Here is a 230,686-nt window from a genome sequence, read left to right as displayed (position 1 = left end):
GTAACAGTTTTTCGATATTCTCTTTAGACCTATCTACCATTACGTTTCGTTCAATTGCAATTCTCCAAACATCAATTGCATCAACGTCCTGGGATACTTCTGGGTTGTTAAAAGCAAGGCCAAGGTTGAAAAGGCTGGCACCATCTGGTGAATTCAAATTTTGTTCCCAGGCATTTATAGCCTGAAAATAATTTTTGTTTTGATAGTGAAGTATGCCAAGGCGATTAAGTTGATTTGGGGTCAACCCCTCCATCTCCTTAATAGTTTGCAAAACCTTTATCTCATCTTCTGATTTCTCTTTATCGTCTAATTTTCTATAGAGACGCTCTAAAGTAAAAATTGTTGATGAATGAGAGGGGTCGCATTTGAAAGCTTGCTCATACGCATCGATTGCATCTTCATCAAGCTCGTCATCATAGAGATGTTGAAGTATCAATGCGTATTTGGCCCAGCCATTAGCGAAATCAGGTGCTAGTGAGAGTAAAGTTTGTGCACTTGTTGCGGCACCCGAGAAATCTTCCAGTTCATACTGAGCAAGAGTGAGAAACCACCAGCCATTTGGTTCCTCTGGGTCGAGTTCAACTGCTTTTTCTGCGGTTAATTTGGCTAGTTCATCATTGCCATCGTGATAATGTTGTCGAGCAATATCGATTAACTCGATTACTTCTTCGTCCATTGAAATCCTACATATTCATCCTTCATACTTATACTAAAGTATCATAATATTCTGCTATTCAACACCTCTTAATTCGGAATAAGGTTCAGAGGCAGACGATACAGGTAAAGCTAAATCGTTCAATATAGGGAAGGTTACCTTCTACTGATTAATTGTTGTTCTCGCTGTATTGCGTTTAACACTTTCTGATAATTTCGAAGAATGATTCCAATAGCTAAAAGCGCGCTCTTCGGCAATTTTAAAGCGTCGCTGAAAGATTGTCCGCTAGTACCGTTTTTTTAACCATAGTTGTCATCATCTTTAACTTTAGTAAACTTGTTTAGATCCGCTTCCTGTAGCCACTCATCTATCTTTTCATCAGTCACAGTCTCGTTTTTTCTTAGTGCATTGATTACTGATCCAATCTCAAAGCTATTCTCAATTTGATCATTTTCCCCACATGCGATTATTAATTTCTGTATCTGCTCTTTGCTGTAATCACCCGCGTACCTTATGACGGTAGAGGCAAAATTATTTGCTTGTTCATATCTTCGAGATTCGGAATATAACTCTATAATTCGATCGCTTACCTGGGAAGGAACAATGAAAAATAACGGTTCATCTAGCTCTGCCCTAGTAGCTCTTCGTAGTCGCTTTTCAGCGAAACTTTTTAGATCTTTAATTGATAGAAATACATCAATGTTTTCGAGCTTATCTTTGGGTAGATTTTCAACGTAGGACTGGAACTTTTGTCTAACATCCGCTTGCAAATGATGCCAGCTATCTTCGACGTAACTTATTAATGGGATTATTCTATCAAGCTTCTCAGCCTCCAATGCTCGCAAAATATGCGATAGCTTCTCAGATAGAGTATTTCTATATATATCTCTATGAATAACACCTACAGCGTTAAGAGCAGTAGATAGCCTGTATATCTCTTTATAATCCTTGGGATCATTAATCAGTTTTTTCAGTAGCACAACAGTGAAGTTCCTCACAAGGCTATCTCTTGCTTTGTTCAACGGGCTACTTTCGAATGCGACTACAGCCTTTTTAATATCTGTTGGAAAATATTCAGATTCGACTTCTGAGCTAAGTGAATCTAGAGCATATTTACCTTGTGCAGGAGGATATTGAAGCAAATGCTCAACAGCTGACCTCACGTGCATTCTCGCCAATTCAGCAGATGGATTAAAAACCTCTCCGTCAGCAGTCATCGATGGGTGAGCACATCTATTCCGATCCTCTTGTAGCCGTTCTAAATCAATAAACTCTACTTGAGAGATCAACTCAAGTTTATCCCTGCAAACCGTCAATATGTCTCTTTCAAACTTTAAAGAATTTGCAATATCACCGATTCTCCTTGCTTTCTCAAAGACATCAATTTGCTTTTCAGCTTCTTTATCTCCAGCAAGGGATAACTCTTTTAATTTATCTAAAATATCAAAAGACACAGCAATCCACGTTGATACGATTGCAGAACGGAAAGCACCAGCTTTATAGCAGTCAACAGCTTCTTTTATATAACTTTTAGCTTTTTGATCCCGACACTTTAAAACAAGTTCATCGAGATCAGATAATGGAGATGCCAACTAAGCCTCCTAAATGATTAATAGCTAATTATTTAAACTTCATAGTAACATTCGTTTCCCCTGAAAAAACATATTCTGTTTTATCAATAGTAAAGAATATGAAATGATTTTTTCACTTGTTTATCAATGTGCCAACGTCTGCAATACTTCAAACTATAACCAATCCCACTGTGTCCTTACCTTTTATAAAAGCGACTCGACACAGGCTGAACATTCAAGGACAAAAAAGTTTCGCTACGAATCAGTCTTCATATATTTTTCCACTAACCGCTCAAAAGAAGGTATTAGCAATATAGCCAAAGCCACTAGCAGCAATAACAGCAGTAAGGCTAATTGAAATACAGTCATCTACCAATCTCCGTCTAACCCTGACAGGTCGTTAATTCCAAAATCGTCAAAACCATTATCAATAGACGTTGTGTCTGTCATCCAGTCGGTGTCAGAGTGGATATCACATCCACCGATCACATCAGTATCCATAGAACAAATATCGAGCGTGGTATCCACACCTAGGTGGTCTAACATATCAGTGCCGCGTGGGTTTCCTTCTACGTCGATAGCACCAGGGCAGCCTTTTAGCCCACTAGGTAAAAGCGGTAATCCAGTTGCTTCGTTAACTCCAGGCGCATCGTAGTCGCTCTCATCGAGAGCTGAAGTATTAGCCTCTTCACTGCTTTCTGAGCAGTGTCCGAATAATTGATAACTTAGTAATGACATTGTGCTGTCCTCGTGTTTTTTAATCAGCACAGAATTACGTTAATGAAAAATACCTTTAATGCAAACCCTTTCCTTTTTACGTCCATCAGCATAGCGGTGGTATTGCAATTCATTGGTAAAGTAAAGATGTCGAGTCTTCGTTCATAGAGCGTTAGCCGCCACGCAAAACTAGTCAGCTCTCAGTTGCTGAAACCCTGTTACATTTTTAGTTCATACCTTTTTCCTAATCATAGTTTTACTAGTTAAAGTTTGCGGCCTCTACTTAAGAAGCCAGACTCGACATGAATATTCTCCCTCAAAAAAATTTTTTAAATAAAATCTGATTAAGCTTGAAAAGCATCAATTGCCAGTTGCAAAGCAAAGTGATAGCACAAAACTAAAAGTTTGCGTGCAAAAAAAACAGTTGTGAAACAACTCAATAGCTCGCGCAGAAAGACAATTGCGAAGCACATTTTCTTTTGAAGCTGGCGCATGTTCGCAGTTGCGAACTACCCCCTATTTTGTTTTGCCCTAGCAAAATTTGATGAATAGGGCGAAAGCGCTATGAATCAAACCCCTTGCCGCAAGCAACGCTAGCGCAACGAATAGCTGTGTATGAAATACATAGATATGAGTGGAAAAATGGGGGGTAGTGCGCAGCACGAGAACATGCGCCTTAAGCGTTGGTGCTAGACGCGAATGCGTCGTAGAGTCGCTGCGTTGACGAACGTCAACATCAGCAGCGGCGGGCACTATAAGCGTTTCGCTCACAACAAACGTTGTGAGCTTTCTTTTTTCAGGTGGGTTATAAACAGGGAGCCGCAATGGGTGCATGAGAGTTTAAGAAACTCCCAGCCAAAAACCCGAAAGAAATCCTTAAACACTTAAATTTTGCGTTAGCTGTTCCTTTGTAGTTTCTCAATTAATACACAAGGAACGCAATGATGAACACTAATACACCTTCCCTAGACACCGAACACCAAAAATACTTCAACCTTGATATGAGATTTCACAAAAGTACGAATCCCGTTCTTAGAGGACGGCAAAAAAAGTATTTAGCGTTACTGCTCGCCGCTAGGCATAGTTTTGTATCTGCCATTACATGTGAAGCAATATGGCAGATTAAGCGGCACAAAGTTTTGGAGTCTCTAAATAGAATAGTGAAAGAAGGATTTCTATCAATTGCAGAAACAGACAGGGCAGCAGATGGGCGCATATATGTACTAACTCATTCAGGTGCTAGGTTTGCGTCAGACTTGATGCGGATAGACATCCCTTTCCGCTCCGCACAAGAGCCAATCACCCAAGTGAATCAAAATGCAATTATGCACGACTCTATTATGAGTTTTGTACTAAGCCTAGGATTGCAAAATCAAACAAAGGATGGCACCCCAAAACCTCTTTGGGATGGCTATTTAACTGAACTTGAATTTAAGCGTATTCACAGTTCATCAAACATAAAAAATGTCGATGCGCTGGTACAGCTAGCCAATGGCGAGGTGGCGGCTGTTGAACTAGAAGCGTCATTTAAGCGGAAGCAGCAACACGAAAAAACGTTACTGAAATTGCGTGATGCAATGCTAGGTGAAAATAGACTTTACGATAAAGTCTTCATTATTCCTTGCTCTCAAAAGATTAATAACGACACACAACGCTTTCACAAACAGCTGTTTGAGGAGATGCCTCATCGTTATGATCGTAAAACAAAACAGCCTTTGCTGAGTAGTGATGATGCCAACAAACTTCAAGAAAAAATCATCTATAGAACAAAATTTATTGACCCAATAGAACAGACATTTTATCGATAAGCTATTGTCGGAAGAAAAAGAGCACCTTGCGGTGCTCTTAATATTTATTGATGAAGTTTTTTACGAAGCCGTTTCTCTTGTAGGTAGATTGCGAGAGCGAATAGATATATTAGAAGTATATATAACGCCCCTTTAATCCCCACGAACGGATAGGTGCTGTGTGGCTCAAACCCAGTTATTATTTGAAATATCCAAATAACAAATACTACGTCCCCGATACTCATCAAAAATTTAGTAATCATGTCTAATGCAATGATTACTAGTTGTTGCTGCTTAGTCATTTGTCCTCCTAAGTTGCTTATGACCCGCATAAGTAACTAAGAACGACGAATGGTAACTTTCGTGGAACAAGAAAACGGGCATAGAATGCCCGTCAGTAAAATCGCTTTATTCGTCTGTCATAAACCGCAGAACAATACCTGCTGACAGAGCGAAAAATAACGATGCAGCAATACACACACAGTTGTAGTAAAAATACTTATTTAACTCAAAGTCAGCTTCAGCAGCAGGCTTCCAATCTAGCAATACAGCGACTATCTCATGCCAAAATGGAAACAGTGCAAACGCGAGGAATATATACCCTAACGACATGCTATTTTTTGAAAATTTAATGAGTGTGTTAAAAGCTATTTCTTTCGTGATCTTCATGTTGATATCCTTCGTTAGTCCTAAAGATATCTAGGCTTGCCAGAGGGAAATTTTTCGCACAAAAGAAAAAAGCAGACATAAGAACGTCTGCTTTCTATTTTCTTTGCTCTGCCGATCATCAGATAAGCCAGACAACACATTCGTGCTGACATATCAACTAGCGAGCCTAGCGCTAGCCCTTCACTGCTAAAAAGCTTTGTAAGCAGCCGGAGACCTTCGTTGGCATCCAATCACGTTGCGGATTCTAGGAAATTCGCGGGTTGGCAGTTTACGAAGTGATGTTTGAGCACCCTGTTGTATTTTGTTATTGCCTCAGACAACTATATGTTCGCGCTGCGAGAACTATCAGTTATTTTTTCATTTGTTCCAGGCACTAAGGATTAATTTCCCAGTTTGATGATAAATCCCGACTTGTTCTATGTAATTTTTGAAGTCGATATTTTCAGCGACAATTCTGTTTGCAGACAACCAATCAACATTCATTTTCTCTTTTGCAGGAATAAGAATTTGGCTATTGTAGAGATCTTCAATATCAAGCAGTAACACACCGATACCATGCAAAGAACACAACATCTGCAACTCTGGCTCTACACCTGTAGCCATGGAAGTAGCAACTAGATATCCATAATTAGCCCAACTTGAATTTGATACCGCTTGGAAAAAGCATTTACGTACATTACCTCTCGTCAGCTCTTTTTTAACTTCGAAAGACCACAGCCTTACTGACTTATCATTACCATGTCGAACACAAGTTCTAACAGACTCATTCCACAGCTGGTCAAGTGGCTCTAATGCAACTATGTCTGGGTGAAGCCAATGATTTCCTCCGCTCCCCTGTGTGTTAACGGAACGCCTTTCATCAATGCGCTGACAATATAACCCCATGTCTTTGTTGAGAAATTCAATTAGCATCGGATAAAGATCATGCTCTAAAAAACTAGGTTCGGAGCTTTGTAGCTCTTTTTCCTGATCATCGTTTTCTTCAAAAGTGACAGTTGGGTCATCATTCCAATAATACAATCGAGGGCGCGGCTTCTCACGAGTTGAAACGTTCGGACACTGTTGCTTTGCTCGCAATGTCCTTTCGCCGCCAATTTCAGCAGCAAGTTGTGCAATAAATTTGTCTTCCGAATCGTATCGAGGATTGCTTCTCTTTTTAGCTAACTCGTCGGGATAGCGCTCCACAAAAAGCTTAGCAAGCTCTCTTGCAGTGAATTTTTTATCCTTATTGTCTTTTAATGTGTCAATAATCATCTTCGGACGACTAATCATTACTTTTATCCTAAACTTCTTCCTGAATAGACCTCTTGAACTGTGTGCATAAGTGCTTGAATCTCTTCATCTTTTTTTCTCGCAACTTCACTAAAGCATAGACTTTTGAAAAAAGCTTCGCGTTCATCCTTCATTACTTTGTCACAACGAGCGATTTCTTTCCTTAAAACTTCTCGAATATCATCAACCCTAGTAACACCATTAAAAAGTGGAGCCAACCAAGAGCGGTTGAAGTTTTTTAATCTTTTGTTAACTCTAGGGATAACCTTAAAAACCCTATTCCAACTTATTGCCTTTAAATGTAACTCATCGTCAATATTTATTATATTAACGGACATATCGAGCTTTTCATCAATTCGAACTAGAGAAGCCTCAAGCTTAACTGTACGCTCATCTTCATACGGATAAAACGCTAATGTCCTTACACCATTTGCAGTTAGCACATCTACTTCTCCCTTAGCCTTTTCATTACATTTTTGGCAACAAGGAATTAAATTGTCAAAATCAACGGAAAGAAATGGATATAGTTTCTTAGGTAGGTAATGGTCATAAGAAGCTCTCCATTGCTTTTCTTCAGTAGAACAAGCCCCATCCTCAGGCTCAATTTCTCTCTCCTCCATCATTTCTTCAGTGCCACAAAAGCAACAGACAATCCCATTAAGATCTTTATACTCTTGATAATGGACATCTATGTCAGCTTCTTCCTTACACGCATTATGAAAGCAAACTAATCCAATAGTTGTCGAATATAAATAAGTCGCTAAGCTCTTAACGTTTTTCCAGAAATTGGATAGTCCAGCGCTTGGCGTTTTAATAATAATATCTGTCGAAGAAAAACACTGTTTATAATCCATATGGTTAGCAAATATGCTTTGCACTTCTTGTTGTAATAAATCATCCAATTGATGATATTCAGCATACACAGCAGTAAACATGGTGTTTGTTTTTGCACTTTCAGCTAGAACATAATGAAACTCTTCACAGAAACAATCCTCAAAATCAGTATTTTCAAAAAGCTTCGTGTAAAAGTTCTTGTAAACTATATCTAGCCAATACAGTCCTGAATTTTTTGGTTTCTCTACACCCCATAACATCAGCTATTTCGCTCTCCTTGCTTTTGTAGCTCTTGCTTCAGCTTATTTATCCTATAATTCAATTCAAAAGACTCGCCGAACTTCTCTAATTCTTTTAATGTAGCCGCAGCGTCAGTTATGCCCTCATCATAATCTTTTAGCCGTCGTCGAATTTCATTGAGTGGCTTTTGTGAGATTAAAACGTCCATGTCAAAAACGGACGTCAACAGCGCATCAAAAGCGGCTCCGTAGGTCTGTAATTCAAGAGAGTCGATTTCTACCTCATGGTTGTCATTTTTCTTAAAACAGAGAACTCTGTTTGATTCACAAGCTGATAATAGAAAAGGTGAATGTGTCGATATCAGCAACTCCATCTTAGAAGTGTCGACATACTTCTCAATAAGGTCTAGAAACTCTGTTCGCCACTCAGGATTAAAATGGCTTTCTGGCTCATCTAAAATAAACAATGTTTGCTCGGAAGAAAAAACTAATAAGCTTCCTATAATTTGAATAAGCTGGTGCTCTCCATCACTCACCCTATCGTAGGTACTTTCGATTTCATTAACACCATACCTTATTTTTATGTTAGTAAATCTGATTGGCATTAATCCACCAGATAGATTTGGAACATTTCGCTCATGATGATCTAACTTTAAAACGCGCTTTTCATCATGACTCCATCTTTTAGCGACAAGATGGTGTAATGAAATCAAATGCTCGAAGAAATAGCTTTCATCGAGATACAATCTACTAAAACTGTCGTAGAAGTCGTCGTTGATATGAAAAGTAAGCCTTCCATTCAATGTCTCAGAGTTAAATTTAAGAGAAGTCTTTTCTTTCGAATTTTTTTGGGAATCAACACTTAGCTCAATTAGTCTATCTACTATACTTCCTACTTTTTCGAAGTCTCGATATTCACTTAATCTTAAGTCGATCTCAAAACTACTGACTCCATAAATTTTTGTCTCCTTTTTCACAAATTTCTTGAAGGAGTCAGACTTTTCTTTATTGATACCCTGGCAAACCATCAAATAGACAAATATTAAATTATTCAATGAATGATCGGTAAAGAGACCTATTGGCAGATTTAGCTCTTTAGCTTCCAAAGGTTCATCTGGTATTTGAAGATAGTATTCTTCGTCATTGCGAGCAAACCTTGGCACTTCAAACAGGTTTCCCCAGGACTCAAGCTTCCCTTTTACATATTGAGATAGCTCAGTCCACATTTCTTCGCTTTCTGCATCGCTATCAACAGAGGCTCTCTCTAAAGCCACATTACGTTTTGCAGTATACTCTCTGAAAAATACGCCTTGGCGTCTTATCAAATCAAAATACTGAAATTGGTTCTTAGCAAAAACTGAACTTAGCCCCTGATTCTGTCCAGAAGAATACGCAATGATATTTCTTGGAAGTAGTTCATGAGGATTTGAAACAGATACTTGCTTTTCATCATAATCAAGAAATAAGTATCCCTCTCTACAACGTAAGCAAACATCAACTTCTAAACCCTCACATTCAATGTTGTAGGTCAATGAAAAGTTATAGTTTAACTCATTTCTTGATAGGAATTGTTGATTATAAAAGCGATCTGCGTAATTGAATATATCAGCTATTAATTCTATAAAATTAGATTTACCTGAACCATTCAAGCCAACTAAACAAAGAGGATTAAAACCTTTTTTAGTCTTTAAAAACTTATAAAAAAATGGCCTATCGTTGGTTCCAACTATAGATTTAAATTTCCCAACAAGTTCTAAAGTTTTCAGCCTCATGAAAGTTTACCACTAAATGCTTTTGACAAGATTGATTGTGTTAAGACGTCCAAACTAGCTTTTCCTGATAGATACTTTCTTTCCATTTTTTCAGCTTGTCCAAATAGCTCTGAAACCTTAGTAATAATTTCCTTCTGCTCTTGAACATCAGGTAAAGGAAAGGAAAGTGACGCCAACTCTTTACTATTAATATTGTTAACTCCCGATGTGGAACGGGCATTTAACTCTATGACTTTCCTCACCTGCGGACTTTTTAAAGCCATATCGATATATGCTGGTAGAGCGTAATCGTAATGTGGGAGACGCAACCGTATCAGATACCCAGCATATAAATACCCTTCATACTCTTCTGAAACTAAAGCAGATTTGCCTACAAGGTCTACGCTCCCGTTTGACCGGATAACAAGTATATCCCCAGTTTTTAGGCTAAGTTTCTCAAACTCCTTGTCGTCAAATTTCGCATACTTCATATCGTTAGGGTCAACACCACCATTTGATATGTTTGGAATTCGTAAAACAGGGGTCAATTCATTATCGTAATCGCACTTTTTCGATGTACCGTATTTAATGTCACTAGTAAGATCTCCTATACATACCACTTTCCCGAAATCTTTATTAGCTCTCCACTCCTTCGTCAATTCCCCAGAAGTAGCAGCTGCAAGCACAGACTGGCGGAAGCGTTTTAAGATGGCGGGAATTTTATCAAGGCGGGCCTGGGCGGCTTCGACTTTCGCGAGCACGCTATCGAGTTTGTCTGCGATGCGTTTTTGCTCTTCTAACGGAGCTATTGGAACTTCTATTTTTTCATACTCTTTGAACTTCAAATTGCGTAAATTGTTGCTGCCACCTTGGTACTTAGTAACCTCACCACTTAAATAAAATGATTGAAGGTAGTAATTTAAATACCTTGATGAAACTGAATCTTGCGGCCTTGCCAAGCGAATAAAGTTCGTACATACAAGAGGCGTATTTTCGTGAACGTTGAGTGCTTGTTCGTCGATCAATATAGTTCGACCAACGGGTTGGTCAGGGCCTCCACCAGAGATTTCAATTAGTATATCGCCTTCTTGCAGTTTCCTTTTTTCGACACTGCTACTTTTAACCTTTCTTTCAACACTCGTTAGACCTTTCTCTTTCTTCCAGTTACGAAACTCAGTCCCTCGGATACAATAAACAGTCTCAAAGTCAGCATCAGGATATTCAGAGTCTTTCCCCCAATCACCACCCAGAACAAATGAAAAAAGCTCCTTTAGTTGTTTGGACTCCCATCCTTTAGGCAATTCACTCATAGCACGACCTCTTCCGAAGCCTCTGCCACATCCAGCTCAACCAAAACCGACTGTAAATCGGTAATCGCACCCGCCAGTTCTTCAATCGCCTCATTAATCAGCACATCTGGTTCAGGAAGTTTAGAAGCATCTTCTACGCTATCATCACGAATCCAAGCCAAATCCAGTGAGTCTTCCTTTGCTGCAATTTCTTCGCGAGTGAATTTACGGAGGCGGCAGGTATCTACATCACCCACATCACTGCCGTTTTGATGATTGTCGATAAAGGCTTGTCGTTGCGCCTCATCAATCTGAGTAAGGTCGCTACCTACTGCCTCATAAAATTCATCGAAATGGGCTTTGGTTAACACGGTACGTTTGCCAAACTGCGGCATGTTTGCTCGCATATCGTAAACCCATACGTTTTTAGTATTGCCTGTGTCTTGATTCACATCTTTGGGCTTATCGAAAAACAGCACATTTGTTTTTACACCCGCCGCGTAGAAGATACCTGTCGGCAAGCGAAGGATGGTATGCAGGTTACATTTTTCCATCAAATCGTTACGTATCTTGCGGCCTGTAGAGCCTTCAAACAATACGTTATCAGGTAGCACTACTGCTACTCGCCCACCAGGTTTAAGCATGGTTTGGTACATGGCATGAAGAAAGGCTAACTGCTTATTACTAGTGTAATGTACCAAGTCGTCACGGGTAGGCACGCCTCCGCCCTGTTTTGTGCCAAACGGAGGGTTTGCCAGAATCAATGATGCTTTAGGTAAAGCTTTACCTTCGTTTGATAAAGTATCGCCGTAAAGTACACCTGCATTGTCATCGTCAATCGCTAAGTCGTGCAGCATTAGGTTCATCATTGCCAAGCGGCGCGTGTCGGGTACTAATTCCATCCCGAAGAAGGTTTTATGCTGGTACTTGTCGTATGCAGTTTCCGATAGGCTTGAGATGTCGTTGTGTTCTTCTAAATATTTATGCGCGGCGATGATAAACCCGCCTGTGCCAGCTGTTGGGTCTACCACAACATCATCTAGCGTTGGGCGCATTAGCTCTACCATAGCATCGATAAGTACCCTTGGCGTGAAGTATTGGCCTGCGCCCGACTTCTTCTCACTCGCATTGATTTCCAGCAAGCCTTCGTACATATCGCCCAAACCTTCTACTTTGGCTGAGTACCAGTCTAGCTTGTCGATTTCGGTTACCAACTTATTTAGTGTTGCTGGTTTACGAATACATGTTGCTGCATCAGCAAAAATCGCTTTTGTAATTAACGAGCCATGTGAACCGAGGTGAATAAGTAGCTTTTTGTATTCTTCTAAACGTGTCGCTGCATTGAAGTTTTCAATATCGCTCCAGCGATAATTCTCAGGAATGAGGTTATCTTGCCCTGTTTCTTCAACCATTTTCAGGAAGATTAGGTAAGTAAGTTCGTTCAGGTACTCGTGGTAAGTTACGCCGTCGTCGCGCAAGACGTGACAAAGGTTCCATAACTTGCTGATTAAATCTTGTGTACTCATGCTACTGTCTCTTATTTTGTTCGTTGCACAACCTGCAATCAGGCTGTTGCTTTATCATCTGTGTAACCGCCGTCGTCATCGTTTACCCACAATGCTCGATTAAACTGGGCGAGGATGTCAGTGATAGGCTGGTCGAAGAGTTTGTTGGCGCGATTGATGCCACCAAGTCGTTGCTTGAAAATACCTTCATTCAAGTTCGCTTCATCAACGATGATGTTAGCTTTCATTTGTTTGGCAATGGTGCTTAACCAGTCCCGCTGCGGTGTTTTCCACGGCTGGCTTGCAAGTATTCTATCTAATGCTCTATCTACTCGTTCTTCGTATGGGATAAGGGCTTCACCTATTGCGGCCTGGCGAATGTAACCAATGATTCTGGCAGCGATATCTTCATTTCGCACTTCCTTCCATGCCGCCTTGAGATCTTCTTCTCTAAACTCGTTTTTTTCAAGCTCTAATGCTAATTGTTTTAAGCTTTCACGGGTCAGTTCCCACGGGCGCTGGATAACTGTTTGTATAGCAACCATTCTGTTGCTATTGGCATTAACGAAGTCGTTAAAGGCGGTTAGGTAGTCTTCTGGCTTCTGGCCGCTGCCATAGCCTGTTGAGGTATCGAGCACCTCGTCTTCGTGTTCAGATACCACGATACGATTAAAACCACCCGTGCCCTTTACTTTCATATCGAGCAGCTCGCCTAAGCCTGGGTTATTTAAAAACCAGTCTGCTACTTCCTGCACAGGCTTTGCTTTTAACTCTTGAGCAAACTCCTGAGGCGGCTTTCCAACAATGCGTTCGAATTCGCTTTGCTGGGTTTCAGTAAGGTAGCGCTTCTTACTTTGAAGCTTACTCAAAAACTGGTCTTTCGCGAGTTCCTGAAGTTTGCTGTCTTTACCCTCTTTAATCTCGCTTTCTAGTTTGCTAAAGGTAATGTCTACGTTCGTGACCACGGGCTTCATGGTGTTCACTTTTTCGAGCTGCTTGTATATGTCTACAGCATCGTAGATTCGAAACCGCTCTTTAGCGATGTCGTCACAGCGACGCGTAGCACGGCCTAACATCTGTTCGTAAAGAATACGACTGTTCACGCGGCGCATGAACACAAGGTTGCAGATGGAGGGTACGTCCACTCCGGTAGTCAGCAGGTCTACCGTGACTACAATATTAGGGAGACGGTCATTCTTATAACGCCTGATAAGCTGGAGAGGTTTATCGGATGCACCTGTTATTTTCATGATAGCGTCATCGTCAACTGCCCCATGATAATGCTCACACGCGTCTTTAAGCGCCTCTACCATCTCATCAGCATGTTTGTCGGTTACACAAAAGATGAGAGTTTTTTCCTGAGAATAAGGGTCGATTGAATCACTTTCTATCAGCCACTTCGCTATCGCCTTGGTAAACTCTGGCGCTATTACTTTTCTGTTGAACTGTGCAACATCAAAGTCGAGTTCATCGGGTGTGTGAATGAGTTCAAGTTGATTGGTTTGTGGGTCGTAAACCTGCACTTCTTCATTCACATTGTAGTGAATACCATCGGTGTTGAGTTTGGTATGAATTCTTACAGGAGGTAGATGGTCAACCAGATAGCCATCAATTACCGCTTCGGTATAGCTATAAGAGAATACAGGGTCGCCAAAGATATCGGTAGTATGTATGGCAGGCGTTGCTGTTAACCCAATTTTAAATGCATCGAAGTAGTCTATTACGGCGCGATATTTCGAAACATAATCTTGCTGGTCTCTAAACTTTACTTCTGTTTCACTCAGCTCTCGGTCTAACAGGTAACCACGGTGGCACTCATCCACAACAATGCAGTCATACTGCCCTACTCCTGGCTTAGTTGCATCTTCTGACGGATACATAATACGCTTAACCAAACCTTGTACTGTAGCTACGTGTACTTTTGTGTCGTCATCAGGCGTTGGTTTTGGATTTTTCTCTGGCTCCATTCCCAGTACGTCAAAGGTATCTGCAAACGTATTGAGATTTTCCATACGCACTTCACCAAAATCGACGGTAGCCTGAACGCCCAACGCACTTCGGTCTACCAGAAACAGGATTCGGCGAAAACGTTCGGCTTTTAGAAGACGGTATACCAGCGCAATACAGGTTTTTGTTTTACCTGTTCCGGTTGCCATCGCTACAAGCGCACGCTCTTTCTCATCTTTAATGGCCTGCTCTACGCTGAGAATGGCCTGCTTCTGATAGTCACGTAACTGAAGTTCGTACTCAAAGCCCATGTCATCTAGTTGCGCGTTGGCTTTTTGGGGTGTTTGGCGCAAATACGTTTTGATTTCTTGAGGGGAGTACCAGCCTTTCAACGCTTTGCGGCGATTAGTGGTATCGCGAACGTCTAAAAACCATATTCCGCTTTCTTGCTCCAGTTGTTTTAAATACGCGCGGCCATTGGTTGCGAATGTAAGCGGTACTTTGAATTCGCCGTATTCTGTCACTTCAATATCATCAGTTAACGATGCAATACCTTTTGCATAACGTTTGGCCTGGTCGATAGCGCCATATACATTCCTGGCATTTTTCTTTGCTTCGACGACAGCCACCAGCGTTGTGCCGATAAAGAGTGCGTAATCAGCAGGCCCAGAATCTGTGGGCCACTCTGCAATAGCACGGTTTTTATTGGGTTCTGGGCGAGCGCCTTTAGAATAGCGTAAATTCTCTGTATCAGCTTCCCAGCCTGCATCAATAAGTTGCTGGTCAATGATGACACGGGTTTCCGCCTCATCCATTTCAAAGTGAGATTTTTCGATGCGCTGAAGCTCAGCGGCCTGCTGCTCTTTAGGTTGCGCTTTAAAATGGTCAAAGTTGTCTTTATTTTCACGCTCAACTTCAGCGCGATAGTTGGCAAGCGCCTCTTCTTGCTCATGCGCCAATTGTTCCCATATCTCACGCTCTTCCGCCATTCGCTCTGCACGAAGGCGCTCAGCCTCGGCTTTTTCATGCTCAATTTGACTAAGCTTTTCAGCAACTTTTATGCGGTCTGATGTGCGTTGAGATTCAATCTTGAGTTGTTCTAATTGCTCTTCTATTTCTCTAACATAAGCGGAGGGATCTTCAGGTTTTACAAACTTGGAAACTTTAAAGCCTTTGGCCTTGTCTCCTCCAAATGTGGTGTGAAACCACATGGAAAGCGCGTGACCTACCATCATCGACTTCAGGGCGTCGCGGTGGCTGCTACTATCAAACTCGTGGGTTGCTGTATTCCCTAACTTTCTTAATGTATGAAAAGCGTCTCGAACGTTGTCATCTAATCTAAGTGAGTAATCTATATCGCGAAGTAAATCTACTTGCTTGATATCGTTGCCATACTCAACGCCCACACGGGCTGCAATATTCTGAGCAATGGCTTCGCCGAGTTGGCGCATTTTGATAAGTGTTGTATTAGGATCAGAGGAGAAGTTGCGCTCAGCACTTGCTGCAAGGTTATAAAACCAAACTGCGTGTGCTTTAAGAAACTCAAAATTGCTTGTGAATACCATACAACTTTCCTTGTCTACTCATCTACTGCTCACACTATATACTAAAGTTTAATCTTGATTAAGATTTTACTGAATACAGTGTGTTCGAATTTAATAATTATATCCGCAAGTTAGCATTACTTTTATTCAACCTCCACGTCACTCATCGCGCCTCTGATTTATGCTCAAAAGTTCTCTCGTTCATATGTTGAAATATGAATAAGGAAAGCCTATAGAATTCTTCACTGGATACTCTTTACTCAGCCTGGATTCATAATGACTAAAAGCTCGAAACTTATTAAATTCGTGAGCTGATAACGCCTTCCTTATATCAAAAAATATCGATATATCTGTACTGAACAAAAACATGCTCCCAAATTGGAGCAATGGAACTTCGTTTATATGCGGAAGCGCTACTGTATTACTGTTCAATATAGCGTTGAAACTTGAAATTCCGCTATAAGAACAGGGCTTGAAGTTACCCACCAAATATTTAGGCCAAGGCAGCTCCCCCTTTTCAGTCTTTATAAAAGTCTTCACACCTTTAAGTTTTTTGCCATATACGTTATTGAGGTGCTCGATTCTTTTGACAATCTGTAGAGCGTGTTTTGTTTTTCTTATCTTGTAAGCTGCTAGTGCAGCTCTGTCTCTCTGAGAGTGTTGAACAGATTGCTTCTCTGCCAATTCATTTTTTCGAATTAAATCTTCTAGAAAGCAAATAACCTCTTCAATCGAAAATTTAGGAGAACTGAAGTAGGGTTTAAGCTTCGTATTAAGAACAGTCGGCGATAGAAACTTTTGTGACTCACCAAAATTAACTAAGTCACCATCAACAAGTACCTTAAATTGCAAACGCTCAGATTCAGTTAGCGCTTCGAAAAACGTTTCAATCAATCCATCGTAACGATGGTTAAACTGTAATATTGTTTTTTCGGAGAGCGGCTTTACTCGCTTATAAATGTTATTTAAAGCGCTTATCTTGCTATCTGCATCGATAATTTTTTGCTCTAATTCTTCGTACTCAGCATGTACGACACGCCCTATTCGACGTCCCAAGCTCCTTTTTATTTCTCTCTGTTTTTTGATAATTGCCCTTCTGTCCTCACTAGATAAAACACTATCTTCAATCCATTTATTGTTTTCTATTTGGGTAATTTTACGGACATCGCTTGCCACAACGTAACTTTCATCGACGAAAGCTAACTTTTGTTTAAGTGCGGACATCCCTTCATTTGTGGATTTTTTGTAGACCAACTTATTCCATCCGATTGATTTTAAAGCCCAAGCGCCAATTACACCTTTTTTAGCAACGCCGCCGCAAGAGTATTTAAATACCAATATCAACACAACACATAAGCAGGAACTAAAAATGAACATACTTATTACTCTTACACAAGGCGCTATCAAAAACGGCTACATAAACCTAAGAGGCAATCTAGACAAATTTGAGAGTCGGTATATTGGCGCAAGTGGTGAGGATCAGCATGGACATATGTTGCTGCTTGATATAGATGATGGCGAAACCTTCGGTAGCGATGTATGCAGTACGTATCACCGTTTTCGCAATAGGACTGCCCTAAAAGCACTTGTACAGAAATATGGGGTTAAAGCGGGAGACACAATATCTCTTAAAAAGCTATCAACCAGTCATTGGTCAATTTCAAAAATGTAGTCATAACCCCAGCGGGCGGTGGGTTTGGTAACACCCGCAACTAGGCTTTAATCTTCACTCCCCGATACAATCGGTTCGAAGATATTGGCTTTTTACAAGGATATTAATGCGATTAGGGGTATTGATAGAGAGGTAAAATCCAAAAGTGACTGGCTGACAGCGGGAAAGACCGCGATATTCCGAGAGCCTTGTATTTGAAAAAGCCTCCGCAAGGAGGCTATTAGTATTTAAGAGTAAGTTTTCTCCACCGAGCTTTACACGCAATCATCCACGTTTCAGCGTCAATGCCAAAAACTGACTCTATTTCATCCGAAAAATGTTTTAGAAACTTACGAATCTCTTCGTGGTATCTCAGTAACACAGTCAATGCTTCTCTGTGGCTCCTGTATTTGCCTTTGCCATCAGATAATTCATCAATTAACGAAGAACTTAGCGATATCCCCAGCCATTGGCCTGTTTCACTGCGATGTAAGTAAATATATCGCTGGAAATCAAGCCGTAAGTCCTCACCTTCAATTTCTAAATTCGCTAAAAGCAATATCGTTGAATCATCACCTACAAAAGGAGATCTTGATTGCCTTTTGTATTTTCGAATGATGCTTGGCTTTTTGTCTTGCATATTGCTACTCCTGGTTTGTACTCAGAAGTAACTAAGCTCCTAGTCAGGAAAATCTTAGCTAATGTCGTCGAAGTCAAACTTCATTTGTTCTGAAAAGAATTCGAAGTCGTCCTCTGTCCACTCTGCATATAACAAGGGTTCACTCACTACCACGCCAATTAGTTCTCTTATCACGGGGAGATAGTCTGAATTCGTCACAATGTGATTTTGAAAAATCACATTCATAATTGAATCCTCTAAATGCTGATTGTTTTTGTACTGGCTCCCATCAAACTGATCTCTATAGGCCATGAATGCGTTTGCTAATGTTTGAAAAATGTCAGACACGATTGCTGAACATAAATAGGTTTTAGTAGTCATGAATATTCCTTTTTTTATTTTTATTCATGATTACGTAGATTTAGTACCGGAAAAATTTCCCCTCCTTTGACTTATTAACTGTTAAGACTAACCGAACGAACAGGAAATAAGACATGACCAATCTATCAATAGTTGAACAATCAAAACGCTACTTCTCTGACGATGAAGACTATATTACTTTGTATGAAAATGAGGATTCGTATATTTATTATGTAAGAAACTATCAGGCACAAACTGAGTTTTTGCTAGTCAGCGTGGACTTGATGATGAGCTTGGATGAAAAGTACAGGACTGTATCAGGTGTGTACCTGAAGCCCTACTTTTCGGTTTTACGGCAGTTTCAAGGTAAGGTCACAAAACACGTACTTTGTAATGCACTGTTGGGCCATTTTCATCATCTGTTCGACTGCTCTGTTTCTGAGCTATTTCACAAGCTCTAACTCTTCTAAGCCAACTTAATTCAGTTGGCTTTTTTCTGGTCGATTTTGCTGTTTCGCGATAGGCTTCTATGAAGTTCAACTTTGTTACAGTAACTTTCGCCTAAAGAAAGAGCATTAGTAGATGATTTCTAAATTTATATGGCTTTAGTAGCACCGTACACATAAAGTAATGCCATCATGATTTTTTGATGCAAATATCTTGAAAGACTCCGCTCCCTATTGGATACTGACTATAAGCTTTACTGGAACGCTTGTTTCGCCCACTTATGGCATAGTCCTGCCGGACATTCAGTGAATTAAATCATTTATAGTTAAACACCAAAGTTAGCGTGTTTAGATTTGTGGGCGTGTCTATATCTACGCTATTCTGGAGTTAAAGCTATGAATATAAAAGAACTACTTTTCCCCTCTGGCATCTCTACCACGCGTGCTAAAAAAGACGCCAAAAAACTTAAAAAAGTGCAGAACATAACGCTTACCGAAGCACTTAACCTAGTCGCACAGGCTCACATGAGTTCTCCTTATATAACTTGGGATAAGGCGATAGAAATTTTAAAACACAGAGGTGCATCTGACGACGAAGGTCAGGGTGACACCTTAAAAAATATAGGGTTTTCTCATACACTAACTGAGCAAAATCTTGCAGAATTTTTAGCTACAGTAGAAAAAGATATCAACTCAGAGTCTCTCGTTTCGATCTCACCTTCCAATGACGAATATTTAGAAGCAGACGGCAGTGGAGGAAAGATGTGGCCTTCACCTTTGATTGTCAGCGATAGTAACGCCGAACTGTTCTGCGATATGCTAAATCAAATGAGTTTATTTGACTTTGAATTAGGGCTTTTGGAAACCGAGTTTGAAGAACTTATCGGCTCTGAGAGTTATGACATGTGGCAAGACTCTAACTGCCCACAATACGAGAGTTATAATTCAGAGAGTTTTGAGGATGACGAAGATAACGACCAATTATTCGACTCTCACTTTGAGTTAAAGCGGCGTATCAAATTTGCAATACAAAACCTGCAATTAAACTAAAGCCCCCCCCCTCAATCGACAAAGCCCCAACAAATTTAGTGCAGGGGCTTTTTAGACGAACTTACTGTAAACCCTATGATTGATGGAAAACGATTTCGGTTTTAATAATAGGTGGTTATAAAACCTGCCTTGATGTCTCCATGTGTAAAAAGCTTCGAATTTACGTGCTTTTGGAAATTCTACATCGATTAAACTGCTACCAAACTATGAACTAGGTAGATACATTGTTTCAATCGCAACAGTCTCACAAGCCGGAAACACTTGGGTATATCCCGAGTGTTGCTGCTGGTGCTGTTCGACAAGAAATACCTAAGACAACAGTCGCAGATGCTTCAATTCGTCCAATGGGCCTCAAAGAGGCTGCGCAGTTTCTCTTACTTTCAGAACATGAAGTCATTGCGTTAGCTAACGATGGTTTAATAGCTCATAAATATTCAAAGACCCTCAACAAATACTTCTTTAACTTGCGTGGCTTATCTTCGTTTTGTGAATCGCTCGGCAATTACGGGCATCTTCAGGAAAGCAAGAGTGATTATCACGTAACTGAGACTTCAACAGTTGATTGTATTTCCAGCGCCGATAATAGCTCACACAACAAAATAGACGACTCAAATAGGGCAGCGGAGTTCTCAGAAGTAGCGTTTGAACCAAAAAAAGTGTCTCAACTACCTACTCCTCAACCAGAACTTGAAAAGCAATTTCAGTTTATTGATACCAACAATGAACGCGCTCTGTCACGCTTGAATCATTTACTTACACGTAATAGAGAGGAACTATCACCTCTTTTAGATGAATGGACTTTGTCAGATAAAGAATATTGCTTGGCGAGAAGTTTCATCGAATATTTCAAAGTGAAAGTGGTCAACGTAGACAATAAAAATCCTTTAGAAAAAAGAATGGATGTGAGGAGTGCGAATGAGTTAACTAACTTGTTTAGAGAAAACAAGTTCAACTTAAGAGAAAGACTGAACACTAGCGACTACAAAGAAGCAGTAAAAATCGCAGCAGCCAGTTTGAAGGACAAACTATCTCAGATCGGTATAAATTTCTCTTACCTCATACACTTTCAAGAGCAGAATTTTGATTTGTGGAATGAGGTTTATCGAAAGGCCGAAAGGTTGGTGCGAGATAAAAAGTCTTCTGCTAAACAAGTTGAGCAACGTTCAAGAAAAATTGCGTTTTTCAATTATATGTTCGCTACCACCGATCTCCGAAATTTTTCCCAAGAATTAGTCGAAGAAATTAACGATGCTATTGTTTTAAACGGTAAGAAAGACAGTACCAGAAACAAGTACCTAATCGAATTAAGAGCTATATATGACGAACTATTTGCAAAGCGTCTTATAAATGAAAATATCAAAGTGTGCTCTTTCCAATCAGGTAAACGAGAATTAATTGAATTGTCTACTAAGCAATTTACTAAATTCCGCGACGAATATGCTCGATGCGCTACTGAAGCAAACCTACTATCTTTTGCTTTCTACTCTGGTGCAAGAAAAGGCAATACACTCAACCATATATGTACTTCCAGTATGAAGCTCAGCGATATTGAAGATTTAACAATAAGGAACAGCAGTTTCATAAAAATCCCTGCTCGTCACGCCAAAGGAAGCAGGCTCATCACGATTCATGTAACGAAAGCCCTTAGGGAAGTTATAGAGCGCCAGTTGGAATATCGTAGAAAAAATAATATTACGCATGACAATTTGTTTGCGCTGGATGATACAGGAACAACAATTGAGTTTGATATGACGAAATGGGTGGAAGCGTTGGAAAAGGCAGGGATTGATACGACCTTCAGATTTCATCACTTCCGTCACAATCGAGCATATCAAATTTTACTTGAGGGCGGAACATTTGAAGATATTCAGCAGCTTTTTGGCTTGGCGAGTAATAAAATGGTCGCTACAGTTTATGGGCACCTAGACATAACTCAAGGTGCGCTGAATGTGAACGAAAAGGCGGCAGCGAACTAGTTCTATTATTTAGCTTTTAAATCATTAATGTTGTTATTTTTAGAGGAGCAATATTGATGGTTTATAAAAAGAGTAATTCCAAATTCTGGTTTACGAAGTTTCAGGTTTCATTTGCTGACAAGGTTAAACGTGTTCATTGCAGCACCAAGGAAACTGTGAAAAGCCGTGCAGAGCACTTTGAACACCGCCTTCGCGATGAAACGTTAGCTATACTGATGCGTAACTCTCAAGAGGTTGGCTCATGGAATGAAGCTTTAACACTTTATCTAGAATCCAGACAAGCAAACAAGACCATTGATGAAAAGACGAAAAAGCTAGCCTGGTGGTCTCAATATCTAGCAAATATTCCATTAACCGAAATTAATTCTAAGCTTATTCTGACGACGTTAGTAAAAAAGACTGACGTCACCTTAGCAACGAAGAATAGATACCTCGCAGAGATCAAAAGCTTTTTAAATTTCATTCATAAAGAGCTGGAGTGGATTGATCGCGTCCCCCATTTGAAAACCCACAAAGAGCGAGAAAAAAGCTTCTATAAGCTTACTGAGAAAGATTCTGCTCGCCTCATTGATTGCGCCCCAGCCTTTCTGCAACCTATCATCATATTTGCCCTAGCAACCGGATTTCGTGCCTCTAATATCATTGGCCTGAAATGGACTCATGTCGATTTGGAGCATCAAACACTGAAGGTAGACGCGGGTTCTCACAAAAGTGGCTCTTCGGTTCTTATACCGATGAACAATATAGTCTTCGAACTACTGAGTTCTTTGCATAACTCGAAAAATTCCGTATTTGTTTTTCTCAATTATGATAATTCGCGTATTAAAGACTTAAATAGAAGGATATGGGCTAGGACGACGAAAGCAGCAGGTCTAGATGGGCTGCGTTTTCACGACTTACGTCATAATTGGGCATCACGCCATGCTGAGAGTGGCAGCGACTTATTAGCTATTAAAGAATTAGGGGGCTGGAAAACACTGGAGATGGTTCAGCGATACACACATCCATCGTTGAGTTATTTGTCACAGCAAGCAAACAATATCGTAAAAGAAAAAAATGATACCTTTGTCACAAAGTCAGGTTGTGACAAAAAATCGTCACACTTTGTGACAATCAATGGCCTGCGGCTAAAAAAAGACAAGGCCCAGAAATGGAAAAACCTGATAGTTTTCAATAAACTATCAGGTTCCAATAATGGTGCCTCGACCCGGGATCGAACCAGGGACACGCGGATTTTCAATCCGCTGCTCTACCAACTGAGCTATCGAGGCGAAACTCGTTTACGTTACAGGCGTTTGCTGCCCGTGCTGCTATGGGTGCGTATTAAACGGATTTAGCGTTAACAAGTCAACCGTTTTACCTGCTTTTTTTTCACTTTTGTGACCGTTTGCACATTGTTTACACAAAAACTTAGGTTTTGTTTACTTTTCAGGCGGCACATAACCTTCAATTGTTGGTTCTACACCATCAAACAAGTAAGCCGACATTCTTTCTTCTAAAAACGCCCTCGCCTCGGGCTCCATCATATTCAACTTATTTTCGTTTATTAGCATGGTCTGCTTTTTCTGCCAGTTGCCCCATGCCTCTTTTGAAATGTTATCAAATATACGTTTACCTAATTCACCAGGATAAAGTTGAAAATCTAATCCATCAGCTTCTTTTTGCAAATTCTGACAAAATACTGTTCTACCCATCATGCACCTCTATTGTCTTATCTTACACAACACCTTACGTGAAAATGTACGCGGCTTACTTTGCCAGTGTTTTGATTATCTTTGTTGTTGGGGCGGCTAAACCAACCTCAATAGGCTCATCAAGCAAAAACCATCTCGATTCATTTTCTGCCACCCGCTTTTGTGGTGTAAAGTTTACCACGGCGATGAGCGGGGTTATATCTAAATGAAAGTGACTAAACGTGTGCCTGAACTCTTGAAGTTGCTGTACTTCATCCACGTCAATTCCTCTATGAGCAAGTAACGATATTCCCTCCTCAACAGATTGCGCCTCTAAAAATCCATACAAACCGCCCCAAATTCCACTTTGTGGACGTTGTTCTAAAAACACTTGCTGCCCAAACATAGGAATGAGCATATAGGTTTGCCTTACCGGCGTTACTTTTTTAGGCTTTTTACCCGGATAATCGGTTTGCTTTCCTTGAGCAAAAGCTACGCAATCTCGTTGCAATGGACACTCATCACACTTCGGCTTGCTGCGAGTGCATACCATTGCGCCCAAATCCATCATCACCTGTGTGTAGTTAGCGCAGCGGCTTTGTGGTGTATTTTTCTCGGCCACGTCCCAAAGGGCATTCTCTACTACTTTTTGCCCGGGCCACCCGTCAATAGCATAATATCTCGCTAGAACACGCTTCACGTTTCCATCAAGAATGGGATAACGCTCATCTCGTGATAAAGATAAAATAGCGCCAGCAGTAGAGCGGCCAATACCTGGCAGCGCCATAACTTCTTCTAGACTTTGAGGAAACTCACCATTGTGAACTTCCACTAACGTTTTTGCTGCCTTGTGCAAATTCCTCGCTCGCGCATAGTAACCAAGACCTGTCCAGTGGTGTAACACATCATCTTGAGAAGCATTAGCAAGGTCAAAGACGCTGGGATACGACGCCATAAATCGATTAAAGTACGGAATCACAGTAGCCACTTGTGTCTGTTGAAGCATAATTTCAGAAATCCATACCTTGTAAGGAGTAACATCTTTCTGCCACGGTAAATGCTTTCTACCGTTTTCATCAAACCACGATAATACGCGCTTTGCGAAACTGCTGTTGTGCTTTGTTTTTGTCATATGTTTTGAGCTTATATCAATTTTAATTGTGTGTTTTTATCGTCAGCTTTTTGCTGGCTTAAGAGGCGGTTTTACTTCATTTTGCCCAGCCTTAATGCTCTTATTTATAGCGCCAATTAAACATTCTATTAGGTATACGCTATGGTAGCATGGAACCTCTTGGTTATTTTTTAAGACAGTTACTGTCTAAGGTATTGGTGTGTCTTCTACAGCCCCCGTTTTATTCTTTCCTGGCACTTTGTGTGATGAACGTATTTTTTTACCGCTGTGGAAGCAGCTTTCAATAGCCCAGCGTCGCTATGTTCCACTGCAATGGGCATCGTCAAAAGAAGAGATGCTTGCCTTAAGTGAAGACAGAATACTCAGCGGTGAAAAAGTGCATCTTGTTGGCTATTCCATGGGTGGCTATATTGCCACGCTTGTAGCTGCAAGAAACATGTCTAATATCGCGTCAATGACTCTGATAAGCTTCGACCCGGCAGGCTTGAGCGACAGCGAAATAAGTCAGCGCAAGACGCTCGTAAAAACACTTAAAAACGGCCATTTTAAACCCGACAATGAGGCTTATTTGGCTCGGTTTATTCATCCGTCTCGCCTGCAAGATAACGAAGTAGCAGGCGTAGTTAAATCGATGGCGCAGGACTTAGGCAAAAGCACTCTGCTAGCACATACACTTGCGACCACGCCCAGAGATAATACTTATAAACTGCTAGAAAGGATTTCTGCCCCCATAACCCTCGTTGGCGGTGTTGACGATAAGATTGCCAATATAGAGTCACTTAGGCTTGCAGCAACTAAATTATCGAATGCGACGCTTTGTGAACTAGAAAACACAGGGCACATGCTCCCACTTGAGCAAACCAGTCTGCTTGCTTCTGTTATCTCAACGAACATTGGCGTACAAAAATAATACAAAACTTGTATTCTAACGTTGCATAAAAAGTGGGTAAGTGGATAATGCGCGAGCATAAAATTTGGGTATAAAAGGCATTGCAAATGAGGCAATTCAAAAGTCAGGCAGAAGCAGAAGCTGCCGGTGTTTATATAAGTAAAGTTAAAAGCTACGTTAAACGCGAAGGAAGACTTACCAAAGGTCAGGAAAAAGCGTTGGAAGAACACTGGCCAACAATGGGTATTGAATACCGCAACGAAACAATTTCTCTTATCGAGGCATTCGACCGCGATGCGCCTGTGGTACTCGAAATAGGTTTTGGTATGGGCAAGTCCCTTGTGGAAATGGCCGCTGCCGCCCCAGAAAAAAACTTTATCGGTATAGAGGTACATAAGCCCGGTGTCGGAGCCTGTTTAGGTGACGCTGGCGAATTAGGCCTCAGTAATTTGCGTGTTATGGAACACGATGCCGTTGAAGTACTCAAAAACATGCTTCCTGATGAAAGCTTGTCACGCTTGCAATTGTTCTTCCCCGACCCTTGGCATAAAAAACGCCACCATAAGCGTCGTATTGTGCAAGCTGAGTTTGTTGAATTAATTCGGACCAAACTAGCAATAGGTGGTCATTTACATATGGCGACAGATTGGGAACCTTATGCCCAACATATGGCTGAAGTTGTCAATAATAACTCTGCGTACACTAACACCGCAGCAGAGGGTGATTACGTTCCTCGCCCAGACTATCGTCCTATTACCAAGTTTGAAACCCGTGGCCAAAAGTTGGGACACGGTGTTTGGGATCTAATATACGAGCGAACAGCGTAATGATTCTATCTCCTCAGAGCCAACTGCTAGAACGCAACTTATCGCTTTTTGAGCAGGGCAAATGGGCGTTCGTAAACCCCGCAGATGCTTATTTTCTTGATGCCCTGAGCGCGCAGGAAGTGACGGTTATTCATCAGTATTTTGATGTTTTTTCAGAAAGTGTACGCGTGATACCGTCGGTCACGCTAGACAGCCGTGATGTTGGCGAGTCAGGCTTTGAGGTAACGCAGAAGGCGGGCAACCACACCCATATATTTGCGCCATTTGTCACCCTTGCGAATGAATTCACCGACATTATGCTGTTTTTACCCAAAGCAAAAACACATTTTCAAATGTTGCTTAACATGGCAGCTAGCATGGTAGGTCAGCAAGGGCGCATTCATGTAGTTGGAGAGAATAAAGGTGGCATCAAAAGCGCCGCAAAACTTATGCAGCAGTATGGTACTCCACAGAAGATTGACTCGGCGCGCCATTGCAGCTTAGTTACCGTTGTACTGGAGCAACAACACACTCCTTTTAACCCAAGTTCATGGGTAGACGTGAGCGAGTATGCGGTAGACGATGTAAAGTGGAATGTTGCTTCAATGCCGGGTGTATTCAGCCACAAAGAGCTTGACGCGGGCTCGGAGTTATTGCTTCAAAAGCATGCAACGTCTTTGCGTGGGAACGTGCTAGATTTTGCCTGCGGCGCGGGCGTAATAGCCAGTTATCTTATGCTTAAATACCCGCACTTAACGCTATATCTCTCAGACGTAAGTGCATTAGCACTTTATTGCAGTGCACTCACTTTAGCGGAAAACAAATTAAGTGCGACACTTTTTGCGGCTGACGGCCTGCATGGCGTATCGCAAAAAGTCCAGCATATTATTACTAACCCGCCCTTTCATACGGGTATAAAAACCGATTACACCATAACCAAACGCTTTATTTCAGATGCTAAAAAACAACTAACCTCGAAGGGAACGCTGCAGATGGTAGCGAATCGTTTCTTACCTTATCCTGGATTGTTGGCAGAAGAATTTACAACCGTATATACAAAAGCGCAAACATCACAATTTTCTGTATACGAGGCATCTTTGTAAGCCCTTATCTAGTGCGCGCTAATCTTTACTGTACATTTTTGCAGCAAAGATCGACACGCACAGGGTATTGCATGATAAGTTTAATGCTAAGCACTTTTGGCCTTTTCTATATAATTTTTCAGAAAATGCCCGTACCTTTGGTACATTTATAAAAATGTACTGAAAAAATAAATTTTAAAAGCGTATCAAACCATTCTCTGCATCTGTGTTTCAATCAACTTGAGCCTATGCAGAGATTATGCAGAGATCATGAAAAGGATTACCTGTGGACATTGTATTTGCTATCTCAGAAGTAGAAGAATTGGTGAAAACGGGCGGTCTTGCAGATGTAGGTAAGGCTCTCCCCTTGGCGTTAAAGTCATTAGGTGAAAATATCACTATTGTCATGCCCTACTACAAAACGCTTAAAGAGCAATTAGATTTACCCGAGTACGGGGAAAACCACACCTTGTTTACAGAAGGTAGAGTTTACCACTTTCAAATTAAACACCTTCTGTGGCATGGCATACCTATTTACTTTATAGATGCACCAGACTTCTTTATGCGAGATGGTTTGTACTCTGATGCCTTTGATGCCTTTGAAGACAACGGAGAACGCTTTAGCTTTTTTAGTGGCGCTGTTTTACATGCACTTAAAGCGCTGGCAATTAAACCGCACATTATTCATTGCCACGACTGGCATACTGCCATGCTGCCGTTCTTGCTAACTAATGATAAGACAGGCTACTTCCTTGGTACAAAAACGGTGTTCACTATTCATAACGCCGCATTTCAAGGCGTACATAAGCTCGATGCCATTCCATTTTTGCGTCACCATGCCGACATTGGTAGTCAAGTACATGGTGGCTATATAAACATGCTGCAAAGCGGGATCGAATTTGCTAACAAAATCACTACGGTAAGCCCTAATTACGCTCGAGAATTGCTAACAGACTTAGGGAGTCATGGGCTTCATGAACGACTTGTTAGACGCAAAGACGACTTAAGCGGTATTTTAAACGGGTGCGACTATACGCAATGGAACCCACAAACAGATAGCTTTCTTCCCGAAAACTATTCCGTTGATAACTTGCATGCCAAACAAAGCTGCAAAATCGCATTACAACACAAGTCAGGCTTACCCGAGAATACTGATGTGCCACTTATAGGCATGGTATGTAGACTCACTGATCAAAAAGGCTTTGGCTATATTCTTCCCATTCTAGATGACCTCATTGCCCACAACGTGCAAATGATTATTGTGGGGACTGGTGATCCTAAAGTGTGTATGGACTTGGGCGAATTTGCTCAACAGCATCCTTCGCAATTTGCTTTTATTAATGGATTTAGCTCTGAGCATGCACACCTTGTCGAGGCCGGCGCTGACTTCTTTTTAATGCCATCACAATTTGAGCCCTGTGGATTAAACCAAATGTATAGTTTGGCATACGGAACCATACCAATCGTGCGTTCTGTTGGCGGTCTTAAAGACACCGTATTAGATTCAACATCGAGCGAACACCGAACGGGTTTTGTTTTTGACGAACCATCCCCTTCTGCACTGCTAAGCTGTATGCGCAGAGCACTATTGGCCTACTACGAAGACCGTGGAGCATTTAGGGCTATGCAAATTAGGGGAATGAACACTCGGTTCACTTGGGAAGCCGCTGCAGAAAATTATCGCACGCTTTATCAAAACATGATGAATTAGCTCAGTAACTTTGCGTATATTTTATTATCTTTGCTTACCTTTCTTTTTAAGGAATTATGCGCCAATATTATTGTGGCAGTAATAACGTGACGATATTAACGCGGCGATATTAACGTGACTAAGCAACGTGGACAGTAGTTAAAACGGACATGACAGACAAAGCAAGCGGGCTTACTATTCGCAATATATTTTTATGGACCGTGATGTCTGTGGTCTCTATGGGACTTGCTGTTGTAACCTGTCTGTCACTGTACATACAAATAGACAATTACCGTCACGAATTGAATTCTAAAGCGTATATTCTATCAGATTTAGTCGCTCGCACATCATCCCAATATATTATCAGCAGCCAAGATGAAGCAGCAGAAAAGTCGCTTTATCACCTAGCAGCAGTTCCTTATGTGCTAAATGCACATATCTATCATAAAAATAATCGCCGCCAACCTAATGTAGAAACGCCCCGGATATTTGCCTCTTACAACAAAGAGGGTCATTTAATGACCGGAGGAAAAGAGGCTCAGATAAATGAACTACTCGGTTCGCCTGTTATTTCAGATACCGGCGATTACCTGGAAATAACTGCCAAGGCATTTGATGATGAAACAGGCATTCACTTAGGGTGGGTTTATTTAAAACTTTCCACAGACGAATTTTATTCGCAGGTGCAAAGTGCCATAGTCACACACCTTGTCACTATTTTGCTGTTGCTCGCTATTAGTTTTTATATCGCGTACAAAAAGCAGCTGGGGATCTCCACGCCGGTGCAAACCATGGCCGATTTTTTGCAGCAAACATCCCGTCAGCGAAACTATTCTGCAAGGGTCGTGGGCTCGAGAATTCAAGAGCTCGATACGCTTGCAAATGCAATCAACGTTATGCTGTTTCGAATGCAAGAATACATGGAAAAGCAGCAGCAAGCAGAAGAACGTCACCGTAAGCTCAATTCCAGCTTAGAAGAAATGGTGAATGAACGAACAACGGCGCTAAAAGATGCTAACCGTGAATTAATACAAACACTTGAAAAGCTGCACCAATTTCAGCGGCAAATTGTACAGAACGAAAAAATGGCATCACTAGGCGATATGGTTGCAGGTGTAGCGCACGAAGTTAATACGCCGATTGGCTTAGGGGTGACGGCCTCAACAATGATGCTAGACCGACTAGCTGTAATTCAAAAAGATTTTGAAAGCAAAACCCTCAAAGCGAGCGCAATGAAGCGCTTTATCGAAGAAAGTAACGAAAACCTTAATATTATTTATCGCAATTTGAATCGTGCGGCAGAGCTTATATCTAGCTTTAAGCAGGTAGCTGTTGATCAATCTACAGAAAATAGTCGAAGTTTTTGCGTTGAACAGCTAGTTAATGAGATACTATTGTCATTACAGCCTCGATTAAAAAAATTAAAACACAACATCAACGTAGACTGCGACCCTACCCTAAACGTTGAAACGAAGGCTGGCCCAATTAATCAAATATTGATTAATCTAATAATGAATTCTGTTATCCATGGTTTTGAATTCATGGATAAAGGCACAATTAATATTCGTGCTGAATTAGTTAGTGATAACAAATTAAAATTAGTTTATTCCGATAACGGAAAAGGTATACCTTCTGAGATCCGTAAACGTATTTTTGATCCGTTTGTAACAACAAAGCGCGGTCAAGGTGGCTCGGGACTTGGTATGCATTTGGTATATAACTTGGTGACACAAGCCTTACTTGGCTCTATTACATTGACGAGTGAGGAAGATAACGGTGTGGAATTTGTCATAATATTCCCCGTTTCTAATGCGAAAACGTCGTAGTCATTGTATAAAGTATGAACTTTTGTTGAAATTTGTTGGCTAACCCCAAAATCCTAACCGAGTTGTTATTCATAAGTTACTTGCAAATAAGTTTATGAATATTAAAATTTAACCAGTTAGTTGCTTAAATCTTATTTTTGAAAGAGTGTAGAACACCATGCAAACGCCAAATGTGTTAATTGTTGAAGATGAAGTGGTAACCCGCACCACGCTTAAAAGTTTATTTGAAGCGGAAGGGTACAACGTATTTGAAGCTGAAAACGGCAACCAAATGCACGATTTCTTCGAGAATCACGCAATAAATTTGGTTATTATGGATATCAATCTTCCAGGTAAAAATGGGCTAATTCTCGCTCGTGAAGTACGTGACCGTAAAAACGTTGGGTTAATCTTCCTAACAGGTCGCGATAACGACGTAGACCGCATTTTAGGTTTGGAAATTGGCGCAGACGATTACCTAACTAAGCCATTTAACCCAAGAGAGCTCACCATTCGTGCGCGTAACTTGTTATCTAGAACAACAAACTCTTCTGAAGACGATGACTTACCAAGCCGTGTTAATTTTAACGGTTGGACATTAGATGGCGATAGCCGCTCTCTTATTTCACCTGCTGGCAAAGAGTTCCGCTTGCCGCGCAGTGAATTCAGAGCCTTGCATTTATTTTTGAGCAACCCTGGTAAAATTCTCACTCGCGAACAGCTTATTATGGAAATGACAGGTCGTGAACTGCGTCCTAACGACCGTACTGTAGACGTAACTATTCGTCGTATTCGTAAGCACTTCGAATCTCATCCTTCAGAAGAAGAGTTGATTGTGACTATCCACGGTGAAGGCTATCGCTTTTGTGGTCAGGTAGACAGCTAAGAACTGCACTTGCCTAGATAATTGCGAGTAAGCCAGTAGGTTTATAATCGTATTGAAAAAGCCGCTATTGAGCGGCTTTTTGCTGTTTGATGTATGGCAAGTTTATCAGCCGCCAGTGAGAGTAAAGGAATAGGCGTAGCGCTTTTTCTCAAGAAGAAATGCTTTGTGCGTACTCGGACTCCATGAGTCGTCGCCCCCCACACCCATATGTGCGTGATCGATGTAAACAAAGGTACAATCTTGTTTAACAAGGTCACAAGTATGCTTAGCCACATCTAGCTGCGACTGCCCATAGGCACTCACCGCGAAGTGAAAATCTCCACACACTTTTACACTACCCACCTTTAGCATAGAGCAATGACTTCGTAGCCCATTGTCAGTTGGGAAAATATAGTCGGAATGCATATCTGAAACAGCCATTTCATAACGCCCAAATCTTGCGGCGGCTTGTCTGTCTGGGTAGTTTTCAAATGGCCCAAGACCTGTATAGGTTATCGTATCACCGCACCGGGCAGTATCGCTTCCGTCACTAACGGTGTTGCCTTTAACACCCAAAGGTACAGCGAACTGCACGCCAACTCTCGGCAATGGTGGCACCATATCCGATAAAAGCACTTCAACATTTGTGGTCAATGTTGAATCAAGTGCAAGGGTGTAAGTCCACTTTGTTACTGCCTGAACTGCGCCGTCGTACGTATATTCAAATAAAGTTATCACCCGAAGATCGCTGTCGCTCTGCTGAATGGCAATATCTTTGCACTGGCGTTGCCATACACCTAAGCCAGCTCGACGCCATCTAGACTCCCATGCATTTGGATCTGGATTATCAACTTCACTTATACCAATATCATTATCAAGCGGCGCCCGGAAAAAGTTGTCTTCTAAGGGTGCGGATAAAAGCTCTTTATCGCTTACTAACCAGGATAGGAGTAAACCGCTTTCAAGGCAGAATGAAAGGACGTTAGATCCAAGCTTGGCAGTTAATAACGCTTCACTTCTGTTTACTTCAATATTCTTTGAAACAGCGCTGCTCTTTTCAAGCTCACTACTATTAATTACGCTTCCAGCCGGCTGGCCAATCATCTCGCCAGTGAGATTATACGAGGCTATGCCTGCTCTGTTTTTAAGCGTTAACTGCTCTGTATCAAGAATGTGTCCAGCCGGCGCCCAAGCGCTATCGTTAGCTACCACAACATCGAGATTTAAGTGATATACCGCTCCAGGTTTATACGTTATCTCTGGTGATAACGCTATGTTTTGGCTATCTTGCGGTTTAACAGCTAGGAGGGTTTCGCCCTGAAAAATACATTCACCATCTTCGAGTACTTTCCATTGCAGTATTTCATTGTCGGTACTGCGGAACAAATAATCGCTAAAAATCGTGAGGGTAAATACACCACCTTCGTCAACTAAAGCAAAACTTAAATGCTGTTGGCAGTATTTGGCCTCGAATAATGCTGGATGAGGCGTTCGGTCGGGGAATAGGAGACCGTTAATACAAAACTGTCTGTCATTGTAAGTGTCACCAAAGTCACCACCGTATCCCCAATAGGCCGTGCCATTCTCCGTGTACTTCTTTAAACCTTGGTCTACCCAATCCCAAATGAAGCCGCCTTGCAAGCGCGGGTAGGCTTTAAACGCTTTCCAGTACTCATCAAAACTCCCAAGGCTATTTCCCATTGCATGAGCGTACTCACACAAAATAACGGGTCGGGTTTCATTGGGCATAGAAAGCCACTTTTTAATTGCCCACTTTGGTACCGCATCGTCTTCAACATCTGTGTCAACTCGGGCGTACATGGGGGCCAAAATATCTGTGGCCGAAGTATTTGCGCCACCGCCTTCGTACTGCACCGGCCGCGAGGGGTCAAAAGACTTAGCCCAACCATACATGGCATCGTGGGTTGGGCCGTGCCCACATTCATTGCCCAACGACCAAATTATAATAGACGGGTGGTTTTTATCTCGTTCAACCATTTGAGTGAACCTCGCCATGTAAGCGCCTGTCCACAGAGGGTCGCGAGATAGTCGCCCCATAGGAAACATGCCATGGGTTTCAATATTTGCTTCGTCAACTACGTACAATCCGTATTCATCACACAGTTCATACCATCGTGGATGGTTAGGATAATGAGCCGTTCGAACCGCATTAAAGTTGTTTTGCTTTAAGAGCTTAATATCCTCAAGCATATCGGCCTCATTAATTGCATGGCCTTTACTCTCGTGATGCTCATGCCTGTTCACGCCGCGAACTAATAGAGGTTTACCGTTTATGCATAACTGCCCTGATTTCATTTCAATGTTGCGAAAGCCAACATCGTAAGCCTCCACATCAACGATTTGTCCGCCTTCGTCAATGAGCGTTACTACTAAGCGATATAGGTTGGGGGTTTCCGCAGTCCAATGTTTTGGCTCTTTAATATCAAGAGTTTGAAAGACAACGTCGTCCCAGCCTCCTTTCTCATCAATACGTTTATTGTTTGTACCGTCAACCACACGTTCTGTAACAGCGGTTTCTTTGTCAAATAATTGCACACCTACTTTATACTTATTAGGTGCATTTACTGCCGTGCGAACAGAAAGCGTGGCATCTCGGTAGCAGGCGTCTAAGGAAGGCGTAACGAATACATCTTGGATATGATACGTAGGTTTGGTGATAACACTTACGTCTCGGAAAATGCCGCTTAACCACCACATGTCTTGGTCTTCTAAATAACTGCCATCTGACCACCTGAACACCATAACCGATAGACGGTTTTCACCAACGGTTAAAAATGAAGAGATATCAAACTCGGCGGGTAGACGACTGTCTTGAGAGTATCCAACGTAAACACCGTTACACCAAAGATGAAATGCGCTATTTACCCCTTCAAATACTATATGGTTACGCTTTGACAGCGCAGATTCCTTCATAGTAAACGTGGTTCGATAGCACCCTGTTGGATTGTCCTCTGGTACATTGGGAGGACTTACCGCAAAAGGATATTTCACATTGCAGTAAATGGGTTTATCGAACCCTTTCATTTGCCAATTAGAGGGCACCTCTATTGCTTGCCAGTGTTTTACATCCGTTTCGGGCAACACGTCTGCAATGAACTCATTAGCTACCGCATCGGGCGAAGGATATAGACGAAACATCCATTGCCCATTTAAGCTCATTTTACTGGCGTTTCGGTTGTTTAGTGCATCTTCTTGCGTAATAAAACCGTTATGTGGTGCGTGTGCGTTTACTCGATTACGCTGGTACACAAGTGGGTTCTGCCAGTCTTTTTGCGAAATAATCTGTTCGACGTTGGCCATCAATGGCTCCTATTTTTAAGCTTACGTTGGCTTTAACCGAGTTGTTTCAGGGATTGTATCTAATCTCAATATGGTCAAAGCATAGCTAATATTGAATAAATACTTTATGCTTAAACCTCTCCTTCTTTTATCCAAAACTCTCATTTAAAAATTATGCAGCCTGCTTTCTCAGATATTATTGATATAGGCCAACAGTGCTACGAACGTTTTATAGATGGCAGTAATGCGCCAGAAATCGCCGAGTTAGATATTGAGCTTGCAGGTTGTTCAAACTTATCAGGTAACTATACAGTTGGCAGAGTATCGCCGCCTAACCACACTCTATTTTATTCACTGTCGGGACAAGGCCACTTTCGTACGCCGTTTGGATCTTTTACCATTTCTAGCGGTCAACTTATTGCGCTACCGGCTTACCAGAGCTTCGAAGTGACCATTGCCAGCGAAGCGTGGGACATAATTTGGCTTAATCTGTCAGATACCCCTCAGTGGGATGCGCTTCCCAAGCACAGGCCTGAGATAATGGAGAATGTGAACTTATCTGGCGTTCATCATGCCATGGAGTTGCTTTATTTAGAGGCGGATGCAGAAAACCGAGAGGCAGCAATACACATAATAGGCAGACATTTACACCAACTAATAAACCGTGATGTCACCCACAGCACAGATCGTCACGCCACTAGACTGACATCGCTTTTTGCCGCGGTAGATAATCAATTGCAGTATCAGTGGGACGTTTCTCAGTTAAGCAAGAAAGCCCATTACTCTGCTCCTCACTTACACCGTTTATGCTTAAAGTATTATCAAAGAAGCCCTATGCAGCAGGTTATTCACCTGCGCATGCAGCGCGCGCGCAATTTGCTGCTCAATACGCAGTGGCCAATTTCATACATCGCCCACTACGTGGGGTATGCTAACGTATTCACATTTTCAAAGAGGTTTAAAAAATCGGTGGGTAAACCGCCCCGTGAATTTCGCGAGGCGGAGGTCAAAGAAAAGACATAGCAACGTAACCGATCATTTTAGACCGTTCTTGACCGCCTGACTAAGATCGAGTTTAGCAACGCTAACCGCAGTTACTATGCCAGCCGGCACCTTGTGATGCGTCTTGCCATTGTTGTTAGCAATGAGCACCGTTTTTCTATTTTTCTTAAGTAACGTGCCGGTGATAGTTTTGCCATCATGAGCATACTGCACTTTCATGCCTGGGCGCAGTTTAGCAAGCGCTTCTCTATCTTGTTTTGCTCGTAATTCATCAATGCGGTTAACGACCGCTTCATTGAGTATATACAATTGGTCGAGAGTGAGTTGGCTAATATCGATGGTCGTTTTCGTTTCTTTTTCGGTCATAGCGTCTTCACTTTTCTATGTCTGAGCGCAGGCGTTTATCAGCGAACAGTGCTTTCCAGCGTCTAGGGGTTAAGTCGATGATGTCTTTGGCTGGATGTTGCGATACGCGTTGCAGTACATCGACTAGGTAGTGGTATGGATTGATGTTGTGTAATTTGCAGGTCACGGTGAGTGTATGCAAGGCACCAAGCTGTTTTGCGCCCAACTCACTCCAGCAGAACAAATGGTTCTTCTTACCCATAGGGATAACGCGTAAGGCCCTTTCTAAATGATTAGTGTCGATATTCACTTGTGCGTGCGTCAGGTAAGTCTTTAACTCATGATGACGGTCATAGGCATAAGCTAAGGCTTTGCTTAACGGATCTTTAGGTAATAATTCTGGGCGTTGGCGTTGCTCGTATAGCCAATGAAACAGAGCATTGATGACAGGCTCGCTGTGTTTGAGGCGATATTGCACGGTATCCTCGGCATTAAGCGCGTGTTTTCGTATGTGTGCTTCCACTTTATACAGCTTTTGTATTTCAGCCAAGGCGTATTGTGCCTCTTTAGGATGATAATCCAATGCTTTTTCGAAGTAGCGGCGCGTATGCGCCCAACAGGCTGCATGGGTGATGTGTTGGCCTTGGCTGTTTAGCGTATCAATGATTTGGCTATACACCGCATAACCATCGCTTAGCAAGGTGCCATTAAAGCCAGTGAGTTGCGCAATCGCATGTTGTTTGCCGCGAGAAGATGACCAGGTAAAGGCCACTTCATCTTGCTCACCATAAATGGGCCAGAAGTAGGTTTGTTTCATGGTGTTATGTTTGCGGCGAGTCGAGGCTTGTCGACCCGCCTTCATCGGCGTTTCATCCATGCTGATGTTGCCCCCACTCAGTATATTACTCAGCACTGCTTGTGCGATAGGGATAACTAAATCAATGCTTTGACTGACGTAGTTGATTAAGCTCGCCCGCGATAAAGTCACACCCGATTGCAGCATACGTAAATGCTGTCGGTGAAGGGGTAAATGGAATACGGCTTTATCAACCATGAGGCCCGCTAATAGTGATACATCCGCATACGCCCCTTCTAACACATTATCGGGAGTTGAGGGGGACAACATGTTGCCCGTTTCTTTGCTTTTAAAGACTTTTTTGCGATAAATTAAGACTTGGTAGCTACCTGGCAGTTGCGCTAAGCGATGGGTCTCTTTCGTGCCAATAATTTCATACTTATCAGCATCCTCACCTTCAAGCTCGGGGCAAGGCACATCAATCACTTTTGTGGGCACGTCATCAGTAAAGCGAAGGCCGGTATCATTGACGTTATTGTCATCTTTTTGTTTAGTGGAGCGGGCATAGCCTTTGACGGCTTTTTTAGGTGCTGGCGGTAAATCTTCATTCGTCGCTTGGCCAAACAACTGCGTTTGGTCAGAATTCTCTACTATGTGCTTTTCTGACTTACGCCCAAACAACTGACGCTTAAACCAGTCGACTTGTTGTTGCAACTGCGCGGCGTGTGCTTGTGACTCAGCCAGTTTTGCACACACATTAGCATATTCTTCTTGTGGAATATGAGGTGTGTTTTGTGGCAAATCGGCAGCGCTTTTCATGCGGCTAAGTATAGCAAATTCAGCTACTTAAGTCGCATGTTTTGTTTGCCTTTTTGCCAATAAACACCATCAATCAAACACTGTAACTGCGCGGTGTTCAGGGCGATTTTATGCCCATTACCTGACACTTTACCGAAGGTGCCCCGCTCCAATCTTTTCGACCATAAACAGTAACCGCCTTGATGGTAATACAGCACTTTTATCATGGTGCGTTTGCGGTTCACAAACACAAACCAATCGCCGAGCTGTGCTTGCATCTGCAACTGATTGTTCACCAACGCCGCTAAGCCGTCGAACTGCTTGCGCATATCGGCAATACCAAGATATAACCATATTTTAGCGCTACTTGCTGTTAGCATTAACCATCTCTACTCATGTTCAGCACCACACCGTTTGGTAGCGTTAACTCGATTTGCCATTGGCGCATGGCTGGCCGATGTGAGGTCATGCTGTCAATGGGCAGCCATTGCGGTGATGTCTGCGGCAACGACAAAGCTTGACGTTTTTTGCGTTGCAAATAAAAAGTGGACTGGTTAATGTGGTGCGTGTGGCAAAACTGCGCGATGGTCATATCGCTGGCTTCTTGCGCATCGATAAGTTGCTGCCATTCTTGAGAGCTTCGTCTAGTCATTGATATTTTCTCCTATATTAATCAATGATTAGATTTTAGGGGCTTAGCTTAAGAATAAAAGAGCGGTCTATTTTGACCGCTTACATAGCAACGAATCATATGCTGTATTAACAGACTCTGATTTCTTGCTACTTACCTGCAAATTCTCTGCTTATTCGCTGCTTATGCAAGAAGCGTTGCATTAGTTTCCGGCTATTTTCATTTCGTTGACAAGAACAGAGCCAGTTTGAACACTGCCTCTCACATCTTTGTCTTTGCCAATAGCAACGATATTACGGAACATGTCGCGTAAGTCGCCAGCAATCGTTATCTCATGCACTGGATATTGGATAATACCGTTTTCTACCCAAAAGCCTGCCGCGCCGCGAGAGTAATCGCCAGTAACAATATTAACGCCCTGACCCATAAGTTCAGTAACGAATAATCCAGTGCCCATCTCTTTTAATAGATCGGCGTCACTATGACCTGTATCGCCCACTAACCAGTTGTGAATGCCACCAGCATGTCCATTAGACACGGTGTTAAGTTTACGTGCAGAGTACGTAGTATATAGATAGGTAGCTAATTGACCGCTATCCACAATGGTCATGTCTGAACAAGAAACACCTTCATTGTCAAAGCTCGAACTCGCTAATCCAGACTTGATAAGGGGGCGCTCTTCAATATTTAGCCACTCTGGAAAGACTTGCTTACCTAAGCTGTCGAGTAAAAAAGACGAGCGTCTATACAAACTGCCGCCGCTGATTGCGCCAACATAATGACCAAACAAACTGGAAGCGAGATCTTTGTGAAACAATACAGGCACATTGGCAGTATTAATTTTTCGAGCGCCAAGGCGTTCAACGGTAGCCTTCGCAGCTTCCTCACCCACAAAGGTCGCAGATTTCAGTAAATCGGCTTGTCTGTTTACAGTGTAAGCATAATCTCGCTGCATGTCGTTTTCTTGAGAACCTATCACCATGCAACTTAGGCTGTACCGGCTGCTTGGATAGCCCGCATTGATCCCGTGCGTATTGCCGTAAACGCGCATCCCCAAATTAGCGTTATAAGACGCGCCATCTGAATTAGTTATGCGAGAGTCGTAATTCATCGCCGCCGCTTCAGTCTCTATGGTCGTTTTTATCGCTTTCTCGGTATCTAGCTCTTGCGGGTGATAGAGCTCTAGATCGGGAAACTCTGTGGCGATAAGCTCTGCATCGGCAAGGCCTGTGCACGGATCCTCACTGGTGTAACGTGCAATATCTACTGCTTTTTCCACCGCCAAAGATAGCGCTGCTTTGCTCAAATCTGCCGTAGAAGCACTTCCTTTCCGTTTACCTACGTAAACGCTAATACCTAAACCGCCATCGTTGGTAAACTCAACGTTTTCAACTTCTTGCATACGCGAAGATACAGCAATACCCTGTACCTTAGACATGCTTGCTTCGGCTTGTGTTGCGCCTTTTGATAAGGCCATTTTCAGTACATCATCAACGACATTCTGAATTTCTGATAGCTGTTGCTCAATTTGCATAGTAAGTTTCGCTGTCTATATTCGACTGTGATAGTTACAATTTGACTAAAGTGTAACACTAATGAGTTTGAAATGAGTGATCAGAAACATAATTCTCCACAAGATCCTAACTTTGACGGTGCTAAGGCAGGAATGTCTGAAGACGAAGATTTTATAAGTAAAACCGAACTTAAGCGTCAGGCCAAAGAGCACCAGAAACTAGGCGAAACCATTGTAGGGTTGACCGATGCCCATGTGGCAACAATCCCCATGGACGAAGAGTTGGCAGATGCAGTGGCAGTAGCCCGCATTGTTAACAAGAAAAAAGACGGTTATCGCCGGCAATTGCAGTTTATTGGAAAGCTACTTCGCCAACGAGATACTGCCGATATTGAAGAAGCGCTAGCGAAAATAGCTCACCAGCATCAGGCGAGTAATGCAGCTTTTCATAAATTAGAACTGGCGAGAGAAGCGGTGATTGAAGAGGGTGACCCTGCAATTCAGCGCTTAATCGAAGAATACCCTGACTTTGATAGACAAAAATTGCGTCAACTCAGTCGCCAGGTTAAAAAAGAGCGAGAAAAGAACGGGCCACCTAAAGCATTTAGAGAGCTTTTTCAGTACATCAAGGACATCGTTCAAAACAGCTAGAGCCTCTTCATTAGCGAGCTTGTAGCCTTCAAAAGGCTGAACTACCACATAAGACAGGCTACTAAAAAAGGCTGGTACCATGAAGTGACCAGCCTTTTTGCGTTTATTCGATTGAATCTTATATAAATTTTACAGCTAAGCTGTTCCGCCCACGGTGAGCTCATCAATTTTAAGCGTTGGTTGACCCACGCCAACCGGTACACTCTGACCGTCTTTGCCGCAAACGCCAATGCCTTTATCTAGTGCTACATCGTTGCCAATCATTGATATCTTTTGCATAACCTCTGGCCCGTTGCCGATAAGGGTTGCCCCTTTCACAGGCGCTGTAATCTTGCCATTTTCAATGAGATAAGCTTCGGCACTAGAGAACACAAATTTACCCGAAGTAATGTCTACTTGACCACCCGCAAAGTTAGGCGCATAAATGCCCCTTTCAATAGAAGCTATAATTTCTTGCGGATCGTGTTGCCCTTCAAGCATGTAAGTATTTGTCATTCTTGGCATAGGCAAATGCGCATAAGACTCTCTTCTGCCATTGCCAGTAGGTGCTACGCCCATTAATTTCGCGTTATGCTTGTCTTGCATATAGCCTTTTAAAATACCGTCTTCAATTAACACGTTATGCTGAGTAGCCGTGCCCTCATCGTCTACCGATAGCGAGCCACGGCGATCACTTAAGGTACCGTCATCTACAACGGTCACACCTTTTGCGGCAACACGCTCGCCTATACGGCCACTAAAAGTAGAAGCACCTTTGCGGTTGAAGTCACCCTCTAAGCCATGTCCCACAGCCTCGTGCAGCAGTACACCGGGCCAGCCGTTACCAAGAACTACTGGCATAGCTCCAGCAGGCGCCGCTACAGCTTGCATATTTACTCGGGCCATGTGCAAGGCGTCGTCGGCAAGCGTTTCATACAAAGGCTTGCCGTTGTCGTCTGATTGAAAAAATGCATAGGCATAACGGCCGCCCGCGCCAGCAGAACCACGCTCTCGGCGCTCTCCGCTTTCTAACAATACAGAGCAATTTAGCCTTACCAAAGGGCGTATATCCGTTGCAAGAGTACCGTCGCTTCCAGCAACCAATATTTCTTCGTACACACCGCTGATACTCACCACCACCTGATTAACAGATGGCTCTTGCTTGCGGATGTATGCGTCTACTGAACGAAGAAGAGATATTTTTTCTGCGTCTTGCATAGCAAGGATCGGATTGTTATCGCTGTAGCGCGGGTTTAGGGCTTTTTCGCCCAGCGCAGACACCTTCTGAGTACCGCCACTTGGGGCAATTCCGCGGGCCGCTTTACACGCTTTTAATAGTGCTTCCTCGCTGATTTCATCAGAATAGGCAAAACCGGTTTTCTCACCGCTTATAGCCCTTACGCCAACACCGCGCTCAATGTTGTAACTGCCTTCTTTGATAATGCCATCTTCAAGCACCCAGCTTTCATGCTGACTAGACTGAAAATATAAGTCGGCATAGTCGGTGTCGTGACGATGGATTGTGGCTAATGCACTCTCAAGCTTAGCAATATCAAGCCCTGAGTCTGATAATAAATGGCGCTCTACAGATTTAGACAAAGTGACTCCTGAATCGGTTGTGTTCGGCAACGGGCATATTTTGTTTGATGGTTTCTCGTTGCGCAATATCTACGCTGGCTTTTACTACGCCTTTCTCTGTGGCTAGCTCTGCCAATGTTTCTCCCCAAGGAGAGATAACAATGCTGTGGCCAAAGGTTTCACGCCCATTGGCATGTGTGCCTGTTTGCCCTGCGGCGACTACAAAGCATTGCTTTTCAATAGCTCTGGCCTTTAACAGTGCATGCCAGTGGGCTTCACCAGTTTTTTGCGTAAACGCTGCGGGCAATACCAATACATCAATATCGCCCATTGCGGTAAATAACCCTGGAAAGCGAATATCATAACATACCGCAAGGCCAATGTTGCCAATTGGTGTACTAACCGTTATCACCTCGTTTCCCGCTTGTGTAAAGCGTGACTCTTTGTAGCTTCCTGTTGCATCGTTTACCGAGACATCGAACATATGAATTTTGCGATAGTCGGCCAAACACTCTCCATTCGGAGCAAACAACATGCATGCTGCAGAAAACATATCAGCGCTTTCTGTCTGTAAAGGGAAAGTGCCGGAAATGATGTAGCATTGATAGTCTTTCGCTAATTGCGAGAGGTGGGCTTGAATTGGCCCTTTACCCTTTTCTTCGGCAATAGCAAGCTGGCCTTTATCTTTCCCACCAAAACAAGCAAAACATTCTGGCAACACAACAAGGCTATCTGGTGCGATGCTAGCGTCTGCCATTGCGTCAGAGACTGCGGCTAAATTTTCATTAACATCGGGGGTAGATGTCATTTGTAGTGCGACTAAATTAACCATCAATAACCTCCATTTTTATCCTGCGGACATCGTCTTCCGTAAGCGGCCTATCGAGAGGATCTTTTTGCACGGGAACGTTTTGCGCAGGTAGGCTAATATCTTTGCTGTTTCGTTCAACCTCTTCAAATTGTGGTTCGCTTATAGTGCCTGAAACACGGTAATTTACATTTGAAATAACCTTTGCCGATGTCAAAACCTGATCTATAGCTATGGCGGCGAGTGCGGTAGGCGGGGTAGCTAAAAAGTACACCAAAAATGGTAAGTTGCCTGTCACATTAGGAGCAAAAGATACATTGTAGTTAAGATCTCCCGTGCCTAAGTCTGTAAAACCCATTATTTCTATCTCGCCAGCGCCTCCGTCTATTTCAGTGTCATCGGTATACGCTTTGCCATCTACAATAGTTAGCGTGCCTCCCATATCATCATAAAAGAAGCCTTTCGCAAATACGTCCCTAAAGTCTAAGCTTAATTTTCTCACTAATGAATTTAAACTAAACAGTGTGAAGATGCGCGAGCCTTGATCGCTTAATTCGGTAAGATACCCATCTGACAACGACCACTCAACGTCTCCCTGAAGTTTATTGAGCTGTAAGTCCATGGGAGAGTTTGGCCATTGAATACTAAATGCGACATCGGCTTCGGAGTCTTTAATGCCCGACTCGATTTTGTACTCTTTAAGCATTTGCCCTACATCTGGTGCCAAAAGATTTCCTTCGATACGACTTATTGACGCGCCGTCTTTGTATTCCCAATCACCCTTTGCCGTAATGGTTGCCTCGGGAGAGCGGATGACAAGCTGCCTCGCATTAAGCCCACTGTCTGTTTTTACGATATCTAGGGTAATATTCCCTAAATCAATACCGTGGAATATGCAGCTTTCGCAGCGAAAATACACTGGAGGAAGAGAGCGAGGATCAAGTTCAAACGGATCGTCAGACTGTTTGGCATTAAAATCGGCGAGTACATTAACGTTGGTCTCGTTTACTTCTAGCTCTACGGCCTCAGGCTTTATTAAATTTAGATAGTCTGCGTTTATCTCTATGCCCTGCTGCGCTAAATTGCCATTAACGAGTATGGTTCCCCTCGCTGCGGCCGAGCCAATATCGAGCAGCCAATTATTGTTGCGCTCCTGTGCATTTATTTGAACGTCGTTAATGACATGCCCAGCAAACGTTAACTCACTTGCTTTGGCAAAAATGCGTGAAGGCGTACCAAATAGTCCGTTTCTAGTAGGCTCAGAAGAGGATAAGGAAGCGTTCGCGGCTTTGCTAGATGAGAGTTCCTCACTGCTACTGGCTTGCTGCTGATTGCCCGAAGTCAACATTGAGATAGTTGTAAACCACTCTTTTACATTGGCGTTATCAAGGTTTGCAGCAATACTAAAGCCGGTTCCGATGTTGGCTATATCACTCTCACCAAGCGCTAAGTGAGCGCGAGAAAACTGCATTTCTTTATGTGGTAACGTACCGGTAAAACGAATGTCTTCCCCCAATTTTGCGTTAACGTTTGACGCCGTAAGGTTGCCACTGCTTTGAATATTTAGCGGGAGACTTGTTCCAGCGGCTGTGTTGAAAGGTTCAGGTAACACACTTTGAGTTGCCGTTAAGTCAGCATTTAAATCGGCAGTATAAGAAAAAGTGTCTTTCCCCAGGATCAAATCTACATTAGTTTGCCATTGAGTCTCGCCGTCTACGTAGTCGGTCAACTCAGTATTCACGTAGTTTGCAAGAGGGTGAACATGCCAACGCCCCGCTAGGCCCACATTAAGCAAATATTCTTCTTGTTGCTGCCCGTGAATATCAATCGTCACCGCTTGATTGAGAAACTGTGCTGAAAGTTCTTTTGCATCTATATTGCCGTTGTCGAAAGCTATGTCGCCTTTTGTACGCTCAAAACGCATGTTAGTTTTTGGGATGTATACGGTATTTTCTGCTAGCGCAGCGGTGCCGGTAGCTCTCACTTGCTCACCGTTTAACGGAATATGTAGGTGGATATCGGCAGATAGTGGCCCGGCAACCTGTACATCCTGCTCTAATACTTTTCCTAACGAGTCTTTGATAGAAGATGCCATCATTAGACTCGTTAAACTCTCCCCTGTCCCATCACCTGCCGCATCAATAGTGAGAACAGCATCCCGTTTAAATGTGGGAATAGCTGCCGACATATTACGCACTTTTACACCCGCAAGCTCTGCAGAAGAGCTTGTCATGAATAAGCCTTTATTAATAAAGCGAAGGGATAAATCGAGCTCACTGAGTGCTGGCCATTTCGATGAAAATAGGAAGTCACCCTTACTGATGTCTACAGAGGCTTGAAAAATTCCCTGTTGTTCTGTGAACGGGTATTCATTAATTTTCCCAAACCACAGCACTCGTGCCGCTTCTATCTCACCTCCACCGACAAACGCTCTGGTGAGGTAGTTGTCTAGGTTGTCGCTCATGACAGGCGCAGGGAAAAGATCGCTCACACCAGAGAGCGGCAGTGGGTCAACGTCGGTGAACAAAGACAAATGGCCAGAGGACAGGTCGAAGTTGAATGCAGACGTTAAGGAGACGCTATCTGTATCTATTATGATATTGTCGCTGCTAATTCCCCATCGACGTGGCTCTGCTTTTCGCTGTCTTTGCGCTTGCAGAGTACTGATTTCTTCGCTGCTATTGTCGGAGCTTTTCTCATTGCTTTGGAGAGGATAAACGTAGATATCCGCTGTAATATTATTTACATGGACATCTTTTTTGATAATTCCCTTACTTGAAAGCTCGCTGTCACTGGACTCTAAAAACACAGCGCCGTTGTGCTTGTACCAAAATATATCGGCATCTAAAGACGACAACCCAGGAATAGCATCCGTTTGTGACCACTTTAGGTCGAGCACTTTCGCCGCTAGTGCGGGCGACCCGTGCTGCCATTGTAATTGTAAGGTAGCCAGCTCGCCCTTGGGATCAAGAGCTCTAATTTCATCTTCACTGGTATCATCAAGAAAGAGCGGAAGCAGAAGTAAAAATGGATTAATTTCGACAGGTTTTATCGTATTGAAAACGGCATTGCCGTTATTCGAAATAGTACCGATAACATCAGTGGTCAGAGTCGCATTACTCGAGTTGAGCTTAAGTTGGTCAACGCGAATATTCCATCCATCCGTTGTTGGCAAGGCTTGTAGACTCCCCCCCGTAATGCCTGTGACGGTTTTAATCTGTTCATCGCCCCATTGCAGCAGACTGTTGTTCAATTCTGCCTGTACAGAGTTAACCGAACTTTCACTAAAGTGGGTCCATATTTCTAGGTTTGCCCTACTTTGTGCCAGTGGGCGTTTGGTTTTGATTAGGTCACTTACCCATGGAGATATATCTAAGTCTTCAGCTTTGGCGTAGAACACACCCTCAAACTCATCTTTCGTGCCCTGAATATCGATAACAAATGACGCTGAGTTTGCTGATACCCCATCGACTTTTATGCGTCCTAACCCTTGATGGCGTTCTTCAAAGTTATTCCACGATAAAGTGGTAACATCAAAGCTGTTTGTATCGCCATTTCGGGTAAGCGAAATAGTCCCATCTTCTAAAGAAAAGCTTTGCAACTGCTCTAAAAACAGACGTTCTAATGCGGTTATAACAGGAAAATTATTCTTGCTGCTGCCAGACACTCGATCTGCATCAATATCAAGCTGCAGACCTCGTAATTCGAATCGAGGGGATGAGATTAGCTGCTGGCGAAGAGATTGCCAAAAATCGAGTTCTACATAAATTTGCCGAATATCGAGGGCAACAGGAGACGCCTCATCTTTCGCTAAAGACACGGAGTTTAAGACAATGCTCGGGCCGCTTCGCTCCCAAACAGCATGCACACTGTCAATGGATAAGTTTACGCCGTATTGCTGGTTTATGTAGTCTTCCAGCAGGTACTTATTGTGTTCAATGTGGGGCAAGGCGTACCTTGCAGCGCTCAGTATCAGCGCAAAAAGAACAAGTAATACAGCAAGCAGCAGCCAGAACTTCTTTAATAAGTACGCAGCTGCCGACGAAAATTTTGTCACACTATGCCTTTCTTAACGTTAATGCGTTACATCATAACGACGTCGTACTTGTCCTGGTTGTACAATGTTTCGGTTTGCACTTTAATTTGTTTCGATACAAACACTTCTAACTCGGCCAACATATGAGACTCCTCTCCCATCAGAGCCTCAGCCACTTTGGGGGACGCGTAAACTACAAATTTATCAGCGTCATACGCGCGATTTACACGCACAATTTCACGCATAATCTCAAAACAAATAGTCTCTATTGTTTTAACGGTTCCACGCCCTTTACACACAGGGCACTCACCGCACAATATATGTTCAATACTTTCGCGGGTGCGCTTGCGGGTCATTTCAATAAGCCCTAACGCGGTAAACCCGTGAATATTGATCTTGGCTCTATCCTTACTTGTCGCCACTTCTAATGAGTGTAAGACACGCCTTTTGTGATCAGGTTCCATCATATCGATGAAGTCGATAAGGATCATACCGCCAAGGTTGCGTAATCTTAGCTGACGCGAGATAGCCTGCGTGGCCTCTGCGTTGGTATTAAAGATGGTTTCTTCTAAATTGCGATGACCAACAAATGCCCCTGTATTAATATCTATAGTGGTCATTGCTTCGGTCTGATCGATAATCAAATAACCACCCGACTTTAAATCTACGCGGCGCTCTAAAGCTCGCTGCGCCTCATTTTCAACATCATACAAGTCGAAAATAGGCCTATCGCCGGTATAATATTCCAGCTTTTCATTCATTTCAGGAACGTATTCTTTGGTAAACTGAAACAACTCTTGGAACGACAGCTTCGAGTCAATGCGTATTCTATCAAGCTCAGTGCCAACGAAATCTCGAAGCACCCGTCGTGCTAAAGGCAAATCCTCGTAAAGCACATTGGATTTACGCTTTTTCATACGAGATTGAATTTTGTCCCAAAGCCTGCGTAAAAACGCTGCATCTTGCTGCAACTCGTTTTTGCCCACTCCCTCTGCAGCTGTTCTCAGTATGAACCCGCCGTTTTCATCGCAAAACTCTTGAACTAAGGTTTTTAGTCGCTCGCGCTCGGCTTCTTCTTCAATACGCTGAGACACGCCTACATGGGTAACAGATGGCATAAACACAAGGTAACGACTGGGAATAGTGATATCGGTAGTTAAGCGGGCTCCTTTGGTGCCAATGGGATCTTTAACCACTTGAACAACAATATCCTGCCCGTCTCTTACAAGCTCTCGAATATCTTGTTTTTGTATATGACTTGCCAAAACCTCTTCGGCTATTTCATTGTGAATAACAATGTCTGAGGCATGAAGAAATGCAGCTTTTTCTAGTCCAATATCTACAAATGCCGCCTGCATACCGGGTAATACTCGACTCACTTTGCCACGATATATATTGCCTACCAGCCCCTTTTTCGTGTGTCGTTCTACGTGTATTTCTTGCAAAATACCATTTTCAATGAGAGCAACTCGTGACTCAGAGGGTGTAACGTTAATTAGTAGCTCGGCACTCACTTCGCAACTCCAAATTCATTGAGCAATTGACGGGTTTCATACAGAGGTAATCCTACTACAGAACTTGGACTGCCGTTAATAGAAACGACGAATTCGCCACCTATGCCTTGAATAGCATAACTACCGGCTTTATCTTGCGGCTCCCCTGTTTCCCAGTACGCAATAATTTGCTGTTTAGTCAGCGTTGCGAATGTGACTGATGTAGTTACAGTTCGCGTTACCTGTTTCAATTCAGACATTGCACTAATTGCTGTTAACACTTCGTGAGTTTGCCCCGACAGCATAGATAATATGCGTATAGCATCTTCTCTATCTACCGGCTTACCAACGCTTGCGCCATTAAAAGCTATAAGCGTATCGCTGGCTAACACAACGTTAAAAGTGGCCGGTTCTGAACTGGCGTTTACTTTAGACATGACGGCCTGCGCTTTCTCGCTGGCCAGTCTGGCAACTAAATCGTATGGAGATTCGTTAGGTTTTGGCGTTTCATCAATATCAGCTGGGAAGACAGTGTGAGCAACCTTCATTTGATTTAACAAAGCGGTGCGCCTTGGCGATGCAGAGGCAAGAATGAGATGAGAATGCATTGGCAAAACCTTATTAATCACTTACGAAAGTGCAGTATTTTTAAGAACGATGTTCTGCGCAATTATCGGCATAAAAAATTATCGGCAGACAATGTCTTATTACATAATGGAAAACTGTCTTCGCGTGCGGCGGAGCAACCAAAAGACCCATGGCCATATCACCATAGACGCAATTACTGGCCACAAATAATCAATCTGAAAGTAAATGTCAGTGAGAATGTGCTGAACCCAAAACGTAACCAAGTGGTAAAGCGAAGATAAGAGGCCAATGATAATGGCCTGTTGCCATACGGAATAATTTCTTAAACGCTGATAGTTTGCCGCAAGAATATAAATTGAAACGCTTAAGCCAAGACTGTGAATGCCAAGTGTGGTGCCAACCAAAATATCCATTGCCACGCCGGTAATAAAAGCAACACCAACATTCACTCTGCTTGGCAGTGCCATACTCCAATACGCCAATACTACCAACACCCAGTCTGGACGGTATACATCGGCTTGAATAGGTAAGGGTACAATCTGCAATACCAGTGCAATTATGATGCTGCCCCAAATGATGAGGTTGCGTTTACGCATTTTCTGACTCTTCTTGGTCTATATCTTTTGAATCTTTATCTTCTGGCGCTTGCTCTTCAGTGGCGTCGTCTAATGTTTTTGGGTTCTGCATTTTAGGATCCTGGGTTTTGGAGTCCTGCGACTCGTCACTTTCATGCCACAAAAGCAGCAGGTGGCGCAGCCTGTCTAAACTTGCAGTTGGGGTAACAATAACTCGTGAAAAAGGACGACTTTCATCTCGAACTACCTGTTTCACCCGGGCGACGGGATAACCTTCTGGGAACACACTACCTAAGCCGGAGGAAATAAGAACATCGCCCTCTTGAATATCTACACTATGCGGCACATGCTCTACATATAACTCGTTCAAAGAGCCGCTTCCTGTTGCGATAAAGCGAATATCGTTTCGCAGCGAGCGTACGGGTATAGCATGGGTTACATCGGCTAAAAGTAAAACGCGACTGTTTGTGGAGCCCACTTCCATAATTTGACCCACAATTCCTGAGTCATCAATAACGGGTTGAGACAAATAAACACCGTCGATTGCGCCTTTATTAATGAGTACTTGCTGGCTATACGGGTTTTTATCCACCGCCATCAGTTCAGCTACCATTTTGCGCGACTCTTTTCGCACCGGAGCGTCTAACAGTAAGCGAAGCTGTTCGTTTTCTTTTGCAAGCACATCAAATTGCTGAAGTTTCTGGCTCATCAACAACAGCTGATTTGACATAGTTTGGTTTTCTTCCAGTAACCGCTCTTTGGAAGCGAGACGTTGGGCGCTCTCGCTCAATATAACGCCTGGCAAATTGGCCAGGTACTGAATAGGACTCATGAAAGAATTTAAGTAAACTCGGGTAGATTTAAACCCCTCTAGCTTGTGATCGACAAAAATCAATAGCACAGAAAGCACTAAAGCCAGAGCTAGCCGGTTATTTAATGAGGGACCGCGAGTGAATATAGTATCCATGATACAAAGAAGGCAACCTCAAGGTTGCCTTACCTGCTTACTCGTAGCTAAACAAGTCGCCGCCGTGAAGGTCAATCATGTCGAAAGCCTTACCACCGCCGCGTGCTACACATGTAAGAGGGTCATCGGCAATCACTACCGGAATACCTGTTTCTTCCATCAGCAATCTGTCGAGATCTTTAAGTAGTGCACCACCACCCGTTAACACCATACCGCGCTCAGATATATCTGACGCTAACTCTGGCGGGGATTGTTCTAGTGCTACCATTACTGCTGATACAATACCGGTTAACGGCTCTTGTAGCGCTTCGAGTATCTCGTTTGAATTAAGCGTAAATCCGCGTGGTACACCCTCTGCCAAGTTGCGTCCGCGAACTTCAATTTCGCGAACTTCTTCGCCCGGGTAAGCAGCGCCTATTTCGTGTTTAATACGCTCAGCTGTTGCCTCACCGATTAGTGAACCGAAGTTTCGACGTACATAGTTAATGATCGCTTCATCAAACTTGTCGCCACCAATGCGCACAGACGAAGAATAAACTACGCCATTGAGTGAAATGATAGCGACTTCTGTAGTACCACCACCAATATCAACAACCATTGAGCCTTGTGCTTCAGATACAGGAAGTCCTGCACCAATGGCCGCCGCCATAGGCTCATCAATTAAGTATACCTCTCGGGCGCCAGCACCTAGCGCCGACTCTTTAATTGCACGTCTTTCTACTTGTGTAGAGCCGCATGGCACACATACGAGTACTCGTGGACTAGGGCGCATAAAGTTGTTGTCGTGAACTTGTTTGATGAAATGCTGAAGCATTTTTTCGGTCACGTAGAAATCGGCAATAACGCCGTCTTTCATAGGGCGAATGGCACGAATGTTACCTGGTGTACGACCAAGCATGCGTTTCGCCTCTGCACCAACCGCGGCCACGCTTTTGGGGCCGGCAGCGCGTTCTTGTCGAATAGCGACAACAGAAGGCTCATTAAGAACTATGCCTTGGTCTTTAACGTAAATCAGCGTATTAGCTGTTCCGAGGTCGATGGACAGATCGTTAGAGAACATGCCTCGAAGCTTTTTAAACATGAAGAGTGTATTCCTGTTTTTATGTTAACGCGTATTTGCAAGGGTGAGATGGCGACGCTTTAACGTGAAGTCGATTGTTATTTCGCACACTTTAACAATGAGGGCAATTTTGGGCAAGCAATGCCTATGTTTACGGTTAAAATAACTTCATTTTTTGCAACCTCTATTTATGCAACGTACAGCAAAGGTGAGAAATGAAGGTCAAAACTTATGCAAATAACCAAATTTCTCAAAAATCACATTGTTAATATGAAATAGCAGAAGAAAGTAGAGTGTAGCAAAGATTCACCGCATCCTTTTCATCGGCATTTTACTGTAGCACTAGCAAACTCTTGGCAGAGGTGCCTGATGCCCGTGGTCTTAAAGTTTAGTGATAAATCGGCTCTTTATAACAAATAGATGCGCTTATTAACTTTATCCTAAAGTCTAGGTGGGGTTACTTCGCCAATAGCTGGAAAGTAATCAAATTCTACACCTTTACTTATACTGTATCGGCACCAAAAACTTCGGCTATCAAAATCGCCATCGTTAGTGGCAGTACCCGTTGAGTAAAACCGTGCCTTAACATTGAACCCGTCCACTCGTAGAGGGCTTCCGATTAACGACGTCCAGACTTTTGCACAGCCTTCGTCGCTTTCTTGCGCGTTGGGCCAACCGTAGTGATTCATTCTCACCGGCTTTCTATTCACTTCCTTTCCACTGTCATTATAGTGAATAAGCATGATCATGCTGGGCTTTTGTCGCACTTGCCACTGATAATGCGAAGATATGACATGACGTTCAAACTTCTCTGCATGCTCTGAAAAAGCCACGACCGTGGTATCAGAGTCCCCAGTGTAAAGGTTATTTATAAAAAAACCGATGACACCGATGAAAATCAAAACTATGAATATTTTCAGTGCGGTTGATTGTGAACTATTTTCTTTTTCTGTCATTTTTGTTGTCCAATAATCATCAAAGATGCGCAAGCTAATGATGCACACTCTTTGAGATTATCGGCCGCTTTTTCAAAAAGATAAAGCGCTGCACGACACCGTTATGCAGTTGCTCTTATATCAACAAGTTGCTTAACCGCCTTTACTTTGTATTCTATGTAATTAGACAGAGATTCTTTTTGAATATCATTCAAGCGTAAACCATGCTTAGTTCTGCGCCACAAAACGTCTTCAATTGTTAGCGCCCATTCGTGCTCTATCAAATAGTCTATTTCTGCTTCAAATAACTGGGCTCCAAAATCTTGCCCTAAATCATTCAAACCTGACGCGCCGCTTAAAAATTTATGGCAAAGCAAACCGTACTGGCGCACATAGCGCTGAATAACGCTTTCTGGTAACCACGGATAGCTGCTTTTTAACTCGGCTGACAATGACGCCTTATCAGAAAACGCACCTCCAGGGAGCGGAGCTTCCCTTGTCCATGCCTTTTTTGCTCGCGGAAAACATGACACAAGCTTGTCTACAGCATGTTCTGCCAGCTTTCTGTAAGTAGTAATTTTCCCGCCAAAGATGTTGAGTAAGACTGGCTCTCCTGCTTCACCCTTAAGCTCTACTTTATAGTCTCTTGTGAGCTCTTGTGCCGAGGCATTCTTTTCTTCTAGTAACGGTCTTACACCACTATAACTGTGCACTATATCTTCTGTGCTTATCTTGGTTTTAAAATAAGTGTTTACTACGTCTATAAGATAACGGGTTTCATCATCAGAGATAGCAGCACCTAAAGGGTCTCCTTGGAAGTCTTCATCCGTTGTACCCACTAAGCTGAAGTCGTCTTCGTAAGGAATAACAAAAACAATGCGACCATCTTTATTTTGTAAAATATAAGCTTCATCGGTGTCATAGAGTTTTGGAACAACAAAATGGCTGCCTTTTACCATGCGCATAGCATTTGGATTTTTCACATCTACCAATCTATCAAGGAATGAAACAGCCCATGGCCCCGCGGCATTGACAATAGATTTCGCCTTTACTGTAAACGTTTTACCTTCATGGTCACGTAAAGTCACCTTCCACAATGCAGCTTCTTTCTCAGCGCTTATGCACTCTGTTCTGGTGCGGATAGTAGCACCTTGGTCTTTTGCTGCTAATGCATTAAGAATAACTAAGCGCGCATCATCAACCCAGCCATCTGAATACTCAAAGCAGGTTGAAATGTCGCTAACTAATAGACTTTCACTGGAGGTTTTTACCCTTTTTGAACGAGGCAGCATATTCCGCTTGGCCAGCGAGTCGTAGAGGAATAGCCCAATTCTTATCATCCAAGCTGGACGCAAATGCTTTTGGTGAGGTAAGCGAAAACGCAATGGCCACATAATATGTGGGGCTTTTTGAAGCAATACCTCACGCTCGGCCAGTGCCTCTTTAACGAGTCGAAATTCGTAATGCTCTAAATATCTCAGACCGCCATGGATAAGCTTACTGCTAGACGATGATGTTGCACCAGCCAGATCGCCCTTCTCACACAAGGTGACAGATAACCCTCGCCCTGCCGCATCTAAAGCCACGCCAACGCCGTTAACACCGCCTCCAACAACAAGCACATCAACTACGCTGCTATCTTGCATACTTTTTTCCATTATCTGCCCCTTAGTGACACACTATTTATTTGGTTATTTGACAACCAAAAAGAACTCATGTCAACAAAAACGAACATAAACGAAAATTAAAAAACAAATTTTAAGATACAAATCGCCAACTCTAATGGCAGTTATATTTATAAATGCTAATTGACAGTATATGTGTGGCGAGCTGCCGCAGTAATATATTTAGAGGTGCAAGTTATGAATAAAAGGGGCAAGAGGGTAGCAGGCTTTGATGTGCCTAAGCTTGAACAAACTTGATATTGTTTTCTTTGATGATTTTTTTAATTGATGCAGGGGGGGGTTGGTCGCATACCAGGCAGTCTACTTGCGAAATGTGGCCCTGCTCTACCATAGCGCGCCGTTCAAACTTGCTGTAGTCGGCAGCTAAAATAACGTGTTGTGTATGCTCTAGTATGGCTTGAGAAACCTTTACCTCACGAAAATCAAAATCGAGAAGCGCGCCGTCGGCACTGATACCGCTGATACCAATGATGCCATAATCCATTCTGAACTGGCTGATAAAGTCACACGTTGCCTCGCCAATAATACCGCCATCTCTGTAGCGTACTTCACCGGCCGCAATAATTACCGAGAAATCTTCTTTTGCTGACAAGATGGTCGCCACGTGAATATTGTTCGTTACCACATGCAAATTACTGTGGTTAAGTAGCTTCGTTGCAATTAGCTCTGTTGTGGTGCCTATATTGATAAACAAAGATGCGCCGTCGGGGATCATAGCGGCCACTGCGTTAGCGATTTTCTCTTTAACATCGCTGTTTTGCGTTTTACGTTCTTGGTAAGGCGTATTTTCCCAACTTCGGTTTAAGCCAGCGCCACCATGGTAACGGCTTATAACGCCAGTATTCGCAAGCTGGTTTAAATCTCGTCGAATCGTTTGTGGAGTGACGTCACAGGTAGAAACCAGATCATCAATCGACATGAAGCCATGCTGCTTTATAAGGGCTATTATTTTTTCATGTCGTTGCGTTTGATTCATTTCTTACCTTGGTGACCATTCAGCATTGTTAGCGCTAGGTGTTAACTCAGAACAATTACGCTAACAGTATACGTGCAAATGACGCAAGTGCACACGTTCGTTCGAACATTCAAATGTTCGTTTTCGAAAATACGGCATTGTTAAATAGGTGTAAATGATGCAAACTCTATGAAAATAATATTGTAGAGGTGACAGCATGAGCCAACATATTCTTGCCATCGATCAAGGCACAACAAGTTCTAGAAGCATTATCTTTTCACCTAATGGCAAAATAGTCGCCGTTGCTCAACAAGAGTTTTCTCAGAAATACCCGAAAGACGGTTGGGTAGAACACGATCCAGAGGAAATCTGGGAAAGCGTTCTCTTTACTCTCAAAGAAGTTTTCAACAAATGTTCGTTAGCGCCCTCCGACATAGCGTCAATTGGTATCACTAACCAACGCGAAACAACGTTGGTATGGAACAAGAATACAGGTAAAACTGTCTATCCTGCAATTGTATGGCAAGACAGGAGAACAGCTCAACAATGTCGAGAACTCAGCAAAGATGAAGAGTTTGTTTCCTACATTAACACCTCTACAGGGCTTCTTCTTGACCCCTATTTTTCAGCAACAAAAGTAGCATGGATTTTAGACAATGTGGATGGCGCTAGACAGCAAGCCGAAAACGGAGAGCTGCTGTTTGGTACTGTAGATAGCTTTCTTATCTGGCGATTAACCAACGGCAAGTCGCACAAGACAGATGCCACTAATGCCTCTCGCACTATGCTTTTTGATATAAATGAGCAACAGTGGGATGAGCGTTTGCTTAAGCAGTTTAATATCCCTGCAAATATGCTGCCCACTGTGATGGATTGTGCCGATGACTACGGTGTTATTGATGCAAGTATTATAGGGTGCGCCATACCTATTGAAGGCGTAGCAGGCGACCAACAAGCAGCACTTGTAGGGCAAGCCTGTTTTGAAAAAGGCATGGCAAAAAGTACCTATGGGACTGGTTGCTTCATGATCTTGAATACAGGCAGCAAGCCACTTCAGTCTAAAAACAGATTACTGACCACTGTGGGATACAGAATTAACGGCGAAACCACCTATGCACTAGAAGGCAGCATTTTTATGGCCGGAGCCACTGTTCAGTGGTTGCGAGACGGCCTAAAACTCATCAGTGATGCGGCAGAATCAGAAGCATTAGCACAACGAGCAAGACAAGATAACGGTGTATTTTTAGTTCCTGCCTTTACTGGTTTAGGCGCTCCGTACTGGGATCCTGATGCACGTGGCGCTATCTTAGGGCTCACAAGAGACACTGGTATAAGCGAAATTGTGGCAGCCGGATTGCAATCGGTTTGTTATCAAACCAAAGACCTTCAAAAGGCAATGGAAAGCGATGGTGCAAGGCCAACAAACATCCGTGTAGATGGCGGTATGTCGCAAAATGATTGGGTTATGGGCTTTTTGTCAGACATATTAGGCGCAGAAGTAGAAAGGCCTGACGTTACTGAAACTACGGCGCTTGGTGCAGCATTTCTAGCCGGTCTTCAACACGGTATTTTTTCATCTATTGATGAGCTTACTCATTGTTGGACAAGCGATAGAGTGTTCACTCCTCGATTGTCAAAAGCAGAGCGTGATCAAGCTTACGGCGGATGGAAAGAAGCAGTAGAGCGCATTCGGTGCAACTAAAACTCCTTATTTTTCCAAATGTTAATAAGACGTTGTAATAAAATGCTCTTTTTTTATGCAAAAAAAGTTTTTATAACATTGTAATTACATTGTCTTTTTGTGCTAGTATTGAAAACAAGGTAAACGTTTCACCTTTTACCTTTTTAGAATTAGCGTATATTTTTCATAATGTTACAAAATTAAAATTAGAAAAATATAACACTCAATGTGTAAAAGTAATGTTAAAAAGCTTGAAAGGCGCACATCTAGACGTAATTTGAGTGAAAAATACGTTAAACGTAGCCTACCCACGGAGAAAACACAGTGATACATAAAAAAAGCACATCACAATACGGACCAGTTGCTAGACGCACCCTACTAGGTGTTGCCGTTGCATCTGCGCTGCACTCGCCCGTTGCATTATCGCAAGATTCTGAGACGCAAAATGTAAACGATGCACCTGTTGAAATTATTGAAGTTCGCGGCATCGTTAGCAGCTTAAAGCGCGCCATGGCCAACAAGAAAGAAAACCTTGCTGTGTCAGACGGTATTGCCGCAGAAGACCTAGGTAAATTTCCAGATTTGAATGTGGCAGAGTCGCTGCAGCGTATCACTGGTGTTTCAATCGACCGTAACGGCGGTGAGGGTCAGCAGGTTACTGTACGTGGTTTTGGTCCACAATTTAATACGGTGCTGGTAAATGGACGTCAGTTGGCAACAGACTCAGCCGGTCGTGCGTTTAACTTCGACGTTCTTGCTGCCGACCAAATTACTGGCGCAAACATTTATAAAAGTGCGGTTGCCAATTTACAGTCTGGTGGCATTGGTTCAACGATTAACATTACGACAGCGCGTCCATTTGACTATGACGGTTTTCAGGCCGTTGGCAGCGTAAAAGGAATGTATGAAAGCCTATCTGAAGAGACCGCTCCACAAGCGTCTTTCTTGGTAAGTAACACCTTTGCCGACGACAAAGTTGGTTTATTGCTAGCCGCTTCACATCAAGAACGCCAAGTTCAAATAAACCGCATTCAAACAGCCGGTTGGCGTCCAGGATTAACGCTTTCAAATCGCAACGACGGTATCATTGCTGATAACGTATACCTCCCACGCAACTGGGATCAAATTGTCGATCAGCAAGATAGAACACGCACAAACGTGTCGCTTGTTGCACAGTATGCGCCTTCAGATGACGTAACCATTACGTTAGATGGTTTTGTGTCTAAGTTTGAAGTTGACTCGCAAGTAACCGATCTTGCTTCATGGTTTGAACCTGACCGCGTGGGCTCGGCTCAAATTTCCGATAACGGTACCGCGATTCAATTCACCCAAGAAATAGACTTACACCAAGGTAGTGGCAATCCAGCTTCTGACTTCGTTTCGTCATCTCGCGGAGTACGTGATGTAACCAGTCAAGGCTTCGGCTTAAATATTGATTGGCAAATTAATGATGCATTGTCTGCAGAATTTGACGTGCAAAGTTCTTCTGCTGAAAACGATATCGCGGGTGAAGGTCGCTTTAACGTAATTGGCATTATTAACAACTACTCTTTCGATGGAACGGGCAGCACGCCAACAGTTATTCACGACGGTTTCGGCAATGGCCAACTTCCTGATATTTCACTAACTCGTTTGCACTATAACGATTTGGGTAACACTCAAGCGTCTGAAGATGATGTTGTTGAATATAAAGCAGACTTCACATACCTCTCAGACTCTGATGTTTTTCGCAGAGCGGACTTTGGTATCCTGCGCTCAGAACGTGAAAAGTACGTGTTCCAAGAATTTGCATCTCAGTGTGCTTTTTGCGGATACGGTACGCCAGCGCCTGTGGACGAGCTTAACATTCGCCCATTCACTGCCAATAACTATTTCAGTGGGTTAATTGATACGTGGTACACCTATGATGGTGATGCTTATCTAGACTACCTAGCGTCACAAGGCGCTCCGGTTATCCCAACGCTTCAACCTAACTACTACAACATTGAAGAAGATGTAACGGCGCTATATGCTCAGTTTGAGTTTGGTTACGAACTTGGTGATATGCCACTAACCATGAACTTTGGCGCACGTTATGAAGAAACAAGTGTAGCTGTATCTGCGGTACAAGCTTTTGTTTCTGATATCGTGCCCACCGCCGATTTAACGTTGTTTGCAAACCGATTTGCTCCAGCTGACGATATTACAGGTACATCCTCATACTCTAACCTGCTTCCTAGCCTAAACGTTAAGCTAGAAGTACAGGAAGATATGTTAGTGCGCTTCTCGCGCTACGACTCGCTTACTCGTCCCACCATGGCGCAAATGTCTCCAGCAACAACCTTTGGCGAACCACGTCGACAAAACTTGCAAGCGAATGGTGGTAACCCGTCGTTGCAACCATTTGAAGCAGAAAACTGGGATCTGTCGTTTGAGTGGTATTACAGCGATGACTCTGTTTTCTCGTTCGCTTTCTTTAGTAAAGACGTTCAGAACTTTATCGTGACACTGTCTGGCAATGAAACCTATTCAATGACCGACAGAAGTGCGGTAGATGGATATCGTTGTGCCGAAACGAACTGTGCTGAAGGTCTTTCACTAGACCCACAAAACCCAGACCGTGATGTTGTGGCCGATACGGAAGAATTGAACGGTGAAAGCGAAGTTTACACTGTAACTCGTCCACAAAACGGTGAAACTGCAACGGTTAACGGTTACGAAGTTGCACTTACGCACGTTTGGGACAACGGCTTTGGTATCACAGCTAATGCCACCGTTGTAAACAGTGACGCAGCGGTAAGCGGCGATACATCACAAACGTTTGCTTTACCCGGGCTTGGTGACTCTCAAAACTTAATTGTTTTCTATGAGCGTGATGCCTTCCAAGCGCGAGTGGCATTCAACAATCGTGAGTCGTTCTTATTTGCGCTAGACAACACATCTGTAGGCGGTGCAACAGGAGAACCTGTTACTACTGAAACTTACGGACAGTGGGATGTGAGTGCAAGCTACGATATCAACGAAAACTTCACTGTATTCTTTGAGGGTATTAACGTAACCGAAGAAGAATTAACGCAAGTGGGTCGTTTCCCTGACCAAATTTACTCTATCGAAGATAACGGCTCTCGTTACGCGGTAGGTATTAGAGGTTCATTCTAAAGCGTGTGTGTGTTGGCAGGGTGAGAACCCTGCCTTTTATTCACAAGCTTGTTGGAAAACGAGTAAGTTTGTGAATAAATGTAGTAAAACAATGGCAATCGTCTCCTATGAATAATTCAACTAACACATCATCAAAACAACGTATCGTTATTGTTGGCGGTGGAACGGCTGGTTGGTTAACTGCGGCCATCGTTGCTGCTAAACATAAAATAGCAAAAGGGCAATGTGGATTAGATATAACGCTGGTTGAGTCTAGCGACATCCCCACAGTAGGCGTAGGTGAAGGAACCTGGCCTACCATGCGAAATACGCTCAAAGATATCGGGCTTTCGGAAAAAGAAGTATTTAGAAAATGTTCTGCCGCGTTTAAACAAGGTGGGAAGTTTGTTAATTGGGTTAATGGAGACGGCGATTTTTATTACCACCCGTTTACTGTACCTCTGGGTTACGGCCGCGTAGAAATGGCTCCGTATATCGACAATATTTCTGAATTTGCCAACTCCACTAATTTTCAGCAGCATGTCTGCGAACAAAACATGGCACCGCGTACTCTCAATGAAGAAGAATATAGTAGTGCACAATCAAACTATGCCTATCATTTAGACGCCGGCGCATTTGCCGATATGCTGAAAACATTCTGTAAAGAAGAACTGGGCGTCACTCACAAAGTAGCCACAGTAGAACAAGTAGAAACGTCTTCAAAACAATGCATTGAGAGCATTACGCTAAACGATAATAGTATTTTAGAAGCTGATCTGTTTGTAGATTGTTCTGGTTTTCGCTCAATGCTTTTGGGCGAAGCACTAAGTGAGCCTGTAGTGTCTGCCAACGATACACTATTTAACAATTCCGCTTTAGCACTGCACGTACCCTATAACGGTGACTTCGAAATCAAACCTTATACTCAAGCCACCGCCCAAGAAGCAGGTTGGATTTGGGATATAGGGCTATCCTCTCGACGTGGCGTAGGCCATGTCTACTCTACAGACTTTACGACAGACGAACGTGCAGAAGAGTTGTTGCGCCGTTATGTAGGAGACGACAAAGGTGAGCTAACGCCTCGCGTGATACGCTTCGATTCCGGCTATAAAAAGCAGATTTGGAAGGGCAACTGTATTGGTGTGGGATTATCTGCAGGGTTTGTAGAGCCTTTAGAAGCCACAGCGCTCATGTTAATCGAGATTTCTGCTCGCTATATTGCCGAACAAATGCCAACGCCCGCTTCTGCTATGCCAATAATAAGTCAGCGCTTTAATAAGCAAATGCAGTATCGCTGGCAGCGCATTATCGATTTTTTAAAGCTCCATTACATTTTCAATCAGCGCTCTGAACCTTATTGGGTAGCGAATAGAGACGCGGCGTCTATTCCCGACTCGTTAAAAGAAGATTTGGAAATTTGGAAATACCGGGGGCCGCAAATTGCTGACTTTTCCGCAGCAATAGAGCTTTTCCCCGCCGCCAGTTATCAATATGTTCTGTATGGAATGGGGTTCTCCCCAGACTTCTCTTTGCAGTCCCACTTCTACACTCAACGGGATTTAGCCAATAAGGTTATTCAGCAAAACCAACTCATTACGCAACAAAAATTAAGCAGCTTGCCCAATCATAGAAATTACATTGAGCAGTGGTTAGCGAGCTAACGAGAATAAAAAATGCCAAATTTTCAGATTTTATCTAGTGAACAACACAGTAGTACTTACGTAGACGAAAGCCGTCTACCGACAACATTTTCCAATTTTCATCTTGTTAATGTGGAAATTAAAGAAGCCGTTCAGGCTTCCAGTGAATTCCCTCTATTTTTCAGCAAAGTAGCAAATCAGCAGCGCTGGACTATTTCTGCGCTGTGCGGCTTTGCACCAAAAGAAAATGTGTTTGAAACGCAGGGGACGTGGCTCGCTCGCTTTACTCCATTAAGCTTGCGGACCTTGCCGTTCACGCTTAATTTTGAAAAAGATCCAGAGGCACCTCAAACAGTTCTAGATATCGACTCTCCTGCGGTCTCAACAACTAAAGGAGAGGCGTTGTTTCTATCTAGTGGCCGACCAACGGCTTATTTAGATAATAAACAAAAGCTGTTAAAAGAGCGGGTTACCGCAATGCAGCAAACTGCCGCATTGCTTAATGACATTGCAGCATTAAACCTTATTCAGCCAACAGATTTGATCATTGAATACTCAGACAATACGCAACAACGCGTAGGCGGTTTGGCAATGTTAAACGAGCAGCGATTGCAAAACTTAACGTCTGAAGAACTTTCGTCTCTCCACAAAACCGGCGTACTTTCTGTTCTCTTCAATATATTGGGGTCGATTTTTCAAATTAATCGAACCATCCACCTTCACAACACTAAGTTTCCTTCTCGCTTTATCAATAATGTGAAATTCGAGACCAGCAAGCAGTAATGAAATCTAGGAGTAAGTAAATGTTTTCCAGCACTATTCAAGTGTCTGTCTTTGTTTTCGTTACCGCGCTAATTGGTTTTTTAACTTACCTTAGCTGTCGCGGCCAAAACAGAAACTCACAAAGTCAGAATCGCGAGTTCTTTCTTGCCGGCGGCGGGTTAGCTTGGTATTTCATTGCAGGCAGTATTACGCTCACAAATTTAAGTACCGACCAGCTCGTTGGTATGAATGGTAATCAAATGGCATTACTCGCTTTGTGGGAGTTTTCTGCTGTTGTGGGGTTGTTTGTTTTAGCCAAAGTATTCTTGCCCGTTTATTACAAATTCAAATGTACAACCACCACTGAGCTTTTAGAGCTTCGTTATAACGATAAACATATTCGAGCCGTAATAAGCGTTCTATTTTTTGCAGGCAGCGCACTCATTTTTTGTCCTGCGGTTATTTATTCTGGCTCATTGTTTATGCAATCCATGTTCAATGTTGAACTGCCGTTAATGTATATTGCAGTGATATTTGTTGTAGTAGGTGCGCTTTACGCCATATTTGGAGGCCTTCGCGCAGTAGCAGTTTCAGATACGTATTCCGGTGTTTTGTTACTTACTATGGCAGTAGTGGTGCTCATTCTGGCATTACAAGCCATTGATTATAACTTCGATGGCATTCCCCAAGAGCGTCTCACACTAATTGGTGATGACGACTCGCCTATTCCTTGGCACACGCTGCTAACGGGTATGATTTTCATCCAGATGTTTTACTGGGGTACCAACCAAGTTATTACACAAAGAGCCATGGCGGCGCCTTCGTTAAAAGAGGCACAAAAAGGCGTTTTTGCGGCAGCAGGAATTCGATTAGTTATTGTACCGGCAATTATTGTTATTCCCGGCATTGTTTCATACAAGCTGTTTGGCGACATCGGCGACAGTGCCTACGGTAGAATAGTTGCCACCGTGTTACCCGATTGGCTCTCCGGCGTATTCGCCGCAGCTATGGCAGCCGCAGTACTCACCACATTTAATAGTAACCTTAACTCGGCTACTGCTCTTTATGTTTGCGATATTCACGAAAGCTATGTGAATAAAACACCTAATGTGCCCAAGTTAAGCGGTTATGTGACAGTGCTTTTGTGCTTAGTCTCTCTTGCACTTATTCCTGTATATCAGCAAGCCGATAGCATTATTAACCTCGTACAAAAGCTGTACGGCCTTTTGAGTATGCCTATTCTATCAGTGTTCATTGTTGGTTTACTGTTTAGAAATGTGCATGCGTTTGCCGCTATTGGGGCGGTATTATTCGGGGTAGCGTTTTATGCATTTGTGAGTTTTGAAGCGTCACCTTTTTATGCACCGTTTGGTTTGCACTATATCCATCTTATGTTCATCACGCTCTTGGGTTGCGTTTCTTTTGCACTTATTGTGAATAAAGTCATATTTCGTCAAAAGAGTGAGTTCTCCCTCGCCATCGAAAAGCAACAGGCCTAATCAATTCAATAGCAAAGAGAATGGGTTAGCTATTCTCTTTGTGTTATTGAGCGAAAATAACCAGCAACAATGTTTTAAACATGATTAAAGCAGAGGTTTACATGTCATCTTTTTCATCATTCGTAACACTAAAGAACAATGTCGCAACGCTCATCTTTGACTGCCAAGGTCGTATGCCAAAAGCCATCTATTACGGCGCGCCATTAAGCGATTCCACAACACCTGAAATGCTCAGTATTTTAAACACCCGTCAAGAAGCCAAGTGTGCACCGGTTATCGAGCCTCCTATCAGCTTGGTGCCTACGCATGGTGAAGGATGGACCGGACAGCCAGGCCTTGAAGTGTCAGGTGATAAAGATCAATGGTCAGCAGGATTTAGTCTTGTTGATGTTATCCAAAACGACGCTTCTGTAGAGTTTATTGGTGAAGATGAGCATAGAGGTATGCGACTAATTACAACGGTGAGTTTAGACGCCAATACTACCGTAGCGTCCTTTTGCTCGCGTGTTGAGAATACGGGGCAAACAGCGCTTCACCTTGGCTATTTAAATGCTGCAAGCCTGCCGCTTCCAACCACTGTTAATAAAATTAAAACCTTTGAAGGTAGATGGTCAGCAGAGTTTCAAACTAGCGATCACGACCTCTTTTTTGGCAGTTACGTGAGAGAAAACCGCCGCGGTAAAACCTCCCACGACACCTTTCCAGGTTTAATTGCCTATCCTCAAGGCACAGGGGAATTGCAGGGTGAATGCTTCGGCTACCACCTAGGTGCATCAGCTAATCACAAGTTGCGTGCAGAGTTAATGGCTGATGGTAGAAGTTATGTGCAGTTTGGCGAGCTATTATTCCCCGGTGAAGTAGTACTTTCTAAAGGTGAAAGCTATACCACTCCCGTTTTGTACACCGGCTATGGCAATGATGGCTTTTCCTCGCTGTCACAGCAATTTCATCAATTTATACGCAGCAATATTTTACACCATAGCGCAGAATCAAAACCTCGTCCTGTGCACTACAACACATGGGAAGGCATTTATTTCGACCACGACGAAGCAACCTTAAAGGCCCTAGCTGACAAGGTGGCTCCGTTAGGGATTGAGCGTTTTGTGCTTGACGACGGCTGGTTTAATGGACGACGTCATGACAAAGCAGGCCTTGGCGACTGGTTTGTAGATGAAGAAATTTATCCAGAGGGACTGGATGGTTTAATTGACCATGTAACCGGGCTGGGAATGGAGTTTGGTATTTGGTTTGAACCTGAAATGGTGAACCCAGATAGCGACCTATATCGCAATCATCCTGAATGGGCATTACAAAGCGAAAACAACCCCCACGTACCGTTTAGAAATCAGTATGTACTCGACCTGACCAACAACGATGTTGTTGAATATCTGTTTAAGGTGATTACCGACATACTCGCCGCCTACCCTAAAATAAGCTACATCAAGTGGGATATGAACCGCGACGTTAATCACCCTGGCAACCTGCACGGCAAGCCTGCCATGCATGGCCAAATGGCCGCTCTCTATAGTCTCATCGACCGCGTTAAAGCAGCCCACCCTGGTATTGAAATAGAAAGCTGCTGCTCGGGCGGCGGACGTATCGACTTAGGCATACTTCCTCATACTGATCGCTTTTGGACTTCAGACTCAAATGACGCGTTAGACAGACTGTATATTCAGCGTGGCTGCTCGTTCTTTTTCCCATCAGAGGTAATGGGTGCCCATGTAGGCCCGCGCGACTGCCATATTACCGGTAGAAACTTACCCATCGAAATTCGTTCTGCAGTAGCGATGTTTGGTCATATGGGTATTGAAATGGACCCACGTGAACTGACAGAGCACGAAGAAAAAGTGCTTACCGATGCCATTTCACTCTACAAACGCATTAGACATCTCACGCATGGCGGCGACTTGTTCCGTATGGATGATGATGGCCTTAATGTTAAGTTTGGTTATGCGTCGAAGAATAAAGAGGAAGGTGTTTTTGCTTATAACAGTGTGCAAGAAACCCGCCGTACTACTCCTGCTCGTTTTTATTTTGCAGGGCTAGATGCTGAGAAAAAATATACCGTTGAACGAGTTTGGCCTGAAGTACTTAAAGAGTATAGCCCTTCCATTCTTCAGCAACTAGATGGCAAGGTGTTTACAGGAGAGGTGCTTATGAAGTATGGCATGCAACTACCCGTGCTTTTCCCAGAAACAGCGCTTATCTATTCAGTGAAAGCGGTTTAAAACGAAAAGAAACGAAAAGAAACTAACAGCCTGAACGTGATATTGACTGCTTTCAGGCTGTTCTTAACAAACGGCTTTAAGCCCGCTTTTTAATCTTCTTTTTTAACGCTTTCAGAATTTTTGAAAAACGTTCGCCCTCGCTCCCATTGATAAGCGCCAGCGTACTTTTCGCTTTCTCAATGTCATTGGCATTTAAGCGCAGCTCTGCGAGTCGCAGTTGGGCCCAATTTACACTTGGCAGGCCTGCTGTATCGATATTCGTTGTATTGAAGCCATCAATATACTGCTCTAATGCAGCAATGCCCGTATTGGTAAATTTGTCGCTGTTTAACGCTACTTGGCCAAGGCGGTATTTGCCGTACAGCAAATTGCTTTCGCGCTGTTCGTACTCGTGCCATTGCGCCGAATCTTTGCTTTCTACCGTTGCTACCGACATTTCCATTAGTGGCGACAGCGCTTCAAAAGCGTGGCTGTATTTTTCAGAAGATAAATAATGACTGCCGAATTCAAAGTTAGCTCGTAAGGCCGAGGCCTCATTCTGTGCAAGCGCGTCGTAAATAGCACGTGCTTGGTCTTCATTATCGTCTTTAAGATAGAAGCTAGCCAAAGCGAATTGGCCTTCTACGCTATCAATTGTGGCGATCTTTTCTGCCAACTTTTTCGCTTCATCCATATCACCACCGGCAATGGAAGGAGCAACTAAATGAAATTGCATTAGAGCGCGATAAACCGCAATTTCGTCAGGCGCAATAGCAATTGCTTGCTCTAAGCTGCTTTTGGCTTTTTTTGCATAACCCAAAGCTGAAAAGATACTGTTTGACGCCTGCGCTCCCATTACGTTGGCATGGGTATGAAAGGCACGATAATCTTTGCTGTAGCTTGCTATAAACTCTTCAGCTACTTCTTCGGCATCGTCTAAATCTGTATTCATGAGTGCTGAAATCAGCAAATTATATTGCTCTGGACTTTTTCCTTTTACGTCCTCCAGCTTATCAATAACACGCTCCCAGTCTCCTTGTCTGGCGTACATTTCAAGGTTGGTAAGCTCTGCACTTTTCTCAGACGACGTTGATACTGAGCTATCAGCTGCGAATGTTGTGCTCAATGGGGTAATTGATAGCATGGTTGTTAAAAGGGCAGCGCGTGCTAGTTGCGATGCAGGATAATTCAATTTCATAGCAATTCCTTTTGGGGAAATAATAGTGTCGAGCCACTGTCACAGCAATGGTTACTGCACACTAGGCTTAATAGATTGTGTGCTAGATATTAGGTTGATGCTTACGCTTATATCGACTCTGTTTACATTAACCTATGCTGAACAATATTCCAGCAATGAGTTGTAACAATAGTTATACCAGTCCGCGATTACGAACATTTTAAGCCTCGCTGAGTTGGGAATTATCTATGCGGACTGGTATTACCGTTTCGCAAAAGAAATAAACGAACAAGAAACGCATATCGAGTAGGGTGAGGCGTCACTGCCTCATCCCTCTTATATGGACTCCCTGAAGTAATCAACATCTTTTGAAAAATTAGTAGTAGATGCGCTCTTATATACGGGCTTTAAATGGAGAGCTACTCCTGCCCTTCGATGTATACGCACCAACAGTTCAATTCTCACACACAGTGTTTAGTCACTTGAGAGGACTGGCTGAATTCTGCTGGTTGGTCTTACCATTTATTTTCGCAATTTGTTGATTTACTAACTCTTAGGCTGCTAACAGTATCGGATTGTAATCGTCATTATTCTTTATTAGAGCAACAGCGGTTCTCACCGTTTTATTTGCTAACGCGATGGCAGCAACCTTCTTTCCCCTTCGGTCAACTAACGCCTTCAGCCACTGCTCTTTCACAGTCTTAGGCTCTCTGGATACTGCTTTATTCACTACCGACATTGCTCCCTGATAGAGCAAACTTCGCAATCTTTTATCTGCACAGTTTTTAGAAATATGTCCCAATCGCTCTTTACCGCCGGTCGAATGCTGCTTCGGTGTCAAACCTATGCATGCTGATGCATCCCGGCCTGTATTGAACTCTGTCGCATTTCCCAATCGAACGGTTAACCCCAAAGCAATCAAAGGGCCTACGCCTTCGAGTTTACTTAATTTCTGGCAAACAGGATTATGCCGCGTGTGTTCTGCTATGAGCCTGTCATAACTTTCTATTTGAGTCGTATAGAGTTGTAACATTTGTGACTGCGCAGCCAAAGCCTGACGATAATTCATCGGCAAGCCGTTTTCTGCATCTTCTAAAATGTCAGGCAGCGCAGTGACTAAATGATTTAACCCCTTTGCTATCACAATCCCGAATTCCGTCAACAGTCCTCGTATCTGGTTTGCCAACGCCGTCCTTTGCTCCAACTGCAGCATTCGCACCCGCTCCAGGGCCTGAAGACCCTGTTCATCTTCCTCCATGATGCCACAAGAGTTTATATGAGGTAATTGAGCCGCAATACCGATAGCGTAGGCGTCATTTTTATCTGTTTTTTGCTTTAATTGCAGCCCTTTTACTGCGCGAGGATGAATGATTTTTACTTGATGACCATGCCGCCTCGCTAAACGCGCCCAGTAATTCGAGCCACCACAGGCTTCCATTGCCACTAACGCTGACACATGGTTTCCCAGAAGTGCTATCAATGCTTTACGACTCATTGCTTTGTTATAATCAATTTTTCCGTCACTGTTGAACTTGCAAACCTGAAAGGAATGCTTTGCAAGGTCAATTGCAATAATTGTATTCTTAATCATGTATGGACCCCTTTGGCTAATTTGACAATTAAGACCGTACCCCTTTCAGGGAAGGGAGTCCATACATCTCACAGAACCGTACATACGGGCCTCGTATACGGCTCATGCACATAGTTATTTAGCGTAATTGCTAAACACATATCCCGTTGCAACATTCTCCAAGTTCATTAGCCCGAGTTCATCGAACCAACTGTTTGGCATCGCATAGCTTGCTAAGGGGCTGCGTGCACTGCACCAACTCGTCATGTTGATGTGGGCAAACTGACCTTTATAACCATGCTGTCTTAGCCAGCGATGGAGGCGGCTTGCCTTCTTCCATAACTTGAGTTGGATACTGCGCAAGCGCCTTCGTAGCCAGCTCGCTATTTGCTTAAATGCCCTGCTCGCATTGGCTATCTTGAAGTAGTAACTAAACCCTCTTAGCAGTGGGTTTAGTGCATTGATGACTGACTCTAGCGGTTTTCCGCCATTGCGTTTCGTCATCTGCTTTAGCTTCGCCTTAAACGCGGTGAGTTTCTTAGGTTGTATGCGGGTATGTTTCGTCCCGATTTCAACACCGAGGAACTTCACGCCATCGTCACTGTGCGTGATATGTGTTTTCTCCGTGTTTACACTTAGCTTTAGCTTTTCTTCTAAGATATGTGTGGCTTGTGCTTTGGCATTCTCTGCCGCTGTACGACTGCAACACAAGATAAGGATGTCATCAGCATAGCGCACTATTCTGTGCCCTCGCTGTTTCATTTCCTCATCGAACGCATCCAGATAGATGTTCGCTATCAGTGGACTTATTACCCCACCCTGCGGACTGCCTGTTTCTGTTTGCTGCCAATGTCCATCTACCATCACTCCACTTTGTAAGAACTGAGTAATAAGGCTCAGCACGCTGCCATCACGGACCCGTCTTTTGATGCTCTTAATGATAAGCGTATGGTCTAGCTTATCAAAGCACTTCGACAGGTCCATATCCACCACGTGTTGACGTCTATATCGACGGATAAACATCGTGGCTTTATTGATAGCATCGTGACAGCTCCGCTTCGGTCTATAACCAAAGCTTGATGGATGGAACTGCTCTTCGAAGATGGGGGTTAGGAGGTCATTTAAGCATTGCTGAACGACCCTATCCCTTACCGTTGGGATACCCAACAGACGCTCGCCGCCACCGTCTTTCGGGATAACTACCCGTCTTACCGGTTGCGCTTGATAGCGTTTGGTTTTGAGTTCGAGAAGAAGCTGCGTCAGTTCATTATCCAGATTTGAGGCAAACGTACTCAGGCTCTGCCCATCTATTCCGGCCGCGCCTTTCGCTTTGAATACCTTTTTAAATCCCTTGAACAGTCTTGCTTTATTAAGCAAGTGACCGTACAAACTATAATAAACCCGCACGCTCCTCCTCGAAGATGGTGTGCTGTGTGGGGGCCGATGGCTTCTCTTCGTGTTGGTCTATTTCACATGGTAATTGAGCGTGCTAGCCAAGTGGCAATCTACTCAACATTTCCACATTACTCCCGTGTACCGTTTCGTAGCCAGTCTATCGCTTCCGCGACAAACCAAGTACGAAGACGTCGATAGCTAGTCGATTCGTGTACCACTAAAAAAAAACATCTGCTCATCACAGACTTACTATGTACTTCCGCCCTTCGCCATCCTAATCAGCTTTTGGCTGATAAGAACGCCATCAAACACTGCTGATGGTCAGCTCGGTTTTATCCTCCACACCATTACTGGCTTTCACAGGCCGAACTTTACTCACTACTACGGCGTCATCTGCCACCTCGCACCAACACCTACCTTGAGTCGCCTCTCGCATAGATGCTTCTGGCTCATAACCAGAGACGGTGTCAGGCTTCCCCAGTTACTGTGCTGGCTCCCTGTTAGAAATCCCACCCTCAAACACAAAACAGGACTGACTGGGTATCGGGCTTCGCGCTATTTTGCACGCTTACCCTCCTGTCTTGCCGAATCAGGTTCACTTGCGTTGTGTACCTCTAACTTCCTATGGCTTCCTTCGGACCCTGTCGTTGGCCAACAACGCCCTTGCCATTCGGATTATCTTCCCCTCAGTCAGGGTGATTCAGGTTTCTTTCAACCTGACGGGTTTGCCAGCTTCGCTGGGCAAACAAAAAAGGGGCTCATAGTCGAGCCCCTTCGCGGGTAACAAATAAACTCTCTAACAAAGAGATTTTAAAACAGAATTATTTTCCGCCTTTTCCTTCCATATGTAACCCTAACGCCCAGCGATTATCGAAACCTTTCCAAGGCGCAGGCGTCTCACCGCCGCTTGGTACCTGGTCACTACTGCCCGTTACCTCTAAAAATGCGCAATAATCTGGCATGGCTTTTACATGGCAATTCATTAGCGCTAAGGCAAAGTGTTCGTTAATCGCATTAAGCTTTTGCTCTTCCCATGCGGGCTCTATATAGCTACCCAAGTCGAACTCACTGCCATACGCTTCTTTCGGTGCCGGGTGAGGTGCAACATTATGACGTGCGTTTTTAATGGTTAGTAACTTGGTATCTTTATGCGTTGTGTGATCAAACAACCAACGAATGCCATCGTAGCCTGATATATCGTCGTTATCTCCGGCTACAAACAACACCGGTACGTTGATATTGGATATCGACTTTGTATCAAACAACTGCTGCTGCCCGCCCCACGGTGCCAGTGCCAGGGCGGCTTTCCATGCGGGTAATGTGTCATCACTTGAAGGCTTGCCACCTGCGCAGGTGTTTAAGGCCGCTTTGACCAACTGCACTGTTGCAGGGTCTTGTGTACCGGTAAAAGTGGCAGCCGTAGTATCGTTAAACGCGTAACAACCTCCCACCGTGCTCATTGCGCCATATCCGCCCATTGAGTAACCAATCACTCCTGCGCGAGTTTCATCCACCTCGTCGGCAAAGAAGTTGTGCTGAGAAATCGCATTAAGCGTAAACACCTGATCTCTCGAGCGATTCAACAGCGTACTTGGAAACCCACTGTAAGGACTTTCTGCAAAATTAACGTCTTTGTTTGTTGAGTCTGTATGGTCAATGGCGGCAACCACATACCCATGAGAAGCCAAGTGCTCGCCAAGATAATGCATTAGTGTGCGGTAGCCGGTATAACCGTGAGAGATGACTACGATAGGATAGTTTTCGTCCGTCGCCATAATGGGCGCATCGCGATAGGCATCAGCTTGAATTTCAAAAGACTTACCGCTACGTGTTTCATCGCTATAGATCGCCAGCTCCGTGCTCTCTGATGCAGGATACCAAACCTCGAGGGTTAACTTACGCTTTACCATTTCTCCTGACATTGTCATTGCCGCTTCGGGGTATGCAACATCAATGGTTTTAACCCCTACCTGTAGCTTTCCACTTTCGCTGAGCTCAGGCATTACATCAGCTGGGAAGTCTTTGTAGACATTTTGTGCTGCGAAAGATGCCGAGTTGAGCAATAAACCCGCACTACACCACAAGACACTCAATAGGGATAACGTTTTCATATTATGCTAAATCTTTGTAAACAAGTTTAAAACAATATATTACTCAATTAGTGACGACAAGCAAGAAAGTCTCTATTTATATGAGATATTGTAAAAATACGCCTTGAGCGAATTACTTTCACGCCATGAATTTATAGGTAAGCGTATAACCTCAATAGTGAAAATAGTTAGATAAGTCCTCGGGTAGACACTTAGGTTAAACGCTAGGGTAGTCGCTAAAAGCTTCAGCGAAGTGAAAAGAAGAGGTTCGCTCTAAGTGTGAGTAGCGTAAATGATATTGCTCTGGGCTTTAGAGTTTCAGGCGTTTCGGTTTCGAGCGAGGGTTTCATGCTAGCGGTTTCAATTTGCAGTGTTAATACCAGTCCGCATAGATAATCGGTATCAAAAAAATTCAAAAAAAAGCCGCTAATAAGCGGCTTTTAAGATTATTTTTCAACATTTAATATTTTGTCTTGAATTAGAACGGAATATCGTCATCAAAGTCAAAGTCAGGCTCGGCCATTGGCGGAGTCTTCGGCTGAGGCTGATTTCCACCTTGCGCTGGAGCTTGATTGAAACCGCCGCCTTGGTTTTGGTTGTAACCGCCTTGCTGCTGACCGCCCTGAGCTGGTGCTTGATTATAGCCACCGCCCTGGTTTTGGTATCCACCGCCCTGGTTATTTTGCGGACGTTGGTAACCGCCGTTACCACCACCAGCTTCACCGCCGCGACCACCAGCTTCACCGCCGCGACCACCAAGCATTTGCATTTGGTCTACAATAATTTCTGTGGTGTATCTGTCTTGACCCTGTTGGTCTTGCCACTTACGAGTTTGCAATTTACCTTCAACATAAATCTGCGAACCTTTCTTTAGGTACTCACCCGCAATTTCAGCCAAACGACGATACATCGTTAAACGATGCCATTCGGTGCGCTCTTGCGGTTGTCCCTGCTGATCCTTCCAGCTTTCGCTAGTTGCAAGACTTAGGTTTGCAACGGCGTTTCCGTTCGGCATGTATCTAACTTCAGGATCATTGCCAAGGTTTCCTACAAGAATGACCTTGTTCACGCCTTTCGTTGCCATTGATGTCTCCTGTAACGTGTTTATTTGGCTTGCTGCTTTTTGTTTACAGTAACGTGCACAGCATATTACTCAATAGTATTACGCTGTGCCTTGTTAGGTACTGCCTTCATGCATTCTATTTACGCATTGTATAAGAGTACGACAGCAACAAGCTCGAAAGTTCATTGATTCAAGCCCTGTAGTATATCGTATTTTAATAGGGAAAAATGAAGTTTTTATTCCCCTAATTCAGTACAACAACGCTAACAGAATATTTCTACACCGTCTTCTGATCTTTTGTGCGGTTTAACAGGCACGGCATATTGTTCAGTCTACCTACCACCAAGCGGTATAGAAAGCGATGAGAATGAAAATGACTGCAATAGCTGCAATGTTAAAGCCTCTGGTGGTATGGAACTGCACCTCATCTAAGTGTACCGCGTTCTCATGCACGCCTTTCTTCTCTAGAAGAGATACTACAACCGCCAGTGCAATACACAGTACAAACACAATTCCTACGCGATCTATAAATGGCAGTTCGGGCCAAAACTGTCTGAATACAATACTGAGAACAAAGGACCCCAAAGCTGCTAGCAAACCACCATTGGCGGTGGTTTTCTTCCAGAACATACCCAGAATAAAGAGGGCACAAATACCCGGAGTAAAGAACCCTGTAAATTCTTGGATATATTGGAAGGCTTGATCGAAGTTGCCAAGCAGCGGCTTCGCCGTGATCATGGCAATAACAAGTGCCAGCAGGCTTACAGAACGCCCCACTTTTACATAATGGCTCTGTGTTTCGTTAGGACGCTTATCTTTGTATATATCCATAGTAAAAATAGTTGAAACGCTATTGGTCATAGAAGCAAGAGACGAAACTATTGCCGCAACTAGAGCAGCGAAAATAATTCCTTTCAAGCCAACAGGCATAAGCGTCATCAAACTGGGATAGGCCTGATCGGGTTTAGCAAGCTCTGGAACCAGTATAACTGCTGCGATACCGGGCAGCACAACAATAAGCGGCATGAGCAGTTTCAAAAAGGCAGCAAACGCAATACCTTTCTGAGCTTCTTGTAGACTCTTCGCAGCCAGCGTTCGCTGAATAATATATTGGTTAAATCCCCAATAAGACAGGTTCATTATCCACATCCCACCAATAAGAACAGATATGCCCGGTAAGTCCATATAGTGTGGATTGTCTCTCGCAAGAATCATATCGAATTTACCAGGCAACTGCTGCGTTAAGTCGATAAATCCTTGAATAGGGCCGGCGCCATCGCTTATTAAATTCAACGCAGTGTAAGAGAGAAATAGACCACCAAATACAAGCAGTACCACTTGAATAATATCTGTAAATGCGACTGCTTTTAATCCGCCGTAAAGAGAATATGCTAAAGAAAATAAACCCAAAAATATCATGCCGTACATCATATCTACGCCGGCAATAGTATTAATAGCAAGTGCACCTAACCACAGTACAGCGGTTAAGTTGACAAAAACGTATACCCCTAACCAAAATATTGCCATGACCTTGCGCACGCGGTGATCGTAGCGCTGCTCCAAGAACTGAGGCATAGTGTAAATTTTGTGCTTTAAAAAAATAGGTAAGAAGAATTTGCCTACAATTATCAACGTAATGGCAGCCATCCATTCATAAGATGCAATAGCCAGCCCTATCTGATAGCCCGAACCAGACATCCCAATAATCTGCTCTGCCGATATATTTGCAGCAATCAGTGACGCGCCGATAGCCCACCAAGGTAAGCTAGAACCCGCTAAGAAATAGTCATTCGTATCTTTTTCGTGTCCCGCTTTCTCTCGGGAAACCCATGCAGCTATTCCGTTAAGCGCGATGACGTAGATCACAAACAAGGTGATATCTAAGGTGGCTAATTTCATAAAATTTCCCGAGTAACACTAGGGCCTTAAAACCTAGAGAGTGCAAAAATATTTGTTGACGCTGTTTTTATGGCGTTGCATTTTATGACATTAAAGAAAGCGTTATGCAAACGTCTAAGAAAGTTAACTGCACAAATCGTAGTACCACATCTTAGGGCGTGTTGAACTTAGCTGAACGCTTATCTAGTACTAGAGATAAATAGTACCAGAAATAAAAATGTATGGTCCGCCTCGTTATTGCAATGATTAATTTCGATAACGGGGTTGGTTATGCGCTAATGTATTCGGAGTCTGTTTAGGCGCTTTCGCAACCCGCTCCACGATGAGATCCGCGCTGGATTATCCTCAAAAAACCGAAAGCTTCTGAGAGCTGTTTTTTATGTCAGGTTTTAATCCAGTGGTTCTACCGTTTTCGTCATCATATTTATCATTGCAAACCCGGTGCTAACGCTTTGCTGTTGAATGCTTTTTTTGTTTTCATCACTGCCCATGCTATTCGGGCCAGTTTGTTGGCCAGGGCAACGGTTACAACATTGAATGGCTTGGTGGCGCGTAAATTTATCAACCACTCGCCATAAATCTTTCCGGTCTTATCCGGCCTGGACATAACCGCCCTGGCGGCATGGATAAACAAGGTTCGGAGTTCTTTGTTACCCCGCTTGCTTATCCCCAGTAATTTGGGTTTACCGCCAGTTGAGTACTGCGCTGGAACTAACCCTAACCATGCAGCCATGTTTCTTCCGTTTTTAAAATCCGTAGCGCTACTGATGTTGGCAATACAAAGGCTGGCGGTCATATCGCCAATACCTGGGATGGTTTTAAGAAGCTGCCCTATCGGGTTTGTATCAACCAGTTGCTTTAGCTTTTTATCTTGTCTCTCAATGTTCCTGTTAAGGAGCAGGTAATATTCGTGCAGCTCCATGAGCTCTTCCATAAGTAACCCTGGCAAGACCTGCCGCTGCTGTGAAAGCCAGTTAAACAGTTGCTTCATTACGCTATGGCCTGTTGGAAGTGCAATGCCAAACTCCAGCAGTAAGGAGCCTATACGGGACATGCAGGCTGTTCTGTCTTTGACATAACCATGCCTTGCTTTATGAATAGCTGAAATGACCTGGGCTTCTTCTGATTTGACGCTGACAAACCGCATTTTCGGTCTTATTGATGCTTCGCATATGGCCTCTGCATCAATAAAATCATTCTTATTGCTTTTAACGAAAGGTTTTACGTATTGTGGCGGGATTAGTTTGACCGTATGCCCCATCAACTCACACTGCCTGCCAAGCCAGTGCGCACCGCCACAAGCTTCGAAGGCAATTGTGCATGGCGTTAATTGATGAAGATAGTGAATGAGTGCCGAGCGGGAAAATTTTTTGCGAATGATTTGATTATCTGAATAGTCGCGGCCTATCACGTGAAAAGATGATTTGCCTAAATCGATTCCAAGAACTTTAATAGTAGACATGATGGTTCGCCTCTTTGATTGCCTAACTCTAAGATTAGCTTAGAGGTGAGGCGGACCATCTAATTAAGCCGCAATCAGATGATGCGGCAAGGGGCACAAATAAATTTTTTAGAACGCCAATTATTACATTAAGCAAACGCACCTTGTGTGGCAGTACATACGTAAATGTCTGCATGATAACCAGTTTTATCAAAGTAGCTTTTATCTACCACTTCCTTTACTGCATCTACGCTGTCCGTTGGGACTAGCGCAACTACGCAACCACCGAATCCTCCACCTGTCATACGTACGCCGCCAGAACTTCCCAATAGCTCATCAATTATTGATACCAGATAATCGATAGGAGGTACGGTAATTTCAAAATCATCTCGCATAGATGCGTGAGATTGAGCCATGGCTTTACTTACCGTGGCAATATCACCTGCTTTCAGTGCATCACTTGCTGCCAATGTGCGAACGTTTTCCGTAATAATGTGTTTTGCTCTGCGATATACCACCTCCGGCATGTCAGATTTTGCTGCTTCTAACATTTCGATGGTAGCTTCGCGCAGCGAGGATACACCAAGTAATGACGCCCCACTTTCGCACTGCTCGCGACGCAGGTTGTATTCACTGTCTACCAAACCGCGTTTAACATTGGAGTTGATAATGACAATTTGATGAGTACTTGGCAGCGGAGAATGCTCAATAGATAGCGACTGGCAATCGAGCAGCATCGCTTTACCTTCATTCCCCATAGCCGAGATGAGCTGATCCATAATGCCGCAAGAGCAACCCACAAAAGTGTTTTCAGCTTTTTGTCCAAGTAGCGCGGCTTTCACGCCATCTAACGGAAGTTCATAAAGCGAACTGATCGCTTTTAAAATTGCCACCTCAAAAGAGGCAGAAGAACTTAAACCCGCCCCCTGCGGCACATTACCGGTTACCAGTAAATTAGCACCACCAACAGTAGGAAAATCTTCTTTTAAAACCTTTACAACACCCCGAACATAGTTTGCCCAGCCCTGTTCTTTGTCATATTGAATGTCGTTAAGCGAGAATTGGTTTCGTTGGTCTTCGTAATCTGTAGCGGTTACAACAATAGTGTTGTCCCTGCGCTTAGATGCTGCAACCCAAGTACCGAAGTTGATTGCAGCTGGAAAAACAAAGCCACCATTATAGTCGGTGTGTTCACCAATAATGTTTACCCTGCCCGGTGCATGGGCAATAAGGGCTGGCACTTCGCCATAATGATGCTCAAAACTTGAAGAGAATATTTGGTTATCCATTCGTAATCTCACGTTTCTTATAATGCTTGCTAGAAAGCGCTTTTAATCTTTCTGCAGCTTGCTCTGGCGTTAAATCACGCTGTGCTTCTGCCATCATCTCATAGCCCACCATAAATTTTCGCACACTGGCTGAACGCAGTAGCGGTGGGAAAAAGTGAGCATGTAAGGTCCATTCCGGATGCGCTTTTGAGTTAAACGGAGCACTATGCCACCCCATAGAGTAAGGGAATGAAGTCTCAAATAAGTTGTCGTAGCGCGCGGTAATATCGCCAATAATTTGTGCAAGAGTTAATGACTGTTCTTTGCTTAACTCGTGCAATGCACACACATCAAAGCGAGGTAATAACAATGTTTCAAAGGGCCATGCTGCCCAATAGGGCACTACTACCACCCAATCATCGTTTTGACAGACAACTCTTTCCTGTTTTGCAATCTCTTGCTGTGCGTAATCGGCTAACAGGGCTCGACCATGTTCAGCGAAATAAGCGCTTAGCTGAACTTCTTTTTTGGCAGGGTCTGTTGGTAAGTGCTGCTGCGCCCACACTTGGCCGTGTGGATGAGGATTAGAACACCCCATCATTGCACCTTTATTTTCAAATACCTGAACCCATTGATAATGTTGTCCTAGCTCTTGAGTCTGCGCTTTCCAGCACTCTACAACATCCAAACGTTCCTCATCGGTCAGTTCAGGCAGTGTTTTGCTGTGATCAGGAGAAAAGCAAATAACGCGGCTACAGCCTTGCTCGGTTTCAAACTGAAACAGCCCTTTCTTGTCACTCGCGGCTACTGTATCTTTTTTCAACGCGGCAAAATCGTTCTCAAAAACAAAGGTGCCTGTGTACTGAGGATTAACTTCACCGTTTACCCTTGTATTGCCTGGGCATAAATAACACGTAGGGTCGTACTGCGGTTTTTGTTCATTATTGGGCTCTTCAGACTGTCCTTGCCAAGGTCGCTTGGCACGATGAGGCGATACCAGCACCCACTCACCTAATAACGGGTTAAATCTTCGGTGTGGATCATTTGAAGGGTCGAATGGACCTGCCATAGTCGCTCTCTTTAAATATGAATGTAGTGCTACACTTTTACTCTGAATTAATAAACTGGGCACTTGAGGTTAAACGTTTACCCAAAATCATATAGTAAAGACTGAAATTTATCAATGTTCGCAGAAAGAAAAATAAATGTTAATTTCAATAACATCTACATTCACCACCAAATATCTGCTGGCTAACTCACAGAAAATACATAACAAATTTCCATCTTTGCGGGCTTTTCCGGTGTTGCTATGCAGCTTGGGAAATGAGGTTTGTTCGGGGAGTCTGGAAAATACTGAGGCTCAAGGCATAGGGCACCCATTTGCTTATCGTTTCTCAGGTTGCCGGTGTAAAACTGTAGGCCCGGTAATGTGGTGAACAGTTGCATTTTTAGCCCTGTATCTGCAGCAAATACCTGTGCTTGTGCCTGACCACTTCCATCATTATTTAGCACGTAGTTATGATCGTAACCGCCCACAATATCAAATAGTTTATGGCCTGGCGTATTATGAACTCTATTCCCTATCTCAGTGGGCTCAGTGAAATCGAATGGCGTATTTTTCACATCAATAAATTCGCCTGTAGGTAATAGTGTGGCATCTGCATCTGTTACTTTATTTGCATTTATCTTCAACACGGTGCTTTCTACCGAGTCTGCGTTACTCAATGTAAAATAAGCATGCTGCGTAAAACTAAGAGGCGTCGCTTTATCGGTAGTGGCGTGTATTGTAAGTCTTAGGGCGTTGTTATTGTCTAATGTATAACGGGCCTTCACGACAACATTACCAGGAAAGCCACCTTCTCCCTCTTCGCTGCGTAACGTTAGTTCTAAACAAGCAGCATTGTCGTCGAAATGAGAGGTTGCCTCCCATATGCGCTTGTGAAAACCAGCGTTGCCACCGTGAAGGCAATGCTCGCCGTTATTTTTGTCAAGACGATACTCTTGTCCGTCAAGTGTGAAGCATCCATTACCAATACGATTAGCATAACGCCCCACTATTGCGCCGCGGTAGCTTTCGTCGGCAATATAGTCGTTAAGGGAGTCGAAAGTTTGCACGCACTGCGTTGGCTTGCCACTGGCATCAGGTAGATTGATTTCTTTGATAATTCCACCAAAGCTTAAAATCTTCACTTCCATGCTATTCGCATTTGTTAACGTAAACATGTCTACAGATTCACCCTTAGCGCTACCGAAACCTGATACCTGAATATTCATAATACTTTTAATGCCTTTTTCCGTTTGCGAGATAACATCACTAGTGTAAAGCCGTGGAGGTGTTGACCGATGTTTTTATCTGCCACTTGGCTAAATGCAATCGTGTCAGTCAACGTATTGCTCTGTTTATAATTTATCGAACACACTTTTTACAATAAAAAGCGTTTATACCCAAGAAGATAAAGGGTATACGTTTTCAATAATGTGCAATTGTTGTGAAAGTATACGTTACAAACTAGAAACCACAACGTTCCAGCACACTTGATGAAAGCGCTAACTAAAGCGTTAGAAATTTACCCATTTTTGTAAATATAATGTACGCTATAGCTTAAAAATGGCCTCCCCAATTGCGTTCCGCTCATGCGTTTATAGAGCATTAAATAGCGCACTTGTCGTGTAAAACAAATATAAAAACAGAAAGTTGTAAAACAAAATGGCGACGATAAAAGATATAGCTCAGGCGGCAGGTGTTTCACTTGCAACAGTGTCTCGCGTAATCAACGACGGACCGAAAGTGGGTAACGATACCCGCAAACGCGTAAAGAAGATTATGGAAGAAATGGGCTATCGCCCGAACGCGAATGCTCGCGCGCTGGTTACCAAAAGAAGCGCTTCTCTTGGTGTTGTTATAGCAGAGTTACACGACCCATTTTTCGCTATGTTAGCGCATGGGGTTGAATCGGTAACACGTAAAAATAACGTACAAATTCTTTTAAGTGCCGGCTCTATTGAAAAAGAGACCGAATTGCGCGCAATTGAAACGTTACTAGAGCATCGTGTAGAAGCCATGGTTGTGCACAGTAAGGCCCTTGACGATAAAACCTTAATAGAATTTTCAAAACAAGTCCCTGGGTTTGTTCTCATTAACCGTTATATACCCGAAATTGCCAACAGATGCGTGTGGCTAGACAACGTAACTGGCGGGCGTTTAATGGCTGAATACGCAATCAATCAAGGTCACCAACACGTGGCGGTTATTAGTAGCCAATATCGCATAGACGACCCCAATCAAAGACTTGAAGGCGTGCGCACAGCGATAAAGAACGCCAATTTAGTGTTACCTGAAAGCATGATTGAATATGCCACGCCAGACCAAGAAGGTGGCGAACTGGCAATGCAAAACCTGCTAGCCACAGGCGCGAAATTTACCGCGGTTTTAGCCTATAACGATGCTATGGCATCGGGGGCGATGACCATGCTGCAAGACCACGGAATTGCCGTTCCAGAACAGGTATCGGTTATGGGTTATGACGACGTGTTACTAGCTAAATATTGTCGACCTAAACTCACTACACTTCGCTATCCTGTAGAAATGATGGCATCGAAAGCGGCAGAACTTGCACTTAAATATGCTTCGGGGAAACAACCTGAGGAAGGTTTAACCTTTAAATATACGCCTACCATTATAAAACGAGATTCGGTGGTCAGGGTGTAGCAACTGGTACACCTGTTCCCCTGTAGACTTGCTATTCTATTTGATGATGATAGCGAAAGTCTTATTGCATTTTCTTTCGTTACAACCTTTAGTGCTACAGCGGTTATCCCCAATAAGGGAAAGTGCTTGATCCTTCACACAATAACGATCAAAAACACATAAGATCTGTAATATATTTGCTACAAGTATTGATTTTATTGACGTAACGTGATCGGATCAGTTGCGCCCTTCTGATCCCGATCTCGCGCCATTACTCACTGTTAACAGACTTACCAACAAGGTTTTCCACTATTTATCCACAAGCAAAAAAATGGCCCCCCCGCCTATTTAGTTAGCGAGTTGTGATACAAAGCGTTTGTACTCTGCAATGGCAAAGTCTGAATTAAGTGTGGCGTTATGGGTCGCCTCGGGGATGACAGAAAGGTGTTTTTTACTACTTGCACTGTCTGCAAGCAGCTGCTCACTAATTGGCTGCGGTGTAATTTTATCTCGGGCGCCTACAAGTAACCAAAGCGGCCCGTCAAAATGCCTCAGAATAGGCGCAATTTGCATGCTGTGAACTTCGTCGTGTAACTTCATTGCGGTAAAGGAATTCGAAAACCCGGGCACCATATTAGCTATGAGGTCAGAAATATTATTGAAAGCGCCGTCTAGCACAAGCCCGTCTATTTGCCGATTTGCAGCTACGTAACTTGCAAAGTAACTGCCGATACCGCGCCCGTGAACAATAGTGGGAATAGAGGTGTCAAAAGCGCTTTCGACGTAATCAAACTGGGTAAGCGCATCCTGCTTAATGGCATTAATATTAAGCTTATCCGCCTTTTCACTTGCACCAACCCCTTGGTAATCAAGCCATAAAATATTGGCTGGTAACTTTCCTAGCTGATGTATAACGCTGTTATTTTCTGATAGTGGCATTCTATTATCAGCGAAGAATACAATATTGACGATAGGATTAGCGTAAGAAACTGCAACACCGCGCAGGGTTTGTCCACCCTCGTTTTCCAGCTCTACAATACTTATACCCGCAGACAAATTATCTTTTTGAATAGCACTATGAAGCCGCGTTGTGTCTAGCGATTTAGGTGTGGTGTCTTGGTAAAAGAAGGCGCTGGGCGTAACGTTGATTGCGCATCCAAATAGCAATAGGCAAGCAATGACAACAGAACAAACGTTTTTAAAAGCCATATTTGAAAGCCATGTTTGAAAGCAATAGCGAAAAACTATCCGTGTTAATATGTTACTCATTAAAGCAGAGTAGTCTTTGCTTAACAAGCGACTAAATAGGCCTAATCACCGCCCTCGCTTTTATTGCATCAAAATCTCTATCTACCTTTAGATACACGGCATCACTCTGAGTATTGAAGGTGACTTCCAATACCCCCGGCACAGTAAGCAGTTGCTCTTTTAAGGTGTTCTGTGCACTAGCGTCTGGATTCTCTACGTTCATCATAACCCGCTTTACGCGGCTTACTTCTTTGATCCCACTAATGATATAAAGCCAAAGTAATGTGCTAGCTGCACCCACCATATAGGCAGTGTTAGGCGACCATACATCGGTGACCACGCCAGATATCATTCCACCTAAAAAAGCGCCAAAGAACTGAAAACTCGCATAAATTCCCATGGCCGTGCCTTTTTGCCCAGCAGGAGCAATACTCGATACCAAGGCTGGAAAATTCGCTTCTAAATAATTAAACCCAGTGAAAAACAAAATAACGGCTGCTGTAGTTAGCCACCAGTTAGCGCTGCTTATGCCAAGGGCAAAAAATGCGCTACCCATAAACACGGCCCCTAATAGTAACAACGATTTAGGCGTACGACCTCGGGCTGCGCCCATCATAATGATAAGCCCAACTATAGAGGCGCCCAAAACGGGAAGATACATGCGCCAATGTTCGCTCAACGACATATCAAAATCGGTCAATGTAACGGGGAGTTGTACGAACAATAGGGTAATGAGCATGTGTAGTATCAACACGCTCACATTTAGTCGCCACAATTGCTTTGATAGAATTAACTGGCCCAGCTGCCCCTTTTGCGGAAGAGTTTCGCCACTGCTTAAAGGTTCTGAGTTTGGCACGACCCACTTTACAAGTGGAATACACAAAATGGCTAACAGGCCCGTTACGGCGAACACCCCACTTAATCCAAAGCGGTTGGCAATAAGAGGGCCCACAATCACGGCTATATAAAACGAAAAGCCAATAGCAATACCAATAATAGCCAGTACTTTTGCTCGCTGGCTTTCTCTGCTCACATCAGTAGCGAGTGCCATTATAGCCCCGGCTATTGCTCCAGCCCCTTGTAAAATTCGCCCGACAATCATCCACGCCATGGTATCGGCATTAGCTGCCACAAAACTACCTATGGCAAACACACTCAATCCAAGCAGAATAACGGGTTTACGCCCCCATTTATCAGACATCATCCCCATGGGAATTTGTAGTGCTGCCTGAGTCAAGCCATAGCCGCCCACCGCTAGCCCTACCAGCAAAGGAGAATAATCTGGATAGTCCATCGCAGCCACGGCCAACACGGGCATGACCATGAAAAGGCCTAACATTCTTAAAACATAAACAGAGGCTAGCGCAAGCGCTGCGCGTAATTCCAAGGCGTTCAAAGCGTCTGAGTTCCTCAAAGGTTACTGTGCGAAAATAACGACGGCGAAGTGTAGCATAAATTGATGGTATGCCCATGAAGGTTAAAACTGATTAATGTCATCGTTTATTTCATCCTTCTCAACAATTGCGTTTTCTACAGAGAACTAAAAAAACTAAAAAAGGGACACACATAACATCACACTCTCGTTTCTGCACAAATACAACTAAAAAGGACACGCATAACATCACACTCTCGTTTCTGCACGAATACAACTAAAAAGGACACGCATAACATCACACTCTCGTTTCTGCACAAATACAACTAAAAAGGACACGCATAACACCATCCTTTCGCTCCTGCACGAATATCGCCACGCATAGCAAGGTGAAGGTGATCTCCCCAAGTTTCAAGGAGTATAACTTGAATGCCATATCACTTTAGTTGACACCTATGGCATACTGTTTCCTTTAACTCAGATTCTTTTTCTCATTAGGCTTAAATGGATAAAATCGAAATACGCGGTGCACGCACTCACAACCTGAAGAATATCGATTTGACACTACCACGAGACAAGCTGGTAGTAATAACTGGTCTTTCCGGATCGGGTAAATCGTCTCTTGCATTTGACACCTTGTACGCTGAGGGTCAGCGTCGTTACGTTGAGTCACTCTCTGCTTATGCGCGTCAATTCCTCTCAATGATGGAAAAACCAGATGTTGACCACATTGAAGGCTTATCGCCTGCCATTTCGATTGAGCAAAAATCTACGTCGCACAACCCGCGTTCTACGGTGGGCACAATTACCGAGATTTATGACTACCTGCGTTTGATGTTTGCCAGGGTGGGAACCCCTCGTTGTCCTGACCACGACGTTCCACTTGATGCACAAACCGTAAGTCAAATGGTGGATAAGGTGCTGGCTATGCCAGAAGGCAGCAAATTGATGCTTCTTGCACCTATCATTAAAGAACGTAAAGGGGAGCACGTTAAAGCCTTGCAGAATTTGTCTGCCCAAGGGTTTATTCGCGCTCGCATTGATGGTGAAGTGTGCGATCTTTCCGATCCTCCACCGCTGGACCTGCACAAAAAGCATACCATTGAGGTGGTAGTAGACAGGTTTAAAGTGCGCGATGATTTGGCACTTCGCCTATCAGAATCTTTTGAAACCGCGCTTTCCCTTGCTGGCGGTAACGCTGTTATTGCTGACATGGATGACAAAGATGCAGAAGAAATTGTATTTTCTGCAAATTTTGCCTGTCCTCATTGTGGCTATAGCTTGAGCGAATTAGAGCCTAGACTATTTTCATTTAACAATCCTGCTGGTGCCTGTCCTACTTGTGATGGCTTAGGCACCCGAAACTTTTTCGATCCTTCACGCATTATCACCAACACTGAGCTTAGCTTGTCTGGTGGTGCAATCCGCGGATGGGACAAACGCAGTTATTATTATTTCCAAATGCTGCAAGCAGTTGCTGATCACTATAAGTTTAGCTTAACAGCCCCTTTCGAAGAGCTAGAAGACGCACATAAAGACATTGTTCTGTATGGCTCAAAGGGTAAATCGTTATCGTTCAAATATATTAACGAGCGCGGCGATATTATGGAGCGTAAGCACCCTTTCGAAGGCATTATTCCGAATATGGAGCGACGCTATCGCGAGACCGAGTCAAACTCTGTGCGCGAAGAGCTTGGCAAATATCTCAGCCAACAGCACTGCAGTAGCTGCAACGGTTCACGTCTACGCGTTGAAGCGCGTAACGTATTTATTCAACAAACCACGCTGCCCACTATTGCCGATATGTCGATAGCCGAGGCATATACGTTTTTTGAAACTCTCGATTTAGCCGGCCAAAAAGCTCAAATAGCAGAAAAGATCCTAAAAGAAATACTCGATCGGCTGCGCTTTTTAGTTAACGTTGGGCTTAATTATCTGTCACTGTCTCGTAGTGCAGACACACTTTCAGGTGGCGAAGCCCAGCGGATTCGCCTCGCTAGTCAAATTGGTGCAGGACTTGTTGGCGTAATGTATGTGCTTGATGAACCCTCCATAGGGTTGCACCAGCGAGACAACGAGCGACTACTAAAAACCCTGACGCATTTACGGGACCTAGGCAATACAGTGCTCGTTGTTGAACATGACGAAGATGCCATTCGGCAAGCAGACCACGTTATTGATATTGGCCCTGGTGCTGGCGTACACGGCGGTGAAATTATTGCTGAAGGCACCATCGACGACATTCTTAAAAGTGAGCACTCGCTTACAGGGAAGTACCTATCTAGACGTGAAAAGATTGATATTCCAGAAAAGCGCACGCCAGCGAAAGATAACAAGTGGCTAACGCTTAAAGGTGCCACAGGCAACAACTTACAATCTGTTGATTTACGCATACCTACGGGCGTGATGACCTGTGTAACTGGCGTGTCTGGCTCAGGTAAATCGACGCTAATTAACGACACTTTTTATAAGATTGCCCAGCGTGAATTAAACAAGGCTACCACGGCAGAGGCTGCACCTCACGTGTCGATGGAGGGTTTAGAGCTACTCGACAAGGTGGTTGATATTGACCAAAGCCCTATTGGTAGAACTCCACGCTCTAACCCGGCAACCTATGCTGGTATTTTCACGCCAATAAGAGAAATGTTCGCAGGCACCCAAGAAGCCCGCTCTAGGGGTTACAAGCCAGGACGCTTTAGCTTTAACGTGAAAGGCGGCCGCTGCGAGGCGTGTCAGGGCGACGGTGTTATTAAAGTTGAAATGCACTTCCTCCCCGATGTGTACGTGCCTTGCGATGTATGTATGGGCAAACGGTACAACCGCGAAACCTTGGATGTAAAATACAAAGACAAGAATATTCACGAAGTGCTAGAGATGACGGTGGAAGATGCAAGAAAATTCTTCGATGCAGTCCCCTCTATTTCTCGCAAATTGCAGACATTGATGGATGTCGGTCTCTCTTATATCAAGTTAGGACAGGCAGCGACAACTTTGTCAGGTGGTGAGGCTCAGCGTGTAAAATTAGCAAAAGAGTTGTCAAAAAGAGACACTGGTCAAACGCTTTACATACTTGACGAGCCGACAACAGGTTTGCACTTCCACGACATCAAACAACTACTGGCGGTACTGCACGAGCTGCGCGACCACGGGAATACCGTGGTTGTCATAGAACATAACCTCGATGTTATTAAAACGGCTGACTGGATTGTTGACCTTGGCCCTGAAGGCGGATCAGGAGGTGGCCTGATTATTGCTGAAGGAACACCAGAGCATGTTGCTGAACAAGAAGTGTCGCATACAGGTCGTTTCTTAAAGCCCTTGCTCGAGTAAGCCTAATCGTAGAGTTAATGAGCAGGTAGTACACATTCATCACTGCTTGGTAGTGTGTATTAGCCGCTCATTAACGCATTCTGGTCAGAGCTTATTTTAACGCATCATAGGTTACGATGATGATTGTTAATATGCAGTTTATATTACCGGAGCAACAAATGAATCAAACACCACCACTGGCTTTAGTTAAAACCTGGTATGACTTACTTTCTTCATCTGAAGACAACAGTGTAAAACAGCATGCTCAGCAAATGCTGCTTAACGCTTTTGAGTCTCCAGAAGCCATCGCGATATATCTTAAAGAGAACAATATTCTCAAGCATTAATCTTCCACGCTTGCTTCAAATACAGGCTCAAGTACTTTTCTAGCGAGCTTTATACTTGTGCATTAAGGGCGTGCTGTGAAATATACAGCACGCTAAAGTGTTGGAGTTAAATACGGGCAGATACTTGGACAGGCACTTTTAGCTACTTTCCCCTATTTTAAGTGATAGAGAAATTACTGAGACAGTCACATTTTATGTCGTGGCTAGAGAGACAGTCACTTTTAGCCACTTTCCCCCTATTTTAAGTGATAGAGAAATTACTGAGACAGTCACGTTTTATGTCGTGGCTAGAGAGACAATCACTTTTAGCTATCTTTTTGAGAGCATACGCAGACTAGCCTGTACAGACAGGCACTTATTTACTAATTAAAACTTAGACGCCTGAATAGCGAGTCCCTCGCACACCGAATTAAATGCATCATTTTCTAAGCGTGGAAGCCCTGTCAGTAAGTTTTCATACAAAGCATCTACCACGATGGGCGACAAACTCATTCCGCCAGTGATCATTACCACTTCGGGTTTCACGTCGGTGTTGTCTAAACACTCGGTAACCAAGGTCTTAACCTTATCAAGCCAAGGTTTTAACGCTTTTTGTAGAGCCTCTTGGCTTATATCCACACCAAACTCATCTTCTATGTAGTGCAGAGGAAGAGTTATTCGAGATTTACTCGACAGCAGCTCTTTAGCCATACGCGCAGAATTTACTACCCGAGCCGACAGCTTGTTTTCCTGTACAGTAAGCAAGCGCTCTAATTGTGCAGGCTCTTTTATGACAGACATCGTTTGAGATATATCCAATCCATAATCATCAGAAAAGAAGCGCATTAAGGCAGGAATGTTATCTACCGCGCACATATCAGAGAAGTAGGTTGGGGGTACGGGCAGGCCGTTCATCATTTTCAGCCCCATCCCCATTTCAGGGGCAATCGTTTTAAGCACCAGGCTTTTATCGCAATCCATGCCTCCTAAGCGTCGCCCTGTTACCGACAACACATCTTGCTTTCTATCTAACTGATTAGTGCGCTCTGGAGAGAGATTGATGCAACAAATATCGGTAGTGCCGCCACCGATATCAACAATAAGAGTTGTGGTATCACGAGGAAGCGTTTGCTCTATCTTATACGCAGCTGCTATGGGTTCATCTAAGAAATTAACTGTGGCAAAGCCAGCTTGTTTGGCCGCTTCGGTCATTATTTCTATGGCTTGAATGTTCCCTTCTTCACCGCGCGTGCCGTGAAACTTAACCGGACGACCAATCACCGCCGAATCGATGTTGCTACTTAGCTGCTCTTGAGCACATTGCTTAAAGTAACCAAGCTGCTTCGCAATTATGCCGACAAACGCTTTCTTTTGATCGCTATCTAGCGACGCACCCAAGAAGTTTTTTGGCGAGTAGATTAAGCGCCCTTTTTCTGGCATTTTCAAAAATCGACGAAACCCAGCTTCACCGAAAGCAAACTTGCCGTGCTCTACCAGTCTTAGCAGAGGAATTTCATCCAGGGACATGACATGCATTAGCTGTGCAATAGCTTTACGTTGCAGAGCAGGCTTATTGTGAAGGTCGCCACGCAGAGAATTAATCCGTTGGTTATACGTAGCTTGCTCTTTGGGATCTTTCGCTGAGTAATAGCCGTCTTTGGCTTTATCTATTTGCTCGTTGATAACGCGCTGCAACTGAGCTACTTTCGCTTCAACCATGGCATCGGGTGGCGGTGGCAGCTCGTCTTCAAAGTAAATAAATACCGACGAACGAATTTTATTGCCTTTCTTATCTAAAGGGTCAAGTTTGATGTGCTGATGGGTAGCACCATCAAAATACACCACTTCAGAATTTGATGTGCCGTAATCAATCCCAATTGCAGTCATAGTTATTACGTAAAAGAAATTTGGCGTGAATTGTAAGGAAAAGCCAGTGCCCTTTCTAGCTTTGTTTACAGGTTAATCACGTTGCCGTTAAACGAGGATCAGTTACCGCCCCCTGTTAGCCTATTGTATTCTTCTTCAGACACTATAGTGACTGTCACGCTATCGGCGGGCTTCTTTAAGACTTTCACATAATGCACATTGTATTGCTCAAGTAGCCCAATGACTTTTTCATTGATTGAGTTTTGCTTTTTACCTGGCGGACAATGCTCATCTTTTTGTGCTCTTACTATAAACAATGTGTAATCGTAGTCAGAAAAATCGTAATCATCAGGCAGTTGTTTCGACAAAATCGCCAAATCATTTTCGGATGAATCAATAGGTTTTGTGTTATTAAAGTGTCTTGCCAAATCTCGGGCAACACTGTTTTGTTTGAAAACCGTTTCACCCTTTCGATTAACTAAGTAAGTCAAGGGCGTCACATTCCCGAAGCCCGTCGCCTTATAATTTTCCGGCTCAATGAGCACCTCAGTGACTTCTACTGCTTTCACTGCATTTAATGACAAAGCACAATATAAAACTATTCCATATAGTAAGTATTTCATTATTTCTCCTTAAGTTAACGCCTGCCAACTGACTTTCTTAGTCCGCTGAACGCCAAATAAAAATGTAACCAAAACAACGATGGGCAAAACAGAGAATCCACCCGCGTAATGCAAAATTGCATCACTACCTGCAAATTGAGTGTCTTTCAGAATTGACGTTGAGAAAAACAAAGTCAGCAGCGCAACTGGTAAGCTTACTATCAGGTAAGCAAGCATTTCCCGTTTAACAATGTCATGTACCATAGCCCCTAGAGAAAGCCTTAACGCTATCTCTCGCTGAGATTTAATCAGTAAAATATTAATGCTGTTATATGAAAATAAGATTGTTGTTGAAAGCAAAACAACGGTGACTAATAACGATGTCGTAATTAACGCTCTTTGGGGGGCTTCTTGCTCGTCGATTAGCGCTTCCAAATTGCTCGATGTAGGATTACTAAGCCTTGCATCTATATTTTTAAGCCCCGTATCCACCGCTTTTTCAACTTGGAAAGACGACAGCTTAGTGCGTATCAGCAAACTTTCTACGCCTAATAACGTGGGAGAAACTTGGTACACGATAGGCTCTGCGATATCGTCAATACTGTTTAAATGAACATCATTTGCAACACCCACCACATCGATAACTTGCTTATCATTATCGCTGGTATCAATAAGCAATTTCATTTGGCTTAGTGTCTGCCCATCAAAAAACTTATGATACAAAGCCTCGCTGATTACAGCTTGGTTTCGATTTCCCCACGTCAGTGTATTTCCCTTTATCAGCTCTATTCCAGCCACTTCAAAAAAGTTAGGGGACACTAACGACGTTAACACGCCCGGATTATTCTTGCCTCCAAGCGGTCGAAGGTCTTGCGTATAAATTGAGGTATACGCGTTTTGATTTTTCAAAAATGGTGTCGTTGTGATAGCCGCGTGTTTTATGCCTTCTATTTGCTCAATATTTTGTATGACAAGCTCTGGTAGCTCATTGGTATAAAAAGTGCCGCCAAAGCGAGGAATATCAAATGTCACTATTTCTAGCTCACTTTCGTCAAACCCTCTGTCTTTTTGATAATAAGCATACTGCCGCAAAGAAAGGTCAACGCTTTTGGAAATACTTATACAACTTATTGAAATCATGATGGCTAGCAAAAAGAACGCTTGAAGCTTAACCCCGAGGGAGACACTTCCACCGCGACCAAGTGATGAGGCGAAGACCTTCTTCTGTAATGAGAACAGTACTATGGCAATACCGAACATAGGTAGAAGGGTTGCCGCTAAGATACCTGCTAATGAAGTCCAGTTATTATTGACTGCAGTCTGCAATTCTGGAACCGCAAAGTTGAAATAAGCAGGGCTCATTAAGTAATAAACAACTGCCGCTGTGGCTACCGCCGATAAGGAAAAAAGAAGCTCTAAAATAAGCTGCGCAAAAAGCTGTTGCTTGTTAGCTCCGATCATTTTCCTAAGCGCATGTTCGTTTTGGCGCTTTTCTAAATCGTCACAAAGGTTACTTAAAAACGCAATTGCACTAAAGATGAGAAGCACTAAGAAGAGGTACTTCAACCGCTCCAAACGACTACTTAAGGCAACGAACTCAGAATCTGAAATGCCAAAAGCATCAATAATCTCTAATTTTTCGTCATCAAAGAACAATGCTTGCTGTTGTAAGTATGCTTCAAGTCTTTCAGAGGCCACTGGATTCGCTGAACTTGTCAGTAAATAGGAATACGTATCTGGGCTGACCGCATCAAATGTTCCCACATTCAATCGTTCAATGTAAGCATATGGAATGAGCAAATCTGTTTCTGAGCCGGGCCGTAAACCTATAAACTCCTGTGGCATAACGGCACTGATGATAAGCAATTCAGCCCCAACTTGCAGAGTTTCACCGATGATATCGTCACCTTTATCAAGTGCTTGCCATAGGGAGTAAGAGATTGCGACGTGAATTTGTTCATTAGCATTTGGAAATTCCAGTTTTTCAAGGCTTCCCTTCAATGGAGAAATACCAAGATACTCATACCCCCCTGAGAAGAAACTGGCATATACGTCACGCTTGATAACACCGTCACTTTTTAGCCATGCATTTTTTTGATAAGTAATGCCTTTTATGTTCTCTGGACCCGCATTAGGACGAGTTAATTCTTGCGCCAGATAAAACGGTAGTGCTGACTGAGTATCCGCTGTCTTGTAACTTACTTGGGCTATTCTTTCGGGATGCTTGATGGATGCAAAGCTTGGATTCTCGTAGGCGCTTATAATAGAGAGCACTTGGGCGAAAAAAGCGATTGGCAGACCAAGTAAACAAATTCCAAACCAATTTGTCCATTGTTTAGAAAATTGAAGCCACCAGTTTGATGCGAGATCAAGGGACAGCTTGAAAGACAAACTATGCATTGTCCACTTCACTTTTTGCGTGAGTGAGCCTACCGTCTTTAATGGTGTATTGGACTTTTGCTCTTCTCGCAAACTGTATATCGTGAGTGATAAGGCAAATAGTCTTACCCGCTTTGTTTAATGACTCAAGAATGTCAAATATGATTTCTGCATTTGAGGTATCTAAGTTTCCAGTAGGTTCGTCGGCCAAAATAAGCGAAGGATCGTTCACAATCGCACGTGCGATGGCTATTCGCTGTTGCTGCCCTCCCGACAACTCCCGAGGGTAACGCGTTAAATAATCCTCCATCCCGACTAACTGTAAGACACTCACTACTTTTTCACGATACTCTTTTCTTGAGACGCTAGCATTGTATGTAAGGGGTAAGCACACGTTTTGATAAACAGTAAGATGGCCAAGGAGATTGAAGTTTTGAAAAATTAGGCCTATTTCGGCGTTTTTTAGTTTTGCCACCGACTGTTGAGTGAGATCGGTCACATTGGTATCAAGCAATAAATACTGTCCGCTGCTCGGTTCGTTAATTAGCCCCAATATAGATAGTAAGGTGCTTTTCCCTGATCCTGAAGTACCAACAATGGCAACATAATCACCCTCTGAAATCGTCATGTTAACCCCACTTAACGCGGGTACCGTTGAATGAGGGTAAACGAAATCGAGATTTTTAAACTGAATTAACTCTGGCATACTTTTCCCTGTAACGACTACCAAGCGGCTAGTTTTCAATTTCCGAGGAATTTTGAACTAGCGCTATATTTTCACCTTCTTTTAAATTTCCAGATAGAAAGAGCGACTCATTGCTCGTATGAGACACTCTTACGTCCGTTGCTACCATTTCGCCATCGTATATTTTGAAAACAGTCCAGTTTATCTGATCGCTATAATTAGGTGGTTTACTAACCGAGGCCACCATTTCAACATCAGATGATGTAATCTCCGCCTCAATAGATTGCTCAATTGAAAATTGCTTGCCAGCATCAGGGGCCAACTCAATTGTTACTTGAACAGCACCTTCCCTTACTATTGAATCGATAAAAGAAACTTTGCCCTCTTGCGTGGCCGCTGGACTTATGACTTTGGCAGTGCTATCGAGGCTGATTTTATGGGATAAATATTGTGGTATTTTAATTTCCGCCACTAATGAGGAATCATCGACGATAGACGCTAACGTTTGCCCAATATTAACTGCTTGACCAGAGCTGAGCTTTAAATCTCTCACAAGCCCTGATATTGCCGCGTTCACAGTTAAGTCATTAATTCTTTCTTTATAGTAAGCAACCTTTTCAGAAGCCGAGTCATTTTGTAAGTTAAGCGCAGCAACTTGCTCTTCCTTATTCTCGGCAAACATTTCCAGCTGCTTGCGGGCACTTTCTAAGCTTAGCTTAGCCTGGGCCAGTGTCAGCTCTTGCTGTTGATACCTTATGCTGGACACTATTCCTGCTTTGTGGAGAGTTCTATTTGCATCATATTCTAGCTGTTGCCGTTTTAATAATGACTCTGCTTCAGAGATATCGGATTCTAATTTGTACCCCTCAAGCTTTAACTGACTGATTCTAAATGCGACGTTTGCCCTTGTTTCTAAAGCCTGAGATTCAGCCTCTCGAAACTCTCTAATAAGAAGTGGGTTCGTTAGCGAAAATAGCTTGTCGCCCTTTTTCACTCTTTGTCCTTGATGGACATAGATTTCAGAAACGTAACCATCTTCGTTTGCCGCTACCACCTGCGTATTGATTGGAACAACTTTCCCAATTCCGCGCAATTGAGATGGAGATGGAGTGAATTTCACTTCGTAAATATCTAAACTAGCGGGTGATTTTAAGCTTTGATAAAAGCCGACAAACAACGCTATCAAAATTAAGAGTGTGGAAAGAATCAAAAATAGTCGAGACTTTGAAATGTTTTGTTTAGTTTTGATATGAGCCTGCATTAGATATTGTTCCGGCTTCTTCGTTTTATGAACGGCAATTGACTCGAAAAGAAAGTAAATTCTGAGCTATCCCCACGAATAGTAAAATAAAGTCAAAGAGTTAGGGAACATTCATGGCATTTGGTGATCAGATCTTTCGCCAAAAAAAACCAACACAGAAAACACCATGAATGCACGCTCTATATTGAACAATCTTGTCTCTTTTGTCAGCCATAAAATGCATAAAACCCGCAAACAGGCCGTTGTCGCCTGTGTGCGAAGCTTGATTGAGAGCGGTTCGGCCACTGTGACCAGTATGGGGCGCGGTATCCGTTCCAATGCCTATGAGAAACACCGTATTAAGCGGGCTGACCGGCTGTTATCTAATGGTCACCTCCAGCGTGAAGTACCGTTTATCTATGCAATGATTTGCCGGTTATTTTGTACCTGTAAACATCCTGTCATTGCCGTTGACTGGTCAGATTTGGATAAGTGCAAAAAGCACTTTTTACTTCGCGCCGCAATTGTCGTTAAAGGGCGGCCTATTACCCTTTATCAGGAAGTGCATGATAGAAAAGCCAGTGCAAAAGCGACTACACATAGAGACTTTTTAGAGATATTGCACACGCTCTTACCGGATACCTGCCAGCCCATTATTGTCACTGATGCGGGCTACAAATCGCCGTGGTTTCGTGAAGTGCAGGCATTGAGATGGCATATTGTCGGACGTGTGCGAAAGCCACATTTATATTCGCTGGATGGCGGTAATGAATGGCAATCTATCGCTGAGCTTTATCTAAAGGCTACAACACGGCCCAAGCGATTTGATAACGCGCTTATCGTCAAGTCACGACCTTTTGCCTGTACCTTGGTGTTGGTTAAAGAGAAAGCGAAAGGTCGACGAGCGTTTAATGCCAATGGCTCGCGCCAACGGGATACCAATTCATTGAAATATGCTGATGGCGCAAGAGATCCGTGGCTACTGGCGACGTCATTGCCCTACCATCGTCACTTATCTAAACAAGTCATCGATATTTATCGCCAGCGCATGCAAATAGAAGAAGGCTTTCGGGATATGAAAAGCACGCGCTTTGGTCTGGGGTATGAAAATAATCGCAGCACAACCAAGACACGCATTACTGTTCTGGTCTTGCTTACCACACTGGCTTCGTTAGTGGCTGTACTGTTGGGCATGCTATTAGTTGTCAGTAACAAGCATCGACGCTTTCAGGCAAATACCGAAACAAAATCCGTACTATCCTTTCACTTTCTTGGCTTGAGAGCTTTTAACACCTCAATGCGATTTACCCTGCATCAGTGGAAAAAGACGATCCGCTGGCTTGATGAACTCACCGCTGAAGCTTGCATGAGCAAGATTACATGCTAAATTCGTGGGGATCCCTCAGAAGTAAATTGGCGAAGAAAATTTACAAAACGGACATTTTTAATTACGTGCTTTGAACAAAACAAAGAGCCGATATAGAGGTCATCAATATCGTGACCGACACTAAGGCGTGTTGATCTTTCGTGATTAGTTTTTGAACAGCATGGTAAAGAGTTATAATTTGCTTCGCCAAAAGTAAAAGAACAACTCACTACAATGCCAAGACTAATGCTAACTGATAAGCGGTGGCAAAAGCTACTTCAAGTAATGAAGAGCACTGGCCGCATTTACAACAAACCAGAACATAGAATGACGTTTGAAGGGATATTATTCCGGCTGAGAACCGGTATTCCTTGGCGTGATTTACCGGCAGAATTTGGCAGATGGAGCGCCGTTTATCGCCGATTCAATTTATGGTCAAAGAAAGGTTTATTGAATATGTTATTCAATGAGTTAGCTAAACTAGCTGATTACGATTGGGTCTTTGCTGACGGTTCAATTATTAAAGCTCATCAGCATAGTACCGGAGCTGCTACTACTGATAATGAATGCATTGGAAAGAGCCGAGGTGGTAACTCAACAAAAATTCATCTAGCCGTGGATAGTGGCGGGCTCCCCATATATTTTGAACTGTCAGAAGGCCAGAGAAATGATATCGCTCGCGCTCAAAGTCTAGTTGATCACTTAAGAGAAGTTAACATTTTCGTCGGCGACAAAGGGTACGATAGTGATACTTTGAGGAAATATATTGAAGCTAAAGGTGGTGCTTCAGTCATACCCAAACGAAACTATGGTCAGGATATAGATAAAGACAGCGTTGATTGGTGTCTCTATAAATATCGTCACCTTGTTGAAAACGCCTTTGCTCGAATAAAGCATTATCGTTCAATATCAACGAGGTATGAAAAATTAGCAAGGAATTATGCCAGCATGGTATCACTGGCATTTTCAATGATGTGGCTACCCATGTACTGCTGAGTGAAATATGTACAGCAAAGATCAACAGACCCTAGCGATTTTAGGACAGGCATTTAAAAAGCTCGCATCAGTTATTGTTTGAGAAGAGCGTTTCATTACTTCCATTGTGTATTCTCTTTTATAGCTTTATGGCATTCCTCACCGAAAAACTAAGCTAGCACAACAAAATACAAACTGAAAGCAGCCAAAACAGGCCTTTTCAATGAACCGATAGTAAAAAAAGCCGCCCCAATAACAATAACAATAACAATAACATAGAATAAATAAGCGATTTAAAATCGTAAAGCGTATTTTTCAAATTGCAGATACTTTTTAGACAGACATGCTAAAAACAATCAAACCTCGCAGCTACCTCTGAATTCCAAATACGCCACTAATAAGACAGTCACATTAAAGACACAGGCGTAACAATTGATAAAGCAGCTAACCTATTCCTCTAAAATGCAAAAAAGCCATAATTACTTAGCTAAATATGCAATCGATTTGATTATATTAAACGTGTCGAAATATGTAGCGAGAGATGAAGCACTTACAGTGAAAAGTCAGCAGCGGTGCTAATTAGATATATAAAATTTTTCAATTAATAAGGAGTTAGCCAAAGAGGTGCATAGCATTTTGTCGGCCATGAACTCGCTGTTGATGTTGGTTGTGGGCGTACTGTTCAAGGTGCACAACTTTCCCCGCAGCGTGCTTGAAACAGTGTTCAAACTGGGTAGTTAACGTCAGCCATTTTTCATCGTCGATGCCAAGACGCGCTTGAATGTGTGGCGTATTGCTCTCTACTTTGCCGTGTTTAGCTGGATGAATATATCGACTTGTTGTATCCACAAGCTGAAGGTAATCGCTAAGAGTGAAAGGTAAGCCATGGGGCCTATCTCGCTGTGGGTTACCAGCAAAAGGCATAAGTCGTTTCGGTGTTTTACCCACCCTCGCAGCACGAATTCGGTATTGAATGCTGGTATGGTTAGAGGTTTCAGGCGTTTTCGCTACATTAGCGCGTACCGGGTTTAAATCGACGTAGGCCATACAGGCAGCTAGTGCAGACTCATCCAATATTGCTTGGGATTTAAATCTTCCCTCCCAAAAATGTCCTGTACATTCATCTTCTTTATTAGCCGCGCGAGCTATGTACTCATTGAGTGCGCGCATAAACCAACTGATATCATAAAGTCGTGCTCGCCACACGCCTGCGGTGCGCTCTACAGTGTCTCGCTGCGCCTCACTCAGCGCTTTTCGTGTCATGGGAGAGGCATATTGCTGCGTTAACAAGGTTCCTCTGTACAGCGAATGCCAACGCTCAATAACCTCTTCTGTCGAGAGCGCTATCGCTTTCTCTTTATTCACATGCAGAACGATATGGGTATGGTTGCTCATTACCGCGTAAGCACAAACTTCTATCGCAAATACATCACTTAACACATGAATGCGGTCTTCAACCCACTTGCGGCGGTGTTCGAAGCTTTTTCCGTGCTCTGTTCCACATAAGAATGCGCGGCGAACACAACGAGATACGCAGTGATAATACGGTGTATCTGATAAGCTAATTTGAGACTTTCGGGCTTTAGGCATCGAGCTATTCTGACGTTTAATTGTGCTGCTAACAGTTTGGAGTGCTACACCATCTAAAGAAAGTGTATTGAGGTACAGTTTTTTTGGTGGCTCAGGCTAATAGCGGCTCAGTCGTGACTGTCTTGATAGCGGTCTAGCCATGCCTGTCTTGGTAGTAACGATCTTTATAGTGGCGGTGTTGATAGAAATGATCGGGCATTGCAAACATGCCTGTCTCATTAGAAGAAGTACAAAAGCGGTGTAAAATTTTTCGCGGCAATGCTAGATTGCTATAAAAATAAATAACAAAGCCTTACCTATTTTATGACAACTGAAACTCCGTTAGTCACGTCGTTCGACGTGCGTTTCTGCGAGACCGACGCGCTGCAGCATGTAAGTAATACCGCTTTGGTAGCATGGTTCGAAGCGGCCCGAGAGCCTATCTTTCGTATGTTTACCCCCGAACTCGATTTACAGAACTGGCCTCTTATCCTAGCTAGTTACAAAGTTGAGTTTTTAGCTCAAATCTTCTACGGCAAAACCGTAACCGTAAAAACCTACATTAGCCGTCTAGGCAACAGTGCATTCGACGTGTTTCAAGAGCTATGGCAAGACGACAAGCTATGTTCCACGGGCGTTACCACCATGGTGCATTTTGACTATAAAACCCAGCGTTCGGCGCCTATTCCAGATGATGTTAAAGCAATGCTTCAATCTCATTATAAAGATATTTCTGGAAAGTAGAGACAGCCGTAGGGAAGTACAATGAGCGATTTAATAGAAGTAATCGATGACGTTTTACCGCCTGAGTTATGTACTCAGCTAATAGAGCGATTCGAAAGCAGCCCTAATTTAAGCCAAGGCCGCACTGGCGGCGGTGTTGATTTAGATAAAAAGCGTAGTACCGATGTTTCGATAAGCCATAACAACGAATTTCAAGATTTGTTTCAGCAGGTAATGCAGCACACCGGTAAACAACTAGTGGCCTATATTGAAAAGTACTATTTTGCGTTAGTAGGGCCAATAGGGCTTACCGTAAAACACCCGAAAACAGGTGAGCCGGTTAAACTTACCGGTGAGAACTTTGAGGAAGTGGGCAAACCCAACTTAGCTAATTTAGTGAATTACTTGTTTCGCGTGGGCGATGTCAATGCACAGCGTTACACCGCAGGGAATGGCGGTTACCCTTACTGGCATTCAGAAGTCTATCCTCAACTACAGCACAACGATGCTCTGCACCGAGTTATGCTGTTTATGTTTTATCTTAATGATGTGGATGAGGGCGGAGAAACCGATTTTTATTATCAAAACCGTTCAGTAAAGCCAAAAGCAGGAAGAATGGTAATTGCTCCTGCGTACTTTACCCATACACACCGCGGGCAAATACCAAAGAGTAACGATAAATATATTCTAACGTCATGGCTTTTGTTTAACCGAGCTGAGCACATTTATACCCAGGGTTAGTGCGATTGACTCGTTATTTAATCGCAGAATATCGAAGGGCTAAAACCCTTCGATAGCTTCACCTTTTAGGCGATAACCCACTGAAGCGATATCGCCTTTCCATCCATCAGTAGATAACTCCCCTGTTACCCATATAGCATCATAAATATTATCGATAGGAATGCCGCTTTCAAATTTAACGTACACTATTTGATTGGACGCTGGCGGTGGAACATGTATGCAAGCGCCAAAATAAGGCACCAATAAAAACTCAGTTGTAAGCTCTGCGGTGCCTTCAAGCGGAACAACAAAGCCCGGGATCTTAACGCGCTTGCCGTCATAGCTCTCTACTACTGGCGCATCAGGCTGAAGCTGACTCATTTCACCGTTATGCTGAACAGCAGGGGGCGCTAACTCGTTAAAACCCGGAGGCACTAAGTCTTCCCAATACACTTCCACGGGTTCACTTTCTGCCTGCACTGAAAAAGCAGACAATAGAACACTGGTTGTTAATATACATAGCGTAAAAAATGACTTAACTTTTGAAGTAACCATTGTTCTCCCCTGAAAATAAAACGGGCTGGTAATCACCAGCCCGTTTTAGCACTAATTTCACAATCAGTGAATTATTCTGCTTCGAAACGCTTAACGCTTGAGACAATTTCAGCTTTTGCGGCTGCTGCGTCGTCCCACCCGTCAATTTTAACCCACTTTCCTGGCTCTAAATCTTTGTAGTGCTCGAAGAAGTGTTCAATTTGCTTAAGTAGCAACGGTGGTACGTCTGCCAACTCTTTCACATCACGGTAAATTGTAGAAAGCTTGTCGATTGGAACAGCAAGCACTTTCGCATCTTTACCCGACTCATCGGTCATGTTAAGCACGCCAACAGGACGGCACTTAATTACTGAACCCGCTAGAAGAGGGAACGGCGTCATTACCAAAACATCAACAGGGTCGCCATCTTCAGACAAAGTGTTGTTAACATAACCATAATTGGTTGGATAATGCATACAAGTAGCCATAAAGCGATCTACGTATAAAGCACCAGTGTCTTTATCTACTTCGTATTTTACCGGGTCAGCATGGGCTGGGATCTCGATAATTACATTTACTTCTTCAGGCAGATTTTTGCCAGCAGGAACTGCGCTCAAGCTCATTCTATTGTCCTTACAGTAATAGATTAAAAATTTTGCCCGTAAGTATACGGCGACAGCAGCAAAATAAAAATGGTTTAAGACTGATGTCTCAACAAACTAAGCTATTTTGCCGCTTTTTTGTCAACTATTTCGCTTTTTCAGCGTAACTCACACACATTTCCACTTCTTCACTCGACCCAATAATGCATGGAACACGCTGATGTATTTCTTCTGGCATAACTTCTAGTATGCGACCGTTGCCTGTTTCGGCTTTACCACCTGCCTGCTCCATAAGAAAAGCCATGGGGTTCGCTTCATAAAGCAAACGCAACTTGCCAGGTTTAGACGGGTCGCGGTTATCGAAAGGGTACATAAATATCCCGCCTCGACACAGTAGTCTGTGAATATCACCAACCATGGCAGCTACCCAACGCATGTTGTAATTTTTGCCACGAGGACCGTCTTTACCCGCTAGTAGGTCGGCAATATAAGCTTGCATTGAAGGTTCCCAATGACGTTGATTAGACGCATTGATTGAGAATTCAGAGGTCTGCGCTGGCACTTCAATGTTTGGATGGGTTAATAGAAAACCACCGTGGGTTTTATCTAGCGTGTATATATGCGTTCCGCGACCAGTAGTAAGCGCAAGCATAGTAGATGGCCCGTAAAGTACGTACCCTGCGGCCACCATTTGCGTGCCGGGCTGAAGAAAAGCAGATGGGTCGTTGGGCTCCATCCACTGGGGCGCGTGAGTAATGGAAAAAATTGTACCAATTAAACTGTTAATTTCAGTATTCGATGAGCCATCGAGAGGGTCGAAGCTAACTAGGTATTTCCCTTCTGGGTTACAGGGTACTACATCGTCTTCTTCTTCAGAGGATATTGCTTTGACGTAGCCAGACTCTCTTAATGTATCTTTTAAAATATGGTTAGAGATAACGTCGAGCTTCTTTTGAGTTTCACCCTGCACATTTTCTGAAAGCGTAGAACCAAGAACGCCAGCTAGCGCTCCTTGACTCACACGGAATGAAATTTCTTTACAACCTGCCAACAGGGTTCGAATGAGCAGGATTAGCTCAAGCGGTGCACCGTCTTGTTGCAACTGAGAGTTTAAGCGTTTCATTTATTATAGGCCTTTATTTGAGTGTAGGGTTTATCGTCACAAGACGCACAGTTTTATCACTGGCTTACTGCTTGTTACTATTTATTACTTATTTTTGTCGTCTTCCATCATGGATAACGTGAGGCTGAGTCATTATCGCCCGTTGTAGAAGCAACCTTATAAAGCCAATATGCGGCCTTATAAAAGGAAACTTGCAAGTTCAATGTGGAGAATGTGACATCGTTTTAATTGTAACCATGTTCACACAGAAATAGAACACGGTTACCTTTCAACTTACAAAAACATTCACACACCATACCAAATTTCTTATCGAGACAGTCACCATACCAGTTTCTCTTTATCATGACTGTCATCATAACTTTCTTCTTAAAAATTTTGTGACTGTCTCTTTAACTTACTAATTATGCCTGTCTCAAAAAGCTTTTTAACATGCCTGTCTCAAAAACTTTGCCCAAAAACTGTGCCTAGTACAACGCGCCTGTTTCCTTTACTAAAGAAATTGAGTTATCCATCTTTATGGCGGTTCTGATAAAGTACGCTGTAATAAATAATAATGACGAGAACGCGCTATGCACGTACATATATTAGGTATCTGCGGCAGCTTTATGGGCGGTATTGCTGCTATTGCAAAGTCACTGGGCCACAAGGTGACAGGCTCAGATACTAATGTTTATCCACCTATGAGTACGCAACTAGAAGCTCTAGGAATAGAATTAACCCAAGGGTTTGATGAAAGTCAGTTTGCGCCAATCCCCGACATTGTAATTATTGGAAATGCGCTCTCCCGCGGTAACCCAGCGGTAGAGTATGTATTAAACCGTAACTTACCCTACACCAGCGGCCCCCAGTGGCTGCTTGATAATTTATTAAAAGACAGATGGGTTATCGGTCTATCTGGCACCCACGGCAAAACTACCACCAGCAGCATGGTTGCTTGGATTTTAGAATATACTGGGCTGAAACCTGGATACCTTATTGGTGGCGTACCGGAAAACTTCGGCGTGTCTGCGCGTATTGGCGAGGGGCCCTTCTTTGTTATCGAAGCTGATGAATACGACAGTGCCTTTTTTGATAAGCGCTCTAAATTTGTGCATTACCGCCCAAAAACTCTGGTTATTAACAACCTTGAGTTTGACCATGCAGATATTTTTCCTAACCTAGCTGCCATACAAACACAGTTCCATCACTTGGTGAGAATGGTGCCGGAAAATGGCTTAATACTGAGTCCTTCAAACATCCCCGCTATTGAAGACACCTTACAGCAAGGCTGTTGGACACCTCGTCAATGTCTGGGTAAACAGTGGGATAGCGAACTCGTTAACAAAGATGGAAGCGTGTTTGATGTTATTCATAACGGTGTTGTAGCAGGCCGAGTTTCGTGGTCGCTTCTGGGCAAACACAATGTCGACAATGCCCTAATGGCTATTGCTGCTGCGCATCATGCAGGCGTAACCCTAAATGATGCTATTGAAGCGCTTGCTCACTTTAAAAATGTGAAGCGCCGTATGGAAGTAAAAGGTGTGGTTAATGATATTACGGTTTACGACGATTTTGCGCATCACCCCACAGCGATAGCCACAACCCTTGAGGGGCTTCGCAATAAAGTAGGTAATCAGCGCATTTTGGCCGTATTAGAGCCTCGCTCTAATACTATGAAAATGGGCATTCATAAAGATACGTTGGCAAACTCATGGCAGCAAGCCGACCATGTTTTTCTATACGAACCCAAAGCAATGGGCTGGTCGCTAACCGATGCTGCTACACAAAGTGTAGTTCCCTCACAGTGTTTTAATGAGGTAGAACAGATCGTTCAATCTCTTATCACCGTAGCACAGCCAGGCGATCATATTCTGGTGATGAGTAATGGTGGCTTTGAAGGTATTCATGAGCGTCTACTTCATGCGCTTAATAAAAAATCATAACAGGGCAAAAACATGAAACATGACAAGCAAGTCACACTTGCTATTACCGGCGCTTCGGGTGCCCCATATGCATTAACACTTTTACAGTCTTTGGTAAAAGCTGATTATCAGGTTTATGTGCTGATTTCATCGGCGGCCAAAGTAGTGTTTGCCACCGAAGAAAATGTCAAAATTCCCTCACGCCCGGAAGATGCTGCAGCTTTTTTTACTGAGCACTGTGGCGGTAAACCAGACCAAATTAAAGTATTTGGCAAAGAAGAGTGGTTTTCGCCTGTTGCGTCAGGCTCTGCTGCTCCAGCTAAAATGGTGGTATGCCCCTGTTCTACGGGTACGCTTTCAGCCATATCCATAGGCGCTAGTGACAACCTTATAGAACGGGCCGCTGATGTAGTGTTAAAAGAACGTGGACAACTTATTCTAGTTCCTCGGGAAATGCCGCTATCCTCTATTCATCTAGAAAATATGTTAAAACTGTCACAAATGGGTGCCACAATAATGCCAGCAGCGCCGGGTTTTTATCACAACCCGAAAACCATTGATGACTTGGTGGATTTTGTTGTGGCGCGCATATTAGATCATTTAGGTATAGAACAATCATTGGTGGCTCGCTGGGGCTACCAATCATCAAAACATTCAGAGGAATAACTATGTTTGCATTAGCAAATAGGACTTGCGCAGTGGCATTAAGTGCACTGTTAACAATGTGTGTGGCCACGCCGGCATTTGGGTGGGGACAAACTGGCCACCGTGTAACGGGTGCTATTGCAGAGCAATATTTAAGCCCCCTTTCTCATGCTGCACTTATGGAGTTACTGCCTAATGGCTCGTTAGCCGAAGCGTCTACCCACGCCGATGAAATGCGCTCTAATCCCAGTGAGTTTTGGCAGAAAACCGCTAACCCTTGGCACTATGTCACGGTACCTGAAGGAAAAACCTATGTGGAAGTCGGTGCACCATCTCAGGGAGACGCATTTAGCGCGTTAGCCGAGTTTACAAAAACCTTGAAAAGCGACACTGCCAGCAACGATGAAAAGCGTTTAGCGCTGAGATTCATCGTTCATATAATTGGTGATTTACATCAGCCACTTCATGCTGGTAATGGTACAGATCGCGGTGGAAACGATGTGAAAGTTCGCTTCTTCTGGCAAGACTCTAATTTGCATAGAGTGTGGGATTCGCAAATGTTAGATCAGCGCGCCCTGTCTTATACCGAGTGGACCACGTGGTTAACTGAAAAAATTACCGCTGAGGATATTCGCAATTGGGCTTCAACCGACCCCTATGTATGGATAGAAGAAAGCGCAAGCATTCGCGACACCATATACCCTGATGACGCTAACAAAATGAGCTACGACTACCTCTATAATCATTTGCCAACAGTAAAACGCCGCTTACAAATGGCTGGAATACGTATGGCCATGTATCTTAATGAAGTGTTTGAGAGCAGCAAATAAATAGCACAAAAAAGACCCTATTTAGCACGCTTAAATAGGGTCTTTTTCTTTGTAGTCGTAATAGTCGCGGCGCTCTGCACTCATCGATTGTCTTATCGAACTAAATGAAACGAACTAAATGAATCAAGGCCACCGAACCAATAGCGCTTGTGCGTGTTGACCTAGTCTAAATCTAGCGGTTCTGGCGACAGAATAACCCCTGTACTATCTGCATAGAGATGATCTTCTGGCAAAAAGGTAACGCCGCCAAAATTAACCGGAATATCTACATCACCAATGCTTTCTGAGTCTGCGTTTACCGGAATAGCAGCCACCGCTAATACACCTATATCCAGCTCGGCTAGGCTATCTATCTCTCGCACACTGCCGTAACACACCACACCTTCCCAATCGTTATCGATAGCAATTTGTGCAGAAGTTGCATCAAACAGAGCCCTGCGCGTAGAGCCACCGCCATCGATGAGCAGTACTTTTCCACCACCAGGTTGAGCAAGCACGCGGTCGACTAAGCCTCTATCTTCAAAACACTTAATCGTTGTAATTTCACCGCCAAAGGAATATCGCCCACCAAAGCTCGCAAAAATAGGATCTACCACATCCACGCTGTCTGCAAACAAGTCGCATAATTCTGAAGTGTTGTATTCCATGGCCCTGCCTTAGGTTAGTTTGTTTAATTGAGTATTCGGATGAATATTCATATGGTGCTCTATCTCTCTAGCATAGCACTAATTTTAGCGTTGAAAATGCTTGTTTTAGTCGGTTTGATTAAATTCTTTTCGCTCATTATTTGCATTTCACTGTACGCAAACTGAAAGACCAGTAACAAATTGATTAAAGCTCTACCCGGAACCGCTTCTAAACCAAAATGAGCACGCATATTGCTTTACATATATCGCCTTAATGTGAGCAGCTACCCTTTAAAAGTGGTCAGGTGATACGAAAAACATCTCAAGCCTACCAGTCTCACATTGTAAGAAATGTTTCTTCTTTCTGTCACCCATCAGTCACAGAAGCCCTTTAACGTGTTCGATAAGCAACCAATAGAGGACAGGGTCTAACCCATGAAATCCTTGACTAAATACGATACAGACTTATTTTACCGGCTATATAGACTGACTCAAAAAAGAGACTGTCGCGCTATTGTATGGCTATCTAAAACCGGCGATGGTTATTTATATCTTGTTATTGGTGCGTTGCTGTGGGCATTTGAGCCCCAACACGGTGAGATATTTTTGTACACCGCGCTAATGGCATACGCCCTAGAGCTTCCTATTTATGTATTGCTGAAAAAAACCTTTAAGCGCCCTCGCCCCTGCGATTTCTTAACCAACTTTAGTGCACATATTACGCCCTCAGACAAATTCTCTCTTCCTTCTGGGCACACTGCGGCAGCGTGGCTCATGGCCAGTATCGTTGCGCATTTTTATCCGTCATTTTCTGTACTGGTTTACAGTTGGGCTGCGCTTATTGGTTTATCGAGAGTGCTCCTCGGTGTGCATTATCCATCAGATGTTGTTGCAGGAGCCTTGCTTGGTGTTGCGATAGCATTCTTAAGCACGACAATATTAATGGTATGGACCCTCTCCTCCCATAAAGGCTTCAAATGAGCCAAGATAGAGTTATTCAAATCACTATCAAGAAGAAGAGGGTCACATGAATAAGATAACAATAGGTCTTGATATCGCCAAGTCTGTTTTTCATTTAGTTTTTATGAATCAATCAGGCAGAGTGCTCAGAAAGAAGAAGTTAAGGCGTCACCAGATGTTGTCCTATTTTAGTCATCTGGAGCCAAGCATTGTAGTGATGGAAGCCTGTGGAAGTTGCCATTACTGGTGCAGGGAATTGACGAAAGCCGGGCATGAAGTCAAAGCGATAGCACCGCAATACGTTGTAGCATACCGAAAAGGCAATAAACATGATTACAATGATGCAGAGGCGATAGCCGAGGCTTCACAACGCGAAGGGATGCGATTTGTGCCGTTTAAGTCTCAGGAACAACAAGATGTCCAGCTTATGCATCGGATTAGAGAGCGTATGATAGCGCAGCAAACGGCGTTGAGTAATCAGATAAGAGGCTTGTTGAGCGAATACGGTATTGTGTATGCACGGGGTGTAGCGGCTTTGGTGAAAGAACTGCCTTTTACCCTGGAAGAGGCTGACAATGGATTGAGTATGCTAGCTCGCCGACAGTTTCAAGGCTTACTCAATGATTTGCGGGAACTGCGGGAGCGCATAAAAGAAATGGACAAGGAGTTGAAAGCGTTCTCACAAAGCCAGCCTGTATGCGAGCGTTTAATGAGCATGACAGGAATCGGGCCATTGATTGCTACCGCGTTATATGCAGGCATTGGACAAGGCCAGGCTTTTAATAGCGGCCGACATTTAGCCGCTTGGTTAGGTGTAGTGCCCAAACAACATACAACGGGAGATAACCCGAGGTTGTTAGGTATTAGCAAGCGAGGGAACACGTATTTACGCACCCAGATGATTAACGGAGCCAGAGCCGCCTTGCGCCATATTGGAGATAAAACCGATAACGTGAGTCAGTGGTGTCGGGCATGTTTAGCCCGCATGAGCTTTAACAAGGCGTGCGTCGCACTGGCTAACAAAATGGTAAGAATGGCCTGGGCTATGCTGCATTACCAACAGGATTATCAGCCGGGACTGATAAATAAAGCAGCGGCTTAGCCGATGAAACCCAAACCAAAGTTAAGTAAATAATCTAAAACAGGAAGCCTATCAACATATTGCAAAAAGACAATGTACTGATGATTAACGGTTCATAACCATCTTGTTCAAATCAGTTTATACCAATGGCCTTCGAGGCCGCCGGATTGATGAGACAACAAGGTGCGAACAACCATCAAGGCTAGAAGTCAAATGACTTCATGAAAAAGCCGAATATATGGCAGCAATGAATCACGTTAATAAGTCAACACGGTGTCTTGCAATCGGAGAGGGTCCATATATGGTATAATATGAAACTACTTTATGGTGTGCAGGGCACCGGCAATGGCCATATTGCCCGAGCGCGGATCATGGCTGCAGCATTTGCACAGCGAAACGACATAGATGTCGATTTTGTCTTTTCGGGTAGAGCACCCGAGCGCTATTTCGATATGGAAGTTTTTGGTAACTACCAAACGCTAACGGGTTTAAGTTTTATCTACAAAGACGGCAAAGTCAGAAAATGGGATACGGTTAAGCAAGCCAACATCCGTCAGTTTATCGGTGATGTTAAACGCTTCAACACCAGTCAATATGATTTGCTGATCAACGACTTCGAACCTGTCACTGCATGGGCCGCCAAACGCCAGGGCTTGCCTTCGATATCAATAAGTCACCAGGCAGCATTTGCTTATAATGTACCCAAAAGCGGTAACTCGATGTTCGACACCGCACTAATGGCAACATTTGCACCAACAAAACACAAAATTGGTGTACATTGGTATCATTTCAACCAGCCCATCATTCCGCCTTTCGTTGTTGATAAGGCGATATCGCACAGCAAATCTAATCATATTCTGGTTTATCTGCCTTTTGAAAACATCGATGATATTAGAGATATGCTAGAGCCACTGGCCGACCAAACCTTTGTTTGTTTTCACCCTGATATTGAACAAGCCAGCACTGAAGGGCATATACAGTGGAATCCCACATCAAAAGTCCACTTTCATAGAGCGTTGCAAAGCTGTGGAGGTGTTGTAGCCAACGGCGGGTTTGAGTTATCAAGCGAAGCGTTGCAGTTAGGTAAAAAGCTATTGATAAAGCCTCTTCATGGGCAGTTCGAACAACTATCCAATGTATTTATGCTTGATAGCCTCAAATTGTGCCAGCCATTATTTCAGCTAGACACCGACGTACTTGAAGAATGGTTATCCTCGCCTGAAAATGAGCCTATAACCTTTCCAGATAACGCCAATTTGCTTATAGACTGGATAAAGCAAGGTAACTATTCAGACACCAAAACCCTGTGTGAAACCCTATGGAAACACGTCCAATACGGAGATAAAACGCGAGAACGTTTATTGTCTCTTGCAATTTAATACCGCAATGCGATGATAGCGGCATTTATCGTATTCATTGCGGGATTTTCTGTGCTTAATAAGTTGGCTGTTTTTCTGCTTACCCTTACTGCATTAAGCGGTTGTGGTTATAAAGGAGCGCTGTACATTCCAGACGCCCCAACGCAAAATTCGCCCCCGCCCTCAAGCGCCACCCAAGGCGATTCTGAGCAAGGGCCCAACACAAAAAGTACTGCACCTGCCTCTATATCTGGAGAGACTAACTAGTGGATTACTTTGCCTACAAGCAAGGTCAGCTTTTCGCTGAAGACGTTGCCGTTTCCGACATTGCAGCCGAGCACGGCACACCAGTTTATATTTATTCACGGGCAACACTAGAGCGTCATTGGCATGCATTTAACGATGCTATAGGCGACCACCCACACCTCATTTGCTATGCCGTTAAAGCTAACTCAAACATAGGCGTATTGAGTGTATTGGCAAAACTTGGTTCCGGTTTTGATATTGTTTCTGCTGGCGAACTGGCCAGAGTTATTGAAGCCGGAGGCAGCGCCAACAAGGTTGTCTTTTCAGGCGTAGGCAAGAAGCATGACGAAATACGATATGCACTGCAGCAGGGTATAATGTGCTTTAACGTAGAGTCAGAGCCTGAATTACATCGCATAAACGAAGTGGCCGGTGAGTTAGGCGTTAAAGCTCCTATTTCGCTTCGCATTAATCCCGATGTCGATGCAAAAACTCATCCTTATATCTCTACTGGGCTGAAGGCAAACAAATTTGGTATTGCACGAGAAAATGCACTAGCCACCTACGAATTAGCGGCCTCATTGCCCAACCTGAATGTAGTAGGCATGGACTGTCACATAGGCTCTCAGCTAACTGAAATTGGCCCATTTGTTGATGCACTAGAGCGCCTACTTGTGCTCATAGACGAGCTTGCCGAGCGCAATATTATTATCGAACATCTCGATGTGGGCGGTGGTTTAGGCGTTACTTATAACGATGAAGAACCTCCTCACCCCAGAGCGTATGCTGTAGCCATGGCCGAAAAAATGGTAGGCCGCGAGTCGTTAAAACTCATTCTCGAGCCAGGTCGTGCCATTGCTGCGAATGCAGGCATATTGGTTACTGAAGTTGAGTTTATCAAACAAGGCGAAGAAAAAAGTTTCGCCATTGTAGACGCTGCGATGAACGATTTACTTCGCCCTGCGTTGTATTCAGCATGGCAAAACATTATTCCCGTACAAGAGCACAGCGACGCCGAACCCAACACATATGATGTCGTTGGCCCGGTGTGCGAAACCGGTGACTTTATCGGTAAAGATAGAACGCTTGCCATAAAACCTACCGATTTACTGGCAGTTCGCAGTGCGGGCGCCTATGGTTTTGTTATGGCCTCAAACTACAATAGTCGCTGTCGCCCAGCCGAGATTATGGCCGATGGTGAAACGGCTATTGTTGTACGCGAGCGAGAAATTCAAAAAGATCTCTGGAAAGGTGAGCACAAACTTCCGTAAACTAGAGACAAATATAAGATTAAGACGCACCGTTAATGCAGGTTCAATTTTCTAAAATGCACGGTTTGGGCAACGATTTCATGGTTATTGATAACGTTACCCAAAATGTATTTTTCTCAAAAGATAAAATAAAACAGCTGGCCGACCGGAACTTTGGCATTGGTTTCGACCAATTACTGATGGTTGAGCCACCTTATGACCCAGAGCAAGACTTTCACTATCGCATTTTTAATGCCGATGGGTCGGAAGTGGAACAGTGTGGCAACGGCGCTCGCTGTTTCGCACGTTTCGTGAGGCAACACGGGCTCATCAGTCGCAACAAAATTGTAGTAAGCACAAAAGCCGGGAAAATGGTGCTGTATCTTGAGAAAGATGGCCAGGTTACCGTGAATATGGGCAAGCCTATGTTCGAACCCGCCTCTGTGCCCCTTAAGGCCAACAAGCAAGAAAATACCTATATTTTGCGCTTGGGCGATAAAACCTTGTTTATTGGTGCCGCCTCTATGGGCAATCCCCACTGTGTAATGGAAGTGGACGATGTTGATACGGCACTAGTCCACGAGATTGGCCCAGCGGTAGAGAAGCATGAGCGGTTTCCAGAAGGCGTTAATGTTGGCTTTATGCAGGTAATCAACGAATCACACATTAAGCTTCGTGTATTTGAGCGCGGCTCAGGGGAAACTTTGGCCTGTGGCAGCGGCGCATGCGCGGCAGTTGCAATTGGTCAAATACAAGGTAAATTAGGAAAAGATGTGCGGGTAGATTTGCCTGGCGGCAGCTTGCGAATTCGCTGGCCAGGGCCAGATAGCGTGATGAAAATGACAGGGCCTGCTGAACACGTATACGACGGACAAATAACAATATGAGCGAATTACTCGGGCAATCTAACGCCACTCAAATTATTGAGCCCTTTAACGACACCTCGGCGCTCACTCCAGCGCAGGTGCGCGATTACTTGTTAGAAAACCCCGAGCTTTTCGTGCAATATCCAGAACTCCTTGAAAAGATAAAGTTTCCACACGAGCAGAAAGGCAGCGTGTCGTTAGTTGAAATTCAGGGTGAGCAACTGAGAAAAAAAGTGCGTCAGCTTAACCTCAAGCTCAACCAATTGGTGTCTATCGCCAAACAAAACGAGAAAATATACCGCGTTTACACAGACCTAAACGTTCAACTTCTGCGCTGCGAAAGCGTTGCCGAGGTTCAGTTTACTCTTGAGGATGTCTTGCAAGAGCGTTTGCAGCTATCTTCAGCGGTCATCAAAAGCTTTAAAGGCCCCCATGCGATCCCCGAATTACAACAGCGATTGTTTACCGAAAAGCGGTTTAAACAGTCTAACTTCTTTTTCGGACGTCTTTCGCAGCACGAGCGTCAATTGTTGTTTGGAGAAAGTAGCGCAGAGTCAGTGGCTCTGATGATTCTTGGTGATAACCGCGACCTTGGCATTTTAGGAATAAGCAGCAGCGACGCCAGTCATTTCACGCCTGATATGGACACGCTATTACTTCAGCAGCTACAGCAGGTACTCAACATTATCTTACCCGACATGATGGGGTACTAATTTCTGTGTCTCACGACGCATCGCAAAACTCTTCTCAAAACCTAATCAGTGACGCATGCCAACACTGGCTTGATAAATTTTTATTGCATTTGCAGGTAGAGCGCGGACTCTCTGGCCATACGGTTAAAAATTACAGCCGCCAGCTAACCGAAGTAGCCAAACTATTGAATCTACACGAATGGTCTGGGCTAACGCCTAGCGACATAAAACGTGTGATGGCCGATGGAAAAATGTCGGGGCACAGCGCGCGAAGTATTGCGCTTCGCCTCTCAGCACTGCGCACATTTTGCCATTACCTTATTGAGCATCAGCAGCTTTTCAGCAACCCATTAGAAGGTATCCAAGCACCCAAGCAAGGCAAGCCTTTACCTAAACAACTTAGTGTGGATGAAATGCAGCAGTTGCTCGGCGCACAAACAGGCAGTGAAGATGACGAGGGCATGCAACTGCGCGACAACGCCATGTTTGAGTTAATGTACGGCTGTGGATTGCGGTTGAATGAGTTGACAGGGCTTGACCTTGCCGACTGCCTAAAAGACGGTACGATTAGGGTAACGGGCAAAGGCAGTAAGCAGAGAATACTCCCACTTGGTAGACACGCACAAAAAGCACTTAATGCCTGGTTAAAGGCTAGGCCAGCCTATGCATCTCCTTATGAAAGTGCCGTGTTCGTAAGCAAACGCAAAACCCGGATATCAAATCGGCAGGTTGCTAACAGACTGGATAAAATGGCACAAACCCAATCAATTTCGCAGAAAGTCAGCCCTCACAAACTGCGCCATTCCTTTGCTACCCACGTACTAGAATCAAGCGGCGACTTACGAGCCGTTCAAGAGTTGCTAGGGCACGCAAATTTGTCTACTACACAAGTTTACACGCATCTCGACTTTCAGCATCTTGCGAATGTTTACGACGCTGCCCACCCCCGTGCACATAAAAGTAAAAACGACAAATAGACACACAATATTAAGGCTAGCTAGTTTATGCAGTTTTTTAAACCCGTTAACAAGGTGAAGGCCATGACCTTCGATCTTGACGATACGCTTTACGATAATGAACCGGTTATAAGACAGGCTGAGGCCGCGTTAGCTGCTCACTTAGCCGAGCACCACCCTCATGCGGCCACGCTTTCACCCCGTAACTGGTATGATTTAAAATGTGCCGCAATTAAACTAGACCCTCGCTTGGGATCTGACATGGGGCAACTGCGCAAAGTTATACTTACTGCAGCGCTGTCAGGCAAAAACTCAAGTACACTTTGCGTTGAAATAGCTAACGATGACAGTCACAACAGTCAGCTCAAGCAGGAAGTAGAAGCCTGTTTTAACTGTTTTTATGATGCGCGAAGCAATTTGACGCTAGCGCCAGATGTGCACCACATTCTTCAACACCTAAGCACACGCATGCCGCTTATTGGCATAACCAATGGCAATGTTGATGCGGATAAAATAGGGATTACGCCCTATTTTGACACTATCTTGCACGCAAGCCTGACACGCCCTATGAAGCCGGCAGTAGGCATGTTTAACGAGGCAGCAGCACTGTTAGAACTACCAGCTAGCCATATTTTACATGTGGGAGATAATCTTGTTAAGGATGTGTTGGGCGCAGTGAACGCAAACTTCCAAGCCGCTTGGTTCGCCTGCAATCGGCCCATGGATTTACACAATGAGCCGGTGTCGGTACTGCCTCACGTTGCGCTAAGCAGTTTATCTGACCTCGCTTATTTCTGTGAATAACAAACAGCCACGCTAATGGGCTAATGCCAGATCAGCATAAGATAGGTGTTAAGCGTTATCCTCTTTAGGTGTTGTCTTCTTTAGACGTTGTCCTCTTTAAGCATTGTCTTCTAGCACATTTTGCTGCATAGACTCGCAGGGGTTTTGGCAAATGGGCCGACCTACTACTTTTGCCGGTACACCTACTACGGTAACGTGGGGCGGAACGTTATTTAGCACCACACTGCCGGCGCCTACTTTAGAGCCCTCGCCAATTTCAATATTACCCAGTATTTTTGCACCAGCGCCCACTAGCACACCCTGTCGAATTTTAGGGTGGCGGTCGCCAGACTCGTTACCCGTACCGCCTAGTGTCACGCTTTGAAGAAGTGACACATTGTCTTCTATCACGGCTGTTTCACCTACAACAATGCCGGTGGCGTGGTCGAACATAACGCCTTTACCAATTTGTGCAGCCGGATGGATGTCTACGCTGAAGCTTGCCGAGTTACGGCTTTGAAGGAAAAGCGCTAGCTGGTGACGATTATTCATCCACAAATAATGTGCCATTCGGTGAACCTGCACCGCGTGAAAGCCTTTAAAATGGAGCAATGGCGTAAGATAGTCATCAACAGCAGCGTCGCGAGCTTTTATCGCTAAAATATCTGCCATTGCTGCCTCGCTAATGCCAGGCTCTAACAAATAAGCCTCGTCAAACACCTCACGAATAGCTAATGCAGGCATAACATCGTCGGCCATTTTGTTAGATAAAATAAAACTTAAGCACGACTCAAAGTTATGGTGAGCCAATACACTGGCGTGAACATAGCTCGATAACAAGGGTTCGTTATCAGCGACTACTTTTGCTTCTTGTTTCAAGGTTGACCAAAAATCGATGGGCATAGAAAGAGAAGTCATGGCATTTCCTGTTGGTGTATATCGCAGACGTCATAAACGATTGTCTTTGCCTAAAAGCGCAAAACGTTTGAAGAACCGAGTGTAGGACTCAGAGTTTACCTGAGATTACAGAATATCAATATAACACTAGTACCCAAGGTGAAGTTTTTTCGATCAACAAAGCTAAACAATTTCGTATTAGTTATTCCATTTAAGAACACTTAAAACTGCATTTTAAACGCGCAAAACTGGACTGTATAAATTAACAGGCAGCTGGCATAATAGCGGCGCGTTTAATTTGTATATGAAATAAGATAATAGGTGCCACACTATGGATGTATCCAGACTGCTAGATGAGCTAAACGACAAACAGCGTGAGGCTGTAGCAGCACCACTTTCAAACGCGCTTGTTTTGGCCGGCGCAGGAAGTGGCAAAACGCGGGTATTGGTGCATCGCATTGCATGGCTTATGGAAGTCGAGAATATCGCCCCCTTCTCAATTCTAGCCGTAACCTTTACGAATAAAGCCGCAAAAGAAATGCGCGGACGAATAGAGTCGTTAATGGGCAGAAGCCTGCACAACATGTGGATTGGCACCTTCCACGGCTTGGCACATCGCTTATTACGAGCCCATCACGCTAAAGCGAAATTACCTGAAAATTTTCAAATTATCGATTCAGACGACCAATACCGCCTTATCCGTCGCATACTAAAAGCCATGAACTTAGACGAAAAGCATTATCCGCCCCGTCAAATTCAGTGGTACATAAACGGCAATAAAGACGAAGGCTTGCGCCCGCAACACATTGAAACCCATGGCGATCATATTCAGAAAACCATGCGTGAAGTGTATACCGCTTATCAAGACGCCTGCGACCGCTCTGGCCTGGTAGACTTTGCTGAACTATTGCTTCGTGCCCACGAACTATGGGCGAAAAATCCAGAAGTGCTAGCGCATTACCAACGTCGATTTCGAGCTGTGTTGGTAGACGAATTCCAAGATACCAACAACATTCAATACGCCTGGCTGCGCATGCTGTGCAGCGGCGATAATAACAATATTATGATTGTTGGCGACGACGACCAATCGATTTACGGCTGGCGTGGCGCTAACGTAGACAACATTCAGCACTTCTTAAAAGACTTCGAATCACCTGCCACCATTCGCTTAGAACAGAATTATCGTTCCACCGGCAACATCTTAAAAGCAGCCAACACGGTAATCGACAACAATACTGGTCGTTTAGGTAAAGAGTTGTGGACAGAAGATAAGCAGGGCGAGCTTATCTCGGTGTACGCGGGGTTTAACGAACTAGATGAAGCCCGTTTTATCGTATCAAAAATTAAAGACTGGCTAAATCAGGGCCATGCGCTTAGTGATACCGCCATTTTATATAGAAACAACGCACAATCTCGTGTTTTAGAAGAAGCGTTACTTCACGAGGGTTTGGCGTATCGTATTTACGGTGGTCTACGATTCTTCGAGCGTCAAGAAATTAGAGATGCACTTGGCTATATGCGCATGGTAAGCCACCCTCACGATGATGCGGCTTTCGAGCGCGTGGTGAATACACCAAGTCGCGGTATTGGCGAAAAAACGCTGTCGCAAATTCGCGAGACCGCACGCTCTCACAACTGTTCCATGTGGCAGGCTAGCCAGCTACTTATTAACGAAGCCAGTTTGAAAGGTCGTGCCCTTAACGCCATTCAAAGTTTTGTGTTGCTAGTGACAGAGCTTGAGCAATCAACGGTTGATGACCCCCTTGAACAACAAGCAGATAAAGCAATACGCCAGTCTGGGCTCTACGCTATGTATCAGTCTGAACGCGGTGAAAAAGCCCAAGCGCGCCTGGAAAACTTGGAAGAACTGGTTACCGCATGTAAAACCTTTATTGTGCCCGATGAAGCTGAAGAAATGACGCCGCTAGCAGCGTTTTTAGCTCATGCATCGTTGGAAGCGGGCGATACACAAGCCGATAAAGACCAGGATGCGGTGCAAATGATGACCATACACACAGCGAAAGGCCTCGAGTTTCCGCTCGTGTTTTTAGCGGGTGTAGAAGAAGGCATGTTCCCCAGTCAAATGACCAATGATGAACCAGGCAGAATGGAAGAAGAGCGTCGTCTCTGCTATGTTGGTATGACTCGGGCTATGCAAAAGTTGTATATCACTTATGCCGAAAGTCGTAGATTATATGGTCAAGACAAATACCATACAGCGTCGCGCTTTATTCGTGAAATGCCCGATGATTGCATTGAAGAGGTTCGGCTAAAGTCGACGATATCGCGCCCCGTGCACAACAGATTTAGCCCAATGACGTCTCATGCGTCATTTGAAGAAACCGGCTTTAAGTTGGGCGAACGTGTGGTGCATCGCAAGTTTGGTGAGGGTATTGTGCTGAATTATGAAGGCAGCGGTGAGCACGCGCGCGTGCAAGTCAACTTTGATGAATTTGGCAGTAAGTGGCTGGTTCTCGCCTACGCAAAACTGGATAAAGCGTAGTACTAACACGGCAAGGTAGCCTGTATCTAAGTTGGATTATATGCAGCAACATGTGCTGGTCATTGAAAATGGCGATAACAACCTTGAAATTATATCGAGGCTGGTGAGGCGTGCAGGCTTAACCCCTGTCGGTGCTACCTCGCTTATGGAAGGGCGCGCTCGTTTTGCACAAAACACACCCGAAACTTTCTTATGCGCTATTATTGCTTATTCTTTGCCAGACGCACCGAAGGGCGAAGCTATCGACTTTGCCATTAACGCATACATTCCTACTATTGCCACCACGGAAAGTTTAGACACGCTCATTCGAGACAAAGTGCTCGAGCGGGACGTTGTCGACTATATTCCCAAAGAGAACGCGCAAAATTACGATTATCTCATCCGCCTTATAGCAAGGCTTGAGAAAAACAAATCTACTGGCGTTGTGGTTGTAAGTACCAACAGGGTACAGCGGACCCGAACGCTTTCCCTGCTTGAACGCCACAACTTCGTTGTTTATGAGTGCATTACAGCAAGTGAAGCCATGAGTGCCCTTTCCGACCACAAGCATATTAGATTGGTTATTACAGACAACACGCTTCCCGATATGTCGGGCACGGTATTTGTGGCGAGTTTGCGAAAAGCATTTTCAAAAGAGCAACTGGCTATAATGGGCATTGCTGGCGGCCAAGGCATGCTAATGTCGGCGCACTTTATCAAAAGCGGAGCAAATGACTTTTTGCGGATACCCTATTGCCACGAAGAGTTTTTGTGCCGGGTTATGCAAAACGTGGAATACATTGAGAATGTTGAAGCCATTAGACGCGCTGCAAATACCGACTATTTGACGGGTTTACCAAATAGAAGACATTTCTTTTATACCGTTACTATGCAGCATCAGCAGCTTTCAGATGAGCACGCATTGGCACTTATCGATCTTGATTTCTTTAAGTCTATCAACGATACCCACGGCCACGATGCGGGTGATGCCGTACTTAAGGCAGTTGCCGCATTGATAGAGTTCTATTTTCCAGACGAAATTATTTCTAGATTCGGCGGTGAAGAGTTTTGTATTTACCTACCAGACACGCCCTTTAGAGAGGCTTATGAGCGGCTTGATGATTTTAGAAAGGTGGTAGAAGCTGAAGCTATTGAGCTACCAAAAACCACCACTCATATTACCTGCAGTATAGGTATGAGCGGGACCACCACACAGCGAATAGACAATCTCATCAGTGATGCAGACAAACAGCTTTATGCTGCTAAAAACAGCGGTCGCAACAAAGTCATGTTTGATAAAACCGCGCATTTAGCTTTTGAATAGAGCGCAGAGCCAACCTTTTTAAATACCGAAGTTACCGTCGCTGTTCTTGCATTTTCTTCTCTTGCATAGCCTGCTCTTGCGTAGCCTGATCATGCATTTTCTTAACCTGCACTCTTGCCTCAATTCGTTGTCTGCGAAAGTGAAATATAGAGTCTGCACTGAATACCGCCAACGCTAACCACACAAATGCAAAGGTGGTGAGTCGTGCCTCTTCTAACGGCTCGCCATAAAGGTAAACCGCTAAAATAAACATAAGCGTTGGGCCAATATATTGGAAGAAACCTAGGGTGGAATACATAATTCGGCGTGCCGCTGCGGTAAAGCACAGCAAAGGCGCGGTGGTAACAATACCCGCAGCGAAAATAAGCACGTTTAAATCGATGCTATTGTTGAATAAGTTACTGTATTCAGACCCGTAAAGTATCCAATATCCTATCGCCAATGGAGATAGCATAAGGGTCTCGATAAACAAGCCAGGTAAGGAGTCTACCGCCACCTGCTTGCGTAAAAGCCCATAAACACTAAAGCTAGAAGCTAACACCAGCGCAATCCACGGTATTTCACCGTATGAAATAACCAAAATAGCTACGCCAACCACAGCCAATATCACAGCGCTTCTCTGCAGCGTTCGCAACCTTTCTTGAAGAAAAATACGCCCTAAAAACACATTAATGAGCGGATTGATGTAATAGCCTAAGCTGGCATCAAGAAGGTGGTCGTTGTTGATGGCCCAAATAAACAGCAGCCAGTTAGCTCCCAGTAATAGGCCAGCAAAAAACAGAATTGTCATTACCCGCTTGTTTTTTAATGCGGTTATTACTTTCGGCCATTGTTTAAGCACCGCAATAAAGCCAACAAGCAGCACCACAGACCAAATAACCCTATGCATTAATATTTCAGCCGCAGGCAGCACCATCAACTGCTTAAAGTAAACAGGTGCTACACCCCACATACTGTAGGCGGCTATTGCACAAATAACGCCTACTTGGGCGGCGGAAGCGGGCTTAGACAATGGTGGCTCCAAAATGAAAATAGGCAAAAAAGCGCGCTATTGTTTATTACAAATGCAGAATTCACAAGCACTGTATTGTATATCGCCACATAAAATGTAGCGCTATACAGCGGCCTAAATGCAGTACCTAATGCAGAATAAATGCGTTAAACATTTTTAACGCACACAATTATTATTCACTGCCGCTGACTTTAGCTCTCGCTCGCTAGAGCAGAAATAACGTACCTAAACCGAGGAAAGCAACAAAGCCTACTATGTCGGTCACCGTTGTGAGTATCACGGAGCCAGACAGCGCAGGGTCTATCTTAAGCTTGTCGAGGATAATAGGCACAAACACACCGGCTAACGCCGCAGCTACAATATTGAACAAGATAGCCAAGCAAATAACCACGCCAAGCATAATATCGGTAAACCAAAAATAGGCGACTATACCAATAACCAAGGCCCAAATTACGCCATTCACGCCCCCTACTTTGAGCTCTTTTATCATTAAGGCTTTTATATTCGCGGGGGTAACTTGCCCAAGGGCCAAGCCCCTAACAATGAGCGTTAACGTTTGGCTACCGGCTATACCGCCCATGCTGGCTACCACTGGCATTAACACAGCTAATGCCACTACCTGCTGTAGCGTGCCTTCAAACAAACCGATAAACCACGATGCCATAAACGCCGTTAACAGGTTTATACCAAGCCAAAGCGCTCTGTTTTTGGCACTCTTTGCAACAGGGGAGAACAAATCTTCGTCTTCATCCATACCCGCTGATGCCATAACTTGGCGCTCATAAAACTCGTTAACAAGCTCGCTTGCCGAGGTAATATCCAGCCTGCCAAGAAGCGTGTTGTTTTCATCTACCACGGGCAGTGAGGCTAGCCCAGAGCGCTGAACGGTTATCGATGCATTCATAGCATCATCTTCACCTTTAAACGTAGTGATGTTTTCTTCCGCAAGTGCAAGCAGCGATTTGTCTTCTTCAGCCGAAAACAGCTTATTTATTTTAACTAGCGCTGTAAATTGACCCGTTCGATTCACTAAATAGATACTGTCGCAATGCTGAGGGACGTCTTTTTTCAACAAGCGTAGCGCCTCTCTCACCTTCGCATTAGAAGGAAGCACAAGCTGTTCGTGATTAACCCAGTGCCCTATTTGGTTATCTGGAAAAAGGGAAGCCTCTCTGAAGTATTTACGTTCTTTTGAATCAAGAGATTCGTAGGCCAAATCCACAAGGCGCTTGGGAAGTGAATCTAAAAGCTCGAGTAAATCATCGGCATAAATATCAGCAAAAATCGAGGCCCACTCATTGTGAGGCGTATTATCAATGAGAATCTCACGAGGGTCGCTACGCATCTCTACCAGTACGTTAAGCTTTTGCTCTCGTGGTATCCCTTCCCAAACCACTAAACGAGGCTCTACGGGCAGCGATTCAAGCAAGGTGGCGATATAAACATCGTCTTGACCATTAAGCGCTGCCAATAGCGATGCAGGATCTTCGGCCATACCTTCAGCGACAATCTCTTCGATTAAATCTGGTAGTTGATCAGCCACACTCATACTCCTGTGAACACGCACTTATTAAATTGCTAATATCTAGAATATCATGTTGATACAAATGAAAATACTGACAGGTTATTATCAATACGTGACAACAAAACGGTTTATCCACTTATTTTTCAGTAGCCAAAAATTTTCGCGCTGAATTTTAGTCTAGTTTTTGCAATTGCCCCGTGAAGCCAAGCCAAAAAAAGCGTAAAATCCTAGGCTATGACTACTGCATTAGCTACTAGCGACTTACCAGCCCATTCACATAACGCCGTGTCTCCAGAAAGCGTCCTAAAAGATGTCTTTGGTTACGGCGAGTTTCGCGATGGTCAAGGAGAAGTCATTCACCATGTGTGCCAAGGGGGGGACGCGCTGGTGTTGTTACCCACCGGCGGCGGCAAGTCGTTGTGTTACCAAATTCCTGCCTTAGTTCGTGAAGGCACAGCCATTGTTGTATCGCCACTAATATCGTTAATGCAGGATCAGGTAGAACAGCTCAAAGCCCTTGGTGTTAAAGCCGACTACCTCAACTCCACGTTAGATGCCGAGTCACAGGCAAACATTAACGATTCGCTGATTACCGGAAAACTCGACCTCCTGTACGTTTCTCCGGAGAGGCTAATGCAATACGCTTTTCAGCAATTGCTTGGTCGCGCCTCCATAGCACTGTTTGCTATTGATGAAGCGCACTGCGTTTCCCACTGGGGGCACGACTTCCGCCAAGACTATAGGGCGCTAGATAAAATAAAGTCTCGCTTTTCACATATCCCTGTTATTGGCCTTACTGCCACTGCAGATACGGCCACTCAAGCCGATATTTTAACGCAGCTCAACTTAAACGCGCCTTTAGTTTACAAAGGCAGCTTTGATCGGCCAAATATTCGCTACCGAGTTATGTCGAAATACAAAGCCTTCGACCAAGTTGTAAGTTATGTAAAGCAACAGGAAGGTAGCGGAATTATTTACTGCAATAGCCGCGCAAAAGTTGACGACCTATACAACAAATTATTCAGACTGGGCTTTCGCTGCGCCGCCTACCATGCAGGAATGGACAGTGATGAGCGCGAGTTGGTGCAGCGTCAGTTTCTCAATGACAAAATAGATATCGTTGTTGCTACCGTTGCCTTTGGCATGGGTATAAATAAATCCAACGTGCGCTATGTTGTTCACCACGACGTACCCCGCAGTGTCGAAAGCTATTATCAAGAAACCGGACGGGCTGGTCGAGATGGGCTTGAATCTGAAGCATTGCTGCTGTTTGACGAAAAAGACGCAGCAAGGGTAAAGCAGTGGATAGAACAGGGGGAAAGTGGCGATAGAAACCATATTGAACTTCAAAAGTTCGCCGCCATGGAGGCTTTTTCCGAGGCACAAACTTGCCGAAGACAGGTATTGTTAAATTACTTTTCCCAATTTAGCGATAGCGCATGTGGCAACTGCGATATATGCCTAGATCCGCCTAAAATGATAGACGGGCTGGTAATTGCTCAAAAAGTCTTATCATGCATATTGCGTTTGTCACAACAGGCCTCAAGCCAGTACATTATTGATGTATTACGTGGCAAGCAGCTTAAGAAGCTTCAAGAGGCAGGACACCATAAACTGTCTACCTATGGTATTGGCAAAGATAAATCGGATAGCTACTGGCACAACATTCTAAATCAGCTTGTGCACAAAGGTCTTATTCGCGTCGATATTACCGCCTATGCAGCACTGCGCTTAACAGAGGCCGCGCGCCCAGTACTTAAAGGAGAGGTGCCGGTACAGCTAGCGGTACCAAGATTGGAATTCAAGCCCGATAAAAAGACCAAGCAAGCACCAGCAAATTACGACCGTACATTATTCACTCGGCTTAAGCACCTGCGCAAAGTATTGGCGGAAGAAAATGAGGTACCGCCATACGTTGTGTTTAGCGACGCGACTCTCGTAGACATGGCCTGCAAGCTGCCCGTAAACCGCACTACTCTGCTAGAAGTGAGCGGCGTGGGGCAAACTAAACTCGACCGGTACGGCGACGCCTTTATAAAACTCATCGACGACTATATTCATAGAGACAGCTAGAGCCATAGAGACAGCGAAAGCCACAGAGACAGAGAGAGTGTTGAGCCGCATCGCACATTTTTGTAACGCTACAACAAAATCAGCATGCCCTAGGCGTAAGCGTACTCTCCACCTTTCTCAAGGGCACGCTTATAAGCTGGGCGCTCATGAACACGCTTCACGTATCCACGAATAGCGGCAAAATCATCAGCTCTACCGCTAGCTACCAAGGATTCTAGCGGAAATATCATTTGTACGTCGGCACCGGTAGGCTCGTCGCCAGCAAACCAAGTGTGATTGGCTAAATAAGACTCTACGTAACGAAGGCTTTGAGCCAAGTTAGGGCCGTAATATGCATTGATGATCCCGTCTACAAGCTTATCGGTGATGGGCTTAATGAAAAACGGTTTCGACCCTTTTTGTCGCGCCTTTTCCAGCACTAAGTTTGCCACTAGCGGCGGCATTAACGAACCCTCGGCGAAATGTAGCCAAAACCAATATTGTTGTAGCGCCTCTTCATCTTTAGGCGCAGCAAAACTCGATTCGGCATGATTTCGTACTAAATATTCTACAATGGCACCCGACTCAGCGATGGCGCCGTGTGGTGTTGATAGAACAGGAGAGCGACCAAGAGGATGCACTGCCCGAAGAGAATCAGGCGCTAGGTTAGTGGTACTGTCTCGCTCATAAAATTCTATTTTGTAATCAACACCTAATTCTTCAAGCAACCATAAAATTCGTTGAGAGCGAGAATTATTTAAATGATGTAGTGTTAGCATATCTTTCCTTTAAACCCGTTGATTGTACTAGTGTGGAAACTAGGGTCTGTTAATCGCGTTATTGCTTTTGTTTTTGTGTTGTACTGTATACATTTATAACAGCCTGCAGGATTACTTATTACTGCCTGTTCATGTTGAATTGTCTGCATGTATTGAAAGCGGCTGCCCACGCTTATCGACCCGTTGCTGCTGCGTAAGTGCTGTAGTTAATCGCGTTTCTGTTCTTTATTTCTTTAACGCCTTTTATTTGCACCCAACTCATACTGCATTTAACGAAGAAAAAAGTCTGCTTTGTAATAACTATGTCGATATATTATCAGAACCTATACACTACAAGGGCGTGTTGATCTTTGCTGTACATTTAGCCCAAAACTCGTACAACAAAGGTTAAGACGCCCTAGTTTTTGGTTTTTTAACACGCAAGCGATGTGAAAACTTATGCACAACCCTTCTCACCACTTTGTAACGGACATCATCAGCGCCCTTCACACTACACAAAGCAGTGTTCAAATAGCCGTACCTTTGCCTATGTCGCCGTTGAAAACTGAACAATGGGTAAACCAATTTACATCCCATTTTTCATTTCAGCCGTCGCAACCAGATTGGGGTGCCGATAGGTATCAAGTGGTACTGACCTCTGCAGACCAAAACCCTTCCACCTCAGATAAAAAAGCATTTCAATGCTTGCTATGCATCGAATGGTTATGTGAAGCCATATGGCTTGAACCTATTGGTAATGAGCATGTGGGAATGACGCAAAACCCGGGGTTTATTAGCGACTACTTAAAACAACAAGCTGCGCTGGTTTGATCGGAAAACATCCATTTCCTTACGTTCACCTTTGAATTACACTAATTGAATGAAAATCAGATTGTTACCATCAACAGACAATAACAACATTACTGGCCTCTTTGCGTTGGTATGGGTAACGCTGATTTTTTTAGCTTCTGCGGCGTCGCAACAGCTAGTGTCAGAGATATTGCCATTGATGAGTCTTTTGAAAAGGTGCTTATTAATGAATACGCCGTTACTACCTACGCTGCCAACTCCGCTACCTATTTCGATATTCTAGAAGGCACTCGTTCTTTCGCAACGCCTCAAACATCTATAGCGAATTCACGATTATGGATGTCAGCTAACATCAATCACACAGGTTTTAGTGCCATTTCCTTAGTACTTAATGTCGATCGCTTAAACCTGGACGATTTACAGATTTATCTGCTCAATGATAATAACCGTATCATTAAATCTTATCGTTATCAGGCAGGAAAAGGAGACCTCTCGCTGCCACAGCCAGCGCCAACTATTCGCCAAGCTTTCACTCTACAACCCTACCAAAATGTAAGGGTACTGATAGGAATTAAAGACAATGGGTTAACTCACATTCCTATCACTCTTTGGCAAAGGGGTTTACTCGAACAATACGATAAAAATATGCTGGTGACGCTGGGCGCAATATTGGGAGTATTTGCACTTATTATCGCGTATTTTTTACTGTCTTATTTTCACCAGCGCATAGCTACCCGATTTTGGCTTACCATGGCAACTGTCGCCATGCTGGCTACGTTTTTGATTTTTCAAAGCGGTCTTGGATTTTGGCCTAGCCTAACCAATGCCGCAGAATTGGCTTTTACCGCTAGCATCACTATGCTGCTGCTGTGCTTAGCAAAAGTTACGCATCACCTCTTTCCCCGTATTCCAATACATCTGCGCACTATCAATTTCGCCGTTGCACTAGCTGGTTTATATTGCTTGTTTGTCGCACCTGCTCAGGCGGTATTTATACTACTCATTGTCTTTGCGGCAGTGGGTTTGTGCCAGGTTTTACTGGCCATCGTGTTTAATGAAAATAAGCAAACAGGCCGCTTTTTTTCTATCGGCTGGCTTTCCCTTTTCGCTTTGTTGGCCTTGTGTGTGCAAGGCCTTTATCACCTCATGGTTTACACCTTCGACGTCATGCTAGCTATGCTGTTTTTCAGCGCTTTTAGTTTGCTGTGTTTTGGAATGGCGGCTATCGCAAAAGAGAAGTTATACAACCGCAGACAGCTGGTTAAAAAAGAAGAAATAATTACCGACTTAAATCAATTTTATGACCTCTTTAGGAATTCTGCTGAAGGTCATTACACCTCTACGTGGGATGGTACCTTGCTGTCGGTAAACCCAGCCATGTATAAGCTGTTTGGCTATGATGATGAAGAAGATATGCTGGCAACGGGAGAAAGTACTCTCGCGTTTTACGCAAATACTGAAGACAGGCAGCATCTACTTGGTGAACTGTCACAATGTGGCCATTTAACCGGAAAGGAAATAAGGGCTAAGCGCAAAAATGGCGATGAATTTTGGGTGTCACTGTCCTGCCGAATGCAGGAGAAAAGCGACGGCCCTCGCATTTTTGGTTCAATTATCGATATCACGGAGAAAAAGCAGTCCGACCTTAACCTGCAATATTTGGCTACCCACGACTCGCTAACCGGTGCCTTTAATCGCCGACAATTTGAGACTGAATTTAAGAAAAACGTAGCGTCGCCATCAACGCCCCCAGTGTGCTTATTATATTTAGATTTAGACAGGTTTAAGATTGTAAACGATACCTGCGGTCATAAAGCTGGGGATGTGTTAATTAAAGATATCGCGAAGGTAATTGAAAATACGCTTTCCAGTAATGCGCTCTTAGCTCGGCTAGGAGGTGATGAGTTTGGCGTCATTTATACCGAACTTGAAGAGCATGCCGTATATTCTAATGCAGAAGACATACTCAATGTGGTACATGACTACCGCTTCATGTGGAATAACCGAATTTTCAATTTGGGGGTTAGCATTGGCATGGTTGTCTGTGACGACGCTTCTGTCAGCGCAGGGCAATATTTAAGCATGGCTGATGCTGCATGTTACTTTGCCAAAGATCAGGGTAGAAATCAGATACACAGATATAACCGAAACGATGAGAGTATGCAGCGCTATCAGCGCGAACTCGACTGGGTATCGACCATTAACGGCGCGTTGGAAGAAAATCGCTTCGAGCTTTATTATCAGCCGTTGCGACCTCTTACAAAAGCGAACGATGGCTACTATTATGAAGTGTTGCTGCGTTTGCGTGAAGCCAATGGAAAAATAGTGGAGCCGGCTAATTTCCTGCCCACTGCAGAACGATTCGAAATGAATGTTAATGTGGATAAGTGGGTAGTAACTAATACCTTTAAATGGTTATCAGAAAACCCCGAGCATCTCGAAAAACTTAAACGCTGCAGCATAAACTTAAACGGCCATTCGCTAACAGACAGAGACTTTACGCTGTTTATTTTAAACGCGTTTGAAACCTATGGCATTCCTCACGATAAAATTTGCTTCGAAGTAATCGAGTCGGTGGCCATCATCAAATTAGACGACACGCTTGCATTTATGCAAACCTTCAATAATTTAGGCTGCTCATTCGCGCTAGACGACTTTGGTAGCGGCTTTTCTTCTTATAACTATTTAAAGAGCCTGCCTGTAGACCAAGTAAAGATAGACGGAATGTTTATTAAAGACATGCTCAACGACAGTATTGATACCGCCATGGTTGCATCGATTAAAGATGTGGCGAAAGCTATGGGAATGAAAACCGTTGCAGAATTTGTAGAAAATGAAGCCACTATGACTCAGCTTGGTAATATGGGAATAGACTTTGCTCAGGGCTACGGAGTTGCGAAGCCCGCACCATTACGCCATTTCACTCCGCTTTAATAACAAACCTTAATCCTTCCTTAAACAGGACTCAGGTTAACAAATAAAAAAGAGTGATAGGGCAAACACACCAAAACCCGTCTAAATGCGTATAATACTCCAAACAATACAATTCTATCGTTTGATTGCACAGTAAAAACAATACACACAACAAATGATATAATGTAACATTGACGAACAAATGTGCTGCCAAACCCAGCAGCAATCAGTGACGATATCCGGCTTGTAAAAGCTGAGATTATCCCCACATATGGCCTACTGTCCTAAGCGTAGAAGTAACATGAGTAGCAAACAGCCTAAATACGAATTTGTCAGTTCAGCGAAATTGCCAACACGACTTGGTGAATTCAAAATCCATGGTTTTGTAGAAGCCAGTGGCCAAGAGCATGTTGCTCTGTCTTACGGCAGCTGGAAAGAAGGCGACGTTGTCCCTATTCGTATTCATTCAGAGTGCCTTACCGGCGACTCACTTTTCAGTACCCGATGCGATTGCGGCTTTCAATTAGAAAAAGCCATGCAAAACATTGTCGATAACGGCTACGGTGTATTGCTTTACCTTCGTCAAGAAGGACGCGGTATAGGGCTACTCAACAAAATCCGTGCGTATAATCTCCAAGACAGTGGAATGGATACTGTAGAAGCCAACGAACATTTAGGCTTCGACGCCGACCTTCGCAGCTATGATATCTGTAAACTCATGCTCGATACGCTGAACATAAAGCGTGTAGAGTTGATGACTAACAATCCTAAAAAGCTTGCTGCTCTTGAAGCACTTGGTATTGATGTAGTGTCTAGACGTCCTATTGACCATGGCATTACGAAGGACAACAAGCAGTATTTAAAAACCAAAACAGAGAAGCTGGGGCATGCATTCGACCCTCACGTGTTTAAATAATATAAAATGATAATGAAAACGCCCGTTTCAATTTAGCGGGCGTTTTTTATTCAGCTTAGGTTAATTAACGGCAGGTTATAACGTATACAGACTTACCCACATTGTCGGTCGCTCATCAAGCGACTTTAAGCAATGTAAGGAGAATGTATGAAAAACTTAGCCCTATCTTCTGTTATCGCTATAGGCAGTGTTGTATCAACAATACCAGCCTTTGCTCAATATACTTCTGTGCCTGTCACTGCAAGTGCCGCCTCAAGTATTGCTGTTTCAGGTGCTGTCGCCTCAGGAGCAGCGAGTGAAGATTACGCGTCTGATGCCCAATTAGACAGCCTTCTTGCGCCTATCGCGCTGTACCCAGATACACTGCTAACCCATATTCTTATTGCCTCCACCTATCCGTTAGATGTGGTTTCAGCTGATAGATGGCGACAGAGCAACAAGCACCTAACGCCAGAGCAAGTAGAAAACGTTCTTGAAGATGTAGATTGGGACCCTAGCGTAAAAGCACTCGCACCATTTACCGATTTACTTAATACCATGGCCAGTGACTTGCAATGGCTGCAGCAGCTTGGCGATAGCGTTTTGCTTAGCCAGGAGAGAGTGTTAGATCGGGTACAAGTATTGCGACAGCACGCCCGAAATACAGGGAATTTAGAGACCAACGACTACATTGATGTAGAAGCAGAGCGCAGTAATTCTAGAGAGATTATTTACATCGCGCCGCGCCAACGTGAGGTAGTGTATGTCCCTTATTATAATCCACACACGGTTTACGGTAATTGGTGGCACCCTATTGCACCTGTTCTATGGTCACATCATGTGAATTATCACAGGCACAGAAACGTTTTTTGGTCACCCCAAATAAGACTGTCCGCTTCTTTCTTTTTTGGCGCGGTGCACTGGCAGAATCGCCACGTTGTTATTCACCGCCAACCAGTGCGACCTCGTAACATAACAAGGCGCTATGTAAACAGACTCTATCAAGACAGTCACCCTAAGCGTGTTATAAGCAACGATTATCAACGGTGGGAGCATCGCTCTGCTCGCAGGGGGCAAGCTGTGCAACGCGGTACTCATCGACAACATATTGGAAAAAGTTATGGCAATAACAAGAACCTCAGCACGCGACGGGACGTTGGCCATAGCTTAAGTCCCAGTGTTAATAGAAACCTAAAGCAGAGCTCTAATCGTACCCTGAATCGTGACCCCAAAGCCGTGCGTCAGGCCACAATAGCGAACCCCAACAGGCAAAACCCCAGTAGCCAAAAAAGGGAAGCCATGTTAGGCAAGCTAAAAGACAATAAACGCCAGTACAGTAACGCGACTAAACGTGCCCATCAGCATAAAAATAATTATACCAATGGGCCATCAAAGGGAATAAAACAACAACCGCTTAGTGCTAAAAATAACCGACAAGTGACGCCGCAACCTATTGTGAACCGTTCGAAAATACAGGCGAATCAGCCGGTAGATAGAGGCTCTTTAAGAACGAAGTCGACAATAGGCTCTAAAGAGTCGAAAGCAATTTCGCGGTATCAAGATAAGAAACGTACGTCACCAGAAAAAAGGACGATAACTAGGCAGCCGGCGCGCAGTAATGAGCATATAAGCAGTCGAATGAGCAGCCGAGCAAGCAGCCAATTGAGTAAAAACAGTGGAGTGCAAAGTAGAAAATCTCACCAAAGTAGCTCTCGCAAAATTGAGCGTTCAATGCCTGTTCAAAGAGTATCTCGAGACAAGCGTTAAAAAATTACAGGAATGATGATAGAGATAGCTATAGGGATATAGTACAACTCAACGTTTTTATAAGCGCGTTCTCGCAAAAATAGCGAGAACGCGCTTATTATAGCTTTTGGTTATACGCATTTTGCAATTCGCTGCTAGGCTGCTAATTTAGACACGACCTAATTATCGACATTAAAACCATCGCAGCGTGCTACCTCACATAGCGCCTTAACAAAACGCTCTGGTGAAGCAGCATCTAAATTGAAATACAGCGAAGGTTCAATAAGTTCTAGCTCCATAATTGCCCATTTATCGCGCTGACGCACCAAATCGACTCGGGCATAAAGCGCTTCCGTTGGCATTGCCGCCAGCGCTCGCTGCGCAATATCTTGCTGTTCGTCACTCGCGTCAACAGTGAGAAGCCGCCCTCCGTGTTCTTCTTGAACGCGAAAGTCACCGCTTTTAGGTACCTTCAATATGCTGTGGCTATAAATTCCACCGAAATAGAACAACGAATATTCACCCTCTTCTACAATAGTGGGTAAAAAAGGCTGGATCATATACGAGCGGGAAGAAAAGGTATTTATGAGTGAAGACATTAACTCCATACTACTCGCCTTGGAAACTCGATAGGTATTATCTGCATTTGCACTTAGCGTTGGTTTTACAACCACTTCATCGGTGGCGAAATTCGCAAAGGCATCCTCGATATGCTGCGGTGAAAATTCGCTCCCCCAACAAGTATCAACAACAGGAAGACCAGCCGCTTCTAAATCTTTTAAATAGTATTTTTCAAAGTTCCACTTTATGAGCTTAAGCGGGTTTAACAGAGTCGCTGAAGATTTATCAATGATCTCTAATACTCCTGCAAAGGTATCAGCATGGTGTTGATAATCCCACGTACTTCGAACCACTACGTAATCGAACTGGTTCCAATCAACATTTTTCTCATGCCATGAGAGCGTGGTCACCGACCACCCTAGCTCATTGAAATAAGGAATGAGCAATTCGTCATAGACAAAAAACGCTTCAAGATTATCGGTAGAAAGAAAAACAACCTGGGGCATAAAATGCTCTCAAAATAAGCACCCTCGAATAAGTGCTTTTTAATAAAAATTTCTCATGTTAACTGCCTGAATAGCCGTTAAATAATAGACCAAAGTCACATGTTAAAGGATGAGTGATTCGTTTATTATCTCGCCAATTTAGCAAGCCTCAATTATTTCATCTACACTTCAGTACAAACTTATACTTTAGTGTAAACACGTTGCGGAGACCTATATGCAGTATCCTTGGCTTTTAGAAGGTCAAAAAATATTTCGCGTAGTCATTGTTGTTCAATTGATTATCGCTATTGTTATTGGTCTTATTACTGGTGAGCTCCTTCCTGCGTTTATCTTTGGTATTCCTATTGCCGCAGTACCATTAGTGCTGAGTATGCAGTCGCCCTATTCCTCCCTAAGTCGCCACGCGATGGCTATTGGGGTTCAACTGTTGACAGCGTTACATATTCATCAGTCTTTCGGCTTGATTGAAGTGCATTTTGAAATTTTTGTTCTACTTGCGTTTTTGTCAGTATTCAGAGATTGGAAAGTGGTTGCAACAGGTACTGGCGTAGTGGCTGTACACCATATTAGTTTCTTCTTTTTACAATCTAGCGGCGCGTCCTTATTTATCTTTGAAGAAGGTCATGTCACTTTCTCAATTCTACTTTTACACGCCGTTTTTGCTGTGGCGGAAGGTGCGGTACTCATGTACATGTCTAAAGTAGCGCATGAAGAAGGCGCTGGTGCGGCAGAGCTCACCCTTGCTATCAACAACATGCAAAAGATTGACAATAAATTAGATCTCACTGTAGATATTGATAGAAACAATAAAGTGTTGCGACCATTTGGCGAGCTAATCGACCAAGTAAGAGACCTTGTCCAGCTTGCCTCTTCGTTAACTGACGACGTAGTAACAGGCTGCGGAAAAATGGAAAATGCAGCAAATAACATGTTCGATATTAGCCATAAGACGGACCAAGAAATTGCTATGGTCTCGGCCTCGTCCGAAGAAATTGCGCAGACAATGCAGATGTCGACAGAACAAACGACCATTGCAAGCGACAAGGCACAGGCCGCTCAGGCGTCATCACAAGCTACTAAAGACTCTATCGGCACCACTAGCGCAACTATCAACTCGCTGCGAAGTACATTAAGAAGCGCCGAGAAAACTAACTCAGCATTAAACGAACAGTGTTCACATATATCCGACGCCATGCGCTCTATTACTGCAGTTGCCGAGCAAACAAACTTGCTAGCACTCAACGCAGCTATCGAGTCTGCCCGAGCCGGCGAACACGGTCGAGGCTTCGCTGTGGTAGCCGATGAAGTGCGTACACTAGCCATTCGCTCTAAAGAGAGTGCTGAACAAATTACAAGTATTACCGAACAACTTGTTTCGCAAACAGCCAGCTCGGTAGATCAAATGCAATCTTGCATTAGTTTGGTAGATGAGGCAGTAACCTCAAGTGAAAGCGCTACCAATGCCATGGCAGATATCATGCTGCAAATTGGTAACGCCAGTGAAAGTATGACTGAAATTGCCACGTCAGCAGTAGAGCAAGAAACAGCGTCGGCATCTATAGCAGAGAGCACAGCGCGATTAAGTGAATTCACGTCAGAGGAACTCGCGACGGCGGAATCACTTGCCAGCGAAGTGCAAGTGCTCTCTGGAATTTCACAGCGAATGCGCACCGCCATTGAGCGTTTCAAACTGCAATGAGAAAAGGGTTATCTTGGGCGCTGCTTGTCGTGTGGGCAGGCAGCTTGCTGGCCGCCATGCTTGTTTATGGCCAACGGCAACTGTCTGAGTTCGACCCCGACGGCATTTTACTTCACAAATCTACGTCGGTAGATTTCGACTCGCAGCTTACGCTTCTGCTAAAAAGCAACGACATCCCTAGCGCCAGTATTATTCACGTGGGTGCATCGGATAATTGTTACTGTGAAACACTGACTACTCCCCATCAAACACAGCTGCTTGCCAAGCTGGATGAATCTAAATATCAAATTGTCGATATAACGCTGGATAACGTGAGAGGTCTTGGCGATTTCCTCACCGCAGTACCTGCGCTTATTGTTGTCGATGAGAACTATCAGCTACGCTATGTGGGCCCATATGCAACCGGTTACGGATGCTTTACGGGAAAAAACCTCGTTGAACAGGTAGCTAGCTATACCCACCAAACGCCTTATGTAGGCGCTGTAATCAATAGCGACGCTGTCGGCTGCTTCTGCTGAGTTGGCACGTGTAGTGCAGCTCTATTACACAAAGTTATTCTAAACTAGCCGCACAAGTGGCTACAGTGAAGGTCTTTGTTCACTCACTGTGAAACTATTGCACTGTCCACTTGCAAATGTGAAAAGCTTTCAAAGGGGATTGTACGTCATGACTAAAGCAAGAGAAGCGACACTTTATAGAATGGTGACCAACGAGCATATCTGCCCGTTCGGACTAAAATCAAAAGATTTGCTTGAGCGAAAAGGCTATAAAGTAGACGACAATCACTTAAGCTCAAGAGAACAGACCGACGCGTTTAAGGCAGAGCACGACGTAAAAACCACACCACAAACCTTTATTGAAGGGCGTCGTATTGGTGGTTACGACGATTTACGAGACTTTTTTAATCTCGAGCAAGAAGAAGACAAAGGGTCTCGCTATACGCCAATTATTGTCACCTTTTCACTCGCCGCACTAATGGTATGCGCAATAATGCTGAGCGGTGAATTTTCTTTTAGCCTAGAGCGGGCAATAATGGCGTTTATTGGCATTACCATGGTGTTGTTAGCCATGCAGAAACTTCAAGATTTAGTGGCGTTTTCTAACCAATTTATCACTTACGACCTACTCGCAATGCGTCATTTACGCTACGCCTATATCTACCCGTTTGCAGAGGCTTATGCCGGCCTTGGGATGCTAGCGAGCTTTCCTGCCTATATCGTTGCCCCCATCTCCTTATTTATTGGTAGTGTAGGCGCAGTGTCGGTGATAAAAGCGGTTTACATTGATAAGCGAGAGCTAAAATGCGCCTGCGTAGGCGGCAATTCAGACTTGCCGCTAGGCTTTATTTCGCTTACTGAAAACCTTGCCATGGTTGGTGCGGCTACTTACATGCTCGCGTTTTAGGGCTGGCTTAGCCCTTTTAAGTGAGCAACCACGCTGCGGCCAAGGGCGCTAAGGTCATATCCGCCCTCTAGCATACTCACAATGCGCCCTTCGCAGCAGGTGTCGGCAACGCGCCTGAGCGCTTGGCTAACCCAAAAATAATCGTCTTCTACGAGGCGTAAGTGAGCCATTGGATCTTCAGCATGTGCGTCAAAACCCGCTGAAATCAATATAAGCTGAGGCTGAAAATTGGTCAGCGCACTAAACCAATGCTGTACTTTTTCTCTGAACACGTCGCCGGTTATTCCCGCATCAAGGGGAACTGCCAGTATATTACTGGCTGATACCGGTGCACCGCTATGAGGGTAAAACGGATGCTGAAAGCTTGAACACAGCATTATGCGCTGATCGCCAGCCACTATTTGCTCTGTTCCATTGCCATGATGCACATCAAAATCGACAATCGCTACTCGCTGCAAATTGTAATTTTGCAATGCATAGCGCGCCGCTAAAACAATGTTATTAAACACGCAAAAACCCATGGCACTATCGTAGGTAGCGTGATGCCCAGGCGGGCGAGTAGCACAAAAAGCTTGGCGCTCGGTTCCTGCCATAACATAGTCTACTGCGTTACAGCCGGCTCCCGCAGACTCAAGGGCAGCGGCTAAACTGTACTTCATTAACCCGGTATCTTCATCTAGCCATGCTGTGGCGATCTTCTCGCCTGAATACATCGTTTTTTCATCGTCACTAAACGTAACTTGCGCAGCACGTTCAAATACACTTTTTATGTAATAAGGGTCGTGTGCCAACGATAAATACGCTTCGGGAATAGGTGTAGCGTCGCCGTGCTCGCAAATCATCTCTAACCCTGAGGACAGTAGCTGATCGTCTATGGCAAACAATCTGTCTGGCGATTCTGGGTGCTCTTTTCCTAAGTCGTGTTTTGTACCGTGTTTGCCACGGAAAATTTTTATAGTCATGTCAGTGACGCCACATCAAGTACCAACTCAACCTCACTCGGGTCGCCGGTAAATTTTCGCTTAAATTTAGCATGCTCAAAAATGGTAATCATGGGCATATTGTCTCCGCGCACGTATGCCATCATCTGGCTAATAGAGCGCTTTTTCGCGATATTAATGAGCTCTTTTAATAACAACTTCGCCATGCCCTTACCCTGTTGTGTTTCGCGGGTAACAAATGCCGCCTCACAGGTATTATCTGAAGGATTAAAATAAAAGCGTCCCACCGCATGAATAGTGATACGCGAGCCCTCTTGGCGAACTATACAAAGAGCCGCATCGGAACTTTGGTCCACGCTCACTAAATTACATGATTTTTCTCGCGACATTTGCTTAGGGTCGTAGTTATAGCGAAGGCGTAACGTCTCTTTGGTATGGGAATAAAAGAATTCCTGCAGTCGCCTTTCATCAGCAGGGTTTAGGGGGCGCATATAAAAACGTTCGCCCCGAATATCGAGTTTTTTAAGCTGAATAGCGCCGAGTTCCGGAATATCGGTAGGGTACTTTTCTTGGTAGTGCGGAACCCAGTAATGCTGGCGCACCTCTTCTAATAGCGCAGAGCGAAACTTAGGGTGGGCAACCCGAATGAGTTCAAGCGCTCTTTCTCGAATACTCTTACCTTTTAGCGACGCTATCCCATATTCGGTCACTACGTATTGCACATTTCCTCGCGAGGTAACCACACCTGCGCCTTCACTTATTTTTGGCGTAATACGCGACACTGTTTCATTTTGCGCTGTAGAGGGTAACGCGATAATAGCCTTGCCGCCTTTGCTGATTGAGGCCCCGGTTACAAAATCAACTTGCCCACCTATTCCACTATAAAAATCGTAGCCCAGAGAATCGGCAACAACCTGCCCGGTGAGGTCTACTTCAAGGGCACTATTGATGGCTACCATGTTGTCATTTTTAGCGATATTAGTAGGCTTATTAACGTAACTGCTCGGATAAAACTCTATGTGCGGATTATTATCGATAAGCTCATAAAGCTTGCGAGTTCCGATGGCAAAGCTAGTCACCACTTTACCTGGGTGAAATGTTTTTTTCTTATTCGTGACTGCGCCAGACTCTAGTAGCTCGATAATACTGTCGGTGAGCATCTCGCTATGAATACCTAAATCTTTGTGCGTGCATAAATATTTCAGCGTAGCACTCGGTATTTTTCCTATCCCAAACTGTAGCGTTGCGCCGTCGTTTACTAACATTGCAACATACTGACCAATACGTTCAGCCACACTATCAATGGGAGGAGTAGATACTTCTACCAGCGGCTCATCGGCCTCTATGCAGGCGTGAATTTCACTAATGTGAATATAAGAATGACCCGCGGTGCGGGGGACATGAGAGTTAATTTGCGCAATCACTTTTTTACTATGTCGCTGTGCAGACATTGCAATATCTACCGCTGCACCTAGCGAGCAGTAGCCAAACTCATCAGGAGGGCTAACATTCACTAAGGCCGCATCTAATGCCAATGTACCGTCACTGAACAAGCTCGAAATTTCAGATAGAAATACGGGTGTATAGTCTGCCCGTCCTTCATCCACCGCTTTTCTTACCGCATCTCCACCGATAAAAAAGGTGTTGGCTTTAAACAGGTTTTTATATTCCTCTTTTACCCAGCGTGTATCGCCTAACGCCAACATATGAACTAACTCGATGTCGCTAAAACCCTCGCTGTTATCTATGAGGTGTTGTACTAGGGCGTGAGGTACTGACGCGTTACCGCCAACAAAAACCCGACATCCGGATTTTATCAAAGAGGGCCAATCTGGCTCTTGAGGTAGACTAAATGCCATTTTCTTCTGCCTGTGTAAAATCACGATAGCTTACGTTCATCATGCCATAAAAACGCTCTCTTTCCTGCACTTATAAAAAACCAACAACTAAGCGATTAGTCTTATTAAAAGCATTCCACGGATCGAGTAGGGTGAGGCTTGCGCCTCATCCCTCTTATATGGACTCCCTGAAGTAATCAACATCTTTTGAAAAATTAGTAGTAGATGCGCTCTTATATACGGGCTTTAAATGGAGAGCTACTCCTGCCCTTCGATGTATACGCACCAACAGTTCAATTCTCACACACAGTGTTTAGTCACTTGAGAGGACTGGCTGAATTCTGCTGGTTGGTCTTACCATTTATTTTCGCAATTTGTTGATTTACTAACTCTTAGGCTGCTAACAGTATCGGATTGTAATCGTCATTATTCTTTATTAGAGCAACAGCGGTTCTCACCGTTTTATTTGCTAACGCGATGGCAGCAACCTTCTTTCCCCTTCGGTCAACTAACGCCTTCAGCCACTGCTCTTTCACAGTCTTAGGCTCTCTGGATACTGCTTTATTCACTACCGACATTGCTCCCTGATAGAGCAAACTTCGCAATCTTTTATCTGCACAGTTTTTAGAAATATGTCCCAATCGCTCTTTACCGCCGGTCGAATGCTGCTTCGGTGTCAAACCTATGCATGCTGATGCATCCCGGCCTGTATTGAACTCTGTCGCATTTCCCAATCGAACGGTTAACCCCAAAGCAATCAAAGGGCCTACGCCTTCGAGTTTACTTAATTTCTGGCAAACAGGATTATGCCGCGTGTGTTCTGCTATGAGCCTGTCATAACTTTCTATTTGAGTCGTATAGAGTTGTAACATTTGTGACTGCGCAGCCAAAGCCTGACGATAATTCATCGGCAAGCCGTTTTCTGCATCTTCTAAAATGTCAGGCAGCGCAGTGACTAAATGATTTAACCCCTTTGCTATCACAATCCCGAATTCCGTCAACAGTCCTCGTATCTGGTTTGCCAACGCCGTCCTTTGCTCCAACTGCAGCATTCGCACCCGCTCCAGGGCCTGAAGACCCTGTTCATCTTCCTCCATGATGCCACAAGAGTTTATATGAGGTAATTGAGCCGCAATACCGATAGCGTAGGCGTCATTTTTATCTGTTTTTTGCTTTAATTGCAGCCCTTTTACTGCGCGAGGATGAATGATTTTTACTTGATGACCATGCCGCCTCGCTAAACGCGCCCAGTAATTCGAGCCACCACAGGCTTCCATTGCCACTAACGCTGACACATGGTTTCCCAGAAGTGCTATCAATGCTTTACGACTCATTGCTTTGTTATAATCAATTTTTCCGTCACTGTTGAACTTGCAAACCTGAAAGGAATGCTTTGCAAGGTCAATTGCAATAATTGTATTCTTAATCATGTATGGACCCCTTTGGCTAATTTGACAATTAAGACCGTACCCCTTTCAGGGAAGGGAGTCCATACATCTCACAGAACCGTACGTACGGGCCTCGTATACGGCTCCTGCATACTTCATATCACTTGCTAAGTGACACAATGCTAATTTGCAATCTAGTATCGTGCGCCCTATGGACATCGTTCATTTTCTAACATTGTGGTAACTTTCATTGCAGGGTTTGGCGTTCTAGCACTGAGGCAATCTACCAAATTTGACTACAATTACTTCCCATATACGGCCTGTCTCACCAGACATCACTATTCCTAGCGCACCGATTCGACTTGTCCCGCTGATCTGGCGGCTTGTGTATCAATGATAAAAAAACTCACAACTCATCAGAGTCTTAAAGTCTGCTTCCCCCCTTCGCAATCCATTTAAGCTTTTGGCTAAAATAGATCCTATCAAACACAATGCTGATAGTCGGCTTGGTTTTACCCTCCACACCATTACTGGCTTTCATCGGCCTAGCCTTACTCACTACTACGGGTTCTATCTGGTAACCACGTTATGCCACCTCACACTCGCAACATTCTTGGATCACTCCTTGAACGATACGTCCAACCATTTGATTGGATCTAATGCCAGGCTTCCCCAGTTACTGCACTGGCTCCCTGTTAGAAATTCCACCCTCAAACACAAAACAGGACTGACTGAGTATCGGGCTTCGCGCTATTTTGCACGCTTACCCTCCTGTCTTGCCGAATCAGGTTCACTTGCGTTGTGTACCTCTAACTTCCTATGGCTTCCTTCAGACCCTGCCGTTGGCCAACAACGCCCTTGCCATTCGGATTATCTTCCCCTCAGTCAGGGTGATTCAGGTTTCTTTCAACCTGACGGGTTTGCCAGCTTCGCTGGGCAAACAAAACAAAAACGCCCACATAAAGTGGGCGCTTTTTGTAAAAGTGCGTGTAATAGCGTGCCGAAATTCATATTGCTATGAAATTAGTAGCTATATATTTAATAGCGAAACTTTTCTAACCAATTTCTGAAGAAGGGTGAAATAACAGACTTGCTGTTTGCCAAACGGTGCCCGTCATTTAAAAGCAATAACTGTGCTTTTTGATGGCGAGCGTATTTCAGGCTGTTCTCGATAGGAATAATATCGTCGTTCCAACCGTGAACTACGCTCACATAGCCGTCGTAAGGAAAACGCTGAATTTCATAATCTGGCATATATAGCGCGGGGGCCATCAGAAAAACCCCACGAGCGGATATTTGGCTAGCTGCCGCCAACGAAACGTAACCGCCCATGCTTGAACCCACCAAAATAACGTCGTTACACTTCTCAGCAATAGTGTCTTTCAGCCGTAATAATCGAGCCTCTGGGCAATCGAGGTCTTGGTAGTCGATACTTTCAACACCAAAGCCCATATCACTTGCTACGTTAGAAAGTGTGGTAATTTTACTGCCCCATGGGCCACTTTCTTTTCCGTGAGAAAATACAACAGTCGTCATCTTGCTAATGTCCTTATTGAAAAGTAGCTAGATTCAATATCACGCTAACTAAACCTCTTTTGACCTTACATTACTTGTTTTGTTTATGGAATAGTTTTTCCACCATCACATAAAACATGGGAACAAAGAAAATAGCCAAGAAAGTGGCCGCGAACATTCCACCCATCACAGCAATACCAATAGCGTTTTGACTAGCAGCGCCTGCTCCACTAGCCAGCGCCAGTGGCGTTACACCTAAAATGAAAGCCATAGAGGTCATTAAAATAGGGCGGAAGCGCTGAGACGCGGCATTAGATACGGCAGTCATTAAATCGACACCGTTCTCGTATTCTTCTTTCGCAAACTCCACAATTAAAATTGCGTTCTTTGCGGCTAAGCCCACTGTGGTTAAAAACGCCACCTGCAAATACACGTCATTGGGCAGATTAAATATAAACGCTGCAGTTACAGAACCAAGGATCCCCAACGGCACTACCAGCATTACCGCAAAAGGAACCGACCAGCTTTCATATAGAGCAGCAAGACATAAAAACACCACTAGAATAGAGATAGCATAAAGCATTGGGGCCTGCGAGCCTGCCTGCTGCTCTTCATAAGATAAGCCAGCCCATTCGATGCCGTAGCCCGGTGGTAACTGCGCAACCAACTTTTCCATTTCAGCAATGGCTTCTCCCGATGAAACACCCTCGGCAGGACTGCCCTGAATATTCACCGAAGAAATACCGTTAAAGCGTTCAAGTTTAGGTGACCCGTACACCCACTCTGTGCTGGCAAACGAGCTAAACGCCACCATTTCGCCGTTACTGTTGCGCACATACCATTTTTCAAGGTCGTCTGGCGTCATGCGATGTGGAATGTCACCCTGCATGTATACGCGCTTAATACGCCCTTTATCGATAAAATCATTAACGTAGCTCGAACCCCATGCAATTTGTAGAGTTCGGTTAATGTCACTTAAGTTCAGACCCAGTGCTGAGGCTTTCTCACTGTCGATGTTTATCTTAAATTGCGGCACATCGCTTAATCCGTTGGGGCGAACGCCCGCAAGTTTAAGGTTTTGCGCAGCCATACCTAGCAACTGGTTACGGGCGTTCATTAACGCTTCGTGACCATTACCACCTCGATCCACTAGCTGCATATCAAAACCCGTAGCGTTACCTAATTCCATAATAGGTGGCGGCACAATAGGAAATGCAGATGCATCTTCAATTTGACTAAAGGCACCAAACGCTCGGCCTAGTACAGCAAATGCCGAGCTATCCTCGTCGCGTTCGCTCCAATCATTCAAATTTATAAATGCCATGCCCGCATTTTGCGCTTGACCAGCAAAGCTAAATCCAACCACTGAAAACAGGCCGTTTACCGCCTCCTGCTCTTGATCGAGAAAATAATCTTCCGCTTGCTTTATCGACTCTAGAGTTCTTCCTGCGGTTGCTCCCGGAGGTGTGCTTACTAACACCATCATGCGGCCTTGGTCTTCATCGGGCAAAAATGCCCCTGGAAGCTGGCTGAAAATAAACGCCATACCACCCACTAACAAACCATACACAACAAAATAGCGCTTAGCCCGCTTCGCCATGTGAGTTGTTGTGCGCTGGTAGGAATCTCTACCTTTATTGAAAGTGCGATTAAACCAGCCAAAAAAGCCCTTATTTTTATCGTGATTTTCGGGGTGCTTTTTTAACAAGGTAGCGCAGAGCGAAGGAGATAAAACAATGGCCACTAATACTGAAAACGCCATTGCAGATACAATAGTTACCGAGAACTGACGATAAATAGCTCCTGCAGAACCACTAAAGAAGGCCATGGGAATAAATACGGTAGAAAGCACAGCTGCAATACCCACCAGCGCGCCGGTAATTTGAGTCATAGATTTTTTGGTGGCTTCGGCGGGCGGCAGTCCCTCCTCTTCCATAATTCGCTCAACGTTTTCTACAACAACGATAGCATCGTCTACCAACAGCCCGATAGCTAACACCATAGCGAACATGGTAAGCACGTTTATGCTAAACCCAAATAACAAAAGCACTGCGAATGTACCAAGCAATACAACCGGCACGGCTATGGTAGGGATAAGCGTTGCACGCCAATTTTGCAAAAACAGCAGCATGACTAAAAACACCAGTATCACGGCTTCAATAAGTGTTTTCACCACAGACTCTATAGACAATTCAATGAAAGGAGAGCTATCAACGGGGTACACCACTTTCACACTATCTGGCAGGTTAGCTCTAAGCTCTTCTACACGAGCTTTTACGTCTTTTATTGTCTCAAGCGCATTTGCGCCCGAGCTTAAGCTAATGGCCATGCCCGACGCAGGACGCCTGTCATAGCGTACAATGACATCGTAACTTTGCGCGCCGAGTTCTACGCGGGCAACATCGCGCACTCTTACCTGTGAGCCATCGGTATTAACCCGCAGCACAATGTTTTCAAAATCTTTTTCTGTTTGTAGGCGGCTTTGCGCCTGAATAGTGGCATTAATTTGCTGATTATTAATGGCGGGTAAGCCACCTAACTGACCGGCAGAGACATCGGTGTTTTGCACTTGAACCGCAGCCTGTACGTCCACAGGCGTTAGGTTGTAACTGTTCAATTTATCCGGATCTAACCAAATACGCATAGAACGCTGTGCGCCGAATACGCGCACATTCCCCACGCCATTGACACGGGAAATGGGATCTTGAAACTGCGACACCAGTAGATCACTCAAATCGTACTGATTCATAGTGTCGTCTTCAGAATAAAAACCAACCGCTAATGCAAAAGCGCTGTTCGACTTAGATACAGTAACGCCCTGTTGTTGCACTTCACTTGGCAACAGCGGCAGCGCACCCTGCACTTTGTTTTGTGTTTGTACTTGCGCAATATCTGGGTCGGTACCGGGTTCAAACGTTAAGCTAATTGAAACACTGCTGTTCGAACTGCTAGCAGAAAAATAGCGTAAGTTATCAATGCCCGACAAGCTTTGCTCGATGACCTGTGTAACAGAGTTTTCTACGGTTTCTGCCGATGCTCCAGGATACGATGCACTAATAGTAACGGTAGGTGGCGCTACTTTAGGGTACTGCTCAATGGGAAGAGAAATAATGGCAAGCACACCTGCCATCATAGTAATAATTGCTAGCACCCATGCAAACACGGGTCTGTCTATAAAAAAGCGAGCCATAACTAAAAATTCCTTGCTTGCTTATCGTGAGCCGCGTGATGAGGGTTGCCATTCAGATGCATTCACTTTGGCACCTGGTTTAACTTTCTGATACCCGGTAACAATAACGCGATCACCTTCGCTAAGGCCGCCGTTAACTACATACTGGTCGCGATATATTTGCCCAACATTCAGCGTTCTGCCCTCTACGGTGCCGTCGTCTCCTACAACATATACTGACAGCGAGCCATTCGGCTGACGGGTAGTGGCTCTTTGTGGAACAAGCAAAGCATTCTCTCGCCCAGTTATTACATGGCCTTTTACAAACAGCCCTGGTAACAAAATGCTATCGGGGTTGGGCATTTCAGCACGCAACGTTACAGACCCGGTGCTTTCATCTACAGTCACTTCTGAAAACTTTACGCTACCTGTGTGCGAGTATTTTTCGCCACTTACCTCGTCTACAGTGAGTTCAACATCCATTGAACCTTGATTGCGCATAGATTGACGTAAGGTCAGTATTGAAGCACCCGACTCCTGCATATCAATGTAAACTGGATCGAGCTGAGTAATAACCGCAAGTTGCTGCGCCTGATTCGTAGTAACCAAGGTTCCCTCAGTAACAAATGAGCGACTTATTTGACCGCTTATTGGCGCGTAAACCTTGGTGTAGCCCATGCTGACCTTGGCAACGTCTACCGCTGCTTCTGCCACACTTATAGCTGCTTGGGCTTGCTCTTTTTGAGCAATAACATCGTCGTACTCTTGTTTACTTACTGCATTTTTCTCAACTAAGTCGTCGTATCGACGCGCCTTGGCTTCCAGTGTTTTTAGATTAGCTTGTGCACTCTTTAAATCTGCTTTTGCACTATTGAGTTGCGCTAAATAGCGCGCCTCATCTATTTGGTAAAGCTGCTGACCTTTTTTTACCTGCGCACCTTCTTCAAAAAGTCGCGCTGTAATAACACCATCAACTTGCGGCCTGACCTGAGATTGCCGTGACGGGCTTACGCGCCCAGGCAACACCATTTCGTGGGTAACAGGCTGTCTTTTAATAGTTATCACAGAAACCGAAGGCGCAGGCATGGACTGCTGAGAACCTGGTGATGATGCTGACTCGTTTGAACACCCAACAACGCCTAACACGGTGAGTAGTGTTGCAGTAAGATAAAAAATGCGACTCATAAATCTTCTTTTTCCCAATAACTTATTAAATGCGGGCGGCGAAATACCAACTACATTACCTCGCCAATGACGGCGAAATGCATCGAAAGGCCTTTTGACCAAGTTTAAATATGTATCTTTACAAACTGCCGGGATACTCACTTGTGGACTGAAGCCATTAGCTGTGGAGTACCGGTTTAGGTGTGGCATAGTTAGGTGATCGTTTAACGAATCTACGCTCTTATCCTGCGTATTGTGCGCGCTTATACTAAAGAATAAAAGACCGAGCGGCTGAATTTACAAATGTTGTCGTTAAACAGCCTTCGACGTTCTTTTAATCCTTATAATACCTACAAATCAGCGTTATTTTATTCTATTTAAACGAATAAAATTTTATCAATAATTGATATGCAGAAATAACGCGCTGAGCGCCTTCTACGCTGCCACCTTTGTCAGGATGCTGTTGCTGCAGCTTTTTTCTGTAGTGTTTTTTAACATCTGCTAACGTGACGTTGCATGATGCCTTTTCTTTCATTGATAAGTACGTAGTGTATGAAAACCCTAATACTTGGTGAGCATCGTCGATTTCGTGGTCGGTATAGGTCTCGAATTGAGCATGCCCCATTTGAGTCCAAAAGCTATCAAGCAACGCTTCTACGCTTTCTTTGTCTGTCTCTTCAAAATTTGACCAATTTAGATAGTAAGACGCCAATGCGTCGTGTGCGTCAACCGCATGGTTTTCAGGTTCGTCGCTGTTGTCGCTGCTATCTTGGCTACTTTTCTGGCTGCTTTTCTGGAAGCTTTCATAAGCGCTATCACATGAAGAGGTAGGTGCAGATAGCTGGATATTGAGTGCGTGAATATCTAACTCGCCAATGCCGCTCATGCGCCATTGATTTCGCAAGCAATACAAAGCGTGAAATAAGACAAAGTGAGTTTTAAATAGTACAAGAGGGTCTCGCAATGCCTCATCGTCAAATACCGAATAAGGCGGATTTTTAAGCTTTGAGATTAACTGGTATTCGCTAACCCCTTGTCTAAAAAGGTCAGTCATCGTTGATAGTATGTCCACGAGCAAATCAGCGAGTGCTTCATGTACTTGAGAACTACTGTTCTTTGTTTCCCTGTTATTTATTTCCATGTTCTTCGTTTTCAAGCTCACCTCGTTAAACATTATTGTTAACAGCAATCTAACCGTAACATGACTGTCTTGAAAGCGTTAACATGCCTGTCCTAAAAAGCGTTACTTGGCTGTCTGCAATAACCGGTCTGCAATCACCGGCAAAAAATGCTTCTCTGCTCGGTCTTTTGCAATAACGGGGGTACTTGCAAAATTATGTTGTGAAAGTAATCCAAAAAATCACAATGCCTGTTAAAGTAGGTCCATAACATAAAAGAAAAATAATGGAGTTAACGTGAAAGTATTAATTGCCTTAGCCAGCATAGTCGGCTTTTTAATGGTGGTTTTGCCCGGCCCCCTATATCAGTTTGCAGGTGTGAGCTTAGGTACTGCCTTTACATCGTTGCGCTTTGGCTTTTATGTAGGCGGCGCAGCCCTTATTCTTATTGTACTGCAAGTGCTAATTAACCGTAAAAATGTGAACTGGGGAAGTACAGTTGCTTGTGCAGTCTTGGCGCTCATAGCCGTAGCCATGCCGGTAAGCATGATGAGCAAGGCCAGTACCGTACCTCCTATTCATGACATTACTACCGACGTAACAAATCCACCTGCGTTCGTTGCCATTGCGCCGTTACGCGAAGGTGCGCCAAATGATATTAATTACGCTGGCGGCGAAATCACTAAACAGCAGCTTGAAGCTTATCCTGAAATAAAGACCCAGCTACTTCCACAGCCTGTAAACGAAGTTTACGTAGCTGCAGAGAAAACCATTGCTATTTTAGGATGGGATAACGTCACCGCTGGCGCTTTGCCCAACACGCTCGAAGCCACAGATACAACCACTTGGTTTGGCTTTAAGGACGATGTGGTAATTAGGCTAACGGAGAAAGGCGACGACACTTTGGTGGATGTGCGCAGTAAATCTCGCGTGGGCAAAAGTGACTTGGGTAAAAATGCTGAGCGTATTAATGAATTTTTTGCGGAGCTTAGAAAGCAACTTGGCTAACGCGTAACTTATTACTAGCCCTAATCAAAGCCCGTATAACGCAAGTTTTACGGGCTTTTTCATGTGTACATGAAGCACTACGGATGGCACTCAGCGAGTGTTAACTCATAATGTTATTGATTAAACAGCCTACTAGCGAGTACTGACCTTCATTTAGTTCCAACAGATAGTACCAACTGACTTTCATTTATATTTTCAAACACTTTCTTGCATCTAAAACGCAATGCCCCCCGTTCTGTTAATTAACTTGCTACTTCATTAAGGATAACTATGAACTCAGGTTATGCACTTTCAGCACTGTCTCTCAGCGTTGCATTGATTTTATCTCCATCGTCGGTTTTTGCATTAGACGACCCAGCCGAAGGTGACATAGAGCACATTCGGGTTAAGGGTAATATGTCACAAAAAAGTGGTGAATTTGTGTCTGCGTCTCAAGGCTGGGTGTCTGGAGATACTTTGCTAGAGCGCCCCATGCTGCGCACCGGCGAGATGCTTGAGTTCATTCCAGGCATGATGGTGACCCAGCACAGTGGATCAGGTAAAGCCAATCAATATTTTTTAAGGGGTTTTAATTTAGACCACGGAACCGACTTCACCGTGAGTGTCGACGGTATGCCCATTAACATGAGAAGTCATGGCCACGGTCAAGGTTACAGCGATTTGAACTTTGTTATTCCCGAAATGGTAGATAACCTGAGCTATTTTAAGGGCACCTATTATGCCAACATTGGCGACTTCTCCAGTGCCGGTGGCGCGTTCTTTAATCTAAGAAATTCTCTAGAAAAGAATCAACTGTTTCTCACTTTAGGTGAATATGGCTATCAACGAATTACCACGGTTAATCAGGCCGACATAGGTGACGGAAAAGCTATTGCCGCCCTTGAATATCAAACCTACGGAGGACCGTGGAGCGATATTAGCGAAGACGTCAGAAAGAAAAACGCCAATATCCGCTACATAACGCCGTTATTTGATGGAGAGTTAACGGTTACTGGAATGGCTTACGACAACAGCTGGAACGGCGCTGACCAAGTGCCGGCTCGCGCCATAGAAAGCGGCCTTATCGATCGCTTAGGCTCTATCGATACCCAAGTGGGAGGCGAATCGTCACGTTACTCTTTATCTGCGAATTACAAAAGCGACGACGTCAATGCATCGTTCTATGTTATCGACACAGACTTAACCTTATTTTCAAACTTCACTTATTTTCTCGACAACCCAGACACCGGCGACCAGTTTGAACAAGCCGATGACAGAAAAATCTACGGCGGCGAAATTTTTACTACCCTTCCCCTAGAAGTAACCGAGGGAAGCACTATTACCATGGGTGCCCAATGGCGCTTCGACGATATTGATAATGTTGGCTTATACCGTACGCAAAATCTTAAACGCCTTAGCACAATCAGAGAAGACGCAGTTAAGAGCAGCAGTTATTCATTATTCGCACAATCGAATATTGTACTTTCAGATGATCTGAGTCTTTCATTAGGTGGCCGCTATGATTATTTAGACGTTGAGGTAGATAGTGACTTAGCAGCAAACAGCGGCAATAAAGGAGACGGATTATTTACTCTTAAAGCCGCACTAAAGTACGCAGTAAGTGAAAACTTAACAGCGTTTGCCAATGTGGGTCAGGGCTTTCACTCAAACGATGCACGAGGAGCAACGATCAGTATTGACCCATCCACAGGTGACGCTACCGCCCCCTCGCCTTTGTTAGTAAAATCTTTAGGATATGAAACCGGATTAAATTACACAGACGGAAGAACCTTTAACATCTCGGCGGCGCTTTGGCGGTTAGAACTTGATAGCGAGTTACTGTACGTTGGCGATGCAGGCTTCACCGAACCCAGTCGCCCTTCCGAGCGCCACGGTATAGAGATAAGCGCCTATTATTGGGTAAACCATCACCTTACTACCGACATAGAAGCAGCCTATACAAAAGCACGCTTTAGCGACCGCGTTGAGGGCGAGGGAAGACATATCGACGGTACGGTTCCTGGTGTTATTAGCGCTGGCGCGACTTACTACCAAAACAGTAATCAATTAGGCATGAGCTATACATTGCGTGCCCGCTACCTGAGTTCACGCACCGTTGAAAGTTTTGATGAAGTTTCTCCACCTTCAACTTTTCTACTTAATGCTCAGGCGGTATACAGACAGCCCAACTGGGATATTACTTTGGAAGTGTTAAACGCCCTTGATAGTGACGACCACGATATTGACTATTTCTATGCTTCGCGATTACCCGGTGAGCCCGAGGGAGGCATTGAAGATTTGCACTATCACCCAGTAGAACCAAGAAATGTGCGTTTAACATTCGCGCTAAGGTACTAGGCTTGTAAGCCATCACTCTCGTTGTTTTGTTTGGGCATTTTCTTTGTAGTGTTTGTTTTGTTAATTTGTGATTGCAAACTCAAGAACAACTAAAAGTTTCTGCCCTTTTTTCAACACTCTTATCAAGCGAATAAAGCTTGAATTCATTCTAGGCTACATAAACATTAATTATTTGTTAACATGCTTTTTTAATGTAGTTTAACAACGTAATCTCTAAGAGCTTTTTTAGTAGGTCTGTTGGAGCATTCGTTGAATTCATTCGCTGGAAATATGCCTTATAAATCGTTATTCCTATGCACTGGTACCTCGTCGTTGCTGCTACCTTTTCTGTTTTTTTTGACCATACATTGTACCAACGCGTCTGCAGCAGATGCAGAAACAACGCCAAATTCTCGCGCTGAGGCGCGTTCAATACCCTTAGTCTTCAGCGGTTCAACAATTAGAAAACGCTTTTTTTTCAGTGTTTACAAAATCAGTCACTTCATGGCCTGGCCCGCAGAAAAGTCGAGCAATCCCGACGAACTTATAAAACTCATCGCTGCAGGCGATCTGTCGCAACGGGTTGAAATAGAGTTTTTACGCGACGTTTCACGAGAGCAAGTAGAAGAGGCACTTATCGACGGTATTGAGCGTAATAACCCCGGTAAAGATTTGAGCGAAATTAAAAACGACATAATACGATTGTCAGAAGGCTTCGATAACGATATAACTGAGAAATCCCGATTGGTGTTAACTCGTATAGATAAAACGAAACTTATCGTACATTTCAATGAACAAAGAATTGTAGAAACAGACAACAGAGAACTCACTGAGGCACTCTGGTCAATTTGGTTTGGTCAAAAACCAATAGTAGATAATAAAGCATTGATAGCAAATCAACTGCGCTAAGAGTAATGAGGCGATTGTGTGAAGGTTGTAAAAGGCAGTATACGTTGTGATAGGTTTCTTGTGCCCTACCGTAATTATGGAGACAAACCAGACACCATTGTATGCATTAGCGGCGCTAAACAAACGATGGCAGTATGGCGAACGTTTGTTAAGCGTTTTGTTCCCTCTTTTTCGGTAGTTGTATTTGATTTACCCGGTACAGGTAGAGCGGAAATTCTATCGGGGGAACCACAGGTAACGTTTGAAGAGCAACAGCAGGTGCTGTTGAATGTTATCGCAGATACCGCAAAGACCGACAAAGTGGTGCTAGCCGCGGCGTCTTGGGGAACCATACTTGCGGCTTATATTGCGGCAAAATATCCTGCCAAAATCGAAAAAATGATACTAGGCAGCTTTGGCGTATCAACCAACGATACCATTTTAGAGCTTATTCATCAGGGTCAGTCGGCGTTTAAGACCGGTGATTTTGAAAGTATTGCTCCACTTATGATCGAATGCTTTGGGCAGTACATTCCCGAATCGCAAAAACAGCAAATGATAAACCAATTTTCGAACATGGACGAGAAAGAGCTGTTGAACTTTTACGAACACTGCGAGTTTGTAAAAACCAGCCGAGATATAAGCAAACTTATCAATCTACGGGAAATAAAAGCAAAAACCTTGGTAATTTGCGGAGAGCACGACACCATTTTAGACCACGAAGGCATACGTGCTGCAGTAACCAAAATACCCAATTGTGTATACAAACTCGTGCCAGATACCGGTCATTTCCTTCACTGGGAAAAACCGGCCATATTAGACACTTACAGTAATTTTCTACACTCTACAGAAAGCGCCTGATTAATTGACAAGTACAGTGGAGTTTATTGTTAATTTAAGTGCCTAGTCGTTAATTCGTATTGCTGACTTACAGTGTCGACTGTTTCAGCAATACGCTATTCACTGCATTGCAGAAGGTTTTACCAATCCGCACTAAAATCGTGATAACTCATTCGTTCATCGCAGCCTCATTGACTGTTTAATTTATACGCTACACTATGAATTGAGTAGTCATACAACAAAGCAAGTAAAAATTCAGCTAACCATTGTCGTACGCATGACTTGTCTAACACATGACTTGTCTAACACGTGAACGGTCAAAAACGATAGGCTGGCTAATAATTACTTAGAAAAATCAGAAAGCGACAAGGGACACACATGAAATCTATACAAAAGTGGTTCGTGCTATTGCTAGGAATAGCAGTAATGCCTGCTTATTCAGCTATTCTCATGAAACCTATCAAGGATCCAGACCTACAATACAAGGGTGAGTTACTTACCGGCACTTACAACGAAAACATTACCCACCCAGATGACTTGCTGGGATTTCCTATAGGCTCTCGCGTTGCCAACCCAACGCAAATACACAGCGCCATTATGCACTGGGCCGGGCAAAGTGACAGACTGCAAGTAATAGAATATGCACGCACTCACGAAGGGCGCCCCCTTGTAGCTGTTTTTATATCAACACCGTCGGTGCTTAACGAATTAGATACGATTAAGCAGAACATTGAGCAACTCGCTAACCCCTTAAAAACAAGCGATAGCGAAGCAAGCAAACTTATTGATTCGCTGCCAGCCGTAGCTTGGATGGCGTACTCTATTCACGGAAACGAAACATCAGGCGCAGATGCCGCGCTAACAGCCATTTATCACTTAATAGCCAGTGAAGACAAAGACGTGGAAGCCCTGCTTGATGATATGGTAGTGGTTATCGACCCCATGATGAACCCAGACGGGCGCGCTAGGTTTGCCAAATCGCTCGAGCAATACCGCGGCACAGCACCTAATGTAGATGACCAATCTTTATTGCACCGCGGTGACTGGCCTTACGGCAGAACAAACCACTACTTTTTCGATTTAAACCGCGACTTCTTTTATCTCACGCAGCCTGAAACCGTCGGTCGAGTGGAAATGATAAACGACTGGCGCCCCCAGCTAATGATTGATGGTCACGAAATGGGAAGCCAAGACACCTATTTAATGGGTCCACCCCGCCAGCCACTAAATCAGAATATAGATCCTAACTTGCAAAAATGGGCAAAAACTTTTGCGCGCGATCAATCTTCAGCGTTCGATAAGAAAGGCTGGCGCTATTACACGGGTGAGTGGTTTGAAAATTGGTACCCAGGCTATTCAAATTACTCTGAATACCGCGGAACTATGCATATTTTATATGAACAGTCTCGCATGGCCGAAGACGGCGTTCGCCGCCCTGAAGGCACTGTGCAAACTTATATCGAATCGGTTCACCATCAGTTTGTTTCTACGCTAGCTAATTTAAAAACACTCGATAAAAACAGCAAAGCCATGTATCGAGATTATTGGCAGGGGCGCAAGAATAATGTGGCCTCAAAAGGCAAATTCGCCAATCGCACTTACGTTGTAATGGCAAATGATAACGTGGGAAGAACAAGCGCACTGGTAAGCCGTTTGCAGGCACAGGATATTAATGTGTATGTTGCGGATAAAGATATTGAAGTAGACCGTGCTACCACTCAATTAGGTGAAGTGAAAGAAGACCTCATCATTCCCAAGGGAAGCCTTGTTATACCCAACCGCCAGCCTGAAGCACCGCTTATTGCCGCTATCATGGAGTTTGACGCTGGCGTTAATGACGCAGTATTACTAGAAGAGCGCCAGAAGACTTTACGTGACGGCTCATCGCTTATGTACGACACAACAGCATGGAACCTGACCATGATGTACGGCCTTGAAAGCGTTACTGTACCCGAGAATATAACGCGTAATGTTAGCCCCTATTCACCAAACACACCTTCTCATGCTCATGCGTTTGTTGATAACGCGATTGCATGGATAGTAGATGGTGCTGATGACCGTTCAGTGGCTTTTGCTGCAAGACTTATGGAACGCGGTGTTCATGTTCGCTATATCGATCGCGATTCTGAGTTTCAAGATACCACGTTCAATCGTGGTTCAATCGCCGTCACCGTTACAGACAATCCCAACAAAAAAGATCTCGCTCAAACCATCAAACAAACGGCTGACGAACTTAAAATATCTGTTACAGCAACGACTAGTGGGTTTGGAGAAGGTGATTTGCCTGAATGGGGTGGCAAGCACTTTGACTTACTCACCCAGCCACAAATTGCCATTTTAAGTCATGGTAACTTTGCTAGCTACGATGTAGGCGCTACCTGGTATAGCTTAGACACGCATCTGGGCATTCGTCATAGCCAAATAGATGTAAACTCGCTAAATCGCACCGACTTGCGCAGATATAACGTTATTATACTGCCTACCAGCTACGGCGCGCTAGATAAGCAAAAACAGACGCTTTTAGACGAGTGGGTTAAAAATGGCGGAACCCTTATTGCCCACGGGCGAAGTGCGGCTGCGTTGGCTAATAAAGACGGTATAGCTAAAGTCAAAACAATTGAAAACAGTTTTGAAAAGGCACTCGATTACGATATTTCTCTTACGCGAGAATATATGGCAGGTGAAGACAAGGTTGATAGAAAGGCAGCTATGTCTCATACCCTGGATGCAGACTACACATTCCCTTGGGACGACCTTCCTAAGCCACTGAAAGAAGACGAGCTAACGCGTCGCGACAAATGGCTAAGTCATTTTATGCCAAGTGGCGCTATGGTAGCTGGCAGAACTGACCAACAGCACTGGTTGACAGCAGGTACCCCTGAGGTATTGCCACTACTTTACAGCAACCAGCCGCTGCTTATGTCGGCAGATAATAGCGAAGCTGTGGTTAGAGCGGGCGTATTTGGTCCAAATGATAGTAAGAAGAAAACAGCTGGTGAGAGCAAAAAGACTGCCGACCGTTGGTTTACCCTACCAGAGAATAAAGCACTAAACGTAAGAATGAGTGGCCTGTTGTGGCCGGAAGCTCAGCAGCGTATTGCGAATACGGCTTACTTGACTCGTGAACGCAGTGGTAAAGGGCAAATTATCTTGTTCTCTGGCCAGCCTAACTTTAGAGGTGCTGCACTAGGCACAAACAGGCTATTACTCAATGCCATTGTGTATGGCCCTGGCCTAGGTAGTCAAAAGCATGTGTCGCTTTAATCAGCACTGAGGCAGCACTGAGACATAACAGAGTTATAAAAAACCAAGGGGCCGTGTTTTTACATAAAGAACACGGCCCCTTTTTAATTTTCGCTGATATATTCCGTTGCTGTGTATAAAGTGCTTCGATGCTCCAGTGACATATTTGATAGGGGCATGGTTTCGCAGTTTTATGACCACTCTTTGCAGTCTTCGCAGTTACCGCAGTTACCGCAGTTATCGCAGTTATCGCAGTTATCGCAGTCGTCTAGATTAACCGGCCTTCCTAACATTTACGGCTTTGTTTATTCCATTCACTACAAAATTAAGTTTCTCTACCCCGTTTAATTTAGGGCGAGCAAAGAGGTAGCCTTGAAACCGCTGAGCACCAGCATGCTGAAGCCACAGCCATTCGTCCATGGTCTCTACTCCCTCGACAATAAGAGGAATGCCCATAGAGTTAGCAAACTCATACACTGCTTCAAAGATAGCCTGTCGCGGTCCATTTTCATGAATATTGGTGGTAATTCTGCGGTCGAGCTTAATTTTATCTGGAAGAAAATCGGCGAGTAATGATAACCCCGCATAACCGGCACCAAAGTCATCTAGGGCAACCCGAATTCCTCTAGAACGCAAATTCTCTATAGCGTCAAAAAAAAGCGCTCCCTCTTCTATAATTTCAGATTCTGTAACTTCCAAAATCAACTGCTGTGGCTTTAAGTTGTTGTCTGATGCTAAACCGAGAAGATAATTCGTAATATCAGGGCAGTGCGTTATAGCACCGGGACATAGATTAATGGCTAACGCTTGGTCTGGGCGCAGTATTTGTGCACCCTGCGCAACAGCAATAGCCTTACTATTCAAATCAAATTGATACTTTTCACTTCCGTGAAAACTATCTAAAACATCTTCAGGAAAACGTCCGTCGTTACTGCGCAATAACGCCTCGTAAGAAACAATAGCACCTTTATGTGTATCCACGATTGGTTGAAAGGCAAATTGAATGTCGGACTGAGCATAGGCCACTACGCTGATCTCATCTTGAACCACAAACGCCCTTAGCGCCTTCAAATCCTTATTAGATAAGCACATGCGCCATTTTCCTGAAGCGAAACCGTTCAGTAAGCCAAAAATCCTGCTATCGCGATGAAGAGAAAGGTCAGACGGCAACCAATAGGCACCGCTTTTTTGGTCGAGCTTTATTGTGCGTAATGCCCAATCGCCAAAATCACGTTGATGTATGGCGTTATCTGTAATTTTAACGATGTTGCCATGTCGTGGATCTTTTTGAATATGTTCATAAAGGCCTGCGATTAAATTTGACTCACCTTCAAGAACCTGAAAAAAATATTCCCCGTCGAAGAGCAAAATACCCGTTACATCATTGTTTAGATTGAAGGGCAAAGAGTCGCTAGTTACTTTATCAAGGTCAACTTGACTCATTTGTGCAGACGCTCTACTACGATATACCAGCTGTCTTATCACGCTAAAACCCTCTATGTGAGATATTGATTGCCCCTGCTTTTTCACCTAACTTCTAATAATGAAAAAAATACCTCCCAAATAAAATGTAGTGCCATTTGTCTGTTTTTTCTAATTTCCATAGATTACAAATTTAAAACCCAACCATTTATGCTTCTAAAAATAAAATTGAATTTCCTTTTGCCGGTGGTTTGCAGAGATAATGACATGCCGCACTATGCAAAAAAATGCAAAAAATTAATTTCTACACTAAAGTTAAGTTCAGCCTTAAAAATCGCTTTGTTGTATCTAACCTTGAAGTTAAGCGAGTATCTACATGAACAAAAGTCTAATTTCCCGTCATTACTGTCTTATCCGGCTCTTTAAACTTATTCTTTTCCCTCTTTTTAGACGACCCCGCAGCTTTCTGAGCAGAAGCTTATGTCTATGCATTATTGGCTATACCGTAATTGGCAACGCAGCAGTTGCTGAAGACAGCCATCACCACTGGCAGCAGTCACCACATCACCTTTCAGTACTTGCTGCCACCACATACACCGATAGCCACGGTAATGCATTTACTCTTGGGATAGATTACGAATACCGTATGAATGACTTCCTTGGCGTAGGGGTGGTTGCCGAATATGCTTTTGGTGAACTTGACGCTTACACTTATCTTGCAGTAGCCGACTTACACATTACCAATAATTTTATTGCTCAAGTGGGTCCAGGCGTTGAGTTTTTTGAAGGTGAAGAAATAGCAGTGGCGCGATTAGGTCTATTATACGAATTTGAAATATCAGGGTTTACGCTATCTCCGCAGCTTCATTACGACTATCATCACGATCACGACGATGCCATAGTGGCAGGTTTAGCAATTGGTATTGCTTTTTAAAACGTAAAGCCATCGGCACGTCGAAAACATGTCTCTGGCTTTAAATATTCAGTGTTGAAACTGTATCAGCGATACTGGCGAATGAAGTTGCGTAATTTAACGCCCGATACCAATTTAAAGTTTTGTTTATCGCTAGGCATCACATTGCGCCCGTCTTGCACCACTAAAAGTCCTTCGGGATAACCCGCGCCAAGGTTGGCACTGCTAATAGCAAGTCCATCAGTTTCCGACGCACCGTCAATACCCTTTTCAATGTCTGGGGCAATACGAAAGCTTCCCAACCAGCGCATGTCGTCATCGACTGCATAAACAGCGTAGCTATCATTTCCTTGACTCGATGCAACCAGATAACGTTGGCCATCGAAAGTATAAATTTCCATGCCCTCAATGTCTGCGTGTACTTTGTCATTCAGATCAGCCACTTTTTCACTAGGCAAGTTAATATCGGCTAAACTGCGAAGCCATATACCCGAGGCCTCCTCACCGTAAAAAAGCTGCTGACGTTGATCATCCGCCACGCAGCCTTCCGGTTGGCTCGGTACACTAAATTGCTCCATCAAAGATGCACCAAACTCACCATTATCCACACTAAGTGCATATCGCAAATAGGTACCATCTGAATCGTTGACCAACACCTCTAAGCCTTCCTTTGGCTGATAGAGACATAAGCCGTACACATCATTGAGCGGTGTAGGAAGATCAGCAAGATGAGAAACTTGGCGAGTCTTTACGTCAATGTTGAAAACACTAAGTTTATTACCAGTGCGATTACTCGCTACAGCAAGATCCACAGACTGTGTGCCAAAGCGCACCGACTGACGCACATCAACATTATTCACTTTGCCTATCGGCAGATGCTGAAGCCGCTCTCCGCTGAGATTGTACACATCTAATCCCGCCTTTTTATCGGTACCAATAATAAGGCTTTGTTCGGGATCATCATTATTTACCCAAATGGCTGGGTCGTCGGCGGCATCGCCAAAGCGTTGTACCGGGTCGGTTTGTCCATCTACCACCAATAGTGAAAGATCATCACGGACATAAGCCACAGGCTCAGCGTCGAAGGTAAAAACCTTACCTTTTTCATCCGTGACCTTAACACTATCTTTAGAGGTAAGTGTTATATCTATCGTATCTTCATTTAACGCTAAAGGCGCTAAGTGACGCACCAATTCAGATTCTGGTGCCAGTGATATTTGCCACACTCCCACGCCCTCTTCGGCCATGAAAACGCGACCAGATGCGTTATCTACAGTGCAATATTCAATTTCGCCACCAACGGCAAACTCTCTAATGGGTAAAAGCTCCCACTGTTTTGTTGCTTTGCGATAGAGGTAGTGCTGCTTTGCCATACCTCGCACATCAAAGAGAAATGCGCCGACACCCTGTTCGTCTTCAAACAAACACAGCGTTTCTACATCGGCCTGTGGTGATGAGGTGCGATACTTCTCTGACATTCGCGCACCATTATGTTCGTGACCGGCGTCTAACGTGCTCACAACTAGCGCCTGAGTGAGCGGGTCGATGTGAGCGGCGACGTGACGTTGCTTATCAATACTGTGAATGGCATACGTTTCAATATCGTCAGAAAAAGGCGCTGGCAAAGGCTGTGTAGATGCATAGCCCACATGGCAGTGCAGACTTAAAGATAGGGCAAGAAGCCCACTTAAAGGAAAACGGGGTAACATTACTTGTCCTTTTTTAAAGAGAGGGCATAGTGATAAATCACCTCTCCGCTATCATTTACAAATTGCACTAAGCACTTAGCGCTACTCACTGACACAACGGCAAAACCCGCCTGGGACTGGGCAAACTTCGTAAATTCACGCTGCTTTACGGGCCGAAGTTCAGAACCCGCCCCTGAAACAAAGTGCTCAACCTTCAAATCGGCGGCACGATTATGTTGAAGATCATGCTCGTGTCCTGCGAAATAGGCGTCGACACCATGCTTTTCGAACAATGGCTCGAGTACATCGCGAATACCGCTGGTTTTACCATAGCGTTTTCCACTTGAATAAAGTGGGTGATGACCAACAACAATTTTCCAGTCAGCATCAGACTCGCTTAACTGTTTATCAATCCACTTAAGTTGAGTTTCCCCGTCTTGCCGCATCGCCTCAGCATATTTATCTCTTTCCCGATATGCAGGATTAAGAGGGCTGGTATCAATAAACAACAACAAAGCGGTGATATCTTCTGAAACATCGACGTTTTTTACGTAATAAGGCGCGAGCATTTCCCAGCGTCGGCTTATTTCGCTGTAATCTATTTGCGCCTGCCAATTGCCGCGATAATCGTGATTCCCCAATACCGCATGCCAGTCGATGAACAAGTGCGGACCAGTGTAAACGTCTTCAAACGAGCTGCGCCAATAGGGGTCTTGAGTAGAGGCGATACCATTGCTATAAAAATTATCCCCCGTGGTTGCTACAAACTCTGCATCGACCTTTTGAGCGGTGATGTCCATCCACTTAGCCACTGTGCGTTGATGGTAGTGACCGTTGCGCCCCCAATCCCCGATAACCAAAAAACTAAAACTGTCATCTGATGTTTCAAGGCCCACAATAGGATGCTGCTGATAATATTCGCTGTTTATATTCTCTTGGCTTGCCAGCGAAAAGCTGGCAAGACAAAGAAAAACATGAACTGCAGTAAGGAAGCTTTTCAATTTCATGTTTATCTATTTCCCATTACTGCATGCGCCAAATGAAGCCAACTTCGAACGTACGACCATATTCCTCGAACTGCGCGTTGCGGTTGCGCTCGTCGAAGTAGTGATATAACGGTTCATCGCCTAAGTTAATGCCGTTAAAGTACAACTGCATATCATTATTTATGTAGTACTTGGCAACAAAATCAATTTGTTGGTGGTCGTCTTCAATACGCAACATGCCGTCATCAATTTCTTCTAAGTTGTCGCTTTTATAGGTCATGCTCAAGCGCAAACTCAGCGAATCAGTTTCATAACCAACGGCGACATTGCCGACGGTGTCTGATTGATTAGGCAAATTAGTTTCGAAACGCTCGCCATCTAAAATAGTCACCGCGTCTGAATTTGAAAATGTGCCATTTGCTGACAACAACAGACCATTATTAAAGCTCTTAACCCAGCTAAGCTCTAAGCCCGTTAACGTTGCCTCTTCACCATTAATAGGCTGAAACGCCTCTTCAAACCCTTCAAAAGCGCCAGAGCCCGCAACGTTCGCTTCCACGATGAAATTATCGATACGTTTGTGAAAAATGCCTGCAGAAAGGACGCCGATGTCACCTGGGTAATATTCAAGCATTAAATCAAAGTTATCCGCCTCATAGGGCAGCAACTCGGGGTTACCTACGCTTGCTTCACGCTCTATCACCTGTTCGCCGTCTTGAGTTCTCACGTTAGCTTCAATAATCTGAAACGCTGCGGCGTCTTCAAAACTGGGGCGCGAGAGGGTTTGGGTAAATGCCGCGCGGGCTATAAGTTTTTCTGAAAACGCGTATCGCAGATTAACGCTAGGGAATAAATTGTCGTAGTCACGTGAGGCATTGACTGGATCTATCGTTAAATCAAGACTGTCGGTGTCTTCATTTTCGGTTAACGATACCTGAGAGCCAGACGTGCTGTACGATGTGTTCTCATAACGCAAACCCGCGACCACACGCAACTTATCCCAGTCAAAACGCGTCATGACATAGGCGGCAAAAATATCTTCGTCGTTAGTAAAAGAATCTCCTTGAGATTCGATGCGAGAATCTAACTCCGCAAGTTCTAATTGCTCTCGACTTTGATTAAAGTTACTTCTCAGTGCACCGCGGTTAAAGCCCGGCCCAAAATCACCTAAGCCGTAATCGGGTGATGAAGTAGCAAACGACGCATTGTCGAAGTTATCAAAACCGCCATCAAATATGGCAATATCTGCTACCGCTGTTTTTTCTCGCGTGCGGTATTTCGACCCAAATTTCAGTTCACCGTCGCTGCCTAACCACTCTATTCGTTTGGCAATATCGAGACGGAAACTGAGTTCCGTGTCCTCAGCGTTTCCACGCTCAAGGCTCATTTGGTCAAGCTCATAATTGCTAAAATCGTTGAGCGAGGCCGGAATAGTGAGTTGTGGAATGCGCTGCTCAAGATCTCCATCAAGGCCAGTATCAGCGCCGGTAAAAACATAATAAAGTGCGTCTGGCTCGTCTTCATCAGAGCGCGAATAACCGGCCTGATAGCTAATCGTCCACGTATCACGTTCGTGCTCAGCACCGGCTGATATACTTAAAATACTTTGTTCTTCAAAACGGTCTTTGCTCTCGCGTTCTACTTCTGAATCTTCACCATCAAGCACATATACGTTTGCCTGTCTGAATTCATCGTCTGAGAAGCGGCTATATAGCGTACGAAGGTAATATTGATTATTAAAGTCTGGTCTATAATCAATATTCACTGCACCGCCAAGACGCTCACGGGTGATGGCGTAATGGCGTTGTTCAATTTCATCATCGCCATTGGTTTCAATGTTGTCCGAGCCGAATTCACGATCAAAATAGCTAAGTGCCGCAGCAATACCCCATTTATCATTAATTTTATGCGTAATGCTGCCTGCTAATTTAGGGCTTAATGCATCGCGCAGTTCGTTTTGACTTAACTGTGCCGTAAATGAGGCGCTGTCAGCTGCGCGGTCGAAGGCGCTCACGCTTTTAACTTCAATATTACCGCCAATCGTGTCTGCGTCCATATCAGAGGTGACCGACTTAGACACGGTTAAGCTGCTGATTAGCTCAGAAGGGATAACATCTAGCGCCACCGATCTGACACCGCCCTCGGGGGAAGGAATGTTAAGACCGTTGATAGTGACGTTATTTAAATTAGGGTCAATACCGCGAATTCCCACAAAACGACCTTCACCCTGGTCGCGCTCAATAGAAAGGCCCGGTAAACGTTGTAAAGACTCCGCAGCGTTCTGGTCAGGAAACTGACCAATTGCATCTGCAGACACTACCGAGGTGATACCATCTGACATACGCTGCTTATTAATGGCGTTGGCTTGCCCGCTTCGTTGTCCGCGAACCAGCAGTTCTTCTAACGTATCGCTTGCTGTACCCACCAATAATGTCACGTTAGTAATTTCGTCTTTCACCACTATCGTTTGTGTTGATGGCTGCGTGCCTAAATAATCAATTTCTACGGTATAAGTACCCGGCGCTATACGGGGAATGTTAAAACGGCCTTCTTTGTCAGCATAAACGCTTATACCAAGCTCTTTGATATCAATTTTTGCGCCGGCAAATAGCTTACTACTATTCACGTTAGTGACTTTTCCCACTAACTGGGACGACTCTTCCGCAAGTGCTTGCGGCGAAACAAATTGCATGGCTGCTGTGCAGGCCATAGCAAGGAGAGATAATTTTTTAGTGTGCATAACCGAGTTCTTTTGTGGTTGTGTGAAAGCCCCGTCAAAGTAGAGTTCAAAAATGACGTTTCCGTGACATTTTTTTGACTGGTACTGCTTACGGACCTGGTTATGCACGAATTCATTGAGAATTTTGACTTTTCTGAGCCAAAATAACCCCCACATATCCAATTGTTTTTAAAAGAAAAAAGACAATTTAGAAGGGTGTAACGCGGTAATATTTCGTTAAAGTGTCATATTTGTGAGCCAAAATAACGCTACGCATTAATTGCGGTTTGCGGTAAACAACACACAATAGTTTTCTTCACCACTAGGTAGTCATCATGCTTTCACATTTTACTCGACATCAAGGTTTGTTTCTGATGTCAGTCATTTTGCCTCTACTTGCATTTTTTATGTGCGTAGTAGCCGGCAATGCAGAACCTTCAAACATTGAATGGCTAGATGTGTTAGGAGAAGGAAGTGTAAGCTTGGTGCTCTTACTCTGGATACTAGCGCTGTTAATCAGCCGCCCAGCGGGCAAGTTAACTCACCTTTTGGTGATAGGGCTTAACCTCATATTGTTTTCGTCTCTACTGGATTTAATGGATGAGTTTATGGACTATTCTGCCTCATCAAATTGGATTTCGATGATGGAATCGATTCCCGCTTCTATCGGCATGGTAATGACTACGTTTGCAGTATGGCAGTGGCACAAAGAGCAACTAGCGCTTAATTCACATTGGAAAACTCGAGAGGGGTTCGTCCGTAATACTGAAGATCTAGACCCAATAACCCAACTTTACAGTGGCGAGCACTGGATGGAAAGAATGGAGCGAGCCATCACTCACACGTCCTGCAAGTTTAAAACCTTGGTATTGCTAGATATTAATGATTTTAGCCAGTTCAATTGTCATTACGGGCACGTCGAGGGGAATCGCTATCTGCGCGGGCTTGCGTCTATGCTATCCCTGTCATTACCTGAAAATGCTTTAGTTTGCAGGTTTGCAGGTGATAGGTTTGCCATACTGCTACTGCAAGATTCCGAGACTGCGACAACAAACTGTATTTCTCAACTCATCATAAGCATTCAACACTATGCTTTTTATCCTCAACAGAGTAATTCGCCTATTTGCTTAAGTGCCCGATATGCGTCAGAGCACATAGGTAATTTGAAGCAAATTCAACCACTAATACACAGACTCAATCGACTCTTAGATGACCAACATACCCATGCCGCCTAAGAGTAGTACTTTCGCTTCAAGACCTACTTTGCTTGGCGCTTCCGATAAGCGGCTTACGGCATGGCCATTGGCGCAGGCTATGATTGATGTTGGAGTTTCTCAGGGTATTTCAAGCGCATCTCTATTACGAGGCACGAGCCTTTTTCTCGAAGATGTTGCAAACGGCTCTTCCATGAGTGCAAGGCAGCTTTCTCAACTCAGCATGCGAGCACATAAAAGCATAAAAAATCGTGACGCAGGCTTGCAGATAGGTCGCATGCTAACTTCAAGTCATATGGTAGGTCCATTATCGCTGGTGTTACGATGTAGCAGCATGGAACATTGCTTTTCGTTGCTTCCCCAACTGCGATGGGGGTGCATGCCTCTTGTCCATTGGCGAAGCTATATTCACGACGATTCTGTATACCTTGTCCCGCAAAATACCTTTGGAGTAACTGAACAATGGCCTTTTTTAGTTGAAATAGCGTTTGCATGGATTGTATCTATCCTTCGACAAGGAACAGGAAAGCGGTTTCCAGTAAACATCGATTTCGCTTGGTCTCGACCTCGCAACATTTATGACTATGAAGAGTTCTTAGGCACGCGCCTTAGGTTCGACCAAGCCATTACCCTGATAAGAATGCCTCAAGAGGCATGGGAAACAGACTTTTTAATGGCTGACAACGATTGGATTACAACGGGTATGGCCCCGTTGAAAAAGCAGCCCATGTTTGCTCTCTCCGAACATGTACAAGATATGTTGCTTAAACAGCCAGATATAACCGCTGCACAAATAGCCGGCTCTCTCGCTATGAGTTTAGCCACATTTAAGCGTCGCTTAGCGGAGCACAATATGAGTTTCAAACAGCTTAGCGATGACATTCAAAAGCAGCACGCCCTAATGATGCTGCAAACTTGTAGAGCGAATACACAAGAACTCGCCGAAGCCTTTTCAGTAAGCGACACCACCAACCTGCGGCGTTTTATTAAGCGCTTAACAGGAATGACACTCACGCAAATACGAGACTCAATGTCTTAAATCAAAAACTTGGCAAGCATATTGTAAGTCTGTGGTCATAGAACGCAAAAAACGCTAAAACGACGAGAATTTGACTATGCGCTTACCTACCAAACAGCTAATTAATAAAATCGAACACCTGTCTAAAGACTTATCGCCTGCACAGCTAACCCACTTCCTCGACATTATTGACGCCATGACGGCGCTGGCTGAAGACGCAGCAAGGGTTGACTTAAGCGGAGACAACACACCAACTCCCAGTGTTCCACAACCCTCATCGGCTATTCATTAGGTTTAACAAGCAAGCACGTTCTCAATTTGGTTTTGCCAAATACTGACAGCGAACCAAAATCTTGTTTTAAGATAGGAAGATGCTGATAGTCTAAATCGGTATCTTCGCGATCATCAATATTGGCGTGAGAGGACCGGTCTAACCGATTTCCAGATTCGTCATAAAACCCTTCACTGCCATCAGGATCATGCAAGTACAAACAGCGGTCATCGGCATGGGTTATCACCACCCAATGGGGCGCCTTAATGCCATGGAACTGGTAAGTACTTATAAGGCAAATAACGCCATAGCCCTTGTTCAACGCCGTCTCAATTTCGCTGAGCTCAATTTCTCTTTGATATATCGGTATTTGGGCATTCGTCGCCCGCTCAATAAAGTCTTTCTCTACAATACGCATAATCGATTTTTTATGCTCGCTGCGCACGCCATCCAAGAACAGATCGTTTATTTGCGTGGAGTATACTTCAACATCGAACCCGCGCTGATGGCCAGCTAAAGCAAGACCTAACGGATGACAACCGCCGTGTCCTGACGTCATAAAAACAGTAGTAGCTTGACGCCAAATATCAATTTCAGTGGTTTGATCGAGCGGAGTACCGCTTCGCACATGCTTCATAGCCATCATCAACGCACTTGGGCCGCAGGTAAACGCCGTGGTCTGTTTGTACCACGGATAATGCTTCATAGCATTAGCCATATTCGGGTGTAATACAGGCTTTTGAAAACGAAGAGCATCTACACCTGTGGCATAGTATTGGCGATAAATACCAAATTTACGGTATCCCAACTTTTTATACATGCGAATGGCTGCAAGGTTATCTTCAGCAACCTCTAGGCGAATAAACAACTTTTCTGCACTTAACACCATTTCTTCTAGCTTAATCAGCAGCGCTGGAGCAATGTTTTGCCCCCTAGCCTTTGCAAGCACCGCCAGTGAATACAAGCGAGCAGAACGGCTGCCTCTGCGCAAAATAACCAGGCCATAAGCTAAAACCTCACTCTCGGTTTCAGCAACTAGCAATATACCGTGTTCAGCTTTTATCCAGTAGCGCATGCGCCTGCGTGAAAGCCTATCGCTATCAAAGCAGCTAAGCTCAATTCGCTCCAGCGCATCAAGGTCGCTAATTTCTGCCAAGCGCAAATTTACGGCAGCGTTAGTCACCACAGGCTCCCATTTGTTACTAACGCCCACGGGCTTCTAACCTATTAACAAACTCCTGCATAATGATCATATAAAGCTCTTTACCTAGGTATAGGTCTTCCACTTTTGCCTCAATACTAGGGTTGTCGTTTACTTCTATCACGTATACTTTGCCGTTGGCCTGCTTAATATCAACGCCATACAGGCTTTTACCTATCATTGAGCAGGCTTTAATTGCCGCATCTAACACGGGCTTTGGCACTTCAAAGGTTGGCAGAGTTTCAAACCCACCGGACGTATTGGTTTTCGCGTCATGGTTGTATATTTGCCAATGGCCCCTCGCCATGTGATATCGACACGCATAAATAGGCCGGCCATTTAATACGCCAATGCGCCAATCAAATTCGGTAAAGATATATTCTTGAACTAACACCAGTGCAGATTCGTTTAGCATGGTTTCAAGCTTATCTTTCAGCTCATCATTATCTTTTACTTTAAATACGCCCATTGAAAATGAGCTTTCTGGCAATTTCAGTACCATCGGAAAGCCAAATTCATCGGCTAGCATTTGGCACGTTGATGTCGTGTTGTCAGACACAAAGTGACTGCGTGGCGAAGGCACCTTGTGATAGCTAAACGCATCGTGCAAATACACCTTATTACAACATTTTAAAATGCTGGTCGCGTCGTCTATCACCACTAACCCTTCCTGCTCCGCCTTACGAGCAATATGATAAGTTGGGTGGTTAATGGCGGTAGTTTCACGAATAAATAGCGCATCATAATGAGTAATGTTAGCTGCAGCTTGGGCCGCATTTACTACTTCAGCGTTAATACCAACGAGCTTTGCCGCTTTAATAAAATGCTTAATTGCTTTAGCGTCGCTAGGCGGTGTCGCTTCATTTTCATTACATAAAATCGCCATATCCCAGCGGGCTTGCTTTTGCTTACTTCCACGAAGCCAGGTTTTTTCTACGTAGTGTTGAAGCGCATTAGCTAATGCCGATTTATCCTCAGCGTTAGCCGTACACCAATCGCCGAATGCTACCGTCATTACCGTAGCGCTCGATTGTTTACTTATCGAAACACGCAAAAAGGGCGCTGGAAAACGTTCGAAGGCAAACTTTGCGATTGCGCTCATTGACGCTTTTTTAGTTGTTCCAAAAAATACATCACAGCTACTGTCATCAATGGCTTCATCGCTCAACGATTTTGGTAGCGTAACGGTTTTCATTTGAAGCGACTGTTCTTCACTTTCAATAATCAAATTATTAATGGTATTCACGCTTGGCAGTACTTTGTGCGTGCGCGCTTCGGCTAACAATGAACAGTAATAGCCCTTACTTAAATAGCGGTCGGTTGCGCACAAATTGATAACGCGCATTTTGCCCTCCCCTCGCTTGGGAAATTGCGAAAGGTATTGCTCAAAATCAACCACTTCGCAGTTTTGAAAGTGCAGTTGATGAGCATCAGATAGTGAATCGACAACAATTAATGTTGTTATCATTTTTAATTCCAAATAGGTACATGTCGCACACTACGTGCGACATTGAGTTGATTGCGCGGAATATAGACTTTTTTGATGCTATATCAATGGATGGGAAGCAGTATTTAAATGAAATAATTTGTCCTTAACGGTCATATTATTTTGCTCGTATTTATCTCTATTACTCCTAAACTTTGAAGGCTAAATTGAACGATTACTAGGAGACTACATGAAGTATTTAACATTATTAGCAAGTCTATTCTTATCTACATTAGCCATAGCTCAAGAACGACCTGTAGCTGATAAAGAAATAGTTTTAGAGTTAAAAGCCTATTGTATGGAGCTTGCAGAAGATGAAGGCACAGACAATAAGTCGCTAAATGAGTACCTACTAGACTGTATTAACGAGGAACTAGAAGCTGAGGGATACCAACCCATCACTGTAGTGCCAAGTTAAACCACCTCTTCTTGATCAGCGGCTTAAGTGTCGCTGTTTGCCAACTTTTAAGGCCATAGTTGCAGTCAATAGTAAGGTTGCATCGCTTTGCTCTGGCGTTTATGATTTAACGAAAAATAAACAGTTAAGTAACAGCTCGCTAAAAATCTAGATAGCTATTCGCGCTGTATTTTCGTGAAAGGAGAAATTATGAGCTGGGCAAGTAAAGGGCTATGTACCGTTGTTTTTCTTACGTCACTTGCATTGGTATACGCCATGGGCCAAACCAATATCAATAATTTCAATAGCGTAAAGAATTCCATTGAGGAGATTTACGAAGATCGCCTTGTGGTTAACGGCATGATTTACGAGCTTGCTGGGTTCCTGCACGAAAAAGAAGTTGCACTTGCCTCTCAAAACTATGAGTTCTTTGCCAATCAAAACGCAAAAATCAACAAACAAGCTTTCGCCATTATTAACGCGTTTAAGAAAACCTACTTAACAGACTTTGAAGCCTTCACGCTAAATCACTTTGAAACCAGCTTTAATGAGCTTGTGGCGTTAGAAAAAGATATCCCATTCTCTGAAGACCAGCCAGCTGACTCCGCAGCCATCGCAACGCTTTTACTAGACCTTAAGGCATTAAATAGCGATTTAGATAAACTGTCTGATATTCAGCTCGCCGAAGGCAAGAACAAGTTAGCAATCAGCAAAAAAGCTGCTGAATCGATGAATACCTACCGTTCACTTGAGAAGTACTTTTTAATCATCACAGCAGTGCTTATCTTTATCATTATTTTACTGCCTTCGTCGAAGGAAAAAGATGAGTTTGTGTCTGAGTAGTTTTATCGCTGCGAGTTTAAAGCTGTTTAGTAGTTTCGGTGCGGTAATGGCAGCTTAAGGTTAGGCATTATAATTTCACACCCAGCTTCTCGCGCATTTTTTGTTTTTCTAGCTCAACTTGAGAAAAGAATTCTTTGAAGAAAGGATGACCGAGTTCATCTTTATAAGCATAACGCAGTGCGGGGATATCAAACCAAACAAGCATTGGCCTATACGAATAACTTTCTAACAAAGCCGAGGCTTGCTCATATTCCTTTGCAATAATGAGTAATTCTAATTCCCACCATTCGAGGTGGTAGAATTGATAAGATTCGGGATACTGTTTTTTGTATTTCCGCAGTACATTTAACGCATTCTGAACTATCTCAGTTGCTTTTTGGTTTTCACCCAACTTTTTTAATATAAAAGCATAACCAGCTATACTATGAATTTGCGACAAAGTATTTTCTGGTGGAATCAGTTTATAAAATCTCTTTCGCAATTCAGATAATTGTTCCTCTTTTTGTGCCCGGTCAAAAAATATCAATGCATATTTACTAGGTAGCTCAAAATGATCCTTTATTAGCATTCGCTCCCAAAGTTCCTCAACGTTGATAGCCGGTAGCTGATTGGGTGTAAAATAGGTATCAAAGTAAACATAAGTCGACCAAAAACTCTTACTATTCAAATCAATACTGCTGATCAGTGTTTGAACAGTCGAATGGTCCTCTAAAAGTGATAGGTGATATATGTAAGCAGAAGTGAATCGCTGATTCGGATTTTGCTCATAAAGCAATTTATATTCTTTAAACCCCGCTTCGAAATCCATTAAAATTGTATAGAAGTCAACACCTTCGGTAGTAGCAGTAGTAATGAGTTTTTTCGCTTTATCCGGCTCCAAGCATTTTAATATTAAGTAACGAATTTGATTTTGAAGCGTTTTTTCTGCGCCACTTATATCTAAATTACTGATATTCTCATTTATCTGCCCGCATGGCGTAAACGACAATACCATTGTGTATACATAACCTCCTAAAAAATAAGAATCATAAGGGTAAGCGCGAATAGCTTTGCGATATAATTGCTGTGCTTTAGTTACTGAATATCCAAAATCATCATATGTACCAGCTAAAGTGATCAGAGCATCTTTGTTGAGTGGGTCAATAGCGAGAGCGCGCTCTGCCATTGCAGTTCTGTCTTTCTCGCTCATACTAGCATTTTCTGTAAATGAAACCTCCATCGCGGCAACATACGCGCCGAGCCCCAGTATTGCCGGCGCATCCGGATATTTTTGAAGCAGTTCTTCTAATATGTTAATGGCTTGCTTTATGCCCTCGCTAGTTTCGCGGTTGGCCAATGCTCTAGCTTTCACCAATTGCTCCACCTCGATATAACTTAGTTTATCTAATGCAGCTGAATAGCGGTCGTCTTTATGAATAAGATTGAGTTTAAGTGCGGCAGCAACCTGATCACTCACTTCTTCTTGCAGCGTAAAAATATCTTTGAGGGTACGGTCAAAATTATCAGAAAATAAGTGGCTACCAGTCTCGGCCTCAATAAGCTGCACAGTTATCCTTAAATTGTTGCCGCTTTTTCGCACGCTACCCTCAATGAGATAATCTGCGTCAAGCTCACTGGCAATAATCTTTAGGTCTTTGTTTACGCCCTTATAAGCGAAACTAGACGTACGCCCCAGCACTTTTAGCTCGCGAATACGCACTAGCGTATTAAGTAATTCTTCTGTTAACCCATCAACAAAGATTTCTTGGTCGTCTTCGGTACTCAGATTTAAGAAAGGCAATACTGCTAAAACTTTGACTTCTTCTGCCTGCGAGTCCGCTTCAACGTTTTGCGCCAGAAGTTCGCTTGATGCAGCGGGCTCGTTTTCGTTGGCCAATTCACTTTGATTTTCAGCAGCAGACGAGACCGAAGCTGGCTTTGCTGTGGCAGGCGATGTTGAAAGCCATATTTTATCTACAGCAACATAAGCAATCAAAAGCACAATAAGCGTTACTAAAAGGCGATTTATTTTTTGTCCGGTTTCGTGTGCAATTGAAACTTCATCGGGAACTTTACGGGTCGGCTTTACGCCTTCGGGGGTAAGCTCAAAGGCCCATGCGAATATGCAGGCTACGGGCAAACCTATGATAAGTACAACGGTAACACCGGTTCCAAAAGCAGTGGGCAGCTTTAAATAAGGAGAGACTACAGCAATAACTTGTAAAATAAGCCATGCCGTTACCATATACACGCTGGCTACTTTTACCACGTTACGGCGCTTTAACTCAGTGATAAACGACATGCGAGTCCTTTTGCTGTACAAAATACACTCAACCAGTATAGGTAGAATCTATGGCAGATACTAGCCTTTAATATACATATCTAATTTGTCATGGATTGCTGTAGCATCGGCGGGAGAAATAGCTTACACCACCTGCCCGGCTGCCCAGCCGCTGCTCCACGCCCATTGGAAGTTATAGCCTCCTAACCAGCCGGTGACATCCACTACTTCACCAATAAAATAGAGCCCTTCCACGTTGTTGGCCATCATGGTTTTTGAAGACAGTTCATTGGTATTCACGCCACCAATGGTCACTTCCGCTGTGCGATAACCCTCTGTGCCATTTGGCTTTATGTGCCAGTTTTCTAATGTGTTCGCTATATTCTCGCATTCCCCGTGAGACAGCTGCTTTACCGGCACGTTGCGCCATTCGTTTAACTCGATAAAACTTTGCGAAACACGTTTAGGGAAAATTTTATTTAAGCAGGTAGCGAGCAACGCATCAGGAGTTTGTGCCCTCGCGTTATTTAATAACTCGTGAGGGTCGTTATCGGGAGTCGTATTGATACTTAATGTATCGCCGGCTTCCCAGTAGCTGGAAATTTGTAGCATAGAAGGGCCACTCAGCCCTCGGTGGGTAAACAGCATAGCTTCTTTAAAGGTAGTGTCGTTACAGCTTGCATAAACATCTACTGCAACACCGCTCAAATCCGCCAGTGTTTCTTTGTCTTTGTCATGCAAGGTGAATGGCACCAGGGCGGCTCGGGTTGGCAACACATTTAAGCCAAACTGTTCGGCAATTTTGTAACCGAAAGGCGTAGCGCCTAATTTGGGCATACTTAACCCGCCGGTAGCAATTACCAAGGATTTGCACTGGTAATCACCATTACTGGTAGTGAGTGAATACCCACTTTCACTTTTTTCTACAGAAAGAATGTCACAGCGAGTGGTGACGGTCACCTGCGCCTTTTCGCATTCTTTAAGCAATAAATTTACAATGTCTTTTGCACTGTCGTCACAAAACAATTGGCCAAGGGTTTTCTCGTGATAACCAATGCCGTGCTCGGCAACTAAGCTAATGAAATCCCACTGGGTATATCGACTCAGGGCAGACTTACAAAAATGGGGGTTTTGCGAAAGGAAGTTCTCTGGGCCTGCGTACATATTGGTGAAATTGCAGCGCCCACCACCAGACATTAGGATTTTGCGCCCTACCTTTTTGGCGTGATCAAGTACTTCTACGCTACGCCCTCTTGCTCCCGCTTGCGCAGCACAAAAAAGCCCAGCAGCACCCGCACCAAGCACTATCACATCACGTTTAATCACGTATTAAGCCTCTCTTGGAAATACTGCTAACGGGTGGGTAGTAATAAGCTGTATATGGGCTCGTTCACCAGGCTTTATGGCATTTTCGTGGCTTACTCTCACTTTCAGCTGACTTCCGTTATCGAGCATAACTGCATACAAGCGACTTTCACCCTCATAGCGTACCCAGTCTACTGTACCGTTTGGCGAGGCATGACTTGCATCTAAACTTAAGTCATCGGGTCTTACCAATAAATCTACGTCGCCATGAGCATTTTGGAGCGGTGTACCAGGAACATTGCCGACATCCGTAATAACGGTGTTATCTACATTGTTTTCGCTATTGTCGAATTGAGCCTTTAGAAAGCTAGCCTCGCCCATAAAGCGGGCCACAAAACGACTGTTCGGCGTTGAATAACACACTTCCGGCGTGTCTAACTGCTCTAATACGCCTTTATTCAGTATACCTATTCTGTCGCCCACACTGAGAGCTTCTTCTTGATCGTGAGTAACCCAAATAGCGGGGACATCGGCTTTTTTAAGGGCATCTCGAATTTCCCAGCGTAAGCTATCTTTCAGCGCTGCATCTAGGTTAGACAGCGGCTCATCTAGTAGAACAAACGCTGGCTCATGAGCAAGTGTACGGGCTAACGCCACCCGCTGCTTTTGACCGCCAGACAAACTGGCAGGCTTTACATTGCGAAAGTTATCCAACCCCAACAGTGTTAGCCAATGATCGGCAAGGGACGTGTCTTTTAAACGGAAACACACATTTTGCTGCACGGTTAGATGCGGAAACAAAGCAAAATCTTGAAACACCATTCCCACGTTGCGCTTTTCTGGCGGAACATGCTTGGCAGGAGTACTTACCCAATTATCTAAGCGTACTTCGCCCTCTGAAACAGGAATTAGCCCTGCTAATGCTTGTAATATGGTGGTTTTTCCACAGCCTGTAGGCCCCACCAACATGAGAATTTCGTCTTGACCAAGTTCTAAATTTAACTTGTCGACTACTCGGGTAGCCCCATAATTCACTGACAAATTACTTACACTTAGCATTACGAACGTTCATCCTCGGTAACGGTAAATTGGGCTTTTCGCTCACCCGACAGCATTAGCACTAAACCAACACCTGACAATAGCACTAGTAACAACCCTGGCACTGCGGCGCGACCAAAATAACCAGCCTCGTAAACTCGCCACATGTAGGTAGCCAAGGTCTCAAATCCTGTTGGGCCAAGCATAAGAGTGGCAGGTAACTCTCGCATGGCTTCTAAGAACACCAATGCAGCGCCTGCTATCATACCACGAAGGGTTAAAGGTAGCGTAATTCGCATAAAGGCTTCTTTAGGCGTTGCGCCAAGTACTCTTGCCGCTTTCACTAAGCCTGAATCGATATTTTCAGCGGTAGTTCTTACACTGCCTACTGCCAATGGCAAAAAGCGCAGTACGTAAGCCATAACTAATAGCCCTAAAGTTTGATATAGCGCAGGAAGCTGCAGGCCAACATAAACCAATGCGGTACCCATAACGATGCCAGGTACACCAAAGCCAAAATAGGTAATGCGCTCCATAAGCCGCCCGGCTTTGCCGGCAATAGCCGCGTGTGCCACCGGAATTGCCAAGAGAACGGCTACCAGCGCAGCTAAGAAAGAAGCGTGAGCAGAGTTCCACGCATAGCTGAATTCAAACCCTCCGGTTCCTTCGCGAACCAACCATAAGGTGAAAATAGCAAGGGGTAATACAATCGCCATCAGCACAATGGGCATAGCGCTTAGTAGCATAAGGTTGCACTGCCAGCGTGGCGGGAACAAAGAAAGATGACGGCCAGGTCGCTCGGTCGCGCCGCTTATACGGCTTTCTATAAACAGAATGAGCCCCACTATCACCATTAATTGCAAACTCAGCATAGCGGCCTGACTTAAACCAAACGCGTTGTATTCGACAAAAATAACGCGGGTAAAAGTATCTAGCCCCATAATGGCGGGAGTACCAAAGTCGGACAATGCGTAAAGGGCCGCAAGCAATGCACCTGCACCAATGCTGTTAACTACTCGGGGCAGCACTACGCGCCACAAGCTTTCACCTAATGATAACCCAAGGGTTCTGGCGGCGTTCACAAGGCTGGCATCTAAACTGAGCAGGCTTGAGCGAGTTGTCATCATCACAAAGGGGTAAGTGTAGAGGCTCATGACTAATGCAGAACCCCATAAACCGCTTATGGGTGGAGTACTTATGCCAAGTACGTTTTCTATCTCGCCGCCTCGGCCAAATGAGAAATACATAGCAAATGCCCCAATATAGCTGGGTAGGGCCAGGGGAGCAGCAAGAACAATTAGCCAAAAACGTTTAAAGGGAAGATGTACGTACGCGGTGAATATGGCTAACGGCACACCAATCAACACAGATCCAATGATGGTAAGCAGCATTAGGGCCACCGTGTTTCCTAGCACTCTTATATTATGCGTATCAAAAAGTTGGGCACTATCTTGTGCTAGAGAAAACAAAACGCCGACGGGCAATAAAGCCATCAGCGCTATGAGTAGTGCCAGTGGATACGACTTTGGCCAATTTGTCACAGTACGCCGACATCCCTCATCATGTTAAGGGTTGGACGTAAGTCTGCTAATTTACGAAGATCTAACTCTGGCGGAGAAAGCGAACTTAAACTTGCCAATCCCTCCGGCGCTGCCACATCTTGCACAAGCGGAATTTCATAGGCTTCGCGAGCCAAGTAGCTTTGTACCTCATGGGTAAGCAAGTAACGGATAAAGTTAACAGGCAAGTCGCCCTCGCTTAACGCCACAATACCCGATGCATTCACCAAACAGCCGGCGTCGTTATTGGTGTAAGCCAATGCAACGTTAGCGTCTGGCTTGCCCGATTTTAAGCGTAATGTGTAATAGTGATTGGCGAAGCCGACATCTACTTCACCGCGTTCCACGCCCATTACCACACCAAGTTCGCCAGCGTACTTTTTAGCATTTTTATTAATACCTTTAAGCCAACTGCGCGTAGCGTTTTCGCCTTCCAGTATACGCATTGCAGTAACAAACGATTGAAACGATGAGTAGGCAGGCGCCCACCCAATTTTTAAATCGCTATCGGCTAATGCCATAATGCTGTCTGGAATTTGCTCTGGCTTTACGCGTTCTGTGTTGTAAGGAAGCGTTCGCACTCTACCCGTTACCGGCGACCAACTTGGGTATTGAAAGCCGTCTTTTAACTGGCTAGTAACAGTAGATGGAAGTGGCTTAGCGGCGCCTGAATCTGTCACCATACCAATTGAGCCAGTGTCTACTGCCCAAAAAAGGTCGGCGCGTTTAACACCCGCCTTGGTTTCAGCCACAATGGTATTGGCAAGTGCCGCGGAACCGCCGCGACGAACTTTAAGATTGAGTTTTGGATTTCTCTTTTTAATGGCATCGAGTACATTTTCATACAAGCCGCCCTCACCACGACCTAAATATAAGGTCAGGTCGCCTTCTAGTTTTGGCAAAGTTTCTACAGAAACACTGCCTGCGGCAGAGACTGCATGCGCTAAACTAAAGGGGACGCTGCCCAATACTCCGGCAGCCGCTAGGCCTTGTAAGAATGTTCTTCGTTGCATTAAGGTTCCTTAAAATACGTCTTTACGACCTTTTTCTGCTTCTACCAGCAGTGCACGTGCTTTATTAAGCTTAACCTGCATGGCTTCTACCACGTCTCTTACGCTATCAACGCTTTTATTGCTGGAAATAGCTTGTGGCAAAGTCACGTTGAAGTCTTTTTCTAGTGCTTCAACCAAGTCGGCGTCTTTGGCAATTAAATCACCTTCTACACCTTCAAAGCGTTGGAGGTAAGTGTCGTGAACCAAAGTGGTAGCTACTTCGTTAAGCTGCTCGGCATATTTGGCAACAACGCGATCTAAGCGCGTTTTTATATCGTCGATAACAGCCGGCCCAGTAGTTGGCTCTACTTCAGTAGTGCGAACTTGATCAACTAGTCCTCGCTGTTGATATTGGGATGCAAGTTTAACCGCGCCTAATGCTTGCCACAAGGCGTGATTCAGTTTCTCTTGCTCTTCTCGAACAACATCAATAGGTTTGCTTTCATCAATGGCAACTTTTACGCCGTAAATTCCCTGCCAAATTGACGCATAAATAGGCACGTATTGCGTTTCAATTGCAGAGTGAAAATCGACTTCTTCCCAGTATTCCATAAGGGCATCGGTTTTAAGATTTTTGTCTTTGCTTGCATAGGCATCAACAACTGAGCCAAACTTGCTTTCCAACCAATGAACTTCTTCAGTATATTCACCAATATGTGCGTGAAGATTATTTACGTGATCGCCAATTTCGCCGTTGGCTAGCGCACTGGTGGATACCATTGATAGCGACAAAAACGACGCAGTCAAAAGGGTACTTATTTTTTTCAATGTTATTGTCATATTGGTTCCTAAAACATTGTTCTTTCACGTTGGCATCTGCGCAAATGATACTTATTATCATTAACTAAGTAAAGGCAACTCATCTCGCCCATTGGTCGTATACCTACAGGTTATGCAAGAGCGCTGGGGGTTGAGGAAATAAACTATAGGGCATAATAATCTGCCCAAGCTTATATGCTAGGTCGAGCAAAGTAGATTTGTATGCGGCCAAAAAAAGCCCGCATAGTTTGTGGGCGTGTTATATGCGGGCGTTTTATATGCGTGAGGTTTACACCATGTGGCTGTTACAGACTATCTAGCATGGTTTGAGCATCACTCACATCGAAGCGGCCCGGATCTTCAACGTTCAGCTTTTTCACTTCGCCATCTTCTACATAAATAGAATAGCGAAGCGAGCGTACGCCACCAAAGTTGCTGGTGTTCATATCCATGCCTATTTGTCTTGTGAAGAATGCATTGCCGTCTGCCAACATTATAATTTCTTCAGCATTACTCGCTTTGCCCCATGCATCCATCACAAACGCATCGTTTACCGACAAACAAATAATGCTATCAATACCCTTCGCCTTAAATTTATCGGCAAGGGCAACATAACCGGGTAAGTGAGAGTGTGAACAGGTTGGTGTAAAAGCTCCTGGCACAGCAAACATTACCACCCGCTTCTCTGCGAAAAGCTCGTTAGTGCCGGGGTTAGTAATTTCACCGTCTACCAACAAACTAAAGTCTACCTCGGGCAAGGTACTACCAACTCGTATCATGCTACTCTCCTAGTTGTTATTACATAGATATACATCAAATCTGTGTTTTTTGCTTTCTATCGCCATAGTCGGTTTTTCTCCGGCTAACACCTCAGCACTGTTTGGGCGTTTTACCACCACGCGATGGGTAGCTAATTTCCGTGCAGGCGATAAAAGCGCATCTGCGTCTGGGTCGTGTCCCAACAGTTGTTGAAACAACCGCATTTCCTTTTTTACCAGCGCCGATTTCTTTTTGTGTGGGAACATAGGATCAAGATAAATGGCGTTTACGCTCTCACCTTCAAAGTATTGCATTACATCGGCACTATTTCCATGTTGAAGTGATAATAGGTCTGCTAAATCTGGATAATCCACTTTCAGTCTTCTTATGCCGTCTTCTAATAATGCAGCAACAATAGGCGAACGCTCTATCATAGTAACTTTACAGCCAACGCTGGCCAGTACAAATGCATCACGGCCAAGCCCCGGTGTGGCATCTATCACGTGCCAGCCGTCATTACCTTTCAAACCAATGGCTTTTACAATAGGCTCTTTGCGCCCGCCGCCGTGCTGTTTGCGATACAGGCTTGCGGGAGAAGCAAAATCGACCTCTACCGGCAGTACTTTTTTCTCACTTGCATCTGCTAAACCCAACACATTATTGTGAATTTGTAGATATAAGCCTGACTCTGGCTTTTCCTCTTGCGCATCTAAGGCGTGGTGCCACTTTTCCACCGAACTTTTAGTAAGTAAGTAGTCACTTTCGTAGAATTTGCTATCTTTAGGGGTAGCTAACACTAACGGAATAGACGATGGTGTCGAAGAAGAGGGCGAGTTATCAGGCATTACCGTATTGCTCCTTGTGTCCAATCCATCGATTAATAATAGCCTGCGCGTGAGAGGGATATTTTTCCCACATGGTATAGGCAATATCTTGAACTTTGGGAATAAGGGCGGCATCGCGCACCAGATCAGCTATTTTAAGCTCTGCTAAACCAGTTTGGCGCGTTCCCATAAACTCACCCGGCCCACGTATTTCTAAATCTTTTTGAGCAATGTAAAAACCATCGCTGCTCTCTCTTAACACACCTAAACGTTGTGTCGCAGTTTTTGAAAGCGGGCTTTGATACATAAGCACGCACTGACTTTCTACAGCGCCACGGCCTACCCGCCCACGCAACTGATGTAATTGAGCAAGACCTAGTCGTTCGGGGTTTTCAATGATCATAATACTTGCATTAGGTACGTCTACACCTACCTCAATAACGGTAGTGGCTACCAGCAAGTCTAGCTTTCCGTCTTTAAAGTCGGCCATCACCTGTGCTTTTTCGGCGGGCTTTAAGCGCCCGTGCACCAGTCCAACTTGTAAGTCTGGAAGCGCCGTTCGTAGCGTTACCGCTGCGTCTTCTGCAGCCTGACATTCCAGAACCTCAGATTCGTCAATTAACGTGCACACCCAATAAGCTTGCCGACCGTTGTCTTTACACGCTTGGCGCACACGCTCTATAACATCGCCACGGCGTGTGTCAGGCAGTACCACTGTGGTAACTGGGGTACGCCCAGGCGGAAGTTCGTCAATAATTGACGTATCTAAATCGGCATACGCCGTCATAGCCAAGGTTCGCGGGATTGGTGTGGCTGTCATAATAAGCTGGTGCGGATATCGCCCTTGCTGTTCACCTTTATCGCGCAGAGCTAATCGCTGGTGAACTCCAAAACGGTGTTGTTCATCAACAATGACTAAGGCTAACTGTTGGTAATTCACGCTTTCTTGAAAAATAGCGTGAGTACCCACAAGCATTTGAACATCTCCTGCCTCTAGCCTTGCCAGTACCTCGCTACGTGCTTTACCTTTAAGCTTCCCGGCTAACCACCCTACTTCTATACCCAAAGGCGCTAGCCATTCTCTAAAGTTATTGGCGTGCTGCTCTGCTAATAATTCAGTAGGTGCCATTAACGCCACTTGATAGCCTGCGCCAATAGCCGACAGCGCTGCTAAGGCGGCAACCAGCGTTTTACCAGAGCCTACGTCCCCTTGTACCAGTCGCATCATGGGTCTGGCTTTTTTCATATCTTGCTGAATATCTTTTACTACTCGCTGCTGTGCGCCGGTAGGCGAAAAAGGAAGCTGAGCCAGCATTTTTTCTATTAGCGTAGAATCAACCTTTATCGCTATTCCAGGTTGAGCGTCAGACTGTTTACGCACTTTTAGTACACTGAGGTGGTGTGATAGTAGCTCTTCAAGAATAAGACGATATTGAGCCGGATGAAGCCCCTCTTCAATTTCATGAACATCAGCATCTGGCGGCGGCCGATGCACGGTATGCAGTGCCTCGTTGAGCGACACTTGATTGTCGTAAATACCCTCTGGCAGCAAATCTGTTAGCGCACCTTTGTCTAATAGGGCTAGCGCTTGTTCGGTTAAATTACGCAAGGTAAGTTGTTTAATACCCTCGGTTGTAGGGTATACCGGAGTTAAGGATTCTTCTGAGGGCGGAGCATCTTCGTCAACCACTTTGAATTCGGGGTGCATCATTTCAATGCCCCACTTGCCCGTGCGCACTTCACCAAAGCAGCGCACAATATTACCCGGCGTCATCATAGTGCGCTGCACGGCACCAAAGTGAAAAAAACGTAGCGTAATGGTGCCTGTACCATCGCTTATTTTTACCACCAGCATACGTTTTTTGCCGTACTGAATATCGGCGTTCATCACCTCGCCCTGCACGCTTACATGGGTAAAAGGACGACATTCAGCCACGCTATATATTCTGGTTCGGTCTTCGTAGCGAAGCGGCAGGTGAAAGAGGATATCTTGAAGGGTAAACAAGCCAATTTTATTGAGCTTTTCTGCCACCTTTGCGCCAACCCCTTTAAGGGCAGTAATAGGTGTGGTGGCGAGTGCTTGCATGCAGCCTTATCCTCAAGTCAAACGATTGATTAGCGTAAAAAAACAATAAATGAAGTGTAAAGGATTGTCACTGAGTTGGCGAGTACGCTTTGGGCCAGTTTTGAACAACTGGCCATTTGCATAAATCAGAGTTTAGCTTGCTTCTAACGCCTCAGCTTCGGCTTTGGTAATTTGCATTTCGCGCCACCAGCTTTCGTCGGCATCTACTTCACCTATGTCGTTAATACGCGGCATAGGCAGGCCCTTTCGCATACAGAGCTTATACAATCTAGGGTATCCATTTTTAAACGCTAACGCATGACACTCTTCTTCCGGCAACTGTTGGCGTTCATACATACCGGCTATAGTGCGCTGACGCTGAGCTTCGTAAAGCACAAGGGCTGCAGCAACCGATACGTTTAGCGACTGCACCATGCCCATCATAGGAATAACGATATCCTGATCGGCCATAGCAATGGCTTCGTCGGTGGCGCCGTACTTTTCTTGACCGAACAAAATCGCCGTCGGCTTGGTGTAATCTACGTCGCGAAAATCTACGGCAGTGTCAGACAGGTGTGTTACCAGCACCTGCATATTTTGGGCTTTGAGCGTATGCATGGCATCGCTAATATTGTCGTGATTTGTTTGGCGCACCCAGTCTTGGCTGCCCATCGCCGTACCGCGACGTATTTGGTATTTCTGTTCCCACACCGTATGCACTTGATGAATACCTACGGCATCGCAGGTACGCACTATAGCCGAAACATTATGCGGCTTGTGCACGTTTTCAAGGCAAACGGTAAGATCGGTTTGCCTTTTTTCCAGCACGGATCGTATGCGCTGGTAACGCTCAGGCGACATAGTTTACTCCGGTAATTCCATAACGCCGTCTATTTCAATTTGCGCGCCTTTTGGCAACGCAGAAACCTGTACAGCAGCGCGGGCTGGATAAGGCTTATTGAAGTAACGAGCCATAATTTCGTTTACCAACGCAAAGTGACCTAGGTCGATAAGGAAGATATTCACCTTAACTAAGTCATTGGTACTGCCACCGGCGGCTTCACATACCGCTTTAACGTTTTCAAAAACCTGTACCGCTTGCGCCTCAAATTCTTCAGACACCATTTCCATGGTTTCAGGAACCAGTGGAATTTGCCCTGAAAGATATACCGTAGTACCCGCTTTTGCGGCTTGGCTGTATGTACCAATAGCAGCAGGTGCCTTATCGGTCTGAATAATAGACTTAGACATAAATATTCCTAATGTTTTATAAAATTAGTGTCGAGATTGACTATGACGTGACACTTTTTGAACCTCTGGCATAGTGCGTATTTTCTTCATCACGCGGGCCAGGTGCACGCGATTATGCGTGGTAAGCTCTAGGTCAATAAAATAGATGTTACTCTCTTTTTCTTCGGTTTGCAGACCAATGATATTGGAATCGCACCCAGAAATGGTGTTCGTTAATGTTGCCAGTGTACCCTGGTGATTAAACAGCTCGATACGCAGTGATGCTTTGAATTCGCCCTGAGGTTCGTCATCCCACTGCATGGGTAACACACGCTGAGGTTCTTCTTTGCTAAGCTTGCGAATATTGTTACAGCCCGTTTGGTGAATGGTCATGCCTCGACCGGGGCTTAATACCGCCACAATTTCATCATCGGGAATAGGATGGCAGCAGCGCGAATAATTTACTAATAAACCTTCGGTACCACGAATGGCCACGTTACCTTTTTTATTCGATAGATCGGTTGTACTCTCGCCCAACAATCGTCTTGCTACTATGGCACTTAGCTCGTTTCCTAAACCAATGTCTATTAGCAGTTCGTCAAAATCATTGTGCTTGGTCTCTGCCACCACACGCTCAATATCTTCATGGGGTATCTCGTCTAACTTTACGCTGCCTAACGCATGTCGTAACAGTCTATTGCCCATATTTACAGCTTCTTGAGAATGCTGCTTACGCAGATATTGGCGAATACGGGTTCGCGCTCTGGCACTTACCACAAAATTAAGCCAGTTGGCGTTTGGTTTTGCTCTTGGAGAGGTAATAATTTCTACCGTCTGACCATTTTCAAGAGGTTTACTTAGGCTAAAGTTACGACGCTCAACACGCCCCCCTACACAGGTGTTACCAATATCTGAGTGAACAGCATAAGCAAAGTCGACCGCAGTGGCCCCCATGGGCAATTCAATAATGCGGCCGTCGGGAGTAAACACGTAAATTTCATCGGGAAACAGGTCTGTTTTTACCGATTCAATAAATTCAAAAGAAGAGCTGGCCGACTGCTGTAGCTCTAACAAGCTTTGAGTCCATTTGCGAGCACGCAATTGCGCGGTAGTACCATTATCGCCCGGCTCTTTGTACAGCCAATGTGCAGCAACACCTTTGTCTGCCATTTGGTCCATTTCATGGGTACGAATTTGAATTTCAACCGGAATACCGTGTGGCCCAATAAGCGAGGTATGCAGCGATTGATAACCGTTAGTTCGAGGGATGGCAATATAATCTTTGAAGCGGTTTTCAATAGGCTTATAAAGCCCGTGCATGGCTCCAAAGGCGCGATAGCAGTTATCTACCGAGTCTACCACAATACGAAATGCGTAAACGTCCATGACTTCGCTAAACATCAGCTCTTTATTTTTCATCTTCCGATAAATAGAGTACAAATGCTTCTCGCGACCCAACACCTTCGACTCGATGTTATAGGCGTCTAAGCGCGTATTTAACTCTTCACGGATATTTTCGATAATTTCTTTTCGATTTCCACGGGCCTGACGCACCGCCGATTTAAGCGCACGATGGCGCATGGGGTACATGGCCTGAAAACCTAAATCTTCAAGCTCATTTTTAATATCGTGAATACCCAAGCGATGGGCAATAGGCGAATATATTTCTAGCGTTTCCAGTGCGATACGGCGGCGCTTATCTGGGCGAAGAGAGCCTAGGGTTCGCATGTTATGAGTTCTATCGGCAAGCTTGATAAGAATAACCCTGATGTCTTGCACCATGGCCATCATCATTTTTCGAAAGTTTTCTGCCTGAGCTTCTTGCTTACTGCTAAATGCAATTTTGTCGAGTTTGCTAACGCCTTCTACTAACTCGGCAACGGTATTACCAAAGGCTTTCGCTAAATCTTCTTGGCTGTAGTGGGTATCTTCAATAACATCGTGAAGTAATGCGGCCATGAGAGTTTCATGGTCTAAATGCATATCGGCAAGAATACTGGCCACTGCAACTGGGTGAGTAATATACGGATCGCCACTTGAGCGCATTTGTCCGTCGTGGGCTTCTTGCGCCAAAACGAAGGCATCTTGAACCAGCTGCACCAAGTCAGCGGGCAAGTACTCAACAACTTTCTGCTTTAAACCTTCAAACAAATACACAGCGTCAAACGGCCCCTAGTTACACTACTTCCTTAAGAATACGTTTATTTTCGCATTAATCCAATACGCTAAAAGCAAAGCGCCAGTGCTTTTTTCAAAGCACTGGCGCTAATTCACCTGTAAACCCCCTAAAAAGGGAGAATTACTGATCAGATAGGATATTAGCTACTGACGCGAATTCAGCATTGTCTTGCTGTTCTTGCGTGTGAAGCTCATCTTGTTCAAGAGATGCAGCTGTAACCAAACCTTCTTCAATTTCACGCAAAGCCGTTACGGTTGGCTTGTCGTTTTGAACGTCAACCATAGGATCTTTACCACCAGTGGCTAATTGACGAGCACGACGTGCAGCAACAAGCACTAGGTCAAAGCGGTTACCAATTTTATCTACGGCATCTTCTACAGTTACGCGAGCCATCTATTTCTCCGAAAATCAGGTTGAGCGAGGAATACAAAAAACAGCCACGCAGTATACACGCATAGGCTTTGCGATCCTAGTACTTTGTTGAAATATAACACAGCGTGATCGCGGTGATCTTACTGTTTTTTCCCTTCTACCAATAGTGGATTAAGTATTAGCAACCACAAGTAACAATTAAGCCGTACCAAGTAATGCGTCGAGCAAAGGCTGATGGCGAATTTGCTGTTTAACCGAGCGCAGACGCTGCGCAGTTACTATAGCTTCGAACTCACTAAGTGCGGTGGCAAAATCGTCGTTAACAATAATATGGCCAAATTCATTAAAATGAGACATTTCATCCACGGCTTGGGCCATTCTTCCTGCGATGACATCTTCGCTGTCTTGGCCGCGATGGTTTAATCGCTGCTCTAGCACCTCAAGCGAGGGCGGTAAGATAAAAATACCGCAAGTGTCTGGCATAAGCTCCTTCACTTGCCTGGCGCCCTGCCAATCGATATCTAAAAATACGTCGATACCGCGATAAAGAGTTTGCTCTATGGTAACGCGAGAAGTGCCATAGTAATTGCCAAACACTTCTGCATATTCGAAAAATACGCCCTGTTCAATAAGTGATTCAAATTGCTTTCTAGTAACAAAGTGATAATGCACGCCATCTATTTCGCCAGGCCTGGGTTGCCGCGTGGTGTGAGACACAGACACCTGCATTGGAGTATTGGTGTTACCCTCGTATTTTTCCATTAACGCCTTAATAAGGCTTGATTTCCCAGCGCCTGAAGGTGCTGCAAGAATAAATAAGTTACCGAGTAGTGAAGCCATGGGTAATAAAGTTTCGTTAAACTGTGGTGATTTTATATGTCGATGATAGCATATAAATCTGCTGTCCAGCAGACAACAATTGAGTTGTGCATAAAGCCGATAAAATACGACTAACAGGAATAAAAACAATGACCGAGCCGCTACTACAATGCGTAGAAAATACGCCCGCATCAACACCCGACGCCTGCGTTATTTGGCTACACGGGCTTGGCGACTCTGGCCATGGCTTCGCCCCCATTGTCCCTGAACTCAAGCTTCCCGGTTCTATGGCGGTTAAGTTTTTATTTCCTCATGCTCCAGAGCGCCCCATTACTATTAACGGCGGTATGCGAATGCGGGCATGGTACGACATTAAATCCCTCGATTTTGAAAGTCGTGCCGATTTAGACGGCGTTGAAGCATCTGCACAGCAAGTAGAGCAATTAATTCGCGCACAAATAGAAAGTGGCATCCCTGCTAGTCGCATTGTGCTGGCTGGATTTTCTCAAGGCGGCGTTATTGCGCTGCATTTAGCTCCTCGTTTCAGCGAAAAGCTCGCCGGCGTGATGGCATTATCCACCTATATGTGCGAGCCCTCACTACTTGCTGACCAAGCCAATGACGTAAACAAAGAAACGCCGATTATGATGGCCCATGGCGAACAAGATGAAGTAGTGCCGGTATTTATGGGTAATGCCGCGTATAAAACCATGGTGGAGAACGGTTACAACGCTACCTGGCAAACTTACACTATGCAGCACAACGTGTGCATGCAAGAGCTAAACGACATCAGCGCATGGCTTCAAAAAGTATTGGCCTAAACTACCTTGTTTCTGCCAGTCTTTTTCGCCTGATATAAATTATCGTCTGCGTGTTTAAGCGTAGCGTTAATATTGCCATCGGTAAGCGCCGTGGCTACTCCGAAACTTGCAGTAATGGGGTGATGAATGTCACCTCTGTCGAAGGGGTTTTGCTCTACTTTAATGCGGATCTTTTCAGCCAATTTTATTGCTTGTGTAAGTGTTGCTTTAGGGAAAATAACTAAAAATTCCTCGCCCCCAGTACGCGCCACGATATCAGTGGTGCGCACGGCACTTTTCATCAAACCAGTAAAGTATTGCAGTACTTCATCACCTACATCATGCCCATAGGAGTCGTTTATGACTTTAAAGTGGTCAATGTCTACTACCACCGTACTAAGTGGAAAATAGTCTGCGGGGTCTTTCGTCACTTTTTCAAAATACACTGCCTCTAAAAAACGACGATTAGGCAGCTTAGTAAGCGGATCTGTATTAGCCTGACGCATTCGCTCTAAGTTTTCCTCTAGCATTTCACGTCGGCTTTGATGCCAAAAGTTTTCAGCAATAAACGATACACAGATAAAGCATGCCATGGAGATAAGAAACCGAGACACGTCTGCTTCAGAATATTGTGCGTGAATCAGCTCTTGGTTAAACAACATAAACACAGCAAGTGCCATGGTGGCTGACACGTACAACATTGCTGGCTTGAAGCTCACCACAATTATCTGAATGAAAATGAGAGGGTAAAGAAAATACAGCCCGGTATTGTTGTAACCGCCGGTGTAAACAAGGGCATTGATGGTAAACATCACAATGAACCCGGCGAGATAGTAAGAAAAGTCCGCTTTAGGGAACTTATGCGACAAAAGCAGATTCAGGTAAATTATGACAGCAGATAGGGCTAGTGAACCCACTAAAAAGGGATTGTCCCCGCCATAGTTTATTCCTGCCATTACGGCCATAATGGTGCCGCCAACATAAGAAATAAAATAAAGCGTTAAGCGTCGTCGTTTAGATTCAGCCTCGTCCTTGTGAACGCTCTGCAATAAATTACGCAGAAATGAATGTTCCATATAACCTTCTTTTTCGATAAAGCGTGAGGACAGTGGTCAATCTGTCTTCACAAATATAGTATTTAAGACTTTATAATAACGCTCGGCGTTACTCGCCTACCGTTAATGTAACAAAGCAGTCAACGCAGTTGCCCAAATGCGTTTATTCGGCGTATTTATTCAGCACATTTGTTAAGTGTCGTTATTCCATATAAATATGAGGAAAACCAGCCGAAACCGAACATTTGCAAGTAATATGCGTATAATACCGCTTACATTTATTAGTAAACTTTTTTGTCAATATTAGCATAGCTTGTAATAACGTAAGGTTAATACGCGCTAATCAACTTGAGCAGCATTTTGGAAATCATAATAACCTAATGCTAGCATCGTATTCGTTTATCTTATTTATAGTCTGGAATTATCATGAGTAACCTCAACACTTCTCGCACCATTCGAATTGCAACCAGAAAAAGCGCACTTGCGCTGTGGCAAGCTGAGTATGTGAAAGCAAAGTTACTAGAGCATCATCCTTCTCTCACCGTTGAGTTGGTGCCAATGAGTACCCAAGGCGATAAAATTCTAGACACGCCGCTAGCAAAAATTGGTGGTAAAGGCTTGTTCATAAAAGAACTTGAAATTGCCATGTTAGAAGGCCGCGCAGATATTGCTGTGCATTCTATGAAAGATGTGCCGGTAGCATTCCCTGAAGAATTTGGATTACACGCCATTTGCGAGCGCGAAAATCCGTTTGATGCGTTTGTTTCTAACCACTACGACAGTCTTGATGCTCTGCCTAATGGGGCTGTGGTGGGAACCAGTAGTTTGCGCAGACAGTGTCAGATTCGTAAACATCGCCCAGATCTTGTGATTAAAGATCTTCGCGGTAACGTCAATACCCGTTTAGCCAAATTGGACGCCGGTGACTACGACGCTATTATTTTGGCCTCTGCTGGGCTTATCCGCTTAAAAATGCAAGACAGAATAAAAATGGCATTACCCGCCGAGGTGTCTTTACCCGCGGTAGGCCAAGGCGCAGTTGGCATTGAGTGTAGAAATGACGATAGTCAACTTATTGAATTACTCAGCGCGCTAAATCACAGTGAAACCCACGTTCGCGTTAGCGCAGAGCGAGCCATGAATGAACGCTTAGAGGGCGGATGTCAGGTACCTATTGGCAGTTTCGCTACTTTGGACGGAAACACGCTTACACTGACAGGCATGGTAGGCAAGCCCGATGGAAGCACCCTGCTATTTGCCTCGGCCACAGCTTCGGCAGAAAAAGCGAAAGACATTGGTATTGAAGTTGCCGAAGCATTGCTTGAACAAGGCGCTGGCGAAATTTTAAAAGCGCTTTACGAGTAAACCCTTCGTCATGCTTTTATTTACACGCCCTCTTCCTAAACTAGCAACGAGTGCAAAAGCATTTAGCGATGCTGGGATAAATGCGGTGGGCGTAGCTACTTGCGACATTATTGATGTTAAGTCTGAGTATTACGCCATTACCACATTTATGGCAGACAACCCTGTCGATATTATTATTGTTACCAGCGTTTACGCTGTCGCGGCAGCAGAGAACGCAGTAAAGTCTCTACTAAAAGAGCATGGCTCTTCTACTGCTTCTCAACATGCTCAGAATACACAAAGAAACCTACCGCTTATTATCGCAGTAGGTGACGCCACGAAGAAAAAGCTTACTAGCGCACTTTCGCAGATAAAACACCTCACCATACTTACCCCAGAAAAGCATACTTCCGAGGGTATATTGGCTATGCCTCAACTTAATGAGGCAAATGACAAACAAGTGGTTATTATTAAAGGCGAAGGCGGTAGACAGGCTATAGCTGATGGGCTAGATGCAAAGGGTGCGTTGTGCCAGAGCTTCTGCGTTTACAGAACAGAGCAACTTGCAGACCCAATTTACACAAAAGGCTGGAAAGTTGAGGATGTTCGCGGCATTATCGCTACAAGCGAAGCAATGGCAGCACAACTATTACGAAGCCAAGGCAATCATATTTTGTCGTTACCTTGGTTAACGGTTAGCGAGCGAGTTGCAGCATCGCTAGAAGAAATTGGAGTGTCTAAGGTGTGTGTTTGTCACCGTGCCACTGACCAAGCGCTCATTGCTTGGGTAAAGGATAACTGGGAGTATTGAATGGCCGATAATAAAGCAAATGGCTCACAAGATGAAAGCGCCTCGAAAAGTAAGAGTACTTCACTAAAAAAAGATAGCTCACAAGATAACGGCGTGTCTGGTGCTGACGTGAAAAACAGCGCAGACCAACCCACTCATGCCAGTGCATCTAAACGCACAGCCAAAGGTGACAATAACAAAGCGAAAAAATCATCATCTGGCAATGGTCTTTTATGGTTTGTTGTTTTCATTCTCTTTGTGTTGGTTATCGGTCTTGGTGGCGCTGGATATTGGTACTATACCCAACAACAGGCAACGAGTAGCCAGGTGACCTCAGCACAACAGCAAAACTCAGCTCAGGTGCAAGCATTGGTAGCTGCACGAGATGAGGTGAACACTGCACTCAACCGCATAGCTCAAGATAACCAAACACTTAAAGACACCATTTCTAGCCTGCAAAAAGAAAATGAAAAACTGTCGCTGCAAGCGGAGTCTACCCTAGAGCAATTAAATCAAATGGAAGGACGTCATCCAGCAGACTGGCTAATTGCAGAAGCAGATTATCTAGTGCGCATGGCCGGCAGAAAATTATGGTTAGAAAATGATGTTCGCACAGCCATTTTATTGTTAGTGAATGCTGACAAACGCTTAAAGTCTCTTGCTGACCCCTCTGTTCTGCCGGTAAGAGCCAGCCTAGCAGAAGATATTCAAACTCTACAACAGCTAAACCCAGTGTCGCAAAGTTCAGTTGCCCTTGCGTTAACCGGTATGGTAGCGCAAATAGATAAGCTACCTTTAGATACCTTTGAAAAGCCAGAAGACACATCAGCGCAAGACAATGCGCTCTCTGAATCTACCGACGACTGGAAAGACAACCTTGCTAAAGTTTGGCATTCGTTGGTGGATGACTTTTTAACGGTAAAATCTATTGAAGGCCCTATTGAACCGGTTCTGTCGTTAGAAGCTCAGTTTCTAATTAAAGAGCAGCTTCGCCTGCAGCTTATGCACGCTCAGTCTGCCGCCCTCACTGGCGATGCTGGACTTTACAAGCAGTCGTTACAATATTCGCAAACACTTCTTATCGAAAAGTTTGATATAGAGAAAAGTCAGGTAAGCGGCTTTGTCAACGCTGTTCAAAACTTATTAGAAACTGATATTTCTCGCCCAATTCCCACAGAGCTTGTGTCGCAGCAGCCGCTAGAGCGATTGTTAGACAGCCGCGTTAAACAAGTCTTTGGTCAAGGAGCAAGCGCACTATGAAATGGTTAGCTATTGCCCTAGCGGTATTAGCCGCATTTGTTGTCGCGCTTATTGTTGGCCCAATGATATTGGGAGACAAAGGCTATGTGTTAATTTCTTTAGGTGAAACCGCGGTTGAAATGACCGTTATCAGTTTTTGTATTTTGGTATTAGGTGCGCTGATAGCCTGGTATGTACTATCTCGTTTAGTGCTTTGGTCGCTTAGTTTGGTTACTGGATCGCACCGCTGGTTTGGAACGCTGGGAGAGCGCAAACGCAGACGCGCATTTTACGACGGCCTACATGCAATGGCAGCAGGCGATACCGAAATTGCTCAAAAGTCGCTCGCTAAAACCACCAATGGCGATTTTGAGGGGGTTAACTATTTGGCTTCGGCACAAATAGCCCACACCAACGGTGAATTAAGTAAAGCGCGTTATTTTTTAGAGCAAGCGTCAGATTTTTCCAACGCTGCTCTTCCCGCCACTATCATGCAGGCACGTATTGATGTGAGTGAAGACAAACACAATGACGCGCTGGAAAGACTAAACGCTCTTGGTGAAAAAGAGCAAGAAAACAAACAAGTGATTCGTTTGAAAGCGCAAATACTTGCAAAACTTGGCAAGTGGCAAGACCTTCAAAACAACCTTTCAAGCTGGCGCAAGGCACTTCCAAAAGACGATTACAAAACATGGTCGCAACGCATTGCAAAAGGCAAGTTTGCTGAAATAGCCAGTAAACAAGGTGCGGTTGAGCTAAAAAATTATTGGGAAAATCTCCCACGTAAAATGCGTCACGACGATACTTATCAAGCAGCTTATGTTCAGCAATTGCTCGACCAAGGTATGCACGCTGATGCACAGAAGCTACTAGTAGACTGGCAAAAGCGCGGTCCAAATAGCCTTTTATTCCCACTGTTTTCCCATCTCAATATTCCTGATGCGTCACCTGCACTGCGTTTATTAGAAAGCTGGATAAAACAAGACGAAGAAAACATTCAGCTCTACTCTACCTTAGGGCAAGTGGCATTTAATTCTGGCGACGATGTATTAGCTGAGAAAGCGCTGTTGAAAGCCACTAAGATGGCTTCACGCAAAGAAGACTTACTCCTTCTTTCAGCCATTAGTGAACGTAAACAAGATACTGCAACAGCACTTCAGTTTTATAAAGAAGGACAACAAATCGCTGGATAAAAACCATAACTTTTTCTAATGCATTTTTAGAGAAAAATTGTTTTGCTTTCACCAAGAAGGCTCCGTACAATCCGCACAAAATTTAGCCAGATAAATTGATGTTTAGCTGGCTTTTTCTTATCTTAAGTTTATGTATAAAGCAGCCACAACCTGCTACAGCTCACTAAGGAACCCTGTTGGATACGATTGAATTTATTCAAATTCGAAAGTTCATTGTTAAACTTGGCAAAATGCTGCACAAGTACGGTACGCCTGCATTTAGATTAGAAGCCTACCTTACGGAAATCGCCACGTACCTTGGTGTGCATGCGTCGTTTATTTCTACGCCCACGTCATTAACTATTGTTATTTGGAGCGATCGTCACGAAGACGAATATAATCATGCTGCTCGCCTTATGCCTGGTGAGTTAGATATGAATGCCCTTTCGCTCACCGACGAACTTGCCAGTTCACTGCTTAACGGCGAACTGTCATTAAGCGAAGCGAATACCCGGTTAGACGAAATAGATGCCATGGGCAGTCCGTATGGCAAAATTCCTACCGGTATTGCATTTGGCATGGCGACCGGTGCGTTTGCTATGCTAATGGGTGCAAGCTGGTCTGAAATTGGTTGGTCGAGCGCGCTTGGGTTATTAGCGTTTGTATGGACACTGTGGGCCGAGCGCTCAAAACGCGTTAACCTTATGCTTGAACCCATGACCGCATTTATTGCAGGTTTGCTAGCCTGCGCGGTTGGCAGCTACGTAGATCCGGGCATTAATATTCCCTTGGTGGTGCTATCGTCTGTTATTGTTTTTGTGCCGGGGTTAGCGCTTACTATGGGTTTAGCCGAGTTATCTTCTCGCAACATGGTGTCTGGCACTGCGCGCACTATGGACGCCATTATGCAGTTATTTAAGCTGTATTTTGGGGCATTTTTAGGTGTTACCGCAGGCTTTAATCTGTTTGGTGAGAATATTTATACACCCGCTCAGTCTCTGCCTTATTGGGCAACTTGGCTATCGGTTTTACTGCTTTGTATTGCTCTAGTCGCCATTTTTAGAACGCGAGTTAAGCACATTCCATGGGCGTTAGCTGCGGCCTTCATTGCCTATAGCGCTACAGCGTACAGCGCTGACTTTATGAGCCCGGGACTAGGTGCGTTTGTGGGCGCATTTGCGCTAGGTATTTTCGCAAATGGTTTTACTCGCATTGCTAATCAGCCCGCCACCATTGTTGCTATGCACGGGTTAATTGTGCTGGTACCGGGCTCTAAAACCTATATTGGACTCAACTCGTTTATGACGGGAAAAGACTTTGTGCAGGCAGATCATTTAGGCCAAGAAGTCTTTCTCATTTTTATGTCGTTAGTGGCAGGGCTTATATTTGCCAACGTAGTTATGCCCACGAAAAAGGCGCTGTAAAGCGCCTTTTAGCTGGCTATCGTTTAAAGCCACACAAGAACTAGTGTTTATCTCCCATTTATTTCAACAGCGCAATTAATGCTCTGCCTAACCTTGCATTTAATGCCCCTGCCGCAATAGCCTCGGCGGAATTTTCCATAAACTTAGCCGATAAACTACCACCAATTTGATTCGCCACTTCGTCGGTAGCTAAGTCGAAAATGCCCTGCGCAGCAATGTTTTGTGCCAATACTTTAAGCAGCTTCCAATTTCCCGCCGTACTTGGGCGTAAGCCATATACTCGCGCCATACGGCGAATAGTACGAAAGCTAATCCAGATAACAGCGAAGGTTTGAATTAAGTTATTAGGGCTTATAAAAGCTAAGCTACCGGCGGTAACCGATTCTTTGTTTAGCACCTTATGAGCTTTGGCTTGTATCGGCGTTAGCACAGTATCTTCATACAAACCCAACAACTCAGTGGCATTCATATCATCCTGCACCGACTGCTTGTAGCGAGCAAAGCACTGTTGGGCATAAGAGCCTTTCGAAAACCGCTGGCAGTGGGCGTTAAGCACTTTCTGAACATGGTTTTTACTGATGTTGCTTTGCGCCATAGCATCGTTTTTTTCGGTAAATAATGTACGAATAGCAGAAGCGTCTTTCATGGCAGTATTGACTTGCTTATAGCCTCGCCACTCTCGAAAGCTTAAATAGCTAAAGCTACTTACAAAGCCAATCAGTAATGCGCCCAAAACTCCCGTGCCCACAGGGTGCTCACTCACATTAGCGACCAAGGTGGTGTAAGCGTCGAAGGTAAAAAAGCCAAGCACACTCAACACACCAAAAATAAGCGTAGTGCCGCCTAGCGAGATGCCGCTATCTGTTGAGTCTACTACCCAACTGTCTTTTTCAACCTGGGCGGGAAGTTTAGTCTCTGGCGGCTCTATATCAAGGGTATTGGTAGTAACCTTCGAGCGATACGGTGCTTTGTAGCCACTATGTTCACTGGCTGTCTCTGGTGCTTGCTCAGACACCTTGTTGTCATTATCTGACATACTGTCTGAAGGGCTATCTGACTGACTTGTGTAAAACGGCCCGTCTTTGCGCTCGTTCATTGTTGATCTCCTTTGCCCAGCAAGAACTGTAGCAACCTGTCTACACCTTTGCCGGCCAATATTCTTGCTTTAAAGTCTGATGGTACTCGTGCATTGGGAACAGGAAAGTGCGCCCCCTCTTCCATCTCTTTTAATGTGCTTGGAACAGGTTCAAACACAGATTCAACATAGGCCCCGTCGCGGTTTTTGTAGCGAATAGCCTGCGGCGTGCTGCCCTCATCTGTAACCTGCATGGCCGATACCAGAAAGTGCTCAAATTCTATGGGCTTATCGGTAAAGCGCGCTCTTGCGCCCTCTGTAATTTGGGTAAGTAAGCTTAATAAGTTTTCACGCTGATTTACCGGAATAAGATCGGCCTTGGTAGCCACAAACGCCACTTTGCCAATTTGCTGTTTCTTTAACACATTGCGCGAAAACCAACTGCTTTGGCCATACACAAAGGTATCGGCCAAATGGCTTAACGTTTCTTTTAACTGATACAAATGCTGACGGCTATGATTAAGCCCTTCAAACAAATCGACCAAAATGATTTGTTTATCTGTTTCTTTAAAAATTGACTGCTTAAGCGGCTTTAGCCACTTCTTCTGAAACGTACCAAAGTGTTCTTCGAATGCTTTATACCAAGGGTGAGATACGTCGCTGGTAATGCTAGAAGGCAATGGCGTAAAGCCAAAGTGCTGCCAATCAAAATCGCTGGCGTCGAGTAAAAAACTGCCCGGTTGTAACAGCGATATACCATGGCGCTTGGCTTCTATCAGATATTCTCGGTAGGCCATAACTAACTGTTGAATACGCTCTGTTGTGGGCGGTTGCTCAAAATCAAAGGCATTAACCACCTGCTTCCAGTTTTTGGCAAAATGCTGTTGAGGCCCTCCGCTTAACTGAGCCCATGAGGAATCAGACCACTGCGCATACGTTTTGCTCAACATGGGAATGTCGGTTATCCACTCACCAGGATAATCGATAAACTCAAAAACCACATCGGTATGAGGCAGCAAGTGCTTTTTAATAGAGGCCGTTTGCTTTAACCGTACTATGAGCTTAAACCCAAAGGCTTGCTCGGTTGCTGCTGGCCATTTCCCCTGTTCAAGGGCGGCAATATTTTCTTCTTGGGGAAAAGGCGTGTAGCCATCAATGGGCTCAACGCGTATGTCTAACACCTGTGATGGCGGCAAGTAACGCAGTAGTGGTAAGCAGGCATAACCTTCCTCACTTCTGCTTTTAAGCATAGTGACCAAGCTGGTAAATAGCATCGACTTTCCGCTGCGACTTAGCCCAGTAATGGTAAACCTGTGAGTTTCCTTGCTGAAAACGTCGGCTAGAGTGTTACCTGTAAGCGACGCTGCTGTCATTGTTTTCTCTAACAGTGCAGCCATTTTATTTTGCGCCACTTTTTTTTGCGCCACTTTTTTTTGCGCCACTTTTTTCTGCATAATGGTGATTTGCTTCTCGTTATTGGCCAAGCGATAAGTAAATACAGCCATAACAGCGTTACACAAGCTGCGTAGACTCTATTTACTATAGTGGTTCTTCTTGCGATAAAAGCAAGGCTGGTGCCACAGTTTCAAGCCGTGCAAAAATGTAACAGGCGGTAAACAGAGTTAGTGCTCTTCAGTCAGCCCAAATAGCTTTTTCTTGATGCGATTTTTACTTGAATGCCAGTGATTCTTGGGCTTTTTCGGCGCGTTGTCGATAACGAGCTCAAAGTCGATTTCGGCTTTTGCGGTAGGCGGAACGTGGGCACAAAAAAAGGTTTCTATTGAAGATTGGGCCAACGTCTTCAGGCTCTCCCTGTATTGATTGGGGTGGCAAAGCGGATATGGCGGTACAAGCTTTCCCTTCACCTTCACCAACACATCGGCAATATAAGCTTGCTTGCTAGGAACATGCACTACAGACAGGTCATGATCGGTATGGCCTGGCGTGTAAAGTACTTGCCACTGTTTGAACACCGGCAAACGCTGTTTGTCTTTTAAAATAATATCGGGCGCTAACACTGGGTTATACCAAATAGGCGCTCTTTCTTTACCTATTCTGTCTGCTACCCACCAGGTTAATAGCAAGTCGATAACATGCGCTGTGCGCCCACCTAATCCGGTATACCATGCGGCTGCTTTAGGATGTGCTGCCACCTGCGCGCCGGTTCGAGCGCGAAGTCGCATTGCCCCACCGGCATGGTCGGGGTGCATATGAGTAACCACAATTAACTTGAGATCGCTTAGCGGCCTGCCCAACGTGCTAGTGATATACAGGCACACCTTATCAACATCGGCGCGGCTACAACCGTCTAGCAAAAGCAGCCCCTCGCTGTCTTCTGCGAGATAAATATGTTGTATATAACCTGGCAACGTATGAATTTTCATAAACTCACCTAAATAAGCACGTATTGCATGCTAGCAAAAATTATCTGGTTAGACCAGATTCGGCGAACAGCTGTAACATAAGTGCTTTTAACCACATTAAACCGGGCTCACCTTCGTGTTGACTGTGCCAATACAGATGAGTTTCCAAGGCGGGTAGCCCATAAGGAAGCGGTGCAGAAATTAGATTATCGCCGGAGATGGCATCGGCGACAGAGCCAGGTAAAGTAAGTATTGCGTTAGTGCAGGCGACTACGTCGGCAGCGGCACGGTAGTTTTGGCAGCGCCAAAGTGAAGGCCTATTTACGCCAAGTTGTTGCAAAGCAATCTCTTCAACCGACGCTCCCTTCGTTCGGTTAGATACAGTGATATGCCTGGCCTCTAAATAGGCTTTTTTATCTACATTATTCACCAACGGATTATTGCGGTTCATAAGAACCCTATAATTATCGCGGCGAAGTAAACTATGAGAAATAGGTTTGGGTACTGCTCGTCCGATATCAATGGCTAGATGCAAATTGCGATTATTTAAGTCTGCCTGCATAGAGTCTCGCTGTAAGCGTGTACTTACTATCTCAATGTTTGGTGCTTTTTCTTCTAGTGTTGCCAGCAAAGTAGGAAGCACTCCAAGTTCCAGTGATTCTTGCATAGCAATTACAAACCTTTGGTGACTGAGCGCAGGGTCGAAATGATTAAACTGCCCAAGCGCACTTCGTATTTGCGTAAGTGCATGCAAAACATCTGGAGCAAGTCGCTCACAAGCCGCTGTTGGTAGCATGTGCTGCTTGTCTCTTACAAAAAGCGGGTCGCCCAGTATTTCTCTGAACCGGCGCATAGCATGGCTTACTGCAGAGGGCGTAATGTGCAACGTTTCCGCAACTCTCGACATATTGCGCTGCTGCCACAGGGCTTCGAATACTTTTAATAAATTCAGGTCGAGCTTTTCAAATTGTCTACTATCGATCATCGTTTTCTTCCTCACCGTGCCCCGCTTGAACGTGCTACAAAAAGTGCATGGCGTATATCCAGTTAAATAACTAGGCTTCATGAACTAGTTAAGCACGCTGTGAACAGCATTCATAGTACAGTGGGATTATATTTCATTTCATTCAACGCTCTTATTTTACTAAGCTGTGTGACTAGAAGATGCATTAATCGTGTTGTTGAGCCGATTCAGTAAGGCAAGCGATCATTTAGCAAGTTATTAGCAAACTAGTAGCAAAATATGCTTGCCGCCATATACGCAGACTAAAACCGAATACAATTTCACTATCGAGGGTAGCTATGGACTTTTCACATAACGACAAAACTAACGCAATGCTGGAAAAGCTAGATGCGTTTATTGCTGAGCATATCGAGCCTATCGAAAACGAGGTTTACGATTTTCATCATAAAGAAAATAACCATAGCGACTGGAAGAGCTGGAAGCTTCACCCAAAAACTGAAGAGCTGAAGAAAAAAGCGCGTGACGCGGGTTTAGCCAACTTGTTTTTACCCGATGGCGAATTAGGTAAAGGGCTTACCACGCTCGAATATGCGCCTATGGCTGAGCGTATGGGTAAGTTTTTATTTGCGCCTGAGATCTTTAATTGCAATGCACCAGATACCGGCAATATGGAAGTGCTTTATCACTTTGGTAACGACGAACAAAAAGCAAAATGGTTAACGCCGTTATTAGCTGGTGAAATACGCTCAGTATTTGGAATGACTGAACCAGATGTAGCGTCGTCCGATGCTACAAATATGGCGGCAACCATTATTGAAGATGGCGACGATGTTGTTATCAATGGTAAGAAATGGTGGTCTACCGGATTAGGCCATCCTAATGCAGCGTTTACTATTTTTATGGGGCTGTCGAATCCAGATAACGATAAGCACAGCCGCCACAGCATGGTGATAGTGCCACTTGATACACCAGGAATTACAATTAAACGCATGCTAGATGCCTATGGCGACTTTGATGCCCCATACGGCCACGGCGAAATGCATTTCGACAACGTGCGGGTAAGCAAAGCCAACGTAATTGCCGGTTTAGGTAAAGGGTTTGCAATAGCGCAGGGCCGATTAGGGCCGGGCAGAATTCATCACTGCATGCGCGCAATCGGCATGACAGAAAAATCGTTAGAATTGGCGCTTAAGCGAGGCCATGAACGTGTGGCTTTTGGTAAGCCTATTATTCGCTTAGGTGGTAATTTAGAGCGAGTTGCCGATGCACGTATGGCAATTGAACAAGCCAGACTGCTAACCCTTCACGCTGCCTGGAAAATCGATAACCTTGGTGTAAAACACGCCATGACAGAAATTTCAGCCATTAAAGTGGTAGTGCCTAATATGTTGCAAGATGTAGTAGACATGGCACTGCAATTACATGGTGGAGCCGGTATGTGCAGCGACTTCCCACTAGCGCGCTTTGCTGCAGGGGCGCGTGCCTTGCGCTTAGCCGACGGACCGGATGAAGTGCACAAAGGTATGGTATCTAGACTAGAGCTTAAGAAATACCAGTAAGCTAGGGTTAAATTACCTCGTATTTCAGCGCTTTATGCCAAACACAAAAATGCCGCTTTAGCTTATACTCTATTAAAAGAGCACAAACAAAGCGGCATTTCTTTATGTTGTTACTTTTAGCTTTTCACTTACCTAAAGCTTTAAAGGCTTAGTAAGTATAGCGTGCCTGCACGTAGTACATGCCGCCGTTAAAGCCAAACGGGCTTGCTTCTGAATATAGCTGACCTAGGCTACCCGCACTTGGGTTTTCTTCAGGGTAAGTGTCGAACAAGTTGTTCGCACCCACTACTAAGTCAAGATATTCGTTGTAGCTATACACCACTTCAACATCAATCAATACTTCCGCATCGATATCGTCTACACCGTTACCCGTGTCGTCCCAACCACCGAAGTAGTTAGCTCTTACTAGGGTTCTAAAGTCGCCTTGAGTGTGTGTCCAAGAAATATTACCGCGCAAGTTAGGCAGCAAATCTTCTATGGCAGCAACACGTCCTTCGCCAATTGGGTTAAGTGTACCTACATCATCAACTTCAGTTTCATTGTAGTTAGCCGCAAGTGTTAAGCGAGAGCTACCGCCCCATGCATCAAAACTGTAGTTACCTACAACATCGATACCGCGAGTTGTGGTATCAAAGCTGTTAGAGAAGAATCTGAACTGCGATAAATCATCTAGGCCAATAAAGTTTTGACGGTCTATAATGCCCGCTGAATCAAGCTCAGTTAATGCTTCAGATACCGAGCCATAGTTAGCACCGCCACCTGCAAAGTTAAGTGCATCCAGGAAGTCTACGTTAGCACCTAGTGCTACGCGGTTTTCAAGTTCGATATTGTAGAAATCGACAGTCCAGCTCATATCTGCGATATCAGCAGAGAAACCAATTGAGAAGTTTTTCGCTTCCTCTGGGCCTAAGTCTGGACGACCGTTACCTTGGCTTTCGATGAAATCGGCAGCTAACTGACCGGCTGCTGATGACAGTGGCAATGTACCCTGATCAATAAGCACGCCGTTTACGTTTTGCGTAGTTACGTTAGTGATATTTGCCTGGCCAGCTGTTGGTGCGTGGAAGCCAGTTGAATAAGCACTACGAATACGGAAATCGTCAGTTACGTGAAAGATACCCGCTAATTTAAAATCGGTAGTATCACCAAATTCACTAAAGTCCTCACGACGAACCGCCGCTTGTAACGTAAGAGACTCAGTAACATCAGCTTCTAAATCCACATAGAACGCAGTACTGTCTTGCGAGGCACTGGTGTCGCTTGGGAAACCACCGAAGCCGTTAGAGCTTGATGAAAACCCTTGGCTTGCCAATGGACCTAACGCAAATGACGCTGCATCACCGGCGAACAAATCAAACTCTTCTTCTCGGTATTCGGCACCAAATGCTACGTTTAAATCTGATTCAAAGCCAACATCAACACCGTACACAAAGTTAAGGTTAAACAAGGTTTCTGTTTGTTCCTGACCACCCGGTTTAAAGTCGCGAGGCGTATCTGGTCCAAGTGACGCATTAATGGTGTTGTTGATAAAGAAGTCGGTTCTGTTAGAGCCGCGCTGTGCGCTCACATCATAGTAAAGGCCGTTACCTATTTCTAAGTCGCCGCGTAAACCTACAGTGAAAGCCATATCCTCATTGTCACCACCAAAGCGAGGAACAAAGCCCGTTGGAATGGTTTCAATGAACGAGAAACAGTTATCGTCTGCTTGAACCTGTGCAAGGAAATCTGGGTCTGGAAAGACATTACCGTTTCCGCCAATAGGAATACCGGCAATACAGCTTCCGCCGACACCAACACCGTCTAAATCACCAACTAGCACAGAGTGAACACCGTTCGGGTCTTCAAGACCAGTGAGTGGATCAACCAATGGACCGGCATACACACCACCGCGCTGGCTGCCTTCTGTAACCGGGTTACGATAGAAGAAGCCGCCAGTTACTGTACGCTGACCGTAGTTACCGAAAAGATATAATTCAGCGGCATCACTAAACTCGTAACCTGAGTTGATAAATACTTTTACGTCGTCTTCAACGTCTGGCTGTCCCCAGTACTGAGGAACTTCGTTGGTGTAAGCGTTAATGGTAGAGAAGTCTGATTGAGCAAGATAGCCCGCATCAACCATACCGGCCACATCGTCACGAACCACAGAGCGAATAGTGCCTTCAACATCGCGCACTTCAGCCGTTACGTTTACAAAACCGCTGGTGCCGAGGGAGAAACCTGCGTTGGCAGAAATGGTGTAATTGTCGCCATCGCCTTCATAGGTAGAACCGTAGTTTGCACGCAATTCGAAACCTTCGTCGTTATCGCGCAACAAGAAGTTAAGTACACCGGCAATGGCATCAGAACCATACTGAGACGATGCACCATCGCGCAATACTTCAACCTGTTTAAGGGCAAGTGAAGGTATCGCTGAAATGTCTACACCTTGTGCACCATCAGAAATACCACCACCTAAGAATGAGATAATAGAGCCACGGTGTCTACGCTTACCGTTAACCAACACAAGCACGTTATCTGGTGATAAACCACGCATGTTCGCCGGACGAACAATGGTTGCCGCATCACTAATAGGCTGTGTGTTTACATCGAAAGACGGTACGTTAGTTCGAAGCATATCTTGAACGTCAGAAGACGAGTTTTGACGGAATTCATCACCGCTAATCACATCAACAGGTACTGGAGAATCTGCCGCAGAGCGGTTGGTCATTCGCGTACCAGTGACAATAATATTTTCAAAACTTTCTTTTTCTTCTTCCGTTTCCTGCGCTAATGCGGGGAAAGAAAGTGCGGCAAATAATGGTAATGAGCCAGCAAGCAGCGCTGATGTAATACGATTAAGTTTGCGACCCTTTGGGAAGTTACTTTTGTTCAATGTGTGTCTCCTTCAAGACGTGGTGTTTGTATAAATATTACTCTTATTATGTTTGGTGATGTGTAATACAACGCGGTGACGTGTCATCTCAACCTGCGTGCAAATTATGCTACAACAACATAGGTTATTAGTACAAACATTTCGTTAATTTGATTCACATGAAAGACTTGTAGCTTTTATATATTAAAAATATATAATTTTAGGATGAATATTTTTATATAAAGATTAACCAAGGGGATACAACTGATTAAAAAACACCCGTTAAAATTAACAATAAAATTACATTTTTAAACGATTCAAACTTTACGTATTTCTCCTATTTTCATCCGGTCTTTACCCTGCCTTTTGCGTCACAAATTAAATGACAACCCTGTATAAATGAAAACATTCAGTAACATATAAGCCATTGAAACTTAGAGACATAGCTTTTTGAAAAGCGTACATTCCAGCCGCTGTGTACTTTTGGTTTCCCAACCATCAACACGTTATAAAAAAGGAATGAATATATGAAAAAACTAATTCTTGCTGCTGCATTAAGTGCTATTTCTGCAGGCTCTTTCGCTGCAGCTCCTGCATGGGATTTCGTGCAAGGCAGCTACGTAATGACCGACTTTGATGATTCTGATTTTGAATACGAGCCAGATGGCTTTGCTATTTCTGCATCGAAGCTTGTTACCGACAGCGTTTTTGTTACCGGTGACTACTCTCAACAAAACGACGATATTTTTGGTTTAGAAGTAGATTTAGACATGCTGACATTGGGCTTAGGCTATCGCTATGCCCTCTCTAACCAAACAGAATTGTTCGGTATTGTTAGCTATGAAGATATTGAAGTATCTGGTGCGGGTGAATCTGACAGTGAAGATGGTTACGGCTTGACTGCAGGTGCACGCTCTATGGTAATGAACAATGTAGAGCTGCGCGGTGCGGTGAAATATATAGACAGCGATAGCGGCAGCGACACGTCAATTATTATTGGAGCTGATTACTTCTTTTCTCCTGCTTTCGCTGTGGGTGTAGGTTATGAAGCATCTGACGACTTAAGTACATTTGCACTAAACGCACGTTATAATTTCTAAATTGTAATAGCGCCATTATGGCGTAACGTTTTGCAATGTTGTTGTTTCAAGCGCTAACGATAAAGCTGGGTAGGTAGTTCCATACCCGGCTTTTTTATTTCATTTTTTTGCTTATTTGCTTTTTGAAAAAAGTTTTTACAATCCACGAACCCATTTGACTTTTGATACGTCTTTACTTCATTAATTTGGTGTGGAGTGTGTATGCTAGTTCAAATTTTGAGGATGGTACTTGGCGTTCCTGAGGGAACCATAAAGTCGAGGTTACATCGGGCAAGAACCACGCTCAAAGCAGTTATTGAAAAAAATGAGAGGGAATAAGCGATGAAAAATGAAATTGATGAAAAGATAAAACGTGAATTGCAAAAGCAATCCGAAGAACTCGATGAGCTTATAGACGGAGGGCTTAAAAGTTACCTCAAGCTTGGTTTCGAATCTAGATTCGTCGGAATAATGAAAATTGGCTACCTACTGGCCATTCTATTTACCTTTTTGCTTGTTTGGTGTGGATATGAGTTTTTTAATGCGTCGAGCGATAATCAGGTTTTTTGGGGAGTGTGCTTTATTTTGAGCGTTAATATTCAAATTGCAGTGAAGTTATGGATCTTTATGCAGACTAATCAAAATATTCTGTCAAAAGAACTGCGTTTAATGCAGCTACGTCAGAATTCGAATGGTTAGCGTTTAAATACCCGTAATCGCAAAATCTATCGCGTCGATAAGTATAGCTATTGATTCCACAAGCGTTCCAACTGCGACTTTAAGAGTGTCTATTGGAACGGTTGTTATTTGCTGTGAGAGAAAAACATAGCCGACACCGTCAAGATCAATTTCAGGAGTTAGTGTAATTCTCTAAACTCGCCTAGAGAATTAAACTCGAAACATGAGTGCTAGTGCATTACTGTATATGATATCTAAATTACAGTGTGGCGCTTATGCATTTTACTCCAACCAACATTGAAGATTTACCCACTCCCTGCTGCTTGATAGACAAAGCCAAAATGCAGCGGAATATCGCTCGGTTATCCGCGCATATTGGTAATTTGCAATGCACGCTACGCCCTCACGTTAAAACCCATAAGTCGATTGAGGTAACTAAGGCCATCATTGATGCTGGCAACGTTAAAGGCATTACGGTTTCAACATTAAAAGAGGCAGACTATTTTTTTAAACACGGCATGAACGATATTTTGTATGCGGTGGGTATTACACCAAACAAAATAGCTCACGTAGCGCAGCTTATTCAGCAAGGCTGTGACCTAACCATAGTCATTGATAACGAAGATATGCTGTCGCTCGTGCTTGATAAAATGGCGGAGCACAACTGCGTGTTCAAAGTCATTATTGAGCTAGACACCGACGGGCATCGCTCTGGGGTAAACCCTCACTCACATGCGCTTCTCTCTATTGCCAAACACATCAAAAATAGTGCTCATGCAAAGTTTGAGGGGGTTATGACCCACGCGGGTGAGTCTTATGCCTGCTTTACTGAAAAAGCAAAGCAAGACATGGCGGCGCAAGAGCGTGACCTTACCTTACACGCAGTAAAGCGTTTATTTGAGGTGGGAATACATTGCAATACAGTTTCTATTGGCTCTACCCCTACCGCATTTGCGGTTGACCAACTAGACGGAATAACCGAGGTACGCGCAGGCGTATACGTTTTTTTCGACTTGGTTATGGCGGGATTAGGTGTATGCGACATAGACGATATTGCTATGTCGGTATTAGGCACGGTAATAGGCCATCAAAAAGATAAAGGCTGGGTAATCACCGATGCAGGTTGGATGGCCATGTCGAGAGATAGAGGTACTGCCGACCACCCGCAAGATTATGGCTACGGGTTAGTCTCTCCTTCAGGCAGCCACGAGGCGCGCTATATTATGAGCGACGCCAATCAAGAGCACGGTATTATTACTGAGGTTTCAAATGCAAGCCCAGAAAGCCATTCAGAAAAGCATATAGACAGTTCCTTAAATAGCTCTGCAGAGAACAACGACAGTATTTTCACTCAATTTCCAGCAGCAAAAGCCATAGAAATCTTGCCTAATCATGCATGCGCCACCGCGGCGCAATACGACCATTATTATGTTGTAGAAAATGGGGTTGTCATAGATAAGTGGCTGTCGATCGGGGGATGGTGAAGAAGTTGCTTGCCACAAAAGTGGCAAGCGGTTTTTTTGCTTTGGTTTTAATCTCGCAGTGTTAAGGCCTTAACCATTCAAACCTTAAACCTTTTGCTGTTCGATTTTTAAAGCCTTTCCAGTGCGTATGCTCTGGTTTTTCTTCGCCACTTTCATCTTTAGCCCAAACGCCTTCATTTGAATAAGGCACCAAATCTAAATATCTATTCATTGCATCGTTGTTTTTTAAATACTTTCCTAACCATGCAGTTGCGAAGTGCTGGGCAATGTTATTCATTCGTGTATTGGCCCAAACTGGGTCGGTGTAATGTTCACTCACATTAATGCCTAGCTCAGTATTAAAGTAAAAACTTTCCTCGGGCGCCGGCATCGGTGCTCCTGCACCGTGATTGGCGTTTTCATAAGTGAGAAGTGCGCGCTCAGTATTTTGCGCCTTACCCCATAAGGCCCTCACACCATTCTCATAGCCCGATACATCATCGACAGAACCCGCAACAAACAACATAGGAATATCAATTTCCCCTAACCCCTTTTCATTCCACAAACGATAATTCATTCCCCAAGGCGCAAACGCTATCACTGTTTTAATGCGTGGGTCTGGCCTGCTCGATTGTGAAGCTGCCCCACTTTGATACATGCTCAAAAGACCCGATGGTACCAACATATCTGACGTTACTGCTTGTTCAGTTATGCCTGCTCCACTCATGATAACAGCACCATATCCGCCCATAGAGTAACCAATGATGGCGCTATTGTTTATATCCACCATTCCATGCAAAAAGAAGCTGGGCGTTGCGTTCATTTTTTCCATTTCATCTAGAACAAATCCTTGATCTAAAGGGCGATTAACCAGCGTTGACTGAAAGCTTGCGAGAGTACGGTAGGTAGAGTCAGTATGGTCAATAGCAGCAACTATGTACCCTTTAGATGCCAAATTTTCTCCCAAATGCGCCATTAAATAGCGGTTACCTGGGTAACCGTGAGAAATCACAATGAAAGGAAAAGCCTCACTATCCTTTAGCGGTTTCGCATCGCGCATTGCCTTTCCGCTAATCTCAATTTCTGTTGTTCCATCTCGCAAATAAGTGGTTTGTATCTTACCACCGTTAGCATCGTCAGCTGCTGGGTACCAAAGCTCCACTGAGAGCGGTCTGTCGTATCTTGGGATCACGGGGGAATCTGGGTCGGTGGTATCAATATTGACCACATCAATTTGGTTTGGATTAACAAGCTCAAGTGTACGCACACCCACCTTATGTTTTCCATAAGCAGCTAATTTTGGGGCATCGGGTCGCTGTGTATCAATTCTGTTTTGGCCGTTCACACTTGTGCTTATTACCAGCGTCATGGACAAGAAAGTAAGTAATGTGACAAAGCTAGATGGGTACAAATTTTTCATTGAATGCACTCTTTTTAAAAGCATTAGTAGTTGGTTTGCTATTGATAGTACGTAAAAAGTAATACTCTTTAGCTATCAGTAAAAACAAAAAAGCCAGCGGTAATAAATCACCGCTGGCTTATACTTATTGCCAATTCTAGTATCTTAGGCGCGCTTGAATACCAAAGTATCTGTCTGCATCGCGAGGTATCTGATATCGGAAGTTGTCACCGCTATACGTAGTGACAAAGCTCTCATCAGTGAGGTTTTTACCAATTAAAGATATACGAACGTCATCATCGTTAAACGAGAACGCTAGGCTCGCGTTTACAATTCCATAATCTGGCAACAATGCTTCAGGGTTTGTCTCGGCAGTTGTACCTGGACCACCCGCAAATATTTCGTCGGTATAAACGTAAGATGCGTTTAAGTAAACGTCCATATCGTTAAGCTCCCAAACGTATTCACCGCTTAGAGAATATTTTAAATCTGGTGAGAATGGTAAGTCGGCACCTGATCTGCCATCGCATGTATCTAAACCTACAGGGCATCTAAACTCATCAACGGTAGCATCTACGGTAGCCATTCCACCGAACAAGCTAAATTGATCGCTCACTTGCCAAATAAAGTCAACTTCCGCGCCTTCCGTAATAATAGACCCTGCATTGGTTAAACGAGTAATGAAGACACCGTCTAACAATTCTGGGTTATTAGCCTGGAAACCGTCAATTTCTGTGCGGAATACTGCCGCATTAAAAACGAAGTCACGGCTAGCGTATTTATATCCTAATTCATAGGCATCAGAGGTTTCAGGGCCAATGGGGAGCGTATCGTTTGGCGACATATTGTAAAACACGTTAAACGCAGGACCTTTGTAACCTTGCGAGAAGGTAAAATACGCCATGCTGTTATCGTTAATGTCGTACTGCACGCCAAGCTTACCAGACAAGTCGGTTTCGTCGGTTTCACCATCAAAGTCTGTGTCAAAACCACGAACGCCCACACCGGTCCTTGCATACTCATCGTTACTGCGGCGATTGTGAGAAAAGCTCACTTCGTCTTTCGTGTAACGAAGACCAAATAATAAGCGCAAATCGTCGTTAATGTGGTATTTACCGTCAGCAAATACAGCGTAGTTTAGAAACTCAGTTTCCATAAAGGCTGTGGCGCTTACAATATCATTTGCCAAACAACTTAAAGACTCATCTTCAATGAACTGATTTACTTGTTCTTCACTGGGGTTTTCTACGCCTAACGTGCCGCTTAAATAAGCACTAATTGCTGCAGGGAATTGCCCGTTATTGTTCTGGCAACTTGCGTCTCGCGTAAAGCTACGGTTTGATTTTTGTTGCCACCAGAACACACCACCTTGATACTCAAGTGCGTTCCCAAGTGGAGAGGCAATACGGAATTCCTGCGACACTTGGTTCCAGTCTTGTGGACCTATATCGTGCAATTGAAATGGCACTCCAAATACAGGGAACGGGTCATCCCCAGCGGTAGAGGTAAAATCACCCTCACGGAATTCAGTGTTTGCCCAGTCGCGATATGCGGTAATAGAGGTAAACTGATGGTCGCCTATCATCGTGTCAAACTGCATTGAGAAAGCAGTATGCTCGTCGATGGTGCGTGTTTCAAAATCGTGATCTACTTGTCGTTGGCTTAAATCTAAGTCTCCTACACCAGTGCTATCAGGCGATGCCTCAGACTGATGTCGACCACTTGGCGTTAACTCTAAATCTGCACAGCAGTCATCATTTGACTTCATATTTTCAAATATGAAAAGCATTTCGGTATCATCAGAAATACGATAATCGAGCATAGCTCGCACGCCTTCTCTGTCGTAACCGTTAACCATTTCATTGTTGAAAACGTTTTCAATGTAGCCGTCAAAGCCAGATTTCATAACAGTAATACTGCCGCTGGCGTCTTCATTCAAGGCACCATGCATACTGCCTCGTAATCGATATTCATTACCTTGGAATAACGTAGCTTCTAGCATTCCACCAAACTCATCCCGTGGACGTTTGGTTGTAATGTTAACTACACCGGCCGATGCATTTTTACCGAACAGGGTACCTTGAGGGCCACGCAAAACCTCAATTCTTTCAAGGTCGTAAAGATCCATAAATGCCTGGCCAGAACGACCAAGAACAACACCATCTACCACGGTTGATACACTTGGTTCTGCAGCAACACTAAAAGATATAGTACCAACACCACGAACGGTGATTGCCGAGTTACGCGTTGTATTTCCTTTTCGAAAGCTTACAGAAGGCACTAATGCCTGAAGGCCCTCAATATTATTAGCGAAGGCCGCATTAATTTGGTCTTCGCGCAATACTGAAACGGCAACAGGAATATCGCTAATACTCTCCACACGCTTTTGTGACGTTACTACAATTTTTTCGAGTGACTTTTCGTCAACAGCGTCTTCAACCTGTTCATTGTCTTGCGCATAGCCGTGTGCACTGAAGAGTAATCCTGATGTCATTGCAAGCGTTACCGCTCGACTAACAATCGACCTTCTTGTTTTCATGTTGTTCTCCAAGGAATTCGCCTTTTATGCTTCTCGCCATTCACTATTTACGTTGAACTTATCCAACTTCGAAACATTGAAAGGCGTGTTAACTGCAGGGCCGAAGCATGTGTTTTATTTTTTGATAATTGGCTACATTGCCATTTCATTTTAATTATTGTCTTATAGAAGAAATCTTATGTCTGATGTCTTATATAAGAGATATAAAGTTAAACAATTGTAAATACATTTGCAAACGGTATGTTAATTTTTTTGATGTGTTTTTGAGTATGGCGAGGATAAGCAGAGACAATATATGTGTCTCTGCGTATTAATTACGTGCCCACTGCCAAGCGCTTAAGACTTTGCACATACTTTGCTCGCCACCATTTCAAACTAATTCCAATGGCAATAAAGCATGTTGCCCATAGTGAAATTAAAATAGGGATAAACGATTGACTTAAACCGCCCACAAAGCCTATTGGTGAGAACATTAAATATAGCGTTGCTATAAGGCTTAAGAGCACAATGGCGCATGGAATAGCGTAGCGCCATGGCGTCATATTCACTTCTGCTTTTAATGTAAACTGCCATGGGGTGCTTCTTGGATACATGTGCCCAATGGTCAGCATAATTGCCAGTTCAATCACAAATAAAATGGCGTAAATATGAATGAAGTTAATATCTACCTCCCACACAAATTTTAGCAACCCGTATGCAATAACATGGAAAATAATAGCCACCTTTGCTGCTAATGCAGGGACATGCCTTGTAAATAGCCCCACTAATACAATTGTGATAACCGGTATATTATAAAAGCCGGTAAATATACGAATTATTTGCCACAACCCGTCAGGGGCTAGCATAAGTAACGGCGCGGTAATAAAAGACAGCAACGCAATAACCAAGCTGGTAATTTTCGCAACGCGAATTATCTTTTCATCGCTCACATTGTCTTTCTTAAAGGGCTTATACACGTCTAAACAAAACAATGTAGCTGCGCTGTTAAGCAGTGAATTAAAAGAACTAAACACGGCACCAAGAAGCACGGCTAAAAAGAAGCCAGACAGATATTGTGGTAGAACATCTTTCACTAAATGCGGATAGGCGAGATCGATAGTTTGCAGGCTTTCATCTTGATATAGGTGATATGCAATTACACCCGGAAGCATCATCATAAAGGGCACTAGTACTTTGAAATATCCTGAAAAAAGCACGCCTTTTTGACCTTCTACTAAATTTTTAGCCCCAAGCGTACGCTGGATAACATACTGGTTGGTGCCCCAATAGAAGAGGTTAGCTAATATCATTCCGGTAAAAATGGTGCCGAAGGGTACGGGATCGTCGGGCCCACCTATTGCATTCAGCTTTTCAGTTTCCGTAGTAGCAATAGTAGTTAAACCGGCGCTAAAGCTGCCATCTCCTAAAGCTATAAGCCCAAGTATTGGCACCAGTAACCCAACGATAAGTAGGCCAACACCATTAATCGTGTCTGACACCGCCACCGCTTTTAAACCACCAAAAATTGCGTAAAGCGCACCTACAGTACCTACAACGACAATCGTTAATACGAGACTTGCTTCGTAGCTCAAATTTAACAGGCCCGGAACATCGAACAACCGCAATACAGCAATAGAGCCGGAATAAAGTACCGAAGGAATTGTGACCAAGGAGTATCCCACCATGAATAGCACCACAGTCATTCGGCGTACACTGTCGTCAAATCGATCTCTTAAAAACTCTGGTAAAGTGGAAAATGCTCCTACTAAGTAGCGGGGTAAAAATACCAGGGCCATGATAATAGTTGAAACACCCGCGGTAACTTCCCACGCCATAGCACTTAAGTTATAGCCAAAAGCAGAACCGTTTAGCCCAATCAGCTGTTCAGCAGACAAATTGGTTAAAATCATAGAGCCGGCAATAAAGGTTCCGGTTAGTCCTCGACCAGCGAGGAAGTAACCATCTTGAGTATTCACCTCGCCTTTTGTTTTCATATAAGAAATGACGGCCACTAAAAGCATAAACGCCATACATGACAACAATGTAAGGGTGATATCCATTATTACTCCTCGCCAGCTATTGTGCAGGCCATAAGGTTACATTCGACATATCCATGTCGGTATGCTGAACATCAGGCCCTAATTCAATGCGACTGCCTTTTTTCGCAAATACTGCAATGTCGTTCAACGCCAGTGTTTCTTCTCTATAGACGCCGCCGCTTACCACTTCTTCGCTTTCGAAACGCACCCATTCTCCTTTCGGGAGGTAATATTTCAACTTCCCACCCGGCACCACGCATGGGACAACGAGCAAGTCATCACCACACATAAATTGCTGTTCGAAACCGTGAGATAGCGGTTCATCTGGAAACGCGAGTACCATGGCACGTTGCACCGGTAGCCCTGTTTCTGTTGCCTGTTTCGCCACTTTTTGTAGATAAGGGATAAGTTGATACCTTAGCTTTATTGCCTCGAATACGGCAGCTGAGGCTGCCTCGCCATAAGACCACGGTTCGCGAGGGCCTATACCGTGAAGCCGCATATGAGCGCTGAATACAGACGCTTGGGTCCAACGCACATACAGCTCTGCATCTCGTGTATCCTTATAAAAGCCGCCAATATCGGTTGCAAAGAAAGGACCACCAGACAGTCCCCAAGACAAACTACCACGGATACTGGCCGCTAAACCTTGCCAATCGGCCTGCGGGTCTCCTCCCCACTGTGACGGATAACGCTGACTGCCTGTCCACGCAGAACGGCTAAATAAAAATGGGCCTGTTTTGCAGTATTTTTCGGCTGCCTCATATACACAGCGGTTATAGAGCATGCTATAAACATTGTGCAGGCGATTTCCGGAGTCACCGCTGTACGAGAGCATATTGTCATCTTCTAACTGCTCACCAAAGTCGGCTTTTATCATATCTATGCCTAAATCGAAGAGAGGCTTATGCGACTCCCTCCAAAATTCGTAGGCTTCTGGGTGGGTAAAATCGAGAATACCCGAATCTGGCAGTGGGGTGAGCACTTCACCAAACGGGCTTAGGTCCCATTCGTAGCGATAGGCTTTGCCTGTGCGCTTGTCTTTAATTAACCAACCTTTTTCAGCGGCCTTTTTAAACAAAGGGTTCTTCACTGAAATCATGGGGTATTCCCATACACAAATTTTAAACCCTAACGCCTTTAACTCATCAATAACGGGTTTAGGATCGGCATAGCGTGACGGGTCCCACTCAAATGCAAAGCGCGTATCTGTGTCTTGCCACGCTCTGCCGTCGAGAGTAATCACGTCGCAGGGCATTTCCTTTTCACGAACCTCTCGCGCTACCGCTAAAAGCTCTTCTGCGTCTTTGTAATACGCCTTTGAAAGAATGACGCCCAAGCTCCAAGTTGGTGGTGTTGGTGCGAAGCCGGTAAGCTGACTATAGGTGTGAATGCTGTTTGCTGGGGTATCTTCATGATAGAGAAACATATCTAGCAGCGAGTCTTCGACTAAACATACATAAGCGCGCTGAGACCAAAGCGCATAACCTACTCCGTGAGTGACAGGCGATGTAGTATGTACAAATAAGTTCCAGCCATCGGGGCTCCACGCATAAGGCGTATTCTTGTAAGATTTTTCCGCATTAACACCCAACGCATCGTGATTGTATGACCGAATTAATTGACCTCGCTTATCTAGCTTCGCCCACTTTTCGCCCAGCCCATATACGGCCTCATCATATCCGAGTTCTAAGCTAATCAACCAGCCAGCATCTGTTTTTGCAAAAGGCGGTAAGCGATGCTGGCGAACAAAATGTCCATCTGTTGCACTTTGCTGCACCAAGGTTTCGCCCTTATAAAGCTTGAAATGCAGAGGTGAAGCGCATAACTCCAAGCGATACTGGCCACCAGTCACACAGTATTTATCATTATCACCAGAGAGTGTCAGTGATTCATTTTTTGGTGTGGCAGTGAGCATGCCGTAGGCCGCTTGATTATCATCAGCACTTTGAATTCTTAACCCATAATTACTTATGGACATTCTAAGTTCGCCTAGCTGAGTAGGTACAATGAGAATTTCGTCACTCTCAAGGTGTGGTGGTTGGACAATTTCTGCCGGGTCAATGGCGTTCCAATCTGGCTCAATTACACTAAAAGCGTTACTCATTTCATCACTACTCTACATGTCTTGTATAAGACATAAGTTAATGAAATGTAACTATGGTGTCAATCAGCATTTTCTCTTTATAACGAAACGTAAACTAACAGGCAAAACCCTCAAAGGGAAATCAATTGAACTAATGCCTAGCAAGCAATCTTCTCAATAAAAGTACAAATACAGTAAAAAGTACGCTATACATCTTGCGTGTGATATAACAAAAGAAAAATAGTCATTAGGTTTCGGATTTATGTCTTCCTCTCAATTTGACCATAAGCTCGGCGGGCCTAGCCTTGCCTTTCAGCCTCTTTATCAGCAAGTTGGCGAATATATTAAGCAGCTCATTGTTGAACGCAGATGGCAGCCTGGCGAAATGCTTCCTAGTGAATTTAAACTGGCCGACGAATTTAATGTAAGCCAGGGAACGGTGCGAAAAGCGCTCACACTACTCACAGACACCAAAATAGTCACAAGGCGACAAGGCGTAGGTACGTTTGTTTCGGAACACACAGCGCAAGACGCTCTATTTCGCTTTTTTCCTCTTCAAGCTGATGGCAAAGGAGCCGACCTTCCAAAGGCAGAATTGTTAAGTAAAGAACGTATTTCACCTACCAATGCCGTTCAGCAGGCCCTTTCTATTACTGCTAAAGACAAGGTAATTAAATTAAAGCGCAGACGTATACTCGATAACGAATTCTGTATGCTGGAAACCATCTATTTACCAGCCAAGATGTTTACCGGCATAAACAACCGCGAAGACATTCCGCACACGCTGTATCACTTTTATCAAACCGACTATAACTTAACGGTGTTTAAAACCCGCGACAGCATAAAGGCTATTTTAGCGTCTAAAGAAGATGCTGAGAGCTTACACGTAGAGGAGGGCACACCGCTTTTGCTTGTCACGCGAATAACAGAGTCGATAGAAGGTAAATTAATAGAATACCGCGAGAGTAAATGTCGTACCGACCATTATCATTATCAGGTGGAACTAGATTAGCCTTAGAATGATTTAGTATCCACTTTCTCTACCAAAATTGACTTTTTAATCTATAAAGCTCCTCTTACCAGCCCTGAAACCTACCTTACTCCATTAACTTTGTTAACAGATTGTTGACTTAACCCTACCTGTATAATAACTTATGTCTTATACAAGACCAATGTTTGAATTAAGCATACTAGCGACATTATTTAATAATGAAGGGTGAATAACGCGATGGATAAAATACCAGAGGTAGGGTTTGGCTTTTGGAAAGTAGACACTGCCATATGTGCAGACACTACCTACGAGGCTATCAAAGCAGGATATCGTCACTTAGATTGCGCTACAGATTACGGCAATGAGAAAGAAGTTGGTGAGGGAATAGCGCGCGCCATTTCTGAAGGTATCTGTAAACGGGAAGAGTTGTGGATCACGTCGAAACTGTGGAACACCTTTCATGCGCCAGAACACGTATCACTTGCGCTAGATAAAACACTGAGTGATTTACAGCTCGACTATCTAGATTTATATCTTATCCATTTCCCGATAGCTCAGAAGTTTGTTCCCATTGAAACTCGCTATCCTCCAGAGTGGTTTTACGACCCAGAAGCCTCAGAACCAAAAATGGAATTAGCGCCTATCCCGCTATACAAAACTTGGGCTGCAATGGAAGAGTTGGTTGATGAAGGCAAAGTAAAACAGATTGGTGTGTGTAATTACAACACCGGCCTCATTCACGACCTAATGAGCTACGCACGCGTGAAACCTTCTATGCTGCAAATAGAATCTCACCCCTACCTTACACAAGAAAGGTTAATAAGACTGGCAAAAGATTATGGGCTAGCGGTCACAGCCTTCTCTCCTCTTGGTGCACTCTCTTACCTAGAACTAGAAATGGCAGATAAGACAGAGTCTGTGCTAGAGCAAAGCGTAGTGATAGCAGCTGCACAGGCCCATAATAAAACCCCCGCTCAAATAGTGCTGCGTTGGGGTATTCAACGCGGTAACGCCATTATCCCTAAAACGTCAAAAGTTGAGCGTATGAAAGAGAATATTGCTCTTTTCGACTTCAACCTAACCGATGAAGAAATGCAGGCTATATCTGCGCTAAATATGAACCGTCGCTTTAATGATCCTGGACACTTCTGCGAAGCAGCCTTTAACCGTTTCCACCCTATTTACGACTAGGAGCTAAAAATGAAAAGCGTTAATGAGACCTCCAGTGTTGAGTATGCCAACATAGCAACCCAGCACACATACAACGGTGAAGAATTTCCGGCTATTGTTGTAAATAGCACTGGATGCAAAACAGTTGCAGATACCGTAGAGTTTGTAAGGGCTAATCAGGCTGAACTAGAGGCTAAGTTGGCCGATACTGGTTCCCTATTGTTTCGCGGCTTTCCACTCGATTCGGCAGAGGCCTTCGACGTTTTTTCGGCCGGCTTTGGCTATCCTAATTTTACTTATCAAGAATCGTTATCTAACGCAGTAAGAATTAACTTTACCGAACGGGTTTTCACCGCCAACGAGGCGCCTAAAGACATAGAAATATTTCTACACCATGAAATGGCGCAAACACCAATTTCACCTAGTAAGGTATTCTTCTTTTGTCAGTCTGCTGCTGACGAAGGTGGAGCGACTCCGCTATGCCGCTCTGATAAGTTGTTTGAAGCATTGAAAGCCGAAGACCCAAGTCTTGCTAACGACTTTAAAGAGAAAGGTCTGAAATATACCACTGCAATGCCGGCCGCAGACGATGCCAATTCAGGCCAAGGCAGAAGCTGGAAAAGCACACTAAGTGTTGAAACAGTGGAAGAGGCAGAGACCAAGCTGAGTGAATTGGGTTATTCATGGGAGTGGCTCGACGATGGTAGTTTAAAGGCTATAACGCCTGTTTTACCAGCTGTTGTTGAGCTTGGCGACGGCGCGGAAGTTTTCTATAACCAGCTTATCGCTGCTTATAAAGGCTGGAAGGGCGTAAAAGAAAACCCATCTTCAGCTATTACCTTTGGTGATGGTACACCTATACCTAAAGAGGGTTTAGAGCGTATCTCAGAGCTAGCGGAAACCTTTACCTTCGACCTTGAGTGGCAAGATGGTGATGTGGCTATTGTCGATAATTACCGAACAATGCACGGCCGCCGTCCTTACGGGGGCGACAGAAAGCGTGTAGTGCTAGTAGCACTCGTGGCTTCTGATCGGTAATTAACATGAATGACATAGCAGTTAAGTGTAAAAATATTTGGCCGGGCTTAGGCATTGCTACCATTACCGGAATGGCAGCGCTTTTTCTCAGTGAACATTACAACGCACCTGCTATGTTATTTGCTCTACTGCTTGGTATGGCGGTGTCATTTTTGTATCAGGAAGACGCTCCCTGTGCTTGCGGTATCGATTTTACCGCAAGCACATTACTGCGAGCGGGAGTGGTCCTTCTAGGCCTACGGGTTGCACTTGGCGATTTAGTAGTGCTGGGTTGGCAAACAGCATTCATGCTGACTGGCGCTATATTTACCACCATAGTGCTGGGCGTTTTTCTTGCTAAAGCCTTTGGTTTGCAAAAGCGCTTTGGCGCACTTACTGGTGGTTCGGTAGCCATTTGCGGGGCATCGGCCGCACTGGCTATTTCAACAATTCTGCCCAAAGGGGAGAACCACGAACGAGACACCCTGCTAACTGTTATTGGCGTTACTGCCATGTCGACTATCGCGATGATTGTATATCCCATCATTGCTGCACAAGTAAACATGAACAATGTAGAAGCAGGAATATTTTTAGGTGGAACCATTCACGATGTAGCACAGGTGGTGGGCGCAGGGTATTCAGTTTCGGAAGAAGCTGGAGATATGGCCACATTAACCAAACTTGTGCGCGTGGCCATGCTCATGCCCGTGGTGCTTATTATGATGCTGATTATAAAACGTTTTTACACAGCAAATCAGCAGTTAGACGAAGGCGACGTGCCTAAAGTCCCGCTGTTTTTAGTGGGCTTTATTACCATGATGCTACTCAATAGCTTTGTTACGTTACCAGACTACATTGTTGAAACAGGGTCCCAAGTATCGCGTTTCTTTTTAGTTGTGTCGATCACCGCTATTGGTATGAAGTCTAACTTGGGTAAGCTTGCCGAAGTAGGCGCTTTACCCATAATGATGATATTAGCCGAAACCATTTGGATAGCGTTACTCATTTTGGGCTACTTGTACTTTCTATAATTCGCCTGTTTAGATAGGCAGTAGCGCAGCGATACAAACCAAACAAAACGTCTGTAATTTTAAAAGGTAAAAGCAGTGAAAAAACGCGGCCTTCATGAACTTTACGCCATCAATGCTGAAAAAGCAGACCACACCGTATTTGGCAGAACCAGTAACCCACTGAGCCGTCGAGGCTTTTTATCTGGGTTAAAAACCCTGTCGGTACTGCTTGGCGCCGAAGTGGTTTACGGTCAGTTCATGCCGGCAGGGCTTATTCCCGCTGCTTTCGCACAATCGGACACCCCTTTTGAAATAGAAGGTAAAGACGGGCTAGTGGTTCTAAACGACCGTCCAGTAAATGCGGAAACGCCCGCGCATCTGCTTGATGACAAGGTTACACCGGCAAACCGTCTTTTCGTGCGTAACAACGGTATTGTACCAACCGGGCCAAACCCAGATACCTGGACACTCACCATAGAAGGTGAATCCGCTAAACAATCAATAACATTCACCCTCGACGAGTTAAAACAACGCTTTAAACGTTACACCTACCAACTCACGTTAGAGTGCGGCGGTAACGGCAGGGCTGAGTTTTCTCCAGCTGCCACGGGGAATCAGTGGACCACCGGCGCAGTAGGCTGCCCAAAATGGACGGGCGTTCGGCTAAAAGACGTACTGCAAGCCGTGGGCGTAAAAGATGACGCCGTATATATTGGTTACTATGGCAACGATCAGCATTTAAGCAGAACGCCCGGCAAAGCCGCAATTTCGCGAGGCGTTCCTATTAGTAAAGCCATGGAAGATGAGTCGCTTATTGCGTGGGAAATGAACGGAGAGCCGTTACCCGTTATGAATGGTTTTCCGTTACGCTTGGTGTTTGGTGGCTGGCCTGCTTCCACAAGCGGCAAGTGGCTAAGCAAAATTGTTATTCGAAACCAAGTACACGATGGCGCAAAAATGCTAGGTAAAGCCTACCGTGTTCCGTGCGAGCCTGTGGCACCAGGAGCCAGCGTTCCCGACGACGAAATGTGTATTATTGAAGCTATGCCGGTAAAGTCGCTTATCACCTACCCTAAGTCGGGCGTAGAACAAAAGCTCTCAAAACCTTTGACGGTAAGGGGGCACGCGTGGTGCGGTTCAACAAACGTAAAAGAGATGTTTACCTCTATCGACTTTGGCCAAACTTGGCAACGAGCCGAGCTATCTCGTCCAGTAAACAGACATGCTTGGCAACATTTCACCTCTAATATTTCATTCCCTCAAAAAGGCTACTATGAAATATGGGCAAAAGCGGTAGATGAAACAGGTAAAGCCCAACCCATGGTGCTACCTGGTTGGAATCCAAAAGGCTATTTGAACAATGCATGCCATCGCATTGCTGTAAAAGTGGTAGCGTAAAGATGAATGATGTAGAAGATACAAATCTACCAATCACAGGAGCTCTGCTATGGCTTTAGCGTTACGTACAATTTATATTGCGCTTTGCGTAACCGGGCTTACCGTCATTTTTGCAAGTAGATCAGCGGTAGCCGAACCTGCAACAGATCCTCAGTCGGGTTTAGTAATAGCTGAAGGCTCGAACCTAGTTTTAGCTCACTGTAGCGCATGCCATTCAACCTCGCTTATTACGCAAAACGCCATGAGTAAAAAGCGTTGGTTAGAAACTATCAGGTGGATGCAAGACACACAAAAATTGTGGCCATTAGGTGACGCAGAGCCGGTTATTTTAGATTACTTAGCGAAGTGGTACGGCCCTAAAGAATCAGCGCGACGTCCGCCGCTTGCCCCTCACCTTATGCCGGAAAAGTAACTCATCTTGAGAGTAAGTCAACGTATCGACAGACCTGTTTTTAATCTAATTGACCTGGAACATCCATAGTCTTGTGAAGGACACGAATTATCGAGATTGTATCAATCTCATTGGTATAGATGACCAAGTGACTCCTATACAAGCCAATTCTCACTGGCGGTACATAATTTTTTGTAGGCGATATTTATCGGGAAAATTACACAAGCTTTTTATGAAACTACCTAGTTCATCCAAGTATGCGTCTGCACACTCTATTCCCTAATTTTCTGCCCCATAAAGCCAAATTTCAATCAAATCTGTCCTTGCTGCATTAGTTTGTAATATTTTCAAGCTACTTACCTAACAGCTTTCTGCCACTTTGCTTAATATATTCAATATCCTGCTCTCTCGCCGACCCACTGCTAATCCCCTCATTTACAGCAGCTTGCATCGCCTTTTTCTTGAGTAAAGCATAATCGTTTGCTGACAATAAAACGCCCTGCTCTTTTCCGTTTCGCGTTATAGAGATAGGACTAGCCTGGGCTCCAAGTAGTAGCTCACCAAAATTATTCTTTGCTTCTGTCGCCGAAACTGACTTCATACGAAAACCACCTATTATTGTTAGTTAATTTAGCTAAATTAAGCGATAGCGCAATTAGCACTAACCTAAAATACCCAGCTCTACCGCCCGAAGCACGGCACGAGTGCGGTCGCGCGCGCCCAGCTTGGCTAAAATAGTCGACACTTGGTTTTTTACTGTGCCTTCCGATTTATAAAGCGCTCCGGCAATTTCTCGATTACTGCAGCCAGAAGCCATTAAGCGCAAAATTTCTTTCTCTTTGCTCGATAGAGGCTCTACCTGTTCGGGCTCTTCCGTTTCAGTGTTTAGCCCTTGCAGGCTATTAATCAGCGTAGTGGTGATAGCTGGCTGAATAAGCGACTCACCGGCATTCACGGCCTCTATACCTTCTACAAGAGTTTCTAGCGATACGTCTTTTAGCAAATACCCTTTTGCGCCAGCGCGCAAGGCGCCCATTAGGTTTTCATGATCGTCAAAGGTGGTAAGCATAATGGTTGGAATAAGCGCATTGGCTTGTTTAAGCGCATTAAGTAACTCTATGCCTGTCATGCGCGGCATGCGAATATCCAACAGCATAACATCAGCGCAGCCGGGGTTATTTTGTAACCACTTCATGGCCTCGAGCCCGTCGTTGGCTTGACCTACCACGTCTACTTTGTCAGAAAGATTAAGCAAGCTACACAATCCCTGTCGTAACAATTGTTGGTCGTCTACCACTAATACCTTTATCATTTCGCCTCCGGCAGTACTCATCATTTCGCCTCCGGCAATGTAAGCAAGGTATGAAAACCTTCACCGCTGTTGATAAACGCTGCACTGCCATTTAACTCGCTAATGCGTTCTTGAATACCTTTGAGGCCATTTCCCTGAATAACATTATTAGTATTAGCGCTACCGCCATTGTCCTTTATATCTATGCATAATTTGTCAGCTTTTTTATAAATGCTAATCACCAGCTCGTCGGCTTTACTGTGGCGCATAGTGTTAGTAAGACTTTCTTGAATACAGCGCAGCAAATTAGTGGCCTGAAGCAGCGTTAAATTGCTGATATCAGTTTGGCAATCAACCTCTACCCAAATCTTATTTTTTAAAGGCTCGGTAAGCGCACCAAGGGCTTGCAGCAAATCAAGCTGATTAAATTCACGCATATCTGATACCGCTTCTCGAACATCTGCAAGCAGCAGCTTGGCAATGCTTAAGCACTGGTCGATAGCTGGGCGCTGATCGGGAGACGCTGTGCGAGATGCTACCTGCAAATGCAGCGACAGCCCCGTTAAATGATGACCCACTAAATCGTGAATATCGCGAGCAATGCGGGTGCGCTCGTCTTTTCGGCTAGCTTGCTGCATCAAATCTTGTAACGCCCGTAGCTCTCTATTCGCCTCTTCCGCTCGTTCGGTTTGTCGTTCCGCGTTTTTTCGGCTTTCCATCATTACCAGGGCAAATAAATTGAATGTCCAAAATAGCAGTGCGTTTATCCACAAACTGCTATTAGACTGCCATACCCAGCTATACACCAGCCACGGTACAGCTGACCAAATTGGCGACAGCAAAAGTGCTCGTTTAAACGGCATAAAATAAGGTAGTAGCGCAGACCAAATTACCAGCAAAATAGCGTTGAAGGCCATTGGGCTTAAAGCAAAAAGTACTAACACAAGCGCGTATTCAATGCCCACTAATACGCTGCGAATTACTTCACTTTTCCCAAAAGGCTTGTCTTGAGTAACCAGCAAAAAGCCAAAGCTGAACAGAACAAAGCACAACATAATCGCAACGATGTTTGTTGTGCTAGTCCTTTCGGAACCAATAAGTAACCAAGCATTGGTTGCTGCAACAACCAAGATAGTTATGAGCGCTCCACTTTGTTCGGGAGCAATACGTAATTGAGATAGTTTCATAAGGCTCAGTATTGGTTAATTACGCGTTTTTTGGAATAGGCCAAAAGTCATTTTTCACATCGTGACTTTCGCCACTGATGCCCCCGTTTCCTTCTAGATACACTTCTCAATACACCGCCCTCGCTTATTGAGACAGTCACTTTAAAACGAGCACTTATTAGGACAGTCACTTGTAAACGGCGAATTTTACTAGGGCGTTATCGAGACACCACTTATCAAGACAGGCACTTTTACAGGCTGTGATTTTTACCAGAACAATTGGAGATTTTAGATGAGCTATTCATACCAAGCTATTTTATATAGCCACATACTAGTCGGCGCTATTGCTCTGGTGCTTTTTTGGGTACCGGTTACCGCTCGTAAAGGCGCGTTTAACCACAAAAAGTTTGGCGCGCATTATCGCCGCGCAATGCTGTGGACCATTGCCAGCGGCGCAGTGCTGGCTGGCGTGTGGCTATTTATACCCGTTGCCGTTAACCCTAATTTGGTCGATAACCCAGCTGGCGTGGCAAACTTGCAGCGCTTTGCCATCTTTTTACTGCATTTGGCGGTGCAAATGTACGCGTCTGTAATGATGGGACAGTGGGCGCTTGATGCTAAACAAAGCCGCCGTTCGCTTCGCTGTTTTAGCCGTACTGCACCAGCGGTACTACTAACCGCTACAAGCCTATATATCGGAGTTATCGGCATTATGAATCAGCATATTCTCATGCTCATTTTTGCTCCGCTAGGGCTTTCTATTAGTATTGGTCAGCTTCGCTTTATTTTTGCCAAGCAAGTAGCGCCCAAAGCTTGGTTGGTAGAGCATCTTGGCGGCTATATCGGGTCTGGCATTGCCGCGTATACTGCGTTTGCAGCATTTGGCGGGCGCACCTTATTTAGCGATATTGGCGCATGGCAGTATGCTTTCTGGATTTTGCCAGGGCTAATAGGTGGCATAGCGATTAGCCGCCTATCACGGCAGTACAGAACAAGCACTGCAGAAAATACGCGGCAAGCGTGATCTCATTTAGCGGCGCTAGCTTTTCACAGGCGAATGGGCAACAACCCTACGCCGAGGCTTTTTAGGCGGTTTTCTGAACAGGTAAAAATACAGTCCTGTCAGCGCAAGCAAAACTGGGCTTAAACCCAACACACACCACAGTATTTTGCTAGGTAACCCTGCAAAGTACCCAAAGTGCAATTTTCTAAACATATCAACAAATACCGCCCAGCCTGATTCCTCTCTTACATCAAATGTGGCCAATACCTCACCTGAGTCGCGGTTATAGGTAACCACCGAGGAATATTCGCTTGAAAGGTACGGCTTGTTAGGCACTTCGCCAAACACATTAATGTGTGCTTCAGGCTCGTAGGGAAATGTAAGATAAGTGGGCCGGTGACCTTCAATAGCCTTAGACGACCCATAAACCAGCTGCTGAAAATCGAGATTTGGGCTGTAAATGGCCTCGGTAACATAGGCGTGTTCGTCGCCATGTTCTAAGGTTTCGTGTATCACTTCAGAGGCATTCCAATAGCCCCCGGTAAACGCCAAAATAAGCAGCACCGGTGAAGATAATATGCCTATTAGCTTATGCACATCGCTAAAAAAGATGCGCCTAGCCGCATGCAAGCGCAGAGTGAATAGCTTAGTCCAAAACTTGCGATGCAATATTATGCCTGTCACGCTAAGCACTAGCAGCATAAGAGAAAACACAAACCCGAAGGATGTGCCTATCACGCCCAGCAAAAAGGTGTAATGCAGCGACAGTAACCAGTCGGTAATATCATGAGTAACAGGCACAGGGGTAGATAACAGCGTGGCCGAATACTGGTCGACATACAGCTTGTACCATTCGCCCTCAGACTTACTAATAAGGTACGCCGCATCGCTGCGCTGCTTGTTATCAAATAGCTCCCAACTTCCTAATATAAAGTCGGGATGGGTGGCTTCTACTTTATTAATTAACTGATTTAAGTTTTCACGAGGCCGGCCTTCTGCTGCCTGCACACTCATGTGCGAGGGCATTAACCACGTATCAATTTCAGGTTTAAATACCAGTATGCTACCGGTAATCGAAATAACAAAAAGCGGCACCATTGCGATGAGTGCCGTTATAGAGTGCCACTTAAACAGAGTTTTGCGCATGTTTACCTTCCATCTTTAGCCCATGTGCCCCAAACGAGGCACACGGTAAACCGTTATGCCGTTACAGCGACCAGGTTGCGCTTAACATATAGCTTGCAGGCGCACCGTAAAAACCTTGGGCCCAGTACAAGCTATTAATGTATTTTTCATCTGTTACGTTGTTGGCGTTTAAGGCTACCGAGAAGTTATCAGACACACGATATCTGGCCATTAAATCGATAATGGCATAGGCATCTTGGCGCGTAACAATGGTGTCGCCTGCGTTTGCGAACCCTTCACCCACAACGCCCTGTACTCGCGACGTGTCGTCTTGCCAGCGCGCATTCACACCTACAGACAGTTTGTCGAAACTTGCAGGCGTGTAGGTTGCAGCAAACTTAAGCAGTCGCTCTGGCGTGTAGTCGGCCACCAGCTCGTTACCATCAATGGTGAAATCGGTATAACCAATGCTGGTTTGTAGGCCTGGTAGTAGCTCACCGGCCACTTCAAATTCATAACCGCTAGACTCTATACCTGTAGCGCCAATAAAACGCTGTTCGCCTGGCGGTAGGTCGGCCGTTGCTGGGTCGGGTATGGCTAAGTTCTCTTGCACAATGTCGAAGTAAGCTACTGTGGCAATAAGGCGGTCTTCAAAAAACTCGCTTTTAAAGCCCACTTCTTTACTCTCGCCCACAATAGGTGCCAGGGTGTTGTTGTTTATGTCTAGCTCGGTTTGAGACAAGAAGGTTTCTGTGTAGCTGGCATAGGCAGAAATGGAATCGTTTAGCGCATACACCACGCCAACATACGGGATAAACTCGCTGTCTTCAGCGTCTTGTGCAACATCGTAAGACATGCCGCTGGTATCCCATCTGTTCTGGCGGCCGCCCGCGGTAACGTGCAAATCATCGGTTAAGCTAAAGCGCGTAGTGAAATACACTGCCGACTGCTCGGTATCAACATCGGCGCCCGTTAGCCCATCTACAAGGGTAGGAATGGGCGCATTGCCATCCCACGTTTCAAGCGGCGGCATTGCAGGGAAGCCATTGCCCGTTGTAAAATCGTACAACGATATATCTTCAAAGGTCATAGAGGCATGGTTTACCCCTACTACAAACTCGTGCGAGCGCCCAAAAAGATTAAAATCACCAGTTAGGTACACGTCAATTAAATCGGTTTCTTCATCGTGATCATATTCGCTGGCATAACCGGTGAGGCCAAGGCCTGTTTCGCGATTTGGCGTGCCAAATACATAAAATAGTTCAGAGTCTTCATCGGTTACTTTACGAGAGTAAGTAGCACGCATGTACCAGTTGTTGGCAAACACATGGTCTAGCTCTACCAAGGTATTGTGCTTTTCAACATCCCAATACGACCAATCAGCAGACGTGCTGGTAGACACATCAAAATTGGTGGCTGTACCGTCGGAATAAAACAGCGGGTTAGCGCCCCAGTTATTACCGTCGGCGTTGTTGGTGTGATACGAGTGACTTACCGAGAACGTGGTGCTATCTGAAATATTGTACTCTGCGAACAAGTATGCCACTTGGCGCTCTTGCTCGTAACGGTCGAGATAAGACTCTTGCGACTGAGATACTGCCACGCCGCGAATACCAAAATCTTCATTTACGCGATACGTACCGTCTACTTCAACGCGGCGATTGTCCCAGCTGCCAACTAAGCCTTGCACGGTTAGGCCATTTTGCATGCCTGGGCGCTTACGAATAAAGTTAACCGTAGCAGACGGGTTACCCACGCCGGTCATTAGCCCGTTTGCACCACGAATAATTTCAATGCGATCGTAAATGGCCGAGTCTTCATCGCCGTGGTTGTTGCCTCGAATAAGCGGCAGACCAATACCATCAATTTGGAAATTGTTAATGTCGAAACCACGTGCACTGTAATAGGTACGGCTAGTCTCTACTCGTTGCACGTTAACGCCGGTGGCGGTATCGAGCACATCGTTAATGCCATTTAGCTGATAGTCGTCGAACTGCGCACTGGTAATAACCGATACCGACTGAGGAATGTCTTTAATGGGCAAGTTAATACGCGACGCACCGCTGGCCTTGTGCGCGCCATACCCTTCAATGTAAGAGCCTCTTACTTCAATATTTTCTATTTCAGAGCTGTCGATATCAGAGCCGCTCACTTCAGAGCTGTCTGCTTCAGCACTTGTATTTGCGGTTGCGGAATAACTCATTGCAGTAGCAATTGCCAAGGTAAGGATTGACCATTTCATAAGTACACACTTTTTGTTGTTCGGTTATTTATGGTCGCAAGATTTTACACATCGCCACAGTAATGTAAATAGCAATAGTTATCATTTGCATAGCTTTTAAGATTAGGAGAGCGAGGTTAGTAAATGATTAGCGCAGAAATAAATCTCCTTCCCAATCAATTTTATGTATCTATATATGTACATAATTGTGTAAAAGTGCTATTTGTTCATATATAGATACATTTATGGTGCAGATAATGAGCAGAGAATCTATCGGTAATCAGTTAAAGGCAGAACGAAAACGTCACCGGATGAGCCAAGACGACGTTGCCAACAAACTCAAAACAGCACGCCCCCGGATTTCGCAAATTGAGAATGGCCGTTATCAAGGGTCATTACAATTGCTTGAGCGTTACTTAACTCTGATGGGGTTAGAGTTAACAGCCACCCCTATTAAGCGTCGGCCGACATTAGATGAACTGGAGTCTATTTACGATGACGACTGATTCAATTCTCGCAAGCCTGCCTGAAAGGGTTCGACAGATGAAGGTTCATTTGGCTGGGCAAACTTCTGGTACTTTAAATCGGACAGCTCAGTTTAACTATACGTATACCAATGAGGATTTTCCGGTATCCCTAACGATGCCATATCAAGTTGAGCCGTATACGCGGGGTGCACTGCATCCAATATTCACGCAGAATCTGCCTGAGGGTTACTTGCGCCGGTATATTTCTGAAAAACTTATCCGCTACGCTAATGTTGATGATATGTATTTGTTGGCGCTCATGGGCGACAAAGGCATAGGCCACTTATCCTATAATGCGGGGATTGCGTTGTCAGAGCCTGAGCCCATCGCCATTGACGACATACTGCACTGGTCAGGCAAGGGAAGTTTATTTCCACAACTGTTAGATCGTTACTACCTAAATGGTATGGCATCCGGCGTTCAGCCTAAGGTGGTAGTATCCCGCTCAACTCTCTTACAAAAAGACCTTATTGTTAAAACCTATGATGATGAATTCCCGCTGCTGACAGTGAACGAGTTCGTGTGTATGAAATGCGCTGAATATTGTGGCCTTGAAACTCCTAAAGTATGGCTATCCGATGATTTACAGCACTACGTGGTAGAACGTTTCGACGTCGATAATGACGGAAATAAAATGGGTATCGAGGACTACGCCACGCTCATGGGGCGCACGGGCGACCAAAAGTACTTGGGCAGCTATGAGAATATAATGAGGGCCACACTGCGCAATACGCACTCTCCTGAAGAGGCGGACAAGATGTTCGCGCTAATAGCCTTTAATTGCTTGATTGGAAACGGAGACGCGCACCTTAAAAATTTCTCACTGCAATACGACATAAACCAGTCAAATGTAAAACTCAGTCCAGTGTATGACGTTACTCATACGCTCATATATCCAACCATTGATAACGCAATGGCACTGAAAATGCGCAAGAGCAAAGCTTTCCCTACGAGGCGGGATTTAATCGAGTTTGCCTTTAATGCAGGGGTATCTCGCTCTTTTGCTGCAGATAAGGTTGATAACATAGCCAAGGGTATTCTCGAATGCCTTGCATCAATGAATGAGGTTTCTCTTATGGAAGGATTAAAGGAGTCGATAGAAAAGCATGTAAGTGGCACTATGGCTAAGCAGCAGGTATATAGTGTCTATCGACATGATAAGAAGAAAAAGTATGAATAAACTATAATGCGGGCAGACTGGTAATTTACCTTTTCTGGATTCCCACTTATCACTTACCTTAAAGGGTATTAATGGTATGCTGGTTTTCAGTTAGGTAGCGGCCAAATCAGCAAATGCATACGGCTCGCAAAAACACCTGCACTGCATACAAAGAGGGATTTTTAGTATTGAAAACAACCATTAGCCATTACAGTGCTAACGCAGAACACTACTACTCGCTTTATCAATCGATAAGTGCAGACAGTGTGCATGGCTACCTTGAACAAGCACTTGCTAACACACAGCCCACTACTGCATTAGACGTTGGCGCAGGCAGTGGGCGCGACGCTAATTGGCTGGCCGCAAAAGGTTGGCAAGTAACTGCAACAGAGCCTGCCGAAGCATTACTGAAATTAGCCAAGCAACATTCCAACGAAAGAGTGACTTGGTGTGACGCCGCCCTACCCGCGCTGGCAAATTTACCTACCCCACACCAACACAAACACCAACACTTCGACCTTATTTTGCTTTCTGCCGTATGGATGCACCTACCACTAGATGACAGGCCAACGGCTATAAAGCGCCTCGCCGAATTACTTTCTGCAAAAGGGCGAATGTACATAAGCCTGCGCTTTGGACCAAGCGACCCAAAGCGGCCTATGTACCCAGTAAGCTATGAGGAACTGCAAGCATTGGCAGCAGAAAGTGGTTTAACGGCGCGCAATTTAAACCCAGTGCCGAGTAAAGATGGGTTACAGCGAGGTGATGTTGAGTGGGTGACGGTTGAGTTGATTAGAACAGGGAAGAAATGACAGCTAATAATTATTTAATAACAGGAAGAAGTTAATGAGCTTGTCAAAATTACTGGAGAGTAAAGGCTTTAAACTCATTAACTCGCAATATACTTCACTCTTATACACCGATGCAGAACAAGAAACCGGCATAATTTTAGATACACATTTGTACGGTGAGAATAAACCTAGCTATCCCTACCACGAATACACTGGGTGGCAAAATATGCTTATGCACAAATTTGCCAGACTATATAGGTTTATTGATGATGAAGATCCTGAAAATAGAAGGCACGTTGCCCAAATTTTAGATGAGATTGACGACGAATATGATTTTAGACAATTTGGAACCGATAGACAGATAAACGAGATAGATCCAACAAGGCCCGAATACAACTTTGAAAGTCTCTTTGAACAGGTTTATGGCTCACAATATCTACATGCTCTAGAACGAGAGCATCAGTACGTAGACTTAGTTGGGAAAAGTCGTTATGTAGACTACTTGCTGAAAACCACTAACGCCAAAATAGCCATCGAGCTTAATGGCGAAGCATTCCATCATCCATTAGTTATATCCAGAAAAAAGTATCAGTCCCAACTCCTTAAACAAAATTCTTTAATGAAAGACGGCATCAAAGTATATCGTTGGTCGAATGCTGGAATGTCGGACGAAAAAAAATTTGCAGATCAAATGCGCCTCTACTTTGGTCAGAAAGAAACGCTTTGTGAAAAACCATCCGCAAATCAATTTAGAGACATAAGCTTTTCGCTTTTTAAGCATCAACAAGCCGCACTTGAAGATATTCAAAATGGACGAGCAAAGGGAAAGAGCACCTTCCTATTGGTACTTCCAACAGGCACAGGAAAAACAGAAGTATTTATCGCGGACTATAGTGAGCAGCGCCGTTTGGGAAATGCCAAACGCGCATTAGTAATTGTTCCATTTAAAGACTTGCGGGAGCAAACAAAAGAACGATTTCTAGAACGCGACCATTCCCTGATCACTTCCTCTGATATATCCGATTTGAAAGCAGATGTTATCGTACAGACGACACAAGCAATACAGCGCCATTTCTCTTCTCTCTCACCGGATCATTTTGATTATATTGTGGTGGACGAAGCACATCATGCGCCAGCTCAAGGCCTTAAAAGGGTACTAGAGCATTTCAATCCGAAAACACTGCTTGGCTGTACCGCAACCGATAAGCGATTAGACCAGAAAGATTTAGCTGAAATATTTGGTCGATATCAGTTAAACATGACGTTGGAAGAGGCTATTAAACAAAAGCTATTGCCGCCTATACGCGCTTTTCGACTAGAGAGTAATATTGATTTTTCACAAGTACGATTTAACGGAAAAGAATTTGTTAAAAGCGATCTTAACAGAAGCGTAATACTGCCCTCCCGCGACCAACTTATCGTTGATGTTATTTCTAAGTATTTTGACCAGGTAGATTCCAATACCGGCCAGTCTCTATCTGCACTACAAGGCGTAATATTCTGCGTAGATGTGAAACACGCCAAAAGACTTGCTGTACTCCTAAATGAGCACATGATTAGCGCAGAGGCAGTTTCTGCGACGAGTAGAGAGGGTCTTAAAAAATACAAAGAAGGAAAGGTCAGGTTTTTGTGTGCTTGCGACTTGTTAAATGAAGGGTGGGATGCACCGAATACTTCAATTGTTGTAATGGCAAGACCAACTATGTCTAAAGTATTGTATATGCAACAGTTGGGCAGAGGAACACGAAATCATCCAGGCAAAGAGGCGCTATACGCTATTGACGTTGTTGATAGCTATGGCTCGGCAGCACTTCAGCCATGGAGCCTACACAGCATATTTAATTTGAGTGATTACAGACCTTTTGCTGATGCCTTCAATCCAGACGAAGCCCCTGTAGGCGAAGAAATAATATTAGACCACTTATACGAACACGAACGTAACCTTCGGCCTATTAAACTATTTAATTTTGAAGAAGAATTTGGTGACTATATTAACGACGAGCAACTCGCCCGCGAGCTTTTCGTTTCTACTGGCACAGTAAAAAATTGGGTGAAAAACCAAAGTGTATTACCAGACAAGCAATTACCGTTTGGCAATAAAACACTCAACTACTACAAACAAGACAGAGTTGATGAAATACGCAATGAGAAAAACCTAAAATTACGCAGTGAATCGACAAGAAGAGATGATTTTTTTGAATTCTTGGAGCAGCGTGATTACACGTTCTCATTCAAAATTATATTTTTGCTGCTAATGCTAAAGCACGCAGACAAGACTGGAG

General features: G+C 44.2%; 184 protein-coding genes, 1 tRNA gene and 1 pseudogene (2 of these 186 cut by a window edge). 83 read left to right on the top strand and 103 right to left on the bottom strand.

The window, feature by feature from the left end; all coding sequences use genetic code 11:
* The 3 genes from CW735_RS01490 to CW735_RS01480 all read right to left on the bottom strand — a co-directional run.
* A protein-coding gene (locus tag CW735_RS01490) for a hypothetical protein (RefSeq protein ID WP_100970788.1) crosses the window boundary here: on the bottom strand, positions 1-676 show its beginning. 1,472 nt of this gene lie to the left of the window's left edge; only the first 676 of its 2,148 coding nucleotides appear in the window; its start codon is at positions 674-676; its stop codon lies beyond the left edge, outside the window.
* Positions 677-954: 278 nt separating this feature from the next.
* Positions 955-2,247 carry a hypothetical protein gene (locus CW735_RS01485; RefSeq protein WP_100970787.1) on the bottom strand — a complete coding sequence of 431 codons (1,293 nt, stop codon included), beginning with the start codon at positions 2,245-2,247 and terminating at the stop codon, positions 955-957.
* 348 nt (positions 2,248-2,595) lie between these two features.
* Positions 2,596-2,964, bottom strand: a complete 369-nt coding sequence (locus tag CW735_RS01480) for a hypothetical protein (RefSeq protein ID WP_100973146.1) — start codon at positions 2,962-2,964, stop codon at positions 2,596-2,598.
* A 1,139-nt stretch (positions 2,965-4,103) separates the two neighbouring features.
* Here CW735_RS01480 and CW735_RS01470 point away from each other — a divergent pair.
* Entirely contained in the window at positions 4,104-4,751 is a 648-nt protein-coding gene (locus tag CW735_RS01470) for a hypothetical protein (RefSeq protein WP_232368342.1), read from the top strand.
* A gap of 387 nt (positions 4,752-5,138) precedes the next feature.
* On the opposite strand, the gene CW735_RS01460 is transcribed toward CW735_RS01470, so the two are convergent.
* The 8 genes from CW735_RS01460 to CW735_RS01425 all read right to left on the bottom strand — a co-directional run bounded on the left by CW735_RS01460 (position 5,139) and on the right by CW735_RS01425 (position 17,157).
* Positions 5,139-5,399 carry a hypothetical protein gene (locus CW735_RS01460; RefSeq protein ID WP_100970783.1) on the bottom strand — a complete coding sequence of 87 codons (261 nt, stop codon included), beginning with the start codon at positions 5,397-5,399 and terminating at the stop codon, positions 5,139-5,141.
* Positions 5,400-5,756: 357 nt separating this feature from the next.
* Complete coding sequence (locus tag CW735_RS01455) at positions 5,757-6,671, bottom strand: COG2958 family protein (protein WP_100970782.1); 915 nt, start codon at positions 6,669-6,671, stop codon at positions 5,757-5,759.
* Positions 6,672-6,676: 5 nt separating this feature from the next.
* A complete protein-coding gene (locus CW735_RS01450; protein ID WP_100970781.1) occupies positions 6,677-7,765 on the bottom strand; it encodes a hypothetical protein in 1,089 nt (362 codons plus the stop codon).
* A complete protein-coding gene (locus tag CW735_RS01445) occupies positions 7,765-9,516 on the bottom strand; it encodes an AAA family ATPase (RefSeq protein ID WP_100970780.1) in 1,752 nt (583 codons plus the stop codon). Before CW735_RS01445 ends, CW735_RS01450 begins: the two co-directional genes overlap by 1 nt.
* Positions 9,513-10,805: a restriction endonuclease subunit S gene (locus CW735_RS01440; protein ID WP_100970779.1), complete on the bottom strand. Its 1,293-nt coding sequence runs from the start codon at positions 10,803-10,805 to the stop codon at positions 9,513-9,515. The genes CW735_RS01445 and CW735_RS01440 overlap by 4 nt, the downstream gene beginning before the upstream one ends.
* Complete coding sequence (locus tag CW735_RS01435) at positions 10,802-12,310, bottom strand: class I SAM-dependent DNA methyltransferase (RefSeq protein WP_100970778.1); 1,509 nt, start codon at positions 12,308-12,310, stop codon at positions 10,802-10,804. Before CW735_RS01435 ends, CW735_RS01440 begins: the two co-directional genes overlap by 4 nt.
* A 38-nt stretch (positions 12,311-12,348) precedes the next feature.
* Entirely contained in the window at positions 12,349-15,801 is a 3,453-nt protein-coding gene (gene hsdR, locus CW735_RS01430) for a type I restriction-modification system endonuclease (RefSeq protein WP_100970777.1), read from the bottom strand.
* A gap of 180 nt (positions 15,802-15,981) precedes the next feature.
* Positions 15,982-17,157: a hypothetical protein gene (locus CW735_RS01425; RefSeq protein ID WP_100970776.1), complete on the bottom strand. Its 1,176-nt coding sequence runs from the start codon at positions 17,155-17,157 to the stop codon at positions 15,982-15,984.
* Here CW735_RS01425 and CW735_RS01420 point away from each other — a divergent pair.
* Positions 17,150-17,452, top strand: a complete 303-nt coding sequence (locus tag CW735_RS01420) for a hypothetical protein (protein ID WP_100970775.1) — start codon at positions 17,150-17,152, stop codon at positions 17,450-17,452. The two genes, CW735_RS01425 and CW735_RS01420, sit on opposite strands and share 8 nt — an antisense overlap.
* Before the next feature lie 220 nt (positions 17,453-17,672).
* On the opposite strand, the gene CW735_RS01415 is transcribed toward CW735_RS01420, so the two are convergent.
* Together CW735_RS01415 and CW735_RS01410 are read right to left on the bottom strand one after the other, a co-directional pair.
* Positions 17,673-18,071: a hypothetical protein gene (locus tag CW735_RS01415; RefSeq protein WP_100970774.1), complete on the bottom strand. Its 399-nt coding sequence runs from the start codon at positions 18,069-18,071 to the stop codon at positions 17,673-17,675.
* A 54-nt stretch (positions 18,072-18,125) separates the two neighbouring features.
* Complete coding sequence (locus tag CW735_RS01410) at positions 18,126-18,431, bottom strand: hypothetical protein (protein WP_100970773.1); 306 nt, start codon at positions 18,429-18,431, stop codon at positions 18,126-18,128.
* A 113-nt stretch (positions 18,432-18,544) separates the two neighbouring features.
* Between CW735_RS01410 and CW735_RS01405 the strand changes: the two genes are divergently transcribed.
* The 4 genes and pseudogenes from CW735_RS01405 to CW735_RS20075 form a co-directional block, all read left to right on the top strand.
* Positions 18,545-18,871 carry a hypothetical protein gene (locus CW735_RS01405; protein ID WP_100970772.1) on the top strand — a complete coding sequence of 109 codons (327 nt, stop codon included), beginning with the start codon at positions 18,545-18,547 and terminating at the stop codon, positions 18,869-18,871.
* A gap of 381 nt (positions 18,872-19,252) precedes the next feature.
* On the top strand, positions 19,253-19,906 hold the full coding sequence (locus CW735_RS01400; RefSeq protein ID WP_100970771.1) for a hypothetical protein: 654 nt from the start codon (positions 19,253-19,255) through the stop codon (positions 19,904-19,906).
* Positions 19,907-20,130: 224 nt separating this feature from the next.
* The gene (locus tag CW735_RS01395) at positions 20,131-21,882 is read left to right on the top strand and encodes a tyrosine-type recombinase/integrase (RefSeq protein WP_100970770.1); all 1,752 of its coding nucleotides are present in this window, start codon (positions 20,131-20,133) and stop codon (positions 21,880-21,882) included.
* Between the two features lie 56 nt (positions 21,883-21,938).
* Positions 21,939-22,829 (top strand): annotated as a pseudogene (locus tag CW735_RS20075) (tyrosine-type recombinase/integrase); the annotation flags it as partial.
* A 248-nt stretch (positions 22,830-23,077) separates the two neighbouring features.
* On the opposite strand, the gene CW735_RS01385 reads toward CW735_RS20075, so the two are convergent.
* From CW735_RS01385 to mutY, 3 genes are all read right to left on the bottom strand, one after another.
* A tRNA-Phe gene (locus CW735_RS01385) sits at positions 23,078-23,153 on the bottom strand.
* A 150-nt stretch (positions 23,154-23,303) separates the two neighbouring features.
* Positions 23,304-23,576, bottom strand: a complete 273-nt coding sequence (locus CW735_RS01380) for an oxidative damage protection protein (protein ID WP_100970769.1) — start codon at positions 23,574-23,576, stop codon at positions 23,304-23,306.
* A gap of 55 nt (positions 23,577-23,631) precedes the next feature.
* Positions 23,632-24,687, bottom strand: a complete 1,056-nt coding sequence (gene mutY, locus CW735_RS01375; RefSeq protein ID WP_100970768.1) for an A/G-specific adenine glycosylase — start codon at positions 24,685-24,687, stop codon at positions 23,632-23,634.
* A 199-nt stretch (positions 24,688-24,886) separates the two neighbouring features.
* On the opposite strand from mutY, the gene CW735_RS01370 reads away from it, so the two are divergent.
* The 6 genes from CW735_RS01370 (at position 24,887) to arcA (ending at position 31,845) form a co-directional block, all read left to right on the top strand.
* Positions 24,887-25,597: an alpha/beta fold hydrolase gene (locus tag CW735_RS01370; protein WP_100970767.1), complete on the top strand. Its 711-nt coding sequence runs from the start codon at positions 24,887-24,889 to the stop codon at positions 25,595-25,597.
* An 86-nt stretch (positions 25,598-25,683) separates the two neighbouring features.
* Positions 25,684-26,403: a tRNA (guanosine(46)-N7)-methyltransferase TrmB gene (gene trmB, locus CW735_RS01365; protein ID WP_100970766.1), complete on the top strand. Its 720-nt coding sequence runs from the start codon at positions 25,684-25,686 to the stop codon at positions 26,401-26,403.
* The gene (locus CW735_RS01360; protein WP_100970765.1) at positions 26,403-27,485 is read left to right on the top strand and encodes a methyltransferase; all 1,083 of its coding nucleotides are present in this window, start codon (positions 26,403-26,405) and stop codon (positions 27,483-27,485) included. Before trmB ends, CW735_RS01360 begins: the two co-directional genes overlap by 1 nt.
* Positions 27,486-27,750: 265 nt before the next feature.
* Positions 27,751-29,175, top strand: coding sequence for a glycogen synthase GlgA (gene glgA / locus CW735_RS01355; protein ID WP_100970764.1), 1,425 nt, complete (start codon positions 27,751-27,753; stop codon positions 29,173-29,175).
* A gap of 149 nt (positions 29,176-29,324) precedes the next feature.
* A complete protein-coding gene (locus tag CW735_RS01350) occupies positions 29,325-30,980 on the top strand; it encodes a sensor histidine kinase (RefSeq protein ID WP_100970763.1) in 1,656 nt (551 codons plus the stop codon).
* 157 nt (positions 30,981-31,137) lie between these two features.
* Positions 31,138-31,845: a two-component system response regulator ArcA gene (arcA, locus tag CW735_RS01345; protein WP_100970762.1), complete on the top strand. Its 708-nt coding sequence runs from the start codon at positions 31,138-31,140 to the stop codon at positions 31,843-31,845.
* 105 nt (positions 31,846-31,950) lie between these two features.
* On the opposite strand, the gene CW735_RS01340 is transcribed toward arcA, so the two are convergent.
* Entirely contained in the window at positions 31,951-35,145 is a 3,195-nt protein-coding gene (locus tag CW735_RS01340; protein ID WP_100970761.1) for a beta-galactosidase, read from the bottom strand.
* A 153-nt stretch (positions 35,146-35,298) separates the two neighbouring features.
* On the opposite strand from CW735_RS01340, the gene CW735_RS01335 reads away from it, so the two are divergent.
* The gene (locus tag CW735_RS01335) at positions 35,299-36,147 is read left to right on the top strand and encodes a helix-turn-helix transcriptional regulator (protein ID WP_071978334.1); all 849 of its coding nucleotides are present in this window, start codon (positions 35,299-35,301) and stop codon (positions 36,145-36,147) included.
* A 12-nt stretch (positions 36,148-36,159) separates the two neighbouring features.
* Here the strand turns inward: CW735_RS01335 and CW735_RS01330 are convergent, their stop codons facing one another.
* From CW735_RS01330 to pmbA, 5 genes are all read right to left on the bottom strand, one after another.
* Positions 36,160-36,492 carry a hypothetical protein gene (locus CW735_RS01330; RefSeq protein ID WP_100970760.1) on the bottom strand — a complete coding sequence of 111 codons (333 nt, stop codon included), beginning with the start codon at positions 36,490-36,492 and terminating at the stop codon, positions 36,160-36,162.
* Positions 36,493-36,499: 7 nt separating this feature from the next.
* On the bottom strand, positions 36,500-38,086 hold the full coding sequence (gene tnpC / locus CW735_RS01325; protein WP_198520977.1) for an IS66 family transposase: 1,587 nt from the start codon (positions 38,084-38,086) through the stop codon (positions 36,500-36,502).
* A gap of 23 nt (positions 38,087-38,109) precedes the next feature.
* Positions 38,110-38,445, bottom strand: a complete 336-nt coding sequence (gene tnpB, locus CW735_RS01320) for an IS66 family insertion sequence element accessory protein TnpB (protein ID WP_100970759.1) — start codon at positions 38,443-38,445, stop codon at positions 38,110-38,112.
* Positions 38,445-38,717: an IS66 family insertion sequence element accessory protein TnpA gene (gene tnpA / locus CW735_RS01315; protein ID WP_100970758.1), complete on the bottom strand. Its 273-nt coding sequence runs from the start codon at positions 38,715-38,717 to the stop codon at positions 38,445-38,447. Before tnpA ends, tnpB begins: the two co-directional genes overlap by 1 nt.
* Positions 38,718-38,898: 181 nt before the next feature.
* Positions 38,899-40,230, bottom strand: coding sequence for a metalloprotease PmbA (pmbA, locus tag CW735_RS01310; RefSeq protein ID WP_071978333.1), 1,332 nt, complete (start codon positions 40,228-40,230; stop codon positions 38,899-38,901).
* A 72-nt stretch (positions 40,231-40,302) separates the two neighbouring features.
* Here pmbA and yjgA point away from each other — a divergent pair, with 72 nt between their 5' ends.
* A complete protein-coding gene (yjgA, locus tag CW735_RS01305) occupies positions 40,303-40,860 on the top strand; it encodes a ribosome biogenesis factor YjgA (protein ID WP_083595159.1) in 558 nt (185 codons plus the stop codon).
* A gap of 135 nt (positions 40,861-40,995) precedes the next feature.
* Here the strand turns inward: yjgA and tldD are convergent, their stop codons facing one another.
* From tldD to CW735_RS01250, 11 genes are all read right to left on the bottom strand, one after another.
* Entirely contained in the window at positions 40,996-42,438 is a 1,443-nt protein-coding gene (tldD, locus tag CW735_RS01300) for a metalloprotease TldD (RefSeq protein WP_100970757.1), read from the bottom strand.
* The gene (locus CW735_RS01295) at positions 42,431-43,249 is read right to left on the bottom strand and encodes a carbon-nitrogen hydrolase family protein (RefSeq protein ID WP_071978331.1); all 819 of its coding nucleotides are present in this window, start codon (positions 43,247-43,249) and stop codon (positions 42,431-42,433) included. The genes tldD and CW735_RS01295 overlap by 8 nt, the downstream gene beginning before the upstream one ends.
* Positions 43,242-47,282: a YhdP family protein gene (locus CW735_RS01290; protein ID WP_100970756.1), complete on the bottom strand. Its 4,041-nt coding sequence runs from the start codon at positions 47,280-47,282 to the stop codon at positions 43,242-43,244. Before CW735_RS01290 ends, CW735_RS01295 begins: the two co-directional genes overlap by 8 nt.
* Positions 47,283-47,308: 26 nt before the next feature.
* Positions 47,309-48,775 (bottom strand): ribonuclease G, encoded by a 1,467-nt coding sequence (gene rng, locus CW735_RS01285; protein WP_071978329.1) that lies wholly within the window; start codon positions 48,773-48,775, stop codon positions 47,309-47,311.
* On the bottom strand, positions 48,772-49,362 hold the full coding sequence (locus CW735_RS01280; protein ID WP_100970755.1) for a Maf family protein: 591 nt from the start codon (positions 49,360-49,362) through the stop codon (positions 48,772-48,774). Before CW735_RS01280 ends, rng begins: the two co-directional genes overlap by 4 nt.
* A 99-nt stretch (positions 49,363-49,461) precedes the next feature.
* Positions 49,462-49,938 carry a rod shape-determining protein MreD gene (gene mreD / locus CW735_RS01275; RefSeq protein WP_071978327.1) on the bottom strand — a complete coding sequence of 159 codons (477 nt, stop codon included), beginning with the start codon at positions 49,936-49,938 and terminating at the stop codon, positions 49,462-49,464.
* Positions 49,931-50,884: a rod shape-determining protein MreC gene (gene mreC, locus CW735_RS01270; protein ID WP_100970754.1), complete on the bottom strand. Its 954-nt coding sequence runs from the start codon at positions 50,882-50,884 to the stop codon at positions 49,931-49,933. Before mreC ends, mreD begins: the two co-directional genes overlap by 8 nt.
* A 37-nt stretch (positions 50,885-50,921) precedes the next feature.
* Positions 50,922-51,965, bottom strand: coding sequence for a rod shape-determining protein (locus tag CW735_RS01265; protein ID WP_032094811.1), 1,044 nt, complete (start codon positions 51,963-51,965; stop codon positions 50,922-50,924).
* A 419-nt stretch (positions 51,966-52,384) separates the two neighbouring features.
* The gene (locus CW735_RS01260; RefSeq protein WP_100973144.1) at positions 52,385-52,900 is read right to left on the bottom strand and encodes a hypothetical protein; all 516 of its coding nucleotides are present in this window, start codon (positions 52,898-52,900) and stop codon (positions 52,385-52,387) included.
* 101 nt (positions 52,901-53,001) lie between these two features.
* Entirely contained in the window at positions 53,002-54,537 is a 1,536-nt protein-coding gene (gene glpD, locus CW735_RS01255) for a glycerol-3-phosphate dehydrogenase (RefSeq protein ID WP_100970753.1), read from the bottom strand.
* A gap of 244 nt (positions 54,538-54,781) precedes the next feature.
* On the bottom strand, positions 54,782-55,540 hold the full coding sequence (locus CW735_RS01250) for a DeoR/GlpR family transcriptional regulator (RefSeq protein WP_071978323.1): 759 nt from the start codon (positions 55,538-55,540) through the stop codon (positions 54,782-54,784).
* Positions 55,541-55,736: 196 nt separating this feature from the next.
* Here CW735_RS01250 and glpK point away from each other — a divergent pair, with 196 nt between their 5' ends.
* The 6 genes from glpK to CW735_RS01220 all read left to right on the top strand — a co-directional run bounded on the left by glpK (position 55,737) and on the right by CW735_RS01220 (position 66,449).
* Positions 55,737-57,221: a glycerol kinase GlpK gene (gene glpK, locus CW735_RS01245; RefSeq protein ID WP_071978322.1), complete on the top strand. Its 1,485-nt coding sequence runs from the start codon at positions 55,737-55,739 to the stop codon at positions 57,219-57,221.
* 303 nt (positions 57,222-57,524) lie between these two features.
* Entirely contained in the window at positions 57,525-60,338 is a 2,814-nt protein-coding gene (locus CW735_RS01240) for a TonB-dependent receptor (RefSeq protein WP_442855894.1), read from the top strand.
* A gap of 107 nt (positions 60,339-60,445) precedes the next feature.
* Positions 60,446-61,978, top strand: coding sequence for a tryptophan halogenase family protein (locus CW735_RS01235; RefSeq protein WP_100970752.1), 1,533 nt, complete (start codon positions 60,446-60,448; stop codon positions 61,976-61,978).
* Between the two features lie 12 nt (positions 61,979-61,990).
* Positions 61,991-62,740: a SapC family protein gene (locus tag CW735_RS01230; RefSeq protein ID WP_071978320.1), complete on the top strand. Its 750-nt coding sequence runs from the start codon at positions 61,991-61,993 to the stop codon at positions 62,738-62,740.
* Positions 62,741-62,760: 20 nt separating this feature from the next.
* The gene (locus tag CW735_RS01225) at positions 62,761-64,218 is read left to right on the top strand and encodes an SLC5 family protein (RefSeq protein ID WP_100970751.1); all 1,458 of its coding nucleotides are present in this window, start codon (positions 62,761-62,763) and stop codon (positions 64,216-64,218) included.
* Positions 64,219-64,319: 101 nt separating this feature from the next.
* Positions 64,320-66,449, top strand: a complete 2,130-nt coding sequence (locus CW735_RS01220) for an alpha-galactosidase (RefSeq protein WP_100970750.1) — start codon at positions 64,320-64,322, stop codon at positions 66,447-66,449.
* Between the two features lie 76 nt (positions 66,450-66,525).
* Here the strand turns inward: CW735_RS01220 and CW735_RS01215 are convergent, their stop codons facing one another.
* The 3 genes from CW735_RS01215 to ltrA form a co-directional block, all read right to left on the bottom strand.
* Positions 66,526-67,626, bottom strand: coding sequence for a tetratricopeptide repeat protein (locus CW735_RS01215; protein WP_071978317.1), 1,101 nt, complete (start codon positions 67,624-67,626; stop codon positions 66,526-66,528).
* A 532-nt stretch (positions 67,627-68,158) separates the two neighbouring features.
* A complete protein-coding gene (locus tag CW735_RS01210; RefSeq protein WP_100970721.1) occupies positions 68,159-69,196 on the bottom strand; it encodes an IS110 family transposase in 1,038 nt (345 codons plus the stop codon).
* Between the two features lie 114 nt (positions 69,197-69,310).
* Positions 69,311-70,582, bottom strand: coding sequence for a group II intron reverse transcriptase/maturase (ltrA, locus tag CW735_RS01205; RefSeq protein ID WP_100970749.1), 1,272 nt, complete (start codon positions 70,580-70,582; stop codon positions 69,311-69,313).
* 406 nt (positions 70,583-70,988) lie between these two features.
* Between ltrA and CW735_RS19460 the strand changes: the two genes are divergently transcribed.
* A complete protein-coding gene (locus CW735_RS19460; RefSeq protein ID WP_157812633.1) occupies positions 70,989-71,354 on the top strand; it encodes a hypothetical protein in 366 nt (121 codons plus the stop codon).
* Between the two features lie 37 nt (positions 71,355-71,391).
* On the opposite strand, the gene CW735_RS01195 is transcribed toward CW735_RS19460, so the two are convergent.
* From CW735_RS01195 to CW735_RS01165, 7 genes are all read right to left on the bottom strand, one after another.
* Entirely contained in the window at positions 71,392-72,681 is a 1,290-nt protein-coding gene (locus CW735_RS01195) for an alpha/beta hydrolase family protein (protein ID WP_100970748.1), read from the bottom strand.
* A gap of 457 nt (positions 72,682-73,138) precedes the next feature.
* Positions 73,139-73,744 (bottom strand): single-stranded DNA-binding protein, encoded by a 606-nt coding sequence (locus CW735_RS01190; protein WP_100970747.1) that lies wholly within the window; start codon positions 73,742-73,744, stop codon positions 73,139-73,141.
* Between the two features lie 315 nt (positions 73,745-74,059).
* On the bottom strand, positions 74,060-75,622 hold the full coding sequence (locus CW735_RS01185; RefSeq protein ID WP_071978315.1) for a sodium/sugar symporter: 1,563 nt from the start codon (positions 75,620-75,622) through the stop codon (positions 74,060-74,062).
* Positions 75,623-76,049: 427 nt separating this feature from the next.
* Positions 76,050-77,084, bottom strand: a complete 1,035-nt coding sequence (locus tag CW735_RS01180) for an IS110 family transposase (protein WP_100970746.1) — start codon at positions 77,082-77,084, stop codon at positions 76,050-76,052.
* A gap of 128 nt (positions 77,085-77,212) precedes the next feature.
* Positions 77,213-78,352: a galactokinase gene (gene galK / locus CW735_RS01175; protein WP_071978314.1), complete on the bottom strand. Its 1,140-nt coding sequence runs from the start codon at positions 78,350-78,352 to the stop codon at positions 77,213-77,215.
* The gene (locus CW735_RS01170) at positions 78,345-79,400 is read right to left on the bottom strand and encodes a UDP-glucose--hexose-1-phosphate uridylyltransferase (protein WP_100970745.1); all 1,056 of its coding nucleotides are present in this window, start codon (positions 79,398-79,400) and stop codon (positions 78,345-78,347) included. The genes galK and CW735_RS01170 overlap by 8 nt, the downstream gene beginning before the upstream one ends.
* A 182-nt stretch (positions 79,401-79,582) precedes the next feature.
* Complete coding sequence (locus tag CW735_RS01165; protein ID WP_100970744.1) at positions 79,583-80,605, bottom strand: aldose epimerase family protein; 1,023 nt, start codon at positions 80,603-80,605, stop codon at positions 79,583-79,585.
* 433 nt (positions 80,606-81,038) lie between these two features.
* On the opposite strand from CW735_RS01165, the gene CW735_RS01160 reads away from it, so the two are divergent.
* Positions 81,039-82,040: a LacI family DNA-binding transcriptional regulator gene (locus CW735_RS01160; RefSeq protein WP_071978311.1), complete on the top strand. Its 1,002-nt coding sequence runs from the start codon at positions 81,039-81,041 to the stop codon at positions 82,038-82,040.
* A 327-nt stretch (positions 82,041-82,367) separates the two neighbouring features.
* Here the strand turns inward: CW735_RS01160 and CW735_RS01155 are convergent, their stop codons facing one another.
* Complete coding sequence (locus CW735_RS01155; protein WP_071978310.1) at positions 82,368-83,228, bottom strand: alpha/beta hydrolase; 861 nt, start codon at positions 83,226-83,228, stop codon at positions 82,368-82,370.
* A 91-nt stretch (positions 83,229-83,319) separates the two neighbouring features.
* On the bottom strand, positions 83,320-84,663 hold the full coding sequence (locus CW735_RS01150; RefSeq protein ID WP_071978309.1) for an MFS transporter: 1,344 nt from the start codon (positions 84,661-84,663) through the stop codon (positions 83,320-83,322).
* Positions 84,664-85,143: 480 nt separating this feature from the next.
* On the opposite strand from CW735_RS01150, the gene uvrA reads away from it, so the two are divergent.
* Positions 85,144-87,969 carry an excinuclease ABC subunit UvrA gene (gene uvrA / locus CW735_RS01145; protein WP_071978308.1) on the top strand — a complete coding sequence of 942 codons (2,826 nt, stop codon included), beginning with the start codon at positions 85,144-85,146 and terminating at the stop codon, positions 87,967-87,969.
* Between the two features lie 158 nt (positions 87,970-88,127).
* Positions 88,128-88,295, top strand: coding sequence for a hypothetical protein (locus CW735_RS19695; RefSeq protein WP_198033585.1), 168 nt, complete (start codon positions 88,128-88,130; stop codon positions 88,293-88,295).
* Between the two features lie 366 nt (positions 88,296-88,661).
* Here CW735_RS19695 and CW735_RS01135 read toward each other — a convergent pair whose 3' ends face one another.
* From CW735_RS01135 to CW735_RS01115, 5 genes are all read right to left on the bottom strand, one after another.
* The gene (locus CW735_RS01135; protein WP_100970743.1) at positions 88,662-90,161 is read right to left on the bottom strand and encodes an Hsp70 family protein; all 1,500 of its coding nucleotides are present in this window, start codon (positions 90,159-90,161) and stop codon (positions 88,662-88,664) included.
* A 98-nt stretch (positions 90,162-90,259) separates the two neighbouring features.
* Positions 90,260-90,763, bottom strand: coding sequence for a hypothetical protein (locus tag CW735_RS01130; protein ID WP_071978305.1), 504 nt, complete (start codon positions 90,761-90,763; stop codon positions 90,260-90,262).
* Between the two features lie 9 nt (positions 90,764-90,772).
* Entirely contained in the window at positions 90,773-93,142 is a 2,370-nt protein-coding gene (locus tag CW735_RS01125; RefSeq protein WP_100970742.1) for an ABC transporter permease, read from the bottom strand.
* Complete coding sequence (locus CW735_RS01120; RefSeq protein WP_071978303.1) at positions 93,135-93,827, bottom strand: ABC transporter ATP-binding protein; 693 nt, start codon at positions 93,825-93,827, stop codon at positions 93,135-93,137. Before CW735_RS01120 ends, CW735_RS01125 begins: the two co-directional genes overlap by 8 nt.
* A 28-nt stretch (positions 93,828-93,855) precedes the next feature.
* Positions 93,856-95,067 (bottom strand): HlyD family secretion protein, encoded by a 1,212-nt coding sequence (locus CW735_RS01115; protein WP_071978302.1) that lies wholly within the window; start codon positions 95,065-95,067, stop codon positions 93,856-93,858.
* A 166-nt stretch (positions 95,068-95,233) separates the two neighbouring features.
* Between CW735_RS01115 and CW735_RS01110 the strand changes: the two genes are divergently transcribed.
* Both CW735_RS01110 and CW735_RS01105 read left to right on the top strand, forming a co-directional pair.
* Positions 95,234-96,433: an IS4 family transposase gene (locus CW735_RS01110; protein WP_100970741.1), complete on the top strand. Its 1,200-nt coding sequence runs from the start codon at positions 95,234-95,236 to the stop codon at positions 96,431-96,433.
* A gap of 213 nt (positions 96,434-96,646) precedes the next feature.
* A complete protein-coding gene (locus tag CW735_RS01105; RefSeq protein ID WP_100970740.1) occupies positions 96,647-97,408 on the top strand; it encodes an IS5 family transposase in 762 nt (253 codons plus the stop codon).
* A 591-nt stretch (positions 97,409-97,999) separates the two neighbouring features.
* On the opposite strand, the gene CW735_RS01100 is transcribed toward CW735_RS01105, so the two are convergent.
* On the bottom strand, positions 98,000-98,977 hold the full coding sequence (locus CW735_RS01100; RefSeq protein ID WP_100970739.1) for a transposase: 978 nt from the start codon (positions 98,975-98,977) through the stop codon (positions 98,000-98,002).
* Between the two features lie 303 nt (positions 98,978-99,280).
* Here CW735_RS01100 and CW735_RS01095 point away from each other — a divergent pair, with 303 nt between their 5' ends.
* Positions 99,281-99,700 (top strand): acyl-CoA thioesterase, encoded by a 420-nt coding sequence (locus CW735_RS01095; RefSeq protein ID WP_071978301.1) that lies wholly within the window; start codon positions 99,281-99,283, stop codon positions 99,698-99,700.
* Between the two features lie 21 nt (positions 99,701-99,721).
* Positions 99,722-100,420, top strand: coding sequence for a 2OG-Fe(II) oxygenase (locus CW735_RS01090; protein ID WP_071978300.1), 699 nt, complete (start codon positions 99,722-99,724; stop codon positions 100,418-100,420).
* A 39-nt stretch (positions 100,421-100,459) separates the two neighbouring features.
* On the opposite strand, the gene CW735_RS01085 is transcribed toward CW735_RS01090, so the two are convergent.
* The 3 genes from CW735_RS01085 to CW735_RS01075 form a co-directional block, all read right to left on the bottom strand.
* Entirely contained in the window at positions 100,460-100,954 is a 495-nt protein-coding gene (locus CW735_RS01085) for a DUF3299 domain-containing protein (RefSeq protein WP_071978299.1), read from the bottom strand.
* Between the two features lie 71 nt (positions 100,955-101,025).
* Positions 101,026-101,556, bottom strand: a complete 531-nt coding sequence (ppa, locus tag CW735_RS01080; RefSeq protein ID WP_071978298.1) for an inorganic diphosphatase — start codon at positions 101,554-101,556, stop codon at positions 101,026-101,028.
* 124 nt (positions 101,557-101,680) lie between these two features.
* A complete protein-coding gene (locus tag CW735_RS01075; protein WP_071978297.1) occupies positions 101,681-102,658 on the bottom strand; it encodes a class 1 fructose-bisphosphatase in 978 nt (325 codons plus the stop codon).
* Positions 102,659-103,227: 569 nt separating this feature from the next.
* Between CW735_RS01075 and mpl the strand changes: the two genes are divergently transcribed.
* Genes mpl through CW735_RS01060 form a run of 3 tightly spaced genes read left to right on the top strand, consistent with a single transcriptional unit; the run spans position 103,228 to position 106,034 of the window.
* Positions 103,228-104,580: a UDP-N-acetylmuramate:L-alanyl-gamma-D-glutamyl-meso-diaminopimelate ligase gene (gene mpl / locus CW735_RS01070; protein WP_100970738.1), complete on the top strand. Its 1,353-nt coding sequence runs from the start codon at positions 103,228-103,230 to the stop codon at positions 104,578-104,580.
* Between the two features lie 12 nt (positions 104,581-104,592).
* Entirely contained in the window at positions 104,593-105,225 is a 633-nt protein-coding gene (locus CW735_RS01065) for a flavin prenyltransferase UbiX (protein WP_071978295.1), read from the top strand.
* 2 nt (positions 105,226-105,227) lie between these two features.
* Positions 105,228-106,034, top strand: coding sequence for a S1/P1 nuclease (locus tag CW735_RS01060; protein WP_100970737.1), 807 nt, complete (start codon positions 105,228-105,230; stop codon positions 106,032-106,034).
* A 161-nt stretch (positions 106,035-106,195) separates the two neighbouring features.
* Here the strand turns inward: CW735_RS01060 and rraA are convergent, their stop codons facing one another.
* Complete coding sequence (rraA, locus tag CW735_RS01055; RefSeq protein ID WP_071978294.1) at positions 106,196-106,681, bottom strand: ribonuclease E activity regulator RraA; 486 nt, start codon at positions 106,679-106,681, stop codon at positions 106,196-106,198.
* A 414-nt stretch (positions 106,682-107,095) separates the two neighbouring features.
* Between rraA and CW735_RS01050 the strand changes: the two genes are divergently transcribed.
* The 9 genes from CW735_RS01050 to CW735_RS01010 all read left to right on the top strand — a co-directional run bounded on the left by CW735_RS01050 (position 107,096) and on the right by CW735_RS01010 (position 114,873).
* Positions 107,096-107,641 carry a phosphatase PAP2 family protein gene (locus CW735_RS01050; RefSeq protein ID WP_100970736.1) on the top strand — a complete coding sequence of 182 codons (546 nt, stop codon included), beginning with the start codon at positions 107,096-107,098 and terminating at the stop codon, positions 107,639-107,641.
* 46 nt (positions 107,642-107,687) lie between these two features.
* A complete protein-coding gene (locus CW735_RS01045; protein WP_100970735.1) occupies positions 107,688-108,722 on the top strand; it encodes an IS110 family transposase in 1,035 nt (344 codons plus the stop codon).
* Between the two features lie 290 nt (positions 108,723-109,012).
* Positions 109,013-110,080: an MJ1255/VC2487 family glycosyltransferase gene (locus CW735_RS01040; protein WP_100970734.1), complete on the top strand. Its 1,068-nt coding sequence runs from the start codon at positions 109,013-109,015 to the stop codon at positions 110,078-110,080.
* Between the two features lie 51 nt (positions 110,081-110,131).
* Positions 110,132-110,326, top strand: coding sequence for an LPS translocon maturation chaperone LptM (gene lptM / locus CW735_RS01035; protein WP_232368341.1), 195 nt, complete (start codon positions 110,132-110,134; stop codon positions 110,324-110,326).
* A complete protein-coding gene (gene lysA / locus CW735_RS01030) occupies positions 110,326-111,576 on the top strand; it encodes a diaminopimelate decarboxylase (RefSeq protein ID WP_100970732.1) in 1,251 nt (416 codons plus the stop codon). The genes lptM and lysA overlap by 1 nt, the downstream gene beginning before the upstream one ends.
* A 35-nt stretch (positions 111,577-111,611) precedes the next feature.
* Positions 111,612-112,442, top strand: a complete 831-nt coding sequence (dapF, locus tag CW735_RS01025; RefSeq protein ID WP_071978289.1) for a diaminopimelate epimerase — start codon at positions 111,612-111,614, stop codon at positions 112,440-112,442.
* Positions 112,439-113,134: a DUF484 family protein gene (locus tag CW735_RS01020; RefSeq protein ID WP_071978288.1), complete on the top strand. Its 696-nt coding sequence runs from the start codon at positions 112,439-112,441 to the stop codon at positions 113,132-113,134. Before dapF ends, CW735_RS01020 begins: the two co-directional genes overlap by 4 nt.
* 5 nt (positions 113,135-113,139) lie before the next feature.
* The gene (gene xerC / locus CW735_RS01015) at positions 113,140-114,090 is read left to right on the top strand and encodes a tyrosine recombinase XerC (RefSeq protein ID WP_269748030.1); all 951 of its coding nucleotides are present in this window, start codon (positions 113,140-113,142) and stop codon (positions 114,088-114,090) included.
* A 27-nt stretch (positions 114,091-114,117) separates the two neighbouring features.
* On the top strand, positions 114,118-114,873 hold the full coding sequence (locus CW735_RS01010; protein ID WP_100970731.1) for an HAD-IA family hydrolase: 756 nt from the start codon (positions 114,118-114,120) through the stop codon (positions 114,871-114,873).
* Positions 114,874-114,969: 96 nt separating this feature from the next.
* Here the strand turns inward: CW735_RS01010 and cysE are convergent, their stop codons facing one another.
* Positions 114,970-115,770, bottom strand: a complete 801-nt coding sequence (gene cysE / locus CW735_RS01005; RefSeq protein ID WP_198520987.1) for a serine O-acetyltransferase — start codon at positions 115,768-115,770, stop codon at positions 114,970-114,972.
* Positions 115,771-116,080: 310 nt separating this feature from the next.
* Between cysE and uvrD the strand changes: the two genes are divergently transcribed.
* Positions 116,081-118,252: a DNA helicase II gene (uvrD, locus tag CW735_RS01000; RefSeq protein ID WP_071978286.1), complete on the top strand. Its 2,172-nt coding sequence runs from the start codon at positions 116,081-116,083 to the stop codon at positions 118,250-118,252.
* Positions 118,253-118,292: 40 nt separating this feature from the next.
* Positions 118,293-119,555: a GGDEF domain-containing response regulator gene (locus CW735_RS00995; RefSeq protein ID WP_100970730.1), complete on the top strand. Its 1,263-nt coding sequence runs from the start codon at positions 118,293-118,295 to the stop codon at positions 119,553-119,555.
* Positions 119,556-119,586: 31 nt separating this feature from the next.
* On the opposite strand, the gene rarD is transcribed toward CW735_RS00995, so the two are convergent.
* Positions 119,587-120,567 carry an EamA family transporter RarD gene (gene rarD / locus CW735_RS00990; RefSeq protein ID WP_100973140.1) on the bottom strand — a complete coding sequence of 327 codons (981 nt, stop codon included), beginning with the start codon at positions 120,565-120,567 and terminating at the stop codon, positions 119,587-119,589.
* Positions 120,568-120,772: 205 nt separating this feature from the next.
* Entirely contained in the window at positions 120,773-122,110 is a 1,338-nt protein-coding gene (locus CW735_RS00985) for a magnesium transporter (RefSeq protein WP_100970729.1), read from the bottom strand.
* Between the two features lie 216 nt (positions 122,111-122,326).
* Between CW735_RS00985 and recQ the strand changes: the two genes are divergently transcribed.
* On the top strand, positions 122,327-124,165 hold the full coding sequence (recQ, locus tag CW735_RS00980; protein WP_100970728.1) for a DNA helicase RecQ: 1,839 nt from the start codon (positions 122,327-122,329) through the stop codon (positions 124,163-124,165).
* A gap of 89 nt (positions 124,166-124,254) precedes the next feature.
* Here recQ and CW735_RS00975 read toward each other — a convergent pair whose 3' ends face one another.
* Positions 124,255-124,923: a glutathione S-transferase gene (locus CW735_RS00975; protein WP_071978281.1), complete on the bottom strand. Its 669-nt coding sequence runs from the start codon at positions 124,921-124,923 to the stop codon at positions 124,255-124,257.
* A gap of 438 nt (positions 124,924-125,361) precedes the next feature.
* On the opposite strand from CW735_RS00975, the gene CW735_RS00970 reads away from it, so the two are divergent.
* The 4 genes from CW735_RS00970 (at position 125,362) to CW735_RS00955 (ending at position 131,287) form a co-directional block, all read left to right on the top strand.
* A complete protein-coding gene (locus tag CW735_RS00970) occupies positions 125,362-125,733 on the top strand; it encodes a hypothetical protein (RefSeq protein ID WP_100970727.1) in 372 nt (123 codons plus the stop codon).
* A 111-nt stretch (positions 125,734-125,844) separates the two neighbouring features.
* Positions 125,845-128,646 (top strand): EAL domain-containing protein, encoded by a 2,802-nt coding sequence (locus tag CW735_RS00965; protein WP_100970726.1) that lies wholly within the window; start codon positions 125,845-125,847, stop codon positions 128,644-128,646.
* A gap of 280 nt (positions 128,647-128,926) precedes the next feature.
* Complete coding sequence (gene ribA / locus CW735_RS00960) at positions 128,927-129,541, top strand: GTP cyclohydrolase II (RefSeq protein ID WP_071978278.1); 615 nt, start codon at positions 128,927-128,929, stop codon at positions 129,539-129,541.
* Between the two features lie 147 nt (positions 129,542-129,688).
* A complete protein-coding gene (locus tag CW735_RS00955) occupies positions 129,689-131,287 on the top strand; it encodes a DUF3300 domain-containing protein (protein ID WP_100970725.1) in 1,599 nt (532 codons plus the stop codon).
* 158 nt (positions 131,288-131,445) lie between these two features.
* Here the strand turns inward: CW735_RS00955 and CW735_RS00950 are convergent, their stop codons facing one another.
* A complete protein-coding gene (locus CW735_RS00950) occupies positions 131,446-132,333 on the bottom strand; it encodes an ATP-grasp domain-containing protein (RefSeq protein WP_100970724.1) in 888 nt (295 codons plus the stop codon).
* A gap of 214 nt (positions 132,334-132,547) precedes the next feature.
* Here CW735_RS00950 and CW735_RS00945 point away from each other — a divergent pair, with 214 nt between their 5' ends.
* The 3 genes from CW735_RS00945 to CW735_RS00935 all read left to right on the top strand — a co-directional run bounded on the left by CW735_RS00945 (position 132,548) and on the right by CW735_RS00935 (position 135,436).
* Positions 132,548-134,032, top strand: a complete 1,485-nt coding sequence (locus CW735_RS00945) for a methyl-accepting chemotaxis protein (protein WP_100970723.1) — start codon at positions 132,548-132,550, stop codon at positions 134,030-134,032.
* A complete protein-coding gene (locus tag CW735_RS00940) occupies positions 134,029-134,550 on the top strand; it encodes a DUF6436 domain-containing protein (protein ID WP_100970722.1) in 522 nt (173 codons plus the stop codon). The genes CW735_RS00945 and CW735_RS00940 overlap by 4 nt, the downstream gene beginning before the upstream one ends.
* A gap of 148 nt (positions 134,551-134,698) precedes the next feature.
* Positions 134,699-135,436, top strand: coding sequence for a MauE/DoxX family redox-associated membrane protein (locus tag CW735_RS00935; RefSeq protein WP_071978274.1), 738 nt, complete (start codon positions 134,699-134,701; stop codon positions 135,434-135,436).
* On the opposite strand, the gene CW735_RS00930 is transcribed toward CW735_RS00935, so the two are convergent.
* The 3 genes from CW735_RS00930 to CW735_RS00920 all read right to left on the bottom strand — a co-directional run bounded on the left by CW735_RS00930 (position 135,433) and on the right by CW735_RS00920 (position 139,645).
* On the bottom strand, positions 135,433-136,398 hold the full coding sequence (locus CW735_RS00930) for a histone deacetylase family protein (protein ID WP_071978273.1): 966 nt from the start codon (positions 136,396-136,398) through the stop codon (positions 135,433-135,435). The two genes, CW735_RS00935 and CW735_RS00930, sit on opposite strands and share 4 nt — an antisense overlap.
* On the bottom strand, positions 136,395-138,236 hold the full coding sequence (locus CW735_RS00925) for a bifunctional acetyl-CoA hydrolase/transferase family protein/GNAT family N-acetyltransferase (protein WP_071978272.1): 1,842 nt from the start codon (positions 138,234-138,236) through the stop codon (positions 136,395-136,397). Before CW735_RS00925 ends, CW735_RS00930 begins: the two co-directional genes overlap by 4 nt.
* Positions 138,237-138,607: 371 nt before the next feature.
* Positions 138,608-139,645: an IS110 family transposase gene (locus CW735_RS00920; RefSeq protein ID WP_100970721.1), complete on the bottom strand. Its 1,038-nt coding sequence runs from the start codon at positions 139,643-139,645 to the stop codon at positions 138,608-138,610.
* 583 nt (positions 139,646-140,228) lie between these two features.
* Here CW735_RS00920 and CW735_RS00910 point away from each other — a divergent pair.
* On the top strand, positions 140,229-140,624 hold the full coding sequence (locus CW735_RS00910; protein ID WP_198521023.1) for a hypothetical protein: 396 nt from the start codon (positions 140,229-140,231) through the stop codon (positions 140,622-140,624).
* Positions 140,625-140,641: 17 nt separating this feature from the next.
* Here CW735_RS00910 and CW735_RS00905 read toward each other — a convergent pair whose 3' ends face one another.
* The 4 genes from CW735_RS00905 to CW735_RS00890 all read right to left on the bottom strand — a co-directional run bounded on the left by CW735_RS00905 (position 140,642) and on the right by CW735_RS00890 (position 146,592).
* Positions 140,642-141,139: an alpha/beta hydrolase gene (locus CW735_RS00905; RefSeq protein ID WP_100970719.1), complete on the bottom strand. Its 498-nt coding sequence runs from the start codon at positions 141,137-141,139 to the stop codon at positions 140,642-140,644.
* 70 nt (positions 141,140-141,209) lie between these two features.
* Positions 141,210-144,308, bottom strand: a complete 3,099-nt coding sequence (locus tag CW735_RS00900; protein WP_100970718.1) for an efflux RND transporter permease subunit — start codon at positions 144,306-144,308, stop codon at positions 141,210-141,212.
* Positions 144,309-144,329: 21 nt separating this feature from the next.
* Positions 144,330-145,472: an efflux RND transporter periplasmic adaptor subunit gene (locus tag CW735_RS00895; RefSeq protein WP_071978269.1), complete on the bottom strand. Its 1,143-nt coding sequence runs from the start codon at positions 145,470-145,472 to the stop codon at positions 144,330-144,332.
* A gap of 352 nt (positions 145,473-145,824) precedes the next feature.
* A complete protein-coding gene (locus CW735_RS00890) occupies positions 145,825-146,592 on the bottom strand; it encodes a DNA-J related domain-containing protein (protein WP_071978268.1) in 768 nt (255 codons plus the stop codon).
* A gap of 274 nt (positions 146,593-146,866) precedes the next feature.
* On the opposite strand from CW735_RS00890, the gene CW735_RS00885 reads away from it, so the two are divergent.
* The 5 genes from CW735_RS00885 to CW735_RS00865 all read left to right on the top strand — a co-directional run bounded on the left by CW735_RS00885 (position 146,867) and on the right by CW735_RS00865 (position 154,885).
* On the top strand, positions 146,867-147,577 hold the full coding sequence (locus CW735_RS00885) for a DUF1499 domain-containing protein (protein ID WP_071978267.1): 711 nt from the start codon (positions 146,867-146,869) through the stop codon (positions 147,575-147,577).
* Between the two features lie 270 nt (positions 147,578-147,847).
* Entirely contained in the window at positions 147,848-149,914 is a 2,067-nt protein-coding gene (locus tag CW735_RS00880) for a TonB-dependent receptor (protein ID WP_100970717.1), read from the top strand.
* A 249-nt stretch (positions 149,915-150,163) separates the two neighbouring features.
* Positions 150,164-150,802, top strand: coding sequence for a chalcone isomerase family protein (locus CW735_RS00875; protein WP_157812631.1), 639 nt, complete (start codon positions 150,164-150,166; stop codon positions 150,800-150,802).
* Between the two features lie 18 nt (positions 150,803-150,820).
* On the top strand, positions 150,821-151,642 hold the full coding sequence (locus CW735_RS00870) for an alpha/beta fold hydrolase (protein WP_100970715.1): 822 nt from the start codon (positions 150,821-150,823) through the stop codon (positions 151,640-151,642).
* Positions 151,643-151,999: 357 nt separating this feature from the next.
* The gene (locus CW735_RS00865; RefSeq protein WP_100970714.1) at positions 152,000-154,885 is read left to right on the top strand and encodes a M14 family metallopeptidase; all 2,886 of its coding nucleotides are present in this window, start codon (positions 152,000-152,002) and stop codon (positions 154,883-154,885) included.
* 252 nt (positions 154,886-155,137) lie between these two features.
* Here CW735_RS00865 and CW735_RS00860 read toward each other — a convergent pair whose 3' ends face one another.
* Complete coding sequence (locus CW735_RS00860) at positions 155,138-156,349, bottom strand: diguanylate phosphodiesterase (RefSeq protein WP_100973139.1); 1,212 nt, start codon at positions 156,347-156,349, stop codon at positions 155,138-155,140.
* 313 nt (positions 156,350-156,662) lie between these two features.
* Between CW735_RS00860 and CW735_RS00855 the strand changes: the two genes are divergently transcribed.
* Positions 156,663-157,220 (top strand): hypothetical protein, encoded by a 558-nt coding sequence (locus CW735_RS00855; protein ID WP_232368340.1) that lies wholly within the window; start codon positions 156,663-156,665, stop codon positions 157,218-157,220.
* A 65-nt stretch (positions 157,221-157,285) separates the two neighbouring features.
* Here the strand turns inward: CW735_RS00855 and CW735_RS00850 are convergent, their stop codons facing one another.
* From CW735_RS00850 to CW735_RS00840, 3 genes are read right to left on the bottom strand one after another with little or no spacing between them, the layout of a single operon-like run.
* A complete protein-coding gene (locus CW735_RS00850) occupies positions 157,286-158,908 on the bottom strand; it encodes a phytase (protein ID WP_100970713.1) in 1,623 nt (540 codons plus the stop codon).
* Positions 158,908-159,894: a purple acid phosphatase family protein gene (locus CW735_RS00845; protein WP_100970712.1), complete on the bottom strand. Its 987-nt coding sequence runs from the start codon at positions 159,892-159,894 to the stop codon at positions 158,908-158,910. Before CW735_RS00845 ends, CW735_RS00850 begins: the two co-directional genes overlap by 1 nt.
* Positions 159,895-159,910: 16 nt before the next feature.
* The gene (locus tag CW735_RS00840) at positions 159,911-162,613 is read right to left on the bottom strand and encodes a TonB-dependent receptor (protein WP_100970711.1); all 2,703 of its coding nucleotides are present in this window, start codon (positions 162,611-162,613) and stop codon (positions 159,911-159,913) included.
* Between the two features lie 314 nt (positions 162,614-162,927).
* Here CW735_RS00840 and CW735_RS00835 point away from each other — a divergent pair, with 314 nt between their 5' ends.
* The 3 genes from CW735_RS00835 to CW735_RS00825 all read left to right on the top strand — a co-directional run bounded on the left by CW735_RS00835 (position 162,928) and on the right by CW735_RS00825 (position 165,116).
* Positions 162,928-163,827, top strand: a complete 900-nt coding sequence (locus CW735_RS00835; RefSeq protein WP_100970710.1) for a GGDEF domain-containing protein — start codon at positions 162,928-162,930, stop codon at positions 163,825-163,827.
* The gene (locus CW735_RS00830; protein ID WP_100970709.1) at positions 163,802-164,845 is read left to right on the top strand and encodes an AraC family transcriptional regulator ligand-binding domain-containing protein; all 1,044 of its coding nucleotides are present in this window, start codon (positions 163,802-163,804) and stop codon (positions 164,843-164,845) included. Before CW735_RS00835 ends, CW735_RS00830 begins: the two co-directional genes overlap by 26 nt.
* 76 nt (positions 164,846-164,921) lie before the next feature.
* Complete coding sequence (locus CW735_RS00825) at positions 164,922-165,116, top strand: hypothetical protein (RefSeq protein ID WP_100970708.1); 195 nt, start codon at positions 164,922-164,924, stop codon at positions 165,114-165,116.
* Here CW735_RS00825 and CW735_RS00820 read toward each other — a convergent pair.
* Positions 165,106-166,278, bottom strand: a complete 1,173-nt coding sequence (locus CW735_RS00820) for a GNAT family N-acetyltransferase/peptidase C39 family protein (protein ID WP_232368339.1) — start codon at positions 166,276-166,278, stop codon at positions 165,106-165,108. The two genes, CW735_RS00825 and CW735_RS00820, sit on opposite strands and share 11 nt — an antisense overlap.
* A gap of 19 nt (positions 166,279-166,297) precedes the next feature.
* The gene (locus tag CW735_RS00815) at positions 166,298-167,764 is read right to left on the bottom strand and encodes a RimK family protein (protein ID WP_071978261.1); all 1,467 of its coding nucleotides are present in this window, start codon (positions 167,762-167,764) and stop codon (positions 166,298-166,300) included.
* 208 nt (positions 167,765-167,972) lie between these two features.
* Here CW735_RS00815 and CW735_RS00810 point away from each other — a divergent pair, with 208 nt between their 5' ends.
* Together CW735_RS00810 and CW735_RS00805 are read left to right on the top strand one after the other, a co-directional pair.
* Complete coding sequence (locus CW735_RS00810) at positions 167,973-168,200, top strand: hypothetical protein (protein ID WP_071978260.1); 228 nt, start codon at positions 167,973-167,975, stop codon at positions 168,198-168,200.
* Between the two features lie 189 nt (positions 168,201-168,389).
* Positions 168,390-169,022, top strand: coding sequence for an MCP four helix bundle domain-containing protein (locus tag CW735_RS00805; protein WP_071978259.1), 633 nt, complete (start codon positions 168,390-168,392; stop codon positions 169,020-169,022).
* A 67-nt stretch (positions 169,023-169,089) separates the two neighbouring features.
* Here the strand turns inward: CW735_RS00805 and CW735_RS00800 are convergent, their stop codons facing one another.
* The 14 genes from CW735_RS00800 to gmk all read right to left on the bottom strand — a co-directional run bounded on the left by CW735_RS00800 (position 169,090) and on the right by gmk (position 185,264).
* Positions 169,090-171,003 (bottom strand): hypothetical protein, encoded by a 1,914-nt coding sequence (locus CW735_RS00800; RefSeq protein ID WP_157812629.1) that lies wholly within the window; start codon positions 171,001-171,003, stop codon positions 169,090-169,092.
* Between the two features lie 423 nt (positions 171,004-171,426).
* Positions 171,427-172,608 (bottom strand): NAD(P)/FAD-dependent oxidoreductase, encoded by a 1,182-nt coding sequence (locus CW735_RS00795; protein ID WP_071978257.1) that lies wholly within the window; start codon positions 172,606-172,608, stop codon positions 171,427-171,429.
* A 3-nt stretch (positions 172,609-172,611) separates the two neighbouring features.
* Positions 172,612-173,646 (bottom strand): ABC transporter ATP-binding protein, encoded by a 1,035-nt coding sequence (locus CW735_RS00790; protein ID WP_071978256.1) that lies wholly within the window; start codon positions 173,644-173,646, stop codon positions 172,612-172,614.
* A complete protein-coding gene (locus tag CW735_RS00785; protein ID WP_083595151.1) occupies positions 173,646-175,166 on the bottom strand; it encodes an ABC transporter permease in 1,521 nt (506 codons plus the stop codon). The genes CW735_RS00790 and CW735_RS00785 overlap by 1 nt, the downstream gene beginning before the upstream one ends.
* The gene (locus CW735_RS00780; RefSeq protein WP_071978255.1) at positions 175,163-176,197 is read right to left on the bottom strand and encodes an extracellular solute-binding protein; all 1,035 of its coding nucleotides are present in this window, start codon (positions 176,195-176,197) and stop codon (positions 175,163-175,165) included. The genes CW735_RS00785 and CW735_RS00780 overlap by 4 nt, the downstream gene beginning before the upstream one ends.
* Positions 176,198-176,206: 9 nt before the next feature.
* Complete coding sequence (locus CW735_RS00775; RefSeq protein WP_071978254.1) at positions 176,207-177,016, bottom strand: hypothetical protein; 810 nt, start codon at positions 177,014-177,016, stop codon at positions 176,207-176,209.
* A gap of 284 nt (positions 177,017-177,300) precedes the next feature.
* The gene (locus CW735_RS00770) at positions 177,301-177,774 is read right to left on the bottom strand and encodes a peroxiredoxin (RefSeq protein ID WP_071978253.1); all 474 of its coding nucleotides are present in this window, start codon (positions 177,772-177,774) and stop codon (positions 177,301-177,303) included.
* 9 nt (positions 177,775-177,783) lie between these two features.
* A complete protein-coding gene (locus CW735_RS00765; RefSeq protein WP_071978252.1) occupies positions 177,784-178,599 on the bottom strand; it encodes a class I SAM-dependent methyltransferase in 816 nt (271 codons plus the stop codon).
* Positions 178,592-180,664, bottom strand: coding sequence for an ATP-dependent DNA helicase RecG (recG, locus tag CW735_RS00760; RefSeq protein WP_100970706.1), 2,073 nt, complete (start codon positions 180,662-180,664; stop codon positions 178,592-178,594). Before recG ends, CW735_RS00765 begins: the two co-directional genes overlap by 8 nt.
* Before the next feature lie 132 nt (positions 180,665-180,796).
* Positions 180,797-181,504, bottom strand: a complete 708-nt coding sequence (gene trmH, locus CW735_RS00755; RefSeq protein WP_100970705.1) for a tRNA (guanosine(18)-2'-O)-methyltransferase TrmH — start codon at positions 181,502-181,504, stop codon at positions 180,797-180,799.
* A gap of 3 nt (positions 181,505-181,507) precedes the next feature.
* Positions 181,508-181,894 carry a RidA family protein gene (locus CW735_RS00750; protein ID WP_071978249.1) on the bottom strand — a complete coding sequence of 129 codons (387 nt, stop codon included), beginning with the start codon at positions 181,892-181,894 and terminating at the stop codon, positions 181,508-181,510.
* 24 nt (positions 181,895-181,918) lie between these two features.
* Positions 181,919-184,030, bottom strand: a complete 2,112-nt coding sequence (gene spoT, locus CW735_RS00745; RefSeq protein WP_100970704.1) for a bifunctional GTP diphosphokinase/guanosine-3',5'-bis pyrophosphate 3'-pyrophosphohydrolase — start codon at positions 184,028-184,030, stop codon at positions 181,919-181,921.
* A gap of 142 nt (positions 184,031-184,172) precedes the next feature.
* Positions 184,173-184,445, bottom strand: coding sequence for a DNA-directed RNA polymerase subunit omega (rpoZ, locus tag CW735_RS00740; protein ID WP_071978247.1), 273 nt, complete (start codon positions 184,443-184,445; stop codon positions 184,173-184,175).
* Positions 184,446-184,622: 177 nt separating this feature from the next.
* Positions 184,623-185,264 carry a guanylate kinase gene (gene gmk, locus CW735_RS00735; protein WP_071978246.1) on the bottom strand — a complete coding sequence of 214 codons (642 nt, stop codon included), beginning with the start codon at positions 185,262-185,264 and terminating at the stop codon, positions 184,623-184,625.
* Positions 185,265-185,392: 128 nt separating this feature from the next.
* On the opposite strand from gmk, the gene CW735_RS00730 reads away from it, so the two are divergent.
* Entirely contained in the window at positions 185,393-186,064 is a 672-nt protein-coding gene (locus tag CW735_RS00730; protein ID WP_071978245.1) for an alpha/beta hydrolase, read from the top strand.
* Here CW735_RS00730 and CW735_RS00725 read toward each other — a convergent pair.
* The gene (locus CW735_RS00725) at positions 186,061-187,119 is read right to left on the bottom strand and encodes a GGDEF domain-containing protein (protein ID WP_100970703.1); all 1,059 of its coding nucleotides are present in this window, start codon (positions 187,117-187,119) and stop codon (positions 186,061-186,063) included. The genes CW735_RS00730 and CW735_RS00725 overlap by 4 nt on opposite strands.
* A gap of 405 nt (positions 187,120-187,524) precedes the next feature.
* On the opposite strand from CW735_RS00725, the gene hemC reads away from it, so the two are divergent.
* The 5 genes from hemC (at position 187,525) to CW735_RS00700 (ending at position 193,067) form a co-directional block, all read left to right on the top strand.
* A complete protein-coding gene (gene hemC / locus CW735_RS00720) occupies positions 187,525-188,463 on the top strand; it encodes a hydroxymethylbilane synthase (protein ID WP_071978243.1) in 939 nt (312 codons plus the stop codon).
* Positions 188,464-188,473: 10 nt separating this feature from the next.
* Positions 188,474-189,253 carry a uroporphyrinogen-III synthase gene (locus CW735_RS00715; RefSeq protein ID WP_071978242.1) on the top strand — a complete coding sequence of 260 codons (780 nt, stop codon included), beginning with the start codon at positions 188,474-188,476 and terminating at the stop codon, positions 189,251-189,253.
* The gene (locus tag CW735_RS00710; RefSeq protein ID WP_100970702.1) at positions 189,254-190,492 is read left to right on the top strand and encodes a uroporphyrinogen-III C-methyltransferase; all 1,239 of its coding nucleotides are present in this window, start codon (positions 189,254-189,256) and stop codon (positions 190,490-190,492) included.
* Positions 190,489-191,664, top strand: coding sequence for a heme biosynthesis HemY N-terminal domain-containing protein (locus CW735_RS00705; protein ID WP_071978240.1), 1,176 nt, complete (start codon positions 190,489-190,491; stop codon positions 191,662-191,664). The genes CW735_RS00710 and CW735_RS00705 overlap by 4 nt, the downstream gene beginning before the upstream one ends.
* A gap of 176 nt (positions 191,665-191,840) precedes the next feature.
* Positions 191,841-193,067 (top strand): threonine/serine ThrE exporter family protein, encoded by a 1,227-nt coding sequence (locus CW735_RS00700; protein WP_071978239.1) that lies wholly within the window; start codon positions 191,841-191,843, stop codon positions 193,065-193,067.
* 58 nt (positions 193,068-193,125) lie between these two features.
* Here CW735_RS00700 and CW735_RS00695 read toward each other — a convergent pair whose 3' ends face one another.
* The 4 genes from CW735_RS00695 to CW735_RS00680 all read right to left on the bottom strand — a co-directional run bounded on the left by CW735_RS00695 (position 193,126) and on the right by CW735_RS00680 (position 197,490).
* The gene (locus CW735_RS00695; protein WP_071978238.1) at positions 193,126-194,163 is read right to left on the bottom strand and encodes a YcjF family protein; all 1,038 of its coding nucleotides are present in this window, start codon (positions 194,161-194,163) and stop codon (positions 193,126-193,128) included.
* On the bottom strand, positions 194,160-195,539 hold the full coding sequence (locus CW735_RS00690; RefSeq protein WP_071981083.1) for a YcjX family protein: 1,380 nt from the start codon (positions 195,537-195,539) through the stop codon (positions 194,160-194,162). The genes CW735_RS00695 and CW735_RS00690 overlap by 4 nt, the downstream gene beginning before the upstream one ends.
* Positions 195,540-195,764: 225 nt before the next feature.
* Complete coding sequence (locus CW735_RS00685; protein WP_071978237.1) at positions 195,765-196,526, bottom strand: MBL fold metallo-hydrolase; 762 nt, start codon at positions 196,524-196,526, stop codon at positions 195,765-195,767.
* Between the two features lie 40 nt (positions 196,527-196,566).
* Complete coding sequence (locus tag CW735_RS00680) at positions 196,567-197,490, bottom strand: LysR family transcriptional regulator (protein WP_071978236.1); 924 nt, start codon at positions 197,488-197,490, stop codon at positions 196,567-196,569.
* Between the two features lie 317 nt (positions 197,491-197,807).
* On the opposite strand from CW735_RS00680, the gene CW735_RS00675 reads away from it, so the two are divergent.
* Positions 197,808-199,028 carry an acyl-CoA dehydrogenase family protein gene (locus tag CW735_RS00675; protein WP_071978235.1) on the top strand — a complete coding sequence of 407 codons (1,221 nt, stop codon included), beginning with the start codon at positions 197,808-197,810 and terminating at the stop codon, positions 199,026-199,028.
* A gap of 148 nt (positions 199,029-199,176) precedes the next feature.
* Here CW735_RS00675 and CW735_RS00670 read toward each other — a convergent pair whose 3' ends face one another.
* Positions 199,177-201,903 carry a TonB-dependent receptor plug domain-containing protein gene (locus tag CW735_RS00670; RefSeq protein WP_232368338.1) on the bottom strand — a complete coding sequence of 909 codons (2,727 nt, stop codon included), beginning with the start codon at positions 201,901-201,903 and terminating at the stop codon, positions 199,177-199,179.
* A 506-nt stretch (positions 201,904-202,409) separates the two neighbouring features.
* On the opposite strand from CW735_RS00670, the gene CW735_RS00665 reads away from it, so the two are divergent.
* Both CW735_RS00665 and CW735_RS00660 read left to right on the top strand, forming a co-directional pair.
* Positions 202,410-202,982, top strand: coding sequence for an outer membrane beta-barrel protein (locus CW735_RS00665; protein ID WP_100970701.1), 573 nt, complete (start codon positions 202,410-202,412; stop codon positions 202,980-202,982).
* 321 nt (positions 202,983-203,303) lie between these two features.
* Positions 203,304-203,660 carry a DUF6768 family protein gene (locus CW735_RS00660; protein WP_071978232.1) on the top strand — a complete coding sequence of 119 codons (357 nt, stop codon included), beginning with the start codon at positions 203,304-203,306 and terminating at the stop codon, positions 203,658-203,660.
* Between the two features lie 3 nt (positions 203,661-203,663).
* Here CW735_RS00660 and CW735_RS20070 read toward each other — a convergent pair whose 3' ends face one another.
* Positions 203,664-203,768 carry a hypothetical protein gene (locus tag CW735_RS20070; RefSeq protein WP_442857501.1) on the bottom strand — a complete coding sequence of 35 codons (105 nt, stop codon included), beginning with the start codon at positions 203,766-203,768 and terminating at the stop codon, positions 203,664-203,666.
* 146 nt (positions 203,769-203,914) lie between these two features.
* On the opposite strand from CW735_RS20070, the gene CW735_RS00655 reads away from it, so the two are divergent.
* A complete protein-coding gene (locus tag CW735_RS00655; RefSeq protein ID WP_100970700.1) occupies positions 203,915-205,123 on the top strand; it encodes an alanine racemase in 1,209 nt (402 codons plus the stop codon).
* Between the two features lie 61 nt (positions 205,124-205,184).
* On the opposite strand, the gene CW735_RS00650 is transcribed toward CW735_RS00655, so the two are convergent.
* The 4 genes from CW735_RS00650 to CW735_RS00635 all read right to left on the bottom strand — a co-directional run bounded on the left by CW735_RS00650 (position 205,185) and on the right by CW735_RS00635 (position 213,165).
* Entirely contained in the window at positions 205,185-206,522 is a 1,338-nt protein-coding gene (locus tag CW735_RS00650) for an alpha/beta hydrolase family protein (RefSeq protein ID WP_232368337.1), read from the bottom strand.
* Positions 206,523-206,658: 136 nt separating this feature from the next.
* The gene (locus CW735_RS00645) at positions 206,659-209,040 is read right to left on the bottom strand and encodes a TonB-dependent receptor (protein WP_100970698.1); all 2,382 of its coding nucleotides are present in this window, start codon (positions 209,038-209,040) and stop codon (positions 206,659-206,661) included.
* A gap of 314 nt (positions 209,041-209,354) precedes the next feature.
* On the bottom strand, positions 209,355-211,079 hold the full coding sequence (locus tag CW735_RS00640; protein ID WP_071978229.1) for a solute:sodium symporter family transporter: 1,725 nt from the start codon (positions 211,077-211,079) through the stop codon (positions 209,355-209,357).
* A gap of 16 nt (positions 211,080-211,095) precedes the next feature.
* Positions 211,096-213,165: a glycoside hydrolase family 31 protein gene (locus CW735_RS00635; RefSeq protein WP_100970697.1), complete on the bottom strand. Its 2,070-nt coding sequence runs from the start codon at positions 213,163-213,165 to the stop codon at positions 211,096-211,098.
* A gap of 241 nt (positions 213,166-213,406) precedes the next feature.
* Between CW735_RS00635 and CW735_RS00630 the strand changes: the two genes are divergently transcribed.
* The 6 genes from CW735_RS00630 (at position 213,407) to CW735_RS00605 (ending at position 219,142) form a co-directional block, all read left to right on the top strand.
* A complete protein-coding gene (locus CW735_RS00630) occupies positions 213,407-214,156 on the top strand; it encodes a GntR family transcriptional regulator (RefSeq protein WP_100970696.1) in 750 nt (249 codons plus the stop codon).
* A 216-nt stretch (positions 214,157-214,372) separates the two neighbouring features.
* Entirely contained in the window at positions 214,373-215,326 is a 954-nt protein-coding gene (locus CW735_RS00625; protein WP_083595147.1) for an aldo/keto reductase, read from the top strand.
* A 9-nt stretch (positions 215,327-215,335) separates the two neighbouring features.
* Positions 215,336-216,343 carry a TauD/TfdA family dioxygenase gene (locus CW735_RS00620; RefSeq protein WP_083595145.1) on the top strand — a complete coding sequence of 336 codons (1,008 nt, stop codon included), beginning with the start codon at positions 215,336-215,338 and terminating at the stop codon, positions 216,341-216,343.
* Positions 216,344-216,348: 5 nt separating this feature from the next.
* Positions 216,349-217,353 (top strand): YeiH family protein, encoded by a 1,005-nt coding sequence (locus CW735_RS00615; RefSeq protein WP_100970695.1) that lies wholly within the window; start codon positions 216,349-216,351, stop codon positions 217,351-217,353.
* Between the two features lie 108 nt (positions 217,354-217,461).
* A complete protein-coding gene (locus CW735_RS00610; protein ID WP_442857500.1) occupies positions 217,462-218,730 on the top strand; it encodes a sulfite oxidase in 1,269 nt (422 codons plus the stop codon).
* A gap of 49 nt (positions 218,731-218,779) precedes the next feature.
* Positions 218,780-219,142: a hypothetical protein gene (locus tag CW735_RS00605; RefSeq protein ID WP_232368336.1), complete on the top strand. Its 363-nt coding sequence runs from the start codon at positions 218,780-218,782 to the stop codon at positions 219,140-219,142.
* Positions 219,143-219,473: 331 nt separating this feature from the next.
* Here the strand turns inward: CW735_RS00605 and CW735_RS00600 are convergent, their stop codons facing one another.
* The 3 genes from CW735_RS00600 to CW735_RS00590 are packed head-to-tail and all read right to left on the bottom strand — an operon-like array spanning position 219,474 to position 221,599.
* On the bottom strand, positions 219,474-219,722 hold the full coding sequence (locus CW735_RS00600; RefSeq protein WP_100970693.1) for a type II toxin-antitoxin system Phd/YefM family antitoxin: 249 nt from the start codon (positions 219,720-219,722) through the stop codon (positions 219,474-219,476).
* Positions 219,723-219,782: 60 nt separating this feature from the next.
* Complete coding sequence (locus CW735_RS00595; RefSeq protein ID WP_100973135.1) at positions 219,783-220,433, bottom strand: response regulator; 651 nt, start codon at positions 220,431-220,433, stop codon at positions 219,783-219,785.
* Positions 220,434-220,453: 20 nt separating this feature from the next.
* Positions 220,454-221,599, bottom strand: coding sequence for a sensor histidine kinase (locus CW735_RS00590; protein WP_100970692.1), 1,146 nt, complete (start codon positions 221,597-221,599; stop codon positions 220,454-220,456).
* 271 nt (positions 221,600-221,870) lie between these two features.
* On the opposite strand from CW735_RS00590, the gene CW735_RS00585 reads away from it, so the two are divergent.
* Entirely contained in the window at positions 221,871-222,602 is a 732-nt protein-coding gene (locus CW735_RS00585) for a hypothetical protein (RefSeq protein WP_100970691.1), read from the top strand.
* Between the two features lie 15 nt (positions 222,603-222,617).
* Here CW735_RS00585 and CW735_RS00580 read toward each other — a convergent pair whose 3' ends face one another.
* Both CW735_RS00580 and CW735_RS00575 read right to left on the bottom strand, forming a co-directional pair.
* Positions 222,618-223,727, bottom strand: coding sequence for a PepSY-associated TM helix domain-containing protein (locus tag CW735_RS00580; protein WP_100970690.1), 1,110 nt, complete (start codon positions 223,725-223,727; stop codon positions 222,618-222,620).
* Positions 223,728-223,788: 61 nt separating this feature from the next.
* Positions 223,789-225,948: a TonB-dependent siderophore receptor gene (locus tag CW735_RS00575; protein WP_100970689.1), complete on the bottom strand. Its 2,160-nt coding sequence runs from the start codon at positions 225,946-225,948 to the stop codon at positions 223,789-223,791.
* Between the two features lie 236 nt (positions 225,949-226,184).
* On the opposite strand from CW735_RS00575, the gene CW735_RS00570 reads away from it, so the two are divergent.
* The 4 genes from CW735_RS00570 to CW735_RS00555 all read left to right on the top strand — a co-directional run.
* Positions 226,185-226,433, top strand: coding sequence for a helix-turn-helix transcriptional regulator (locus tag CW735_RS00570; protein ID WP_071978217.1), 249 nt, complete (start codon positions 226,185-226,187; stop codon positions 226,431-226,433).
* Positions 226,423-227,634, top strand: coding sequence for a type II toxin-antitoxin system HipA family toxin (locus CW735_RS00565; protein ID WP_100970688.1), 1,212 nt, complete (start codon positions 226,423-226,425; stop codon positions 227,632-227,634). Before CW735_RS00570 ends, CW735_RS00565 begins: the two co-directional genes overlap by 11 nt.
* 167 nt (positions 227,635-227,801) lie before the next feature.
* Positions 227,802-228,425 carry a class I SAM-dependent methyltransferase gene (locus CW735_RS00560; protein WP_232368335.1) on the top strand — a complete coding sequence of 208 codons (624 nt, stop codon included), beginning with the start codon at positions 227,802-227,804 and terminating at the stop codon, positions 228,423-228,425.
* Positions 228,426-228,459: 34 nt separating this feature from the next.
* Positions 228,460-230,686 carry the 5' portion of a DEAD/DEAH box helicase gene (locus tag CW735_RS00555; protein ID WP_100970686.1) on the top strand. It continues 356 nt past the right edge of the window, so the window shows 2,227 of its 2,583 coding nt (coding positions 1-2,227); it begins with the start codon at positions 228,460-228,462; its stop codon lies beyond the right edge, outside the window.

It is taken from the genome of Alteromonas sp. MB-3u-76 (assembly GCF_002831605.1).
GTDB classification, from domain to species: Bacteria; Pseudomonadota; Gammaproteobacteria; order Enterobacterales; family Alteromonadaceae; genus Alteromonas; species Alteromonas hispanica.
The sequence above is the reverse complement of the archived record's forward strand: the minus strand, read 5'-3'. Positions and strand labels throughout refer to the sequence as shown.

Excerpts from the sequence above, each read along its gene's own strand:
- CW735_RS01480 (WP_100973146.1), bottom strand. The coding sequence starts at position 2,964 with ATGTCATTACTAAGTTATCAATTATTCGGACACTGCTCAGAAAGCAGT.
- CW735_RS01460 (WP_100970783.1), bottom strand. The coding sequence starts at position 5,399 with ATGAAGATCACGAAAGAAATAGCTTTTAACACACTCATTAAATTTTCA.
- CW735_RS01455 (WP_100970782.1), bottom strand. The coding sequence starts at position 6,671 with ATGATTAGTCGTCCGAAGATGATTATTGACACATTAAAAGACAATAAG.
- CW735_RS01450 (WP_100970781.1), bottom strand. The coding sequence starts at position 7,765 with ATGTTATGGGGTGTAGAGAAACCAAAAAATTCAGGACTGTATTGGCTA.
- CW735_RS01445 (WP_100970780.1), bottom strand. The coding sequence starts at position 9,516 with ATGAGGCTGAAAACTTTAGAACTTGTTGGGAAATTTAAATCTATAGTT.
- CW735_RS01440 (WP_100970779.1), bottom strand. The coding sequence starts at position 10,805 with ATGAGTGAATTGCCTAAAGGATGGGAGTCCAAACAACTAAAGGAGCTT.
- CW735_RS01435 (WP_100970778.1), bottom strand. The coding sequence starts at position 12,310 with ATGAGTACACAAGATTTAATCAGCAAGTTATGGAACCTTTGTCACGTC.
- hsdR (WP_100970777.1), bottom strand. The coding sequence starts at position 15,801 with ATGGTATTCACAAGCAATTTTGAGTTTCTTAAAGCACACGCAGTTTGG.
- CW735_RS01420 (WP_100970775.1), top strand. The coding sequence starts at position 17,150 with ATGAACATACTTATTACTCTTACACAAGGCGCTATCAAAAACGGCTAC.
- CW735_RS01425 (WP_100970776.1), bottom strand. The coding sequence starts at position 17,157 with ATGTTCATTTTTAGTTCCTGCTTATGTGTTGTGTTGATATTGGTATTT.
- CW735_RS01415 (WP_100970774.1), bottom strand. The coding sequence starts at position 18,071 with ATGCAAGACAAAAAGCCAAGCATCATTCGAAAATACAAAAGGCAATCA.
- CW735_RS01410 (WP_100970773.1), bottom strand. The coding sequence starts at position 18,431 with ATGACTACTAAAACCTATTTATGTTCAGCAATCGTGTCTGACATTTTT.
- CW735_RS01405 (WP_100970772.1), top strand. The coding sequence starts at position 18,545 with ATGACCAATCTATCAATAGTTGAACAATCAAAACGCTACTTCTCTGAC.
- CW735_RS01400 (WP_100970771.1), top strand. The coding sequence starts at position 19,253 with ATGAATATAAAAGAACTACTTTTCCCCTCTGGCATCTCTACCACGCGT.
- CW735_RS01380 (WP_100970769.1), bottom strand. The coding sequence starts at position 23,576 with ATGGGTAGAACAGTATTTTGTCAGAATTTGCAAAAAGAAGCTGATGGA.
- mutY (WP_100970768.1), bottom strand. The coding sequence starts at position 24,687 with ATGACAAAAACAAAGCACAACAGCAGTTTCGCAAAGCGCGTATTATCG.
- trmB (WP_100970766.1), top strand. The coding sequence starts at position 25,684 with ATGAGGCAATTCAAAAGTCAGGCAGAAGCAGAAGCTGCCGGTGTTTAT.
- CW735_RS01360 (WP_100970765.1), top strand. The coding sequence starts at position 26,403 with ATGATTCTATCTCCTCAGAGCCAACTGCTAGAACGCAACTTATCGCTT.
- CW735_RS01350 (WP_100970763.1), top strand. The coding sequence starts at position 29,325 with ATGACAGACAAAGCAAGCGGGCTTACTATTCGCAATATATTTTTATGG.
- arcA (WP_100970762.1), top strand. The coding sequence starts at position 31,138 with ATGCAAACGCCAAATGTGTTAATTGTTGAAGATGAAGTGGTAACCCGC.
- CW735_RS01340 (WP_100970761.1), bottom strand. The coding sequence starts at position 35,145 with ATGGCCAACGTCGAACAGATTATTTCGCAAAAAGACTGGCAGAACCCA.
- CW735_RS01335 (WP_071978334.1), top strand. The coding sequence starts at position 35,299 with ATGCAGCCTGCTTTCTCAGATATTATTGATATAGGCCAACAGTGCTAC.
- CW735_RS01330 (WP_100970760.1), bottom strand. The coding sequence starts at position 36,492 with ATGACCGAAAAAGAAACGAAAACGACCATCGATATTAGCCAACTCACT.
- tnpC (WP_198520977.1), bottom strand. The coding sequence starts at position 38,086 with ATGAAAAGCGCTGCCGATTTGCCACAAAACACACCTCATATTCCACAA.
- tnpB (WP_100970759.1), bottom strand. The coding sequence starts at position 38,445 with ATGCTAACAGCAAGTAGCGCTAAAATATGGTTATATCTTGGTATTGCC.
- tnpA (WP_100970758.1), bottom strand. The coding sequence starts at position 38,717 with ATGACTAGACGAAGCTCTCAAGAATGGCAGCAACTTATCGATGCGCAA.
- pmbA (WP_071978333.1), bottom strand. The coding sequence starts at position 40,230 with ATGCAAATTGAGCAACAGCTATCAGAAATTCAGAATGTCGTTGATGAT.
- yjgA (WP_083595159.1), top strand. The coding sequence starts at position 40,303 with ATGAGTGATCAGAAACATAATTCTCCACAAGATCCTAACTTTGACGGT.
- CW735_RS01295 (WP_071978331.1), bottom strand. The coding sequence starts at position 43,249 with ATGGTTAATTTAGTCGCACTACAAATGACATCTACCCCCGATGTTAAT.
- CW735_RS01280 (WP_100970755.1), bottom strand. The coding sequence starts at position 49,362 with ATGCATTCTCATCTCATTCTTGCCTCTGCATCGCCAAGGCGCACCGCT.
- mreD (WP_071978327.1), bottom strand. The coding sequence starts at position 49,938 with ATGCGTAAACGCAACCTCATCATTTGGGGCAGCATCATAATTGCACTG.
- mreC (WP_100970754.1), bottom strand. The coding sequence starts at position 50,884 with ATGGATACTATATTCACTCGCGGTCCCTCATTAAATAACCGGCTAGCT.
- CW735_RS01265 (WP_032094811.1), bottom strand. The coding sequence starts at position 51,965 with ATGTTTAAAAAGCTTCGAGGCATGTTCTCTAACGATCTGTCCATCGAC.
- CW735_RS01260 (WP_100973144.1), bottom strand. The coding sequence starts at position 52,900 with ATGACAGAAAAAGAAAATAGTTCACAATCAACCGCACTGAAAATATTC.
- glpD (WP_100970753.1), bottom strand. The coding sequence starts at position 54,537 with ATGGAAAAAAGTATGCAAGATAGCAGCGTAGTTGATGTGCTTGTTGTT.
- CW735_RS01250 (WP_071978323.1), bottom strand. The coding sequence starts at position 55,540 with ATGAATCAAACGCAACGACATGAAAAAATAATAGCCCTTATAAAGCAG.
- glpK (WP_071978322.1), top strand. The coding sequence starts at position 55,737 with ATGAGCCAACATATTCTTGCCATCGATCAAGGCACAACAAGTTCTAGA.
- CW735_RS01235 (WP_100970752.1), top strand. The coding sequence starts at position 60,446 with ATGAATAATTCAACTAACACATCATCAAAACAACGTATCGTTATTGTT.
- CW735_RS01230 (WP_071978320.1), top strand. The coding sequence starts at position 61,991 with ATGCCAAATTTTCAGATTTTATCTAGTGAACAACACAGTAGTACTTAC.
- CW735_RS01225 (WP_100970751.1), top strand. The coding sequence starts at position 62,761 with ATGTTTTCCAGCACTATTCAAGTGTCTGTCTTTGTTTTCGTTACCGCG.
- CW735_RS01220 (WP_100970750.1), top strand. The coding sequence starts at position 64,320 with ATGTCATCTTTTTCATCATTCGTAACACTAAAGAACAATGTCGCAACG.
- CW735_RS01215 (WP_071978317.1), bottom strand. The coding sequence starts at position 67,626 with ATGAAATTGAATTATCCTGCATCGCAACTAGCACGCGCTGCCCTTTTA.
- CW735_RS01210 (WP_100970721.1), bottom strand. The coding sequence starts at position 69,196 with ATGATTAAGAATACAATTATTGCAATTGACCTTGCAAAGCATTCCTTT.
- CW735_RS01195 (WP_100970748.1), bottom strand. The coding sequence starts at position 72,681 with ATGAAAACGTTATCCCTATTGAGTGTCTTGTGGTGTAGTGCGGGTTTA.
- CW735_RS01190 (WP_100970747.1), bottom strand. The coding sequence starts at position 73,744 with ATGGCAACGAAAGGCGTGAACAAGGTCATTCTTGTAGGAAACCTTGGC.
- CW735_RS01185 (WP_071978315.1), bottom strand. The coding sequence starts at position 75,622 with ATGAAATTAGCCACCTTAGATATCACCTTGTTTGTGATCTACGTCATC.
- CW735_RS01180 (WP_100970746.1), bottom strand. The coding sequence starts at position 77,084 with ATGTCTACTATTAAAGTTCTTGGAATCGATTTAGGCAAATCATCTTTT.
- galK (WP_071978314.1), bottom strand. The coding sequence starts at position 78,352 with ATGGATAACCAAATATTCTCTTCAAGTTTTGAGCATCATTATGGCGAA.
- CW735_RS01170 (WP_100970745.1), bottom strand. The coding sequence starts at position 79,400 with ATGGCAGGTCCATTCGACCCTTCAAATGATCCACACCGAAGATTTAAC.
- CW735_RS01165 (WP_100970744.1), bottom strand. The coding sequence starts at position 80,605 with ATGAATATTCAGGTATCAGGTTTCGGTAGCGCTAAGGGTGAATCTGTA.
- CW735_RS01160 (WP_071978311.1), top strand. The coding sequence starts at position 81,039 with ATGGCGACGATAAAAGATATAGCTCAGGCGGCAGGTGTTTCACTTGCA.
- CW735_RS01155 (WP_071978310.1), bottom strand. The coding sequence starts at position 83,228 with ATGGCTTTTAAAAACGTTTGTTCTGTTGTCATTGCTTGCCTATTGCTA.
- uvrA (WP_071978308.1), top strand. The coding sequence starts at position 85,144 with ATGGATAAAATCGAAATACGCGGTGCACGCACTCACAACCTGAAGAAT.
- CW735_RS19695 (WP_198033585.1), top strand. The coding sequence starts at position 88,128 with ATGAATCAAACACCACCACTGGCTTTAGTTAAAACCTGGTATGACTTA.
- CW735_RS01135 (WP_100970743.1), bottom strand. The coding sequence starts at position 90,161 with ATGACTGCAATTGGGATTGATTACGGCACATCAAATTCTGAAGTGGTG.
- CW735_RS01130 (WP_071978305.1), bottom strand. The coding sequence starts at position 90,763 with ATGAAATACTTACTATATGGAATAGTTTTATATTGTGCTTTGTCATTA.
- CW735_RS01125 (WP_100970742.1), bottom strand. The coding sequence starts at position 93,142 with ATGCATAGTTTGTCTTTCAAGCTGTCCCTTGATCTCGCATCAAACTGG.
- CW735_RS01120 (WP_071978303.1), bottom strand. The coding sequence starts at position 93,827 with ATGCCAGAGTTAATTCAGTTTAAAAATCTCGATTTCGTTTACCCTCAT.
- CW735_RS01115 (WP_071978302.1), bottom strand. The coding sequence starts at position 95,067 with ATGCAGGCTCATATCAAAACTAAACAAAACATTTCAAAGTCTCGACTA.
- CW735_RS01110 (WP_100970741.1), top strand. The coding sequence starts at position 95,234 with ATGAATGCACGCTCTATATTGAACAATCTTGTCTCTTTTGTCAGCCAT.
- CW735_RS01105 (WP_100970740.1), top strand. The coding sequence starts at position 96,647 with ATGCCAAGACTAATGCTAACTGATAAGCGGTGGCAAAAGCTACTTCAA.
- CW735_RS01100 (WP_100970739.1), bottom strand. The coding sequence starts at position 98,977 with ATGCCTAAAGCCCGAAAGTCTCAAATTAGCTTATCAGATACACCGTAT.
- CW735_RS01095 (WP_071978301.1), top strand. The coding sequence starts at position 99,281 with ATGACAACTGAAACTCCGTTAGTCACGTCGTTCGACGTGCGTTTCTGC.
- CW735_RS01090 (WP_071978300.1), top strand. The coding sequence starts at position 99,722 with ATGAGCGATTTAATAGAAGTAATCGATGACGTTTTACCGCCTGAGTTA.
- CW735_RS01085 (WP_071978299.1), bottom strand. The coding sequence starts at position 100,954 with ATGGTTACTTCAAAAGTTAAGTCATTTTTTACGCTATGTATATTAACA.
- ppa (WP_071978298.1), bottom strand. The coding sequence starts at position 101,556 with ATGAGCTTGAGCGCAGTTCCTGCTGGCAAAAATCTGCCTGAAGAAGTA.
- CW735_RS01075 (WP_071978297.1), bottom strand. The coding sequence starts at position 102,658 with ATGAAACGCTTAAACTCTCAGTTGCAACAAGACGGTGCACCGCTTGAG.
- mpl (WP_100970738.1), top strand. The coding sequence starts at position 103,228 with ATGCACGTACATATATTAGGTATCTGCGGCAGCTTTATGGGCGGTATT.
- CW735_RS01065 (WP_071978295.1), top strand. The coding sequence starts at position 104,593 with ATGAAACATGACAAGCAAGTCACACTTGCTATTACCGGCGCTTCGGGT.
- CW735_RS01060 (WP_100970737.1), top strand. The coding sequence starts at position 105,228 with ATGTTTGCATTAGCAAATAGGACTTGCGCAGTGGCATTAAGTGCACTG.
- rraA (WP_071978294.1), bottom strand. The coding sequence starts at position 106,681 with ATGGAATACAACACTTCAGAATTATGCGACTTGTTTGCAGACAGCGTG.
- CW735_RS01050 (WP_100970736.1), top strand. The coding sequence starts at position 107,096 with ATGAAATCCTTGACTAAATACGATACAGACTTATTTTACCGGCTATAT.
- CW735_RS01045 (WP_100970735.1), top strand. The coding sequence starts at position 107,688 with ATGAATAAGATAACAATAGGTCTTGATATCGCCAAGTCTGTTTTTCAT.
- CW735_RS01040 (WP_100970734.1), top strand. The coding sequence starts at position 109,013 with ATGAAACTACTTTATGGTGTGCAGGGCACCGGCAATGGCCATATTGCC.
- dapF (WP_071978289.1), top strand. The coding sequence starts at position 111,612 with ATGCAGGTTCAATTTTCTAAAATGCACGGTTTGGGCAACGATTTCATG.
- CW735_RS01020 (WP_071978288.1), top strand. The coding sequence starts at position 112,439 with ATGAGCGAATTACTCGGGCAATCTAACGCCACTCAAATTATTGAGCCC.
- CW735_RS01010 (WP_100970731.1), top strand. The coding sequence starts at position 114,118 with ATGCAGTTTTTTAAACCCGTTAACAAGGTGAAGGCCATGACCTTCGAT.
- cysE (WP_198520987.1), bottom strand. The coding sequence starts at position 115,770 with ATGACTTCTCTTTCTATGCCCATCGATTTTTGGTCAACCTTGAAACAA.
- uvrD (WP_071978286.1), top strand. The coding sequence starts at position 116,081 with ATGGATGTATCCAGACTGCTAGATGAGCTAAACGACAAACAGCGTGAG.
- CW735_RS00995 (WP_100970730.1), top strand. The coding sequence starts at position 118,293 with ATGCAGCAACATGTGCTGGTCATTGAAAATGGCGATAACAACCTTGAA.
- recQ (WP_100970728.1), top strand. The coding sequence starts at position 122,327 with ATGACTACTGCATTAGCTACTAGCGACTTACCAGCCCATTCACATAAC.
- CW735_RS00975 (WP_071978281.1), bottom strand. The coding sequence starts at position 124,923 with ATGCTAACACTACATCATTTAAATAATTCTCGCTCTCAACGAATTTTA.
- CW735_RS00970 (WP_100970727.1), top strand. The coding sequence starts at position 125,362 with ATGCACAACCCTTCTCACCACTTTGTAACGGACATCATCAGCGCCCTT.
- CW735_RS00965 (WP_100970726.1), top strand. The coding sequence starts at position 125,845 with ATGGGTAACGCTGATTTTTTTAGCTTCTGCGGCGTCGCAACAGCTAGT.
- ribA (WP_071978278.1), top strand. The coding sequence starts at position 128,927 with ATGAGTAGCAAACAGCCTAAATACGAATTTGTCAGTTCAGCGAAATTG.
- CW735_RS00955 (WP_100970725.1), top strand. The coding sequence starts at position 129,689 with ATGAAAAACTTAGCCCTATCTTCTGTTATCGCTATAGGCAGTGTTGTA.
- CW735_RS00950 (WP_100970724.1), bottom strand. The coding sequence starts at position 132,333 with ATGCCCCAGGTTGTTTTTCTTTCTACCGATAATCTTGAAGCGTTTTTT.
- CW735_RS00945 (WP_100970723.1), top strand. The coding sequence starts at position 132,548 with ATGCAGTATCCTTGGCTTTTAGAAGGTCAAAAAATATTTCGCGTAGTC.
- CW735_RS00940 (WP_100970722.1), top strand. The coding sequence starts at position 134,029 with ATGAGAAAAGGGTTATCTTGGGCGCTGCTTGTCGTGTGGGCAGGCAGC.
- CW735_RS00935 (WP_071978274.1), top strand. The coding sequence starts at position 134,699 with ATGACTAAAGCAAGAGAAGCGACACTTTATAGAATGGTGACCAACGAG.
- CW735_RS00930 (WP_071978273.1), bottom strand. The coding sequence starts at position 136,398 with ATGACTATAAAAATTTTCCGTGGCAAACACGGTACAAAACACGACTTA.
- CW735_RS00925 (WP_071978272.1), bottom strand. The coding sequence starts at position 138,236 with ATGGCATTTAGTCTACCTCAAGAGCCAGATTGGCCCTCTTTGATAAAA.
- CW735_RS00920 (WP_100970721.1), bottom strand. The coding sequence starts at position 139,645 with ATGATTAAGAATACAATTATTGCAATTGACCTTGCAAAGCATTCCTTT.
- CW735_RS00905 (WP_100970719.1), bottom strand. The coding sequence starts at position 141,139 with ATGACGACTGTTGTATTTTCTCACGGAAAAGAAAGTGGCCCATGGGGC.
- CW735_RS00900 (WP_100970718.1), bottom strand. The coding sequence starts at position 144,308 with ATGGCTCGCTTTTTTATAGACAGACCCGTGTTTGCATGGGTGCTAGCA.
- CW735_RS00895 (WP_071978269.1), bottom strand. The coding sequence starts at position 145,472 with ATGAGTCGCATTTTTTATCTTACTGCAACACTACTCACCGTGTTAGGC.
- CW735_RS00890 (WP_071978268.1), bottom strand. The coding sequence starts at position 146,592 with ATGGAAATAAATAACAGGGAAACAAAGAACAGTAGTTCTCAAGTACAT.
- CW735_RS00880 (WP_100970717.1), top strand. The coding sequence starts at position 147,848 with ATGAACTCAGGTTATGCACTTTCAGCACTGTCTCTCAGCGTTGCATTG.
- CW735_RS00865 (WP_100970714.1), top strand. The coding sequence starts at position 152,000 with ATGAAATCTATACAAAAGTGGTTCGTGCTATTGCTAGGAATAGCAGTA.
- CW735_RS00855 (WP_232368340.1), top strand. The coding sequence starts at position 156,663 with ATGAACAAAAGTCTAATTTCCCGTCATTACTGTCTTATCCGGCTCTTT.
- CW735_RS00850 (WP_100970713.1), bottom strand. The coding sequence starts at position 158,908 with ATGTTACCCCGTTTTCCTTTAAGTGGGCTTCTTGCCCTATCTTTAAGT.
- CW735_RS00845 (WP_100970712.1), bottom strand. The coding sequence starts at position 159,894 with ATGAAATTGAAAAGCTTCCTTACTGCAGTTCATGTTTTTCTTTGTCTT.
- CW735_RS00840 (WP_100970711.1), bottom strand. The coding sequence starts at position 162,613 with ATGCACACTAAAAAATTATCTCTCCTTGCTATGGCCTGCACAGCAGCC.
- CW735_RS00835 (WP_100970710.1), top strand. The coding sequence starts at position 162,928 with ATGCTTTCACATTTTACTCGACATCAAGGTTTGTTTCTGATGTCAGTC.
- CW735_RS00830 (WP_100970709.1), top strand. The coding sequence starts at position 163,802 with ATGACCAACATACCCATGCCGCCTAAGAGTAGTACTTTCGCTTCAAGA.
- CW735_RS00825 (WP_100970708.1), top strand. The coding sequence starts at position 164,922 with ATGCGCTTACCTACCAAACAGCTAATTAATAAAATCGAACACCTGTCT.
- CW735_RS00815 (WP_071978261.1), bottom strand. The coding sequence starts at position 167,764 with ATGATAACAACATTAATTGTTGTCGATTCACTATCTGATGCTCATCAA.
- CW735_RS00810 (WP_071978260.1), top strand. The coding sequence starts at position 167,973 with ATGAAGTATTTAACATTATTAGCAAGTCTATTCTTATCTACATTAGCC.
- CW735_RS00805 (WP_071978259.1), top strand. The coding sequence starts at position 168,390 with ATGAGCTGGGCAAGTAAAGGGCTATGTACCGTTGTTTTTCTTACGTCA.
- CW735_RS00790 (WP_071978256.1), bottom strand. The coding sequence starts at position 173,646 with ATGCTAAGTGTAAGTAATTTGTCAGTGAATTATGGGGCTACCCGAGTA.
- CW735_RS00780 (WP_071978255.1), bottom strand. The coding sequence starts at position 176,197 with ATGCAACGAAGAACATTCTTACAAGGCCTAGCGGCTGCCGGAGTATTG.
- CW735_RS00775 (WP_071978254.1), bottom strand. The coding sequence starts at position 177,016 with ATGACAATAACATTGAAAAAAATAAGTACCCTTTTGACTGCGTCGTTT.
- CW735_RS00770 (WP_071978253.1), bottom strand. The coding sequence starts at position 177,774 with ATGATACGAGTTGGTAGTACCTTGCCCGAGGTAGACTTTAGTTTGTTG.
- CW735_RS00765 (WP_071978252.1), bottom strand. The coding sequence starts at position 178,599 with ATGCCTGATAACTCGCCCTCTTCTTCGACACCATCGTCTATTCCGTTA.
- recG (WP_100970706.1), bottom strand. The coding sequence starts at position 180,664 with ATGCAAGCACTCGCCACCACACCTATTACTGCCCTTAAAGGGGTTGGC.
- trmH (WP_100970705.1), bottom strand. The coding sequence starts at position 181,504 with ATGTCGCCTGAGCGTTACCAGCGCATACGATCCGTGCTGGAAAAAAGG.
- CW735_RS00750 (WP_071978249.1), bottom strand. The coding sequence starts at position 181,894 with ATGTCTAAGTCTATTATTCAGACCGATAAGGCACCTGCTGCTATTGGT.
- rpoZ (WP_071978247.1), bottom strand. The coding sequence starts at position 184,445 with ATGGCTCGCGTAACTGTAGAAGATGCCGTAGATAAAATTGGTAACCGC.
- gmk (WP_071978246.1), bottom strand. The coding sequence starts at position 185,264 with ATGGCTTCACTACTCGGTAACTTATTTATTCTTGCAGCACCTTCAGGC.
- CW735_RS00730 (WP_071978245.1), top strand. The coding sequence starts at position 185,393 with ATGACCGAGCCGCTACTACAATGCGTAGAAAATACGCCCGCATCAACA.
- CW735_RS00725 (WP_100970703.1), bottom strand. The coding sequence starts at position 187,119 with ATGGAACATTCATTTCTGCGTAATTTATTGCAGAGCGTTCACAAGGAC.
- hemC (WP_071978243.1), top strand. The coding sequence starts at position 187,525 with ATGAGTAACCTCAACACTTCTCGCACCATTCGAATTGCAACCAGAAAA.
- CW735_RS00715 (WP_071978242.1), top strand. The coding sequence starts at position 188,474 with ATGCTTTTATTTACACGCCCTCTTCCTAAACTAGCAACGAGTGCAAAA.
- CW735_RS00710 (WP_100970702.1), top strand. The coding sequence starts at position 189,254 with ATGGCCGATAATAAAGCAAATGGCTCACAAGATGAAAGCGCCTCGAAA.
- CW735_RS00705 (WP_071978240.1), top strand. The coding sequence starts at position 190,489 with ATGAAATGGTTAGCTATTGCCCTAGCGGTATTAGCCGCATTTGTTGTC.
- CW735_RS00695 (WP_071978238.1), bottom strand. The coding sequence starts at position 194,163 with ATGAACGAGCGCAAAGACGGGCCGTTTTACACAAGTCAGTCAGATAGC.
- CW735_RS00690 (WP_071981083.1), bottom strand. The coding sequence starts at position 195,539 with ATGGCTGCACTGTTAGAGAAAACAATGACAGCAGCGTCGCTTACAGGT.
- CW735_RS00685 (WP_071978237.1), bottom strand. The coding sequence starts at position 196,526 with ATGAAAATTCATACGTTGCCAGGTTATATACAACATATTTATCTCGCA.
- CW735_RS00680 (WP_071978236.1), bottom strand. The coding sequence starts at position 197,490 with ATGATCGATAGTAGACAATTTGAAAAGCTCGACCTGAATTTATTAAAA.
- CW735_RS00675 (WP_071978235.1), top strand. The coding sequence starts at position 197,808 with ATGGACTTTTCACATAACGACAAAACTAACGCAATGCTGGAAAAGCTA.
- CW735_RS00665 (WP_100970701.1), top strand. The coding sequence starts at position 202,410 with ATGAAAAAACTAATTCTTGCTGCTGCATTAAGTGCTATTTCTGCAGGC.
- CW735_RS00660 (WP_071978232.1), top strand. The coding sequence starts at position 203,304 with ATGAAAAATGAAATTGATGAAAAGATAAAACGTGAATTGCAAAAGCAA.
- CW735_RS00655 (WP_100970700.1), top strand. The coding sequence starts at position 203,915 with ATGCATTTTACTCCAACCAACATTGAAGATTTACCCACTCCCTGCTGC.
- CW735_RS00650 (WP_232368337.1), bottom strand. The coding sequence starts at position 206,522 with ATGAAAAATTTGTACCCATCTAGCTTTGTCACATTACTTACTTTCTTG.
- CW735_RS00645 (WP_100970698.1), bottom strand. The coding sequence starts at position 209,040 with ATGAAAACAAGAAGGTCGATTGTTAGTCGAGCGGTAACGCTTGCAATG.
- CW735_RS00640 (WP_071978229.1), bottom strand. The coding sequence starts at position 211,079 with ATGGATATCACCCTTACATTGTTGTCATGTATGGCGTTTATGCTTTTA.
- CW735_RS00635 (WP_100970697.1), bottom strand. The coding sequence starts at position 213,165 with ATGAGTAACGCTTTTAGTGTAATTGAGCCAGATTGGAACGCCATTGAC.
- CW735_RS00630 (WP_100970696.1), top strand. The coding sequence starts at position 213,407 with ATGTCTTCCTCTCAATTTGACCATAAGCTCGGCGGGCCTAGCCTTGCC.
- CW735_RS00625 (WP_083595147.1), top strand. The coding sequence starts at position 214,373 with ATGGATAAAATACCAGAGGTAGGGTTTGGCTTTTGGAAAGTAGACACT.
- CW735_RS00620 (WP_083595145.1), top strand. The coding sequence starts at position 215,336 with ATGAAAAGCGTTAATGAGACCTCCAGTGTTGAGTATGCCAACATAGCA.
- CW735_RS00615 (WP_100970695.1), top strand. The coding sequence starts at position 216,349 with ATGAATGACATAGCAGTTAAGTGTAAAAATATTTGGCCGGGCTTAGGC.
- CW735_RS00605 (WP_232368336.1), top strand. The coding sequence starts at position 218,780 with ATGGCTTTAGCGTTACGTACAATTTATATTGCGCTTTGCGTAACCGGG.
- CW735_RS00600 (WP_100970693.1), bottom strand. The coding sequence starts at position 219,722 with ATGAAGTCAGTTTCGGCGACAGAAGCAAAGAATAATTTTGGTGAGCTA.
- CW735_RS00595 (WP_100973135.1), bottom strand. The coding sequence starts at position 220,433 with ATGATAAAGGTATTAGTGGTAGACGACCAACAATTGTTACGACAGGGA.
- CW735_RS00590 (WP_100970692.1), bottom strand. The coding sequence starts at position 221,599 with ATGAAACTATCTCAATTACGTATTGCTCCCGAACAAAGTGGAGCGCTC.
- CW735_RS00585 (WP_100970691.1), top strand. The coding sequence starts at position 221,871 with ATGAGCTATTCATACCAAGCTATTTTATATAGCCACATACTAGTCGGC.
- CW735_RS00580 (WP_100970690.1), bottom strand. The coding sequence starts at position 223,727 with ATGCGCAAAACTCTGTTTAAGTGGCACTCTATAACGGCACTCATCGCA.
- CW735_RS00575 (WP_100970689.1), bottom strand. The coding sequence starts at position 225,948 with ATGAAATGGTCAATCCTTACCTTGGCAATTGCTACTGCAATGAGTTAT.
- CW735_RS00570 (WP_071978217.1), top strand. The coding sequence starts at position 226,185 with ATGAGCAGAGAATCTATCGGTAATCAGTTAAAGGCAGAACGAAAACGT.
- CW735_RS00565 (WP_100970688.1), top strand. The coding sequence starts at position 226,423 with ATGACGACTGATTCAATTCTCGCAAGCCTGCCTGAAAGGGTTCGACAG.